The 225,616-nt window shown below is 62.7% G+C and carries 222 protein-coding genes, 3 tRNA genes and 2 pseudogenes (2 of these 227 cut by a window edge); 115 read left to right on the top strand and 112 right to left on the bottom strand.

All coding sequences use genetic code 11. The features are described 5' to 3' along the window. Positions 1–140: the 5' portion of a helix-turn-helix transcriptional regulator gene (locus C440_RS04395; RefSeq protein ID WP_008318637.1), read on the bottom strand. It extends 721 nt beyond the left edge of the window; 140 of the gene's 861 nt are visible here — the first part of the coding sequence; it begins with the start codon at positions 138–140; the stop codon falls past the left edge of the window. Between the two features lie 179 nt (positions 141–319). Between C440_RS04395 and C440_RS04390 the strand changes: the two genes are divergently transcribed. From C440_RS04390 to C440_RS04370, 6 genes and pseudogenes are all read left to right on the top strand, one after another. Continuing rightward, positions 320–3,187, top strand: a complete 2,868-nt coding sequence (locus C440_RS04390) for a bacterio-opsin activator domain-containing protein (protein WP_008318635.1) — start codon at positions 320–322, stop codon at positions 3,185–3,187. Between the two features lie 124 nt (positions 3,188–3,311). Beyond that, a complete protein-coding gene (locus C440_RS17245) occupies positions 3,312–3,455 on the top strand; it encodes a rubrerythrin-like domain-containing protein (RefSeq protein ID WP_008318632.1) in 144 nt (47 codons plus the stop codon). Next, complete coding sequence (gene gdhB, locus C440_RS04385; protein WP_008318631.1) at positions 3,455–4,783, top strand: glutamate dehydrogenase GdhB; 1,329 nt, start codon at positions 3,455–3,457, stop codon at positions 4,781–4,783. The genes C440_RS17245 and gdhB overlap by 1 nt, the downstream gene beginning before the upstream one ends. A gap of 117 nt (positions 4,784–4,900) precedes the next feature. Next, positions 4,901–5,050: pseudogene (locus C440_RS17980) on the top strand (DUF2249 domain-containing protein); the annotation flags it as partial. 509 nt (positions 5,051–5,559) lie between these two features. After that, positions 5,560–7,020: a phosphomethylpyrimidine synthase ThiC gene (gene thiC / locus C440_RS04375; protein ID WP_049915297.1), complete on the top strand. Its 1,461-nt coding sequence runs from the start codon at positions 5,560–5,562 to the stop codon at positions 7,018–7,020. Between the two features lie 90 nt (positions 7,021–7,110). Next, positions 7,111–8,145 (top strand): sodium:calcium antiporter, encoded by a 1,035-nt coding sequence (locus C440_RS04370; RefSeq protein ID WP_008318624.1) that lies wholly within the window; start codon positions 7,111–7,113, stop codon positions 8,143–8,145. A 9-nt stretch (positions 8,146–8,154) separates the two neighbouring features. Here C440_RS04370 and C440_RS04365 read toward each other — a convergent pair whose 3' ends face one another. The 3 genes from C440_RS04365 to C440_RS04355 form a co-directional block, all read right to left on the bottom strand. Next, the gene (locus C440_RS04365) at positions 8,155–9,048 is read right to left on the bottom strand and encodes a universal stress protein (protein WP_008318622.1); all 894 of its coding nucleotides are present in this window, start codon (positions 9,046–9,048) and stop codon (positions 8,155–8,157) included. Positions 9,049–9,189: 141 nt separating this feature from the next. Further along, positions 9,190–10,266: a CNNM domain-containing protein gene (locus C440_RS04360; RefSeq protein ID WP_008318620.1), complete on the bottom strand. Its 1,077-nt coding sequence runs from the start codon at positions 10,264–10,266 to the stop codon at positions 9,190–9,192. A gap of 126 nt (positions 10,267–10,392) precedes the next feature. Continuing rightward, positions 10,393–11,274, bottom strand: coding sequence for a hypothetical protein (locus C440_RS04355; protein WP_008318618.1), 882 nt, complete (start codon positions 11,272–11,274; stop codon positions 10,393–10,395). Positions 11,275–11,427: 153 nt separating this feature from the next. Between C440_RS04355 and C440_RS04350 the strand changes: the two genes are divergently transcribed. The 4 genes from C440_RS04350 to C440_RS04335 all read left to right on the top strand — a co-directional run bounded on the left by C440_RS04350 (position 11,428) and on the right by C440_RS04335 (position 14,178). Beyond that, complete coding sequence (locus C440_RS04350; protein ID WP_008318616.1) at positions 11,428–11,775, top strand: winged helix-turn-helix domain-containing protein; 348 nt, start codon at positions 11,428–11,430, stop codon at positions 11,773–11,775. Further along, positions 11,775–12,104 carry a DUF7521 family protein gene (locus C440_RS04345; protein ID WP_008318615.1) on the top strand — a complete coding sequence of 110 codons (330 nt, stop codon included), beginning with the start codon at positions 11,775–11,777 and terminating at the stop codon, positions 12,102–12,104. Before C440_RS04350 ends, C440_RS04345 begins: the two co-directional genes overlap by 1 nt. A gap of 216 nt (positions 12,105–12,320) precedes the next feature. Further along, positions 12,321–13,079 carry a hypothetical protein gene (locus tag C440_RS04340; protein ID WP_049915294.1) on the top strand — a complete coding sequence of 253 codons (759 nt, stop codon included), beginning with the start codon at positions 12,321–12,323 and terminating at the stop codon, positions 13,077–13,079. A gap of 274 nt (positions 13,080–13,353) precedes the next feature. After that, on the top strand, positions 13,354–14,178 hold the full coding sequence (locus tag C440_RS04335; protein ID WP_008318610.1) for a CPBP family intramembrane glutamic endopeptidase: 825 nt from the start codon (positions 13,354–13,356) through the stop codon (positions 14,176–14,178). A gap of 377 nt (positions 14,179–14,555) precedes the next feature. On the opposite strand, the gene C440_RS04330 is transcribed toward C440_RS04335, so the two are convergent. Both C440_RS04330 and C440_RS17655 read right to left on the bottom strand, forming a co-directional pair. Continuing rightward, complete coding sequence (locus C440_RS04330) at positions 14,556–16,805, bottom strand: NADP-dependent malic enzyme (RefSeq protein WP_008318608.1); 2,250 nt, start codon at positions 16,803–16,805, stop codon at positions 14,556–14,558. A 185-nt stretch (positions 16,806–16,990) separates the two neighbouring features. Continuing rightward, positions 16,991–17,239, bottom strand: a complete 249-nt coding sequence (locus C440_RS17655) for a hypothetical protein (RefSeq protein ID WP_049915291.1) — start codon at positions 17,237–17,239, stop codon at positions 16,991–16,993. 948 nt (positions 17,240–18,187) lie between these two features. Here C440_RS17655 and C440_RS04320 point away from each other — a divergent pair. From C440_RS04320 to C440_RS04285, 8 genes are all read left to right on the top strand, one after another. Continuing rightward, positions 18,188–20,062 (top strand): PGF-pre-PGF domain-containing protein, encoded by a 1,875-nt coding sequence (locus tag C440_RS04320; protein WP_241431987.1) that lies wholly within the window; start codon positions 18,188–18,190, stop codon positions 20,060–20,062. 102 nt (positions 20,063–20,164) lie between these two features. Continuing rightward, entirely contained in the window at positions 20,165–21,283 is a 1,119-nt protein-coding gene (locus C440_RS04315; protein ID WP_193788387.1) for a cell surface protein, read from the top strand. A 103-nt stretch (positions 21,284–21,386) separates the two neighbouring features. Then, complete coding sequence (locus C440_RS04310; RefSeq protein WP_008318601.1) at positions 21,387–22,145, top strand: ABC transporter ATP-binding protein; 759 nt, start codon at positions 21,387–21,389, stop codon at positions 22,143–22,145. Next, positions 22,138–23,376: an ABC transporter permease gene (locus C440_RS04305; protein WP_008318600.1), complete on the top strand. Its 1,239-nt coding sequence runs from the start codon at positions 22,138–22,140 to the stop codon at positions 23,374–23,376. Before C440_RS04310 ends, C440_RS04305 begins: the two co-directional genes overlap by 8 nt. After that, positions 23,369–24,625 (top strand): ABC transporter permease, encoded by a 1,257-nt coding sequence (locus tag C440_RS04300; protein ID WP_008318598.1) that lies wholly within the window; start codon positions 23,369–23,371, stop codon positions 24,623–24,625. Before C440_RS04305 ends, C440_RS04300 begins: the two co-directional genes overlap by 8 nt. 95 nt (positions 24,626–24,720) lie before the next feature. Continuing rightward, positions 24,721–24,996 carry a hypothetical protein gene (locus tag C440_RS04295; RefSeq protein WP_008318597.1) on the top strand — a complete coding sequence of 92 codons (276 nt, stop codon included), beginning with the start codon at positions 24,721–24,723 and terminating at the stop codon, positions 24,994–24,996. Next, entirely contained in the window at positions 24,997–25,905 is a 909-nt protein-coding gene (locus tag C440_RS04290) for a DUF4350 domain-containing protein (RefSeq protein ID WP_008318595.1), read from the top strand. 186 nt (positions 25,906–26,091) lie between these two features. After that, positions 26,092–27,078 (top strand): AAA family ATPase, encoded by a 987-nt coding sequence (locus C440_RS04285; RefSeq protein ID WP_008318592.1) that lies wholly within the window; start codon positions 26,092–26,094, stop codon positions 27,076–27,078. 173 nt (positions 27,079–27,251) lie between these two features. Here the strand turns inward: C440_RS04285 and C440_RS04280 are convergent, their stop codons facing one another. Genes C440_RS04280 through C440_RS04270 form a run of 3 tightly spaced genes read right to left on the bottom strand, consistent with a single transcriptional unit; the run spans position 27,252 to position 30,235 of the window. Beyond that, on the bottom strand, positions 27,252–28,301 hold the full coding sequence (locus tag C440_RS04280) for a hypothetical protein (protein WP_008318590.1): 1,050 nt from the start codon (positions 28,299–28,301) through the stop codon (positions 27,252–27,254). After that, positions 28,298–28,807, bottom strand: a complete 510-nt coding sequence (locus C440_RS04275) for a hypothetical protein (RefSeq protein ID WP_008318588.1) — start codon at positions 28,805–28,807, stop codon at positions 28,298–28,300. Before C440_RS04275 ends, C440_RS04280 begins: the two co-directional genes overlap by 4 nt. A 6-nt stretch (positions 28,808–28,813) precedes the next feature. After that, entirely contained in the window at positions 28,814–30,235 is a 1,422-nt protein-coding gene (locus C440_RS04270; protein ID WP_008318586.1) for a DUF58 domain-containing protein, read from the bottom strand. 189 nt (positions 30,236–30,424) lie between these two features. Here C440_RS04270 and C440_RS04265 point away from each other — a divergent pair, with 189 nt between their 5' ends. The 10 genes from C440_RS04265 to C440_RS04220 all read left to right on the top strand — a co-directional run bounded on the left by C440_RS04265 (position 30,425) and on the right by C440_RS04220 (position 40,432). Further along, the gene (locus C440_RS04265; RefSeq protein ID WP_241431986.1) at positions 30,425–32,578 is read left to right on the top strand and encodes a hypothetical protein; all 2,154 of its coding nucleotides are present in this window, start codon (positions 30,425–30,427) and stop codon (positions 32,576–32,578) included. Between the two features lie 32 nt (positions 32,579–32,610). Next, positions 32,611–33,609, top strand: coding sequence for a DUF1616 domain-containing protein (locus C440_RS04260; RefSeq protein ID WP_008318582.1), 999 nt, complete (start codon positions 32,611–32,613; stop codon positions 33,607–33,609). Between the two features lie 321 nt (positions 33,610–33,930). Next, positions 33,931–34,572, top strand: coding sequence for a rod-determining factor RdfA (gene rdfA / locus C440_RS04255; RefSeq protein ID WP_008318581.1), 642 nt, complete (start codon positions 33,931–33,933; stop codon positions 34,570–34,572). A gap of 27 nt (positions 34,573–34,599) precedes the next feature. Beyond that, positions 34,600–36,558 carry an archaea-specific SMC-related protein gene (locus C440_RS04250; RefSeq protein WP_008318579.1) on the top strand — a complete coding sequence of 653 codons (1,959 nt, stop codon included), beginning with the start codon at positions 34,600–34,602 and terminating at the stop codon, positions 36,556–36,558. Between the two features lie 382 nt (positions 36,559–36,940). Beyond that, the gene (locus C440_RS04245) at positions 36,941–37,255 is read left to right on the top strand and encodes a HalOD1 output domain-containing protein (RefSeq protein WP_008318576.1); all 315 of its coding nucleotides are present in this window, start codon (positions 36,941–36,943) and stop codon (positions 37,253–37,255) included. Positions 37,256–37,745: 490 nt separating this feature from the next. Continuing rightward, positions 37,746–38,114 carry a hypothetical protein gene (locus tag C440_RS04240; RefSeq protein WP_241431985.1) on the top strand — a complete coding sequence of 123 codons (369 nt, stop codon included), beginning with the start codon at positions 37,746–37,748 and terminating at the stop codon, positions 38,112–38,114. Between the two features lie 68 nt (positions 38,115–38,182). After that, positions 38,183–38,878: an AzlC family ABC transporter permease gene (locus C440_RS04235; RefSeq protein ID WP_008318573.1), complete on the top strand. Its 696-nt coding sequence runs from the start codon at positions 38,183–38,185 to the stop codon at positions 38,876–38,878. After that, entirely contained in the window at positions 38,879–39,217 is a 339-nt protein-coding gene (locus C440_RS04230) for an AzlD domain-containing protein (RefSeq protein ID WP_008318572.1), read from the top strand. It begins immediately after the preceding gene. 48 nt (positions 39,218–39,265) lie between these two features. Beyond that, a complete protein-coding gene (locus C440_RS04225; protein WP_008318570.1) occupies positions 39,266–39,961 on the top strand; it encodes a hypothetical protein in 696 nt (231 codons plus the stop codon). 60 nt (positions 39,962–40,021) lie between these two features. Then, a complete protein-coding gene (locus C440_RS04220; RefSeq protein WP_008318569.1) occupies positions 40,022–40,432 on the top strand; it encodes a hypothetical protein in 411 nt (136 codons plus the stop codon). 142 nt (positions 40,433–40,574) lie between these two features. On the opposite strand, the gene C440_RS04215 is transcribed toward C440_RS04220, so the two are convergent. After that, a complete protein-coding gene (locus C440_RS04215) occupies positions 40,575–41,687 on the bottom strand; it encodes a hypothetical protein (RefSeq protein ID WP_008318566.1) in 1,113 nt (370 codons plus the stop codon). A gap of 135 nt (positions 41,688–41,822) precedes the next feature. Between C440_RS04215 and C440_RS04210 the strand changes: the two genes are divergently transcribed. Beyond that, a complete protein-coding gene (locus tag C440_RS04210) occupies positions 41,823–42,905 on the top strand; it encodes an archaeosine biosynthesis radical SAM protein RaSEA (RefSeq protein ID WP_008318564.1) in 1,083 nt (360 codons plus the stop codon). Positions 42,906–43,332: 427 nt separating this feature from the next. On the opposite strand, the gene purQ is transcribed toward C440_RS04210, so the two are convergent. Further along, on the bottom strand, positions 43,333–44,007 hold the full coding sequence (purQ, locus tag C440_RS04205; RefSeq protein WP_008318561.1) for a phosphoribosylformylglycinamidine synthase I: 675 nt from the start codon (positions 44,005–44,007) through the stop codon (positions 43,333–43,335). 1 nt (position 44,008) lies between these two features. Then, positions 44,009–44,260, bottom strand: coding sequence for a phosphoribosylformylglycinamidine synthase subunit PurS (gene purS, locus C440_RS04200; RefSeq protein ID WP_008318560.1), 252 nt, complete (start codon positions 44,258–44,260; stop codon positions 44,009–44,011). A gap of 246 nt (positions 44,261–44,506) precedes the next feature. Between purS and C440_RS04195 the strand changes: the two genes are divergently transcribed. Together C440_RS04195 and C440_RS04190 are read left to right on the top strand one after the other, a co-directional pair. Beyond that, on the top strand, positions 44,507–45,490 hold the full coding sequence (locus C440_RS04195; protein WP_008318559.1) for a formyltetrahydrofolate deformylase: 984 nt from the start codon (positions 44,507–44,509) through the stop codon (positions 45,488–45,490). Between the two features lie 43 nt (positions 45,491–45,533). Beyond that, complete coding sequence (locus tag C440_RS04190) at positions 45,534–46,010, top strand: VOC family protein (RefSeq protein ID WP_008318558.1); 477 nt, start codon at positions 45,534–45,536, stop codon at positions 46,008–46,010. 19 nt (positions 46,011–46,029) lie between these two features. Here the strand turns inward: C440_RS04190 and C440_RS04185 are convergent, their stop codons facing one another. Further along, entirely contained in the window at positions 46,030–47,049 is a 1,020-nt protein-coding gene (locus C440_RS04185) for a phosphoribosylaminoimidazolesuccinocarboxamide synthase (protein WP_008318557.1), read from the bottom strand. 137 nt (positions 47,050–47,186) lie between these two features. On the opposite strand from C440_RS04185, the gene C440_RS04180 reads away from it, so the two are divergent. After that, positions 47,187–47,945, top strand: coding sequence for an NAD-dependent protein deacylase (locus C440_RS04180; protein ID WP_008318555.1), 759 nt, complete (start codon positions 47,187–47,189; stop codon positions 47,943–47,945). 288 nt (positions 47,946–48,233) lie between these two features. Here C440_RS04180 and C440_RS04175 read toward each other — a convergent pair whose 3' ends face one another. Continuing rightward, a complete protein-coding gene (locus C440_RS04175; protein WP_008318553.1) occupies positions 48,234–48,650 on the bottom strand; it encodes a DUF5518 domain-containing protein in 417 nt (138 codons plus the stop codon). A 105-nt stretch (positions 48,651–48,755) separates the two neighbouring features. Between C440_RS04175 and cofH the strand changes: the two genes are divergently transcribed. From cofH to C440_RS04160, 3 genes are all read left to right on the top strand, one after another. Further along, positions 48,756–50,123: a 7,8-didemethyl-8-hydroxy-5-deazariboflavin synthase subunit CofH gene (gene cofH / locus C440_RS04170; protein WP_008318551.1), complete on the top strand. Its 1,368-nt coding sequence runs from the start codon at positions 48,756–48,758 to the stop codon at positions 50,121–50,123. Position 50,124: 1 nt separating this feature from the next. Continuing rightward, the gene (locus C440_RS04165; protein ID WP_008318550.1) at positions 50,125–50,673 is read left to right on the top strand and encodes a metal-dependent hydrolase; all 549 of its coding nucleotides are present in this window, start codon (positions 50,125–50,127) and stop codon (positions 50,671–50,673) included. A gap of 131 nt (positions 50,674–50,804) precedes the next feature. Continuing rightward, positions 50,805–51,407 carry a hypothetical protein gene (locus C440_RS04160; RefSeq protein ID WP_008318549.1) on the top strand — a complete coding sequence of 201 codons (603 nt, stop codon included), beginning with the start codon at positions 50,805–50,807 and terminating at the stop codon, positions 51,405–51,407. 56 nt (positions 51,408–51,463) lie between these two features. Here the strand turns inward: C440_RS04160 and cofG are convergent, their stop codons facing one another. From cofG to C440_RS04130, 6 genes are all read right to left on the bottom strand, one after another. After that, positions 51,464–52,642: a 7,8-didemethyl-8-hydroxy-5-deazariboflavin synthase subunit CofG gene (gene cofG / locus C440_RS04155; protein WP_008318548.1), complete on the bottom strand. Its 1,179-nt coding sequence runs from the start codon at positions 52,640–52,642 to the stop codon at positions 51,464–51,466. Positions 52,643–52,933: 291 nt separating this feature from the next. Beyond that, positions 52,934–53,548 (bottom strand): 2-phospho-L-lactate guanylyltransferase, encoded by a 615-nt coding sequence (gene cofC, locus C440_RS04150; protein WP_008318547.1) that lies wholly within the window; start codon positions 53,546–53,548, stop codon positions 52,934–52,936. A 6-nt stretch (positions 53,549–53,554) separates the two neighbouring features. Then, positions 53,555–54,349 (bottom strand): hypothetical protein, encoded by a 795-nt coding sequence (locus C440_RS04145; RefSeq protein ID WP_008318546.1) that lies wholly within the window; start codon positions 54,347–54,349, stop codon positions 53,555–53,557. Continuing rightward, a complete protein-coding gene (locus C440_RS04140) occupies positions 54,318–55,508 on the bottom strand; it encodes a tubulin/FtsZ family protein (protein ID WP_008318545.1) in 1,191 nt (396 codons plus the stop codon). The genes C440_RS04145 and C440_RS04140 overlap by 32 nt, the downstream gene beginning before the upstream one ends. 212 nt (positions 55,509–55,720) lie before the next feature. After that, complete coding sequence (locus C440_RS04135) at positions 55,721–56,626, bottom strand: complex I NDUFA9 subunit family protein (protein ID WP_008318543.1); 906 nt, start codon at positions 56,624–56,626, stop codon at positions 55,721–55,723. A 306-nt stretch (positions 56,627–56,932) separates the two neighbouring features. Further along, entirely contained in the window at positions 56,933–57,178 is a 246-nt protein-coding gene (locus C440_RS04130) for a hypothetical protein (RefSeq protein WP_008318541.1), read from the bottom strand. Between the two features lie 79 nt (positions 57,179–57,257). Between C440_RS04130 and tmk the strand changes: the two genes are divergently transcribed. After that, complete coding sequence (gene tmk, locus C440_RS04125) at positions 57,258–57,851, top strand: dTMP kinase (RefSeq protein WP_008318539.1); 594 nt, start codon at positions 57,258–57,260, stop codon at positions 57,849–57,851. A gap of 68 nt (positions 57,852–57,919) precedes the next feature. On the opposite strand, the gene C440_RS04120 is transcribed toward tmk, so the two are convergent. The 3 genes from C440_RS04120 to C440_RS04110 all read right to left on the bottom strand — a co-directional run bounded on the left by C440_RS04120 (position 57,920) and on the right by C440_RS04110 (position 60,606). After that, positions 57,920–58,417: a hypothetical protein gene (locus C440_RS04120; protein WP_008318537.1), complete on the bottom strand. Its 498-nt coding sequence runs from the start codon at positions 58,415–58,417 to the stop codon at positions 57,920–57,922. 104 nt (positions 58,418–58,521) lie between these two features. Further along, positions 58,522–59,754: an RNA-guided endonuclease InsQ/TnpB family protein gene (locus C440_RS04115; protein WP_049915284.1), complete on the bottom strand. Its 1,233-nt coding sequence runs from the start codon at positions 59,752–59,754 to the stop codon at positions 58,522–58,524. Positions 59,755–60,285: 531 nt separating this feature from the next. After that, the gene (locus C440_RS04110; protein ID WP_008318531.1) at positions 60,286–60,606 is read right to left on the bottom strand and encodes a hypothetical protein; all 321 of its coding nucleotides are present in this window, start codon (positions 60,604–60,606) and stop codon (positions 60,286–60,288) included. Between the two features lie 114 nt (positions 60,607–60,720). On the opposite strand from C440_RS04110, the gene C440_RS04105 reads away from it, so the two are divergent. After that, on the top strand, positions 60,721–61,767 hold the full coding sequence (locus tag C440_RS04105) for a thiamine pyrophosphate-dependent enzyme (RefSeq protein WP_008318528.1): 1,047 nt from the start codon (positions 60,721–60,723) through the stop codon (positions 61,765–61,767). A gap of 48 nt (positions 61,768–61,815) precedes the next feature. Here the strand turns inward: C440_RS04105 and C440_RS04100 are convergent, their stop codons facing one another. After that, a complete protein-coding gene (locus tag C440_RS04100) occupies positions 61,816–62,049 on the bottom strand; it encodes an Lrp/AsnC ligand binding domain-containing protein (RefSeq protein ID WP_008318526.1) in 234 nt (77 codons plus the stop codon). Between the two features lie 109 nt (positions 62,050–62,158). Here C440_RS04100 and C440_RS04095 point away from each other — a divergent pair, with 109 nt between their 5' ends. Together C440_RS04095 and C440_RS04090 are read left to right on the top strand one after the other, a co-directional pair. Further along, entirely contained in the window at positions 62,159–62,842 is a 684-nt protein-coding gene (locus C440_RS04095) for a potassium channel family protein (protein WP_008318524.1), read from the top strand. Positions 62,843–62,844: 2 nt separating this feature from the next. Next, positions 62,845–63,081, top strand: coding sequence for an Lrp/AsnC ligand binding domain-containing protein (locus C440_RS04090; protein WP_008318521.1), 237 nt, complete (start codon positions 62,845–62,847; stop codon positions 63,079–63,081). A gap of 201 nt (positions 63,082–63,282) precedes the next feature. On the opposite strand, the gene C440_RS04085 is transcribed toward C440_RS04090, so the two are convergent. The 6 genes from C440_RS04085 to C440_RS04065 all read right to left on the bottom strand — a co-directional run bounded on the left by C440_RS04085 (position 63,283) and on the right by C440_RS04065 (position 68,296). Then, a complete protein-coding gene (locus C440_RS04085) occupies positions 63,283–63,780 on the bottom strand; it encodes a DUF5813 family protein (protein WP_008318519.1) in 498 nt (165 codons plus the stop codon). Positions 63,781–64,164: 384 nt separating this feature from the next. Next, on the bottom strand, positions 64,165–66,675 hold the full coding sequence (locus C440_RS04080) for a methyl-accepting chemotaxis protein (RefSeq protein WP_083893986.1): 2,511 nt from the start codon (positions 66,673–66,675) through the stop codon (positions 64,165–64,167). A 113-nt stretch (positions 66,676–66,788) separates the two neighbouring features. Next, complete coding sequence (locus C440_RS17650) at positions 66,789–66,965, bottom strand: hypothetical protein (RefSeq protein ID WP_169317784.1); 177 nt, start codon at positions 66,963–66,965, stop codon at positions 66,789–66,791. A gap of 236 nt (positions 66,966–67,201) precedes the next feature. Next, a tRNA-Leu gene (locus C440_RS04075) sits at positions 67,202–67,286 on the bottom strand. Between the two features lie 41 nt (positions 67,287–67,327). Then, entirely contained in the window at positions 67,328–67,672 is a 345-nt protein-coding gene (locus tag C440_RS04070) for a ferredoxin (protein ID WP_008318515.1), read from the bottom strand. A 105-nt stretch (positions 67,673–67,777) separates the two neighbouring features. Continuing rightward, a complete protein-coding gene (locus C440_RS04065; RefSeq protein WP_049915281.1) occupies positions 67,778–68,296 on the bottom strand; it encodes a peptidylprolyl isomerase in 519 nt (172 codons plus the stop codon). 129 nt (positions 68,297–68,425) lie between these two features. Between C440_RS04065 and C440_RS04060 the strand changes: the two genes are divergently transcribed. Beyond that, complete coding sequence (locus C440_RS04060; RefSeq protein WP_008318511.1) at positions 68,426–69,403, top strand: bile acid:sodium symporter family protein; 978 nt, start codon at positions 68,426–68,428, stop codon at positions 69,401–69,403. A 97-nt stretch (positions 69,404–69,500) separates the two neighbouring features. Next, positions 69,501–70,529, top strand: coding sequence for a succinylglutamate desuccinylase/aspartoacylase family protein (locus C440_RS04055; RefSeq protein ID WP_008318509.1), 1,029 nt, complete (start codon positions 69,501–69,503; stop codon positions 70,527–70,529). A 167-nt stretch (positions 70,530–70,696) separates the two neighbouring features. Here the strand turns inward: C440_RS04055 and C440_RS04050 are convergent, their stop codons facing one another. Then, positions 70,697–71,764, bottom strand: coding sequence for an anthranilate phosphoribosyltransferase (locus tag C440_RS04050; RefSeq protein WP_008318508.1), 1,068 nt, complete (start codon positions 71,762–71,764; stop codon positions 70,697–70,699). A 108-nt stretch (positions 71,765–71,872) separates the two neighbouring features. Here C440_RS04050 and ahbB (C440_RS04045) point away from each other — a divergent pair, with 108 nt between their 5' ends. Then, entirely contained in the window at positions 71,873–72,916 is a 1,044-nt protein-coding gene (gene ahbB / locus C440_RS04045) for a siroheme decarboxylase subunit beta (RefSeq protein ID WP_008318506.1), read from the top strand. Between the two features lie 143 nt (positions 72,917–73,059). Here the strand turns inward: ahbB (C440_RS04045) and C440_RS04040 are convergent, their stop codons facing one another. Together C440_RS04040 and C440_RS04035 are read right to left on the bottom strand one after the other, a co-directional pair. Continuing rightward, positions 73,060–73,929 carry a CehA/McbA family metallohydrolase gene (locus C440_RS04040; RefSeq protein ID WP_008318505.1) on the bottom strand — a complete coding sequence of 290 codons (870 nt, stop codon included), beginning with the start codon at positions 73,927–73,929 and terminating at the stop codon, positions 73,060–73,062. 93 nt (positions 73,930–74,022) lie between these two features. Further along, positions 74,023–75,057 carry an NAD(P)/FAD-dependent oxidoreductase gene (locus C440_RS04035; RefSeq protein ID WP_008318503.1) on the bottom strand — a complete coding sequence of 345 codons (1,035 nt, stop codon included), beginning with the start codon at positions 75,055–75,057 and terminating at the stop codon, positions 74,023–74,025. A 157-nt stretch (positions 75,058–75,214) separates the two neighbouring features. Between C440_RS04035 and C440_RS04030 the strand changes: the two genes are divergently transcribed. The 6 genes from C440_RS04030 (at position 75,215) to C440_RS04005 (ending at position 79,034) form a co-directional block, all read left to right on the top strand. Next, complete coding sequence (locus C440_RS04030; protein WP_049915331.1) at positions 75,215–75,916, top strand: HAD family hydrolase; 702 nt, start codon at positions 75,215–75,217, stop codon at positions 75,914–75,916. Continuing rightward, the gene (locus tag C440_RS04025; protein WP_008318500.1) at positions 75,913–76,692 is read left to right on the top strand and encodes an aldo/keto reductase; all 780 of its coding nucleotides are present in this window, start codon (positions 75,913–75,915) and stop codon (positions 76,690–76,692) included. Before C440_RS04030 ends, C440_RS04025 begins: the two co-directional genes overlap by 4 nt. A gap of 89 nt (positions 76,693–76,781) precedes the next feature. Further along, complete coding sequence (locus C440_RS04020) at positions 76,782–77,486, top strand: RAD55 family ATPase (protein WP_008318498.1); 705 nt, start codon at positions 76,782–76,784, stop codon at positions 77,484–77,486. Positions 77,487–77,492: 6 nt separating this feature from the next. After that, positions 77,493–77,909 (top strand): hypothetical protein, encoded by a 417-nt coding sequence (locus C440_RS04015; RefSeq protein ID WP_008318495.1) that lies wholly within the window; start codon positions 77,493–77,495, stop codon positions 77,907–77,909. 142 nt (positions 77,910–78,051) lie between these two features. Beyond that, complete coding sequence (gene msrB / locus C440_RS04010) at positions 78,052–78,477, top strand: peptide-methionine (R)-S-oxide reductase MsrB (protein ID WP_008318493.1); 426 nt, start codon at positions 78,052–78,054, stop codon at positions 78,475–78,477. A 281-nt stretch (positions 78,478–78,758) separates the two neighbouring features. After that, positions 78,759–79,034, top strand: a complete 276-nt coding sequence (locus C440_RS04005) for a hypothetical protein (protein ID WP_049915278.1) — start codon at positions 78,759–78,761, stop codon at positions 79,032–79,034. Between the two features lie 153 nt (positions 79,035–79,187). On the opposite strand, the gene C440_RS04000 is transcribed toward C440_RS04005, so the two are convergent. Together C440_RS04000 and C440_RS03995 are read right to left on the bottom strand one after the other, a co-directional pair. After that, entirely contained in the window at positions 79,188–79,616 is a 429-nt protein-coding gene (locus C440_RS04000; RefSeq protein ID WP_008318489.1) for a universal stress protein, read from the bottom strand. A 60-nt stretch (positions 79,617–79,676) separates the two neighbouring features. Continuing rightward, on the bottom strand, positions 79,677–80,573 hold the full coding sequence (locus C440_RS03995) for a helix-hairpin-helix domain-containing protein (protein WP_008318488.1): 897 nt from the start codon (positions 80,571–80,573) through the stop codon (positions 79,677–79,679). Between the two features lie 205 nt (positions 80,574–80,778). On the opposite strand from C440_RS03995, the gene C440_RS03990 reads away from it, so the two are divergent. Further along, positions 80,779–81,009, top strand: a complete 231-nt coding sequence (locus tag C440_RS03990) for a hypothetical protein (RefSeq protein ID WP_008318485.1) — start codon at positions 80,779–80,781, stop codon at positions 81,007–81,009. 132 nt (positions 81,010–81,141) lie between these two features. On the opposite strand, the gene C440_RS03985 is transcribed toward C440_RS03990, so the two are convergent. Continuing rightward, positions 81,142–81,750, bottom strand: coding sequence for a translation initiation factor IF-2 subunit beta (locus C440_RS03985; RefSeq protein WP_008318484.1), 609 nt, complete (start codon positions 81,748–81,750; stop codon positions 81,142–81,144). Between the two features lie 138 nt (positions 81,751–81,888). Between C440_RS03985 and C440_RS03980 the strand changes: the two genes are divergently transcribed. Further along, complete coding sequence (locus tag C440_RS03980; protein WP_049915329.1) at positions 81,889–82,107, top strand: hypothetical protein; 219 nt, start codon at positions 81,889–81,891, stop codon at positions 82,105–82,107. A 31-nt stretch (positions 82,108–82,138) separates the two neighbouring features. Here the strand turns inward: C440_RS03980 and C440_RS03975 are convergent, their stop codons facing one another. After that, positions 82,139–82,858: a fumarylacetoacetate hydrolase family protein gene (locus C440_RS03975; protein ID WP_008318480.1), complete on the bottom strand. Its 720-nt coding sequence runs from the start codon at positions 82,856–82,858 to the stop codon at positions 82,139–82,141. Positions 82,859–83,433: 575 nt separating this feature from the next. Continuing rightward, positions 83,434–84,276 (bottom strand): ion transporter, encoded by an 843-nt coding sequence (locus C440_RS03965; RefSeq protein ID WP_008318477.1) that lies wholly within the window; start codon positions 84,274–84,276, stop codon positions 83,434–83,436. Between the two features lie 340 nt (positions 84,277–84,616). Here C440_RS03965 and C440_RS03960 point away from each other — a divergent pair, with 340 nt between their 5' ends. After that, positions 84,617–86,947 carry a methyl-accepting chemotaxis protein gene (locus tag C440_RS03960; protein ID WP_008318476.1) on the top strand — a complete coding sequence of 777 codons (2,331 nt, stop codon included), beginning with the start codon at positions 84,617–84,619 and terminating at the stop codon, positions 86,945–86,947. Between the two features lie 52 nt (positions 86,948–86,999). Here the strand turns inward: C440_RS03960 and C440_RS03955 are convergent, their stop codons facing one another. The 3 genes from C440_RS03955 to hpt all read right to left on the bottom strand — a co-directional run bounded on the left by C440_RS03955 (position 87,000) and on the right by hpt (position 90,291). Then, positions 87,000–87,815: a hypothetical protein gene (locus tag C440_RS03955; protein WP_049915275.1), complete on the bottom strand. Its 816-nt coding sequence runs from the start codon at positions 87,813–87,815 to the stop codon at positions 87,000–87,002. Positions 87,816–88,020: 205 nt separating this feature from the next. After that, positions 88,021–89,403, bottom strand: coding sequence for a uracil-xanthine permease family protein (locus C440_RS03950; protein ID WP_008318473.1), 1,383 nt, complete (start codon positions 89,401–89,403; stop codon positions 88,021–88,023). Positions 89,404–89,745: 342 nt separating this feature from the next. Then, complete coding sequence (gene hpt / locus C440_RS03945; protein WP_008318471.1) at positions 89,746–90,291, bottom strand: hypoxanthine/guanine phosphoribosyltransferase; 546 nt, start codon at positions 90,289–90,291, stop codon at positions 89,746–89,748. Positions 90,292–90,459: 168 nt separating this feature from the next. Between hpt and C440_RS18210 the strand changes: the two are divergent. Continuing rightward, positions 90,460–90,753, top strand: a pseudogene (locus C440_RS18210) (transcriptional regulator FilR1 domain-containing protein); the annotation flags it as partial. A gap of 195 nt (positions 90,754–90,948) precedes the next feature. Here the strand turns inward: C440_RS18210 and C440_RS03935 are convergent. The 8 genes from C440_RS03935 to C440_RS03900 form a co-directional block, all read right to left on the bottom strand. After that, the gene (locus tag C440_RS03935; RefSeq protein WP_008318468.1) at positions 90,949–91,971 is read right to left on the bottom strand and encodes a hypothetical protein; all 1,023 of its coding nucleotides are present in this window, start codon (positions 91,969–91,971) and stop codon (positions 90,949–90,951) included. A 126-nt stretch (positions 91,972–92,097) separates the two neighbouring features. Continuing rightward, complete coding sequence (locus tag C440_RS03930) at positions 92,098–93,147, bottom strand: deoxyhypusine synthase (protein ID WP_193788391.1); 1,050 nt, start codon at positions 93,145–93,147, stop codon at positions 92,098–92,100. Between the two features lie 320 nt (positions 93,148–93,467). Continuing rightward, the gene (locus C440_RS03925) at positions 93,468–94,229 is read right to left on the bottom strand and encodes a Nif3-like dinuclear metal center hexameric protein (protein ID WP_008318464.1); all 762 of its coding nucleotides are present in this window, start codon (positions 94,227–94,229) and stop codon (positions 93,468–93,470) included. Positions 94,230–94,307: 78 nt separating this feature from the next. Next, on the bottom strand, positions 94,308–95,120 hold the full coding sequence (speB, locus tag C440_RS03920) for an agmatinase (protein ID WP_008318463.1): 813 nt from the start codon (positions 95,118–95,120) through the stop codon (positions 94,308–94,310). Between the two features lie 15 nt (positions 95,121–95,135). After that, positions 95,136–95,510, bottom strand: a complete 375-nt coding sequence (locus tag C440_RS03915; RefSeq protein ID WP_008318461.1) for a translation initiation factor IF-5A — start codon at positions 95,508–95,510, stop codon at positions 95,136–95,138. Between the two features lie 95 nt (positions 95,511–95,605). After that, positions 95,606–96,034: a DUF5518 domain-containing protein gene (locus C440_RS03910; protein WP_008318459.1), complete on the bottom strand. Its 429-nt coding sequence runs from the start codon at positions 96,032–96,034 to the stop codon at positions 95,606–95,608. 56 nt (positions 96,035–96,090) lie between these two features. Next, positions 96,091–97,767 (bottom strand): ABC1 kinase family protein, encoded by a 1,677-nt coding sequence (locus C440_RS03905; protein ID WP_008318457.1) that lies wholly within the window; start codon positions 97,765–97,767, stop codon positions 96,091–96,093. A gap of 8 nt (positions 97,768–97,775) precedes the next feature. Then, positions 97,776–98,231 (bottom strand): Hsp20/alpha crystallin family protein, encoded by a 456-nt coding sequence (locus C440_RS03900; RefSeq protein ID WP_008318456.1) that lies wholly within the window; start codon positions 98,229–98,231, stop codon positions 97,776–97,778. Positions 98,232–98,421: 190 nt separating this feature from the next. Here C440_RS03900 and C440_RS03895 point away from each other — a divergent pair, with 190 nt between their 5' ends. From C440_RS03895 to C440_RS03885, 3 genes are all read left to right on the top strand, one after another. Continuing rightward, on the top strand, positions 98,422–99,642 hold the full coding sequence (locus C440_RS03895; protein ID WP_008318454.1) for a molybdopterin molybdotransferase MoeA: 1,221 nt from the start codon (positions 98,422–98,424) through the stop codon (positions 99,640–99,642). Continuing rightward, positions 99,639–101,576, top strand: a complete 1,938-nt coding sequence (locus tag C440_RS03890; protein ID WP_008318453.1) for a molybdopterin biosynthesis protein — start codon at positions 99,639–99,641, stop codon at positions 101,574–101,576. The genes C440_RS03895 and C440_RS03890 overlap by 4 nt, the downstream gene beginning before the upstream one ends. Positions 101,577–101,687: 111 nt before the next feature. Beyond that, the gene (locus C440_RS03885; RefSeq protein WP_008318451.1) at positions 101,688–102,455 is read left to right on the top strand and encodes a response regulator; all 768 of its coding nucleotides are present in this window, start codon (positions 101,688–101,690) and stop codon (positions 102,453–102,455) included. Positions 102,456–102,543: 88 nt separating this feature from the next. Here C440_RS03885 and C440_RS03880 read toward each other — a convergent pair whose 3' ends face one another. The 8 genes from C440_RS03880 to C440_RS03845 form a co-directional block, all read right to left on the bottom strand. Beyond that, complete coding sequence (locus C440_RS03880; RefSeq protein WP_008318448.1) at positions 102,544–103,221, bottom strand: HAD family hydrolase; 678 nt, start codon at positions 103,219–103,221, stop codon at positions 102,544–102,546. Positions 103,222–103,272: 51 nt separating this feature from the next. After that, positions 103,273–103,650, bottom strand: a complete 378-nt coding sequence (lwrS, locus tag C440_RS03875) for an LWR-salt protein (RefSeq protein ID WP_008318446.1) — start codon at positions 103,648–103,650, stop codon at positions 103,273–103,275. A gap of 6 nt (positions 103,651–103,656) precedes the next feature. Then, positions 103,657–103,932 (bottom strand): 4a-hydroxytetrahydrobiopterin dehydratase, encoded by a 276-nt coding sequence (locus tag C440_RS03870; RefSeq protein WP_008318444.1) that lies wholly within the window; start codon positions 103,930–103,932, stop codon positions 103,657–103,659. A gap of 45 nt (positions 103,933–103,977) precedes the next feature. Next, positions 103,978–104,481, bottom strand: a complete 504-nt coding sequence (locus C440_RS16970) for a hypothetical protein (protein ID WP_241431984.1) — start codon at positions 104,479–104,481, stop codon at positions 103,978–103,980. An 80-nt stretch (positions 104,482–104,561) separates the two neighbouring features. Beyond that, complete coding sequence (gene hemA / locus C440_RS03860; protein WP_008318440.1) at positions 104,562–105,959, bottom strand: glutamyl-tRNA reductase; 1,398 nt, start codon at positions 105,957–105,959, stop codon at positions 104,562–104,564. Continuing rightward, complete coding sequence (locus tag C440_RS03855; protein WP_008318439.1) at positions 105,956–106,603, bottom strand: precorrin-2 dehydrogenase/sirohydrochlorin ferrochelatase family protein; 648 nt, start codon at positions 106,601–106,603, stop codon at positions 105,956–105,958. The genes hemA and C440_RS03855 overlap by 4 nt, the downstream gene beginning before the upstream one ends. A 1-nt stretch (position 106,604) precedes the next feature. Beyond that, on the bottom strand, positions 106,605–107,666 hold the full coding sequence (gene ahbB, locus C440_RS03850; protein WP_008318438.1) for a siroheme decarboxylase subunit beta: 1,062 nt from the start codon (positions 107,664–107,666) through the stop codon (positions 106,605–106,607). Positions 107,667–107,873: 207 nt separating this feature from the next. After that, positions 107,874–108,272 (bottom strand): DUF5778 family protein, encoded by a 399-nt coding sequence (locus C440_RS03845; RefSeq protein ID WP_008318437.1) that lies wholly within the window; start codon positions 108,270–108,272, stop codon positions 107,874–107,876. Positions 108,273–108,558: 286 nt separating this feature from the next. On the opposite strand from C440_RS03845, the gene uppS reads away from it, so the two are divergent. Then, a complete protein-coding gene (uppS, locus tag C440_RS03840) occupies positions 108,559–109,488 on the top strand; it encodes a polyprenyl diphosphate synthase (protein WP_008318436.1) in 930 nt (309 codons plus the stop codon). A 43-nt stretch (positions 109,489–109,531) separates the two neighbouring features. On the opposite strand, the gene C440_RS03835 is transcribed toward uppS, so the two are convergent. Together C440_RS03835 and C440_RS03830 are read right to left on the bottom strand one after the other, a co-directional pair. Then, entirely contained in the window at positions 109,532–109,888 is a 357-nt protein-coding gene (locus tag C440_RS03835) for a hypothetical protein (protein WP_008318435.1), read from the bottom strand. 197 nt (positions 109,889–110,085) lie between these two features. Next, entirely contained in the window at positions 110,086–110,694 is a 609-nt protein-coding gene (locus C440_RS03830; protein ID WP_008318434.1) for an undecaprenyl diphosphate synthase family protein, read from the bottom strand. A gap of 119 nt (positions 110,695–110,813) precedes the next feature. Here C440_RS03830 and C440_RS03825 point away from each other — a divergent pair, with 119 nt between their 5' ends. Both C440_RS03825 and C440_RS03820 read left to right on the top strand, forming a co-directional pair. Further along, a complete protein-coding gene (locus C440_RS03825; RefSeq protein ID WP_008318433.1) occupies positions 110,814–112,130 on the top strand; it encodes a DUF92 domain-containing protein in 1,317 nt (438 codons plus the stop codon). Then, entirely contained in the window at positions 112,127–112,528 is a 402-nt protein-coding gene (locus tag C440_RS03820) for a GNAT family N-acetyltransferase (RefSeq protein ID WP_008318432.1), read from the top strand. Before C440_RS03825 ends, C440_RS03820 begins: the two co-directional genes overlap by 4 nt. A gap of 253 nt (positions 112,529–112,781) precedes the next feature. Here C440_RS03820 and dnaG read toward each other — a convergent pair whose 3' ends face one another. Further along, positions 112,782–114,200 (bottom strand): DNA primase DnaG, encoded by a 1,419-nt coding sequence (gene dnaG, locus C440_RS03815; protein ID WP_008318431.1) that lies wholly within the window; start codon positions 114,198–114,200, stop codon positions 112,782–112,784. 194 nt (positions 114,201–114,394) lie between these two features. Beyond that, positions 114,395–115,135, bottom strand: a complete 741-nt coding sequence (locus C440_RS03810) for a sugar phosphate isomerase/epimerase family protein (RefSeq protein WP_008318429.1) — start codon at positions 115,133–115,135, stop codon at positions 114,395–114,397. A gap of 193 nt (positions 115,136–115,328) precedes the next feature. On the opposite strand from C440_RS03810, the gene C440_RS03805 reads away from it, so the two are divergent. From C440_RS03805 to C440_RS03775, 7 genes are all read left to right on the top strand, one after another. Continuing rightward, positions 115,329–115,544: a DUF3311 domain-containing protein gene (locus C440_RS03805; RefSeq protein ID WP_008318427.1), complete on the top strand. Its 216-nt coding sequence runs from the start codon at positions 115,329–115,331 to the stop codon at positions 115,542–115,544. Then, the gene (locus C440_RS03800; protein WP_008318426.1) at positions 115,544–117,043 is read left to right on the top strand and encodes a sodium:solute symporter family protein; all 1,500 of its coding nucleotides are present in this window, start codon (positions 115,544–115,546) and stop codon (positions 117,041–117,043) included. Before C440_RS03805 ends, C440_RS03800 begins: the two co-directional genes overlap by 1 nt. Before the next feature lie 84 nt (positions 117,044–117,127). Continuing rightward, positions 117,128–117,412: an amphi-Trp domain-containing protein gene (locus tag C440_RS03795; protein WP_008318424.1), complete on the top strand. Its 285-nt coding sequence runs from the start codon at positions 117,128–117,130 to the stop codon at positions 117,410–117,412. Positions 117,413–117,489: 77 nt separating this feature from the next. Beyond that, complete coding sequence (locus C440_RS03790) at positions 117,490–117,984, top strand: GNAT family N-acetyltransferase (RefSeq protein WP_008318422.1); 495 nt, start codon at positions 117,490–117,492, stop codon at positions 117,982–117,984. A 93-nt stretch (positions 117,985–118,077) separates the two neighbouring features. Next, positions 118,078–118,875 (top strand): YqcI/YcgG family protein, encoded by a 798-nt coding sequence (locus C440_RS03785; RefSeq protein ID WP_008318420.1) that lies wholly within the window; start codon positions 118,078–118,080, stop codon positions 118,873–118,875. Continuing rightward, positions 118,875–119,459 (top strand): cysteine hydrolase family protein, encoded by a 585-nt coding sequence (locus C440_RS03780; protein ID WP_008318419.1) that lies wholly within the window; start codon positions 118,875–118,877, stop codon positions 119,457–119,459. The genes C440_RS03785 and C440_RS03780 overlap by 1 nt, the downstream gene beginning before the upstream one ends. A gap of 66 nt (positions 119,460–119,525) precedes the next feature. Further along, positions 119,526–119,912, top strand: a complete 387-nt coding sequence (locus C440_RS03775; RefSeq protein WP_008318417.1) for a hypothetical protein — start codon at positions 119,526–119,528, stop codon at positions 119,910–119,912. 1 nt (position 119,913) lies between these two features. Here the strand turns inward: C440_RS03775 and C440_RS18130 are convergent, their stop codons facing one another. Together C440_RS18130 and C440_RS18125 are read right to left on the bottom strand one after the other, a co-directional pair. Continuing rightward, complete coding sequence (locus C440_RS18130) at positions 119,914–120,255, bottom strand: sensor domain-containing protein (RefSeq protein ID WP_161605909.1); 342 nt, start codon at positions 120,253–120,255, stop codon at positions 119,914–119,916. Continuing rightward, on the bottom strand, positions 120,248–120,679 hold the full coding sequence (locus tag C440_RS18125) for a sensor domain-containing protein (RefSeq protein ID WP_008318413.1): 432 nt from the start codon (positions 120,677–120,679) through the stop codon (positions 120,248–120,250). The genes C440_RS18130 and C440_RS18125 overlap by 8 nt, the downstream gene beginning before the upstream one ends. Before the next feature lie 232 nt (positions 120,680–120,911). Here C440_RS18125 and C440_RS03760 point away from each other — a divergent pair, with 232 nt between their 5' ends. Beyond that, positions 120,912–121,838 (top strand): HFX_2341 family transcriptional regulator, encoded by a 927-nt coding sequence (locus tag C440_RS03760; RefSeq protein WP_008318411.1) that lies wholly within the window; start codon positions 120,912–120,914, stop codon positions 121,836–121,838. Positions 121,839–121,867: 29 nt separating this feature from the next. Here C440_RS03760 and C440_RS03755 read toward each other — a convergent pair whose 3' ends face one another. Continuing rightward, positions 121,868–122,923 (bottom strand): enolase-like domain-containing protein, encoded by a 1,056-nt coding sequence (locus tag C440_RS03755; RefSeq protein WP_008318409.1) that lies wholly within the window; start codon positions 122,921–122,923, stop codon positions 121,868–121,870. 129 nt (positions 122,924–123,052) lie between these two features. Beyond that, entirely contained in the window at positions 123,053–123,790 is a 738-nt protein-coding gene (locus C440_RS03750) for a DUF1405 domain-containing protein (RefSeq protein WP_008318407.1), read from the bottom strand. Positions 123,791–123,911: 121 nt separating this feature from the next. Between C440_RS03750 and pdxS the strand changes: the two genes are divergently transcribed. Then, positions 123,912–124,820: a pyridoxal 5'-phosphate synthase lyase subunit PdxS gene (gene pdxS, locus C440_RS03745; RefSeq protein WP_008318405.1), complete on the top strand. Its 909-nt coding sequence runs from the start codon at positions 123,912–123,914 to the stop codon at positions 124,818–124,820. A gap of 284 nt (positions 124,821–125,104) precedes the next feature. Here pdxS and C440_RS03740 read toward each other — a convergent pair whose 3' ends face one another. From C440_RS03740 to C440_RS03730, 3 genes are all read right to left on the bottom strand, one after another. Next, entirely contained in the window at positions 125,105–125,602 is a 498-nt protein-coding gene (locus C440_RS03740; protein WP_008318403.1) for a universal stress protein, read from the bottom strand. A gap of 133 nt (positions 125,603–125,735) precedes the next feature. Continuing rightward, positions 125,736–126,617 (bottom strand): homoserine kinase, encoded by an 882-nt coding sequence (locus tag C440_RS03735; protein ID WP_008318401.1) that lies wholly within the window; start codon positions 126,615–126,617, stop codon positions 125,736–125,738. 63 nt (positions 126,618–126,680) lie between these two features. Beyond that, positions 126,681–128,579 carry a histidine kinase N-terminal 7TM domain-containing protein gene (locus C440_RS03730; protein ID WP_008318399.1) on the bottom strand — a complete coding sequence of 633 codons (1,899 nt, stop codon included), beginning with the start codon at positions 128,577–128,579 and terminating at the stop codon, positions 126,681–126,683. Between the two features lie 95 nt (positions 128,580–128,674). On the opposite strand from C440_RS03730, the gene C440_RS03725 reads away from it, so the two are divergent. From C440_RS03725 to C440_RS03715, 3 genes are all read left to right on the top strand, one after another. Then, positions 128,675–129,988, top strand: coding sequence for an NAD(P)/FAD-dependent oxidoreductase (locus C440_RS03725; RefSeq protein WP_008318397.1), 1,314 nt, complete (start codon positions 128,675–128,677; stop codon positions 129,986–129,988). 158 nt (positions 129,989–130,146) lie between these two features. Then, entirely contained in the window at positions 130,147–130,806 is a 660-nt protein-coding gene (locus C440_RS03720; RefSeq protein WP_008318395.1) for a TetR/AcrR family transcriptional regulator, read from the top strand. After that, positions 130,803–132,287: an MATE family efflux transporter gene (locus C440_RS03715; protein ID WP_008318394.1), complete on the top strand. Its 1,485-nt coding sequence runs from the start codon at positions 130,803–130,805 to the stop codon at positions 132,285–132,287. The genes C440_RS03720 and C440_RS03715 overlap by 4 nt, the downstream gene beginning before the upstream one ends. A 24-nt stretch (positions 132,288–132,311) precedes the next feature. On the opposite strand, the gene C440_RS03710 is transcribed toward C440_RS03715, so the two are convergent. Next, positions 132,312–132,914: a DUF6149 family protein gene (locus C440_RS03710; RefSeq protein WP_008318392.1), complete on the bottom strand. Its 603-nt coding sequence runs from the start codon at positions 132,912–132,914 to the stop codon at positions 132,312–132,314. Between the two features lie 131 nt (positions 132,915–133,045). On the opposite strand from C440_RS03710, the gene C440_RS03705 reads away from it, so the two are divergent. From C440_RS03705 to C440_RS03685, 4 genes are all read left to right on the top strand, one after another. Then, positions 133,046–133,954, top strand: a complete 909-nt coding sequence (locus tag C440_RS03705; protein ID WP_008318390.1) for a winged helix-turn-helix domain-containing protein — start codon at positions 133,046–133,048, stop codon at positions 133,952–133,954. Between the two features lie 545 nt (positions 133,955–134,499). Further along, on the top strand, positions 134,500–135,741 hold the full coding sequence (locus C440_RS03695) for an NAD(P)/FAD-dependent oxidoreductase (protein ID WP_008318386.1): 1,242 nt from the start codon (positions 134,500–134,502) through the stop codon (positions 135,739–135,741). A 244-nt stretch (positions 135,742–135,985) separates the two neighbouring features. Beyond that, the gene (locus C440_RS03690; RefSeq protein ID WP_241431983.1) at positions 135,986–136,225 is read left to right on the top strand and encodes a hypothetical protein; all 240 of its coding nucleotides are present in this window, start codon (positions 135,986–135,988) and stop codon (positions 136,223–136,225) included. Between the two features lie 144 nt (positions 136,226–136,369). After that, positions 136,370–136,765, top strand: a complete 396-nt coding sequence (locus tag C440_RS03685; RefSeq protein WP_193788389.1) for a DUF7124 domain-containing protein — start codon at positions 136,370–136,372, stop codon at positions 136,763–136,765. Between the two features lie 196 nt (positions 136,766–136,961). Here C440_RS03685 and C440_RS03680 read toward each other — a convergent pair whose 3' ends face one another. After that, complete coding sequence (locus C440_RS03680) at positions 136,962–137,288, bottom strand: NifU family protein (RefSeq protein WP_008318380.1); 327 nt, start codon at positions 137,286–137,288, stop codon at positions 136,962–136,964. A 180-nt stretch (positions 137,289–137,468) separates the two neighbouring features. On the opposite strand from C440_RS03680, the gene mptA reads away from it, so the two are divergent. Further along, on the top strand, positions 137,469–138,395 hold the full coding sequence (gene mptA / locus C440_RS03675; protein ID WP_008318379.1) for a GTP cyclohydrolase MptA: 927 nt from the start codon (positions 137,469–137,471) through the stop codon (positions 138,393–138,395). Between the two features lie 187 nt (positions 138,396–138,582). Here mptA and C440_RS03670 read toward each other — a convergent pair whose 3' ends face one another. Both C440_RS03670 and C440_RS03665 read right to left on the bottom strand, forming a co-directional pair. Further along, on the bottom strand, positions 138,583–139,386 hold the full coding sequence (locus C440_RS03670) for a TrmB family transcriptional regulator (RefSeq protein WP_008318375.1): 804 nt from the start codon (positions 139,384–139,386) through the stop codon (positions 138,583–138,585). A gap of 74 nt (positions 139,387–139,460) precedes the next feature. Then, positions 139,461–141,110 (bottom strand): DUF255 domain-containing protein, encoded by a 1,650-nt coding sequence (locus tag C440_RS03665; RefSeq protein WP_008318373.1) that lies wholly within the window; start codon positions 141,108–141,110, stop codon positions 139,461–139,463. A 141-nt stretch (positions 141,111–141,251) separates the two neighbouring features. Between C440_RS03665 and C440_RS03660 the strand changes: the two genes are divergently transcribed. The 3 genes from C440_RS03660 (at position 141,252) to C440_RS18120 (ending at position 142,374) form a co-directional block, all read left to right on the top strand. Continuing rightward, entirely contained in the window at positions 141,252–141,770 is a 519-nt protein-coding gene (locus C440_RS03660; RefSeq protein ID WP_008318372.1) for an FxsA family protein, read from the top strand. A gap of 179 nt (positions 141,771–141,949) precedes the next feature. Beyond that, positions 141,950–142,023, top strand: a tRNA-Ile gene (locus C440_RS03655). Positions 142,024–142,245: 222 nt separating this feature from the next. Next, positions 142,246–142,374, top strand: a complete 129-nt coding sequence (locus C440_RS18120) for a hypothetical protein (protein WP_004059773.1) — start codon at positions 142,246–142,248, stop codon at positions 142,372–142,374. A gap of 120 nt (positions 142,375–142,494) precedes the next feature. Here C440_RS18120 and C440_RS03650 read toward each other — a convergent pair whose 3' ends face one another. Continuing rightward, on the bottom strand, positions 142,495–143,133 hold the full coding sequence (locus C440_RS03650) for a GNAT family N-acetyltransferase (protein WP_241431992.1): 639 nt from the start codon (positions 143,131–143,133) through the stop codon (positions 142,495–142,497). A 313-nt stretch (positions 143,134–143,446) separates the two neighbouring features. Here C440_RS03650 and C440_RS03645 point away from each other — a divergent pair, with 313 nt between their 5' ends. Beyond that, complete coding sequence (locus tag C440_RS03645; protein WP_008318362.1) at positions 143,447–144,721, top strand: RNA-guided endonuclease InsQ/TnpB family protein; 1,275 nt, start codon at positions 143,447–143,449, stop codon at positions 144,719–144,721. On the opposite strand, the gene C440_RS03640 is transcribed toward C440_RS03645, so the two are convergent. Further along, complete coding sequence (locus C440_RS03640; RefSeq protein WP_008318360.1) at positions 144,705–145,187, bottom strand: GNAT family N-acetyltransferase; 483 nt, start codon at positions 145,185–145,187, stop codon at positions 144,705–144,707. The genes C440_RS03645 and C440_RS03640 overlap by 17 nt on opposite strands. 147 nt (positions 145,188–145,334) lie before the next feature. On the opposite strand from C440_RS03640, the gene C440_RS03635 reads away from it, so the two are divergent. From C440_RS03635 to C440_RS03625, 3 genes are all read left to right on the top strand, one after another. Then, positions 145,335–145,565, top strand: coding sequence for a hypothetical protein (locus C440_RS03635; protein ID WP_008318358.1), 231 nt, complete (start codon positions 145,335–145,337; stop codon positions 145,563–145,565). A 122-nt stretch (positions 145,566–145,687) separates the two neighbouring features. Further along, positions 145,688–145,939: a hypothetical protein gene (locus C440_RS03630; protein ID WP_008318355.1), complete on the top strand. Its 252-nt coding sequence runs from the start codon at positions 145,688–145,690 to the stop codon at positions 145,937–145,939. 86 nt (positions 145,940–146,025) lie between these two features. Further along, positions 146,026–146,556: a DUF5815 family protein gene (locus C440_RS03625; RefSeq protein WP_008318353.1), complete on the top strand. Its 531-nt coding sequence runs from the start codon at positions 146,026–146,028 to the stop codon at positions 146,554–146,556. A gap of 74 nt (positions 146,557–146,630) precedes the next feature. Here C440_RS03625 and C440_RS03620 read toward each other — a convergent pair whose 3' ends face one another. Next, positions 146,631–147,653 (bottom strand): S66 family peptidase, encoded by a 1,023-nt coding sequence (locus tag C440_RS03620; RefSeq protein ID WP_008318350.1) that lies wholly within the window; start codon positions 147,651–147,653, stop codon positions 146,631–146,633. Positions 147,654–147,819: 166 nt separating this feature from the next. On the opposite strand from C440_RS03620, the gene carB reads away from it, so the two are divergent. Both carB and C440_RS03610 read left to right on the top strand, forming a co-directional pair. Further along, positions 147,820–151,068: a carbamoyl-phosphate synthase large subunit gene (gene carB, locus C440_RS03615; protein ID WP_008318348.1), complete on the top strand. Its 3,249-nt coding sequence runs from the start codon at positions 147,820–147,822 to the stop codon at positions 151,066–151,068. Positions 151,069–151,237: 169 nt separating this feature from the next. Next, a complete protein-coding gene (locus C440_RS03610; RefSeq protein ID WP_008318346.1) occupies positions 151,238–151,990 on the top strand; it encodes an SDR family oxidoreductase in 753 nt (250 codons plus the stop codon). A gap of 81 nt (positions 151,991–152,071) precedes the next feature. Here C440_RS03610 and C440_RS03605 read toward each other — a convergent pair whose 3' ends face one another. Continuing rightward, positions 152,072–152,893, bottom strand: coding sequence for an NAD(+)/NADH kinase (locus tag C440_RS03605; protein WP_008318344.1), 822 nt, complete (start codon positions 152,891–152,893; stop codon positions 152,072–152,074). Positions 152,894–153,034: 141 nt separating this feature from the next. Here C440_RS03605 and C440_RS03600 point away from each other — a divergent pair, with 141 nt between their 5' ends. Next, positions 153,035–154,297: a KaiC domain-containing protein gene (locus C440_RS03600; protein WP_049915266.1), complete on the top strand. Its 1,263-nt coding sequence runs from the start codon at positions 153,035–153,037 to the stop codon at positions 154,295–154,297. A gap of 257 nt (positions 154,298–154,554) precedes the next feature. On the opposite strand, the gene C440_RS03595 is transcribed toward C440_RS03600, so the two are convergent. From C440_RS03595 to C440_RS03585, 3 genes are all read right to left on the bottom strand, one after another. Further along, positions 154,555–155,226 carry a nitroreductase family protein gene (locus tag C440_RS03595; RefSeq protein WP_008318337.1) on the bottom strand — a complete coding sequence of 224 codons (672 nt, stop codon included), beginning with the start codon at positions 155,224–155,226 and terminating at the stop codon, positions 154,555–154,557. A gap of 154 nt (positions 155,227–155,380) precedes the next feature. Further along, the gene (locus C440_RS03590; protein WP_008318336.1) at positions 155,381–155,815 is read right to left on the bottom strand and encodes a universal stress protein; all 435 of its coding nucleotides are present in this window, start codon (positions 155,813–155,815) and stop codon (positions 155,381–155,383) included. A gap of 166 nt (positions 155,816–155,981) precedes the next feature. Continuing rightward, positions 155,982–157,940 carry an ATP-binding protein gene (locus tag C440_RS03585; protein ID WP_008318335.1) on the bottom strand — a complete coding sequence of 653 codons (1,959 nt, stop codon included), beginning with the start codon at positions 157,938–157,940 and terminating at the stop codon, positions 155,982–155,984. A 136-nt stretch (positions 157,941–158,076) separates the two neighbouring features. Here C440_RS03585 and C440_RS03580 point away from each other — a divergent pair, with 136 nt between their 5' ends. Continuing rightward, positions 158,077–158,433 (top strand): DUF7113 family protein, encoded by a 357-nt coding sequence (locus C440_RS03580; protein ID WP_008318333.1) that lies wholly within the window; start codon positions 158,077–158,079, stop codon positions 158,431–158,433. A gap of 36 nt (positions 158,434–158,469) precedes the next feature. Here the strand turns inward: C440_RS03580 and C440_RS03575 are convergent, their stop codons facing one another. Continuing rightward, positions 158,470–159,741, bottom strand: coding sequence for a DNA double-strand break repair nuclease NurA (locus tag C440_RS03575; protein ID WP_008318332.1), 1,272 nt, complete (start codon positions 159,739–159,741; stop codon positions 158,470–158,472). Between the two features lie 143 nt (positions 159,742–159,884). Here C440_RS03575 and C440_RS03570 point away from each other — a divergent pair, with 143 nt between their 5' ends. Next, positions 159,885–160,544, top strand: coding sequence for an HAD family hydrolase (locus tag C440_RS03570; protein WP_049915322.1), 660 nt, complete (start codon positions 159,885–159,887; stop codon positions 160,542–160,544). A 56-nt stretch (positions 160,545–160,600) separates the two neighbouring features. Here C440_RS03570 and C440_RS03565 read toward each other — a convergent pair whose 3' ends face one another. Both C440_RS03565 and C440_RS03560 read right to left on the bottom strand, forming a co-directional pair. After that, positions 160,601–161,011 (bottom strand): hypothetical protein, encoded by a 411-nt coding sequence (locus C440_RS03565; protein WP_008318329.1) that lies wholly within the window; start codon positions 161,009–161,011, stop codon positions 160,601–160,603. 121 nt (positions 161,012–161,132) lie between these two features. Beyond that, a complete protein-coding gene (locus C440_RS03560) occupies positions 161,133–161,579 on the bottom strand; it encodes a DUF2240 family protein (protein WP_008318327.1) in 447 nt (148 codons plus the stop codon). Positions 161,580–161,708: 129 nt separating this feature from the next. Here C440_RS03560 and C440_RS03555 point away from each other — a divergent pair, with 129 nt between their 5' ends. Continuing rightward, a complete protein-coding gene (locus tag C440_RS03555; RefSeq protein WP_008318326.1) occupies positions 161,709–162,086 on the top strand; it encodes a 30S ribosomal protein S8e in 378 nt (125 codons plus the stop codon). Positions 162,087–162,359: 273 nt separating this feature from the next. Here C440_RS03555 and C440_RS03550 read toward each other — a convergent pair whose 3' ends face one another. Further along, on the bottom strand, positions 162,360–163,361 hold the full coding sequence (locus C440_RS03550; RefSeq protein ID WP_008318325.1) for a phosphate uptake regulator PhoU: 1,002 nt from the start codon (positions 163,359–163,361) through the stop codon (positions 162,360–162,362). A gap of 341 nt (positions 163,362–163,702) precedes the next feature. Between C440_RS03550 and C440_RS03545 the strand changes: the two genes are divergently transcribed. The 5 genes from C440_RS03545 (at position 163,703) to phoU (ending at position 169,183) form a co-directional block, all read left to right on the top strand. After that, positions 163,703–164,761 (top strand): PstS family phosphate ABC transporter substrate-binding protein, encoded by a 1,059-nt coding sequence (locus C440_RS03545; RefSeq protein WP_008318324.1) that lies wholly within the window; start codon positions 163,703–163,705, stop codon positions 164,759–164,761. Between the two features lie 65 nt (positions 164,762–164,826). Continuing rightward, entirely contained in the window at positions 164,827–165,786 is a 960-nt protein-coding gene (gene pstC, locus C440_RS03540; RefSeq protein ID WP_008318323.1) for a phosphate ABC transporter permease subunit PstC, read from the top strand. Position 165,787: 1 nt separating this feature from the next. Beyond that, positions 165,788–167,416 (top strand): phosphate ABC transporter permease PstA, encoded by a 1,629-nt coding sequence (gene pstA, locus C440_RS03535; protein WP_008318322.1) that lies wholly within the window; start codon positions 165,788–165,790, stop codon positions 167,414–167,416. A 51-nt stretch (positions 167,417–167,467) separates the two neighbouring features. After that, positions 167,468–168,316: a phosphate ABC transporter ATP-binding protein PstB gene (pstB, locus tag C440_RS03530; protein ID WP_049915319.1), complete on the top strand. Its 849-nt coding sequence runs from the start codon at positions 167,468–167,470 to the stop codon at positions 168,314–168,316. A gap of 186 nt (positions 168,317–168,502) precedes the next feature. Further along, positions 168,503–169,183: a phosphate signaling complex protein PhoU gene (gene phoU, locus C440_RS03525; RefSeq protein WP_008318320.1), complete on the top strand. Its 681-nt coding sequence runs from the start codon at positions 168,503–168,505 to the stop codon at positions 169,181–169,183. A 91-nt stretch (positions 169,184–169,274) separates the two neighbouring features. Here the strand turns inward: phoU and C440_RS03520 are convergent, their stop codons facing one another. From C440_RS03520 to C440_RS03510, 3 genes are all read right to left on the bottom strand, one after another. Continuing rightward, a complete protein-coding gene (locus C440_RS03520) occupies positions 169,275–169,553 on the bottom strand; it encodes a hypothetical protein (protein WP_008318319.1) in 279 nt (92 codons plus the stop codon). Positions 169,554–169,683: 130 nt separating this feature from the next. After that, positions 169,684–170,112 carry a hypothetical protein gene (locus tag C440_RS03515; protein WP_008318317.1) on the bottom strand — a complete coding sequence of 143 codons (429 nt, stop codon included), beginning with the start codon at positions 170,110–170,112 and terminating at the stop codon, positions 169,684–169,686. 915 nt (positions 170,113–171,027) lie between these two features. Continuing rightward, positions 171,028–173,256: a CDC48 family AAA ATPase gene (locus C440_RS03510; protein ID WP_008318315.1), complete on the bottom strand. Its 2,229-nt coding sequence runs from the start codon at positions 173,254–173,256 to the stop codon at positions 171,028–171,030. Between the two features lie 194 nt (positions 173,257–173,450). Here C440_RS03510 and larC point away from each other — a divergent pair, with 194 nt between their 5' ends. Beyond that, positions 173,451–174,926, top strand: a complete 1,476-nt coding sequence (gene larC / locus C440_RS03505; RefSeq protein WP_008318313.1) for a nickel pincer cofactor biosynthesis protein LarC — start codon at positions 173,451–173,453, stop codon at positions 174,924–174,926. A 9-nt stretch (positions 174,927–174,935) separates the two neighbouring features. Here larC and C440_RS03500 read toward each other — a convergent pair whose 3' ends face one another. From C440_RS03500 to C440_RS03490, 3 genes are all read right to left on the bottom strand, one after another. Further along, entirely contained in the window at positions 174,936–175,340 is a 405-nt protein-coding gene (locus tag C440_RS03500) for a VOC family protein (RefSeq protein WP_049915260.1), read from the bottom strand. Between the two features lie 87 nt (positions 175,341–175,427). Next, positions 175,428–176,354, bottom strand: coding sequence for an alpha/beta fold hydrolase (locus C440_RS03495; RefSeq protein ID WP_008318309.1), 927 nt, complete (start codon positions 176,352–176,354; stop codon positions 175,428–175,430). Between the two features lie 164 nt (positions 176,355–176,518). Continuing rightward, positions 176,519–177,250: a hypothetical protein gene (locus C440_RS03490; RefSeq protein ID WP_008318307.1), complete on the bottom strand. Its 732-nt coding sequence runs from the start codon at positions 177,248–177,250 to the stop codon at positions 176,519–176,521. Positions 177,251–177,355: 105 nt separating this feature from the next. Here C440_RS03490 and radB point away from each other — a divergent pair, with 105 nt between their 5' ends. Beyond that, positions 177,356–178,045, top strand: coding sequence for a DNA repair and recombination protein RadB (radB, locus tag C440_RS03485; RefSeq protein WP_049915317.1), 690 nt, complete (start codon positions 177,356–177,358; stop codon positions 178,043–178,045). A gap of 181 nt (positions 178,046–178,226) precedes the next feature. On the opposite strand, the gene C440_RS03480 is transcribed toward radB, so the two are convergent. Then, the gene (locus C440_RS03480; RefSeq protein ID WP_008318304.1) at positions 178,227–179,369 is read right to left on the bottom strand and encodes a CBS domain-containing protein; all 1,143 of its coding nucleotides are present in this window, start codon (positions 179,367–179,369) and stop codon (positions 178,227–178,229) included. A gap of 579 nt (positions 179,370–179,948) precedes the next feature. On the opposite strand from C440_RS03480, the gene C440_RS03475 reads away from it, so the two are divergent. The 5 genes from C440_RS03475 (at position 179,949) to C440_RS03455 (ending at position 188,974) form a co-directional block, all read left to right on the top strand. Continuing rightward, positions 179,949–182,171 carry a type II/IV secretion system ATPase subunit gene (locus tag C440_RS03475; protein WP_008318302.1) on the top strand — a complete coding sequence of 741 codons (2,223 nt, stop codon included), beginning with the start codon at positions 179,949–179,951 and terminating at the stop codon, positions 182,169–182,171. After that, positions 182,161–184,287, top strand: a complete 2,127-nt coding sequence (locus tag C440_RS03470; RefSeq protein ID WP_008318300.1) for a type II secretion system F family protein — start codon at positions 182,161–182,163, stop codon at positions 184,285–184,287. Before C440_RS03475 ends, C440_RS03470 begins: the two co-directional genes overlap by 11 nt. A 4-nt stretch (positions 184,288–184,291) precedes the next feature. Then, entirely contained in the window at positions 184,292–186,502 is a 2,211-nt protein-coding gene (locus C440_RS03465) for a hypothetical protein (RefSeq protein WP_008318298.1), read from the top strand. A gap of 3 nt (positions 186,503–186,505) precedes the next feature. Further along, a complete protein-coding gene (locus C440_RS03460; RefSeq protein ID WP_008318296.1) occupies positions 186,506–188,347 on the top strand; it encodes an Ig-like domain-containing protein in 1,842 nt (613 codons plus the stop codon). Between the two features lie 255 nt (positions 188,348–188,602). Then, on the top strand, positions 188,603–188,974 hold the full coding sequence (locus C440_RS03455) for a hypothetical protein (RefSeq protein WP_008318294.1): 372 nt from the start codon (positions 188,603–188,605) through the stop codon (positions 188,972–188,974). A 141-nt stretch (positions 188,975–189,115) separates the two neighbouring features. Here the strand turns inward: C440_RS03455 and C440_RS03450 are convergent, their stop codons facing one another. The 5 genes from C440_RS03450 to C440_RS03430 form a co-directional block, all read right to left on the bottom strand. After that, complete coding sequence (locus C440_RS03450) at positions 189,116–190,069, bottom strand: DUF7282 domain-containing protein (protein ID WP_008318292.1); 954 nt, start codon at positions 190,067–190,069, stop codon at positions 189,116–189,118. A gap of 622 nt (positions 190,070–190,691) precedes the next feature. Next, positions 190,692–190,766, bottom strand: a tRNA-Val gene (locus tag C440_RS03445). A gap of 73 nt (positions 190,767–190,839) precedes the next feature. Beyond that, positions 190,840–191,091 (bottom strand): Maf family protein, encoded by a 252-nt coding sequence (locus tag C440_RS03440; protein WP_008318290.1) that lies wholly within the window; start codon positions 191,089–191,091, stop codon positions 190,840–190,842. Between the two features lie 238 nt (positions 191,092–191,329). Continuing rightward, positions 191,330–191,863, bottom strand: coding sequence for a cob(I)yrinic acid a,c-diamide adenosyltransferase (locus C440_RS03435; RefSeq protein WP_008318288.1), 534 nt, complete (start codon positions 191,861–191,863; stop codon positions 191,330–191,332). Continuing rightward, entirely contained in the window at positions 191,860–192,102 is a 243-nt protein-coding gene (locus C440_RS03430; RefSeq protein ID WP_008318286.1) for a glutaredoxin family protein, read from the bottom strand. Before C440_RS03430 ends, C440_RS03435 begins: the two co-directional genes overlap by 4 nt. A 135-nt stretch (positions 192,103–192,237) precedes the next feature. Between C440_RS03430 and C440_RS03425 the strand changes: the two genes are divergently transcribed. Genes C440_RS03425 through C440_RS03415 form a run of 3 tightly spaced genes read left to right on the top strand, consistent with a single transcriptional unit; the run spans position 192,238 to position 195,145 of the window. Then, a complete protein-coding gene (locus tag C440_RS03425; RefSeq protein ID WP_008318283.1) occupies positions 192,238–193,341 on the top strand; it encodes a metal ABC transporter substrate-binding protein in 1,104 nt (367 codons plus the stop codon). Continuing rightward, complete coding sequence (locus tag C440_RS03420) at positions 193,323–194,150, top strand: metal ABC transporter ATP-binding protein (protein WP_008318281.1); 828 nt, start codon at positions 193,323–193,325, stop codon at positions 194,148–194,150. Before C440_RS03425 ends, C440_RS03420 begins: the two co-directional genes overlap by 19 nt. Then, positions 194,150–195,145, top strand: a complete 996-nt coding sequence (locus tag C440_RS03415; protein ID WP_008318279.1) for a metal ABC transporter permease — start codon at positions 194,150–194,152, stop codon at positions 195,143–195,145. The genes C440_RS03420 and C440_RS03415 overlap by 1 nt, the downstream gene beginning before the upstream one ends. A 710-nt stretch (positions 195,146–195,855) precedes the next feature. Here C440_RS03415 and C440_RS03405 read toward each other — a convergent pair. Continuing rightward, positions 195,856–196,101, bottom strand: coding sequence for a hypothetical protein (locus tag C440_RS03405; protein WP_008318275.1), 246 nt, complete (start codon positions 196,099–196,101; stop codon positions 195,856–195,858). Between the two features lie 212 nt (positions 196,102–196,313). Here C440_RS03405 and C440_RS17640 point away from each other — a divergent pair, with 212 nt between their 5' ends. Then, a complete protein-coding gene (locus C440_RS17640) occupies positions 196,314–196,490 on the top strand; it encodes a DUF7838 family putative zinc beta-ribbon protein (protein WP_008318273.1) in 177 nt (58 codons plus the stop codon). Positions 196,491–196,512: 22 nt separating this feature from the next. Here C440_RS17640 and gcvPB read toward each other — a convergent pair whose 3' ends face one another. The 4 genes from gcvPB to gcvT are packed head-to-tail and all read right to left on the bottom strand — an operon-like array spanning position 196,513 to position 200,753. After that, a complete protein-coding gene (gene gcvPB, locus C440_RS03400; protein ID WP_008318271.1) occupies positions 196,513–197,934 on the bottom strand; it encodes an aminomethyl-transferring glycine dehydrogenase subunit GcvPB in 1,422 nt (473 codons plus the stop codon). Then, positions 197,934–199,277, bottom strand: a complete 1,344-nt coding sequence (gcvPA, locus tag C440_RS03395; protein ID WP_008318269.1) for an aminomethyl-transferring glycine dehydrogenase subunit GcvPA — start codon at positions 199,275–199,277, stop codon at positions 197,934–197,936. The genes gcvPB and gcvPA overlap by 1 nt, the downstream gene beginning before the upstream one ends. Before the next feature lies 1 nt (position 199,278). Continuing rightward, positions 199,279–199,659 carry a glycine cleavage system protein GcvH gene (gene gcvH / locus C440_RS03390; protein WP_008318267.1) on the bottom strand — a complete coding sequence of 127 codons (381 nt, stop codon included), beginning with the start codon at positions 199,657–199,659 and terminating at the stop codon, positions 199,279–199,281. After that, positions 199,659–200,753, bottom strand: coding sequence for a glycine cleavage system aminomethyltransferase GcvT (gene gcvT, locus C440_RS03385; RefSeq protein ID WP_008318266.1), 1,095 nt, complete (start codon positions 200,751–200,753; stop codon positions 199,659–199,661). Before gcvT ends, gcvH begins: the two co-directional genes overlap by 1 nt. A 923-nt stretch (positions 200,754–201,676) precedes the next feature. Here gcvT and tuf point away from each other — a divergent pair. Continuing rightward, positions 201,677–202,939: a translation elongation factor EF-1 subunit alpha gene (gene tuf, locus C440_RS03380; protein ID WP_008318264.1), complete on the top strand. Its 1,263-nt coding sequence runs from the start codon at positions 201,677–201,679 to the stop codon at positions 202,937–202,939. A 436-nt stretch (positions 202,940–203,375) separates the two neighbouring features. Here tuf and C440_RS03375 read toward each other — a convergent pair whose 3' ends face one another. Beyond that, entirely contained in the window at positions 203,376–204,938 is a 1,563-nt protein-coding gene (locus tag C440_RS03375) for a S8 family serine peptidase (RefSeq protein ID WP_049915256.1), read from the bottom strand. Positions 204,939–205,157: 219 nt separating this feature from the next. Between C440_RS03375 and C440_RS03370 the strand changes: the two genes are divergently transcribed. The 5 genes from C440_RS03370 to hmgB all read left to right on the top strand — a co-directional run bounded on the left by C440_RS03370 (position 205,158) and on the right by hmgB (position 211,189). Further along, on the top strand, positions 205,158–205,637 hold the full coding sequence (locus C440_RS03370) for an NYN domain-containing protein (protein WP_008318261.1): 480 nt from the start codon (positions 205,158–205,160) through the stop codon (positions 205,635–205,637). Between the two features lie 84 nt (positions 205,638–205,721). Continuing rightward, positions 205,722–206,570 carry a TatD family hydrolase gene (locus C440_RS03365; RefSeq protein WP_008318260.1) on the top strand — a complete coding sequence of 283 codons (849 nt, stop codon included), beginning with the start codon at positions 205,722–205,724 and terminating at the stop codon, positions 206,568–206,570. 198 nt (positions 206,571–206,768) lie between these two features. Beyond that, a complete protein-coding gene (locus C440_RS03360; protein ID WP_008318258.1) occupies positions 206,769–207,356 on the top strand; it encodes a DUF2150 family protein in 588 nt (195 codons plus the stop codon). A gap of 70 nt (positions 207,357–207,426) precedes the next feature. After that, positions 207,427–209,760 carry a PKD domain-containing protein gene (locus tag C440_RS03355; protein ID WP_008318256.1) on the top strand — a complete coding sequence of 778 codons (2,334 nt, stop codon included), beginning with the start codon at positions 207,427–207,429 and terminating at the stop codon, positions 209,758–209,760. 91 nt (positions 209,761–209,851) lie between these two features. Beyond that, a complete protein-coding gene (gene hmgB / locus C440_RS03350) occupies positions 209,852–211,189 on the top strand; it encodes a hydroxymethylglutaryl-CoA synthase (RefSeq protein WP_008318254.1) in 1,338 nt (445 codons plus the stop codon). 262 nt (positions 211,190–211,451) lie between these two features. On the opposite strand, the gene C440_RS03345 is transcribed toward hmgB, so the two are convergent. Continuing rightward, a complete protein-coding gene (locus C440_RS03345) occupies positions 211,452–211,760 on the bottom strand; it encodes a DUF5789 family protein (protein ID WP_049915253.1) in 309 nt (102 codons plus the stop codon). A 79-nt stretch (positions 211,761–211,839) separates the two neighbouring features. Beyond that, a complete protein-coding gene (locus C440_RS03340; protein WP_008318249.1) occupies positions 211,840–212,547 on the bottom strand; it encodes a helix-turn-helix domain-containing protein in 708 nt (235 codons plus the stop codon). 252 nt (positions 212,548–212,799) lie between these two features. Between C440_RS03340 and C440_RS03335 the strand changes: the two genes are divergently transcribed. Continuing rightward, complete coding sequence (locus C440_RS03335; protein ID WP_008318248.1) at positions 212,800–213,447, top strand: metal-dependent hydrolase; 648 nt, start codon at positions 212,800–212,802, stop codon at positions 213,445–213,447. Between the two features lie 229 nt (positions 213,448–213,676). Continuing rightward, entirely contained in the window at positions 213,677–214,213 is a 537-nt protein-coding gene (locus tag C440_RS03330; protein ID WP_008318247.1) for a GNAT family N-acetyltransferase, read from the top strand. 12 nt (positions 214,214–214,225) lie between these two features. On the opposite strand, the gene C440_RS03325 is transcribed toward C440_RS03330, so the two are convergent. The 3 genes from C440_RS03325 to C440_RS03315 all read right to left on the bottom strand — a co-directional run bounded on the left by C440_RS03325 (position 214,226) and on the right by C440_RS03315 (position 216,182). After that, a complete protein-coding gene (locus C440_RS03325; protein ID WP_008318244.1) occupies positions 214,226–214,807 on the bottom strand; it encodes a hypothetical protein in 582 nt (193 codons plus the stop codon). A 98-nt stretch (positions 214,808–214,905) separates the two neighbouring features. After that, complete coding sequence (locus C440_RS03320; protein ID WP_008318242.1) at positions 214,906–215,547, bottom strand: GNAT family N-acetyltransferase; 642 nt, start codon at positions 215,545–215,547, stop codon at positions 214,906–214,908. Then, complete coding sequence (locus tag C440_RS03315; RefSeq protein WP_008318241.1) at positions 215,544–216,182, bottom strand: GNAT family N-acetyltransferase; 639 nt, start codon at positions 216,180–216,182, stop codon at positions 215,544–215,546. Before C440_RS03315 ends, C440_RS03320 begins: the two co-directional genes overlap by 4 nt. A gap of 111 nt (positions 216,183–216,293) precedes the next feature. Between C440_RS03315 and C440_RS03310 the strand changes: the two genes are divergently transcribed. Further along, positions 216,294–217,748 (top strand): replication factor C large subunit, encoded by a 1,455-nt coding sequence (locus C440_RS03310; RefSeq protein WP_008318239.1) that lies wholly within the window; start codon positions 216,294–216,296, stop codon positions 217,746–217,748. A gap of 97 nt (positions 217,749–217,845) precedes the next feature. On the opposite strand, the gene C440_RS03305 is transcribed toward C440_RS03310, so the two are convergent. From C440_RS03305 to C440_RS03285, 5 genes are all read right to left on the bottom strand, one after another. Continuing rightward, positions 217,846–218,079, bottom strand: a complete 234-nt coding sequence (locus C440_RS03305; RefSeq protein ID WP_008318236.1) for a hypothetical protein — start codon at positions 218,077–218,079, stop codon at positions 217,846–217,848. 94 nt (positions 218,080–218,173) lie between these two features. Then, complete coding sequence (locus C440_RS03300; RefSeq protein ID WP_008318235.1) at positions 218,174–218,902, bottom strand: amino acid ABC transporter ATP-binding protein; 729 nt, start codon at positions 218,900–218,902, stop codon at positions 218,174–218,176. Then, entirely contained in the window at positions 218,899–219,732 is an 834-nt protein-coding gene (locus C440_RS03295) for an amino acid ABC transporter permease (RefSeq protein ID WP_008318232.1), read from the bottom strand. Before C440_RS03295 ends, C440_RS03300 begins: the two co-directional genes overlap by 4 nt. A gap of 49 nt (positions 219,733–219,781) precedes the next feature. After that, a complete protein-coding gene (locus C440_RS03290; protein ID WP_049915250.1) occupies positions 219,782–220,585 on the bottom strand; it encodes a transporter substrate-binding domain-containing protein in 804 nt (267 codons plus the stop codon). Between the two features lie 241 nt (positions 220,586–220,826). Then, positions 220,827–221,660 carry a COX15/CtaA family protein gene (locus C440_RS03285; protein ID WP_049915248.1) on the bottom strand — a complete coding sequence of 278 codons (834 nt, stop codon included), beginning with the start codon at positions 221,658–221,660 and terminating at the stop codon, positions 220,827–220,829. Positions 221,661–221,803: 143 nt separating this feature from the next. Between C440_RS03285 and C440_RS03280 the strand changes: the two genes are divergently transcribed. Both C440_RS03280 and C440_RS03275 read left to right on the top strand, forming a co-directional pair. Continuing rightward, positions 221,804–222,910: a M24 family metallopeptidase gene (locus C440_RS03280; protein WP_049915315.1), complete on the top strand. Its 1,107-nt coding sequence runs from the start codon at positions 221,804–221,806 to the stop codon at positions 222,908–222,910. A gap of 130 nt (positions 222,911–223,040) precedes the next feature. Then, positions 223,041–225,296: an NADP-dependent malic enzyme gene (locus C440_RS03275; RefSeq protein WP_008318226.1), complete on the top strand. Its 2,256-nt coding sequence runs from the start codon at positions 223,041–223,043 to the stop codon at positions 225,294–225,296. Positions 225,297–225,406: 110 nt separating this feature from the next. Here C440_RS03275 and C440_RS03270 read toward each other — a convergent pair whose 3' ends face one another. Then, positions 225,407–225,616: the 3' portion of a hypothetical protein gene (locus C440_RS03270; protein WP_008318224.1), read on the bottom strand. Its footprint extends 477 nt past the window's final position; the window shows 210 of its 687 coding nt (coding positions 478–687); its start codon lies beyond the right edge, outside the window; its stop codon occupies positions 225,407–225,409.

Below are 225,616 nucleotides of genomic sequence, written 5' to 3'. Positions count from 1 at the left end.
CGTGGCTCCCCGTCGAGGAGTTCGAGCGCGTGGACGCGGTGTTCCGACCGCGCGAGAAAGGCGACCGATTCGAGCGCGTCACGCGCCGACCCGCCGCCCGCTCGGTTTTGGAGTCCGTCCGTCGAATTTGCGGCTGGCATCTCAGTGCGATGGCGTTGTTTAGGCCAACCTAAACCAATTTCGACACGCCTGCTCTGCCCGTTTTGCTACGTTACCGCACGGTAGCAATGGACGTGGGCTTCGCTCGCCACGACAGCGATGAGAACTGCTCTCCCTCACGTCGATATGTTGAACCCACCCGCACTGCTACACCTTCGCAATGGACGCATCCGTCGGCACCTTGGACACCGCTCACGTCGTTCTCGCCGGGACGAGCGATTGGGTCGCGTCGGTTGCGACGGCCCTCCGAACGAGTACCGACGCCACCGTTCTGGTAGAACCGACTGCTGAGGACGCACTCGACGCGGTTCGAACCCGTGCGGTCGATTGCGTCCTCACCGGGTACGAACTCGGCGACTCGACGGGGCTGGACCTCCTGACGAACGTCCGCGAGTACGCGCCATCGCTCCCGGTCGTGTTGTGCACCGCCGCGGGAAGCGAGTCGCTCGCCAGCGACGCCGTCGCCGCCGGCGTTGACGACTACATCGCGCTCTCGGAATCGGATACGTTCGACCCGATGGCCGTTCTCTCGCGGGCCGAACGCTGTCTCCGAGACGCACGACGGACCGAAACCCGCCGCGAGCGAGCACGCCAGTTCGACGCCATCTTTCACGACTCGCGCACCGCGACGTGGGTCCTCGACGGCGACGGCGACCTCGAACGCGTGAACCAGACCGCACAGGCGATGATCGACGAGACCGTCGCCGATGTCGTCGGACGACCATTCTGGACGCTTCCATGGTGGGACACGGACGGCACGCGGGCGGACGTCGAGCAGATAATCGACACCGCGCTCGACGGTGCGTTCGGAAACGCGGTCGTCACGCGACCCGGCACGGACGAGGCGCACGTCGTCGAACTCTCGGCGCAACCGGTCTTCTCCGAGCGGGGCGAACTGGTCTCTATCGTCGTCGAGGGCGTCGATATCACGACACGCGTCGAACTCGAACGGGACCTCCGGCAGTCCGAAGAACTCCACCGCGTCACGCTCAACAACATGACGGACACCGTCCTCATGACCGACGAGGCGGGCGACTACACCTACGTCTGTCCGAACGTTCACTTCATCTTCGGCTACTCGGCGGACGAAATCCGCGCGCTGGGCGGCATCGACGAACTTCTCGGCGAGGACCTGTTCGACCGCGACGAACTCGCGGCAACGGGCGTCCTCAAGAACATCGAGTGCACCGCGACCGACAAACTCGGCCGGGAACACACGCTGTTGGTGAACGTCCGTGAAGTCTCGATTCAGGACGGGTCGCTCCTGTACAGTTGCCGCGACATCACCAAACGGAAACAGCGAGAGGAGGCGCTGGCAACGCTTCAGGAGACCGCCCGCGACTTCCTCTACGCGGAGACGGACCACGAAATCGCCCAGCACGTCGTCGATGACACCGGCGGCGTGCTCGATGCGGCCGCGAGCGCGGTCTACCTGTTCGACGCGGAGACGAACGACCTTCGTCCGGCCGCCAGTTCCGCCGAGATAGAACGTCTCCACGGCCCGCTTTCGGCCGTTCACGCCGACGCCGGAACGCTCGTGAGCCACAGTTTCGTCGAGGACGAAGCGCTGTTTTTCGACGACGTACACGACGCCCCGAAACTCGACCACCGCGCGACCGACCTCAGAAGCGCGGCGTACGTCCCGCTCGGCGACCACGGCGTGTTCGTCGTCGGGTCGCCGGCGGTCGGGTCGTTCGACGACGTTGCCCGCGAACTCGTCGATTTACTCGCGGCGACCGCGGAGGCGGCGCTCGACCGGGTCGCCCGCGAGAGCACGCTCCGCGAACAGGACCGCGAACTGCAACGCCGAAACGACCAGTTGACGGCGCTGAACCGCATCAACGAGACGATTCGAGAGATCGACCAAGCACTCGTGCAGGCGGAGACCCGCGAGGAGATCGAACACACCGTCTGCGAGCGCTTGACGGCCGATGACAGGTTCGCCTTCGCGTGGATTGGTACCGCGGATTCGACCACGGGAACGCTCGAACCCCGCGCGTGGGCCGGGTCCGAACGCGGCTATCTGGATAGCGTGACGATTCAACAGACGGCCGCGGGCGGCGACCCCACGGGCCGCGTGGCGGCGACACAGGAGATGGTGATGGTCACCAACGTCGCGGCCAAACTCAGACAGGAGTCGTGGCGAAAACACGCGCTCTCCCGCGACTTTCTCTCCGTGTTGAGCATCCCGCTCGCCTACAACGAGTTCACGTACGGCGTGTTGTCCGTCTACGCCGACAACCAGCGGGCATTCGACGAAACCGCCCGGGCCGTCCTCGGTGAACTCGGTGAGACGATAGCGTCCGCGACGAGCGCACTCGAACGAAAACACGCTCTCTTGACGACTTCGCTGACCCGCGTCGAGTTCGACATCGACGACTCGACGTTCGTCCTCGCGCGACTTGCGTCGCGGGCCGACTGCTCGGTGTCCTATCGAGGTGGCGTCCAGCAGACCGCGGCCGGAACGTACGTCTTCGTCACCGTCGAAGACGCGTCTCTGGACGCGGTCGAGCGAGCGGCCGAAGACGTTCTGGCCATCGACGACGTGCAACGAATCTCAGCCGACGGCTCCGGCGGCGTGGTTCGAATCCGACTCGCACAGCCGTTTGTCGCCCTCGAACTCGCCGACCACGGTGCGGTGCTCCGCCGGGCAACCGCCGACGTGGAGCGAGCGACGCTCGTCATCGACATCCCCGAGAGCGTCGAGTTGCACCACGTAAGCGAGTTGGTCGAACGAAGCTTCGCAACCGTCGAACTCCGCTCGAAACGGACGTTCGACCAGTCGAACGCGCAGACGGCCGGGCCGCGGTTCTTCGAGCACCTGACGGACCGCCAACTCGAAGTGCTCCAGACGGCGTACTACAGCGGCTTTTTCGAATCACCGCGGGAGAACACGGGCGAGGATGTCGCCGCGATGCTCGATATCTCACCACCGGCGTTCTACCAGCACGTGCGAACGGTCCAACGAAAACTGTTCTCGGTGCTGTTCGACGACACCGGCGTTCCGGCGCACCCCTCGACTACATAAAGTGGTTGAATAACGAGGTACGTTTTCGGAGTCTACTTTGATACTCAACGTGTGAATACTCCCTTATACAATCGGTATCCGTTTGTAGAGCGCGGCCGGGACGACCCGTCGCGCTCGGATATCTATGAGAGACGTCCCACCCACCACCGATAGCGAACAACCCTACGAGTGCTTCCAGTGTGGAACGATTATCGTCGCGGACGCGAACCCCGGAACCTGCCCCGACTGTAGCGGCCGGTTGCGGAATCGCGGCACACCACTCGAATAATGCACGCGTCCGAACCTGACGACTCCGAGTCGTCCCGCGATGCCGCGGATGCGACGACTGCCACCGACGCGGGACTGGAGCCACCGACGGAGTCGGCGCTCGAAACCGCACGACGACAGCTCTACCGCGCCGCGGACCACCTCGACCTCGACCCGAACGTGGTCGAACGACTCAGACATCCCGAGTCGGTCCACGAGGTGACCGTTCCCGTCGAGCGCGACGACGGCTCGGTCGTAGTCTACACCGGCTACCGCGCCCAACACGACAGCGTGCGCGGTCCCTACAAGGGCGGACTTCGCTACCACCCCGACGTGACCCGCGACGAGTGCGTCGGGCTTTCGATGTGGATGACGTGGAAGTGCGCCGTGATGGACCTCCCCTTCGGCGGGGCGAAAGGCGGTGTCGCGGTCAACCCAAAGGACCTGAGCCGCGACGAAAAAGAGCGTCTCACCCGCCGGTTCACGCAGGAAATCCGAACCTCGGTTGGTCCCACGAAGGACATCCCTGCGCCCGACATGGGCACCGACCCCCAGACGATGGCGTGGTTCATGGACGCCTACTCGATGCAGGAAGGCGAGACCATCCCCGGCGTCGTGACGGGCAAGCCACCAATCGTCGGCGGGAGCAAAGGCCGCGATACGGCCCCCGGTCGCTCCGTCGCCATCATCGCCCGGGAGACCATCGACTACCTCGGCTGGGACATCGAAGACACCACCGTCGCCGTGCAAGGATTCGGCTCTGTCGGCGCGCCCGCCGCCCGCTTGCTCGAAAGTGCCGGTGCGAACGTCGTCGCCGTCTCCGACGTGAACGGGGCCATCTACGACCCCGACGGACTCGACACCCACGCGATTCCCACCCACGAATCGGAACCCGAGGCCGTCATGAAGTACGACGCGCCGGAGACGCTCTCTAACGAGGAACTCCTCGAACTCGACGTTGACGTGCTCATCCCCGCGGCCGTCGGGAACGTCCTGACCGCCGAAAACGCAAACGACGTGCGGGCGAACCTCATCGTCGAGGGTGCCAACGGCCCGACGACGAGCGCGGCCGACGCCGTCTTCGAACGGCGCGGTATCCCGGTCGTCCCCGACATCCTCGCCAACGCCGGTGGCGTCACCGTGAGCTACTTCGAGTGGCTCCAGGACATCAACCGGCGTGCGTGGTCGCTCGAACGCGTCCACGACGAACTCGAATCGGAGATGTTGCGTGCGTGGAACGTCGTCCGCGACGAGTACGAATCCCGCGACGTACTGTGGCGCGATGCGGCCTACATCGTCGCGCTCAAGCGAATCGCGGCGGCACACGACGCCCGCGGCCTCTGGCCCTGAGGCGTCACATTCGCGGTCTCGAACCGTGAGTGCATCTGTCGCGTCGGCGCTTCCGACGCGCCTCGGCGAACACGTTCGGGGAACGCTCTCGGCGGTCACCAGCGAACCGCGGGATGTATGTCTGATACGACGCTCGACGTTCGAGCAGTGCCCCCTGCGAAGCGCCACCCGAAGATTCACGAGGCGTTCGACGACCTCGACTCCGGCGAGTCGCTCACGATTCTGAACGACCACGACCCGAAGCCGCTGTTCTACAGTGAAATGGCGAATCGTTCACTACAGAGTGCTTATTTGGCGATTGTAGGTGTGAAACGCCGCCAAAGCAAAACGAGAACAGTAGTGAGTCCTACGGTTATCGCCATTGAAGAAAACCCCATCTGGAGCGAGTTGGCGAAATCTCCCGTCGTGAGAAAGACGACAGTACTCACGAAGTAGAAGACTCCTATGGCGAAGATCAGCCAATCTGCCGGAGATTTTGGCGCAGAGATGACAACAGCCATATCTAATCGTCAGTGTGTTGAAAGTGATACTTTTTTGGTGAGACCGATTGAAGTCTTGATCATCTGAAATCACAAACCGACCCTGACTGGCGCTGTAGATGTCACCGAGCAATCTACTCTCTTGACCGTCCATGTTGGCCAACGTGAAGTATACCCGAGAGGTTGAATTCAGATACTTCATTTCACTACGTTCGTGAATTAGAAATCCGTACTGGCAACAACTGTTAGAGCCGCTTGTCATAAAGATTATCAGCTAGTGGTATCACTAGGTGGTTAATGGCGTCAACTCAAATGCAGCGTGCCCGCGACGGGCAGGTGACCCCGGCGATGGAACGCGTGGCAGAGCGTGAGAACCGCGACCCCGAGTTCGTCCGGCAACAGGTTGCGGACGGGCAGGCCGTTATCCCGGCCAACCACGCCCACGAGTCGCTCGACCCGATGATTATCGGACGGGAGTTCTCCACGAAGGTCAACGCCAACATCGGCAACAGCGAGGAGACGAGTAGCATCCAAGGCGAACTTCAGAAACTCCACACGGCGGTCCACTACGGTGCAGACACCGTGATGGACCTCTCTACGGGGTCGAACCTCGACGAGATTCGGGAGGCGAACATCACACACTCGCCCGTCCCAGTCGGAACAGTGCCGATTTACGAGGCGGTCAAGCGCGCCGAAAGCCCCGACGAAATCACCCACGAACTCCTCCTCGACGTCATCGAAAAGCAGGCCAAACAGGGCGTCGATTACATGACGATTCACGCCGGTGTGTTGATGGAACACCTGCCGTTGACTGACGGTCGAAAGACGGGAATCGTCTCTCGCGGCGGGTCCATCCTCGCACAATGGATGGAAGAAAACGGGATGCAGAACCCGCTGTACACGAAATTCGAAGAGATCTGTGACATCTTCGCCGAACACGACGTGACCTTCTCGCTCGGCGACGGACTTCGACCGGGGTGTCTCGCCGACGCCTGCGACGACGCGCAGTTTGCCGAACTCAAAACGCTGGGCGAACTCACGCGGACTGCCTGGGACCACGGCGTACAGGTGATGGTCGAAGGTCCCGGTCACGTTCCGATGGACAAAGTCGCCGACAACGTCGAAGGCCAGCAGGCCGTCTGCGACGGCGCGCCGTTCTACGTTCTCGGCCCGCTCGTCACCGACGTCGCCCCCGGCTACGACCACATCACGAGCGCCATCGGAGCCGCCGAAGCCGGTCGTTCCGGAGCCGCCATGCTCTGTTACGTGACGCCCAAAGAGCATCTCGGTTTGCCCGAAAAAGAAGACGTGCGCGAGGGCCTCGCCGCCTACCGCATCGCCGCCCACGCCGCGGACGTCGCCAACGACCTTCCCGGTGCCCGCGACTGGGACGACGCGCTCTCCGAAGCGCGCTACGAGTTCGACTGGCGACGCCAGTTCGACCTCGCGCTCGACCCCGAACGCGCCCGGTCGTACCACGACCAGACGCTCCCCGGCGATAACTACAAGGAAGCGCGCTTCTGTTCGATGTGCGGCGTCGAGTTCTGTTCGATGCGCATCGACCAAGACGCCCGCGACGCCGACGGCGAGATGTCGGAAATCGAGTCCGAGACCGACCTGACCGTGTCCGCGGCCGCCGAGGCGAACCTGCCGCCGGTCGGCACGCACGACACCAGCCGCGTCCCCGACGAAATCGAAATCAACGGCGTCACGTTCACTCCCGAACACGACCACGACCACGGCCACGCCGACGACTGAGCACGACCGGACTCCTGGTGCGACGCCCGGCGAGGCGGTTTCCGTACCGTGTCGATGGCTTCATTTTCTCAGTGTCTGAACTGTCGCTCGATGGTCCTCGGTCTCGTCCCCTCGTCACCGCTCGTGAACGTTCTCGTGGTCGTTTTGATGACCGGACTCATCTGGTTCGGAAGCGGCTGGCTCGAAGAGTCGGCCGACCACCTCGCAACGTACTACGGACTTCCGGCAGTGGTTCAAGGGTCGATTATCGTCGCGCTCGGGTCGAGTTTCCCCGAGTTCGCAAGCGTCACCGTGGCCGCGGCCAGCGGCGTCTTCGACATGGGTGTCGGCGCAATCGTCGGCTCAGCCATCTTCAACATCCTCGTGATTCCGGCGCTTTCGGGTCTCGCAACCGACGGTGACCTCGAAACCAGCCGCATCGTCGTCTACAAAGAAGCGCAGTTCTATATGGTCGCCGTCGCCACCCTCGTCGTCACGTTCTCACTCGCGGTTATCTACTTCCCCGTGCAGAACGCGTCGCCGCTCACCGGCCAGATTACGCGGCCGCTCGCGCTCATCCCGCTGTTTCTCTACGGCCTGTATCTGTTCATCCAGTGGCAGGACGTCAACGACTACGACGGCGGCGACGACGCCGGCGTCGCGGACGGCATCGCCGGTGAGTGGGGCCGTCTCCTCGTCGGTCTCGTGGTTATCCTCGTCAGCGTTCACTTCCTCGTCGGAAGCGTCGAATCGCTCAGCGGGACGTTCGGCATCCCGACGTTCCTCTCGGGAATCACGATTGTCGCCGCGGCGACGAGCCTCCCGGACACGCTCGTCAGCGTCCGCTCAGCCACGAACGGCAACAGCGCGACCAGCCTCGGAAACGTCCTTGGGTCGAACACGTTCGACCTGCTGGTTGCGATTCCCGTCGGCGTCGTCATCGCCGGGAGTGCCCCGGTCGATTTCGCCGTTGCCGTCCCGATGCTGGGCGTGTTGACGCTCGCAACGGTACTGTTGTTCGGCATGCTCCGAACCGACCTCTCTATCACGCGGGCGGAGGCGTACGCCCTCTTGTGCTCGTATATCCTCTTTGTCGCGTGGATTATCAGCGAGACGCTCGGCGTCACCGCCCTCCTGCAAAATTAACCGGCGGCGCTACTCGTCCTGCTTCGGTTCCCGGACGGTCAAAACGGGCACCGGCGAGGTGCGAATCAGTTTCTCGGCGACGCTTCCGAGCATGTAGCGGTCGAACCCGGTGTGGCCGTGCGTGCCGACCACCACGAGGTCGATGTCGTGGTCGTCGATGTACGAGAGGATTCCGTTGTGAACCGAAACGTCGCGTTTGACGGTCTCGGTGACGTTTTCGACTCCCACGTCCGCGGCGGTATCCACCGCGTCGCTCACCGCGCGCTCCGCGCGCTCTTCGAACTCTTCGACGAGGACCGGACCGCGAACGTCGGCACCGAAGTAGGCGACGTTGACGACGGACAGTCCGTGTAGGTCGGCCTCGGTCGAAACCGCGAGTTCGCTTCCGAACGTCACCGCCGCGTTCGCACACTGACTCCCGTCGGTCGGCGTGAGAATCCGTTCGTACGGATACGAGAGTGACGTCTGGGCGTCCGGTCGAACCGTGAGAACCGGCACGTCGGAACGCCTGACGACGCGTTCGGTCGTGCTCCCGACCAACAGTCTGCTCAGGCCCTTCCGCCCGTGGGTCGGCATGACGATGAGGTCCACGTCGTTCGCAACCCCGTAGTCGATAATCGTCTCGTACGCTTCGCCGTGAGCGACGTCTGTCACCGTTTCGACGTCGGTCTGAGCGGCGCGGGCGGCCGCGTCGGCGACGAACTGCTCGCCTTCGGTCGTGCGACGGCCGGTCGCGTTCTCGTCGTCACCGTCGTCTCGCTGTGGGCGGCGTTCCGGTTCGGGCGGGGCGACGTGCAAGAGGTGGAGCGTCGCGTCGTGCGTCTCGGCGATGTCGAGGACGTGTTCGAAGACTGCCTCGGCACCACTACTACCGTCGGTCGGAAACAGAAGGTGGTCGAACATGTCTGGTTACTCGCGGCGAAACGACAAAATAGGGACGCCCGGTCTCAGAGATCGGTAACGACCCCCGGCCGCATCGTGGCCACCATTCGCGCCTCGCGTTCGGGTTCGAACCCCGGCCTATCGGTGTCCGTCTGAGAGTCGTCAGGTGTTGTTCGACACCGGGGCGTCCTCCTTGACGTCGAGCGGGTCTTCGAGGTCGCCCATGACGGCTTCGAAGGTGTCGGTCGCGGTTACCAGTCCAACGACTTCGCCGTCGTTGAGGACGAGCGCTAACTCTTGACTCGCGGCTTGGAACTGGTCGATTGCATCGCTAATCGACGTTTCGGCGGCGAGCGTCATCGGCGGCGTGGCGATGTCGCGGAACGTCACGTCGCCCGCCCGAAGTTCGTCGATGTTCTCGATAACCGTCGGCGCGTAGACGATACCGTGGAACGCTTCGTGGCCCTCGCCGACGAGTGGAAAGCGCGTGTGCGGGCTGCCACCGATGCGGTCGATATTCTCCTGTACCGGTTCGGCGGTCGAAAGCGAGACGATGTCGTCGGTCGAGACCATCACGTCGCCGACGGACTGTTCATCGACGGAGAGCGCGTTGAGAACCTCTTCGCGGCGTTCATCGGAGAGGTCGCCGCGGTCGAGCACGGAACCGATTCGGTTTCGAAGGTCAGCACGCGATTCGATGGCGTCGGTTTCGGCTTCCAACCACGCGCCGGTCATCTCGACGCCGAACAGTTTGAGCGTCCACTTCGCCACGGTGTCGCCAATCGTGATGAGCGGCGAGATGAGTTTTGCGAACACGTACAGTGGCGTCGCACCGTATCGGGTGACGAACTTCGTCCGTTCGACGCCGAGATAGGTCGGCGTCTGTTCGCCGTGGGTCAGGTGCAGGAGGTTGATGATGAGGAAGGCGATGATACCCCCGGCACCGACCGACGCGAGGACCGTCGATTCAAAGTACGGTTCGAACAGCGCGGCGAGCGCGGGTTCTGCGATGATACCGACCGCGATGCTCGACGCCGTGATACCGACCTGACAGCTCGTGAGATAGATTTCGAGGTCGTTCGTCATCTCCCACGCCCGCCGCAGTCCGGGTTTGTCGAACTCGGCTTCGGGGTACTGACGAACCCGCGTCAGCGCGAACTCGATAGCGACGAAAAATCCATTGATGAGGATGAGGAGTAGTCCAGCGAGCAACCGAACGGACAGTTCGATGCCGTTCATCAGTGTGCCTGAGCTATGGGGACCCCAAATAAGTGCTTGATGGTTAATCGAATCGGTTAATCAACAACCATCCAGCCAATTATCCAGTTTGTCAGTCGGCCAGCCAACAGTCACCCGGTCAATTAGTCAGCCGGCGTCGGTTCGTCGGGTCGTGAGTTCGGATGCCGGGTCGATGCCGCTCACTTCGAGGTACGCAACCGCCATAATCCCCTGTATGAGCACGGTCCCGACTGCGGTCTCAGCGACGACGACGATCTGCGAGAGCGCGTCCGTCAGCAACAGCGACAGCACCGTCCCGAGAAGGCCGTGTAACAGGAGTGGACCGACGATGAGCACGCCCAGCCGAAGCCGGTGGCCGCGGGTCAGTCGCCAACTCTCGACGAGCGCGTCGCGGACGCCTTTGTCTCGGACCGCAATCTCTTGGCTAAAGAAGACGATGCCGATGCCGAACAATACCGTCGGCAAGAGAAGTACGAGCGAACTGACGACTACCAAGGCGCGACCGGGCCACGACGCTACCAACCAATCTGACGCCATGACGGTCATGACGGTCACCGCGCCGGCGATACCGATACCGGCCGACAGGAGGAAGATGAGCGCGCCGAGAACGAACACGACCCACGACCCAACGAGTAAGTGTAGCGTCGCCCGGCCGAGGCGATACAGTACGTACTCCTCTGGAATCTTCGTTCGCCAGTCGCTCACGAGGGTTCGATGGGCGACGACTTGCACGGGGATCGTCACGAGACCGCCGGCGAAACTCGCAACGACGGACGCTTGAAACGCGAGCGCGTTCGGCAGTTCCGTCCCGGCGAGCGGTAAGTCAGCACCGGCCGCCGCAGGGGGCGTCGCAACCGTTCCGAGCGGAAGGTACGTCGAGGTGGCGAGCCAGACGAACGTCGTCTGGACCGCCGTCGTGAGGAAAAACAGTATCATGAGAATGATACCGCTCCGCGCGGTTCCGCGGCTAAGACCCTCGCGGATTACGTGGCGGACGTGCAGGCCCATACTGCGAAGCCACACAGGTCCCCGTGTTAACCGTGTCGAGATACGTAATACCAGACTCACGGTGGCTGTCTGGTCCGCACGCTCCCGAGGGTCGGTTTTCCGGGCGAGAGAACCAACCACCTATTTCAACTCGAATCCGGTAGACTCGTTCCTGTGAGTGAGGATATTCGCGCGACGGAGGTGTACGCACTCCTTGACGACGAGTACGCACGCGCGATTCTCACCGCCACCAACGCCGAACCGATGTCAGCGAAAGCCCTGAGTGACGCATGCGATGCGTCCTTGCCGACGATTTATCGACGTGCCGACCGCCTCGTCGAGTGTGGTCTCCTCGAAGAGCAAACGGAGGTCGTCAAAGACGGCCACCACTACAGCGTCTACGAGGCCCGCCTCGAACGGCTCACCATCGAACTCGAAGCCGATGAACTCAAACTCTCTATCGAAACCAAGCCCGCGCCCGACGTCGCCGACCGCTTTACCGACATGTGGGAGGGTCTCTGATGTCGCCGCTCTCCACTGACGCCGCATCGGTGTACACCGCCTACCTCGTCCTTCTCGGGGTCACGCTCGTCGCCATCGCCATGGGGCTTTTCATCGTGTTTCAGGCGTACCGCGGCTACCGCCGAAACCAGAGCCAGCCGATGCTCTATCTCGCAATCGGGTTCGCACTGCTGACCGTCATCCCGTTCGGTATCTCGCTCGCTGGCGCGTCGGTCGGACAACTGCTCGGCGCGCAACCAATCGTCTATACGTACTACCTCCCAATCGTGGGGCGGATTGTCGAGGTGTGCGGACTCGGGGTCATCTTGTACTCGCTGTCCATCAGGTGAGTCGAAGTTGGTGGGCCGCGACAGCGCTGGCGAATATCGAGTCGGTGAAAGAGAAATTTCGAAGAGAGGACGTTTCGGGCAGGGGGACGCTGGCCAAGAGGCACAAAACGACCAGCAAATTAGTCGAGGTGGGACACGGATATCAATACCCAAGGCCGTTTTCTGACCCAGAAAACACCACGATGGCTTATGTATTATACGCTGTTTGCTCTTCATGTGTCACTCGACATTTCGAAATCTATCACGGGCGGTATCAGTCGCGCGGCGACTCGAAACGGCGCGATACTGATTGCGGCGTACGCCATCGTCGGTCTCGGTTGGCAAGTCGCGTTCAATAGCCTCTTGAATCAGTTGGTCTCCGGGTTGAATACGTCCGGGGCGGCTGTGAGTTCTTCTACCACGATATTATCGGTAGACCTCCCCATGTCGGTTCTCGCCGTGTTGGCGTTCGTGTTCCTCATTTTGCTCCAGTATCTCGCGTTGGTCGCAACGCGGGTCTTCGTCGGCGGGTACGAACGCTCGATTCCGAACGACGTGTTGACGCGAAACATCCCGTTGGCAATCGTCAACCTGTTCGTTGGCGGTATCGTCTACACGGCTCTCTTCGTTATCGGGAGCTTCGTGTTCCTCATCCCCGGCGTCATCGCGTACCTCGCGTTCGTCTTCATGACGTTCTACATCGCAGTGGAAGACGAGAACTTCATCGCGGCGCTCAGTGACAGTTGGTCGCTGACCCGCGGTAACTGGATTCGGTTGCTCCTGTTGTTCGTCATTCTCTTCGTTATCGCCTTCGCGCTGGGTATCGTGTTGGTAATCATGTCCTTTGCCCTGTCTTTCCTCTCGCAAATGGCTTCAGCGCTCTTCTCGGCGCTCGTATTCATCCCTCTCTCGGTGCTCTCGCTCGGCGTGCTCGCAGAGGCGTTCATCCAACTCCGAAACGAAGACTCGCCTGTGGCGTCCTCGGAAGCGATTTAACGCCGCCCAGTCCTCGGATTTTTCTCTCTGGTTGTTCGCACATCGAGGCCTCTCTCGACGAGAGCGACTGGTGAGCGGCACGTCTCATTCTGCGCCTGAAACGGGTTGGATACCGAGGGGGAGGTATCCGAGAACGTACGGAGGGTCGGGTCAGCGGGGGACGCGTACCCGGCACCCATACAGAGACAACTAACCCACATGAACCCTCGATGTGGTTTTCTGACCCGGAAAAACGGAAGCCGCTTATTTGACGGGTGAATGTATGCTATGTACCATGTCCTCCTATCAAGAACCGGGCGACTCGGCGTCCGGCCCCGGACTCTTGGACCGCATTCTCGGCGTTCTACTGCCCGTACTCACCGGGACGGTTCTCGGTGTCGGTGGGTTGTCTCTCGGTGCGGTTCTGTCGGTGATTGTGATTGTTCCCCTCGCGCTGGCGGGATACGAACCCTCGCCCACGATGTTCATCGTCATCGGACTCGTCACGACCCAAGGAGTCGGCTGTTTCGCCACCGCGCTGACGTACGTGATGTCTCGCCACCACGTCGCCAGCGGTCTCGCATCGCTCGTCGGCGACCGGACGTGGATTATGCGGTCGAAATTCCGGATTCCGGCTCGAATTCCGTCATTCCGTGACACTCTCGCGGTCGTCGGAACGTACGTGCTCACGTTCGTCGGACTTGCGGTCGCGGTCATCGCCACCTCCCAACTCGGGCTCGAAGGTGCGTCGAACAGCGCCGCTACGACTGGCATGGAACACCCTCACATTCTGCTGTTGCTGATTCCCGCCTCGATTTTGCTCATCGGTCCCGGTGAAGAACTCCTCTTCCGAGGCGTCGTTCAGGGGCGACTTCGTGAACGGTTCAGTCCCGTAATCGCAATCGGGTTTACGAGCCTGCTTTTCGCATCGGTTCACTACGTCGCACTGACGGGGGCCGCCAGCGCCCGACTGGTGACAATCGGATTGTTACTCGTTCCGGCGCTCGCGTTCGGTACCGTGTACGAATACACCGACAACATCCTCGTTCCGTCGTTGGTTCACGGGCTGTACAACGCGACGCTGTTCGGGATTATCTATCTCGGAGCTGTGTCGGTCTGAAATGATTGTCTCCTCGATAACTGCGTCGAGAGTTTCACGAAGCTAACGCTCGACAGCCGGTCACGTTACTGGCCTCTGAAAGACAATAATATTGCCATAAAAACACAATTTGTAGTGTCGGTTTTTGAATTTACTAACAATTGTAGCACACACAGATACCGGTACTTGAACGGATAGTTCACCAGCACACAATCATCGCAGAGGTTTATAATAGCCAAGAACCGCGATTTGGCGCGTACTCGCGTCTACGACCAATCAGAAACTGTGACGTTTTACTTATCAAATCGTGGCTGTCCGTTACCGACTCCCCTCATCTACGCTTATAGAATTGTGTGTTTATTGGTCTATTCTATTGCGGTACTCCTACCAGCACCTCCCTACTGCGCATCGACCACCGCAATCCCGGCGAGGTTGACGATGTCTTTTACCTCGTCGCCGCGCTGGAGGACGTGAACGGGTTTGTCCATGCCGACGAGCATCGGGCCGATGGCCTCCGCACCGCCGAGGCGCTGGAGCAGTTTGTAGCCGATGTTCCCCGCTTCGAGGTTCGGAAAGACGAGGACGTTTGCGGGACCGTCGAGTTCCGTGAAATCGTACGTGTCGGTGAGCATCTCCTCGACGAGGGCGGTGTCGGACTGCATCTCACCGTCAACGGGGAAGTCCACGTCTGGGTCGTCGTGCAGGCGTGCCACCGCGTTCTGCGGTTTCGCGGCCCCCTCGTTCGAGACACTGCCGAAATCGGAGTACGAGAGGAGCGCGGCGCGGGGTTCGACGTTGAACCGCCGAGCCAATTCGGCCGTGTGCTTTGTCACCTCGGCGAGCACGTTCTCGTCGGGGTCGAGATTGACGGTCGCGTCAGCGCAGAAAATCACGCGGTTTCTGAACGTCAGCATGTAGACACCGGCCGCGTAGTCGGCGTCGTCGGCGGTTCCGATTAGCTGTAACGGCGGCCGAAGCGCGGAGGGATAGTGGTGGGTCAGCCCCGTGAGCATCGCGTCGGCGTCGTCCATGGCGACCATCACGCTGGCGAAATAGTTGGAGTCCTGCGTGACGAGTTCGGCCGCCTCGGAACGGGTCAGCCCCTTCCTTCGGCGTTGCTCGTAGAGGTATTCGACGTAGTGGTTCCACTCGCCTTCGTGGGGGTTGGCGATGGTCGGGTCGAAATCGAGACCGAGTTCTTCGGCCGTCCGGAGAATCTCTTTCGTCCGACCGACGAGAATTGGTTCGGCGATGCCGTCTTCGACCAGTTGACTCGCCGCACGAATCATCTTCTCGTCTTCGCCCTCTGCGAGGACGACGCGCTTGGGGTCGGATTTCGCCTTGTTGAGGACGACGCGCATCATCTCGCGCGATTTACCGAGGCGCGCTTCGAGTTCCTCGCGGTACGTGTCGAGGTCGCGCTCGCGGCGTGCCGCGCCGCTTTCCATCGCGGCCTCGGCGACGGCGGGCGTCACCTCGTAGAGGACGCGCTGGTCGAGAGGTTTGGGGATGAGGTAGTCGGGACCGAACTGGAGCGGGTGGTCGCCGTAGGCTTTGACGACTGCGTCGGGCACGTCCTGCCGGGCGAGTTCCGCGAGGGCTTCGGCGGCGGCACGTTTCATCGCCTCGTTGATTTCGGTCGCGCGCACGTCGAGCGCGCCGCGGAAGATAAACGGGAAGCCGAGCACGTTGTTCACCTGATTCGGATAGTCGGAGCGCCCGGTCGCCATGATAACGGTGTCGTCGCGGGCGTCTTTGGCGTCCTCGTAGGTGATTTCGGGGTCCGGGTTGGCCATCGCAAAGATGATGGGATTGTCAGCCATCGACCGAACCATCTCCTGACTCACGATACCGCCGACAGACAGCCCGACGAACACGTCCGCCCCCACCATCGCGTCTTCGAGCGACCCGTCATCGACACCCTGTGCGAAGGGTTCAGTGTACTCGTTGAGGTCGCCGGTGTCGGCGCGATGTTCCGAGAGCACGCCGTCGATGTCGCACATCGTGATGTTTTCGCGGGGGATGCCGAGCGAGACGTAGAAACGAGCGGTCGCGGTCGCGGCGGCACCGGCACCAGCGAAGACGACGTTCAGCGACGAGAGTTCCTTGTCGGCGATATCGGCGGCGTTGAGAAGCGCCGCACCGGAGATAATCGCGGTCCCGTGTTGGTCGTCGTGGAACACGGGGATATCCATCTGCTCGCGGAGTTGGTGCTCGATTTCGAAGCACTCGGGAGCTTTGATATCTTCGAGGTTGATACCGCCGAACGTCGGCTCCATCGCCTTCGTCGCGGCGACGAACTCGTCTACGTCGGCGATGTCGAGTTCGACGTCGAACACGTCGATATCGGCGAAGCGTTTGAACAGTACGCCCTTACCCTCCATGACCGGTTTCGACGCCTGCGCCCCGATGTCACCGAGACCGAGCACAGCCGACCCGTTGGAGACGACGCCCACGAGGTTGCCCTTTGCCGTGTAGTCGTACGCCGCGTCGTCGTCTTCGTCGATGTCGAGACACGGTGCCGCCACGCCGGGCGAGTATGCGAGACTCAGGTCGCGTTGTGTGTTCGTCGGCTTCGTCGTCGCTATCTCGATTTTGCCCGACGGCGGCTCGCGGTGGTAGTCCCGGGCGTCGTCTTCGAGTGTCATTAATCGTGATGCTGTCGTTGAGAAACGTAGCCTCTTCGCTCTCCATTGCGACGAATCGTCTAGCCGAATAAAGCAGTAGCTCGGGACTCAATTTTGCGACGAGTGTAATATAGCCGCCGCAATTAGCGAGTGTAACGTCCGGAACGCGTAACGGCCCGGAAACGACTACGGACGTCGTCGCGCGCTTACCGGAGCGCGTCGTGCGGAATCGTATACAGTCTCACTTCGTCCGCGACCGCGACCTCGTCGGACCCGCCGTCGGCGACGAACAAGTCGGCGACGCGTTCAATCTGTTCTGTCGGATAGACGTGTTTCGCACTCCCGTACCCGTCGTATACTTCGACGGGAACCGCGAACTCGATGTTCGACTCGTCGGGAGTCGAGCAAATTTCCACCGGTACAACGTCCCCTGTATCGTACGTTTTGTTAGCCATGCGTTGACAACCCACACCTGTGTAGACGACTCGCGCTAGCAACCCACCCTCTATCCAAGGTACCGCGCGAGCGACTCGGCTGATACTTTAACGACCACTGACATAATTATTTCTCAAACACGTGATGGACTGACATACGTCGGGTGAATCCGACGGATTGTATGTATGCTCCGTCGTGTCGTAGTTACGTCGGTGTTGAGACAGTGTATCGAATCGGAGGTGGCGCTGAATCCGCGGTTTCGTTCGGTGTTGGTGTTGGAACTGAACTCCGAGTGGTTCGGAACCGGCGTCCGACACTGCGGGTGCCGTTGTGGACTCTGCCTATAATAACGGTACTATGGCTGTTATACTCGTGTGGGACATTATTGGTAATTGCAGTGACAAGAACGAGTCAGTACAGTATTTCGGTGCAGTGAGGCAGACCCTCGTCGGTATAACAGTTGCCGCAGAATTGTAATCAAAACAACTTTTAACGCGAATCCGACATCACATCCGGATCTTATCGCCGTGACGGAACTTGGGACCACATTTGTCGGTACGCCACGCCCCGAAGGTAAGTCAACCATCTTGATATTCAAAAGTATTATGACGATTCTATTAGTTGAGCAATATATGAGTCGCTACCGCAGGCTCTCCCAACAAGGGTTGAGTCTCGCATTCACACTTATTATGGTGTCTTCAGTCTTCGCAGGACCGGCCACTGCGGGTCTTGGGGTCACCACGGATGAGTCAGGTGTACAGGAGGGGCCAGTCGTGAATCAATTCGACGGCGTCAACTCAGACCAACTGGTGAATGCCACAGACAATATAAGCATTTGGGAGCGCTCGATATTCACGCTCCGTCCGGACACTGATTCCTCGAAGTTCGATAACGCCATGTCTTATGAAGTCGAAACTGGGGATACGTTCATCACAGCACCACCGTCACCGGGGGAGGACCCGATAACGGTGGACCTCCAAAAGAGCAAGATGTACGTCTATTCGTCCGAAAAAACGATCCCATACGACTTCGAGTACGGCGGCGATGCCGCGCTCTTTGAAGGGGAAAGCATTCAGTTCGTCACGGCAAAACTCGAAGATGGGAGCTCACTCCCAGACACCAAGGAAGACGCAGTGAAGCGCTTCACCGAGAGCGACAACGTCTCCGCCTTCGTCGAACACGAAACGACGGGTAACCGAGGAACGACCGACTTCAACTTCACACCCAACGAGTCCGGTCTCTGGATGGTTGGTGTCGTCACTGTTGACGACGGGAACGGGTTCTCCGGTAGTAATAATGGAAATCTCTCTATCGACGGTAACGTCACTTTTGTTGGCATAGATGCGTTTTCGGTGCACGAACAGAAGTCGCACATCACAACGCCAGCAGTCGCCCACCCCGGTAAGAATGCAACAATTGAGGTAGATGCCAGTGCACTCAGTGCGGGTAACAAGAACGTTAGCCACGCCGTCGCTGTGTTCAACGAGGACCGGCTCAGTAACTTCGATTATACAGTAAACGCGACCAATCGGTCGAACATTACGATTAAGACACCAATCGAGCAGGTAACGGGAACTGCTAGTACACCCGCGAACGCGAACATCATGGGTGTCAAGCCACAAAAGCGGTCGTTCACCGGAACAAAGACCGTTCTCTCTCTTTTCGCTCGTCTCAACAACTCTACGTCAGCATCTGACAATGTCTCTATCCGTACGGGTGACAAGACCATTTACGCATCGACTGTAGCGAGAGTCACGGATAGCAAGACGTCTATCGACGTGCCGATTCCCGATGGCGCACCCAACGACAAATACGTCGTCATGCACGTCGCAACCAAAGAGGGGAGTACCGAGACCGTCTCGAACCGCAAGGAACTCTCGGTCACTCAGGACGCACCATCCTTCACCATCGACGCCGGTTCGAGTTCCATCTCGCCGACTCGGGTCAAGCCCGACGAGACGTTCAACGTCTCTGTCGATGTCGAAAACACCGGTACCGCTACCGGCACCTTCGCCAAGCCGCTGAAGGCGAACGGGACCGCAATCGCAACCGATAGAGTCACCCTCGACGCCGGTGAGTCGGACACGCTAACGTACTCTACGTCCATCGACACTGACGGGAACTACACCCTGACGGTCGATGGCGTCACGCTCGGAACCATCACCGTCAAGACGCCCACCACGGGCGGCGGAGGTGGCGGCGGCGACGACGACACACCGAACGACGCCTACGAGCGGGACCGCCTCTTCTACGAGGACAAGTTCGACGCACCGCTGAAAGGTGGCGAGTCGGTCTCGGCCGTCAACATCACCTTCAGCAACAAGACGACGGGCGAAGTCATCGTGCAGGAACGCACGAACGTCCCCGGTACCGTCGGCGAACCCGATGGTGTCGCGGTCGGCTACGTCAAAATCACGGTGCCGAAGTCGGCCCGTGACGACCCGTCCACGCTCAAGTTCTCGGTCCGACAGAGCAAACTCGACGAACTCGACTTGAGCGCGTCCGACCTCGAAGTCCAGCGGTTCAACGACGACACCGGTGATTGGGAGTCGATCGATACCCGCGTGGTCAACGACGGCGACGACACGGTCGTCCTCGAAGCCGACACGCCCGGCTTTTCTTACTTCGCCATCACGGCGGACGAAGAGCCGACCACGACGACCGAACCGCCGACTGACGGACCGACCACGACAACTGAACCGCCGACCGACGGACCGACTACGACGACCGAACCGCCGACTGACGGACCAACCACGACGGGGACCGGTGTCCCCGGTTTCGGAGCCGTCCTCGCCGTGATTGCGCTCCTCGCAATCGCACTCGTCGCGGTCCGCCGAGACTAACGACCGCTCACGCGGTTCGTTTCACTTCTCATTTTTTCAGCCCGCGAGCGGCGCGACCGACTGCCTACAGATTTTTACCACCGGTAGCCAAATCGGACAACGATGTCTCGACCCCGTTTCTCGATTTTTGCCTTCGTGGTCGCCGCGGTGCTCCTTGCCGCGGTCGCGCCCCCGTCTCTCGGGGCGAGCGGCGACTACGATATCGACATCGGCGGCTCCATCGACACCGCCGACAGAACCGTCTCGACACAGTGGGGTGACTTCACCGTCACCCAAGTCGGCCGCGCCGACACCGACAGTAGCGTCAGTATCTCAGTTGACGCGCCGAGCGCCGCGCAGTACTCAGTCGCCATTTACGACACCGAACAGAACATCCGACGGGTGCGGACCCGGACCGGCGACACGACTGCGACCTTCGACACCGACGGGCTTGAACCCGGGACGTACGCCGTCACGGTTGGCGAGCAATCGTCCGAAGAGGTGCACGCAGTCGAACCCCTCGTGATTCGCGCCTACAGTCTCTCTGTCACCGCCAACGACACCGTCGAGAACGGCGACGGTCTCGACGTGACGACCGAACTCGAACAGGTCGAATCGGGCGAACCGGTCGAAGCCGTGCAAGTCGTCCTCTCGAATGGCGACAAACACGTCCGAAGCGACGCCTCGAAAATAAACGACTCGCACTACTCGGCGACGGTCCCGACCGACGACTTCGACACCGGCGACTACTCGCTGTACGCGGTCGTCCGCTCCGACGACAGAGCGCTCGGCGAGGACGAACTCGTCGGCGTGAGCGACGCTTCGACGGTCGAAATCGTCGAGCAGACCGACGAAACGCCCGAGACCCCGACGCCCGGCGGTGGCGGCGGTAGTGGCGGCGACGGTGGCGACACCTCGGACGGCGATTCGCCGGACGGCGATTCGTCCGATTCGGGCAACGAGACCGCGACGCCCACGTCGAACAACACGACGGACACGCCGACCCCGACGCCAAACTCGACGACAACGACCGACTCGCCGCCGCCGACCGACACGACGGAGACGACCCAGTCGAGTCCGACGACTGCGCCACCGACCACGACCGACAACGTCGTGACGCCCAACGAACCGACGACGACCGAGCCATCGACCACCTCGTCGGACGTTCCGAACACGGCGTTGCAGGCGCTTTTCGGCATCCTCGTGGTGTTCGCGGTCGGTCGCCGACTCGTTCGTCGCTGACGACTGCTTCTCGGTCACTTTTTCCGACGTCTACCGCCCGACCACTGCGACGCTCGCGGTGTGACACACCAACTATATGCCACGTCGCGCATCACGTGGGAGCATGGCTGATTCGGTCTCCGAACAACGTTCTCGTCCCGCCGCCGACGCGGCCGACCCGGCGACCGCCCTCCGCTGTGAGCGCGTCGCCCGGGAGTACTCGCGCGGACGCGACTCGCTTTTCTCCCGCGGGGGTGACGCGCCGACGGTTCGCGCTCTCGACGGCGTCTCGCTGTCGATTGCGACCGGCGAGTTCGTCGCCATCGCCGGCCCGAGCGGGAGCGGCAAATCGACGCTGTTGCACCTCCTCGCCGCGCTCGACACCCCGACGACCGGCGACGTGACCGTCGCGGGAACCGACGTGCGTTCGCTGTCCTCTCGTCAGCGGACGACACTCAGACGCGACACGATTGGTATCGTCTTCCAACATTTCCACCTGTTGCCCGCGCTCTCGGCCCGCGGCAACGTCGCGCTTCCGCTTATCGAACGCGGCGTCTCCAAACGAGACCGGCGGGCGCGCGCCGACGAACTGCTCGAACAGGTCGGTCTCGGCGACCGCGCCGGGCACAAACCGGGCGAACTCTCCGGCGGCGAACAACAGCGCGTGGCGATTGCGCGGGCGCTCGTGTCCGACCCGGCGGTCCTCATCGCGGACGAACCGACCGGCGAACTCGACACGGAGACGGGCCAGCGCGTCCTCGACTACATCGAGCAGACTGCCTCAGAGCGCGCGGTCGTCGTCGCAACCCACGACGACCACGTCATCGACCGCGCCGACCGCGTTATCCGACTCCGCGACGGTATCGTGGTGAGCGATGCCTAGGCGACACCGACTGCTCGGTATCCTCGGTCTCGCCGTTCGGCGCGTCCTCGGTCGGTTGCGGACGTCCTCGTCCAAACAGGTTCTGTTGAGCGTCGTCGGCGTCGCGCTCGCGGTGACGCTGATGACGACCGTCAGCGGCATCGCACTCGGCATGGGCGCGGAGAACGCGATTCAAAGCGAAGACGTGGACTACTGGGTCGTCCCCGAGGCGAGCACCGCCTCGTCGGTCGCGGTCTCTGTCGGCAGTCCACAACTCGGAAACACCCACGAGATTACCGCGCGACTCGACCAAGACGAGCGAGTCGAGTACGCGACGCCGGTCCAGACGCAACTCGTCAGGCTGGCACCAGGCGACAACGAGAGCACGGACGAATTCATCCTCGCCGCGGGTATCATCCCGCCGGAAGAGCCGACGACCGTCGTCGGTGTTCCCACGGACGCGCTCGAACCGGGCGACCCGCACTACGCAAACGGCACCTACGAAGGACCGCGAACCGGCGAACTCGTGCTCAACGAGGCCGGCGCGGAACTCTTGGGCGTCTCCGCCGGCGACGAGGTAACCGCCGAAGTCGGCAACTCGCGGGCGACGTTCACGGTCGCGGACGTTCGGCAAGGCGACGTTTCGAGCGGGGTGGGTCCCGTTCCGGTCGCGCTCGTCCACCTCTCGGAACTCCAGACGATGACCGGGTCGACCTCGGGCGACCTCGCGGACCAACTGCTCGTGAGCACGAACACCGCGGGCGTGAAATCCGATATCGAGCGTCTGTACCCGCGAACCTCTGTCGTCACGCAGACCGGCCTCGCCGTCCGCGGCGCGTCCACGTCGAGTCTCCCGCTTGCCATGGCCGCCGTCTCGCTCACGGTCGCCGTCCTCGTCGGCGTCCTCTTCGTCGCAACCATGATGGGACTCGAAGTCAACGCCGACCGCCGCAACCTCGCCGTCCTCTCGGCGATGGGCTATCGAACCGGCTCGCAGACCCTCCTCGTCGTCGCCGAGACGGTCATCGTCGCCACCATCGGCGGGGTCGTCGGCGTCGTCACCGGTATCGGCGGCATCTTCCTGACGAACGCGCTCACACAGGAGCTACTCGGCGTGCAGGTCGCGCTGTTCGACCCGATTCTCGTCGGCTACAGCGTCGCGGTCGCGGCCGCCATCGGTCTCGTCTCGTCCGTGTATCCTGCGTGGCTCACGTGGCGAACCCCGACACTGGAGGCGATGTCGCATGACTGACGGCGAGCCAACACCGGCGCGGTTCCCGCGTCTCGCCCGCGCTCGCGCCGCCACCGGCATCGCGCTCTCGCAACTCTCTCACGCCCGCGGGCGGACGGTACTCACCGTCCTCGGCATCACGCTGGCCGTGCTCGCGGCGACGCTCCTCGCGGGGACTGGTATCGGCGTCATCGAGACGGGCCAACAGAAGTTCGACGCGGCCGGCCGCGACGTGTGGATTACCGGCGGCCCGGTCCGGTTCTCGCCAACCGGCGTCGGCGGGTTCGAAAACACGATCGTCGGCGCACACGAGTTGGACACCGAGTTGGAGACCCGCGAGGACGTTCGGGCGTCGGTGCCGATGGCGTTCCAGACGGTCTACGTCAAATCGAACGAGACGGACTATCAGACGCTCGTCGGCGTCGGGTCGCCCACGAGCGGCGGCGCGGTCCACATCACGAACGGCTCCGGATTCAGCACCGACGACGTGCACTACGCCAACGGCAACTACTCGGGTCCGATGAGCCACGAGGTCGTCATCGACCAGCGGACGGCCGACATGATGAACGTCTCCGTCGGCGACTCGCTTTCCATCGGCGGCACGACGGGCATCGCCCGGCAAAACGAGTTCACCGTCGTCGGCATCTCGCCGACGTTCTCGCGGTTCCTCGGGTCGCCGAGTGTCGTCCTCCAACTGAGTGAACTCCAAGAAGTGACGGGGACGACCGGCACCGACAAGGCGACGCTCATGACGCTCACCGTCGCGGACGACGCCGACCCACAGGCGGTCGCGGCGGACCTCGAATCGGAGTATCCGAGCTACGACATCCGGACGAACGAGGAGCAACTGAAAGAGATTCTCCGCGACCAAGCGGTCCTCATGGCCGCCGGTGGGAGCCTCGTCTTCCTCGCGTTGCTCGCGGGACTCGCGCTCACCGTCAACATCCTGCTTTCGCACGTCTACCACCAACAACGGGAGTTCGCCGCACTCAAGGCGCTCGGAACGTCCTCATCGACGCTCTCGTTGACGCTCGTCGTGCAGGCGCTCGTCCTCGGTACGGTCGGGGGCGCACTCGGCGTCGCGCTCAGTTTCCCGGCCGCGCGCGGACTGAACGAACTGGCCGAACTCGTCGTCGGCTTCGGCGACGTCGTGGTGCTCCCGCAGACCGTGCTCGCTGGCGGGTTCGCAATCGCGTTCCTGATGAGTCTCCTCTCGTCGCTCGCCGTCAGTCGGCGAATTGCGAAGATTCGACCGCTCGAACACCTCTGACGGCGGGCGGTCGTCGCCGCCGCCGCCGACTCGCTTTTCACGAGTTCGCACCCGCAAGCGATAGTTTAGTTATCCCGGCCTGACCACCAGTGTATATGGCAACGGCACGACGTGAACGATTCATCCGCGCGCAACTCGCGTGGATGCTCGGAGCGACACTGATTCTCGTCCTCCTCGACTCGCTGTCTTACGAACTCGTGTTCGTCGTGTCGCTCATCGGCTTTCTCGTCATCGTCGAACTCACCGCTCCCGTCGCGGTAACGCCCACGTGGCGTCGCCGGCTCTTGTGGCTCATCGGCGGCGGTCTCGTCGTCTTCGGGTACATCGTCGTCCGGCGGATTCTCGACATCCTCCCGCCGGGGGTGGTCTGAGTGCGCGTTGGCTCGCGGGACGTCGGCTATCCGCATCTCCTCGCGGCGGGATTGCTGGTGGCGATGCTCGTCGGCGTCGGCGTCGGCGCGAGCACGTCCTCGTCCACCTACGGCGCGTTCAACTCCGCGTGGGATGGCGGCTCTGGCGTCCGCGACGTCGCGGCCGACGCACCCGCCGAGACGGCGCTCGCGTACAACACCACAGCGTACGACGAGGGTGCCGCCGGCGGAGCGGTCGCATTCGTCGTTTCGCCCGAGAGCGGCTACACAGACGCCGAGGCGGCCCGAATCGAGTCGTTCGTCCGTGACGGCGGTACCCTCGTCGTCGCCGACGACTTCAGGCCACACGGAAACGACCTGCTGTCACGACTCGGTGCGAGCGCGCGCATCAATCGGACGCCGCTTCGGGACGACCGCCACCAGTACAAGTCGGGCGCGCTTCCGGTGGCGACGCGGACGGTCTCTGACCCGCGAACGAACAACGTGAGCCAACTCACGCTGAACCACCCGGCGACGGTGACCGCGAACGAAAGCACCGCACTCGTCCGCTCGTCGAACTTCTCGTACCGCGACGCCGACGGCGACGGTGAACTCGACGAGTCCGAGGCGCTTCGGTCCTATCCCGTCGTGACGAGCGAGTCACTCGGCGCGGGCGAAGTCGTCGTCGTCAGCGACCCGAGCGTGTTCATCAACTCGATGCTCGACCGCCCGGACAATCGCGCCTTCGTCGAGGCGCTCGTCGGGGACCACGAGACGGTCCTGCTAGACTTCTCCCATGCGACCGAGCGCCCGCCGCTTCAGGTCGCACTCGGTGCGCTCCGCGATTCCTCGGCGCTTCAGTTGCTCTTCGGTGGGGTCGTCGTGGGCGCGCTGGCCGTCATCTCACGGCGCAACCAGTTTGAGTTGTAGCAGTCGTACGCGCGTTTTGTCAGCTGACAGCCTCATCTCGCTGTGTCGCGGGATTTCGGACTCGTCGAGTTGTTTTTCCGGGTCTCCCGGTCTTCGATAGCGGTTCCCACACTCCGGTTCGACGTTTCTCGCCGTCCCATCGAGAGCCGCAATTATATGTGGCCGCCGTGCTGAGTAGCAGTACGTATGAGTGCTCCCGAAGAGGTATACTCGGCTATCCTCGACGAGACGTCACAACTCCTCGTCGGGAACGAAGACGCGATTGAGGCGCTGACAATCGCGTTATTAACCAACGGACACGTGCTCCTCGAAGGGGTTCCGGGCGTCGCCAAGACGACGATTGCGAATCTCTTTGCGCACGCCGCGAATCTCGACTATCAGCGGATTCAGATGACGCCCGACGTGCTCCCGGCGGACATCACCGGCACGCACATCTACCGCGAAAACCTCGGGCAGTTCGACCTCCAGCGCGGTCCCGTCTTCTCGAACGTCGTCCTCGCCGACGAAATCAACCGGGCGACGCCGAAAACGCAGTCGGCGCTCCTCGAAGCGATGGAAGAGGGGCAGGTGACGATCGAAGGCGAGACGCTCAAACTCCCCTATCCGTTCATGGTCGTCGCAACCCAGAACCCAATCGAGTACGAAGGGACGTTCAACCTACCAGAAGCACAGCGCGACCGCTTCCAGTTCAAGGTCGTCGTTGACCTGCCCGAGCGTGCGGACGAACGCCAGATTCTGGAGCGGTTCGACCAGTCGCCGTCGCTCAAACCGTCCGACATCTCCAACGTCATCGACGACGCCGACATCGGTACGGCGAGACAGGTCGTCACCGACGTGCACGTCGATGACAAGGTGTTCGACTACATCCTCGACCTCGTCTCCGCGACGCGGACACACTCGGCGGTCGATTTCGGTGCGTCTCCACGCGCGTCGCTCGCGTTCCTGCGGGCCGGAAAGGCCGCCGCCGCGATTCGCGGCCGCGACTACGTGATTCCGCAGGACGTGAAACGGCTCGCTCCGCTCATTCTCTCGCACCGACTCGTCCTCGGTACCGAAGCCGACATCAGCGGCCGCACCCCGCGAGAAATCGTAACCGAAGTGGTCGAGAACGTTCCGACACCGGAAGTCGAGCTAGACGAGTCGAAGCCGAAAACAATCGCAGGCGACGACTGAGACCACTCCGACCCGGGTTGTCTCGGCCGGCGCGAATCGGGGGCTGTGCGGTCGCGGCCGGGGGCCGAGGGCCGAGACTGAACGTAGAACGCGAAACCCGGTGTCCGAGTCCGGAATCCGGAATGTAGAACCCGAAACTCGAACCCCGGAACTTAGGACTCGAACCGGGCTATTCAGTTCGTCTTTTCGGTGTCGTTGGCTCCGTTGACGCCACGGTCCCCACCGACATCTCCGCCGTCACCAACATCGCCGACCCCGCTGACGCCGCCGGTCGATTCAGACGCCACGCGGGTCGCGTTCTCGTTTTCGTTCTCGTCTTCGTCTCCGACCCCATCTCTGACCGTGTTCGGGTCCCACCGACAGGTGACGGCGAAGCTCCCATCGTCTCCAGGTGTAACTTCGGTGACGACCGGCGTACCGAGACCGCGAGCCACAGCGACGCCGAGGAACGACGCGACGGGCGTATCGAACGTCTCGGCGGACGCGAACCGACAGCCTTCGACGCGGACGGTCAGTCGGCCGGTGGTGTCCGTCTCCGCCGTCGCGGATTCGACGAGTTCGAACAGTTCGACGAGGGCATCGGTGGTCTGTCGGGCGAGCGTCGCCGGGTCGTCACCGAGCGGGCCGTCGCTGTTCCGTTCGAACGCGTCGAACAGTCCGGTGCCGCTCGGGGTGAACGTGACGCCGCGATTCGACTCGTCGTCGGTGACAACGAACGTGTCGCGGAGGGCGCTCGGCTCCGGAAGCGTGTACGACCGGTGTTCGGGGACGAACAGCCGCACCGTTCCCGCCCCGTCCGGGACGTAGACGGTCGTCTCCTGCAGGCCGAGTTCGTTGACGATGGCTCCGTGATTCGACGCGTGTGCTTGGAAGACCGACGAGCCGGTGCCGATGGGGATGAACTGCTCGGGGCTGAGATACCGCGTTACGGCGGCGGCGAAGAGTCCGATACCGCCGAGAACGACGAGCACGTCGCGGACGGGCGGGAAGGCCGCACCACCGACCAGTCCGAGGACGCCGAGGACGGCCAGTGCGATACTCGTCTGTCGGTACTGTCCCTGTCGAAGGCTGTCGTATCGCTGTCTGAGGCGGGCGTTTTCGCGGCGGAGCGCGGTGAGTTCGGACGCGCGCTCGTCGCCGTCGGTGTCGGGAGCCGAGACCGAGACGGCTCCGTCGGACGACCCGTTCGCTAGCTGGTGGTCGGCGGGTTCGCCCGCGCTCATCGGTCGGCCTCCGGGTCCGGGGTGACGGCACCGACCGCGACGAGTTCGTACCGGTGGAGCGCGTACGAGACGAACGCCGCCAGCGTGACGAAGACGAACGCGGACTGCCACGGCCACCTGAGTCCCGTCCAGAGGAGCCAGACACCGCCGCCTGCGACGACGTACGCCGCAGTCAGCCGCCCGAGGCGCGTCCGGTCGGGCGGCCACGAACACGTCGCGCTCACGAGAAGTGGGAGCGTCGCCACCTGCGCGGCGGCCACGGGAAACGCGGTCTCTCCCGACAGCAACGAGACGGCCCAGAGTTGCGCGAGGACGAACGTGGCCGGGCCGGTCGCAACGAGCGCGACGCCGAGTACGGAGAGTCCGGCGACGACGCCCCAGAGACCACTCGTCGTGGTCAACGCGGCGGTGAGTAGGAATACGCCGACCGCGTCCGCGGGGGTGAGTTCGTTCGACTCCAACACGGCTCGAATCGTCGGGATGCGCTGGTTCTGGGTTGTCTCCATCGGGTATCACTCCACCGTCGCGGCCGTCTCGGCCGTCGCCAGTTCGATTGCGGTCCGCGGTGCGACTTCGTAGGCGGTGACGTTCGGCAGGCGGTCGAGGCGCTTTCGGAACTCCTCGAACTCGGCGAAACCGCCGCTCTCACCGGGTGCCGTCGCATCACCGAACAAGGCGTTCGGCGTGAGAAAGACCGTCGTCTGACTGCTTCGCTCGGCCGCAACGACGACCGCCTCGTAGGTCTCGACTTTCGCCGAGTCGTCGGTGACGACCACGAGGTGGTCTTCGCGGTCGGCAGTGGCACACGACGTTTTGACCGCGTCGAAAAGCGGCCGGTCGCTGACCCGTGAGACGTAGCTCGTCCCGTCGAAGAGGAACGGCCGAAGCGTCGTCGAAAACGCCGAATCACCGTCAAGCGCTTGGCTTCGTTTGCGGGCGTCTGTCGGCGCGACCGGCCGCGACGACTCGACCGCTCTGTGGGTGCCGGATTTCGGTTCGGTTGCCAGTAGCTCGCGTCGAATCGTCTGGTAGGCGTTCGACGACGACGAGGGACCGAACTCCCACACCGTCGCCGTCTCGTCTACGATCTGCGCCGAAATCGGGTCGCCGTGGGATTCGGCCGCGTTGACACAGCCGAGTGCGACCTCGCGGCCGTACGAGAGCATCGTCCGCCCCGTCGGGCCGCGGTTCATGTGCGCGCCGCAGTCTACCACGAGCGAGAGCAGGTAGTCGGATTCGGTCTCGAACTCGCGGATGTACGGCTGGTTCATCCGGGCGGTCGTCCGCCAGTCGATTTGCGAGAGGGTGTCGCCCGGAACGTACTGTCGCGTCTCGTGGGGGACTAATCCCGGCCCGGTTCGGTCGCTCGGGTGGTCGCCGAACGTCGCACCGACCAGTTCGCCGCCCTGCCCGACGTGAACGCCCTCGGGAGACGGCGGCTCGACGAGACATCGGGCGTCGGCATCGAGCGTCAGCGTCTCGGTGAAACAGCCCGCTCGGTCCTCGATACGGACCTGCACCGTCTCGAACGTGATTCGCCCGGCGATGGGAAACGTGACACTGCACGTGGTCGAACCGGTGGTGTCACCGGGTTCGAGCGTGACGGTTCGCCGACCCCGGTCGGGTGCGTCAACGCTCGGCGGCGCGACGAGTTCGACGTCGAGTGGTGCATCGAGGGGTTCCGAGAGCGTCGCGGTCATCGTCACGGCGGCGCGGTCGCCGACGAACGCCGTCGCAGAATCGACGGAGACGCTGGCCGACAAGGAGCTATCGGCCGTCGTTATCGTCCGTACCGCGTCGAACTGCGTGACGACGAGCCACGCGGTGAGACCGCCCGCGGCGAAAAGCGGCGCTGACTCCCCGAGAACGACTGCGAAGACGGCGAAGAAGCACGCAGTCCCAGCGAGTGCGGCCCACCGACGGGTCGGAAGCATCGTAGTGTCGATTCGTTGCACTAAAGTTGAATGTTTGTGTTCCGCGCCGACCGTGTGACTCCGAGGCGACGCGCAGTCACCATCTCGTGTCAGACGCGACGGTCCGTTTGTCTGTCAATTATTGTCAATGAGCAGATGTGTTCGCCAAAATGGGAAAGTCCATTACGGTCGCACGTTTGGCTACGAGTAGTGCGTGGAGACTGGGGTCGTTCGATTCGCCTACTTTCGATGCTGTTGTTAGTTGTAAGTACCGTCACGATGGCGACTGTCGCCCCCGTCTCAGCGATGCTCGCGGTGGACACCGACGGGCAGTCGCTGGTGACGGACGGTGCGTCGGTCGCTTCGGCACACTCCCTCGGCGACACGGGCCGACTGCCACAACAGACCGCCGACGGAACCAACAACAGCACCGACGTCATCCACGAGAACCCCGACGAGGTCGATAGCGAAGACGACCTCGACCGCCTCGCCTCCTATCTCACCGGGGCGTTGAACGGACAAATCGAGTCGAGCACGCTCCGGCTCAGTCGCGGCGAGTACGAGGCGGCTAAATCGGCGCTCGGCGACGAGTACGACACCCCGCTTCGCAAATACGTCGATGTCGAAGGCGAGACCGCAGGCGACGGTGCCACAGAAGAGTACGAGACGGTCAAAGAGACCCAACGCGATTACATCGACACCGTCAGCGAGTTCCAAGAGACGCGCCGCGAGTACGAGGCGGCAAAACAGGCGGGCGATACCGAACGCGCCCGCGAACTCGCCCGCCGTCTGTCGCGTCTCGACGAAGCCGGTGAAACCCAATCGGAACGGCTCATCGCGGCCTTCGACGGCATCTCGAACGAGACCGGCGACGACCTCTCCGAGACGAGCACTCGACTCGCGGCCGTCCAGTCGAACATCTCCGCCCAACGGCGGGACATCGTCGGCCGCGAGTTCGTCGCAACCCGACTCGACGTGACATCGTACGACCGCAACATCTCCTTTACCGACCCGCTGGTGCTCACGGGGTCGCTCGTCACCGACAACGGCACGCCGGTCGAGACGACGAACGCGACGTTCGCCGTCGGCGACCAACGGATTCGGACGGCCGTCGGTGCCGACGGCGGGTTCGAACTCGCGTACCGTCCGACGCGGGTGGCCGCGAACGCGTCCGAACTGACCGTCAGGTACCTCCCGTCGAACGCGTCGGCGTACCAACGCTCCGAACGAGCGATACCCGTCTCGATTACGCAGGTGGCCGCGACGACGACGCTCGCAGACGCGCCGACCGGCGCATCCGGCTACGCGGACCCGGTCTCGGTTCGTGCGACCGTGTCGGTGAACGAGACACCGGTTACGGACTACCGGCTTTCGGCGGTGCTCGGCGGCGTGCCGGTATCGACGGCGCGGACTGACGGCCGCGGACACTCGACGCTCTCGGGGACCGTCCCCGCGACCGCGCCGGTCGGAGACGCGACACTGCGGGTCGGTCCCGCCCGCGACGGCCGCGCCGTACGGGTCGAACCGGCGTCGGTTTCGGTCCCAATCACGAGCGAGGCGACGACACTTGACGTGCGTGCTGGCGCGTCCGCGAACCGAACCGTCGTCGTCGCCGGGGCACTCGAAACGCGGGAGGGCGAGGCCGTCGAGGACCAACCCGTCGCTATCAGCGTCGCCGGACACCCCGTCGAGACGGTCAGCACCAACTCGTCGGGCGCGTACCGGACGACAGTCTCTCTTCCGGCCAACGTAACCGCGGCGAATGCGACCGTCTCAGCCGCGTTCGACGGCACCGGGACGAATCTCGAATCCGCGTCGGCGACGACGACCGTCCGACGGCCGGGCAACGGCGGTGGGTCGGCACGCGGCGGGCTTCCGTTCGGGCTGACCGACCTCCTGTGGGTCGTCTCCGGCACGGCGGTCGTCGGACTCGTCGCGGTGGTTCTCCTCCGGCGAGACGGCGAGACAGCCGCTTCCGACGGTGGCACCGCCGAGTCAGTCGCCCCGAGCGTCGATGGCGGAACGTCGCCCGCGCCGACTCCTGCGGTCCCCACCATGCTCGACTCGGCGTCCGACTCGCTCTCTTCGGGGTGCCCTAACGACGCCGTCGTCGTCGCCTACGCGGGGGCGAGGCGGGCACTCGCGGCCGACGCCGGTATCGACGACGCCGCGACGCACTGGGAGTTCTACGAACAGTGTGTCGATGCCGGCGTCGGCTCCGCCGACTCGCTCGAATCGCTCACCGCCGGCTACGAGTTGGCGGCGTACAGCGGCGTCTCAGTGTCCGATGACGAGGCTGAACGACTCGTCGAGACGGCGCGGGCGCTGGTCGATGCGACCGAATCGAACACGTCTACCAACTGATTTTTGTGTCCCTACGCACCATGCTCAGATAGATGGCGGCGCGCTCAGACTGGCAACTCTACCTCCCCGAGCAGATTCGAACGCTCCCGGCCGACCTCGCCGCCGTGTTCGCAACAGTCGCGCTCACGGCGATAGTCGCGCTTACGCCCGGACTCAACGAGACGGTGCTCCGAGACGCTATCGGGCTTCCGTTTTTGCTTTTCGTCCCCGGGTACACGCTCGTAGCCGCGCTCTTTCCCGAACGCGGGCCGACCACGGATTCGCCGGACGACCAACGCGGTATCGACGGCATCGAGCGGGCGACGCTCTCGTTCGGGACGAGTATCGCCACCGTCCCGCTTTTCGGACTCGTGCTCAACTTCACCCCGTGGGGACTGCGACTCGTCCCGATTCTCGTCGCAATCGGCGGTTTCACCGCCGTCACCGCTGTCGTCGCGTTGATTCGGCGGCGCGCACTCCCCGAACCGGAACGGTTCGCCATCCCGTACGAGGCGTGGTTCGAGACGGTGCGGGCGGAACTGTTCGCACCCGACTCGAAGACTGACGCGGTGTTGAACGTCGTGCTCGTGTTGAGTCTCGTCCTCGCAACTGCGAGCGTCGGCTACGCCGTGGCGGGACCGAAAGACGGCGAGTCCTTCAGCGAACTGTATCTGCTCACCGCGGACGGCGAAGACGACCTCGTGGCGGACGACTACCCAGAAACGCTCGTCCGAGGCGAGTCCGCACCGCTCGTCGTCGGCGTCGGTAATCAGGAACATCGGCCGGTGAACTACACTGTGGTCGTGTTGCTCCAGCGGGTCGAAACCGAGAACAATTCGACGACCGTTCTCGAATCGGACCAACTCGAAACGTTCTCACCGCGACTCGAACACAACGAGACGTGGCACCGAGACCACCGGATTCAACCGACGATGACTGGTGAGAACCTGCGGTTGACGTACCTCCTCTACAGGGGCCAACCTCCGACGTCACCGAGCGTCGAAAACGCCTATCGAGAGGTCTACCTCTGGCTGACGGTTCGAGAGCAGTAGCGGTCGATTGGGCGGACAGACGGGAAATCGTCGGCCGGCCGGGGCGGTACTCTGGTCGTTTTTCGGTCGGTCGCAGGTTCGCGTCGAATCCGGTCATTTCGGACCGGAATTACACCATCTTTTTTACACCGCGTACTCGGGCTGAACTGTTCGCAAGCCCGGCCACCCGGCGAGATTCGACCGTCTGATTACTCGAACCACAACTGAACGGATGTGTGCTTTCATTCGTGTAATGGGTTCGTGTTTTTAACTTTATCAGTCTTGATAATTGTTAAGTAATATTTACAGTACTGCAAATCAAACGTTCGTTACCACGCCAGGATGCGCAAGACAGGAACCAAGGTTTCCCGCCGCGGCGGTCGGGGCCCAAAAATAGAACGAATCGCAGACCGGTACGGAATCTCCGGTCTCGGTGACGACATCGTCGCTGCATGGCTCGGCGAGGGTCGAGAACAGCGGAGCCTCCGCGAACTCGAAGGAGACGTCAACAGACGACTCATCCGGGCCGCGCTCGACGAGGCGGGCGCGCACGTCCTCGACGGTGAAGTCGATAACTTCTATCGGCTCTTAACGAGTGACGACGTGACCGCCGGGAGTCGCACCGAGGCGCGGAACACGCTCCGAGAGAAGGGAGTTGATATCGACCAACTGGAGGCGGACATCATCTCCTACCAGTCGGTGTACAACTACCTCAAGCGACATCGGAACGTCGAACGTGACACTGACGACGACGAACCCGCGGCCGAATCCGGGCTAAACACGATTCGAAAACTCCGGTCGCGGCTCCGGACGGTGACCATCGACGTTATCGACCGGCTCGTCAAGGCGCAAGCGGTCGCCATCGGTGAGTACGAAGTCGATGTTGACATCCGCGTCACCTGTACAGACTGCGAAACACGACTGACACCGACGGCGCTCCTCTCTTCCGGGCACTGCAACTGCGAACACGAGGATGACGGGTAGCACACGTCGGGTACAATCTCTCTTCACATGAACCACTCAGAGGCACACGAGGAAGCAACCGTTCGAATCAACAACCTTGGGGGAATCGACGAGCGCACTGTCACTCTCTCACCGGGGGTAACCGTCCTCACCGGACGAAACGCGACGAACCGCACGTCCTTTTTGCGCGCACTCATGGGTGCGTGCGGAAGCGACGCGGTAAGTCTCAAAGGCGACGCGGACGAAGGCTCGGTCGAACTCGAACTCGACGGTCGGTCATTCACGCGGATTCTCAAGCGAGAACACGGGCGAGTGAGTGTCAACGGAACGCCGTATCTGCAGGATACGACGACCGCAGACCTGTTCGCGTTTCTCCTCGGGTCGAACGAGGCTCGCCGAGCAGTTATCGCAAAACGGGACCTGCACGATGTCATCATGGCACCGGTCGATACCGACGCCATCGAGACCGAAATCGAGCAGTTACAGACCGAACGCAAGCAGGTCGAAAGCCAGTTGGAGTCGCTCGAATCGCTCGAATCCGAGCGGCAGTCGCTCGAAACGAAGCAAGCATCCCTCGAATCAAAAATCGAGGACCTCGAAGCCGAGCGCGATCAACTTGCGACGCGTATCGAGGAAGAAGACCAGACTGTCGAGGCACAACGCGAGAACCAAGCCGAGCTGGACGAGGTGCTTTCGGACCTCCAGTCGGCGCGCTCGGAGCTCGAAACCGTTCGATTCCGCTTACAGAGCGAGCGCGACAGCGTCGAATCGCTCCGGCAGGAACGCTCGGAACTCGAATCCGAACTCGACTCGTTCGACGCGGCGGACATTGACCACGAGGACGTGACGGCCCGCATCGACCAGATTCGAACGCAGATAGAGTCGTTGAACACGACGGTTTCGGAGCTTCAGACGGTCATCCAGTACACCGAAGACGTGCTCGACGGCAAGGCAGACCTCGTCGAGGACACGCTCACCGCCGACGACGGCGGAGCGGTCACCGACCAACTGCTCTCGTCGGAGATGATAACCTGCTGGACGTGCGGAACCGAGGTCGAACGCGACCAGATTCGTCAGACGACGGACCGACTCCGTTCTGTCAGGGACGACCAGCGCGAACAGCGCTCGGCGCTCCGCCGCGAACTCGACGACCTCGAAAGCGACCTTCGGACGGCCGAGAAATCACAGCGCGAGCGCCAACAGACGCGTCAGAAACTCGGCCGTCTCGAAGACGAACTCGACCGCCGAACCGACCAAATCGCGTCGCTGACCGAACAGCGCGAAGAACTCGTCGAGCGCGTGGAGGAACTGGAAGCCGACGCGTCCGACCTTCGCGGGCAGGCAGACGGTGACCTCATCGAACTCCACAAAGAACTGAACGAAGTCGAATTCTCGCTCGACCGTGCGCGAGACGACCTCGCGGCGGTCCACGACGACCTCGAAGCGCTCGATTCGAAATTCGATACGCGGTCGTCGCTCGAAGACGAACACGAGCGACTGACCGCCGACCTCGAAGACGCGCGAACCCGCATTCAGACGCTCACCGAGTCGGCCGTCGAGGCGTTCAACGACGAGATGGAGACGGTGCTCGGCCTCCTCGGCTACGACAACATCGAACGCGTTTGGTTAGAGCGAGTCGAACGCCGCGTCCGTGAGGGCCGCAGAAAGGTGCTTCAGACGCAGTTCGAACTGCACATCGTCAGAGAGTCCGACTCGGGCGCGGTCTATGAAGATTCTATCGACCACCTGAGCGAGAGCGAACGCGAGGTTATCGGTCTCGTGTTCGCCCTCGCGGGCTATCTCGTCCACGAGGTGTACGAAGACGTGCCGTTCATGCTCCTCGATTCGCTCGAAGCGATCGACTCCGAGCGCATCGCCGCGCTAGTCGAACACTTCGAACAGTACCCGGCGTTCCTCGTCGCCGCGCTCCTGCCCGAAGACGCCCAAGCGCTCGATTCGGACTACGACCGCGTCACGTGGGGTGACGGCGTCACCTCGGCCGCGTAGGTCACGCGTAACGCTCCCGTTCCTGTCTGTATTTTTATTCTGGCCGTTCTCCACTCTATCTGTCTCTGCTCCGTCTTCTCCACTACTGCTTTCCGGTGCCTTCTCACCATCTCTCTTCTGCTCTCCCTTCCAGCGACTTCTTCTACGGTCGCGTCCGCATCCGACCCGATTTCAACACTCTTCCGTCTTCGTTACCGAACGCCGAAATTGGTTGGTTCGGCCGTCACGGTTTTATTGGTCTCTGCCGTCGGTCACGATGCGTGGTTGCGGCGTCTCGCCGCGAATAGCCTTGCCCTAAATATGCACTACTACGGGCACATACCGACAGTACGCAAGTAATATAACACTTCGCGTATTCATTTCGATTGAACGACACTCGGGGGTGTCAACTATCACCACTGCTATCGCACATCAAAAAGACGAACGAGAACGGACGCGAGTTTGGTACGACTGCGACTCCACGAAATCTGTCTCGGAGGCCATCGTTTCGGCGGCGAGTGAGCACGCGAACTGCGACCCGTCTTCGCTCCCTTCGTTGACCTCGTACACCGATATCGACGCGCTCAATACGCTATTCGGGGATTCATCTCCCAGAGCGCCGTCGCTGTCAGGTGCGACACTCGAATTTTCGTACGGTGCGCTCGTCGTCACCGTCGATTCGGCTGGACTCATCGAGATTCGAAATCAGTCGCGGTAACGAGACACCGCGTGGCTCGAAAACGCGGCGCTATTTCTACCCGTCGAGGGTGACAGATACGTGTCGATTATGTTGGCTTTGAGCCAGTTCGAGTTGCGAGTCCTGAAATATATCTATATAATATACAAATAAAAATAATATAAAAGTATGGTAGTATAACTCCAATTCGACCTTGTGAGTGTGTGTATTTTGCAATACTGGTGTGTCATTTCGGCCACAATCGAGTCGCGTTCACCGCGCCGCCGACGTACCTTTTTGTTTCGTGGCCGACGAGGTATCCTATGGCTCTCGAACCGCGTTGTTTCGTGACGTGTCGAGAGGTGGGGAAGCAGACGGTTCGCTGGCTGGACGATACCGGTTCGCTACGCCGCGGTCTCGACAGACGAGGCGACCGAAACGCGATACGTTCGGGTGGGTAACCGTGGGGACCGACCGCGACCGGCACCGTAACCACGAACGCCTCAGCGACCGGTTCGCACCCGACGCGGCTATGGACTCTCCGGCGCGCGTCGCGGTTGCGGACATCGCCGTCATGGTTGCGGCCGCGAAGTCGGGGGTTTCCGCTTCGACGCTTCCGATACTGCTCGGCAGCGTACAGGTGTTTCTCGACGCCCGCACCGACGAGTATGCGCGGGCGTTCGAATGCATCCACAGAGACGCCGGAACGGCGGTGTATTTCGTTCCGCTCGGCCACTGGGATACCAAAGGTGTCGCGCTCGGCCTGTCTCACCGCGAGGTCGATGCCGTCCGTCGAGCACACGCCGAACACCTCCGACACGTCGGCGTGGAACTGAACCGCCGCGAGGAGTTCGAGACCGCACTCGAAATCCGCGAAGTCGCCGTTGTCAGTACCGACTAGTCGCCCGGTTCCGGCAACCGACTCGCAGATAGATGGCTATTTCGGGTGTGACCGCCTGTATGCGATAGATGCCAACAGTCCCTTCGGATTTTCTCGATGGTGTTCGGGATGCCGCGCCGCTCCACCTCGGCATCGCTCCCTTCGGTCTCGTCGCAGGTGTCGCCGCCGTCGAACAGGGGCTTTCGATATTCCACGCGATTGGGTTCTCTAGTGTCGTCTTCGCGGGTGCCTCGCAACTGGCGATGATAGAACTCCTCGGTGCCGACGCGCCGCTCGCTATCGTCGTCGGCACCGCCGTCGTCGTGAACCTCCGGATGTTGATGTACTCGGCCTCTATCGCGCCGTATTTCCGGAACTTCGCCGCGCGCACGAAAGCGCTCTCGTCGTATCTCCTCACCGACCAAGCGTACGCGCTTTCTATCGCCCGCTACGGCCGCGACGGCGACACCGACCGCTTCGCGTACTACTTCGGCGTCGCCGTCTCGTTGTGGGTCGTCTGGCAGTTCGCAACCGTCGCCGGCGCGCTTCTCGGGACGGGACTCCCGCCCGCGTGGGGTCTCGAATTCGCCGCGCCGTTGGTGTTTCTGGCGCTTCTCGTCCCCGCGCTGAAAGACCGGGCATCCGCGGCCTCGGGCGTCACCGGGGGCGTGGTCGCAGTCGCGGTCGTCGTCGCCGGAATTCCGTTCCACCTCGACATCATCGTCGCCGCCGTCGTCGGCGTCGTCGCCGGACTCGCGGTCTCCTCGTTCGGAGGTGACGTGTAGATGACGACGAGCTACGACCCGGTCACCGTCTGGGGTGTCATCGTCCTCGCGGGCGCGCTCACGTTCGCCATCAGAGGCTCTTTCGTCTACCTCTTCGGCCGCATCGACACGGTTCCACCCCGGATAAAATCGGCACTCGAATACGTTCCGGCCGCGGTGTTCGCGGCGCTCGTCTTTCCGGCGCTCGTCGCACCCACGGGCGACCTCTCGCTCTCGCTCGGTAACGACCGACTCGTAGCTGGCGTCCTCGCCGCGCTCGCGGCGTGGTACACAGAACGCGTCTTCGTCACGATTGCCGTCGGCATGGGCGCGCTCTGGGTTCTCCGGTTCGTCGTCTGACTGCGCCACACTATCAAGATATTTTACACTTCGGGCGAATTGACGGCTATGTCCAGTCCACGAAAGCGACGGCCGCTCAGGACCGACCTCCGGCCGCTTCTACTCGCCGGGTTCGTCGCGGGCGTCGGAGCGTTTGTCGTCGGTGTCGCCGCCGTGGCGCTCTGGCTCGCCGTCGCGCTCGACGGGTCGTTTCCGGGACTCACCGCCAAAACCGGACTCACGGGTGGCAAGCGTCCGTCAGCGCTCGTCCTCCCCGTGTGGACCTTCGTCGGCGCGGTGGGCGTTCCGGTCCAACTCGTCGAGACGACTGGTGGAGGCACGTTGACCCTCTCTCGAAATCTCGTGACGGTTCTCGACGGCCCGGACGACTCGTGGTGGTGGCTCGGGGCGCTCCCCCCGGTCTGTCTCGCACTCGCGGGCCTGCTCGCGGCCCGCTTCGTCGGTCGCGTCCAGCAGTCGCTCGAAGGATTCGTCGCGGGTTCGACGGTCGCGGCTGGCTTCGCCGCCGCGATGCTCGTCGCCTCACTCGTCGTCCGCGTCGGTCTCGGCGACGTGCCGCCGAACCACGACGGAATCGTGCGAATCGGCGCGACCGGGATTCCGCCGCAACAGCTCGACGACGACTCGATTGGCATCCCGTTGTGGGGGACGTTCACTGCAATTTTCTTGAGCATCGGAGCCGGCGGCTTCGGCGGACTCGTCGCCGCGACACTCCCGAACTGGCTCACTCGGGAGTCGTCGTAACACGTCGATCGTCGGCTGTGAAATACAACCTTATTATGACAGAAAAAATTGGAATGCGGGATGGACGAGCCGGATACCGTCGTCGAAGCCATCGTTTCGGTCGTCGGCGACGTCGGCAACTACCTACAAGCGTTCGTGCTGTTGGTCGTTCTCTGTTGGTTCGGTCTCGCACCCGTATTCGAACCGACTGGGTGGCACGGTCTCCCCGTCACGCTCACGACGGCCGCAGTTGGCGTCGCTTTCGTCGTCTCTGTGCCCTTCGGCATCGCCGACTGCTCTACGGGCCGGTTGACGACGTTCGCCTTGACCTCGTTTTTTACCCTCTGTTGGCTCGGGATGTTCCTCTGTTTACTCCTCGTCGCCTTCGGCGGGATTCCGACTGACTCGACGCTGACCGCGATGGTCGCGTCGTTCGTCGTCGTCAGTTACGGTGTCGCGTTTATCGACACCTACGTCTCCTCGTTGTGTTAACTGGGACGCCGCTCGAAACGGGACGGGTGGTTCGGTGCGGCGCGTGGTTCAACCCTGCCCGACCGTGACTTCGGACGCCTCGGTAATGACTGTTCAGTCGCCTGTCGGACCCCCACGTCACCGCGCGTCGGCAACGCCGTCTCTATCCCGGTTGCGGGCCAGCCGCGGTCAACGAGGGCGACCCCGTGGCGTCGATGACGACGCTCGCGGGACCGCGCGGCGGACACGACCACCACGTCCCGGACACTCTCGCGCCGGTTTCGAGGCTGGCCGAAACGCGGTACGGCCCGGATTCTCCCACGGGGACAAGTTCACGCGACTCTCCCGGTTCGAGGTCGAACACTCGCTCGAACGGTCCCGTCTCGCCGTCGGAGCGGACCGTCTGTTCGGTCGCGGAAACGACCCGAAGCGAGAGTCGGTGGGCGCCGTCGTCGCGGTTCGCCACCGTCAGCGTCGAGTTCGCCGGGCCGCACCCGGTCGTGCCGCTCGTCACGTCAACGTACTTCGTCGGTTCGTCGGGGACGAACCACGCCGTCTCGACGACTCGCTCGTCGGTCTCGACGCCGACGCGATATCTCCCGGTCCGGTAGGTCACCGGCACTGAGAGCCGTGTTTCGCCCGGCAGGCGGTATTTGCGGTCGACGAGCGTCGTGTTGCGGAGGTCGATACTGAGCCGCACGGTCGTCTCGGGACCGGGATTTTCGACGACGACGCCGGCGGGTGCGTACCACCGCGAGAGACCGTCGCCGACGAGCGGGAGTTCGACCGGTGATTCGGTCTCGACACCGCCTCCGAGAGCAAGCGGGCACCCGTCGCGCGAGTCGCACGACGCCGCGCGCCAGAACTCGGTTTCGTCGCGTCCGATGACGACTTCCAATCCGTCGAGGTCGCTCTCGACGACCCACGTCGTCTGCGCTCGAACGCCGGTATCGGTTTCGACGAGCACGCTGATGTCGCCGAGCGGCACGGCGACCGTCGTCCTGGCCCGTTCTCCGGGGAGGAGGTCGCGGTTCTCGAAGAATACGTCGCGGTCGTCGCGGATGCCAACGGCAGTCGTAAACACCGGCTTCGACGTCGGATTCCAGAGAGTGAGCGTCCGCTCGACGCGCGGTTCGGCGAGTTGCGTTTCGGTTCGATTCGTCCGATTCGATTCTGTGGTCGGGTTCGGCGTCGAGGTATCGACCGCCGGCGACCCACATCCCGCGACGCCGGTGACGCCGGCCGCGACGAGCGAGAGCAGTGTTCGGCGGTCCATAGCCCGTCTACGGACTGCGCGTATATGAACCTCTATCGCGTCGGCACGGTCTCTCTCGGCGGCGATATCGTTTTCTCGATGCGTCGGCGACCACAGACGAAGCGGCTTTACGCACCCATCCGATATGAGTCTCCAATGAGTAAGCCGACCCCCGAGGTCTACGAGCGGGGACGCGGGATGGACGCGCACAACAAGGTGATGCGCGACATCCGTTCGCAAAAACAGAAGACCTACGACCCTCACGAACCGACGCGGGTGTGGATCGACGAGGACAACACGCCCGACGGCGTCTACGACTCGCTGACGATTATCCTCAACACCGGTGGCTGTCGCTGGGCGCGCGCTGGTGGCTGTACGATGTGCGGCTACGTCGCCGAATCCGTCGAAGGCGGAACCGTCTCTCACGAGGCGCTAATGGACCAGATTCAGGTCTGTCTCGACCACGAAGCCGAACACATGGACGACGGCGAGACGGCCGGTCTCATCAAAATCTACACCTCCGGGTCGTTCCTCGACGAGCGCGAGGTACCCGCCGAGACGCGCGATGCAATCGCCGAGACGTTTTCCGACCGCGACCGCATGGTCGTCGAATCGCTCCCGGACTTCGTCACGCGCGAGAAACTCGAAGACTTCACCGACCGCGGTATCGAGACGGACGTTGCCATCGGCCTCGAAACCGCGACCGACCGTGTCCGCCACGACTGCGTGAACAAGTACTTCGACTTCGCCGACTTCGAAGCCGCCTGCGACGAGGCGGCCGCGGCCGGCGGCGGCGTCAAGGCGTATCTCCTGATGAAGCCGCCGTTCCTCTCGGAACCCGAGGCGCTCGAAGACATGAAATCCTCCATCCGTCGCTGTGCCGCGGTGGACAACTGCCACACTGTCTCGATGAACCCGACCAACGTCCAGCGGTACACGATGGTTGACGAACTGTTCTTCAACGGCGGGTACCGCCCACCGTGGCTCTGGTCGGTCGCCGACGCGCTCCGCGACACGGTTGACGTGGACGCAATCGTCGTCTCCGACCCCGTCGGCGGCGGCCAAGAACGCGGCGCGCACAACTGCGGCGAGTGCGACGAACTCGTGTTCAAGGCGGTCAAGGACTTCAACCTGCGACAGGACCCGAGCGTCTTCGAACAGGTTTCGTGTGAGTGTGAAGCGACGTGGGAGTTCGTCCTCGAAAACGAGACGAGCTACAACATGCCGCTCGTTCGCTGAATATCCCGGCTACACGTTCGTCCATTCCGGGGCCGGATTCGACTCGCATTTTTGGGTATTCGACGGTATTAGGGAGTCGTATACGGTAGTAACCAGCTCCTAACGGGTCGCTAGGGTGGTTGTATCAAAGAGGGTGTGAACCGTTGTCATATTCGGTAGTTCGGACGTGTCCATCCGGACTGCCCGCCATCATGACGAAACACACGTACAAGACCGTCTACTATGCGGATGGATGGTTCGAGATCCGCGAAGAGGAGAACACCGAGGCATGGGTTGCCACGGACGCTCCTTGCGCTCTCGCACCATAACACGCTGTACGCGGGTCGGAAAACCAATCACTCCAACCATCGCTCATCGTGTACGCCGCTACATTCGCCCACCCGACCCGGTACCGCCCGCCACCGCGACGGACGGTCTTTTATCACACTCAGCTGTCGAAGCCCGCAAGCACACCGCGACCGTCGGTACTCCCGAGTTCCGGCAGTGACGCCCGTTCCGGGTGCGGCATCAGTACCGCAACCGACTCGGATTCACCGAGGATACCAGCGACGTTTCCGCGCGACCCGTTCGGGTTCGCCTCGTCGGTAACGTTGCCGTCTTCGTCGCAGTACCGAAACAGAATGCGGTCCTCAGACTCCAGTTCTTCGTAGCCCTCGTCGTCGATTTCGAAGCGCCCTTCGCCGTGTGCGATGGGCAGTTCGATGACTTCGCCTTCGTCGTAGGCGTCGGTCCACTTCGTGTCCGCATTCTCGACGCGCAGATAGACGTGCTCGCACTGGAAGCGAGCGCTCGCGTTCGTCGTGAACGCACCGGGCGTCAGGCCGGCCTCACAGCCGACCTGCGCGCCGTTGCAGACGCCGAGAACTGGAATCCCGTCATCGACGGCATCGCGGACGGTCTCCATGATAGGCGAGCGAGCGGCCATCGCGCCGCCGCGGAGGTAGTCACCGTACGAAAATCCGCCGGGGAGCATGATACCCGTCGTCTCCGCCGGCAGTTCGTCTTCGTGCCAGATGCGCTCGGCGTCGAAACCGAGGTCTTCGAGCGCGCGCACGGCGTCTCGGTCACAGTTCGACCCGCCGAACTGCACAACTGCGATCATCTCAGGCCTCGGAGACCTCGACCTCGTAGTCGTGGATGGTCGGGTTCGCCAGCAAGCGTTCGGCCATCTCGTCGGCGCGGTCGGCGGCCTCGTCGGCGTCCGACGCGTCGAGATCGACTTCGTACCGCTCGGTAAAGCGCAACGCGTCGAGTTCGAACCCGAGTCGTTCCAGCGCGCGCTTCGTCGTCTCCGCCTCCGGGTCGAGCACGCCGGTCTTGAGGCGCACCGTCACCGTCGCGGTGTAGGTGGTCATCGGGTGACGATGCGCGGTGATGTGCAAAAACGGTTTTGGGTCGTGTTTGTTGTGCACAGATGTGCCCACTAACTACGTGGCGACACTTTGTCACCGAAATCGACGAGTCGGCGTCTGAGCCTTACCACCGCGTCGCGGAGTGTCTCACGGTCGTTCGAGAGGATTCGTTGCGGAGAACGACAGCGGTTTACCGCTTGCCGACGCACGACGGTATATGTTCAGCCTCGAACAGCTGGAGGTGACGGTATGACGCGAGAACTAACCGAAATCACGGTCATCGGAGGAGACAAGACCGGACTCATCGCGAACGTAACCACCCTGCTGTTCGAACGCGGAATCAACGTCGAGGACCTCGACCAAGCGGTCCGCGAGGGAATCTTCCGGATGACGCTTCACGCGGACACCTCGGAGATGACCTGCACCCGCGATGAACTCCGAGAGGCGCTTTCCGACCTCGGAGACGACCTCGGCGTCGATGTCCAAGTCCGCTTCCCGTCGGACCGCAAGACGCGCGAAATCGCCGTGCTTGTCACGAAGGAATCCCACTGTCTCGAAGCTCTCTTCGAGGCGTGGGCGAACGACGACCTCGGCGCGGAGATCTCTGTCGTCATCGGCAACCACGACACGCTCGAACCGCTGGCGAGCCACTACGACGTTCCCTTCCACGACATCGGCGACGAGAAAGGCACCGCGGACGAAGACCACCTGCTCGAACTCCTCGAAGAGTACGACGTAGACCTCATCGTCCTCGCGCGCTACATGCGAATCCTCGGCCCGAACGTCGTCTTCCGCTACGAGGACCGTATCATCAATATCCACCCGTCGTTGCTCCCCGCGTTCCCCGGTGCGGCGGCTTACCGACAGGCCAAGGAAGGCGGCGTTCGCATTGCGGGCGTCACCGCCCACTACGTGACGACAGACCTCGACCAAGGCCCGATTATCGCCCAGCGGGCCTTCGACGTGCCCGACGACGCGACCATCGACGAAATAAAATCGCGCGGGCAACCGCTCGAAGCCGACGCGCTCCTCGAAGCGGTGAAACTCCACCTCAACGACGACGTGACCGTCCACCGCGGGCGCACCAGTCTTCGGTCCGGTGCCGACGCCGAAGACTACCAACTCGGTCTCTCCCGCGAAGCACAGGCGTTGAACCCCGACCGCCCGGTTGACGGTATCATCGACGCCCTCGGCGACCAGGAGACGCTCACGCTCGAACAGTCCGAAGACTGAGACGAGACAAACGCTTTTACCATCACCCTGCGCAGTCGGGGCGATGACTGACGTACCCGCATCCGACGACGCGACTCGACTCGACAGCCCCGGGGCCGCCCGCGCACTCGGTGAGTTTGCACTTCGCGTCGAGAATCTGCCCGAGATGTGCGCGTTCTACCGCGATATAGTCGGTCTCGGTGAACCGCTCGGCGACTTCGGGACCGCGGTGTTCTTCGGACTCGGCGAGAGCCACGCTGGCCACGAAGCTATCGTGGCGCTTTTTGACCGCACCCAACTCGACGACTACGCCGGGATCGACCAAACGAAGACCAGTATCGACCACTTCGCGCTCAGCATCGACCCCGCGGACTTCGACACAGAAGTCGAGCGCCTGCACGGGCACGGTCTCGACCTCGATTTCGCCTATCACGAGTGGGTCGAGTGGCGCTCGCTGTACTTCGCTGACCCCGAGGGAAACCGCGTCGAGTTCGTCTGTTTCGACCCGGAGGGCGCGGTGAAAAACGAGCAGTACGAGTAATCGCCGCGGCTTCGGCGTCTTATAACTCTTGGACCTGCGCGACGGCCTCTTCGATGTCCGGCGCGTCGAACCACTCGTGGCCGACGTACGCGTTCGTCCCCGCGCAGTAGAGGTCCGAAAGTGCGGTTACGATGTCGCTCGGGAGGTGCTCGGGGTCGATTTCGCACGCTTCGCGCCAGTTGGGAGCACCGGTTTCGATGGCTTCCTGCTTCGCGTCGGCGACGGCATCGACCCAGTCGGGTTGGACGCGCTTGTAGTACTGGCGGACGACCTCTTTGGAGACCTGCTGGCCGCCGTACGAAAAGCGGTTCTCGTCGAACGTGCCGACCACGTCCGCGATCTTGACGGTGCCGTCGTGGTACAGACACTCTATTTTCCCGTCTTCGTGGTCGAAGCCCGCGCGCGCGGCCTGCTCGTTGAGAACGTGATTCACTGCGAGCGCGAGTTCTTCGAGGCGGTCGAGACCGACCGCGCCGGCGACTGCGTCGGCCTCCTCTCGGTCGAGGTAGCGGTCCTGTTCTTCGTACTTCGTGGAGAACTCGACCACCGGTTCGGGGAGCGATACGGCCTCGTCAGGCCACTCGTCGAAGTCGAGACCGTAGTCGGCGGGCGCGCCGCGTGTGCGAAGACTCGACCCCACCGGGACGGTGTTGCGGAAGACGATTTCGAGCGGGATGAGGTAGTTGTCGCCGGCGGCGTCGTGGTAAGCGTCGTAGTCGTACGCGCCGTCTTCGTGCGGGAGGTCGGGGACCTGCGTGAGTTCGATCGCCATCTCGGTCGGCGGCGACTCGCACTCGTCGAGGTCCTTGCACTCGCCGTCTTCGAACACCCCGAGATAGTGCGTCGGGATGTGGTTCACGTCGAGCAGTTCGAAGTTGTACGCACCCATGAGACAGAGGCTCGCGCCCTTGTTCGGGATGTGGTCGGGCATCTCGCCCCAATCGAACACGGAGTAACGGTCGGAAAAAACGAACCGGCCCCGGCCGAGTTCGGTCGCCGTCGGTTCCTCCTCGACCCGAAAGTCCTTCACACTGGTCATGGTCGCCTCTCACGCTCGTCCCACTAAGAACCTTCCACTTCTATGCGTATCTCAGAGTTGTGCGGGGAAGATGTATACACAAACTCGAATATCGACAAATCGCGCCGCTTTTTCACCGCGAGCGCTTCCGTTCGGCTATGGACACTGCCCTCGAATCCGATGCCGCGTGGGTCGCCCAACAACTCCGCGAGGCGGACGTCGCGGTGGCCCTCACGGGCGCAGGGATGAGCACCGCTTCGGGAGTTCCCGATTTCCGCGGCGACGACGGCATCTGGAACTCTGAGTTCGACCCCGCGTCGTTTCACCGGGACCGCTTCGTCAACGACCCGGCGGGGTTCTGGCAGGAGCGCGTTCGCCTCCACGAGCGCATGTTCCCCGACGATGTGGCTCCGAACACCGGCCACGACGCACTCGCAAAACTCGAATCGCGGGGCATCCTCCACACAGTCATCACACAGAACACGGACGGTCTCCACCGCGAAGCCGGGTCGTACGAGGTCGTCGAACTCCACGGGAACGCCTCTCAGGTCGTCTGCGAGGACTGCGAGTCGCACTTCGCGGCCGATGCGGCGCTCGAACAGGCCCGCGCGGGCGACGTGCCGGCGACTTGCGACAAATGCGGTGGCGTCGTCAAACCCGACGTCGTACTCTTCGGCGAGCAACTTCCGCAGGTCGCTTACAGCAAGGCGAATCGACTGGCGGACAAAGCTGACGTGTTCCTCGCGCTCGGGTCGTCGCTGACGGTCCACCCCGCGGCCGGACTCGCCGGACGCGCCGCAGAAGACGGCTCGCTCGTCGTCGTCAACTTCGACGAGACCCAATACGACAGCGAGGCGGACCGGGTCATCCGCGACGACCTCACGGAGTTCCTCCCCGCGGTCGAAGCACTCGTTTGACGGGACTCGTTCGCAGTCGGGTCTGCGGTGGCGGTTCGACGCGGTTCCGTCGGCACTTTCGGTACTGTTCGACTTTCTCCGGCTCTTTTTCAGGCCTTTTCAGCTCTTTCCCGGCCCTTCCGGCTTTTCTCTGCCCCTCCTCTCTTTTCCCGATTTTTCTCGTCTCTTCTTCCGACCCTCTCCGACATTCCTCGGCTTCCGCGACGCTCTCGTCGTAGTTTCGCGGTTGAGTGCTCGACTCTCTGTCTCAGAAGAAGCGGAACCGATGTCGATTCGAAACACAGTCTCTCAGTTGAACTCTTCGTTTAGGTACGCGCCGAGATAGCCACCGAGCGCGCCGAGACCGACGGTGTAGAGACCTCCGATAAGGAGGCTGAATAGCAATACGATGACGATGCCGACGATACCGAGACCGAAACCGTTCGGTGCGGTCCCGAGAGCGAATAGTCCGAAGAACAGGAGTCCAACAATTGTTAGCACGGCAGTAACGATGCCGACGATGAGGCCGGAGAGACCACCGGATTTCGCGCCGCGCGTGCGGTCCGTTCCGGTCAGATAGCCCGCAAGCGCGCCGCCGAGAACCGGTGAGAACGGGATAGGTGCAAGGACGATACTAACGATGCCGCCGATGACTGCCGAAAACAGCAGACTCTCACCTTCGTCGCCGAAGGAAGCGTCAGTCGTCGAAGACGGGGAGTGCTCCATGTCCGACACAACACCACCGGGCGGCCTAATGCTTTCTCCCGTTCTCGGCGGCCCGAAGTTCCTGTACCACCCCGCTTTTACGACCGTGGCGCGTCCTCATTGACCATGACCGGTACCGCCCACGACGACTTCGGGTTCGAACACGTTCCGGAGACCGACCAGTCGTTCGAAAACGCCTTGGCGAAGGCGCGGGCGGGCGAGCGCCTCGACGTCGCGGATGGCGTCGAACTCATGACGACGGGGACCGACAGCGACGGTATCGACCCACACCGAAAGGAACTCGTCCTCGAAGCGGCTGACCGCCGCCGAGCGGCAATGGTCGGCGACGACGTGACCTTCGTCGCCAACCTCAACAACAACGTGACGACGGCCTGTACGACCGGCTGTCTGTTCTGCAATTTCAAGAACACCGCTCACCGCTTCGAAACCGATTTCGACGGGGACCACGGTGGGTTCACGAAGACGCCCGCGGAATCGCGCGATATCGTCGCCGACGCGGTCGAGATGGGTATCTACGAGGTCACGTCTGTCTCCGGACTCCACCCGGCGCTCGTCCTCGACGAGGAACACCGCGAAATCCTCCAGACCTACGACAATTCGCCCGCCGAGGTGAACTACAAACCGCCCGCCGCGTACGACACCGACCCCGGAACCTACACCGAGCAACTGACCGCCATGTCGGTCGATGGCGTCCACGTTCACTCGATGACGCCCGAAGAGGCGTATCACGCAAAGCGCGGGACCGACTGGACCTACGAGGACGTCTACCACCGCCTCGCCGACGCCGGTCTCGACAGCGCGCCCGGAACCGCGGCCGAGATTCTCGTCCCCGAGGTCCGAGACGTCATCTGTCCCGGGAAAATCGGAACCGACGAGTGGGTTGCTGGCATGGCTGGCGCGATGGACGCCGGACTCGACGTGACGGCGACTATCATGTACGGCCACGTCGAAAACGAGATGCATCGCGTAATGCACCTCGATGTCGTCCGCGACTTACAGGACCGCTACGGCGGCATCACGGAGTTCGTCCCGCTGTCGTTCGTCTATCAAAATACGCCGCTGTACGACCGCGGTCTCGTCACCGAGGGCGCATCGGACGACGAAGACGAGTTGATGATTGCCGTCTCACGGCTCTACCTCGACAACATCGACCACATCCAGTCGTCGTGGGTAAAGTTCGGGAACGCGAAGTCGCTCAAACTCCTCAACTGCGGGGCTGACGACCTGATGGGGACGATTCTCTCCGAGGAGATCACGAAGCGCGCCGGCGGCGGATTCGGCGAGTTCCGTTCGTTCGACGACTACGTGGACATGATAACCGCAATCGGTCGCCGTCCGGTCGAGCGTTCGACCGACTACCGAATCCACCGCCCACTCGACCCAGACGAGGGACCGCACGGCCCGACGCTCGGCCCGCGCGCCGACGGGACTCCCCTTCTCGACCGCACCGGCCCCGCGACGGCGGACGATTGAGATGATGGCGACGACCCACGCGGCGATGGGTCTCAGCCTCGCCGCGTCGCTCGCGTGGATTGCACCCGAACTTGCGACTGCTGGCGCGGTCGGCGCGCTCGTCGGTGGCGTCTTCCCCGATACCGACCTCTTCGTCGGCGTCCACCGCAAGAGTCTGCACTTTCCGGTCTACTACGCCGTCGCCGCGGCCGGAACCGGACTTGTCGCCGTCGCCGCTCCAACTGCGCTCACCGTCGCGCCGGCGTTTTTCTTCCTCTCGGCCGCGGCCCACTCGATTTCGGACTGGTTCGGCGCGGGTGACGAACTCCGCCCGTGGGACCGCACGTCCGACCGCGCGGTCTACGTCCACCCGGCAAAGCGGTGGCTCGAACCCAAATACGTCGTTCGATACGACGGCGCACCCGAAGACTTCGTGCTGACGCTCGTCTTCTCGGTGGTCCCGTTCGTCGTCTTCGACGGCGTCTTTCGCGTGGTCGTCGCCGCCGGCGTCGCCGTCGCGCTCTTTTATACCGGCTTCAGAAAGCGGATGCCGGACTGGTTCGGCATCTAGCACGCTGGCGAGTAGTCGTCGCCGCTCGCCTCTACTCCACCGTCCGAGACCACGAACCTCATACGTCTCGGCCGCCGAGGATGTGTGGTAATGGCGCACCGACAGAATCGACCGGCGGTGACCCTCCCGTGATGGCCCCGACGCACGTGGCCATGAGCCTCGCGTTCGCCGCCGCCGTCGCGGTCGTCGCTCCGGCCGCCGCGCCGCTTGTCGTCGTCGCCGCACTCGTCGGCGGCGTCTTTCCGGACCTCGATATGGTCGTCGGCGTCCACCGAAAGACGCTCCATCAACCCGAGTTGTTCGCGGCTGGAACGCTCCTTTTCGGCGCGCTCGCAGTGGCGACTCGTGACCCGACCGCGATTGCCGCCGCGACCGGGAGTGCCGCCGCCGCGCTCCACTGCGCCGCAGACTACGCGGGCGGCAGCAGCGAACCGAATCCGTGGGAAGCAACCACCGACCGCGGCATCTACGTCCGCACCGCCGGTGGGTGGGTCGCGCCCCGACGACTCGCCGCCTACGACGGGTCGCCGGGCGACCTCGCGCTCGCGGCCGCCCTCTCGATTCCGGGCTTCGTGACCCTCGACAGCGGCGCTCGGGCGGTGCTTCTCGTCAGCCTCGTCGTCGGCGTCGGCTACACCGCCGTCAGAAAACGCGTCCCGCAACTCTCCGGGCGGACGCCCGCCCTGTACCCGATGGTCGTCGCGCTCTTTTCGATGCTTCTCCGCCGCCGATGACCACGCCCTCCCGTCTGCCCTCTGCGTTCTCGACCGCGTCAGAGAGCCTTCGACGCTCACTTCGGAACCGAAAGCGGCCCGTTCCCGCGGACGACGTTTCGGAACCGTTTGGCGTGTACGTCGTCGGCGCTGAGACGCTCGACGATTGGCGCTCCGAGCCAGTCGGAATCGACCGTTTCGGCCGCAGAATACTCGTCGTTCGAGCGGGCGGTCGCATCCGGCGACAGAGCGGTCGCTGGCAGGAAGCGGTCGTACACCGGCAGTCGCTCGCGGAGCGGGACGCCCGCCTCGTCGGCGATGTCGGCGAGTTCCTGTAACGCGGGCCACGCGTAATCGGGGTTCACATAATCATCGGTGACCGGTGAGACGCCGCCGAGGTCGTCTACGCCGCAATCGACCAACTCGGCGGCCGCAGAGAGGTTCGGCGGGACCTGCACCGACACGGCCTCCGGGAGCGCGACCCGCGCCATCGACACCACTCGGCGCATCGTTTCGAGCGACGGGCGCTCGAAGCTCGACCGCTCGTTCGGCACGACGTTCTGGATGATGACTTCCTGTATGTGACCGTAGCGTTCGTGGAGCGCGCGGATGGCGAGCAGGCTTTCCGCCCTGTCGCGCCACGACTCGCCGATACCGACGAGGATGCCCGTCGTGAACGGCACGCCTTCTTCGCCGGCGGCGCGAATGGTGTTGAGTCGCTGTCCCGGTGTCTTCCGGCGGGTACCTGCGTGAGCGGTCACGTCGGCGGTCGTCTCCAGCATCACGCCCATACTGGCGTTGAGCGGCGCGAGGTCGGTGAACGCCTCGCGCGTCAGGTCGCCGGGGTTCGAATGCGGGAGGAGCCCTTCGTCGAGCGCGACCTCGCACGCGGCGGCGAGGTAGTCGAGGATGTCGTCGTAACCCCACGCGTCGAGTTGGCGGTGAATCTCCGTGTAGCGCGCGTCGGGTTCGTCGCCGAAGGTAAACAGCGCCTCCGTACAGCCCGCGTCGGCACCCATTCGGACTACCTCTCGCACGTCGTCGAGGGACATGAGCGTCGCCTCGCCGGGCACGTCGTAGTACGTGCAGTAGGTGCAGGTGTACCGGCACGCGGTCGTCAAGGGGAGAAACACGTTCCGCGAGAACGACAGCGAGGTGGGAGGTTCGACGTCGTCCGGGGTGACAGAGAGCAATCGCTCGACTTCGGCGGCGTCGATGGGAATCTCGACTCCGTACGCGTCGGCACCCGGGAACATACCTCTCGGTGTGCGACGAATCACTAAAAGCGTGTCACTCGCGGACGGTTCGAGAGACAGAAGTCGAGAAGGGGACCGGGACATTGGTGCCAGACACTTCCCGGTCCGTCCGAAACTCCGTCACGTCTCGTAACCGCATGCGAGCGTCACTCGCGTCGCCGTGACGGTCGGACTCCACTTCGTTCCCGCGTCATCTTCGTGACGCGAGGGCGCGCGGCGAACGTTGCCTCAGTTCCCGCCGGGCAGACGGCCGACCGCGCCAGTCAATGTTTATCTCGGAGCGTTATGGTCCTATCGGCGGCGTCGGACTGCCTCGACTCGACCCGAGCCACATTCGAGTGTCACACCAGCGTCCGATAACCACGCCCGAGAGCGCCCCGCTCCGTGTAACAAAACTTCGACGATGTCTGTCGGTTCGTCCACGTCGATAGCGAGTCGCATCGAATCGAGTTCGACGAACGAGAGCCCGGCGTCGCGGGCGATTCGCCGGTGGTCGAGAATCGACGCGCCGTGGTAATCGACCGAGAACTCGGGCTGGCGGACGACGAGCGCGTTCGTCCCGCCACCGAGACCGGGCACGGCGACGACGTCGCCGTCGGTTTCGAACAGTCGGGTGAGTGCCGCGGGCGTTGCGAGCGCGAGGTCGGCCATGACGACGGCTACCGGGTCGTCGCTTCCGAGTTCGTCTTCGACGACAGCCGAGAGCGGTCGGTCGTCAACTGTGACGGGAGCCTCGACTTCGACGGGCGCGTCGGCGACGACGGTTGGGTCGCCGCCGGCGTCAACGATGGCGTCGAGAACGTCTCGGAGCATCGAAATGGCGAAGTCTCGTCGCTCGTCGGCATCGAAAAATGACGCGAGTCGCGTCTTCGGGGACCGGCCCCCGAACGGGACGACGACGCGCACGAAGAATCAGCCCAGCTTATCGTACGTGGTCTGCTGTGACCGCCAGTAGAGGAACCCACCGGCGATGAGCGCGACGACCACGAGACCGCCAGCGGCGTACATCAGCAGTTGCGTCGTCTGACTCGACTGCTGTGCTTTGTTCGCTTTCGTCTCTGCGTCCTCAGCGAGGTTCGACGCGAGGCCGAACTCGCCGCCTTCGAACGCTTCGACTGCGTTGTCGAACTGGTTCTGTGCGTCTTGGGTGTTCGCACTACCGGCGTTGGCAATCGCCGCCTGCGCACTGTCGAGTTTGTCGCGTGCGGCGGCGCTGTCCTGCGTGTAGTGGTGTGCGGTCCACGTGTCGATGTCGTTACTGGAGCCTCCGTCACGGGTCTGGTCGAGCGAGATAACCGTGAACGACTGTTCTGGGTCGTAGGAGAACTCCTCGACCTCGGGCGTCGTTCCCGTCACCGCGACTTCGACTTCGCTCGTCCCGTCACCAGCGGCGACTTGCGCGCCGCTGAAGTTCTGCCCGTCGAAGGACTGCTGGTCAACCTTCGCGCCCGTCTGGTCGTAGTACGTGACGGTCCACGTCACGTCTTCGAGTGCGGTCTCCCCTGCGAGCGTCCACGATTCGAGTTGCGGGTCTTTGTACAGTTCGTTGAGCGTGACCGACGCGGTCACTTTCTCACCGACCGCCGTCTCGTCCGGAACGTCGTTAGACGCAACGCTCACGGCACCTGTCGGAACCGCAACGACCGACAGGAGCACGACGAGCGCGAGCGCCAGCTTAGAAAAGCGACTCCAGTTCGTCTTCGTCATCGTTTACGAGGTTCTCCAGATTGGAATCGCTCTCCTGTTTGATCTCTTCGATGTTGTCCTGGGCTTCGATGGCAACCTGCTGTAGCTCTTTGATGCGCGGGACGTTCGTCACGCCCGAAAGAAGGATGACACCAGCCACCTTCCCTGCGCCCGGAATCGGGTAGTCGCCGCCGCGAACTTCCATGGAACCGGTCTGCTCCTCGATCCATTTCCGCCCGCGCTCTATGCCTTTCCGGTTCAGATGCTCCGGCGGACCAGCAAGCACGAGTAGCGCGCGCTCCGCACCTTCGATCTCACACGGAAGCGTGAGACGACCGAGTGCGGCCTTGCGCACGAGGCTGGTGATTCGGTTCGTCGTGTGCGCGGTGTCGAGATTGTCGTCGGGTTCGTCGCCCCCGGTGAGCCGCGACAGGAGGCCGCCGCTCTTCTTATTCTTCCGTGGCTCGACGTCTTCGGACGCGTAGCCGACGGTCGAAACGCCGCCGCCTGCGAGCGTGTTGATAATTTCCGACGAGTCTACGACGGACTCTGCGACTTCCTGTCCGTCTTGGACTTCGCCAGCGCCGAAGAGCACGCCGAAGCGGTTGACAATCTCTTCGTTAATCTCATCGTAACCACCCTGTACCGACTCGCCGGTCTTCCGCCAGGCGTCGTTGTCGAACACGAGGAGGTTGTCAACCTCGCGGACAAACGTCTGGAAGGAGCGCGCGGCGTTGAGCGTGTAGATACCACCCTCGTCGGACCCCGGCAGGATGCCGAGACCGTACACAGGCTCAGTGTAGATGCGCTTGAGATGCTTTGCGAGAACCGGCGCGCCACCGGACCCGGTACCGCCACCGAGACCGGAGACGACGAGGAAGGCGTCCACTTCGTGGACGGGGATGCTGTCGATAGCACCCTGTACCTCGTCGATATCCTCCTCGGCGATTTCGGCACCGAGTTCGTTGTCCGCACCGACGCCGTGTCCCTTCACGCGGGACTGGCCGATGAGGACGCGCTGGTCCTTCGGGATGTTCTTTAATCCGAGCAAGTCGGCTTTCGCCGAGTTCACCGCGACCGCCGCGCGGACGATTCCGGCGTTGCGTTCGCGGTCGTACTCGACAAATTTGTCGACTACTTTTCCCCCGGCTTGCCCGAATCCGATCATTGCGAGCTTCATAGGTTCGGTCCCCTCGCCATTGCGTGAATTGCAGTACGAACGCGGACATAAGCGTTGTGATGGGCAAGTGTATGCGCTCTATCAGATTATCAGGAAAAACTGAGTGACTCGATGGAGGCGTTAACCACTCATTATCACGGGGAGAGCCACGGATACGGTCGAATCTGTTGTCGTTTAGAACTGATTAATCGTCGAAATAGGTTGTTTCGTTGTTAATTCAGTTCGGAGAGATAATCGCCGAGTGTTCGCATCGACGACGGATCGACATCGAAGTCGTCCGCGTCGTTATCCGGAACCGTGTTGTCGATTTTGAGCGACCGATACTGGTCGGCACCCATCGGGAATCCGGGGACGAACCCGAGCGTTGTGAGTCCGAGTCGAGCGAGCGCCATCGGGAGCGGAACGATGGTAATCGATTTTCCCTCTGAATCGTACACCATCTCGGTCACCTCGCGGAGCGTGAGCACCTCCGGACCGCCGATTTCGTAGGTTTCGCCGACGTGGGCGTCGTCTTCGATTGCGTTGACGAACATGGGCGCGAGGTCGTCTATCCAGATCGGTTGGAACCGCGTCTTCCCGTTTCCGGGGAGCGGATACAACGGGAGTCCGGGCGCGAACATGCGCTTGAGTCGCTTCGTGAACGTGAGAAACTCCGCGCCGTCGCCGAAGATTATCGACGGACGGAAGATAACCCAGTCGAGGCTCGACGATTTCACCGCGTTCTCGGCTTTCCCCTTCGAACGAATGTACGCCGTGTCGGCGTCCGGGTCCGCCCCGAGCGCGCTCATCTGCACGTATCGCGGCACGTCGTGGGTTTCGGCGGCTTTCACGACGTTTTCGGTCCCTTGCCAATTGACGATGTCGTGCATCCGATAGCCGCCTTCGGGTTTGTACAGCGGCGTGAGCGCGACGAGGTTGATGACGGCGTCTTTCCCCTCGAACTCGTCCACCATCGAATCGTAGTCCGTTACGTCGCCGGTTGCCGTCTCGACGCCATCCGGAAGGGTCGCGTCGTCCGGATTCCGTGACATCGCGGTCACGTCGTGCCCCTGGGAGTGTAGTTCGCGGCAGAGGTGGCTTCCGACGAATCCGCTTCCACCGACAACAAGGACGTTCATAGCGTAATATTCGGCGGAATCAGGGTAAAGCTAACGGGGCATTAAGGTCAATTTCACCGGAAAAATATTCGGTGGCAACGACTGTCACTGTTTTTAGCCCTCGGGAACGGAACCCGCGGGGACAACGAGCCACGAGCGCCGAACTGAGTGCGCGCACACGACAAATGTCTCGCGGGACACCCCTTGGATGGTTGGCGCGGAAGCCGTTGTGCCGACGGAAGACGAAATCGACTGAGAGACGGCAGGAACTCAACACGGAGACGTACAACTCACCGGAGACGCGGTCGGTGCCCGGACGCGACGATTTCAGAGAAGGATAGACGGTGCGGCGGGACCGTCGGTTCGTTTGACGACACGACCCACGTCGTCGTAGACGACGACTTCCTCGTTCGGCTCCGTCCACTCGCTCGGCGCTTCGTCCGGGTCGTCCGTTTCCGCCAACTTCGTTGCGAACAGTTCGTGGTCCGGCGAGACGCTCTCGTCGAACCGAACGATACTGTATGACCGCTCTGTCGGCCGAAGCGTATCTGGTTCCTCGTAAGCTGGGGGCACGGTCTCAAATAGTATTGAATTGACATTATCGTTGCGGCGGTTCGGGTCCCTTTTTCCGTCGCACCGAATCTATGGGAGTATGCTCGTCACGCTTGAGGGTCTCGACGGAAGCGGTAAGACGACCGTCTGGGAGGCGCTCCAGGACGTCTATTCGGATGCAGTCTTCACCCGCGAACCCACGTCTGATTCGTGGTATGGAGAGGCGGTCAACCGCGCAATCGGCGACGACGATGCCGACCCGCTTGCGACGCTCTTTCTTTTCACTGCGGACCACGCCGACCACCTCTCGCGCGTCGTCCGCCCGGCGCTCGCCGAGGGCAACCTCGTCATCTCGGACCGATACTCCGACTCTCGATTCGCGTATCAGGCCGCCTCGCTCCGCGATAGCGACCTCGCGCGCCCGATGGAGTACATCATGGGTATCCACGCGGCGTTCTCCCGCCCGCCGGACAAGACCATCTATCTCGACGTTGACCCCGAGACGGCGGCCGCACGAAGCGGGGCGACCAACAAGTTCGAACAGGCCGCCTACCTCGCGGACGTCCGCGCGAACTACGAACGTCTCATCGACTCCGAGCCGGAGCGGTTCGTCCGCATCGACGCGACACAGCCGCCCGAGGACGTCCTCGGCGCCGTCGAGACGGCGTTAGCTGAGATTCTCGACGCGAACTGAAGGTCGCGCCCGCCGGCCGGCGTCCGGCGATAAAACCGAGTCTCGTCTCGACTCGATAGAGACGCCGCTTAGTCTTCCGAACCGAACTCCCACAGACCATCGACGGAGTGGATAGTGAGGTACGTTCCGTCCGACGAGGCAGTGACTTCGGTGTGGACCTGCACGCGATTGAAGTTCTCGCGGCTCGTTGCGACGTTGAAACTGCCGACCGATTCACCTTCGTCGGCCCACTCCGGACTGGTGACACCGACGACGTACCGAACGCTATCGAACTCGTTTCGCAGGTCGGCGTCGAGCGACTCGGGGACGACCGGCATCCGCGGTGCCGGGAAGTAATCGGCCCACTCGTCGTCGAGCGACACGTCTGGCGGGCTTTCGCTCGGTTCGTAGCTGGCATCGACCGAGATGATTGACTCCTCGCGTCGCCGGTTGGAACGTTCGATAACGCCAGCTATCGATTTATATTGGATGTAGCCCGAAACCCGCTGGGAACCGCTGAGACACCCAGCGACGCCGGACGCGAGGCCGACGCCGACAGCACCGAGAACCGTTCGTCTGGAAGGCATGTCTGTACTGCACTCGTCTACCGAATTATAGCCACGCACTCGTGGCCGGCCCCGGGCGAGAGAATACGCTCTCGTGTGACGTTGTCCGGTGAATCGCCTCGGGGTCAAGCCCCGAGGCTTCCTGCTTCGATGACGCGTTTTGCAGACACCGAATGGGTATCCGTAGGGAGCGCAGTCTCCACGGGCGTGTCTTCGGGCCATCCCAGCCCTAGTTCAGAAAAGCCTCTCTTCAAGACGTTCAACGAAGCGTTCGCATCACGGTCACACTCAAACTCACACGCTGGACAGGAGTGTTCCCGAACCCAGATAGGTTTCGCTGTCTCCACACCACACGACGCACACTCCTTCGTCGTTCCTCGTGCTTCGACTTGCTTGACGTGAGTGCCGTAGAGGTCGCCTTTGTATTCGAGCAAGGTGATGAATTGTCGCCACGCAACATTCTGTTTGTTCCGGGCGTTTCCATCCGCTTGAAGCATACTCTGGACGTTCAAGTCTTCCACGAACACAGCGTCGTACTCTTTGACGAGCCACGTTGAGAGTTTGTGCTGGTAGTCCAGCACTTTCCGACGAATCTTGCGCTTGACCTTCGCCACTTCGACTCGTTGTTTCTCGTAGTTGTTCGACCCTTTCTCTTTCCGAGACAACTTGCGTTGCTCACGTTGGAGTCGTTCGTACTCGTCTTCGAGGTTGAGCCAGTCCACAGTCTTGCCGTCCGATGTGTGGATGTAGTTCAGGATACCGAGGTCAATACCGACGCTGTTGCTCGCGTTGAGCGAGTCCACGTCGGGTTTCTCAGGCACGTCAGCGTCTTCGGTTTCGAGACTGAGCGTGACGAACCACTCGCCAGTCGTCTCTTTCTTGAACGTCGCCTCTTTGATGGTGGCGCGGTCAGGAATCGGACGAGAGTACCGGATTTTCACCCAACCAATCTTGCTGAAGCGGACGTAAGCAAACCTGTCACAGCCCCTCTTTTCATCGAGGTCGAAACCAGACTGGTTGTACGTCACACTTCGGTAGTCGGTGGGTGCTTGCCGTTTGAGCCGACCGACTTTGTACCCCTTCTCTTTCTTCTTTTTGAGGTTTGAGAGGTTGCGGTGGAAGCGAGCAACGGTGGCTTGTGCGGCTTTCGAGTACGTATCTGCAAACAACGGCCATTTTCGTTTCCACTCAGGGAGTTTGTTGTTCTGGTCGTACTCGCTCGGTTTGTCGTCCTCTGGGCTGTTCGTGTAGTCCCAGCGGACGTGGTTGTAGAGTTGGCGATGAACGTCGAGTTGATGTTCCAGTCCTTCCGCTGCCTTTCCTGTCGGGTAGGTACGGTAGCGGTGACTGTGTTCGATCGCTGTCTATTGATTAGCGATGTGTTCACTTAATGGCTTGTATCACGAATTGACGGCTTCATCCCCGAGGTCAAGCCTCGGGGTATTCGCCTTGACCTTTGATAAAACCAAAAATGTGAACTCGGAGTAGACGCGTCGGCTGTCCGTCAGAACTCAACGATACCGACTTCCAAGTCGGTGGCGCACTCCGGGCACTCGAAGGTTCGCTCGTATTCCGCGCACTGGTTGTGAATCGACCGCCCACACACGTCACAGTGCACGCGCGCGTTCGTCTCGACGGTATTGTGGCAGATGGTACACCTGTGTCCGATGAGCATCGTGCATCCAACCCGTACTTCAAATTACTGTTTGATATTCGTGGTAAGCGTTTCTCACACCGACATGACTTGTCAATAAAATAATCTTCGGCGTTTCGGACACGCGGCGACTGCGTGGCCCCAGTAGTCTCAGACGTTACACGAATTATTCAGTTATAAAGCTCCGAAAGAGATAACAGTCGATTCGGCGACAGGCGTCCGTGGCCGGCACCCGTTACTGTGACTCAGGCAGGTTCTCGAACTCTTCGGGCGGCGGCACGTACAGCGTGTCGATGGTGAACCCGAGCGCCAGCGGCATGCCGATCATGACGCCGAGGGCGGCCGCAGTGCTCCCGAGGTCAACGCCGATACCGAAGGCGCCGGAAAACACTAGTGTCGAAACGAACAACACCAGCGGGATAAGAAACAGCGAGTACACTACGTAGCCCCACTGCGTCTTTAGTCGGAGGCGGAAGAAGCGCGTCATGACCGCCGCAAGGAGGGTGTGGAGCAAAATGACCACGCCCATCAGCGCGAGGTTGACCACCGAAACCATACACCGACTTACGGTGCCGATGGTCTTTGCCCTGTCGCTCTCGGTGACCGATTCGGGGACGACTCCTGTATGCGAACCGCAGACGTTTATCACGAAGGACCGTGACTGACCGCTATGCACCGACTCATCGCAGAGCGCGGGTTGGACGGCACGGGCTTTACCGCCGAGGATGCTCGCGCCGCCCTCCGCGACATGATTCGAGCGCGACGATTCGACGAGCGTGCACTCGCCCTCCAGCGACGTGGGTGGATGAGCGGCTACCCGCCGTTCCGGGGACAGGAGGCCTCGCAAATCGGGGCCGCCCACGCGATGCGCGAAAACGACGTGTTGTTGCCGACCTATCGGTCCAACGCCTTCCAAATCGCTCGCGGTGTTCCGCCGAGCGATCTACTTCTTTTCCGCCGTGGATACGCCGAGTACAACTCGGACCACGACGTTCCGGTGTTCCCGCAGGCGGTCCCGATTGCCAGCCAGATTCCCCACGCCGCTGGCGTCGGCATGGCCGCGGACTACCGCGACGACGACTACGCCGCCTTAGTCTGCTTCGGCGACGGCGCGACCTCTGAAGGTGACTTCCACGAGGGCCTCAACTTCGCGGGCGTCTTCGACGCGCCCGTCGTCTTCTTCTGTGAGAACAACGGCTGGGCGATTTCGCTCCCCCGAAACCGACAGACAGCGAGCGAGTCTATCGCCGCGAAGGCCGAAGCCTACGGTATCGAAGGGATGCAGGTCGATGGAAACGACCCCCTCGCCGTCAGAGGCGCGGTCGAAGAAGGATTGGAGAAGGCACGAAATGGCGAACCGGTACTCATCGAGAGCCTGACCTACCGGCAGGGACCGCACACGACCGCGGACGACCCCTCGCGGTACCGCGACGACGACCCGGACCTCCCCGAGTGGCGAACACGCGACCCCGTCGAGCGATTCGAGGAGTTCTGCCGCGACCACGACATCGCCGACGACGACCGTATCGAATCGATGTACGACGACGCCAACGACGAACTCGCCGAGGCCGTCGAACGCGCCGAGGAGACGCCCGAACCGGGCACCGAAGAGCTGTTCGATTACATCTACGAAGACCTGCCGCCGGAACTCGCCCGCCAGCGCGAGGAACACGTCGAATTCGCCGCTGAACACGGTCCGTTCGACCTCGAACGCTGACGCTCGCTTACGGCAAGCGTTTTCCGCGGAACGATACCTGTCCCGACCTCAGTCGTCGAGTGAGATGTAGGTCTTCGTGTCGGCGACGCCATCCAGCCCCTGAATCCGTGTCGAAGCCGTCTTCAAGACCTCGTACACCGCGTCGGTATCGACCTCGGCGATAACGTCGTACGCACCGGCGACAATGTGCGCTTCGGTCACTGCCTCGAGTTCGCGGATCGGCCCGAGTAACTGCTCGGACTCTCCGGCACCGGTCTTCACCATAATGAACGCGTGAACCATGCGTGATATATTCTACCACATATGGCAAAAGCCTTGCTTCGACCGAACACGGCAACTTGGTCTAAAACCGGGGTAAGGTTATTTGTCTCCGCCGACATACCGTATTACCATGCGGTTCGTTATCATTGGTTCTGGCCGGGTCGGTTTGCGCACTGCCCGTGTCCTCCGGGAGGAGGGCCACGATATCGTCTTGGTCGAACTGGACCGAGACTGCGTCAAGCGGGCCCGAGAAGCGAGGTTCGAGGTCGTCGAAGGCGACGGCTCACGCGAGGAGGTGCTCCTCGAAGCGGGCATCGAAGAAGCGGACGCGCTCGGGGCGCTCACCGCCGACCTCAACGTGAACTTCGCGGCGTGTATGGTCGCCAAACACTTCGGCTGTCGGACGGTACTCCGCGTCGATGAGGACTACCGCGAGGAAGTCTACCAGAAATACGCGCGAGAGGTGGATGAAATCGTCTACCCCGAGCGCCTCGGTGCAATCGGCGCGAAAAACGCCCTGCTCGGCGGGTCGATCCGTGCTATCGCCGACATCGCACAGCACTTGCAGGTCGTTCTCGTGACGGTCTCAAAGAGTTCACCGATGAACGGCTACAGCATCGAGGAGGTGGCGCTTCCGGCTAACTCTCGGCTCCTCGCGTTCGGCAAGAAAGACGAGCCGATGGGTATCCCGCTCCCCGACGACTCGCTCGAAACAGGCGACCGCGTCGCCGTTCTCGCCGACTTCGACGTGCTCAACGACGTTCGACAACTGCTCGTCGGCGATGATGTTGTCGCCGCGACGGGGGGTGCGTGACGATGGTTCACGCCTACATCATGGTCAAAGCCGCGGCTCTGACCGACGGCATCGACCAACTGAAAGAAGACCTGCTCGCGGTGGACAACGGCATCGTCAGCGTCCACATCGTCGCCGGCGACGTCGATTTCATCGTCAAGGTTGACGTAGGCTCGCCGACGGACGTGAAAGATATCGCCGGCGGCATCCAGTCTATCGACGGTATCGAGGACACACAGACGTACATCGCGATGGACTAAGCGGACGCGACGCGACCGGCTGGAGTGGCCGATTGGCCGTCTCGTCGAATACCTCGTTTACGACCGGCCCGCTTCGAACCACGTCTCGTTTTGTCGCGCTTGCGGGTTTCGTGAGTGGACGTGGCTGTGCACTCTCGAACTCGAAAGCGCCGTATTTCGCGTATTCCGAGTTGGGACGCAGGCGTGTCCCGCGTCCGGCGGTTAGAACCCGGCCCCGGCGGTGTCGCGCGCGTTTTGCAGGATGTCCGTCACCGGTTCGTCGTAGTCGTAGCCGGGGATGATTCCCTCGACGTACGTGCCTTCGACGTAATCGATAATCGCGCCGGCGTCGTCGATACCGCGTCGCTCGTTGCTGTCGGCGAAGGTCGCCTCGACGACTGCTTCGTCCGCGATGCGCTGGACGGACGGGTCGAGTTCGTGGTCGCCCGCGACCACGCCGCCGACGTCCTCGATTCGGAGTTCGAACGTCTCGTACCAGCCGTCTTCGACGACTTCGGCCACGTCGTCGGCGACCGCCGAGAGCATCGGCACGCGAACCTCGACGTCGAACGCCACGTGTCCGTTTTCCCCCGCCGAGACGCTGACCTTACCGTCGAACGGGGTCGTCACCGACTCGAACGTCCCGTTGCCGACCGCCTCGAACGACCCGTGGTCGCCGAACGCTCGACGAACGCGACCGGGAATCTCGTGTTCGCTCATGGCCGGACGAACGGCCCGACGAGAGAAAAGCCCATTGCGTCGGCTCCGACCCTGAATCGACCGACAACGCCCGATTCGAGTCGATGGCGGCACGTTTAAGTATCTCGCCGCTCTCCTTTCAGGTGACGCTTCGCTTTGGAGGGCCGAAGCGTCAGCGGGGACCAATCTAGGGTGGCATTTGCCGCGCGGGCCGCTCCCGTGCGGCTTGCCTATCCCTTTCTGACGAACTCACGACCGTGAGTCCCGACGCTTTCATTCAGACGACTGCCGCGCGCGAGCGACGGCTATGGCTTCCGCGCACGTTACAATCAGGTTCAGATACGCGGGTGATACGTAAAAACACCGTGACCGGCGCACTACACCGTTTGCGGCGCGTCGGCGGTCTCAGTCGTCGCTGTCGCTCGCGCCGTCCGCCGCGAGGTCCGTCATCGTCGGCGACTGTCTCGGCTCGGTCTCTCCCCCGTCAGTCGGTTCTTCGTCGGTTGGGCCTTCGTCTGGTTCTTCATTGGTTGATTCCACGTCACCGACTGAGTCCTCCGTAGGTTCGGCAGGTTCGGTAGACTGGGCAGGCTCAGCAGACTGGGCAGGCTCGGCAGTTCCGGTCGAATTGGTGTCCCCTGCGGCTTCTGGTAACTCGGGCGTCTCAGTCGTTTCAGGGGACCCAGTCGCTTCTGGCAACTCGGTGTCGTCGCCGATGTCGCCCTCGTCGCGCACCTCGAACCGGTCGGCGAGCGACCGCAGTTCGTCAGTGGTCGAAGAGAGTTCCTGCATCTGTCCGGCGACGCCGACCATGGCGTCGTTTTGGTCGTGTGCCGCGTCTGCGACGTCGGCGGCCTCGGTCTGCGTCTCGGAGGCGATTTCGGCCGCCTCGTCGGCGAGGAGTGCGACCGACTGCGCCGCCGACGCCTGCGTGGCCGTCGCCTCGTCGATGGCGGAGACGCCGTGGTCAACCTCGTCGAGTCGGTCAACCGCTTCGTCGATAGCCGAGACGCCTTCGGCGACCGTCTCGGTTCCGTTTGCGACCCGCTCGCGGGCGGCTCTGACCTCCGCGACTGTCTCGTCGGCCGCCGTCTCGACCGCCGCGATAGAGTCGGCGATTTCGGTCGTCGCGTCGGCGGTCTCACCGGCGAGTTCCTTGACGTTGTTTGCGACGACGGCGAATCCCTCGCCCGCCTCGCCCGCGCGAGCCGCCTCGATGGACGCGTTGAGCGCCAACAGGTTGGTCTGGTCCGCGATGTCCTCGATGAGCGTGACGACTTCGCCAATCTCTGTCACCTCTTCGCGGAGCGTCTCGACGCCCTCTGCGGCGGCGGCGACGCTGGCGTCGATGTTTGCCATCTCCTCGTGGACGGCGGCGCTCGCGTCTCGTCCGGCCTCGCCGTGTTCGGTCGCGTCGCTGGCGAGGCGAGCGAGTTCGTCGGCAGAGGCGGCGACTTCCTGGACCGTCGCGGAGAGGTCCTGCATCTCTGAGGAGACTTCGTCGAGGAGCGACGCCTGCTCGGCCGCGCCCTCAGAAATCTCGGCGGTCGCCTGTTCGACGCGCTCGGACGCCGAACTCACTTCTTCGGTCCCGGCTGTGACGCGCTCGCCGGCGGCGTCAACCGTCGCCGCGAACGTTGCGACTTGCCCGATGGTCGCTTCGAGGTCAGCGAGCATCGCGTCGATACCCTCGCCAACCGCGGCCATCGCCTCGTCGTCAGGTTCGACCGCCGTACGGACGGTCAGGTCGCCAGTCGCGGCGTGGTCCATCGTCTCTCGGTAATCCGCCGCGGCGGTTTCGAGGTCGCGGCTGGCGGCTTCCGCGGCTTGGATGCGGTCGCGCAACCCGTCGCGCATCTCCGCGAACGCCTCGGTGAGTGCGCCGAACTCATCGACGCGCCGGGTCGTGAGGTCAACGTCGAGGTCGCCGCCGGCGAGCGCGTCAGCGCGTTTGCGCAGTCGCCGAAGCGAGACGACAGTCCCGCGACCGATGGTGAGACCGACCAGCGCGAGACCGCCGAGCGCGACGCCGATGAGGATGGCAACGTCCCGTTCGACGACCTGCGCGACCGCGTAGGTGTTTTTCTGCGGGGATTCGATGAGCACCGCCCAGTTCGTCTCCGAGACGGGCGCGTACGCGACGACGGCCTCTTGGTCCCGTAGAATCCCGGTTCCCGTCCGTTCGAGAACGCCGGCATTCCCGGCGAGCGCGTCGTCGAGAGCGGGCGTTTCTTCCCCCTCTCGGAACGTCGTGAGCACGTTCTTTCCGTACTTGTCGAAGGCAACGGTTTGGTCGGCGGTGACGACTCGCGTTCGAGAGCCTTCGACTGGTTCGCGCAGCATCTCGGCGTGTCTCGTGGCGTCCACGACGACCATCACGGCTCCGTCGCGTCCTTCGACGGGGCTGAGAAACGCCAGTCGCTCGCCGCCGCCGTAGCGGTAGACCTCCGAGATGGCGACGCTGTCGGGGTCGTTCATCGTCAGCGCCCCGGTCGTCCACGACACGTCGAGGTCGGAGACGCGCTTCGTCTCTACCGACCCGTCGGTGCTCCGAACGATGTCCTGATTCGACGGCTTGACGTAATGGATGGCGAGCACCTCGGACGGAAGGTTGTCTTTTTCCGATTCGAGCGCGTCGTCTATCGCTTCGGGGTCGCCAGTCCGGATGTCCTCGTACTCCGAGAGCATCCGTGCGGTCCGGGTGTAGCCGTCCATCCAACTCGACAACTCCTCCGCTTCGAGCGTGGCGACCATTTCGAGTTCGGTGTGTGCATCCGCCCTGACCTCTTGGCCGACCATGTCGGAGACGTAGAGTCCGAGTCCTCCCATCACCCCGGCCACGACCAAGAGAACGAGCAGAAACTTCCGAAGGTAACTCCGCCTGAGCACCGTCGGAACCAGCGTGGCGAGTCTCATGACACCGAATAGCATGATTATGCGACGTAAAGCGTTGACCCGCCGAATATCACCCATGATAACGATGAACATACAACCCGGTGAAACGGGTCGATACCGGACGAAAAATGCGGTTACAACTCGCTGGCAGTTACACCGAGTGCGACAACCGCGGCACCGGTGGCTCCACCGCCGGTGGCGACGTGCGTCGGCAACGCTGAGGTGACACCGACGACGACACCGAGGGCGAGACAGAACGCCATGCCGGCGAGGGCGGCGTCGAATCGGCTCGGGAGGGACTCGGGGAACACGCTCTAATTAGATGTAATTAGAGACAGTGTCAAAACGTTTGTGGACGCGGGACTTCTCGCCTCGTCGTCGCGCGCACACGAAACGGAAAGTAGGTCGTCGGTCGCTGGCGGCCGAGACACGATACGTGACGAACGATGCGTGATACGCGATGCGACGCGGTCGCTTCGATTCGGCGACCCCATACGCCGGACTCGACGAGCGAACCGCTCTGCGTGCATCGGCGTGGAAAAACTGATGCGGGGGACGCGATTTGAACGCGCGAACCCCTACGGGAGCGGATCTTAAGTCCGCCGCTTTTGGCCTAGCTCAGCCACCCCCGCGCAGTCTATCGTTCACCGAGGGGGTGAAAAGTGCTTTCGCTTTACCAATCGACGGAGAGTGTTCCGTCGCCGTGTGGGTCGGGCGAGATTTCCTCGTCGGTTCGGCGGTCGATGATGTGGATGACGCCGCGACCCTTCTTCGCGGGACAGACCTCCGCGGCGCGCACGTTCTCGTCGAGTTCGTCCTCGCCGATGAAGTACGACTTCGCACGGGCGAGGCTGGTTTCGAGGTCCATCACCCAGTTGTCGGCCACTTCGGCACACCGACCTGCTCCGAAGCACTTGTTGGCCTCGAAGATTATCTTGTAGGGCTTTTCTTCGACCGGTGGGGCGTTTTCGTCGGTACCGAAGTCACTCGGCTTCGGTCGGTCGGTCTCCTCGCTCATTGATGATGCTTGCGACCCGGTAGACTTTGCGCTGTCGGTCGCCGCTCACGATGCGACTCGGCTGACACGACTCCAGCGGGGAAAAATCGGTGTCGAAATCTCGGCTTACTGTTCGACGTCTACGGATTCGAGGACGATGTCGGACACCGGCTTGTCGTTGCGGTCGGTCGGGACAGAGCCGATGTCTTCGACGACGTCCATGCCGTCGATGACTTCGCCGAAGACGGCGTGTTTGCCGTCGAGATGCGGCTGTGCGTCGAGTGTGATGAAGAACTGCGACCCGTTCGTGTTGGGACCGCGGTTCGCCATCGAGAGGACGCCGGGACCGTCGTGGCTGAGGTCCGAATCGAACTCGTCGTCGAATGTGTAGCCCGGGCCGCCGCGGCCGGTTCCGGTCGGGTCACCACCCTGAATCATGAAGTCGCCGATAATGCGGTGGAAGAGGATATCCTCGTAGAGGGGTTCGCCTTCCATCGTCTCGTCGGTCTCCGGGTGAACCCACGTCTTTTCACCCGTTGCGAGACCGATGAAGTTCTCGACGGTGTTCGGAACCTTGTCTTCGAAGAGTTCGACCGTGATGTCGCCTTTGTTCGTGTGGAGCGTGGCGGTTGGGTTGTCGCTCATGGTTCCATCGTCGGGCGGGCGGGTGAAAACCGTGCCGCCTCGAAGCGTGCGGTCATATCGACACACCTATTTGTCGTTCGATACCGATTCTCGTGAAACGATGTGTCAGTCCACCGGAGGGTCACGGCCGTGACCGCTCGCTCCGCGCTCCGACGGCTTTCGGACCTCGCAAACACGTACTTCGTCGGTCTCGTGCTTCTCGCGTCGGGCGTTGCCGTAGTGCGGCCCAGTTTGTTCACGTGGATCGCGCCGTACATCTCGCCACTTCTCGGCGTCATCATGCTCGGCATGGGTTTGACGCTCCAACCCGACGATTTCCGACGACTCGCCGAGCACCCCCGCGACGTCGAAATCGGCGCGCTCGCGCAGTGGGTCGTCATGCCCGTGGCCGCCTACGCGCTCACCGTCGCGCTGTCGTTGCCGCCGGCAGTCGCCGTCGGTGTCGTGCTCGTCGGCGCGGCACCCGGCGGCACCGCGTCGAACGTCATGGCGTATCTCGGCAAGGGCGACGTGGCTCTCTCGGTGGCGATTACGACCGTCACCACGCTGGCCGCGCCGCTCGTCATGCCCGCGTGGGTGGTCCTCCTCGCAGGCGAACAGCTACAGGTCGGGTTCGTGGACCTCTTCGTGAATATCGTCCAAATCGTCTTTATCCCCGTCGTGTTCGGGTTCGGTCTCCGGCTCGCGCTCGACGCGTACGCGCCCGAAGCGGCCGACCTCGGACTCGACGCGTTCCCGCTCGTCTCGGTCGTCACTATCGTCGCTATCGTCGCGGCCGTGGTCGGTCTCAACGTGGACACGATTCTCGGCGCAGGCGCGGCGGCCGTCGCCGCCGTCGTTCTGCACAACGCTATCGGTCTCGGTACCGGGTACGGTACTGGGCGACTCACCGGCATGTCGGACGACCGCGTTCGGACGACGACGTTCGAGGTCGGTCTCCAGAACAGCGGCCTCGCCGCCGCGCTCGCCCTCTCGTTTTTCTCCCCGGCGGCGGCCCTTCCGCCGGCGCTCTTCAGCGTCTGGCACAACATCACCGGCCCGCTCTTGGCGAGTTACTTCTCGCGCGGTGAGGAGCGCGCCACCCACCCGTCGCCCGCTGACGATTGACTGCCGCACCGCGTCGTCGCGCCATCCCGCCACGCGCGGCCGTTTCGCGGCCGCACCGCCCCGTACTTACAAGACATCCCACCGCGATGCGTCGAATATGCACACCGCGGAAACCGTGACGCTCGCCCGTCTTCCCTCCGGCGTCCCGGTACAGACGACGGTTCACATCTACGAACCAGCCGACGGCACCGACGGGCCGACGCTGTACGTGCAAGCCGCACAACACGGCCGCGAAATCAACGGTACAGAAGTCCTCAGACGACTCCACGGCCGACTCGAACGCGCCGACCTCGCGGGCCGCGTCGTCGCCGTCCCGGTCGCCGACCCGCTCACCTTCGACCGCGTCTCCTACACCACGCCCGAGTCGCTCGACTCGGTTCACTCCAACATGAATCGCGTCTGGCCCGGCGACGCCGACGGCACGCTCCACGAGCGCATGGCGGCCGCGCTCTGGGAGTTCGCGGGCGACGCCGACGCTATCGTTGACCTCCACACCGGCAGTCCCGACATGCTCACACACACGGTCTACCGCCGCGACGACGACGCCTCCCGGCGTCTCGCTGAGGCTTTCGGTGTTGACCTCCTGCTCGCAGAAGCCGCAGGCGAGGACGCAGAGACCGAATGGTCAGAACGGAACTTCGACGGCAAACTCCGCGTCGCGGCGACGAACGCGGAAATTCCCTCCATCACGCCGGAACTCGCACACAACAAGCAACTCGTCGAATCGGCTATCGTCGCCGGCGTCGATGGCGTCCTCGACGTCTGTCGCAGTCTGGGAATCCTCTCGGGCGCGCCCGAACCGTGGGACGGTCGCACCTACCGAAATCACCTCGGGCGCGTCACCGCCGACACTTCCGGTCTCTTCGTCGCCCGCGAAGACCTCGAACTCGGCCGCGAGGTCAGCCCCAACGACCACCTCGGATGGGTGTACGACCCGACGACGTACGACGTTCTCCAAGAGGTCGAAGCCGAGCGCGCGGGTCTCGTCTACTCAATCACCCGCGAGGCGACCGTCACGGCCGGAACGACGCTCGTCGGCATCGCACTGCCCGTAGACGACGGGTTAGCCGCCGAGATTGACGAAGCAGGCCCTTTCGCCGACGGCGACGACGAACTCGACATATAGGTCATAAATCTGGCCGTCAGCACGCACGAGACGGCTTCGGAGTGAGACCCCGACGAAGTGACCGCGGTCGCCTTCGAACCCGGTCGCTACTGCTTCGAAGTCCCGCACGTCGAGGGCGAACACGTCACTGAAAAATCGCTCGGCGCGCTGTTCGACGTAACCGAACCTTAGAACGCGCGCAGGTCTTCGAGCACGTCTGCGGCCGCGCCGGAGTCGATCGCGTCGCGGGCCATTTCGAGACCCTCTTGGATGGAGTCGGCGTCCTCGCGGGCGTAGATGCGGAGTGCGGCGTTGACGGCGACGGCGTCGGCGAAGCGGTCCTCGCGCTCGCCGGTGAGCACGGCTTCGGTGATTCGGGCGGAGTCGCCGGCCACGTCGGCTTCGTCTACGCCGAGGTCGTCGTACTCGAAGTCCATGCCGTACTCGGCGGTCTCGATTTCGAAGTCGTCGAACTCGCCGTCGGTCCACTCGGCGACCTTCGTGTAGCCCGGGCGGATGTCGTCGTAGCCCTCCATTCCTTGGAACATGACGACGCGGTGGAGGTCGTGGTGCTCGCTCGCCTCGAAGGTGTTTACCATCTTCTTGGCGAACGCGAGGTGGTAGAACGACCCGAGGTGCGTCGAGGCCTTCGCGGGGTTGGCGATGGTTTCGATAGTGTTGACGAACGTTCGGACGCCCATGTTGTCGCGGCGCTCCCAGAGCGCGTGGATGGTGGGGTTGAAGTTCGGCTGGTAGTAGAAGCCGAACCCGGTGTCGTCAACCATGTCGGCGGACTCGTCGGGTTCGAGTTCCGTGCGGACGCCGAGTTCGTCGAGAACGTGTTTGTAGGCGTCTTGTTTCTGCGTCGGCACGCGGTCGCCCGAGTGGACGACGACCGGCGTCCCGGCGGCCGCGGCGACGACGCCTGCACCGACGCCGAGAACCGCGGTCTTGCCCTTGCCGTCGTAGTTCGCACCGCAGTCTACGGGGTCAACCTCGGGTTCGGCGTATTCGACGTGCTCGGCCATCACGTCGGTGAAGGCGGCGAGTTCCTCGGCGTTGTTGTGTTTCCAGCGGTTGGCGAGCCAGAACGCGCCGAGCGTCGTGTGGTCGGGTTCGCCGGCGAGGATGCGGCGCATCGCCTCCATCGCCTGTTCGCGGGACATATCCTCGGCCGATTTCGTGCCCGTTCCCACGACTTCGGTCATCAGACGCTTCAGCGGCCACTCACCGAACTCGCTATCGACTACTGCCATGCCCGTATCTTCGGCCGAGCGTGCAAAAAACGTCCTGTTCGACCCCAGCATTCGGGAGTCGTCTCGCCGTCCGAAAGCGATAGGCATCTTGACTCCTAACCCCGGCTAATGAGCGCGTTGTCGGACGATTGGCGGGACGGTCTCGACGAGGTTGACGCGGCACTCATCGACGGGTATCAAAGCGGGTTCCCGGTCGAAGAACGCCCGTTCCGCGTCGTCGCCAGCGAGTTAGGTATCGACGAGGACGACGCCCTCGCCCGCGTGCGGCGACTCCGCGATGCGGGCATCTTCCGCCGTTTCGGTCCCGTTCTCAACCCGCCGGTTATCGGCAGTTCGACGCTTGCGGCCGTCTCGGCACCCGACGACCGATTCGACGACATCGCCGAGATAATCAACGGCTACCAGCAGGTGAACCACAACTACCGCCGCGACCACGAGTGGAACATGTGGTTCGTCGTCACCGCGGGGTCCCGCGAGACCCGCGACCGCATCCTCTCGGAAATCGAGGAGAAAACGGGGTGTGAGGTGCTGAACCTCCCGATGCTCACCGACTACTACATCGATCTCGAATTCCCCATCATGAACGACGACCGCTTTGCCCGCGAAAGCCTCGACGAGACCGCGGTGAGCGCGACTCGTATCTCCGAAAACGCCACGGGCGACCTCACGGACCTCGACGCCCGCCTGCTCGTGGAGATTCAAGGCGGCTTCCCGCTCTCGAAGACGCCCTACCGCGACGTCGCCGAGGCCATCGACGCCGACATCGACGCGGTCGTTTCGGCCATCGAGCGACTCCTCGCCGACGGCTGTATCAAACGCATCGGCTGTGTCGTCAACCACATCGTCACCGGCTTTCGAAACAACTGCATGGTCGTCTGGAACGTGCCGGACGACGAACTCGACGACCGCGGCGAAGAGGTCGGAAGCCTGCCGTACGTGACGCTCTGTTATCACCGTCCGCGCCGCCCCGACCAAGACTGGCCGTACAACCTGTTCACCATGATTCACGGCCGCGACGCCGACGCCGTAGACGAGAAAATCGACGAACTCGCCGGCGACTACCTCCCGTTCGAGCACGAACGTCTCTACTCGACTGACAAACTGAAACAAACCGGCGCGCAGTACGAGGAACTGGTCGGCTCCGGAAACTGAGACCCGGCGGCCGCGACGGGTTTCTGCCCGTCGTCGCTGACGCTGTCGTCATCGACCTCGCTGTCGCTTTGTTGTTGCTGTCGTCGCTGACGCCGTCGCTATCGCTCGGAACGACTTCGTAGCATGGGCGCGGCAGAGCGGAATTACTGTGAGAACGGCGAGACGCGGTAAAGCAATCGTGCGGCCTGTACGGCACCGGTCTTTGCGAGCGACCCGCTTTTGAGCGCGCCAATTTTGGCGTAGTACCCGGATTTGAACGCGCCTTTCTTGGCGAGAATCGCACTGCCCAGCGCGCCCTGTTTGGCGTAGTACGCGGACTTGCGACCCGCCGCACCCGCGTAATGTTTCGTGCTCGTCGGAATCGGGGTCCGCCGACCCTGCACCTGCGTCGAGCCATCGCGGATGGCGTCGAGGATGTGCTCGGCCGAGAGCGCGGCCCGCGACACGTCTGGAATCTCCATTTCGGTGTAGGCGCGGCCGACGTATCCGACGTTGTGCGCATCGCTTCCGGCGACGCCGGGGTACTGGCGTTTCGCGGCGAACCGGCGCGCACGACGGTTCTTGTAGCCGGTGAACAGCCACGAGTTATACGTCTCGATAGCGTCGAAGGCGTCACCACCGGCGGCGTCGTCGTACCGGCCGAGTCGCCGCCGACGGACGCCGTGACGACTCCGTTGGAACGGATGCGGGACGATGGCGACGCCGCCTCGTTCGCGGACCCACCGAGCAGTCTCGTCGAGCGGGCGACGGAGCGGAGGGAGTTCATCGACGCCGAGGGCGAGGAGGTGGCCGTCGGCGGTCGAAATCTCGACACCTGGAATCCCGACGAGACCGTACATCGGTGCAAGTTGCGCCGCTCGGATGGACTCGTCTATCACGTCGTGGTCGGTGACGACGACGGCGTCCAACCCGATTTCGGCCGCCTGCTCCAAGATGAGCTCGACCGGGTCGTGGGCGTCGTACGAGCCTTCGGAGTGGACGTGAGGGTCGATACGGACAGTCAGCGTGGACACACACTCTTGTTGGTATCCGGTGACGAAAAAGACACGCCCGTTTCGTGCTAGCTAATAACAGTGCCGATTCGAGTCGACGTTCGACTCACCGGCTCAGTTCGATGCGATGCGTTCTCCGGTCTCGATACCGCTCCAGAGGGCGGCGTGAACTCGCCCTTCGCCGACCGTCCAGTCGCCAGCGAAGTAGAGTCCGTGCGATTCCCCGCGTCGGATGATTTCGCCATTTGCGACGCCCTCTGGGAGTGCGTACCGCCAGCCTTGGTCGTCCACCCAGTCGGGGTCGCGGAGGCGGTCATCGTCGAGGAGGGCCGCGACCATGTCTCCGACCTCGTCGGCCGCCGAGGCGAGCGGGTCGTCGTAGTGTGCGGCCGACCACTCGGGACTCGGTTGAACGACGAGCAGACTCTCGCCGTCGGGGACGTGTCCGTCTTTGCACTCCTCGCGTGCGACCCAGCCGATATCGTGTTCTTTGTCGGTGTTGACGAGCGCGTACCACGGGTCGTCGCGCTCGAACGGGTAGTGGAGGACGACCGTCCGAATCGACCGGTATTCGACGCTTCCGATGGCCTCGCGGAGCGCGACCATACACTGGTCGCCCCAGCCCATCTCGGTGAGGATACCGGCCGTCTGAGGAGCCGGCGGCGTCAACAACACGACGTCGTACGGGCCGTGTCGCGTCCCGGAATCGTCAACGACGGACCAGTATTCGGTGTCCGGGTTGTGGTCGATGGCGGCGACGCGTGTCTCGCGTTGGACGGTCGCGTTGGTCCGCGCGAGCAGTCGTTTTGCCAGTTGCGTGATTCCTGCGCGCCACGACCACTTGTGTTGGTCGCGCGAGTCGCCTTCGGTGATGACGCCGTCGACGTCGAACGTCCAGACGGGTTCTTCGATATCGACCAGTCCGTCTTCGCCCAGTTCGCGGACGAGACGCTCGGTCCGCCGGTCGTAATCTTTCACGTAGTTCGCCCCGTGGTCGTACCGACAGCCGTTTTTTCGGCGCGTCGCGGCGCGTCCGCACACCCCGCGACTCTTTTCGAGAATCGTCACGTTCGAGTTCGTCTCGCGGAGCGCGTACGCCGCGCCAGCCCCCGCGGCACCGGCCCCGACGATGCACACGTCGCGTGTCATCTCGCCACCCTGCGAATGAGTCCTGCCAGCATCGTCTGAACGTGTGGACTTCGAGGCGCTAAAAGACTCGTACCGCGGCGGGATAGACACCACCGACCGCCGGAAAACGAATCGCCGGAGCCGAAAGCAATTCACGTCCCGACGACCGACACCGCGTATGTACGATTCGGTCATCTTCGACCACGACGGCGTGTTGACCACGCTCGTCGATCTCTCTTTGCTCCACGACGCGACGTGGGACGCCTTCGACGAACTCGGCGTCTCGGACCCCGACCCCGACCACGTCGAGCAGATGGTCATCCACGTCGCGCCCGACGACGTTCACGCGGTCGCCGGCGCGTACGACCTCGACCCCGAAACGCTGTTCCGCGTCCGCGACGAGGTCGCGGCCGCGGCCCAACAGGAAGCCATCAGCGACGGGCGGAAGGTCCCGTACGACGACTTCGACGCGATTCGCAACATCGACGCGCCGATGGGTATCGTCTCCAGCAACCAGCAGGCGACTATCGACTACGTGCTCGACCACCTCGACGCGACCGACCTGTTCGGGACGGCCTACGGCCGCGAACCATCGATGACGAGTCTCCACAGAAAGAAGCCCGAGCCATACTACATCGAACGCGCGATGTCCGACCTCGGCGTCGAAACGCCGCTTTTCGTCGGCGACAGTGACAGCGACATCGTCGCCGCGGACGCGGCCGGCATCGACTCGGCGTTCATCCGTCGCGGTCACCGCGCCGACCACACGCTGTCGGCCGACCCGACTCACGAAATCGCCGGACTTCACGACCTGCTCGACATCGACCGCGTTCCGGTCGCGGGCGACCTCGATTTCGAAGGCGGCGACTCGACGCGATGAGCGTTCCACGAATCGGTCTCGGGACGATGGGTCTCGATACGCCCGAGGAAGCGACCGCTGTCACGACCGCGCTGGAGTTGGGATATCGCCACATCGATACGGCCCAAATTTACGACAACGAGTGCGTCGTCGGCGACGCCGTCGCGGCCGCTGACGTCCCGCGAGAAGACGTGTTTCTCGCAACCAAAGTGTGGGCTGACAGCCTCGCGCCGGACGACGTACTCCGGACGACCCGCGAGAGCCTCGACCGATTGGGAACGACGTACGTGGACCTGCTGTACGTCCACCGGCCCATCGAGACGTACGACCCAGAATCGACGCTCGCGGCGTTCGACGAACTCGTAGACGAGGGTCTCACCCGCGCCGTCGGCGTGAGCAACTTCACCGTCGCCGAATTGGACGACGCGCTCGACGCGCTCGACGCTCTCGACGCGCCGCTCGTCGCCCACCAGACGGAGTACCACCCGTTGTTCCAGCGCCCCGAACTGCTCGACCACGCCGAGCAATACGGTTACGATGTCGTCGCGTACTCGCCGCTCGCCGGCGGACGCGTCCGCGATGTTTCCGAGGTCGTTGCAGTCGCGGAGAAACACGACACGACGCCCGAAGCGGTGAGTCTCGCGTGGGTGGCCGCGAAAGGGCTGTGTCCTATCCCAAAAGCATCAACCGAGAGCCATTTACGGGCGAACGCCGAGGCGGTCGAACTCGAACTCGACGAGAGCGATATGGACGCCATCGATGGTATCGAGTCCGAAGTCGAACTGTTTCCTGAATGAACCGTCGCCGCCGAAACTGACCCAATAAAAGTCTCAATTTCGGGACTGGTCCCGGAACGATTATAATAGGACGCACGGAGTGTCCGAACATGCGGATTCCGAGTGGGGTAAGCGGGTTCGACGAACTCATCCAGGGTGGCTTCCTTCCACGACGCCTGTACGTGTTGAGCGGACCGCCGGGGAGTGGAAAGACGACGTTCACGGCACAGTATATCGCCGAGGGACTTCGAAACGGCGAGCAGTGCATGTACATCACCATGCACGAAACCGAAGAAGAACTCATCAACGATATGTCGAGTTTTGACTTCGGGTTCGAAGCGCTTGCGAGTTCGGAGGGCTTTCGCTTCATCAACCTCGTGAGTCCGAAGGGGAAACACATCCTCAATCAGTTCTCACAGGGTGGTAACGCGTCGAGCGTCCAGAGCCTCACGGACAAAATCGTCGCCTTCGTCAACTCCCGGCAGGTAGACCGCCTCGTCATCGACTCGACGATGCTTCTCCGATTGTTCTTCGCCAACGGCTCTGAAGAGATGACACGGTTCCTCACGGCGCTCAAACAGGGCGATGCGACGACACTTCTCATCTCCGAGATGACGGACCCATCGTCGTACTCCGACGAGCATTTCCTCGCCCACGGCGTCGTGTTCTTCCACAACTACCTCGAAGCGACCGGAATGACCCGCGGTATTCAGGTCATCAAGATGCGTGGAACGAACATCGACTGTGATATACGGTCGCTCAACTTCACCGACAACGGATTAGTCGTTGACCCACGCTCGAAGGTCGATCTATAACGAACCATGTACGAACGCGTCTTTGGAACGGATTGGCGGACGATTTCGGACGAAGAGGCCATCCGCCGGATGTACGCACTCGGCGTCTCCAGCGCGCTCGGCCATCCGAACCGAGGAGAGTTTGAGCGCATTCGCCGACAGGCGGCGACCGCGTACGGCCGAAGCGTCCTCCAACTCGCGTTCGAGGAAGGAAAACAGCGGGTCGCGCGCAACAGGGCCGAGTACGACTCGAAACAGGACGTGTGGGAAGCGCTCGTTGACGAGCAGACGACTCCGGCGACGACCGGACGCGCCGACGTCGGGATGCAGAAACCCACGGACAGACAGGGCGTCCCGAAGGCCATCGGCCGGGTCGAAGTACTCGACGGCCGGTCCGACGATTTCTCTCGGATTAGATTGCCCGAATTCCTCCGCCGCGGGTAGGTTCGTCCCGCCTCGACGACGGGCGCGGGCGGAGACCGACAAACACCGCTGTGGCTGATACATCTGCGGCACTATGGCCGATATACCGACAAACGCCGCTGTAGCCGACGTGCCTTTCTGCGCGGAGCACTTGTACTCGCGCATGAGCGACAGTAGTTTCAGTCTCTCGGAGTCCGAGTGGCGAGAACGACTCTCCGACGAGGCGTACCGCGTCCTCCGCGAGCAGGGGACCGAACCACGGTTCTCCGGCGAACACGTTGACCGAAGCGACGACGGCGTCTATCGGTGTGCCGGGTGTGAAACCGAGCTGTTCACCTCTGAGACGAAGTACGGCTCTCACTGTGGGTGGCCGAGTTTCTACGCCGCTGAGGACTCGAACATCGAACTCCGCCGCGACCTGAGCCACGGCATGGACCGTACCGAGGTCGTCTGTTCGACCTGTGACGGCCACCTCGGACACGTCTTCGACGACGGCCCGGAACCGACAGGCAAGCGCTTCTGTATCAACTCCGTCGCCCTCGACTTCGAACCGGACGAAGACGAGGAGACGGACGGCGACGCGCAGTAACGCGAACGCGAAGCCGAACCCAAAGCCGAACCCAAAGCCGAACCGAACCCGAGACCACCCCGCGACGACGGGGCCAGACAGCGATATACTGCGGCTAAACAGGCACACAGCGGTGGATAGGTAGCTCGTAACTGGCACGAACGGCGGCCACAGACGCCGAGGTCGGCTGTCCGAGTCGAGTCGCCGACAACGACGGTTTTCAGCCGGTAGGAGCACTGTAACGACACTTGTTGGAGAGTAGTCAACATGTACCAAACTATGCTGGTGGCGTACACCGGTGTATGTCCCGCGGTTACCCCACTCGCAACCACACTCCCTATAGACGAACCCCGTCGTTCACGCCGTATCTGCTCGTGTTCGTCGGACTCACCGTCTTTTGTCTCGCGGTCCTCGCGCCCGCGTCAGACTTCCTGTCTGGATTGTCGGTGATGAACGTCGCCGCGACCGGAACGTCCCCGACGGTCGGGGGGAACACGCTCGTGATGAGCGGCGGACTCCTGCTCATCAGCGTCGCATCGACGCTGTTCGGATTCGTCTTGTTACTGCTTCGACTGTAGCGACGCGCTCACCTCGGATTTCGTCGCTGGACTGTTCGAAGGAACGTGTGGAGCGCGTGCGGAGCTGTACGTGTTCGGGATAGTGTGGTCCGCGTGCGGGGTTCTGTAGACCGCTTCAGAAAATGACTGCGTGCGGTTCGTGACCGGTCGCGTTTAGCGCGTCTGTATCGGCGTCGTCAGCACCGGGATGTCCGATTCGACGACGACGGACCGCGAGACACTGCCGAGGATGTTGTCCTCGAATCGGGCGTGGGTTCCCATCGAGATGAGGTCGGCGTCGATATCGCTGGCGAACGCGAGAATCTCGGTTGCCGGGTCGCCACGGCGGAGCGCGGTTTCTGCCGTGACACCGTGGTCAGCCATGGTCTCTGCGGCCGATTCGAGCGCGGCCGTTCCCTGTGTTTCGAGTTCCTCGTACACTTCGTCGAGTCGGTCGTCAGCAAGCGTCAGGAAGGCTCGTTTGTCGAGTACGTAGAGGAGGTGGACGGATGCGTCACGCTCGGCCGCGAGCGTAGCGGCGTCTTCGACGACAGGCATCATCGAGTCGCTTCCGTCGATTGGCACGAGGATGGTATCGTACATCAGGTTGGTATTAGACCCGAGGGCCTATCACTCTCTTTGCCAGTTCCCGACCGATGGGAACTACTCGGTATCTTCCTGCGGGTCGGTGTCTGCGTTGGCGTCAGTGTCGGCGTCGGCGTCGGTCGTCTCGCTCGACGCGGCCTGTTCGACGTGCGAGTCGGCACGGCGTTTCCAGTCTGAGACGCGTCGCTCGGAGACCGCCACCGCCGCCGCGATTTCGTCTGCGGTCGCCGCACGAAGCGCGGACACCGTGTCGAGTCCCGCCGCTCTGAGCCGTGTGGCATACGCCTCGCCGATACCCCGGATGTTTCGCACGTCCTCCGGGTCGAGTGTCTCTTCGGTCTCCGAAGACGCGGCCTCGACTCCCGAGGCGATGTCCGCGAGTTGCTCCGTCATCGCATCCACCCGGCCGTCGAGTCCATCGACTCGGCCTTCGAGCGTCTCGATTCGTTGCACCACGTCCTCGTGGGTGTGGCCGGCGTCGTGTGCGCGGTCTGTGTCCGCCGCGTGGTCGTCGTCGGTCGATTCGGCGACGGCCGTCACGCCGTTCGGTTCGGGTTCGATGCCGGCGGCGACCGTCGTCTCGTCCACGGTGGTGTCGTCGGAGTCGGGTTCATTATTGTCGAAGTCGGATGCGTCAGCGTTAGAGTCGGATTCGTCAGCGCCAGAGTCAGGTTCGTCAGCGTCCGAGCCGACTTCGGTTTCGCCCGCCTCCGTGTTGTCGGCATCTGCGTCAGACTCTGACTCGCCGTCGGTTCGGACCTCGTCGTTCGCCGGTGTCTCGTCGTCGCGTTCGGCCGCGACGTCTTCGGGGAGAATGTAGACCAATTGGTCTGCTGGTACGTAGCCGATGACCTGCTTTCGTTTCGCGTCGGCAGTGAGGACGACACCGCCCGAGTCGAGCGCCTTGTACCCACCACAGTCGAATCGCGTCCCATCTTCGAGATGGACTTTCATGGTCTATAGTAGACCATCAGACAGAATGAGTGTTGTCGCTCTGCGGGGAGTTCGACGTCTGTGTCGCTTCCGGCGACACGGTGGCTATCGTGTCTGCTGTCGTGGTTCTGAAGTCGTTGGAGCGCCGTGTTCCGCGGGAGAATCCGAGTCCCGTTCGGTAGGAACCGACAGCAGATTTTCACCCCGTGCGGCCCTATCGACGCGTATGATTCGAGCACTGTTCGCTCTGTTCGGTCTCGTCGAACTGCTGTTTCCCGAGCGGCTTATCGCCGTGCTGACGCGCCTCGCCTACGAAGACGGCGAGGAGATGACGGTAAAGCCGTGGGTCACGACCGCGGCGCGAGTCGAGGGTGCCGTATTCCTCGGTCTCGCGCTCGTCGGTCTCCGCGGACTGTGCCGCGGCGACAGTGGCGACGCCGGCGAGAGCGACGAGTAGGACCGCTGGTGTCTGGTCGTCACTCGGGCGACGACGAGAGTGAGAATATGAGACTGTGCTTCGGTTCTCGGCCACGTCGAAGCCGCGTAGCCGGTCACGACAGCCACGAAAGTAGATTGAGAGACGTCCGTCTTAGGCGAGACGTGCGAACGCGAGCGAGCCGCTCGTGTTCTTGATGTAGACACGGACGGTCTGTCCTTCCTGCGCACCGGGGACGAAGATAGTGTACTTGCCACGTTGTGCGACGCCGTCGCCTTTGCGGCCGGTCCCGGTGATTTCGACCTCGTAGGTGCGGCCTTCTTCGACGGCTTCGCGCTGGCGCTTGTTGCTCACGCTGGAGCGCTTTTGGACCGGGCGGAAGGCACCACAGGCCTCACAGCGAAGCATGTCAACGCCGTCTTCGGTCACGAGACGCGTGTCCGGCAGGCCACACTCCGAACAGATGACGTACTCTTCGACGTAGCCGTCGATTGCCTCTTCGAAGTCGTTGATGGAAAACGACCCGCTGTAGCGCGCGCGGTCGTCTTCCAGTTGGCCGCTCGTCCCGAGCGTCCGCTGGATGGCACTGTGAAGGTGTGTGGGGGTCCGCGAGAGCGCGTCCGCGATTTCACCGAGATTGGTGAGGCGCGTGAACGCGCCGTCGGTCTCGCCCGCGGGGTCGGGAATCGTCAGGCGTTCTTGTTCCACATTTCGTTCCGGAAGGACGTCGAGCGCTCGGTCGAGCGCAGTCTGATACTCCATAGGCGTTCGAGTGTCTGACGACGTATAGCCGTTCCGTGACCGTTCTTCCCGCGCCCGCGACCTCGACACGTTTGTTTCGTGAGTCGAGTCGTCGGAACGGAACGCCAGCACTTCGTCGCTGGCCACGTAACGGCACGTATGGGCTATACGTGGCAGTACTACGATCTCGTGCTCGTCGGTATCTTCGGAAGCCTCGTCGCCGGCGTCCTCGTCGGACAGTTCACCGCGGTAGCCCCGACGACGTCGGTCGTCGGATTCAGCTTCCTCGCGGCCGTCGTGATGAGCCACGGTCTGTTCGTCAACGGGCCGGTGGATGAACCGAGTGACCTCGCGGACGAAGTTGACACGCTGAACTGAGTCGGCTGACCGGTGGTTTGTTAGCCCGCACTTACCGTTCCGAGACGACCCGGTTCGTGAGCGTCCCGATACCTTCGTACCAGACTGCTACTTCGTCGCCCGGTTCGACCACTCCGGGGTTCGCCGGACTCCCAAACGAAACGACGTCGCCGGGCTGGAAGGTGTAGCGCTCGGAGAGGAACGAGACGACCTCGGCGGGCGAAAAGAGCATCTGTCCGGTGTTCGCCTCCTGTCGTAACTCGCCGCCGACGTGCGTCGTCATGTCGAGGTCGGTCGGGTCGATGTCGGTTTCTATCCACGGTCCGAGCGGCCCAGAGCCGTCGAACGCCTTTCGCGCAGTTCGACCCGGTTGGTCGAGGGCGTCGAGGTCGTTCAAAATCGTGTAGCCACGGACGACGTCCGGCACGTCGGTCTCGGCCACGTCCGAACATTCGCGGTCGATGACGGCCGCCAACTCGCCGGCGTAGGTCAACTCGTCGGTCCAGTCGGGATATTCGATCGGCGCGCCGGGGTCGAGCACCGAGACGGGCGGCTTGATGAACCAGTCCGGCCGGTCGGGAACGTCGTAGTCCATCTGGTCGAGTGTCGCCGCGTAGTTCCGCCCGACACAGTAGAGCGCGGACGGCCCGCAGGGCGCGAGCAACTCGGCGTCGTCGCCGACTTCGTACTGTTCGATGCCAACCGTGACGATACCATCGTCGTACGACCCGGATACTACTCCGTCGTCGGTTCGAATCCGTGCGACTCTCATCGACGATGTGTGGGTTTGCCACCCACTTCAAGCGACGTGTCTCTGTGGACACAACACGACTGGGAGGAAGCGTACGCTCCAAGCGGACGGGCCGAGTTCGGGAACGCAGTCTCTCTGAGTCAGTCCGACCCCGTTGCGTCCCGTTCCATCTGCGGTATTGCCTGATTCTCTCGGTCTACGAGGTTATGTATCCGTTCGGTACCAGACGTGTCAAACTGGCGTTGACACCGCGCGACCCACGAACCGGTGGTCTCAGACTCTGGGGTCCCGATGGTCTCCGATGCCTCGGCGGCTTTTACCACTTCGGCGACTGCGGTGGCGTTGCTTGCTTCTCCGGATTCGTTCGATGGCGCTGTCTGTTGTCGTGTCGAGCGGCGTTGCGGTTCGTACGTCGGGCGTGGATTCGTGCTCACGGGTGGATAGTGGTCGGTCGAAGGCTGTTTTCGCGGGTGACTACTGCGGCGTAGTCAGCGATGGATGCGTGCGACCGACACGTGTACTCGGCAGTTCAGCTCTATCTATAATAAATGTTCATGACTAACTGATTGGCTGTCTAATCCCCGCCCGTTCGGCGCTCACTCACGGGAATCGTACTCTTGGTAGATGACGTGGCCGCAGGACTTGCAGTGGGACGCGTCGCGGTCGTGGTACGCGAATCCGCAGTTCTCACAGACGACGTTCACCTTGTCTCTGTGACCCCACTCTTTGACGATTTTACTCGCTTGCCACGGGATGAGGATAATGCTCGCTAAAATCGCCGTGACTGTGACCCAGCGGCCGGGTTGTGTGACAGGGACGATATCGCCGAAACCGACCGTCGAGAGCGCGACCACGACGAAGTAAAACGCGTCACCGAACGTGTCGATAGCGGAGTTCACGTCGTGTTCGAACGAGTAGAACACCCCCGCGGTGACGAAGAAGATGGTCAACACCGTCAAGAACAACTTCATCACGCGGAGCGTCCCGACCGAGACGGTCCCGAAAAAGAACTCTTCGTCCCGCGTAAACCGGTAGAACCGAAGCACGCGAACCACGCGAATCGCGCGCAAAAACCCGATGTTTGTCAGGGTCGCCGAGGCGGGAAAGACAAACACTGCGAGTGTCGGGACGATTGCGAGCACGTCCACGACCGAGTAGAAATCGAGTATCTCGTCTCTGCGGCTCCGCGCTCCGTACACGCGAAGCAGATACTCAGCGAGGAACACGACCGAGACACTGGCTTCAACCGTCCAGAGAAGCGACTGGAGTGCCGCAGAAACAGGATACGTTTCGGCGACGTACACGCCCACGAACACGAGATTGAGCACGAGGAGCGCGATATCGAGCACCTTTCCGACGACCGTCTGGTGGTCGAGAAGATAGAATCGAACCACGTCCCGCGTGGTTCCACCGTGCGGGTCGGACGCGTGACTTCCCATACGCCGCGTTTGCCCGTGAACTACTTATATCGTTACGGCGGGGGCGCTTTTTTGATATTCTCTGTCTTGAGACTATATATGGATGTACTATCAGACGGTGAACCCGTCCAAAATACCCCTTCGAGAGCGCACCTTTGTAGACACGTTACCCAGGATTTCCCCATCTGTCTCGTCTTTTATTCTCTCGTATCAGTCTGTCTATGGACGAAATAGTGTATATCTCGGTTCTCAACCAATTCGACCCCGATTTCGATTCGATATAGAATATCCGTGAGAACAGTCTTCTCAAATATCTATATATCATTTGAATTTATCACAAGTGAAAAGAAACGCGGTGGTGATGGGAGAACGCTGGTCGCGCTTTCGAGATTCGATTTTTGACGTGTCGTTACGCGGACTTACCGACCGAATCTCACAGCGCGCGGGTTCGGCGGTCCCGCAGTCGCTTCGACGAACGTACGCCCGGAAATTCTTCGCCGCGACGCTCGTTGCGATGCTCTTGATGGCCGGTATCGGGGCTGTCACGTACACTTCGGTCCACTCGTCGCTCGACAGCCAGGTCGAACAACAGCTCACCTCGACCGCGGCGCTCCAAGCCGACGGTATCGAGTCGTGGATCGACAGCAAGCGCATGGAGACGCGTTCGACCTCGTCGGCGTGGCAGTTTCAACTCGGAAACTCGCAGGCCGCGAGCAGTTATCTCTTTCAGCGAAGCGCGGAACTCGGACAGGAAGACCTGACGGCGATTCACTACGTCAGCCTCGCAACCGGCGAAATCGACCAAAGCACCGCGAGTTCGCTCGAAGGAGAGACTGCCGCGGAGGCCGGTCTCCCGTGGAGCGACATCGAACAGCACGTCAACCCCGAACCGAATCAGGTGTACGTCTCTTCAGAGACATTCCAGTCACCGGTCACCGACGAACCGTCGTTCGTGCTGGCGAGCAAGCCCCCGGAGAACGCCGAATCGGTCGTGCTCGTGACCGTCAGTCTCCCGGCGCGCATCACCGAGACGGAACAGACGATGGCCGGCAGTCAGACGACGCTCTACGGAACCGATGGCACGGCAATCATCTCGACGTCGGCGAACGAGAGCGTCCCCGGTCACGACACGAACGCGCTCACGAACGGAACCGCTTTCGACCAGACGGATGAACGAGTCGTCGCGTACACTCCCGTCGAAGGCGTCGATTGGACGCTCTCCACTGCGGTTCCCACTGCGACCGCCTACAGCGTCCGCGACAGTGTCGGCGGCGGGTTACTCGTGACGATTCTCGCCGCGCTCGGTTCGCTCGGCGTCGTCGCCGCCGTGCTCGGTCGCCGAACGACTCGAACTCTCGGCGAGTTGACCGACCGCGCGACCGAGATGGCTGACGGCGACCTCGGTGTTGACCTCGAAACCGACCGAATCGACGAGTTCGGGACGCTCTACGCCTCGTTCGACGAGATGCGCGAATCGCTGAAAGAGAGTCTCGAAACCGCAGAAGCCCTCAACGACCACCTCGAAGCGCAAGCCGAGGAGTACCGAGCCGTCATGGAGCGGTGTGCCGACGGCGACCTCACCTGCCGGATGAACCCCGATTCGGAGAGTGATGCGATGGCCGACATCGCCCGCACGTACAACCGAACGATGGACGAACTTGCGACGGTCATCGCCGACGCACAGACCTTCAGCGAGGCAGTGGCCGAATCGAGCGACGCGACGAGCGCCAGCGTCGGCGACGCGAACGAGGCCAGCCACGCGGTCTCAGAATCGATGACCGACATCCTCGACGACGTCGTCGAACAGGACGAACACCTCGACGACGTGACCGAGCGAATGAGCGACTTCTCGGCGGCGATTCAGCAGGTAAACGCCTCCGCGTCGGACGTCGCGGCCAACGCGGAGGCGGCCACGAATCGCGGCGAGCGCGGCCGTGATGCGGCCGAAAACGCGATTTCGGAGCTTCGAGCCATCGAGGTGGCGACCAAGAACACGGTCGAGCAGGTCCGCGAACTCGAATCCGCTATCGCCGATATCGAGTCCGTCGTGGACTTCATCGACGAAATCGCCTCGCAAACGCACATCCTCGCGCTCAACGCCTCCATCGAGGCCGCGCATGCCGGCGAGTTCGGCGATGGCTTCGCCGTCGTCGCCGACGAGGTACAGCAACTCGCCGAGGAGACACAGGACGCGACCGGACAGATCAGCGCGTCCATCGAACGGGTCCGAGACCGGACCGAAGCGACCGCCGCTGACATCCGACAGACGCGGACACGGGTCGGCGAAGGCTCCGAAACCATCGAGGAAGCGATGGCCGCCATCGACACCATCGTTGACGACGTCGAAGACACCGCCGATGGGATACAGGAGATTCGCCGGGCTACAGAACAGCAAGCCGGAGCCACGACCGAAGTCGTCTCGATGGTCGAAGACGTATCGGAGATTAGCGACCGAACCAGCGTCGGCGCGCGCGACGCCGTGACCGCGACGGAAGCACAGACTGACGCTCTCGCCGAGGTGTCCGACCGCGTCGAGAGACTCGCCGACCGCGCCAGCGACTTGCAAGTCGCACTCGACCGATTCGACGTGGCGGCCGAGGGTGACAGCACACGTAGTAGTGAACGCGAGTCACGTGCCGCGACCGAAAAGAGAGACACGCCGCTCGCAGAACGGGTCGGCACAAAGTCGTAGATACAGGCGCGGTTAGACGTCGCTCGCAGTTCGGCGTCGTCGGCGTCGGTGCCTACAGGACGATTGCGTCGTCCGGAAGGAGTTCGTGTTCGGTGCGCTTTGCTTCGTTTCCTTCTTCGACGAGCATCGGTTCGGTCGCCGGTTCCGAAAACCGGTCGGGGTCGGGTTCGACGCGCTTGAGCATCGAGGAGAACACGGACCCTTTCTTGCCGCCGCCGGTGACGATGCCACCGTACTTGCGCTCTTCGAACGAGGCCTCGTCCGGGCTGAGAAACTCCTCGCGGATAATCTGTGAGGTGGCCCTAATCTGTTCTGCCGCCTCCTTTTGCGAGTAGAGGCTGTCATTGTAGTACCGGTCAGCGTACTCGCCTTCGAGGGATTCGGGCGCGTGCTCCGGCGATTCGTACAGTACCGACCCGTTCGTGGCAAAACCGCTCGTAAAGCGAATGTTGACGGTGAAGCTATCGGGGTAGCGGAGAATGATGGGGAAAAACAGCATGTCGGTGACGCTGATGCGCTGTTCCATCCGCCATAGTCCCTCGAAATAGTACGCAGTCAGTGCACCGAGTCGGTCGTTTCGCTCGCCGCGACTGTACTCCAGTGCGATTCGCTCGTACTCTTCACCCGCGATGTGGCGGCAGCGGCGCCTGTAGCTCTCGGCGATGCGTTCGTGTTGTTTCTCGTAGGCTTCGAGCAGAGGAATATCGGGGTCCGCGAGCATCTCCGCTTTCCGCTCTTGGGAGTCCGCGACGTTCATCATATTCTCGTGGAACACCCGCTCGGCGTCTTCGTCCGGCAGTGGCGTTCGCACCGCCTTTCGATACAAGACCCTCGTATCTCCGTTGAATTTGACCCGCTGTTCGCTCATCTAGGGTAGACACAATGTCACGGATAGAAATTAATTCATTGGTCAACTAGCTTCTCGTTCGATGGATTGACAGGTGGCGCTAAAATGGGGTGAACGATACAACAGTAACTGTCTGGTATATCGTGAAGATTTCCATAAGACGGTAGAATCACCGCCTTCTGAGAATTCGCCCCCGACGGCGTTCTCACCGTGTTGGTATCGGTCGTCAGTCGTCGGAAACGGCGGCTTGCTCGGTCGAGTCGGCGAGCGTTCCTTCGTTGGTGGGGTCGAAAAGCGGACTCTGTTCGCCCGGCGCAAACGTGTTGAGCACGAGCGCCGTGAGTGCAGTGATGATGACCGGCTGGCCGAAGAACGTCTGAGCCGCCGTCGGAAGCCCGTTCAGCGCTTCGGGTGTCGTGGCGACGCCGAGACCGAGACCGAGGGAGGCCGCGGCGACGACCATGTTCCGGCGGTCGAGCGTCGTATGGACGAAAATGAGGCGTACGCCGCTCGCGGCGACCATCCCGGCCATCAGGACGACAGCCCCGCCGAAGACGGCGCTCGGAATCGTCGTGACAGCCGCGCCGACTTTGGGGCTGAGACCCAAGATTGCGAGGATAACCCCGGCGATGCCGACCACGTGGCGGCTCATGACGCCCGTGAAGTTGACGATACCCACGTTCTGCGAGAACGACGTGACGGGGAACGCACCGAAGACCGATGCGAGCGAACTCAGCAGTCCGTCCGTCAACAAGCCACCGCGGAACTCCTCGTCGGTCGGGTTGCGTCCCTCCGCGGCCGTGATGCCCGACATGTCGCCGACGGTCTCCATCGCGGACACCAAAAAGAGGAAGGCAAACGTGACGATAGGAACCGGTTCGAACGACAGGCCGAACGCGCCGGGGTGTGGGATTGCGAACCACGCGGCGGTGGCGACCGGTCCCCAATCGACGACGCCGAGCGGGATGGCGGCGACGTAGCCGACCGCGATGCCGGCGAGCGTGCTCAGGAGGCGCGTGACGCCCGTCGTAAAGAGGTTGAGCGCGATTGCGACGCCGAGGACGAGCGCCGCGAGACCGATGTTGTAGACCGCACCGTAGTCGGCCGCACCGACTCCGCCAGCCGAGTAATCCATCCCGACGGGGACGAGATAGAGACCGATGATGGCGACGACTAATCCGGTCACGAGCGGCGGGAAGAAGGATTTGATGCGTTTGAACTGCCAGCCGATGAGTCCCTCGACGACGAATCCGGTGACGAGCACCGCGCCGAAAACCGCGCTCAAACCGTAGGTGTCGCCAATCGTCGCCGCCGCGCCGACGAAGGTGAAACTCGTTCCCATCACGATGGGGAGTCGAGACCCGACCGGTCCGACAGTGTAGGACTGTACGACGGTCGCCAGCCCCGAAAACAGGAGCACCATCTGGACGATGTAGGCCGTGTTCGCCGCATCGAGACCGACTTCACCCGCGACGATGAACGCGACCGCGGTCGCCGGCACAATCATCACCGAAACGTGCTGTATCCCCAAAAGAATCGACTCCAGCCACGGCGGCCGGTCGTCGAGTTCGTATTCGAGGTCGATTTCCCCGCTCTCGTCGGCTGACATCTATACTCCCCACCAGCGGGGTGTTGTAAATAATAGTTTCGCGTTCGAGCGTATTTTTGGTGTTCTTACTGGTAACTATATTCAAATTCATGCATATTTTGTCGCTTCCACACCCTCAGAACCCCGGCGTGCGACCCGGCTCGGCAGATAACGGTAGTATAGCTGTCACAACTGGGTGCGTGTGCGGACAGAGACAGAGCGAACCCAAGTGAAATAGAACGAACCCGAGCAGGCCGACGAACGACGAACGATGGACTGACGGATATCGAGTCGGTGAGTTACTGAGCCGGTGAGTCAGTACGTTGCTGAGCTGACGAACTGACCACCGTGTTCGCAGGTCAATCAGTGAATCGTCACTTCGAAGTCCTCGACGCTGATGTCGATGAGACTCGTTGCCTCGTAGTCGGTGTCGTCGAGGGCGGTCTCGCCGACCTTTCGGATGGCGACGACGATATCGGAGATATCCGCACCGATGTCGTCGAGTGCGTCGCAGATGGCCGCGAGTGTGCCGCCGGTCGAAAGGAGGTCATCGACGACGAGCACGCGGTCGCCCGCTTCGATATCGTTGATGTACATCTCAGATTCGGAGTAGCCGGTTGTTTGATGGAGCGCGACTTCTCCGTCCAGACCGTATTCGCGCTTGCGGATGACGACGAGCGGGATATCCGTCTGTAAGGAGAGCGCCGTGGCGATGTGGATGCCCATCGCCTCCGGAGCGACGATTTTGTCCACGTCGAGGTCGGCCGCGCGAGCGATGCCGACGACAACCTCTCGAAGCAGTTCGGGGTCGAGCATCGGCACGCCGTTGCTAATCGGGTGAACGAGGTAGTGGTAGCCGTCTTTGTCGATGATGGGCGCGTCGTGCAGGGACTGTTTGAGCTGTTGCATAGCGTCCGTTTTACCAATCGGCGGAAAAGTGATTCGCTCTGTGAAAGCGGCGCGTCGGTCGCATCGGTCACGTCGGCTTCGTCACCAGCGTCACCGAACGCGATTCCCACCCAACGCACGCCGTCACGTTTCCGACACATCACCTCGCTTGAAGCATCAACACTCTCGAAGCACGTCTTCGAGGGCACCGAAACCGAGATTATCTACCTGCCGCACATCGCCGAGACGCTGTTCGATACCTATCCGGAGAAAGCAACTGAAGCGGTCGAAAGCGGCCACCTGACGCTTCGGACCCGCGACGACCTCCCGTACGGACTTGCGCTCTTCGACGACCGTGTTGGAATCGGCGGCTACGACGAATCGACGGGCATGATGGAGGTGTTTGTCGATACCGGGCCGCCTATCGCCCGCGAGTGGGCCGAACGTGTGTATGCGTCGGTCCGGGCGGATTCGACGCTCCTCGGTGCGTACGGACCGCTCGAAGCAGAACGTCAGTTCGGGCTTTTAGTATCGTCTGGGGTCGGTATGAATGGCCTCGGCACTCATAGGGCTCCGCATCACCGAGTGCCTAGTTCGGTTCGGAACGGTGCCGTCGTCATCGGCCATCCCGGTATCGGCCCGCAACCGAGTAATCACCATCGGTCTCTACTGAGTTAGTCACGCCGTTTCCAACACCGAGACATCGATTTGCGGGTACTGTCGCGCGTCAGAGTTGGCGAGCGACCCTTCGCCCGAGACGACACCCCAAATTCTGACGCGCTCGGTGTCGAGCAGTCGAAAGCCGGTCTCGCTGTCGAAGAACGTCCCCGCGGGCCAGCGGGCGACGACGTCGCCGCGAAGCCGACCCGTCGAATCTTCGACGGCGATAGTCGCAAACCGCGTCTCAGCCCGTTCTATCGTCTGTTCGACGCGGCCGGTGTACGTGACGGCTGTTCCGGTGTACGTTGTGGGTTCTGCCTTGAGGTCGTCGTAGGGAATCGTCGTCGCGTTTGCGGGTGTCCTCGGTGTCGTCGTCTTGTTTGGCAACGCTGTGTCGTCGGAGAGCGGTTGCGGCGTCGGCATCGACCACTCGACCGTCGGCAGGGAGACCAGCCCCCGGTCGATAGCGACGTACGCCACTGCCCCGCCAGTAGCGAGCGTGCCGATGCCTGCGAGCGCCGCGCGGCGAGAGATACCACCGTCGTCGGCTCGGCCATTCTCGTTGCGCTTCCCGAGAAGGGTTCTGTCGTCTTCGTCGGTGACGCGCTCGACGAGCCTGTTCATCACGACCTGCTCGTCGTCTTCGTTCGCAAGCTCTCGAACGAAGGATTCGACGCCGGTTTCGCGGACTTCGACGGCGACGGCCGAGGCGGTGAGTGCGACCAGCTTCGGTTGGTGTGCGTCGTCTCCGAGTCGGCCACGGCCGACCGTGGCTACGTACGGCTCGGTACCGGCGCGCGTGCAGTGCCTGACGAACGCGCTCGTCATGTCTGCGGTGATAGTTCTGGTTGACGTAATCCAGATGCGGACCGTCCGATACGCGCCGCCTGGCGTCTCGCCTTTGGCTTCGACCTCGACGTCCGGGCCGTGAAGCCTGACTCGCGTCTCGTAGCCTCGCGCCGTCCAGATTCGCTCCAAGATGGCCGCGAGTTCGACATCGGAGCAGTCGCCGATAACCGACCCGAGCGGCGGTTCACTCATGCACCCGACGATGGGGGTCGAAACTGTTAGCTGTTGGCGTTCGGTTCTCGCCACTGAGAAAGCGTGCTTCTTTTGGGCCGAAACAGGTAACATTCTGAATCTATCGGTATCGACTTCGAAAACGGCTCAGTCGAGTCGCTCGCGTGCGGCGGCGACCAAAAGCGGGAGCATAATCGTCGCATCGCCGAGGACCGTCGTGTTTCGGGCGTCTTTCTCCAGTTTCCCCCACGAACGAGCCTCGTCGAGGGTCGCACCGGAGAGCCCGCCGGTCGCCGCGGGGTCCATCGTAATCTGTACGCCGTAGTCGTACGCGCCGGGCGTGACGAGCATCGTCTGGAGCGTGAAGTTCTTCGGGACGCCACCGCCGACGAGGAGACAGCCGGCTTTGTCGGCGTCGTACGCGAGGTCCGTAAGCGGCGTCATGTCCGAGAGGGCGTCAAGCGAGAACGACGAGGTCTGGGAGTACATCCACGCCTGCAGGCCGAGCACGGAGTCTTGTACTGCCGGGCAGTAGATGGGTACGTCGGATTCGTAGGCCGCGGCGGCGACGCCGGCGTCCTCTTCGATTCCCTCACGCTCGTTGACCTCGCTGTTGGCGCGGCCGAGTTCGCGGCAGAGTCGTTCGATGCTGACGAGTCCCTCTTCTTCGAGTGGCGGGAAGACCTCGTCTCGAAGGTGTGACTCGAACAGCGCGAAGTACTCCTGTGGGAGGTAGACGTTGTAGATGCGGTCGACCTCTTCGTCCCGAAGGGTCTCGTCGTGCTCTCGGTTCGTCTTTTCGTCGTGGTGCCCGGCGGCGTGTTCCCGCGAGCCGTTCGAGTGAGAGCTGGACGGGTCCGGATGTGCCTGACCGTGGTGGTGCTTGCCGCCGATTGCCTCGATAGCATCGTGGGTCAGGTTCGCACCCGTCGTCACGAGCGCGTCAACGTAGCCGTCGCGGATGAGGTCGGAGACGACTTTGCGCATTCCGGCCGGGACCATCGCACCGGCGAGCGACATGAAGACAGTGCAGTCCTCGTCGGCCAGCATCTCGGCGTAGATGTCGGCCGCTTCGTGAACGTCGGCCGCGCCGATTCCCGCGTGGCCGTACTGTTCGACGAGTTCGCCGACGGTCATGCCGCCGTGCACCTCGGCGTGGCCCAACGGGTCGTGTTGAAACTCCTCTCGGTGCGGCATCTCGTAGCCGCCCTCGTCTGCTTCGTGGTCGCTTTCTGCCACCTCGTGGTCGTCCGCAGTCTCCTTGTGGCCACCCGCGGTCTCCTCGTGGTCGCTCATGGGATGGTGTGCGACGGCCGAGTGTTTGAACGCCCCGGTCTGGTGAGGGTGTACGCTGGTGCTCTGTCGTTCGGCGGTGTGTGGCTGTATTTCCGGGGTCTCTTTCGCCGTTCCGCCGCTCGCAGTGCGCCCGGCGCTTGTTTGCATTCGTTGCGGCTTGCAAACGCGCCAATCGTGAGCCGGAGTCCGGTTTCACTGCGAGGTTCGTCGTTGGCGGTGCGCTATAGCCCGGTCGGGTGGCTGATGTACTCGGTGTCCAGTCCCATCTCGTCTGCGAGTTCTTGGAGGCTCCGAACGCCGAACGTCTCGGTCGCGTAGTGTCCGGCGAGGAAGACCGAAATGCCGGCTTCACGCGCTTCGTGGTACACCTTTTGTTTTCCTTCACCGGTGACGAGCGCATCGACGCCGCGGTCGATGGCTTCGTCGAGCCAATCTACACCCGAACCGGTGACGATGGCGACCTCCGAGAGTTCGTCGGGACCGAAGTCCAGTACGTTCGTCCCCTCGTTGCCGTCGAAGGAATCGAGCGTGGCTCGCACTTCGTCGGTCGTCTTCGGCGACTCGAAGGTCCCGGCCTGCCCGATGTGAATCGGACCGATTTCCCCGAACGGCGCGCGGTCCACGAGACCGAGGCGGTCGGCGACACCCGCCGCGTTGCCGACCGTTTGGTGCCCGTCGAGCGGGAGGTGCGAGACGTAGAGCGAGAGGTCGTTGCGAATCAGCGGTTCGACGCGGGAGAAGTTCCGCCCGGTCAGGCGGTCGAGACCGCCCCAGACGAGTCCGTGATGCGTGACGAGTAGATCGGCATCGGCGTCGATGGCGGCGTCGATAGTCGCGTCCGCGGCATCGACGGCGAACGCGACCGTCTCGACGGATTTATCGTCGGGACCGACCTGCAACCCGTTCGCGCTGGCGTCCACGTCGGCGAAGTCGGCGGTTGCGAGCGTCTCGTCGAACTCGGAGACGATATCGGAGAGGTGCATACTGGCCAGTCGTGATTCGGCAACTTGTAAGAAACGGGACGCGGCCGACCCGACGACCGACCGAGTGCAGGTGCGGACTCAGTCGGCCGCGTCGGCGTGCGAAAAGACGAACTCTCTGAGTAGTTTCGCCGCCAACGACGCCGATTGCCCGTCGTCGCGGTCGTTGACTTCGACGACATCGAACCCGTCTGCGTGAGAGGCGACCGCCCGAACCACGTCGCGCATCTCACGCGAGGTGAGACCGAACGGCTCTTTGGTCCCGGTTCCGGGTGCGAACGCCGGGTCCGCGGCGTCGATATCGACGCTCAGATAGACCGACTCGTCGTCGAACTCCGGTTCCCAGTCGGCGACTGCCTCGGGTTCGACGAGCGTCACGTCGGCCGCGTCGGCGCGTTCCCATTCGTCTGGCGACCCGGTTCGAGCGCCGAGGATGACCGCTTCGTCAACGTCGAGTTCGTCGAGGACGCGACGCGTGATGGTTGCGTGACTCCACTCGTTGCCGTCGTACTCGCGCCGGAGGTCGAGGTGGGCGTCGAGACAGACGAACACGTCCGGTTCGACGCCGGTGACGCCAGCGGCGGTGACGGTGTGTTCGCCGCCGATGACGAGCGGGACCGCGTCGTCCCACACGGCATCGCGGACGCTCCCGGAGAGCCAGTCGATGTAGTCAGGTGCGTCGTCCCACGCGCGGATGTCACCCGCGTCGTGGACGCACAACTCGGTGAAAAACTGGTCGGTGCGCCGGTCGTAATCGTCGAACGACTCGGCGAACCGACGGATGCGATTCGGTCCGAAACGGGTTCCGGGTTGGAATGACGTCGAGATGTCGAGCGGAGCGCCAACGATAACGTAGTCAGCGACCTCGCGGTCCGCTGTGGCTCCGGGAAACATCTCTGTGGCCCCCGTTTAGACGATCTTTCGCTGGCCTTCGTATTCGAGGTACTCGATCTCGTCTTCGGGGTTGAGGTCTTCTTCCTCAGGGATACGCATCGTGAACGTCTGGTAGGTTTCGAGGTCCATGATCTGGGCGTCCTCACCGGTGACGGAGACGACCTGCCCCTGCTTTCGCTCGATAATCGGAACCCACACCTTCGCGTCAACAGGCTGGGAGAGCGAGCGCTTCTTGCTGTCGAAGACGCCGCGGGCTTCGACGCGTGCCTTCGCGCTACCGTGCTTGCCGGGCTTTGCGGTACTGTACCCGTAGATTTTGCACGGCTTTTCTTCCATCATGACGTAGCTTCCTTCTTGGAGCTCTCGCACCTGCTTCTGCTCTTTCGCCATGTCCACTCGTTATCGGATGGAGGGTATAAACGGTTTGGAACCGTCTTCGCACGCGAAGCCTTCTCGTGGGCGTCGTAGACCCGCGAACGCGACGCTTACGCGTCTTCGACTGCTTCGACTTCCGCCATCGACGGGTCGAACCACGTGCCGGTGGCGTCGCGGCGAGCGAGACTCCCAACCATGCCGGATGCGACGTTAGGCAGTGCAAGCGCCAACATGATGGCCGTCGTGAGTTCTCCCGGCGTCTCGAACATCGGAATGAGGTACTGGAACGGAAAGAGAATCGGCGTTTGATTGAGGAACGTCAGGAGAATCGAGATAGGCATGAGCAAACAGCCCCAGACGACGCCAGCCATCAGTCCGTGCCAGCCACCGTCGGCAGGGTCGGTCCCGACGACGTAGCCGGTGAGCGCGCTCCCCGTGACGCCACCGACGAGCGTGAACTGTCCGGTCATTCCGTAGACGAGCGCTTCGGTACACGCGGCAAGGCACACCCCAACGGTCACCGGCCGCCACTCCGTCATACCCCGGGTTACTTCACGAACGAGAATAAACTTATGTGCCTGATTCTCACGTTTGATTACTCTTCGCGCTGTTGTCGGAGGTTCTGTCTGGTGAATTGAGGTGTTGCGCGGATGCCTTTTTGCCTTCGGAACGACCACCACAGGAGGACGGTGACGAGCGCCGTCGGCACGCCTGCGACACCGACTGCGACGAGGTTCTCCGGGTTCAGCGCGTAGATGATGACCGTCGAAACGAACCCGAACGACAGGAAGATGCCGTATATGAGCCGTTTTGCCAGTCGGTCGAGGACGCCTTTGTTGTCTTCGAGGCGGACGTTGACGGTCAGGTTGTCGCGGTCGGCCCGGTCGAGGACGCGCTCCAGTTTCGGCGGCACGCGAACCAGCGATTGGGCGGTCTGTTGACCCTGCTGGCCGAAGCTTTCGATAATCTTCTGGATGCTCTCTTCGCGGTAGCCTTCCTCGGTCAGATAGTCGGTCGCCACCGAGATGAAGTCGAAATCCGGGTCGAGCGTGACACAGACACCCTCGACCACGCCCGCGACGCGAAGGACGAGTGCGAGGTTCCGTGGGAGTCGAAGCGGGAACTCGTAGATGGTCGATTCGACCTGTTCGAGGATTTGGTTGACGCGGTACTGCTCGATATCGTCGCCACGGGCGTCGGCGATGGCGAGTTCCATCACGTCGCCCATCACCTGTCGGTCAACGTTGGGGCTGAGCGTCCCCATCTCGATGAGCGTGTCGAGGATACCGTCAACGTCCTGATTGGCGACGGCGATGTAGAACTCCACGATTTTGTCTTGGATAAACGGGTCAACTTCGCCGTGCATCCCGAAGTCGTAGAAGATGATTCGCCCCTCGTCTGTGACAGAGAGGTTCCCCGGGTGCGGGTCGGCGTGGAAGACGCCGTCTTCGACGATCATCTGGAGGTAGATGCGCTGGAGGTTCGTCGCCAACTCGGTTCGGTCGATGCCGAGTTCGTCCAGCGCGGCGACGTTGTTTATTTTCGTTCCCGGAAGGTACTCCATCGTGAGGACGCGGTCGTCCGAGCGCTCGTCGATGGGTTCGGGAATGACGAGCGTGTCGTCGCCTTCGAAGTTCTCCTGAATCTGTTGAAGCGTCTCGGCTTCTTCAGCGTAATCCATCTCTTCGCGGATGGTCTTGGCGAACTCGTCGGCGAGGTTTTCGAGCGAGAACGCTCTGCCCTGCCCGATAAATCGCATGAGGAGCGGAAGCGACCACCGAATCACCCGGAGGTCGGCTTCGACGAGTTCCTCGATACCCGGGCGTCGGACCTTGACGGCGACTTTCTCGCCTTCGTACTCGGCGACGTACACTTGTCCGAGACTCGCGCCGCTTATCGGGTCGGTGTCGAACGAGTCGAACGCCTCTTCGACCGGGCCGAGTTCGTCTTCGAGCACGACTTTCGATTCGGACCACGGCGCGGGAGGCACGTCGTCTTGAAGGCTTCCGAGCACCTCGATGTACTGCGGCGGGAGGATGTCGGGGCGTGTCGAAAGCAACTGCCCGAGTTTGATAAACGTCGGCCCGAGCGTCAGTAGTGACTCGAGGAGCACTTCGGCGCGTTCGACGCGCATCTCCGAAGAGACGCGACGCGTGCCACCGAAGAGGAGATACTTCCGCTTGTCACGGGTGTACGCGACGATGAGCGGGAAGAACTGGTACAGGACGACGAGGAACCGCCAGTAGGCGCGGAGATTGACCAGCGTGACCACCCGCCTCGTCAGGCGTCGTCGCCAGAGTTATGCTGACGGTCCGACGAGGGTTCGTCGTCAACGCCGCCGGATTCGTGCTGGCCGGCTGTTTCGGTCCTCTCGGAAGCGTCGTCGGTGAGTATGGGTATCGTCCGCTCCGGGGCGGCCTCGCGCTTGGGAAGGCGGATTTCGAGGGTCCCACGCTCCATCGACGCCTCGGCCTCGTCGGCCACCGCGTCCGGCGGTAACGGAAGTTCGGCATCGAGAAACAGCGGACGTTCCTCGCGGACGTAGTCGAACTCCGGCGGGAGTTGCTTGTCGCGTCGCGCTTCGACGACCAATCGGCCCTTCTCGACCCGGAGGTCGGCCGTCTCGCCGGTCACTCCGGGGAGGTCGATGACCAGGAGGTACGACGTCTCGGATTCCAACAGGTCGGCGAACACCGCGTCCGGGAGTTCGGACAGCGCGTCGCGCAGTGTTGACATGACTGCCCATAAGGAGGCGGGGTCGAAAAACCCGGCGGTCCCGCGCGGGCGCGAGAGCGCTAAATGCGGTAAATTCGGCCGCCACATCGCCTGCTCGGTCGTGACGGCGGGACCTGACAGGTGTGCCGACGCGGCCGTCGAACTCGCCGCAGTGACCGACGCTTTTTGTCCGTCCCGCCGAAGTGACGGTATGACTCACGACGACCGACGCGCGGCCGGGTTCAAAGCACGGACTCGTTTGGCCGACGCCCGCGAGACGGTTCTCGCGGCGGTCTCACCACACGGACGGACCGAACGTCGCCCGCTCAGCGAGGCCGACGGGCGGGCGCTCGCTGAACCCGTCGTCGCACCCGTTGACGTGCCCGGCTACGACCGCGCCGCGGTTGACGGCTATGCGGTCCGCGCGAGCGATACGTTCGGTGCGAGCGGTCGGTCGCCGGCCGTTCTCCGGGTTACAAACGACGCAGTCGGTCCGGGAACGGCAACCCGCGTCCACACGGGAAGCGAACTTCCGGACGGTGCCGACGCCGTCGTGATGGTCGAAACGACAGAGCGCGTCGGCGACGACCTCGAAGTGTTCTCCTCGCTCGCGGCGGGTGAGAACGTCGGTGAACGCGGCGAAGACGTACGCGAGGGCGACACGCTGTTCGACGCGGGACACGAACTCCGGCCGTCAGACCTCGGACTGCTCCGGTCGCTCGGGCTGGAATCTATCACGGTGTTCGAGCGCCCGCACGTCGCCGTCGTCCCGACCGGTGGGGAACTGGTGGACTCCGACCCTGAACCCGGGCAGGTAATCGAGACGAACAGCCTGTCTGTCTCGCGGCTGGTCGAGCGGTGGGGCGGTGCGGCCGCCGCTCGGAGCGCCGTCGCCGACGACGCCGTGTTGCTTCGTGAGGCCATCGAGTCCGACCTCGACGCCGACGTGGTCGTCACCACCGGCGGCTCTTCGGTCGGCGAGCGTGACCTCGTTCCCGACGTGGTGGCCGACCTCGGCGACGTGTTGGTTCACGGCGTCGCGCTCGAACCGGGCCACCCCGTCGCGGTCGGCGTCGTCGAAGACACGCCTGTCGTCGTGCTCCCCGGCTATCCAGTCGCCTGCCTCGTCACCGCCTTCCAGTTCCTTCGCCCGTTGCTCAAACGCGTCGGGTCGCTTTCGAAACGCCCCGTTCCGACAGTCGATGCAACCCTTACGCGGAAGCTTTCGAGTTCGCCCGGTGTCCGGACGTTCGCCCGCGTTCGACTCGACGGCGAGCGCGGCGACCGCACCGCGACCCCCACGCGAACCAGGGGGTCGGGCATTCTCTCCAGCGTCGCACTCTCTGACGGGTGGGTCGTCGTTCCCGAGACGGTCGAAGGCTACGACGAAGGCGAAGCCGTCACTGTCGAGGGCTGGGAGTGGTCTGCATGAGAAAACAGTTCCGCGACCTCGCCTCCCCCGAGGAGGCCCGCGAAACTATCGCGTCGCTCGACGTGACCCCCGATTCGGAGACAGTCCCGCTGTCGGCGGCCCGTGGGCGGGTCCTCGCCGAGCGAATCGACGCCGGGATGGACGTCCCCGGCTTCGACCGCGCGAGCATGGACGGCTATGCGGTCCGCGCCCGGGACACGTTCGGGGCCGACGAGGCCGACCCGGTCGAACTGGAACTCGTCGGCGAGGTTCACGCCGGGTCCGAACCGGACGTGGAAGTCACCTCCGGAACTGCGGTCGAAATTTCGACCGGCGCGGTGATGCCGCCGGGCGCTGACGCCGTCGTCATCGTCGAGCGAACCGACGAACGAGACGGATCGCTTCTCACCTACACCTCGGTCGCGCCGGGCGACAGCGTGATGTCCGCCGGCACCGACATCGCCGCGGGTGCTCGCGCGCTCGGTCCCGGAACGCGGCTCACACCCCGCGAAATCGGCCTGCTCTCAGCGCTCGGCATCGACGACGTGCCCGTCCGCGGGAGACCCGTCGTCGGCATCGTCTCGACTGGTGACGAACTCGTTCGGCCGGGTGACGACCTCCGACCTGAGGCGGGCGAAATCTATGACGTGAACTCCTACACCATCGCCGCGGGCGTCGATGAAGCGGGCGGAGTTCCCAAGCTCTACCCCCACGCGGGCGACGACTACGACGAGATGGAGCGCCTGCTTCGGCAGGCCGCCGACGAGTGCGACCTCGTACTCTCGTCGGGTTCGACCTCGGCAAGCGCGGTCGATGTCATCTACCGCGTCGTCGAAGAACGTGGTGAGTTACTGCTTCACGGCGTCTCCGTCAAGCCCGGCAAGCCGATGCTCGTCGGGACGCTTGGTGAGGGGGGCGCGTACATCGGCTTGCCCGGCTATCCGGTCTCGGCGCTCACGATTTTCCGAACGTTCGCCGCGCCGGCCATCCGCGCCGCCGCTGGCCTGCCGGAACCGCGGATGGCGACCGTCGAGGGGTCGATGGCCGTCCGCGAGCGATACGCCGAGGGTCGGACGCGACTGATGCCGGTCGGACTCGTGACGGGAAGCGCCCCATCGACCGGTGACTCGGTCGCAGACACAAGGAACAACCCCGACGACACCGCGAGCGAGCGACTCGTCTATCCCGTTGACAAGGGGTCGGGCGCGACGACGAGTCTGGTCGAGGCTGACGGCGTGGTCGAAATCCCCGCCGATGTCGAGTACCTCGCCGAGGGCGAGTCCGTCACGGTGCAACTGTTCTCACCGGACGTTCGCCCGCCGGAACTGCTCGGCGTCGGCGAGGACGACCCGGCTCTGTCCCGACTGCTCGACCGCGTGCCGTCGCCGCGGTACCTCCCGTTCGGGTCGCGCGAGGGACTGCGCCGTCTGCGCAACGGAATCCCGGACGTGGCTGTCGTCGCCGGCGAGTACCACGGAGACGACGAAGCGGTCGAACTCGGGTCGTGGACGCGCGAGTGGGGACTCGTCGTCCCCGCCGACAACCCCGACGGCGTGACCGGTCTCGAAAGCCTCGTAGACGACGACCTTCGCTTCGTCAACCGCGACACCAACTCCGGGCTCCGGACCGAACTCGGAAACGCCCTCGCCGCGCTGGCGGAGGCGCGCGACGTCACCAGACACGAACTCGTCGAGGCAATCGAGGGGTTCGAAAACGGCGCGAAGGCGTTCGAGAGTCCCCCCCGCGCTGTCCGCGCCGGCAACGCGGCCGTCGGCTTGGGGCTTCGTGAGACGGCCGCGGCGCTCGAATTGGGCTTCGTCTCACTCGGCGACCAGCGTGTTCGCGTCTTGGCAAATCCCGACCGAACTGGGAAACGGGGTGTGCAGTCGCTCGGCGACGCGCTCGACCGAATCGACGACGTACTTGACGGGCTTACAGGCTTCGAGAAGGTCTGAAGGCAATCGTAACGCTTTACAAATCCCTTCGTTCTCCTTCAGATATTCACGATTCATTGAAGTATAAAATATGTGGAACGTTTTTATCCACGTAGCCTCAATATAGGTTGTATGCACCGTCCGCTGACAGTACTTCACGCTGACGACGACCCCGAGATGCTCGCGCTCTCGGAGGCCGCATTTCGACAGCTCGATACGGTTTCTCTCCTCACTGCTGGCTCGGCCAGTGAGGCTCTCGACGTGTTCTCACGTGAGCGTGTTGACTGCGTCGTCAGCGACTCGCTGATTCTTCCCAACGGGACGCCGCTCGTCGAAGCCGTTCGGAAGGAACGCGACGATATCCCAATCCTGCTGTTCACGGCGAAAGAGTGGCCCGAAGTGTCCGACGTCGTCTCGGCCGCGGGCGCCACCGAGTACGTCCAGAAGGCCGGTCCCGGCGACCTCTCGACGGTTCTTCAGCGTGTCCGTTCTCTCTCCGACGACGACGCCGACACCAGCGCTGGCGACGCCGCCGTAACGTTCGACGGCGAGTCGTCGGCGGTGGGTCGGGCGCTCTCCGAGCACGCAGACGCCACTTCGGAAGCGACCTTCGGTCTCGACGAGGAGTGGGAACTCGTCGGACAGTGGCTCGGCGAGGAGGAACTCGGCATCGTCATCGCCGAAGCCGTCGAGGCGCACGCCGGACTCTCCGCCATCGAAAACCCACTGTACGAATTCATCGACACCGACGCGCTCGAAGCGTTGCTTCGCCCCGTCATCGAAGACGAAGAGCGACCGGGTATCGAAATCAGATTCCCCTATAGCGACCTGCAACTCGCGGTCACCAGTGCGGGTGACATCTACGCCCGTCCGACCCCCGAAGAGACGCTCTACAGATAGCTAGGCGCCTGTTTCAGCAACTTCGTCGTACTGAGAGTTCTCTCTGAGACCGTTCGAACTCGGTGTTCGCGTTCGGAGAGTGGCCTGCTTATTCGAGTCTGTGCGTTCGCGGGAGTTCGTCGAACGACTCGACGCGGTACTCGCCGAGGACACAGCGCCCGCGGTGGTCGGGACCGTGTCGTTCGACGTGAATCCCGTCAAGCCCGGCGTTCCACGCGGCTCCGATGTCGCTTTCGCCGTCGCCTGCGAGGACGCCGGCAGTGCCGCCGTCGGTCAGCACGCGGTCGTCGTGTCCCAGTTGGGACACCGCGCGCCTCACCGGTTCGGCGTTGGGCTTCCAGCCCGTCTCTTCCGTACAACAGACCACGGTGTCGAACCAATCTCGTATGTCGAGGTGGTCCAAGACGGGGTCCGTCAAGAACTGTTGACAGTGCGTTACGATGCCGACCGGGCGGCCCGTGGCGTGGATTTCTTCGATGAGGCGTTCGGCGTCATCGTGGAGGTACGTCACCTCAGCACGCTTGTGCGGGTCTTCTTCGCTGTGGAAGGCGGTCCAGAATTCGGCGGGGTCGATGCCCCACTCGCGGAGGGTCGGGTCGCGTGCACCGCCGAGTCCGTGCCAGATGGTCTCTGCTTCTCGGTCGGTGAACTGGCGGTTCAACCGTTCGCCGACGCGGTCGAACACGTCGCGCGTGTACGACCACTCGGCGTCAACGAGCGTTCCGTCGAGGTCGAACAGCCAGAAATCGTAGTTATCGGCGACCATTCGGATAACTATGTAGGTCAGGACCGAATAAATGTCTTCTGTCGTTGCAGATTAGTAGTCGCCCGATTTGACACGAATCGCACTCCCGAGATATTTGTGGAGGACGTCGCGGACGGAGTCGGCGTTGAACGCGTCGAGATTGGCGGCGATTGCTTCCCGAAACGCGTCGAGTTCGGATTCGCTCGCTTGCAACTCGGCGAACGCACAAGAGACGACCGGCACATCCAGCCACGACTCCGCGAGTTGTCGCGCGTGCACGTCGTCGTTCACTTCGCCGCGCCAGAGCGCGTCGCGGAAGAACAGCCATCCCGATTCGCCGGGGTCCGGCGGCGTGACGCGAACCGTCGTCTCGAACTCGTCGGGGTCGGCGGCGACGTTCGCCGCCGTATCGAGGCGGACGCGAACGCGGAACACGTACGTCAGCGCCATCGCCGACTACAACTCGTCGTCGAACAGGTCGGCGAGGCGAAGGTCTTTTTCGGTGATTCCGCCTTCTTCGTGGCTCGTGAGGCGGACCTCGACTTCCTTGTATCGAATCGTTATCTCCGGGTGGTGGAACTCTTCTTCTGCGACTTCGCCGACGGCGGCGGCGAACGCCACGCCTTCGAGATAGTCGTCAAACTCGTAGACGCGGACGATTTCGTCGCCGTCGCGGTCCCACTCGTCGTTCAACTGTGCTTCGACCTCGTCGTTGGAGAGGACGTCTGCCATGGCGGATGTGTCGGGCGGTAAACCGATAAGGATTCTGCCGGTGTGTCACAACGCGGCGGCGACGAATCCCGGCCCGGTCACGAGCCGGTCGGTCCCCCGTCTGGAGACGACACGCCCAGTGACGGATACCGTGTCGCCGCGACCGATGCGGACCGAGGGACTGTCCCGAACACTCCCGTCACGTCCTCTGAAACCGGTCTTCCCGTCTTCCGCGGCGACGACGTAGCCGTCCGGCGGTACGCGAACCCTGACTGTTCCGGTCCCGTCGTCAACGGTAAACGGCCGAACCTCCCGTCTCGAAACCGGTCCGTCCGTCTGGTCGTCGCCCCGCCACGCGCTGACTGCCAGTCCGTCGCCCGCGACATCGACCACCCGGCCGACGACGGTCACGCGGGCGAGATCGCCGAGGTCACGAACACGCCTCCGTGGCGTTGCGTTCACCAGACGGCGGACGCGACGCTCCCGAACTCGTGCGAGGAGTCGCCGACCGAAGCGCACCGAAGACCCGAAACGCGGCGATAGCCGTGCAGGTCGAACTAGAGCGGTCATCGGGTGTCGATGGTTCCGGTTTCGTATAAGAAGTCACGCCGCTCGTGGGCGACGCGTTTCGTACATCTCGCGGCGAAAAATCAGTCGTTCGACAACTGTTCGAGCATCCGACGCGAGACGTCTTGTTCGGCCACCTCACGGTCCATGTCCATCTCGATTGGCGGGTCGTCGGCGATATCCATCGGCGAGGACGGCGCGTCCGTGGCCGTTGGACCGGACCCGGGGAGGTCGCCGAAACCGGGGTCGAACAGTCGCATCGCGGTCTGGATGGTCGTCCAATCGTCGTCGCCGGCGGCGTCGCGGAGGCTCTTCGTCGGCGCGGCCAACAGTTGCCCGATGAGCGCGTCGGCGAGCGATTCGACGGTCTCTCGCTGTTCGTCCGTGAGGTCGCCCTGCGCTTCGAGTTTCGAGAGCGCGGTCGAGACCTCGCGGCGCTTGACGTGCTCTGCGGCCTCGTACATCGAGCTAATCGCCTCGTCGGCCCGCTTTCGCTTGTAGGCGGCGAGCAGTCGGTCGAACTCCTCGTCGATCATGGCCTCGACCGTGCTGGCCGCGCGCTCGCGGCGTTCGGCCGTCCTGTCGGTGACCGTTTCGAGGTCGTCGATGTCGCGGACGCTGATACCGGTGAGTTCGTCTGCGGCGGGGTCAACGTCGCGCGGTTGGGCGATGTCGATGAGTATCGTCGATCCCGTTTCGGACAGGTGTCCGGCGGTGACGACGTACTCCGGACTGCTCGTCGCGGTGATGACGAGGTCGGCGTCGCCGAGCAAGCCGGCCATGTCGCCGAGTCCCGTCGCGTTCGTGACGCCGTGAATCTCGCGGGCGATGTGTGTCGCGTTCGAGACGGTCCGGTTCGCAACCGTCAGTTCCTCGACATCGACGGACGCGAGCGCCTTCGTGGCGAGCGTTCCCATCTCGCCCGCACCGACGACGAGCGCGGCGCTCTCGTCGATAGGGGAGTCGAGTTCCGCCCGGGCGAGTCTGACGGCGGCGCTTCCGAGCGACACCGCACCCTCGTTGATTGCCGTCTCGTCGCGGGCGCGTTCGCCGACGTGGACGGCTTTCATCAGGGCGTCTTCGAGCATCGCCCCGATTGCGCCACACTCGCGGGCCGCCTCGACGCTAGTCTTGACCTGCCCGAGAATCTGGTCTTCCCCGAGGACGAGCGATTCGAGGCCCGCGGCCACCCGCATGAGGTGCCGAAGGCTCTCTTCGTGGTCCATGTAGCGGACGCTTCCGTCTCGAACGTCGGGTGCGAAATCGTCGAGCGCGCGGCGGCCGTCGGTCGCATCGTCGGTGACGACGTACGCTTCCGCTCGGTTACACGTCTGGAGGGAGAACGCCTCCGAGACGCCGTCGCGGGCGAGGAGTCGCTTCACGACTGCTTGTGCGTCGTCACTCGAAGCGGACTCTATCTCGCGGACGTTGGCCCGGCCATGGGCCACACTCACACCGGAGATGACACCCGCGTTTCTCATGAATCACCTCGCTGTGTGTCTCGTATCACGCGCGCTACCTCTCGTCGGGGGTTTGCATCGCCGGTACGTAAAGCCTTCCAAACAGACGGGTCTCGAACTACCGCGCGAATCGCATCACGGCGCTCGGACGGAGACGTGTCAGATTCTTTGAGTTCGTCGCGGAGGTCGGCTGTCAGGGCGGCCATCGCGCCCGCTCCATCGAGTTCGGTTTCGATACGCTCGCGGAGATACTTCGAGAGAGCGGGACTCCCTCCGCCCGTCGTGATTGCGACCGACACATCGCCGTCTTCGACCGTCGCGGGAACGACGACGCTTCCGACGTCGCGGCTCCCGCTTTGGTCGGCCCGGTTGACGAGCGCGTCGCAGTCGCTCGCGGCCGCGACGATGGCGTCGTTTACCGCCGAGTCGTTCGTCGCGGCGACGACGAGCGCCGGTTCGAATCGCTCGACCCAACTGGAGACACCGTCTGCGGTCGGGGCCGCACGAATCAACTCGGCGGTGCCAAAGTCGCGGTCGCCGAACTCCGGGCTGACGACGACGGTTCGGGTTTCACGGGCGAACCGCCGCGCTTTCCGCGCGCCGACGGGACCGCCACCGAACACCAAGACCGTCTCGCCGGCGAGGTCGTGAACCAGTGGAATCATGTCACTCCGTGTTGGCGTCGGCGCGCTCGTCGAGCCTGATACCCGTCTTCTTCAGGATGCGCGTCGAAAACAGAGTGTCCCAGTCGTCGTCGCCGACCGTCCAGTAGTCGCTCATGACGTCGCGGACGCGCTCGATGCGGGCCTCGCTTTCTTCTTCGGAGCGGCCGTGGGTCATCGCAAAGAAGTTGTACGGCCAGACGCCTTCGTGTCGCGGTCGGCGGTAACAGTGAGTCACGAAGTCGAGTGACGCGATTTCGGGACCGACTTCCATCACGATGTCGTCGGGGACGTTCCAGACGGTCATGCCGTTTTCCGAGTAGCCGAGCGCGTAGTGGTTCGGAATAACGCCGACGCGGCGTACCTTCCCCTCTTCGTTGAAGCGTTTTATCGTCTCGACGACCCACGCGGTCTCTTGGTCGAGCGCGTCGGCAATGTCCGCGTAGGGCGTCTCCGTGATTGGCAACCCGCCCTGAATCTCTAGTACGAGGTCCCGTTCGGCCGGCGTGAGGGTCTGTGCCCCCGAGGGTTCTACGTCGGGACCGAGCCGTGAGAGGTCGAGGTCGCCGTCTGCGACGGGGCCGTCGAGGAGGAACTTCGCGCCGACGTGGAACTCGTGGCGCTTGGGCATGTTGTACGTCTCTTGGCCCGTCTCCGCTTCGATGTTGCCGAGGACGTCATCGACCCGCGACTCCGCGGCGACGGAGACGACGAACCACATGTTGAGATGCGGGTGTTCGCGCTCGTAGTTGTGTGCCACTTCTCTGTGGGCGTTTACTTGCTCTGCCACCTCGTCGAACCGCTCCGGCGGCGCGTGCATGGCGACGAGCGTCGCCGTGCCGCCGATTTCTTCGGCATTGACGAGCGCGCCGAATCGTGAGAGGACACCGTCTTCGTCCAGCGTCTTGACTCGCTCGCAGAGTTGCGTCGCGGTCACGTCAACCCCGCGCTCCCGGAGCGCGGCCGCGGCGGGTTCGAAGGGGCGTTCGACGACGGGGAAGCCACCTTGGAAGGCGTTGACGATGGCGCGGTCGAGACGAGAAAGGTCCGCGTCCGCCTGTATCATGTGCGTGAGTCAGGATGCGAGAGGAATAAACGCCTCGCTTGTTCTCATTTCGGCGAAACGGACGAGACAGTCCCCGAGTCCCGCGAACGCTCTCGATTCGACTGCGTTTGACCTGCGAGAGGGCGCACAAAAAGGGTGTTCGCGTTCGAGACGGCCCAGTTCGGAGTCCAAAAGCCTCGTGATTTTGGAACCCGCGGAGATCGAGCGTTACGGAACCGGCGTGACGCGCTCGACGCGGTCGAGCGATTCCAGTCCGTCGATGATTGCGTCGTGGTCCGCGGTGGCTTCGTAGTAGAACACGAGGTCGAACGTTCCCTGTCGGAGGAGTTGTTGGCACTCCCAGACGAACTCGTCACCTTCGACCGAAAGCCCTTGGAACTGGTTCGACGAGAAAGCCGTATCGTCGTTCCCGGCGTAAATCCACGAGTCGCCTTTCCCCGCGTGTTCGGCGATGACCTCGTTGATACCGACGGTGAGTTCCTGCATCTCCAAGTCCTCTTGGCTTTCGAGGTCGGTGTGGACGACAGCGCCCACAAGCTCGATTTCGCCGGGTTCGAGCAGGGCGAGCGTTCGCTGGTAGAGGTCCTCGTCGATGGTGTCGCTCATGTCCGAGTCTTCTCGGGGGGATACAAACGGGTGGCGATTCGTCGGTAGCCGCGACCCCCTTCCTGTTCTCGACTTTCTCACGTTCTTCTCCTCTCACTTCCGCTCGCGGTCCCTCGTCTTCTCTCTATCTCCCATTGCCTCACCTTCTTTCCCGCACTCTCACCTTCTTTCCCGCCCTCTCTTCTCGTCTATCTCTCTCGGTACTGCGGACTGTGGCACTCGTTGACTCGTCTATGGCGTCCCACAACCCACAAGACACATAGCCCCGGAATGCAACTCACGGTACATGTTCGGGTGGGTCCGACAGGGCTTTCGGCGTGCGTACGAGCGGGTGCTCTCTCGTGAAATCAGCGGTGCTCCCACCCACGTCGCCATCATTCAGGACGGCAACCGCCGCTACGCCAGAAAACACGGCGACGACGCGCCAGACGGCCACCGCGCCGGAGCGCAGACGACCGAAAACGTGCTGACGTGGTGCGAAGAAATCGGTATCGAAGAACTGACGCTCTATACGTTCTCGACGGAGAACTTCGACCGCCCGCCCCACGAGCGCGAACCGCTTTTCGACCTCGTCGAGAACAAACTGTACGAGTTCGCCGACTCCGACCGCGTTCACGACCGCGAGGTCGCCGTGCGGGCTATCGGCGAGGTACACATGCTTCCCGACAGAGTCCGTGAGGCTATCGACTACGCGGAATCCAGAACTGCCGACTACGACGGCTTCACGCTCAACGTCGCACTCGCGTACGGCGGTCGGGCCGAACTGCTCGGGGCCGCCCGCGACGTCTGTCGCGCCGTCGAATCCGGCGACCTCTCGGTGGACGACGTGGACGTGTCGGCGGTTGACCGCCGCCTCTCTCGGAAGCCCGTCCGCGACGTGGACCTCATCATCCGTCCCGGTGGCGACGAGCGAACCTCGAACTTCCTCCCGTGGCACGCGAACGGCAACGAAGCCGCCGTCTACTTCTGTGCGCCCTACTGGCCGGAGTTTTCGCGGGTTGACCTCCTCCGTGGCATTCGGACGTACGAGTCGCGCGAGCGGTCGTGGCAACGGACGCGGACCGAACGCGCCGTCACGCTCGTCCGGGCCGTCGCCGAAGTCGAACTGGCCGACGCGCGGGCCGTGGCAGGTCGCCTCCGGGAACAACTCCCGTCTTCGGGGGCCGACGAGGTGTCCGCCGAGTTGGCGAAGCGAAGCGACGAGATGGCGGACTGATTCGGTCTGCGGCCGTGTTCGAGTCCGTTGGTTACGACGACTCTCAAGTCCACCGCCTGTACGTCCGCCAGCAGAACCATCCCAGCAACGCTGTACTCTGCCCGAGAACGGCGGCAATAAACTCGGCTTCGTACCGCGGTCCCAACAGTAACACCGCCCCGCTGTAGACGACAGTCGGGACCAACGAGCGCCAGCCGTCGGACCGCGATTCGAGGAACAACCACGCCGGGACGACCGCGACACCGATGAGCGCCCACGGCCAGTCTGGTGAGACAGGTCGGTTGAGCCAAAGAATGACCAGCATCGTGAGCGCGAAGAAGATGTGACCGTCTTCGAGCCACTCGCTGGGCGGCGGTGGCGGAGGAAGAAGGTCGGTCCGGTCGGCTGAAGTGGAGAGCATGGGTCCCGTATTATTGTTATTACTTGGTCATATATCTGTGCGGACGACGAGAGAGCGTCAACGAGGTGCTTGCGTGCCGCGTAAGTCGATCTCTCGGCCGACTTCTGTTGCACTCTTCGAGCACGACAGCGTTTGGACGGTTCGCTGGCGCTCACCGTTCAACCCACCGTGTCGGCAGTGTCGCCACGTGATTCGGTCTACCGCCCAAACCGTCGCTGTCTGTCTTGGTAGTCCCGCAACGCCCGCAGGTAGTCTCGTTTCCGGAAGTCGCGCCAGTTCACGTCGGTGAAGTAGAGTTCGGCGTAGACGGACTGCCAAATCATGAAATCCGACAGGCGCTCCGCGCCGGTTTTGACGACGAAATCCGGTTCGTCGGGAAAGACGAGGCGGTCTTCGATATCTTCCGCGTCGATGTCGTCGGGGTCGACCTCGTCGGCATCGACTTCCTCGGCGAGCGACCGGACGACGGCGGCGAACTCGCGTTTCCCGCCGAGACCGATGTTGACCTGTACGGGTGCGTCGGCCCGTTCGGTGTCACCGGGTTCGCGGACTTCGATTTCGGCGTGGACGTCGATGTCGCGGAGTTCGCGGGCGAGTGTCGGAACGACCGCTTCGTCGAGGACGCTCACGGAGATGGTGACGCGTTCGCTTCCGAACTCGAACGCCCAGCGGACGAACGATTCGAGGGTGTCGTAAGACCCCTGTTCTAGCAGGTCGCGCTCGGTGATGACGAGCGCGACGTGCTCGGGTGCCTCGGCGTCGTCGAGGCGGAATCGGAGGGCGAGATAGTAGTCGTACAGTCCCACGCCGTGCCGTCGTTCGCCGGGTCCCCTAACCCTTCGGGTTCGGCGTGCGGGTGTGGGCGCGACTGTCGGTCGTCTCTGATGTCGGGAGGGTTAAGTGCGAGTCGGGGATACCGAACGGTGTGACATCCACACTACGGCGAGCGGGCGGGTTCGCGGTCGTCGGGACGTTGGCCCTCGCGGCCCCCAGTCTCGGCATGGCCGCGTTCGCGCCCTTCGCCGCAGTCGCGCTCTTGGCGGCTTTCGTCATCGACGATGGCCCCCTCTTCGAGCTGTTCGCGCGGCCCGGTGACAGGGAAGACGGTCGCCTCAACGGGCTGGCCGGCTTCGCCCTCGCCGCCACCGTGCTGGCACTGCTGGCGACGGTTCCACGGGTCAGGATGCCCCTTCCGATATTCGCCGCGGCAGTGTTGATACTCGCGTACGGCAACCTCGGCGCGCGACTGGTGGATTCGACGACAGACGAGGAGTTCCTTCGCTCGGCGGGGTTCGTCGTCGCCGCGATACTGGCCGGGACGGTCGGACAGATTGCCATCGTCTCGCTGACGGGACCACTGCGTCAACTGCCGTTCGCCCAGTTTACGCTTCTCGCCGCGCTGGGTGGTCTCGTCGCCGCACTGCTTCGAACCGCCCTCTACGAGCGTGACGACCCGCTCGTCATGCTCTCCGTCGGGCTTTCGTTGTGGGGCGTTGATACGCTTGCAGGCTCAGTTTCGCCCACGCAGACAGTCATCTCGTTCGCCTTCACGGTCGCAATCGGGTACGCGGCGTACGCGCTCGGGACGGCGTCGGTCGCCGGTGTGATTACCGGCGTCTTACTGCTTCTTTTGACCATCGTGTTCGGCGGCTTCGGTTGGGCCGTCGTTCTCGTCTCGTTTTTCGGCGTCGGCGCGCTCGCAACGAAGTTCAAATACGACAGCAAGGCAGAACGCGGCGTCGCCGAGGGGAACGACGGCGCGCGTGGCACGGGGAACGTTCTCGGCAACGCGGCGGTCGCACTCGTCGCGGTCGTCGGATACGCCGCGACGCAGACGGTCGGCCACGCGTTCGGGACCGACCTCTTTATGCTCGCCTTTGCCGGCTCTGTCGCCGCCGCGATGAGCGACACGCTCTCCAGCGAAATCGGCGGGCTGTTCGACAACCCGCGGCTCATCACGTCGTTCAAGACGGTGCCGCCGGGGACCGACGGCGCGGTCACGTGGCAAGGTGAGGTCGCCGGCGTGGGCGGGGCGGCGCTCATCGCGGCCGTCGCCGCGTTCTTCCTGCCGTTCCCGACGGCGGGTGCAATCGCAGTTCTCGCCGGCGGCGTCATCGGCATGACGGTCGATAGCCTCCTCGGCGCGACCGTCGAGGGCGCGGGACTCGGTAATCAGGCGGTCAACTTCCTCGCCACACTCGCGGGCGCACTCGGTGCGATGGCGGTGTGGATTCCGCTGTGACCGTCAGGCGTGGCCGCCCCGGTGACAGACACGCTGTCGAATCGCTCCAGCGTCTCGTCTCACACCCGTCGCCGGCCCTTCTCGACGCGTGGCCGGCGGTCGGCACGCTCTTCGTCTCGGTCGATGACCGCGACCGACCAGTCGGCTATCTGCTCGGCGTCGGCACGCACGTGACCGAACTCGCGGTCGCACCCGACGCCCGACGCGAGGGACGCGCGACCGCGCTTCTCGAAGCGTACCGCGCGGCGAGCGACGACGCACCACTCACGTTGTTGGTCCATCCCGACAACGACGGTGCTCGGGCGTGTTACGAAGCACTCGGCTTCCGACGCGAGACGCGGGTTGCGGGTGCCTTCGATGACGACGACGGAATCCGACTCGTTCTCGACTCGGCGTGATATCGCGGGCGCAGTGTGGTGTCGGTTCGGCGTCAGGTGGCTGGTATCCATCTGCTCGGCACTGTCCGGTCGGTCCGAATCGAAGGTCCAAAATACGCTCCGGCGACGATGCGATTGCTATCGTCTGCTCTCCCGATTGTAGTGGCCCGTCTTTCCGATGGCTGAGGCTCGCCTTTCCAACTGCGCAGAGTTGCCTTTCCGACCGCAGAAATTCACCCGTTCAACTGCGGACTGTCCCGCGCGACTTCGAGAGTCAGTCTACCAGTTGCTCAGCGGTTCTGACGCGGACGCTCACCGGCTTTTTGACGTATTCACCGGCCGAGCGGGCGACGATGTTTCCGACGCCGCGTTGGGCCGCGATATCGACGAGTTTCTGGCTCGCCTCGCCGTCGATGACGACGAGCTCCGGTGCCGGGTCCGCGTACTCGACGGTGTCGTAGACCTTCTCGACGGCGACTTCATCGACGGGTTCGAGATTCGCGTCGAGGAGGCGCGCCAGCCCACTTTCTGCGTCGATAATCTCGCGGGTGTGGTCCGAAAGCGACCGCGTTTCGGGGACGGGGTCGGCTTCTGCGACGGTCTCGACTTCCGCCGCGGCAAGCACGTCGGCCGCGGCAGGAGCGTCAGGGTCGCTTCCCTCGTCCGCCGCGCCGACAGTTCCCGCCTCGGCGCCGACGCCAACGTCCGCGATTGGCTCGACCGTGACGGTGTTGCTAGTGTCTGCGCCCGTCTCGGTCGCCGCGTCGGACGGGTCGTCCGCAGGGGGAGTCGGCGACGTGTCGTCAGTCGTCGGCGACTCCGTGCGAGGGTCCGTCGGTACCTCCTGTGTCCCGTTGGCGGCGGCGACCGCGGCCCGGAAACTCCCCTCGTTCGGCAGGGACGCGAAGGCGACTTTGTCCCGAAGCGACTGGATGACTGCGCCGCGGTCGAGGTCCTCGACGGACTGCCCGTCGGGTGCGAACGCGACGTAATCGACGTCGCCGACCTGCGCGAGTTCGCGGAGAATGAGTTCGCCGCCGCGGTCGCCGTCGAGGAATGCGGTGACGGTCCGCTCTTGGGTGAGGTCGGCAATGTCTTCGGGAACGTTGGTTCCCTCGACGCCGACGGCGTTTTTGATGCCGTACTGGAGTAGTGTCAGCACGTCGGCGCGTCCCTCGACGACGATGATGGCGTCGGAGTCGGCGACCCGCGGTCCCGCCGGGAGACCGTGGAACTCCGTGATGTCTTCGACGCGGATGCTCTCTTTGACCTCTTCGAGAATCTCAGTCGAGGTCATCACGGTGTCGTCGAACGACTCCGAGAGGAGTTCCTTGGCGCGATCGACGACCATGCGGCGTTTGGCCTCCCGCACGTCTTCGATGTTCGTGATTTCGATAACCGCCTGACAAGGTCCGACGCGAGTCAGCGTTTCGAGCGAGGCCGCGAGAACTGCCGTCTCGGCCTTGTCGAGACTGCTTGCGATGGTCATCTGGCCGAACGAATGGCCGTTTTCCGAGTCTATCTGTACGTCTATCCGACCGACTTTCGAAGATTGCTGGAGGTCACGGAGGTCGAGGTCGTCGCCGAGGAGACCCTCGGTCTGGCCGAAGATGGCCCCGACCACGTCGCTCCGTTCGACAACTCCGTCGGCGGAGATGGAAGCGTGAATGAGATATTTTGCAGTGTCGTCCATTGGTGAGTCCCCCTGCGAGGGGTGTGAAGTGATGATTGTGATGTCGTCGCAGGCGTGGCCCACGACCGTCTTTATATAAGTCGGTCCCGAGGGAAATATCTATCGTGGCCGGCGATTCGAACGCTCCGCGCGAGCGCTTCACTCGCGGCAAAATCGGCGAACTCGTCGAACTCGCTCGTTTTCGGGCGCGGTGTCTATCTCGTTCGAAGCGTTGAGACGACGTCTCCTGCGGCCGCACAGAACGCCGCCGGGTCGTCGGGGTCGTCGTGCTCGACGATTGCCCACTCGACGAAGTCGTCTCCGGCGGCCGCGAGGCACGCGTCGATGTCGAGGTCACCCTCACCCAGAACGACAGGGCGGCCCCCGCGTTCGGCGTCGGCATCGAGAACGACGTCTTTCAGGTGGACGATGGGCGTTCTGTCCGCGTAGCGCTCGATGTACGTCGCAGGGTCGTAGCCCGCGGCGAGGAGCCACGCGAGGTCGAGTTCGAAGCCGATGCCGGACCGTTCTGCGAGGTGGTCGAGCGCGGGGTCGCCCGCGACCGTCCGCAGTTCGTGTTCGTGGTTGTGGTAGAGTAGTCTGACGCCCCGGTCGTCGCACCGCGCCGTCAGGTCGTCTAACCGGCGTGCCGTCTCGGCAACTGCGTCGGCGTCGGCGAAGGCTTTGGGCGGGAGATACGGGACGACGAGCGTCTCCACGCCGAGTGACCCGTACTGCTCGCAGACGGCGTCGAGGTCATCTTCGAGCGCCTCGATTGGAACGTGGGCGGCGGGCGCTTCGAGACCGGTTTCGTCGAGTGCCGTGCGGATGCTCGATTCGTCATCGACGCCCGCGAACTCGACCCCGTCGAACCCGGCGTCGGCAGTGCGGGCGACGAGCGAGGCTGTCGATTCGTCGAGCGCCCTGAGCGAGTACAACTGCAACCCGAACTTCATACGACTGTATCGGCTTCACCGCTGGAAATTGTTCCGGCGCACGCAACGATTAGCGGGTGAAACGGACTGCGAGTAACCCCACACGCGGGCAGAACGCCGCCGACACTCATTGAAGAAAATTATTCTTCAATGCGCAGTACCGAAGGTTAATAGAGTAACCTTTACGTCTAATTGTCGATTATTGTTCCTACGAATGACGAGCACACGCATCGACTATCGCTGGATTGCGACGTTTGCAATTCTCGTGACGTTTGCCGTCCCGTGGTTCCTCTGGGGAGACAGTCGGGTGTTCGCCGGGCTTCCGTTGTGGCTCTGGTGGCACGTCGGCTGGATGATTCTCACGGCTATCGTCTTCCACCTGTTCACGCGAGAGGCGTGGGACCGCGGTATCGTGGGGGAGGCGCGCTGATGGTGTCCGAACTCCAACTGCAACTCGGCGTCGTCGGCGCGTACTTAGTGGTCGCACTCGCCGTCGGGTTGCTCGCGTACCGTCTCACGAGTAGCGACGCCGAAGATTACTACCTCGCCGGGCGTTCTATCGGCACCGTCGTACTCCTCTTTACGACGTTTGCGACGCTCCTCTCCGCGTTTACCTTCTTCGGCGGCCCGGACCTCGCCTACCGCGCGGGACCGGAGTGGATTCTCGTGATGGGTGTCATGGACGGCGTCCTCTTTGCGATTCTCTGGTACGTCGTCGGCTACAAGCAGTGGCTCGTCGGCAAGGCCCACGGCTACGTCACGCTCGGCGAGATGCTCGGCGACCGCTTCGGCTCGAAGCGCCTCCGCGCTCTCGTCGCCGGTATCAGTCTGTTTTGGCTGTTCCCGTACGTGATGCTCCAGCAGATGGGTGCCGGTGAAGCGCTCGTCGGTCTCACGAACGGTCTCGTTCCGTACTGGGCTGGGGCCGCCGGTATCACGGTGTTCATGATCGCCTACGTCGTCATCGCCGGGCTTCGCGGCGTCGCGTGGACAGATACGCTCCAAGGGCTGTTCATGCTCGGCGTCGTCTGGCTCGCAGTCGGGTGGGTCGCTTCCGCGGCCGGCGGGCCGGCGGCGCTCTCGAACGCGCTGGCGACGAACAAACCCGAATTCCTCAGTCTCGGTGGCGGTCTCTACTCGCCGCAGTTCATCATCTCCTCGGCGGTGACGATCGCCTTCGGCGTGGCGATGTTCCCACAGATTAACCAGCGATTTTTCGTCGCCAAGTCCGGCACGGTCCTCAAACGCTCGTTCGCTCTGTGGCCCGTTCTCGTCGTCCTGCTGTTCCTCCCCGCGTTCATCCTCGGGACGTGGGCGGCCGGACTCGGCGTCGCGGTGCCCGACGGGGCCAACGTCCTTCCCGTCCTGCTCAACGAGTACACGCCCGTCTGGTTCGCCGCCCTCGTCGTCGCCGGCGCGATGGCCGCGATGATGTCCTCGTCGGACTCGATGCTCCTCTCGGGGTCGTCGTACTTCACCCGCGACCTCTACCGGCCGTTCGTTAACCCGTCGGCGAGCGACGCCCGCGAAGCGTGGCTCGCCCGCATCGGCGTCGCGCTCTTTGCCACCCTCACGTTCGTCGCCAGCCTGTTCCGACCCGGCACGCTCATCGAGGTCGGCGACACCGCCTTCGGCGGCTTCGCACAGATGGCTCTCCCGGTTATCGTCGCGCTCTACTGGACGAAAACCACGCGCTCCGGAATCTTCGCGGGCATCCTCGGCGGGCAAGCGTTCTATTTAGCGCACGTCTTCATTCCCGCCGTCGAAATCGGCACGATGACCCTCTTCGGCGCGACGTATCTCACGTGGGATTACGCGCTCTGGGGCATGGCCCTCTCGGCCGTGCTCACCGTCGGCGTCTCCGCGACGACCGTCGCGGCGCCCGAAGAGAACCAAAGCCGGTTCTCTGAGGGCCTGCGGGCCGACTGACCCCGTTTCGACGCCCCCATCTCGTCTGCAGTCTCTTTTCGCATCGAGACGAAGTTTATCCGCTTGCGCGAGTAATACAGGGCCATGCCAGAAGAAGTGCTGTTCGAATCCGAGAGCCGCCAGACGAGAGCCGATATCGCCGCGTACCTCCGGACCGTCGCCGACAAACTCGACTCCGGCGAGGCGATTACGCTGAAAGCGGGCGACCAGTCCGTGACGATGGACCCACCGGACACGCCGACGTTCGAGGTAAAAGCCGAGCGCGAAGGTCCCGCGGGCGAACCCGGCGAACTGAGCATCGAGTTCGAACTCGAATGGGACGAAGACGGCGGCGACGGCGGTGTGTCCGGCGAACTCGAAATCGAGTGATACCGTGACTGCGGTGTCCCCGAACCGCCCTGCAGAATAGATGCTTTTTTGACAGCAGTCGGAGTCGTCGGTTGCACATGGAGATTCGACCACTTCACGCCGACGACGTGCCCGCACTCATCGACGACCTGTGGCTCCCCTTCGCGGCAGAGATGGGCGATATCGACCAGTACGATGCGCTGGCGGACGACGTTGACGTTCGCTCGGAAGCGGTGGCGTACCGTCACAGCCAACTCGACGACGACGACGTACGAACGTTCGTCGCCGTCGGCGAAGACGGAGACGAGGGTTCTGACGCGTCCCTCCTCGGGTATACGACCGTCTCGTATTCTGAGGCACCGTCGGTGTTCGCCCGCGACTCGGTCGCCAAGGTGAAAGACCTCTACGTCACTTCCGACGCCCGAGGCGACGGCCTCGGCACGGCGCTACTGGAGCGGGCGCACGACTGGGGCCGTGAACGTGGGTGCGACCGGGCCGCGTTGAGCGTCCACGCCCGCAACGACGTCGCACGGTCGTGCTACGAGGAACTGGGCTACGAGACGCGGTACGTGAAGATGGACCGCCCGCTGTAAGCGGCCGAGATTGGTGTCGGAATCCTCAGTTTCACGGGTCTAATTCGACCTACAAACCCGAACCCTCAAATCGGCACACACTAACTCACGCGCATGAACGAGCCGGGTCACCAGGTGCTCATGGAGCAAGGCGTGCTTCGTCGTCGTATCGACGACGACGACCTCCCCGACTGGGCGGACCAGCACTACGAGACGTTCCGCGAGACGATGCTCGGCGACCACGAGGGTTCGCCGTTCCCGTGTTACTTCGGTATCGACTCCGAGCGCAACGGCGACGCGCTCTACACGTTCGTCGATTCGATGACCGACAAAGACGCATTGTTGGCGCTTCGGGACAACCTGCTCGAATACATCGACACGTATCCGGACTACTCCGAGCAGTGTTCACTCGTCACGTTCTTCAAACCGCCCGAAGCGGACCTGACGGAGGCCGACTACCACGAACACCTCTGGCATATCCTGCAGTTCCTCCACGTCCACGACCCGGAACCGTGGCCCGAAGACATCCCAACCGACCCCGACGACCCGACGTGGGAGTTCTCCTTCGGTGGCGAACCCATGTTCCCGACCACTCGCGCGCCCTTCTACGACGAGCGGATGAGCCGTTACTGCCCGTGGGGACTCGAAATCACGTTCCAGCCTCGGGCGCTCTTCGACGGCATCACCGCCGACACCGAGGCCGGACAGCACGCCCGCGAGGTCATCCAGAACCGCATCGAAGAGTACGACGGTGTCTGTCCACACGCCGACCTCGGCGATTGGGGCGTCGAAGGCGACCGCGAGTGGCCGCAGTATATGTTCTCTTCTGACGACTCACAAGCCCCCGACGAGTGCCCGATTCGCATCTCCCGTGAACACCCGAAAGTGTCGACGGCACCCGCGGACGACTGATGTCTGAAATCGTCCGCTCGGACGGCGCTGGACTCCCCGAAGACGCCGTTCTCGTCTGTATCGACATGCAGGTCGGCTTCGACGACCCCGCGTGGGGCGACCGAAACAACCCCGGGATGGAAGCCCGCGTCGCCGACCTGCTCAACGCGTGGCGCGAGGCCGAGCGACCGGTCGTCCACGTCCGCCACGACTCGACGGAAGCGGGCTCACCGCTTCGAAGCGACGCCGAGGGATTCGACTGGAAACCGGAGGCGACCCCCGAAACCGACGAACCGACGTTCACGAAACGCGTCAACAGCGGGTTCATCGGCACCGGTCTCGAATCGTGGCTCCGCGAGCGCGACCACTCGACGCTCGTCGTTTGCGGGCTCACGACCGACCACTGCGTCTCGACGACGACGCGAATGGCCGAGAATCTCGGGTTCGAGGTGTATCTCCCGGCCGACGCGACGGCGACGTTCGACCGCGACGGCCACGACGGCAAATCCTACTCGGCCGACGAGATGCACCGGACCGCGCTGGCACATCTGAACAACGAGTTTGCGACGGTCGTCGAGTCGGCGGCGTTGTTGCCGACGCGGTAATCCGACGCCCGCGACCGTTCCGAGTTTTGTCGGTATCTTTTCATTCCTGTCGGGGATAGCGGTCGTATGAAGCGATGGTTTCTCTTCGGTCTCGGCGTGTTCAACCTCCTCATCTTCGCCGTGCTGATGGCGCTATTCGGTCCTCCCGACCACCTTCGTCAGGTGGGTTGGATGGCGGGGTTCGCCGTTGGGGGTCTCCTCTTCATCTTCGCTGGACTGCGCGACTCGCTCGCCATCGGCTCGAAATCTATCGAATGGCACGGCATCACGGGAATTGGCTACATCTGCTTCGGCATCGGCATGCTCGCAATGACTGCCCCGAGGCCCGGCGGGTCCCGTGAAGCCCTATTTTTCGATGTGTTTGCGATGGTGACGATGGTCTCGATGATGCTCTTTCTGGGCGTCGATTTCATCCGTGGCGGCGTCCACCTCGACATCTCGAAATGGAACTGAATCAGACGGGTCTGAGGTCTCCCGGCGCTAACAAGGCCTTCGCAATCCGACCAGACAGTCGCGCCGCGAGGTTGAAGACGTGGAGCGAAACGACGAGCAGTAAGAACCCGACCACAGCGACGCCCAGCGCGTCGGGGAGCGTTTCGACTTGTACCACGCCAGTGATGCCGACGAAGACGTCCGGTTGGTCGTAGTACAGCGGCACGGCGATAAACCCAAGCGACAGCGGCCCGAGTACCGAGACGAGCACGAACGACGCCGTCCCGAGGACGAATTTCAAAAAGAGAAACAACATCGAGGTCCACGTCGCGGAGCTCGTGAGAAGTGACCGGACACTACTCACGATGCTGGACTCGTGAGGAGCCACCGATTGCTGTTCCCGGCTGGGGTCGTGGGACGTGTGTGAAGGGCGTGAACCGTTCTAGCGTCGTGGCGACCGATTGGAGGCTGTCCATGGGACTCCACCGCTCCAGCGATGGCGGACGCTCGATTTCGAGACCCAACAACCTCTCAGCGAGGCGGCGTTCACCCGCGGCGAGGAGACGCCCGAGATAGAGTACGCCGAAAAGGAGCGGTAGTCCAACGAGGGTGAGAGGGAGACTGATACCGAGTCCGAGACCCGCGACGAGTGCCACGAGGTAGAAGCTCCCGAGCGGGAACGATAACAGAAGGTACGCGATGTTTTTGTACGACTGTCCGTCGGTGACGACGCCGAACATCTGCCGGATGGCGGTCGGGACGGTACTCGGTCTCGCTTCGATGTCCATGATATCGATTGAGAATCCATACGTAATAATAAACTGACAATTATTCGTTGGCTCACCTGGCGTGGTGCTTCCTGTGTATCGAGGCACCGGCTGATGCGAGTTGTACTATCGTTGTGAGTGGCGTTTGCCAGTAGACGAGCGGTGTGGACGCGGGAGATAGACTGTCGTAATTGAGTACAATCTCGCGTCCTAGTTGGTCGGATTCATAACCAACCCCGCCGACGTACCACGTATGCAGACGCACATCGTTCCCGTCGGGTTCGACTACGACCGACTCATCGCGCCGCTCATCCGCGATCAGTTGGACGTTGACCGCGTCATTCTCCTCGAAGGCGCTGTCGGGAGCGAGGCGAACGTCGAGTACTCACGGAACCTCTCGGGGAAACTCGGCAAGGACTTTCAGAACCTCCTCGGTGCGGAGACAGAGCAGGTCATCGTTGACGACGTGTACGACTACGACGCCGCGTTCGAGCAGGCGTACGACCTCATCAACGCGGAACTCGACGCCGACGACGAACTCCGGGACGACGACGATGACCCCGGCGAAGTGTGGGTCAACGTGAGCGCGATGCCTCGGCCCGTCTCCTTTGCCTTCGCAACCGCCGCACACTCCATCATGGTCGAACGACAGGCCGACCGCGAACGCATCCACACTTACTACACGGCACCCGAGAAGTACCTCGAAACCGAACTCGCCGAGGAACTCCGAACCGAACGCGCCCTCCTGCAAGACCTCCTCGAATCCGGCGAAATCGACGCCGACCGCATCCGCGAGCGCCTCGACGCCACCTCGGACCTCCTCTCGGAGTTCGACGAACGTGGAACGACCATCGGCGCGAAGGAGATCGACGGTCGTCACATCGTCGAACTCCCCGTCGCCTCCTTTTCGAACGTCAAACCGTTCGAGGAGGTTATCCTGTTCAAACTCGGCGAACACGGCGAATTCGGCTCCGTCTCAGAACTCGCCGAAGCCCTCGCACGCGAGATGAACGAGGAGTACACCGACTCCTTCCGGTCGAAGGTCATCTACAACGTAGACCGCCTCGGTCCCGGCGGCAAAGGGTATATCGAGCAGGAAGAACGCGGGAAGTCCTACCGGACGCGACTCTCCCGGATTGGCGAGTTGTGGGTCCGCGCCCACGCTGACAGCGAAGAGTAGCCGGTCAGAACGGTCCGATTCGTACCGGATTAGAACGCCAACCCAGTGGCTTCGGCCGAGGGTGAAAGCGGACTCCGCGACAGCCCTTCCGGAGGCTCCGGCAGGTTGTACTCGCCCGGGGCTACGTCGTTCGGGCCGTCCGGATAGAACACCGACGCAAGCAGTTGGATGTGGTCGCGGCCGACGTCGAGTTCGAACTGGCCGCCGCCGTACAGGGACATGCCACGAGCCTCGGCGTACTCGATGGTCTCGAAGAGCGATTCGACGGTGCCGAACCGCGAGGGCTTGATATTGAGCCACGATGGCTCGAAGGGGAGCGCTTCGACCGATTCGACGCCGGTAATCGGTGCATCCCACGACACGCGAGATTCTTCGCCGTCGAACAGCGGGCGTGTCTCGTCGGTGAGTGCGGGGTCTTCGACCACGGCGTCGGGGAATCCCGAGATTATTCGCTCGTAGAGCGCGGGGTCCGGCGCTTGGTCAACTTCGGTGCCCTCGTACTGGCCCTTGAGGTCGAGGATTTGGACGCACTCGCGTTCGGCGAGCATCGCCACGAGGTCGTCGTCCCACGCCGACGTGGGGTCCAGTTTGAACTCACAGTCGGGGTCGCGGTCGAGGAGCATCTCGATTCGGGCGGCCGACGGCGGGTCCCCGAGACGCGTACTCACGACGAATCGAACCGGGTCGCGTTCGCGGCCGACGGCGGACGCGAGGTCGGTCCCGTGTTGTCGGAGCGTGAGGTCGAGACCGGCGGATTCGAGCGCCCAGCGACGGTAGTGTGCCGCTGTTTCGCGTTCGCGTTCCTTCGTCGGGAACAGAGACACGTCGTCGAGGGCCGCCGAGAACGCGGCGAACGAGTCGTACGTCCCCTGAAGGTCAAACACGTCGTCGGGTGCGTCCGCAAGGGCGTCGTGGTCCTCCGAGTCGTATGTTACGTCTTCGCCGCGGCCGACCTCGCCGTCGCCGGAGAGTGAGAACACTGTGGTCTTGCGGAGAAAGCCGCTCGACGTATCGCTCTCGAAGCGGTCGCGGGAGACGGACTCGACGGTGAGCGGGTGGTCGGCCACGCGGTCGAAAAGAGTCATCGAGTGAGCAGTTGGGTTCGGAGGCTGAAAAGCGTACACGTCGGGTCGGTCGGTGCCGATTCGAACTGTGCCGCGTTTGCGACTCAGACTGCGTCGTGTTCGAGACTCAGTCCGTGCCGTGTTCGAAACTCAGACCGCGCCGTGTTCGACCTTCGCCGCTCGCGTCGCCAGCGCGAGTCCCGTCGCCGTAACCGTCAGAACGACGGCACCGGCGGCGGCGAGGTCGTGGGCCGGCGAGACGTGCTGGACGACGCCGGAAACGATTGGTTCGGCCGGGATGAGTGTGTGGTGTGGCGTGCCGACGATGGGGACGAAGTAGTCTACGAGGTCGTTGAAGCCGTACCAGCCGACCGCGAGCGCGACGGCACCGGCCGGGAAGCGGGCGTAGCGCTGGATGAGAAACGCCTCGACGACCATGGCGAGGTGGCTCCAAAAGAGGAAGTTGTACATCGCCCAGTGGAGATACGAGAAGTCGCTTTTGAACACGAGGAGGACGTAGGGCGTCCACAAGCCGAGTTTGAGACAGCCGAAGAACGCGAGCGCGTTGAGATACTCGTTCGACCGGCCGACTTTCCAGAGGGCGAGCGAGAGGGCGATAAAGAACGTTGCGACCGGACTGTCGGGGACGAACGGCCACATCACGACGGGTTCGATGCTGAACTGCAAGCCGTAGTACCAGAAGCCGAACGCGGTCCCGACGAGGTTGATGATGACGACGAGCCACGCGATGTTGAGTCCGAAGTTCTCCAGCCCTTTGGGGAGTGGCGCGAGCCACCGCGGGAGGTCCGCGGCGGGCGGCAACCACTCGTCGCCGAAGAGGCGTCTCGGGTCGTCGAGCATGCGGCGTAATCGCGTCACCTCGTCCATACGCACGCCGAAGCGTGGGGGAGCCAAAGCGGTGCCGGTCTGTGTCGTGGGAGCACGACGGATGAGAGACAGTGACGGGTGGAAGCGATTGCTTAAGTGTACCCGGTCGCAACCCACGGACATGGCTGAGGAGACCGACCTTGAGGAACTCCGGCGCGGGACCGAACTCGTCAAGCGCGGGTTCGCCCAGATGCAGAAAGGCGGCGTCATCATGGACGTCGTCAACGCAGAGCAAGCGAAGATTGCCGAGGAGGCGGGCGCAGTCGCCGTAATGGCACTCGAAGCCGTTCCGGCCGACATCCGCAAACGCGGTGGCGTCTCCCGGATGGCCGACCCCGAGAAGGTCAAAGAGATTATCGATGCCGTGTCCATCCCGGTGATGGGCAAGGCTCGCATCGGTCACTACACCGAGGCGCAGATTCTCGAAGCCATCGGCGTCGACATGGTAGACGAGAGTGAAGTTCTCACGCCCGCCGACAACGACTACCACATCGACAAGCGCGAGTTCACTGCGCCGTTCGTCTGCGGCGCACGCAACCTCCCCGAAGCGCTCCGCCGCATCAACGAAGGTGCCGCGATGATTCGCACCAAAGGTGAAGCTGGCACCGGCGACGTGAACCAGGCCGTCACGCACCAGCGGACCATCAAGAACCAGATTCGCACCCTGACCGGTCTCAAATTCGACGAGCGCGAAAAGTGGGCCCGCGAACACGAAGCGCCCGCGGAACTCGTCCACGAGACGGCCGAGATGGGCCGTCTGCCGGTCGTCAACTTCGCCGCCGGCGGTATCGCAACGCCCGCTGACGCCGCACTCATGATGTACCACGAGTGCGACGGCATCTTCGTCGGGTCCGGTATCTTCGGTGCGGAGGACCCCGAGACGATGGGCGAGGCAGTCGTCGAAGCCGTCAACAACTGGGACGACCCCGAGACGCTCGCCGACATCGCCTCCGGCATCGGCAAGGGCATGAAAGGCGAAGCGAACGTCGATATGCCCGAAGAGAAGAAGCTCCAGGGCCGCGGCGTCTAAGCGGCGTCTCGCGTCCGTACTGACTGCGACCGCTTTTCTGACGACGCAGGTTCGGTAGCGACGCGACCGACGGGACTCTCCGAGTCGCGGATGCGACGCGAAGCGGCCGCTCCGCGCGACGCTGTGCGCGAGTGATGGTGCGGTAGCTCTGAAACTCGATGTGTGTCGGCCGCGTCGCCGGCGAGTCGGTGAAAATAATAGCGTCTGCGTCGCCGACGCGTCCAGTGTTCGAGACTGGGTGCGGGTCGTGCTCAGTTACGAGATTATACGAGTGCGGAACGCGGTTACGCGAGTGCGCGAGAGTTCCCGCTCGAATCGTCGTCCGCCTCGGAGTCGTCGCCGAGGAGGACAGTGACCGGTCCGTCGAAGTTGAGCATGACCGACTGGGTCACGTCGCGCGAGAGGAGCTTTCCTGTGGGAGAGCGCCGGCGACCGGACACGAAGAGGTGGTCACAGGCTTCCTCTTCAGCCGTTTCGAGGACGGAATCGATTTCCGGGCCGATGTCGGCGACGACTCGGTAATCGACATCGAGGTCGCCGAGGGCCTCGCGTGCGAGGCGCTTTGCCTTGCGCGTGGCGGATTCTGTTGCTTGGTCGATGCCGTAGACGACGTCCGAAGACCCGACGTCGGCGAGGGCCGAGCGTGTGCGCTCGAACTCCTCGTCGGGGAGGACGGTGAGGACGATGAGTTCCGCTCCGCTTCCGGCGGCGAGTTCGCCCGCTTCGCGGAGGATTCGGTTCGACCGTTCGTTCGGACCGACGACGACGAGTGCTCGTTGCATATCTCGAATGTCTCGCGTAAGTGAGAAAAGTCTTCTCGGAATCGCGTTACCATACACCGTGTCAACCGTTTCCAGTGGCTCAGGTGGCAAAAAACACCACAATTTAGTGTGCCAATGGTTCTCTTTGTACCATTCAGATATCAAATACTTCAGCGCCGCGACCGACCCTCGTTTTATAGGCACGGGCGGCCACGTCGGCCTCGTCGAAGGCGTCGAGCATCGCGGCCGCGACGCGGGTTCGGTCGCCGGCGTGGCAGACGCCGAGAATCGACGGTCCGGCACCCGAGACGGTGACGCCTTCGGCCCCTGCTTCGAGTGCGGCCTCGCGTACTTCGTGGTAGCCAGTGATGAGTTCCGCCCGCGCGGGAGTGACGACGCGGTCGTCCATTCCGGCACCGACGAGTTTCGGGTCGCGTCGGCACATGCCGACCGCGAGCGTCGCCGCTTTTCCGACCGTGTGGACCAGCTCCTCGATGCTGGCGCGACCCGGAACGACGCGGCGTGCATCGCGGGTCGAAACGACGATTTCGGGGAGACACGCGACGAGCGGGATATCGGCGTCAACCGCTGTGACTCCGCCGTCGGTTGCGACGGTGAAGCCGCCGAGGAGGGCGGGGGCGACGTTGTCGGCGTGGGCTTCGCCGGAGACGACGGCTTCGCCTTCGGCGGCGACCGGAACGAGTTCTTCGCGGGAGAAACCGCGGTCGTACAGTTCGTTCAGGGCGACTGCGGCCGCGGCGGAACTCGCCGCCGACGACCCGAGTCCGGACGAGGGCCTGACGCCTTTGTCGATGCGGATGTGTGCGGGGGCGTCGAGCGCCTCGGCGACGGCACCGACGACGTTTCTGTCCGGGTCTGTCGGGATGTACTGGCGACCGACGCCCGTGACCTCGATTGTTGTGCGGTCCGCCTTTTCGACGTGAACGACGTCGGCGGGGCGGTCGAGAGCCACGCCGAAAACGTCGAACCCACTTCCGAGATTGGCGCTCGTGGCGGGTGCGCGGACCGTAACCATGCCCCGCAGTTGCCGTATCGCAGATAAAAATGTGGCGAACGTCGCAACTGTCCCGCGAATATGTCAGTTGTCGTTGCCGTTGTGTCGGTTGCCGTCGCCGCCGTTTCGTCGGCCGCTGTCGTTGCCGTCGTCCCAGTCGTTGCCGTCGTCGTGCCAGCCATCGTCGCCGCGGTCGCCGTCGTTGTCCCATCGGTTCTCGCCGACACACCGGCCGCTTGCCGCCGGGTCCGACTCGCCGCGGTTCCCCGTCAGGGCCACCGGGTCGGTCACTACGCCAGTGAATTCGAATCGCGCGCCGCCGGACGACGAGGTAACGAGCGAGACCGACCAACCGTGAGCGTCGGCGACCGACTTGACGATTGGCAGACCGAACCCGGTCCCGTCTTCGTGGGTGGTGTACCCCCGCTGGAACACGTTTTCCCGCTCGCGCTCGGGGATGCCGGGACCGTCGTCTTCGACGTAGAAGCCGTCGTCACCGAGCGCACCGACAGTGACGGTGATAGTGCGGCCGTCAGTCCCGCGGTCGTCTATCTCACCGTGTTCGACTGCGTTCCGAAACAGGTTTTCCAGCAGTTGTCGGAGTCGCCCTCGGTCAGCGGCAATCGTCCGGCCAAGGCGGACTTCGAGCGACGCGTCACCGACGGCGGTGCTGTCCCACGCCTCCTGTGCGATTGTATTCAGCGCGACCGGTGTCACGTCCGTCAGTGTCTCCCCCTGCCGGGCGAGCGTCAGCAAGTCCTCGATGATGGTCTCCATCCGGTCGTGGGCCTCCTCGACGCGTTGGAAGTACTGCTCCTCACCGGTCTCTTCGGCCAGTTCGAGATAGCCGCGAGCGACCGTTAGCGGATTCCGGAGGTCGTGTGAGACGACCGACGCGAACTCGTCGAGTCGCCGGTTCTGGCGCTGTAGTTGGCGCTCGCGCTGTTTGTGCTCGGTGATGTCTCGAATGAGTAAGAGCGTGCCCGTGGCCAACGACTCGTCTCCGAGCGGCGTCGTCTCTATCAACAGGTCCCACTCCTCACCGTCAACCGTGACGGTCATCTCCGTACTGCCGGTCGCGTCGAGCGCCCCCACGACTTTGGGCACGAGAACGTCTTCGACCGGTTCCCCGTATGACGCTTCGAGCGGCTGGGTGAGACACCGTTCGCCCGCCGGGTTCGCATCGAGCACACGATTGTCCTCGTTGAGGACGAGCGCCGCGTCGTGCATCGACTCGACCGCGGACTCCCACGCCACTGGAACGAGCGTGAACAGACGATGGCGAAAGACGCTCCACGCGACCGCCGCCGACGTGAGCGAGAACGCCAGCGCCGGGAGGTTCAGACCCGGAACGGGATTCGCGTCCGAGACGTAGATGATGCCGCCGGCCGCCGGGATGAGACCGCCGACGAGCAGGCCGGACGTCTGCTTTCGGTAGATTCCGTCGGCTCTGAAGAGCGCCCGGACGAGCGCGCCGATACCGGCGAAGATGAGCACGTACGCGTAGATGATGTAGACGATGAACGCGACGCCGTGTTCGTTTACGAGGACGGCGTATCCCGCTTGGGTCGAGACCCAGAGGTGAGACCAGATGAGACCGTGCCACTCGTTCGTCAAGACGAGACCAATCGTGGCGAGCGGGACGCTTCCGAGGGCCGCCCATACCGTCCGGGGAAGGTCGTCTACACCGGCGTGGTGCACCACGTAGGCGAACCACAAAAGCGGGAGCGGTGCGATGCCGAAGTAGCCGAGTTGGTTCAGCAGTACCTTGGTCGTAAAATCGACGCGGGCGAGTTCGAACGCGTACGTCCCCATCCAGAGACCCGACGCGAAAAGAAGCAGTGCGCCGAGTGTCGCACCCGGGATGAGTCGGTGTTCTGTCTGTCGATGCAGTAGGTACACTCCAAGCGCAATGAAGAGTCCGGCACCGACCCCGAGTGGGATCGTATACGGCGTCGATTGCCAGTGAGACGCGCCGTGCATGCCCGCATTCCGTTGACCGAGGTTAAAACTCCCCCCTTCGACCCTGAGACTAACCAATCAGAAAGGACTTTCCGCCCCACATCGAACTCCGGGCTATGATAGGCATCGTCGGCGGCGGCATCGCGGGCCTCGCCGCGGCGCACCGACTCCGTAACCGGGGTCACGACGTTCGAATCTTCGAGGCGGCCGACTCGCTCGGCGGTCTCGCGGCCACCTACGAGACGAAAGGCGACGACATCGAGCGCTACTACCACCACCTCTCGAAGTCCGAAGAGAGCATCGTCGAACTCGCCGACGAACTCGGACTCGGCGACGACTTGGAGTGGCGCATCGGCAAGAACGCCTACTACGTCGATGGCGTGGTCCACCCGCTCGACACCGCGTGGCAAATCGCGGCGTACCCCCACATGAGCCTCTACGACAAGTTCCGACTCGGCATGCTCACGCTCGGCATCGACGTTCGCGGGGGACTGCCCGACTTCGACGCCTACGAGGAACTCTCGGAGTACGAACACACGCCAATCAAAGATTTCGTCGTCGAACACACGACACAGGGCGTCTACGACAACTTCGTGGACCCGCTTCTCGACGGGAAGTTCGGCGAACGAAAACACGACGTGTCGGCGGCGTGGTTCCTCGGGCGCGTCCGCTTCCGCGGCGAGCGCGACCTGCTCCGCGGCGAGAAACTCGGCTACTTCGACGGCGGATTCGCGCCGCTTATCGACGCGCTCGTTGACGCCGTGGGCCGCGAGAACATCCAGACTGGCGCTCGCGTGACCGAACTCGGCACCGACGGCGAGGCGGTCAGCACGCTGACCGTCGAAACCGAACAGGGAACCGAAACCCATGATGTCGATTCCGTCGTCGTTGCGACGATGCCGAACGTCCTCGAAGACCTCACCGGCTTCGAGTGCGACATCGACTTTCAGGGCGCGGTCTGCGGTCTCGCAACGATGTCCGAGTCGCTGATGGACACCTACTGGCTCAACATCGCCCACGACGCCCCCTTCGGCTCTCTCATCGAGCACACGAACTTCGTCCCGAAAGCGCGCTACGGCGGCGACCACCTGCTGTACATCGCCAGCTACGTGCAGGGTCCACACGAGGACCTCTGGCAGATGGACGACGACGAAGTGTACGACACATGGTTCGACGAAATCGAGTCGATGTTTCCCGGCTTCGACCGCTCGGCCGTCGAGGAGTTCCGCGTCTCCCGAAACCCCCGCGCCGGCCCGGTCTACGAACGCGGCTATCTCGACCTCGTCGTTCCGTACGACCTCGCCGACGACGTCGCTGAGGGCGTCTACTACGCCGGGATGGCCTCGGAAGCGCAGTATCCCGAACGCTCGCTGAACGGCGGTATCGTCGCGGGCTACGAAGTCGCCGACAAAATCGACCGGCGACTGTAGGAGTCGCTGTCTGTTCTGGCTCGCTCCGACCCGGACAGGCCTCGCTCTCCCGCGAGCGACATCGCCTCTCACTCCCCGTGTCAACCCGACCCGTAGAAACCGGCAATCGGTTGCTCGTCCGAAACTCCTTTTTAAGTGGCTGACTGACCAGTCAGTTAGTGAGTACCGACGAAACGCCGGACCAGTCGGTTCCCGACGAGGTCCACGAAGAACTGATGCAGGCGACCTATCGGGCGCTGTGCGCCCACGGGTACGCCGACTTGACGATGCAACGAATCGCCGACGAGGCGGGAAAGAGCAAGTCACTTCTGCACTACCACTACGGGACGAAACACGAACTGCTCGCCGCGTTTCTCGCCTTCCTGCTCGACCGCTTCGAAAAGCGGGTCGAATCGACGGAAGGGAACGCACCGGACGAGCGCCTCGAATTTCTGCTCGACAAGATGGTCCCCGAGGAGGACGAAGACGAGACCTACGACCGCTTCGGTCTCGCGCTGAACGAACTGCGGATGCAAGCGCCCTACGTCGAGGCGTACCGCGAGCAGTTCGACCGAAACGAGGACGTCATCAGACAGCGGTTCGCCGACATCATCCGCGACGGCATCGAAGCGGACATCTTCCGCGACGTTGACGCCGAACGAACCGCGTCACTTCTGTTCGCCGCGCTCGACGGCGCGCGCCTCCAGCGCGTCTCCGTGGCGACGCCGTCGGCCGACGCGGAGGCGAACCAGTCGGCACGCGCCGCGCCGCGGGAGGTCCGCGCCGCGCTCGACGAGTTCGTCGTTTCGAACCTCCTCCGCGACGGAGGTGACGAATGAGCGCGAAGGCGAAGGACGTCAACCTCGTTGACGGCGACCTCGTCAAGCCGATGTTGGTCCTGTCGCTCCCGCTCGTCTTCTCGCAGATTATGCAGGTCGCGTACAACCTCGCCGACACCTTCTGGGTCGGTCGCGTCGGCTCCGAGGCCGTCTCGGCGCTGTCGTTTTCGTGGCCTCTCGTCTTCCTCATGATTTCGTTTGGCGGCGGGTTCACCGTTGCCGGGACGGTCCTCGTCGCCCAGAACAAGGGCGCTGGAAACCACGACGAGGTTGACCGCGCCGCCGGGCAGACGCTCGGATTCGTCATCCTGTTGTCTGCCGGATTCGCGGTTATCGGCTATCTCTTGACGCCGATACTGCTCCCGCTTATCGGGACGACACCCGGGACCGAAGTCCACCGTCTCTCGGTCGAATACACGCGCACCATCTTCCTCGGGGTGGCGTTCATGTTCGGCTTTTTCATCTTCCAAGCACTGCTCCGCGGGTGGGGCGACACCAAGACACCGATGTATCTCATGGCGTTCGGCGTCATCATCAACGTCTTTCTCGACCCGTTTCTCATCCTCGGATTCAACGGCAACCCGATATTCGGATTCCTCGGTCTCGAACGCCTCGGGCAGTCGCTTTTCGCCGCGACCGGCTTCACCGGCTTCGGCGTGCAGGGCGCGGCCATCGCCACGGTGTTCTCCCGCGGTGTCGGCGCGCTCGTCGGCTTCTGGCTCCTGCTTTCGGGACGGGTCGGTATCAGCCTCTCGCCGCGCGACCTCATCCCTGAACGCGAGATGGTCGAGAAAATCGTCCGTATCGGTGCACCGTCGAGCATCGAGCAGTCAACCCGCGCGCTCGGCGTGACCGCCCTCACGGCGCTCGTCGCCTACGCCGCGGTCAACGCCGGCGGCGCAAGTACCGAGACCGCGGTCGCCGCGTTCGGTATCGGAAACCGCCTCAACTCGCTCGTCTTCCTGCCGGCAATCGGTCTCGCACAGGGGACCTCAACGGTCGTCGGGCAGAACCTCGGCGCGGACCAACCCAAGCGCGCCGAACACGCGGTGTTTTGGGCTGTCGGCATCATCGCCACCGCGCTGGTGTTCGTCACTGGTGTCGCGTACCTGTTCGCCGAGCCTATCGTCTCGGTGTTCATCCCCGGCGAACAGGAGGTCATCGCCATCGGTGTGGACTACCTGCAAATCATCGGTCCGACGTTCCTGTTCCTCGGAGCGTTTAACGTCGTCAACGGCGGGTTCCGCGGGAGCGGCTCGACCCGGACGGCGATGGTATTCTCGCTCATCTCGCTGTGGGTACTGCGAATCCCGGCGTCGTTCGTGCTCGTCGAGTTCTTCTCGATGGGTCCGACTGGCGTCTGGTACGGTATCGCCTTCTCGAACGTCGGGTCGGCGCTACTCGCTTTGGCGTGGTTCACGCGCGGAACGTGGAAAGACAGTGTCGTCGATGTCGGCCCGCCCATGCCGACCGACGACTAACAAAACGACTGCCCGCGGCTACTTTTAGACGGTCTCTTCGTCTACGTTGTCAACGTCCTGCAGTCCAGGTGCGGCAGAAACGTCTACGTCTTCGGGTTCGTCCGCGCCGCCGACACCGACGTCGCCGTGGTCGTCTTCGACATAGACGTCGTCGTCGAAGCCGGCCTCCGCGTGCGGATGGTCGGGCTCGTCGAGTTTCTCCAGCGTCGCAGGCGCGTCCGGAATGTCGATGGTGCGGAACGAGCCGAGCGGGTTGGCGATGTCGATGTCGTAGCGCTCGAAGAACTCCTCGTAGCGCTCGTAGTGGGTCTCGATTTCGTCCACGGGTATCTCCATCATCTCGGTCCAGCCGTGGTTGTAGAAGTCGAAGTTGGCCTGCACGTGGGTTATCTCGCGGGCCTCGGCCTCGGGGAACCCGTCGTCCAGCGCCGCGAGGTAGGTGTCGAACGTGCACTCGAAGAACGCCGCCATGTGGTCCTCACGCTCCTCGCGGCGGTCGGCATCCGCGCGCTCGCCGAAGATGCGGACGTGGAGATTCACCATCTTCTCGGTGGCGATGTCGCCGATGACCGGCATCGTGAGAGCCTTCTTCGTCGCAAAATGACGAATGTTTTGGCGAATTTTCATTTCGTCGTCGGCTTAGGGTCGAATACACCTAAAGACCACGTCTCCCGATGGCGACCCACCGACATGTCCCCCGCAATACGAAACGAGATTTCACGACCTATTTTAATGCGATTGGTCCACATACGTCGCATATGAGTGATTCCGCATCCGTCCGCGAGGACTCCGTCCTCGACTGCGACGATTGTCTTTCACCGGCCGAGGCCTTCGCAATCGTTGCCGACGAAACGCGACTGACCATTCTCGAAGCGCTCTGGGAGTCGCCGGACCGCCCCGTCTCGTTTTCCGACCTCCGCCGCCGCGTCGGCGTAGACGACAGCGCTCGGTTCAACTACCACCTCGGAAAGCTTCGGGGCCAGTTCGTCCGCAAGACCGACGACGGCTACGACTTCCGCCACGCCGGTGAGAAGGTCGTCCGCGCCGTCCTCGCGGGGACGTTCAACGAGGACCCCGTCCTGCCAGCGTTTTCCGCGCCCGGGTCGTGCGTCTCGTGCGGTGGGTCGCTCGAAGCCGACTACGGCGACGAGAAACTCACCATCTCGTGTGCCGACTGCGCGCGAGTTCACGCACACGAGGAATTCCCACCCGGCGGGCTCGAAGGCCGCTCGTCGGACGCACTCCTGTCGGCGTTCGACCAGCGCGTTCGACACCTCCACTGTCTCGCCGCCGACGGCGTCTGCCCGGAGTGCGGCGGAACGACGGAAACCTCGCTGTCCCGCGACACTGGCCCGTTCGACCTCGACGTGGTCGTGAGCCACCGCTGTGCGCAGTGTGGCTACGAAGCCGTCTCGCCCGTCGGACTCGTGTTGCTGGACGAATCGACCGTCCTCGGATTCCTCTCTTCACGGGGCCACGACGTGTGTGGGACGCCCTTCTGGCAGTTCCCGTGGGTCGTCGGCGACGACGCCCTCACCGTGGTTTCGGACGACCCGTGGCGCATCCGCGTCCGCATCGAATACGGCGGCGACGCACTCGTCGTTGCCCTCGACGAGACGCTCGTCGTGACCGATTCGACTGTCGAATCTATCGAAGCGGTTGCATAAGAACGATACCGTAACTCTGTTCACAAAAAATATCATTTACATTGCCATTTTGGTGAGTGGAGTCGTTCGTCTCAGTGAGGATGCCGGCGATGACCTACGACATTCATTTGGTGCGTCTCGACGCACCTGACACGACACTGAACGGATTTAACACGGTGGCTGAGGCGGTGTTTCTCGCGCTTGCGGCGGTTCTCGGTACCGTTCCCGCGATAGTAGTGGCAACTGTCGTCGCGTCGTTTGCTCCGTCACTCGGGGTGGTCGCGTTGTTCTCTGGGTGGTCAGTGGGTTCCTCGCAGTGACGCTCGCGCTCCCTGTCCGGTCGGAGTCGTCGTCGCACGAACGACGTTCAGGCGGCCGTTCGCGGATTCCTCACCCGTCTTCGCGCCCCCGAGCAGACCACGACTGACGGTGGGTGTCCGGACGCGATGCGAGACTGCTAACACCGCTGTTTCGCGCGCAGAGTCCGTTTTAGGGCCGCGTTCGACTGTTGAACAATCATGAGGGAGATAGCAATCCACATTAACCCCGAATACAAACGTCGGGTCATGAGTCAATCGTACGTGATCGTCGGCGACGGTATCGCCGGGGCCTCAGCGGCTGAGACACTCCGCGAAGAGGAACCCGACGCCGACATCACCATCATCACGGACGAGGGTGAACCGCTGTACAATCGTATTCTGATCAAAGAATTCGCCAAAGGCAAACTGCCCGAAGCACCCATCTCCATTCACGAAGAGTCGTGGTACGACGACCGCGACGTGGACCTCGTCCTGAACACGCTCATCACGGACATCGACCCCGAAGGACACACCGTCACGGCTCACGACGGGACCGAGTTCGACTACGACAAACTCCTCCTCGCAATCGGTGGCACGCCGACGCAACTCCCCGTCGAGAACTCCGACGCGGACGGTATCCACCACTTCTGGACGTTCCAGGACGCCCGCGACATCAAAGACCACATCGAACAGGCCGACAACTCCGTCGTCATCGGTGCGGGCCTTCTCGGTATCGACCTCGCGGCCATCACCGCCGCACAGGACGTCGAAGGCAAGTACCTCATGCGCGGCAAGGCGTGGTGGCGCTACGCGCTCTCGCAGGACGGCGCAGAGATTATCCACAACGCGCTCCGCGAGCGCAACGTCGAACCCGTCTTCGACTCCGGCGTAGACCACTTCGAAGTTGACGACGACGGCCACGTCACGACCGCCGTTGACCCCAACGACGACCACTACGACGCCGACTTCGTCGGCATCGCTATCGGTCTGAACTTCAACACCGAAATCATCGACGGGACCGGTATCGACTACGACAACGGTATCCACACCGACGAGTACATGCGCACGAACCACGAGGACATCTTCGCGGCCGGTGACATCACCGAGTTCCACGACCTCATCCTCGGCGAGCGCGCACAGAACGGTGCGTGGGGCTCCGCCAAGGAACAAGGTACCATCGCGGCCAAGAACATGGTCGAGTACGGCTCCGAGGAGTTCCGCTGGGTCTCGTCGTACTCCATCACGCACTTCGACTTCCCGTTCCTCTCGTTCGGTCACCCGACTCTCGGCGACGACCACGTCGAAGCCAAGTACTCCGACACCGAGTGGCGGCGTCTCGCCATCAAGGACGGCAAAATCGTCGGCGGCGTCCTCATCGGCGACCTCTCGCCGCAGACGAAGTATAAGAAGCTTATGCGCGAACAGGTTGACGTCAGCGGGCAGAAGGAAGTCCTCGTCAAGCAGGACTTCGAACTCGACGACCTCGAAGGCGCGGCCGCCGAACAGTAATCGGTCGTCACCCTCGTCTTTTCAACCTCGGCCAGCCGCGACTTCGCCCGTCTCGACTGACTCTTTCGGCTGGCTCTTTCGACTGGCTCACACAGGACTCTGACCGCGTTTTTCTCTCGTTTCTCCCGCGCTCTTCTCGCCTGTCGCACACGTTGCCGGACCGGAAATAGCGACCTGTAGCCCGCCGTGGTCCGGGAATGAAATACACCAAACATTTATGTTATTTACTGATGTGTGTTATCACATGTCATCACAAGATGGACAGCCAACGTCTGTTGCAGACGTCACTACGCCGCCGACCGTCGTGCCCGTCAGCGATGTTCCCAGCAGTGCTCGCGTGCACCACTTCGACGAACTGAGCGAACGGACGCAGGTCGCACTTTCGACCGCGACGCCGACGGGACGACTCGATATCGACCCCTCCACTACGCGCCTCTCGCGCGGCGACATCGTCGTATTTACCGAATACCTTCGTATCCAGTGAGCGCTCGTCAGTTCTCGTAGCGCGCCACCGTTCGACGTGAGTTGTGTCGAGCCGCGAGTCACACCGCCGACGGAAGGACCGAAGTGGTTTTCCACGCGTCGCCGCATATCGGCGGGTATGGCAGCAGGTGGCGGACAAGGGACGATGACGCTCGCGTTCGAATTAGAGGCGCTCAAGCACCTCGCAGACCCGAACGCGGCGTTTTCTGACGCCCGGACATGGACGAAGTACGTCGGCGTGGTGAGCGAAAAGCCCACTTACGTCGTGACCAACTTCACTCGAAAAGAGCGCATCCGCCAGGATTTCTTCTCGGGACCGCGCGGCGTCAAAGAGAGCCTCGAAAACGTGATGCGCCAGTTCGACACCGATAGACACGTCTTCATCGGCACGACCGACGACGACCGCGAGATGGCGGAAGAAACGGGCTGGGAGTTCCTGCCCGTCGAGGACGCCGCCGAGGCCGCCGAATGGGCTATCGCCGGCGACGATGGCCCGGTCGAAGACCCCTTCGAGGACGACGGCCGCGACGACTGGCCCTAACCGGACCCGAGACGCGCGCGCCGACGACGGCGTCTCTCACGGCACTTTCTCTCTTTCGTCTCGGTACATAGCACGTGTTCCGAGGCGTCTGGAACGAACTTCGGACAACTGACAGCGGTACGTTTCGCACGAGAGACGGCAGTGTCGCGGTGAGCGGTCACCGCGGCAGAACCGGTGCGGTCTCCGTGAGGGGTGCTCAGAACGGCGGTGAGTAGTCTTTGTACTCTTCCATCTCCTCCATCTCTTCGGTCTTGGTCGGCATCACCGCGGCACGCGGCCCGCCCGCCCGAGTCACGTTCACTTTCGACACGTCGTCGAGGTCGTCGGGCAGTCGGTGTTTGATAGCGTTCATCGTCATCGGCGCGATGCCGCACCCTGAACAGGCACCGCCGATAGCGACGGTCACTTCGCCGCTCTCGTCGTCAACGTCCTGTATCTCGAAGAAGCCGCCGTGTTCCTGTATCTGCGGTACGTTGTTGCTCAGATAGCTTCGGGTCTGTCGTTCGAGGCTTTCGGCACTCATATCACGTAGTATGTTGACATTGGCCATATAGATTGTGTCGCTCGGTCCCTGTGGGTCCCTCGATAGCGAGCGTCATACGGTCGATACTGTACCGAAAATCCGGCGTACGGTGCCGTTTTGACACGTGTCGATGTTCCCCTATCGAAAGCACTAATCGGCAACAGCACTTCTTACTCGCCGATGAGTCACCAGTTGCCTGACGTTCAGGCCTCTCAACCGGACGTGACCGTCGGGCTGAGCCAAGTCGGCGTCACAGGCGTCGAAAAGCTCGTCAAGATCGCCCGTGACGGAAAGCGTCCCCTCGTCTTGATGGCGGAGTTCGAAGTCTTCGTCGATCTGCCGGGCGGCCGCAAGGGCATCGACATGAGCCGGAACATGCAGGTCATCGACGAGGTGCTCGAAGCGGCCGTTTCAGAGCCCGCATACCGTGTCGAAGACATGTGCGGCGACGCCGCCGAACGTCTCCTCGCCAAACACGACTACACGTCAACCGCCGAGGTCAGCATGACTGCGGAACTCGTCGTCCGCGAAGACACCCCCGCGAGCGGTCTCTCCACGCAAAGCACCGCGACAATCATCGCCAGTGCGACGGCGACCGACGAGGGAACCCGCGAAGAGATCGGTGCGGAAGTCGTCGGGATGACGGTCTGTCCCTGCTCGCAGGGCATGTCCGCTTCCCGCGCCCGCGACGTGTTACAGGACCTCTCCGTTGACGACGACACCATCGAAGCGTTCCTCGACAAAGTCCCGCAACCGGGACACTCCCAGCGTGGCCACGCGACCCTCACTGTCGAGACGAACGGGTCACCCGACGTTGACTTGATGGACCTCATCGACATCGCCCGCGATTCGATGTCGGCACGCATCTACAACCTCGCCAAGCGCCCCGACGAAGACCACATGACGTACCACGCCCACGCGAACGCGAAGTTCGTCGAGGACTGCGTTCGGACGATGGCGGAACTGTCGGTCGATGCGTTCGACCATCTCGGCGACGATGCGGTGGTCCACATGAAACAGTCGAACGACGAGTCGATTCACCAGCACAACGCCCACGCCGAGCGCGAAGTGACGCTTGGGAAACTCCGCGACGAACTCGACGTCTAAGCCCGACGCGGTCTTTCTATCGGTCGCGCTTTCGTCTCCGTTTTGACGGTCGAAAAAGCGACAGCAGAAACAGCGCAACACGGGACCGACCGCAGAAACAACGCAACGCAGAATCGACGGTGTGACGACCGCGGACTACGGTGCGGCGCGAGAACCCACAAGAACAGCAGTGTGTTGTCGAAGACACCTACAGCGGAAGCGGTGCGGCCTGTTCCCACCGCGGGTCGAACGTAGACCGAAGGTCTGCGGCGAACTCGGGGTCCTTCAGGTCGATCATCGCAAACGCCTGTCCGGGGTCGAGCGGGTTCGGAACCTCGATGCAGACCTCGACGTCGTCGATGAGGTTGAAGACGCCGGTGAGGTTCTCCGCCGTCCGCACGTGGAAGTTCGGAAGCTTCGACAGTCGGTTCATGTACCGTCGGCCGACGCTCTCGGGGAGGCTGTCCACGAGGTCCGGCGACATGAGAAGCGAGATTTCGACGCCGCGTTCGAGGGCGGCTTCGAGTTCTTCGACGACGAGGTCTCCGACCGCGCCGAGGTCGAACTGCGGTGACGGCGTTCCAGCGACCATCACGAGCGTCTCGTCGGCCGCCGCAAGCCGTTCGACGAGGAGGTCAACTGTCTCGTCCGCGCCGACCGCCGCCGTCCAGAACTGGTCGTGGACCGGCTCTGCGGCGTCGAGTTCATCCGTCAACTCCGCGACGACGTTTTCGTACTGCTCTGCTTTCTCTTCTAACTCCTGGCGCTTGCTTTCGAGAAGCCGGTCGAGCGCCGTGTCGGGTTCGACGGCGACGTATTTTTTCGGGCGACTCGCCGCTTGACTCCGGATGAGGTGATACTGTTCGAGGCTGTTCAGCACGTCGTAAATCCGACCCATCGGGACGTCGCTCGCGCGCGACAGCTCTTTGGCCGTCGTCGCACCGGTTCGAAGCAGTGCGCGGTACGCGCGGGCTTCGTACTCGGACAACCCGAGGTCTCGAAGACTGGTCATGCACCGTCCGTCTCGTTTCTTCGTTATAAACAAACCGGATGTTTACACACGAGAACCGTTGGTACTGATTCGACTCAGGCGTCGGGCGTCACTGACGAGACAGCCTGCATCAACTCATCGGGAGTGGTTGCTTCTACCGACGCGGTGCCAGCGCTCACGATGGCGACGTTGTCGGCAACGTCCGCATCGGGAACGACGAGCGCTTCGTGGTCTGCGACTCGGAGCGCGGCGCGATGGAGGTCACAGCCGGCTTCACCGCCGACCTCGACGAGAAGCGGGTCGCGGAGGAGGCGGGCCGACGCCGTTCCGTATTCGGCGACCTGCACCCCGATTCGGTCCCACGCGCCGGCGAACGAATCAATGGTCGTTTTGGCGACGTCGCGGTAACGCTCGTCGCCCGTGAGCGCGGCGAGGTCGAGAAGCGCGTTCGCCATCTCCACGTTTCCGTCGAGCGGCCGAAGCGGCGACGAGAGCAGTGCTTCGCCGTCCGACGGCCCGTCGAGGAACGAGCCATCGACGAACAGGTCGTCGATTGCCGTGTCGGCGACCGCCGCGGCGAAGTCGAGATACGGCTGGCCGGCGACGCGCCCGTCTCCGAGTACTTGTCGGGCGCGACAGGCCGCGGTGACGACACGCGCGTGGTCTTCGAGCAGGCGCGATTCGCCGCTGTCGCCGCCCGTGTTGAAGTGCGTCACGACGCCGCCGTCAACGAGGTCTTCGCCGATTCGGTCGAGGGTGCGGGTCGCGTACTCGCGCGCCTCCTCGTTGTCCGTGAGACCGCTGAGAACCAAAAGCGAGTCTACTGCGAGCGCGTTGCCACCAGCGTAGACTGTGAGGTCAGTCCGCGGTCCCGGCGCGTTCTCGCGGCCGTCTTCGCCAAGGAGATAGTAGTCCGTCCCGGCGGCAGGTCCCATGCTCCCGCCGAATCCGGTCCCGGTCCACAGCGACTCGACGAGGAACCGGGCCGTCTCGACGGCCGGGTCGCGGTAGGCGTCCTCGCCAGTGTAGCGGTAGCCGTTGGCGAACGCACGGAGGAGCGCGGCGTTTGATTCGAGCGTTTTCTCTCGATTCGGTTTCGACCACGCCGGGTCGTCGGCGTAGCGGAAGAAGCCACCTTCGACGGGGTCGAACAGTCCGTCACGAATCGCATCGAGCGTCCGGAGCGCGCGCTGGCTGTCGCGCTTCAGCGCGAACTCGACGGTCCGGGGGAGTGGGAACTTCGCGGCATCGCCCCACCCACCGTGTGCGTCGTCGTACGAGACTTCCAGTTGCCCGGCGAGGTGCGCCTCGATCTGCGGCGAGACATCCCCCGCGGGCGGCAGGTCGCCGGCGAGCGCGCGCGGCGTTCGCCCGGCGTCCGCGCCTTTCTTTTCCCACACCTCACGGACGCGGTCGATGACCTGTCGCATTCCCTCGGGACCGATGAACGTCGCGCCCGTAATCGGGTGGCCGTCAGGCGCGAGAAAGACCGTCGATGGGAACCCGCCCATGTTGTACCGCTCGCGGACGCGCGGATGACGGTCCACGTCCACCCGAATCGGCACGAACCCGTCGTTGAGATTCGCGGCGATACGCGGCTCTGCGTACGTCTCGGCGTCCATCTCGTGACAATCCTCGCACCACGTCGCCGAAAGCGACAGTAAAATCGGCTTGTCCGCCGCTCGCGCCTCGGCGAACGCGTCGGGACCCCACGGCCGCCACTCGACGCGTGTCTCGTCGGTCATACTCCCACGTCCGCGGTGGATGCGGGTAAGCGCTTCGAGGCCACGCCGCACGCATCGCTTTCGTCTGCGGGTTCGCGGGCGTTCGCCCGCTCACGCAGGCGGGACAAAAGGGCTATGGGCCGTGACCCGGTAGTAGCGCGTATGCGAACGCGTACGCTCATTGCGCTCTTGCTCCTCATCCCCTTCTCCGACGCGTTGTTGCTCGTGGTCGTGGCGGACTACATCAACGCCGTGCCCACCGTCGCGTTGGTGGTCCTGACCGGTCTGGTCGGGATGCTCATCGTCCGCGCCGAAGGGCGACACACGCTCCGGAGCCTCCAATCGAAGTTCGCCGGCGGCGACCTCCCGACGAACGAGGTCATGGACGGCGGACTGCTCATCGCGGCGGGTGCGTTCCTCCTCACGCCGGGGCTTGTCACCGACACGATCGGCTTCCTCCTCGCCATTCCGGTGACCCGCTACCCGATTCGACAGGTGCTCAAACGGTTCGTCGTCAAACCGTACCTCGACAAGCGGGCCGACGGGTTCGTCACCGGCAACGTCTGGACTGCCGGATTCCCACAGGACGATGCTCCAAAGGGCGGTGGCGGGAGCGGCGGCGACGGTGTCTACGACGCAGACCCCGACTCGTACCGCTTCGGTGGACAGGACTCCGAATAAACTGCTCTCCTCTTGTCGTCTTGTCTCGTCGTGAGCGCCCGCTGTGCCGTCCGGTCATTCGCTCTCGGTTCCGACCCGCGAATCGACCGACGAAGCCGACATGCACTAACACGCACCAACGCTGGCTCGAAAAGAAAGTCTTAAAATCAACAGCGCACAACCAGTGAATGCGCTTACCTGGGCCAATAGCTCAGTCAGGTTGAGCGCTCGGCTGATAACCGGGAGGCCCGCGGTTCAAATCCGCGTTGGCCCACTCACATCGGTAACGATTCGTTGCCGATGCGAGCTAGGGGCTGAAACTCCCCGGCCACCCAACTTCTGACGAAACTACACCCGAACAGAACTCCCTATCTCGGTTGATTTGAATCGCAGAGCGAACGGCTGATTTCTCCCTATCTCTTCGACGACACCGAACAAATTTACTCAGTTCCGTATTCCAGTAGTATTAAAGTCACACACGACATACGTGCTGGTGATGCCAACTATCGACGTTTCCGAACACCTGTACCGCCAGCTCCAGTCCGCCGCGGACGGCGACGATCTCGACGCGGCGATGTGGAAGATGGTCGGTCGCTACCAGCGTGGTAACACGCCCGGCGACTAAGCAGGAATCGGAAGTCCTCCCGGGTTGACCGCGTTGCGGTCAGTATCAACCTCTCTCGCCGCAGTAACTCATTTCGCGGCGAGCTTGTTTTCACCGTCGTAGCGACCGCGCTCGTCAGTCTTAGAAGCCTTCGCGGAGGAAGACGTCCTGTCGAGTGAAGGCTGAATCGAGCGCGTCTGCGGCGTCCGAACCGGTGACCGAGAGACGGTCGGTTCGAACCACCCGGGAAACCGACCGCGCACCGACGAGTAGTTGCGAGAGTGCGCCGATTTCGATCGTCGCATCCGGGTTGACGTCGGTTTTTTCGACGGTCGTCGTTCCAGCGTCAGCGACGACGCGGAACGTGTCGTCGTTCCACGCACACCGGTCGTCGGTCACCTCGATAGCGAGGTCGAAAGAGACCGTCTCGGGGAGCGACACGGCTTCGAGTGCCGCGGGAACGTCAACGATTCGGACCATCGCCCCCGGCTTGATTTCGACCGTCGCGGCCCGGGGGTCGGGTAGTACGTCGATGAGGCGAGTGGACTCGTGTTCGCGTTCGAAGACGACCTCCGTCACTTGCGAGTCGTGGTCGCGGAGGAACCGAAGCAAGTGGTCCCGTGCGTCGGCATCGACGCTGACGAGTTCGCGGACAGAGAGCGTCCGCGCGTCGAAGTCGCCGCTGACGGTGTAGACGACGTAGCCTCGGAGGTCGCCGTCCCGCTCCCAGCCGTAGGCGTAGGGGTCGCTCTCGCGCCCGCGGAGGAGACGGTGTCGAATCCAGCTCTCGGTTCGGTCGAGCGCGAGGGCTTCGTCCGCGACGCTCGCGTGGACTCGTTTGAGCCGGTCACAGTCGTCGCCGTCGAGACGAACGAACTCGCCGTCCGGGTCGGGAACGACCGTCGAAAGCTCCTCGGGCGGGACCGTCGTCTGTGCGTAGTTATGGAAGTTGCAAGGCTAAAACCCCGCCCTTCAGGGCGGGGATACAGCCGACAACTCCTCCACTAGCCACGTTCGATGGCACGGTTGGATATTCCACGCCAACCGACACCATTAATAAAACGGCATTCATAACCAGTTATGACGCCAGAAAATGGGCCGAACCATCCGAACCTTCGAGGCCACCATTACGAACCAGCAACAGGTTCGTGACGACCTTGACCAACTCGGATGGGCCGCCTCCAAACTCTGGAACGTCGGTCGCTACTACGCACAAGAACGGTGGGACGAAACGGGCGAGATTCCCGACGACGGGGAACTCAAAACCGAACTCAAAGACCACGAACGCTACACGGACTTACATTCTCAATCCAGTCAGCGCGTTCTCGAAGAACTCGCTGAAGCGTTCAACGGTTGGTTCAGTAAGCGTCGGAACGGCGACGACCGTGCCCGACCGCCCGGCTACCGCAAAAACGGAGACTCCCACCCGCGTTCAACCGTGTCGTTCAAAGCGGCTGGCTTCAAGCACGACGCACAGTTCACCCGTGTCCGCCTCTCGAAAGGACGCAACCTCAAAGACCACCGGTCGGACTTCATCCTGTGTGAGTACCAGACTCGCCCCGATGTTGACCTGACCGAGTGGGACATCCAACAGGTTCGCGCCGTCTACAAGCGCGACGAGTGGCGACTCCAGTTCGTCTGTCGCACCACTATCGACCCGGAACCATCGGGCGATGAGGTGGCCGGTGTTGACCTCGGGATTTGCAACTTTGCCGCCGTCTCGTTCGGTGGTGAATCGGTGTTGTACCCCGGTGGCGCACTCAAAGAGGACGAATACTACTTCACGAAACAGAAAGCCAAGTGCGACGATTCTTCGTCCCGAGAGGCCACTCGTCTTGACCGGAAGCGTACTGGTCGCCGGACACACTTCTTACACGCACTCTCGAAAGCGATTGTTGAGGAGTGTACCGAACGAGGTGTCGGTACGCTTGTCGTTGGCGACCTTGGCGGCATCCGAGAAGACGACGAGGACGGCAAACCTCGGAATTGGGGCGACCACGGCAATCTCGACTTGCACGGGTGGGCGTTCGACCGCTTCACGACGCTTCTCGACTACAAGGCAGAAGCGGAAGGTATCGACGTGGCGTTGGTGTCGGAACGCGATACGTCAAAGTCGTGTTCGGCGTGCGGCCACACCGACGATAGTCAGCGAGTTGAACGTGGCCTGTACGTGTGTGAAGCGTGCGATACGGTGGCGAACGCGGACGTGAATGGTGCGGAGAATATTCGACAAAAGGTACTCCCGAGTCTCGCCACGGATGGCGGTGATAGGGATAACGGCTGGTTGGCACAGCCAGCGGTTCACCTGTTCGACCGTAGTGAGGGTGTTTTCGCCCCACGAGAACAGGTTGCTAACCGCGAATCTTAATATCCCAACGCGGTTGGGAATCCTCGCCCTTCAGGGCGGGGAGGATGTCAATCGCCGTCGCCCAGCCGAACCGGCGGTAGAACTCGTATTTGAACGGCCACAGCGCCGAGAGATAGCGCCCCGTGTCGCGTAACTCGACCAAAAGCTCGTCGAGCATCGAGGCGATGTGACCTTGTCGGCGCGTGTGCGGCGGCGACGCGACCGCCGAGATATCGGGAAGTGGATGCCACTCGTCGCGGACGCGCGCTGTGAAGTCGTAAAAGGCACAGACGGTCACGAGGTCGTCTCTACCGAGGGCCGCTGTGGGTGTGTCGGGGGGCGCGTCGTAGAACCCTCGCGGGTGGTGCCCCTCGGGGTCGGGAATTCGGTTGTCGTCCCAGTCGGGTCCTGCTTCGGGTCGGAAAGCGTAGTTGAGAACGTCGCCGTACTGCTCGCGGTGCTCGTCAGGAAGAGGTCGAAGATGCATAACCGCGGTGCGTTGGCGGGTGGTATATGCTTTGGGTGCGGGAATCGCACTGCTATGGATGCGAGGGGCACACGGCTGAGGTCCGCTCGCTGGCTCGCCGAACCGAGAACCGCACGATTCACGTCCCCGCGGTCCTGACGTGAACGCATGAGCGAGACGCAGGAGTCGTTTTTCACGCGCGGGAACCTGTTCCTCATCGCCGTCGTGACCCTCGGTGTCGTCCTTCCGGGCGTCGCGCGGTGGTACCTCGGCAACGCGGGATACACGACGCTCGGAATGGTCGTGTTCACCCTCGGCTACGCCGGAATGGTGCTTCTCGTCTGGTTCGGTTGGATTCGACCGCTCGATATCACCGGCCCGGAAGAACAGAACCCCTAACGATTCGAGGGTGGACTCACCATCACGACCGGGACGCCCCTATATGATGGGTCGGAGGCGCGGGGTTCCAGCGAGAATAACGGAACTTTGATAGTCGATTCGAACCGACCGAGAAAACAAGAATGCTTCCCCTTCAGCTCATAGACACCTTCCTGCTCGACTACAACATCGGGCAGGCGCTGTTGCTCGTGTTCATTCTATCGACTGTCGGAGCACTGCCGCTGAAGTCCCGCCGCGTCCTCGGCGTCAACACCGTCGTCTTCGGGCTTATCTTCCTGTTGACGCCGGTGACGCTGGCCAAGCCTCACTACCTGTTTTTCGGCGTGACACTGCTCATCGTCGGTCCCGTGCTCTACGTTTCGGGCAACCGCTGAGCGCCGCGCCGCCGACCAACCATCCTTTTCCGCCGCCGATTCGACAGAACGCGACGTTTAAACGGCGAGAACCGCAACCCACGGGTATGTCTGAACCGCGCGTTCCCGGCGGTCGCGGGGCCGTCTTGGAGTTGCCCTGTGGCGAACAAAAACGCGTCCGGGAACTCGACTTGGGCAAACGGGAGTTCGACTGTCCGTGCGGCGACACCCACGCAGTCGTCATGGACGTCCACCCACCGGACCGATTCATCCCCGAATTCCTCGTCGAAATCCTCCAGGAGACCATCGAGACGACGAGCGACGACATGCCCGAGTTCGGCACGGCACACCTCATGGGAATCGTCCTCGAAGAGTTTCCCGAAGCCGTCGTCTCCGAGGACGTCTCTGACGACGGTGAAATCGGCACGGGCATCGTTTGGGTGACCGACTTCGATTCTCGAAGACTGCACGAGATTATCGTCGAACTCGTCGTCGAACTCATGGAACACGCGGTGAGCCACGCCGACGACGACAGCGTCGTCTCCGAGTTCGAATCGAAGATGCTCGAATTCGACGTGAGCGAGTTCGTCGAACAGTACCGCGCCCAACGCGACATCGACCCCGAACCGTACATGTAACGCGCGGACGCGTCGCCTGCCGCGCGGCCGTCTAAAACAACCCGAAGCCCGCCTTTCTCGTCGTTTTCACCGGCTCACTCGATTCGAATCCGACCGACAGTCGGGTCCAGCGTCGCCTTCGCACCCAATGGAAGCGGGACGTTCGGGTCGGCGTGGCCGAATTCGACGTCGAACACCGCCGTCGCCTCGGGGTTGTATTCGGCGAGGACTGACAGCACCTCGTCGCGGAGTTGCTCGCCGTAGTCAGCCGGTGGCTCCCATTCTAATCCCGGCGAGTGTGTCCGCGGGCGACCCATCACGAGACCGTCGAACCGTTCGAGCAGGCCGCGTTCGCCCATCGTCCGCAGGGTGTATCGAACCTCGCGGGGATACGGCACGTCTTCCGACGTTTCGAGGGCGAGAATCGTCCCGTCGAGTTCGTCGGCGGGCGGGAGGAATCGGTCGGTTTGGAGGTGCCACTTTACGATGCTGAAGTTCCCGCCCCAGAGTCGTCCCGTCACGCGCGCTTCGCCGTGCCACGTCCGCCCCGGATTGTCGCGCCAGTCTCGCGGCTCACCGGTGTCGAAGTCGAACCACTCGTCGGTCCACTCCGGGGCCGGTTCGACGACGCCGAGCGAGCGCTCGAAGAACGCGCGGTTCAGGTAGCGTTCGATGTACGGGTGAATCTCCGGGTCCACGGTGAGCGTCGGGTGGAGTGTCGCGCCGTAGCTGACGATGCCGTGTTTCCAGAGGTACAGTCGGAGATTGTCGTTGTCGCTGTAGCCGAAAAAGCGGGTCGGCGAGGCAGTCAGTCTGGTCGGGTCGAGATGCGGGAGCACGCGAAGTTGGTCGTCGCCGCCGGTGACGGCGATAATACCGCGTATCGACGGGTCTTCGAAGGCCTCCATGACGTCTTCTGCGCGCGCCCGTGGATTCTCTCGAAGCCACTCCCAGTCCTTGCGAGCGGACTCGAAGACGACGGGTTCGAGCGAAAACGTGTCTCGAAGCCGCGCGCACGCTCGGTCGAGGTGCGACTCGTCGATAGGACGGGACGGAGCGACGATAGCGATTTGACTCCCATCTTCGAGCGGCGGTGGGGTCGTGAACACCGATGGCATGAGTGTATGTCTCTTAATTTGCTCAAAAGTACTTCGTAACTCCCTGAAAAGAGCGTCCCCCGGCCGTGACGCCGCCGTTCGCCGTTCGTTTCGAAATTCGCAACCGAGTTTCGGACCTCGTAATTTTTCGCCGGACTTATTACGATGTGCGGATTGGATTGCGACGATGACTGACGAGGACACCGTAACCGGAACTCAACCGGACACAGAGGACCGGACGATTCTGCTCATCGGAAGTGGCCCAATCCAGATCGGACAGGCGGCGGAATTCGACTACTCGGGGGCGCAAGCCTGCCGCGCACTTCAAGAAGAGGGTGCACGAGTTGTCCTCGTCAACTCGAATCCTGCGACGATTATGACGGACCCCGAGATGGCGGACAAGGTCTACATCGAACCCATCACGACCGAAGCCATCTCTGAGATTATCGAACAGGAACGCCCCGACGGTGTTATCGCCGGACTTGGCGGCCAGACCGGACTGAACGTCACGGCCGAACTCGCGGAGGAGGGCGTCTTAGAGGAGTTCGACGTGGATATCATGGGAACTCCACTGGACACTATCTACGCCACGGAGGACCGCGACCTCTTCCGCCAGCGGATGGAGCGCATCGGACAGCCGGTTCCTCGCTCGACGACCATCTCGCTCGAAGCCGACGAGAAGGTCTCCAACATCACCGAAACCGCCCTCGAAGACCGCGTCGAAGCGGCGGTCGAGGATGTCGGCGGTCTCCCGGTCATCGCCCGCACGACCTACACGCTCGGTGGCTCCGGGTCGGGTGTCGTCCACGAGATGGACGAACTCGTCTCCCGTGTCCGCAAGGGCCTGCGACTCTCGCGCAACAGCGAGGTGCTCATCACAGAGTCCATCTCCGGATGGGTCGAACTCGAATACGAGGTGATGCGCGACGCCGACGACTCGTGTATCATCATCTGCAACATGGAGAATATCGACCCGATGGGGATTCACACCGGCGAATCCACCGTCGTCACCCCATCGCAGGTTATCCCTGACGAGGGACACCAAGAGATGCGCAATGCCGCGCTCGAAGTCATCCGCGAACTCGGCATTCAGGGCGGCTGTAACATCCAGTTTGCGTGGCACGACGACGGCACGCCCGGCGGCGAATACCGCGTCGTCGAGGTGAACCCGCGCGTCTCTCGGTCCTCCGCGCTCGCCTCGAAAGCGACCGGCTACCCGATTGCTCGTGTGACCGCGAAGGTTGCTCTCGGCAAGCGCCTCCACGAAATCACGAACGAGATTACGGGCGAGACGACGGCGGCGTTCGAACCCGCTATCGACTACGTCGTCACCAAGGTCCCGCGGTGGCCCAAGGACAAGTTCACCGACGTTGACTTCGAGCTTTCGACGGCCATGAAATCCACGGGCGAGGCGATGGCCATCGGCCGGACCTTCGAAGAGTCGCTGTTGAAGGCGCTTCGCTCCTCCGAGTACGACCCCGCCACCGACTGGGACGAGGTCTCCGACGACGAACTCGAATCGGAGTATCTCGTGAAGCCGACGCCGGACCGTCCGTACGCCATCTTCGAGGCGTTCGAACGCGGTTACACGACCGAAGACGTGATCGAACTCACCGGCATCAAAGAGTGGTACGTCGAGCGCTTCGGGCGCGTCGTCGAATCGGTCGAAGCCGCCTCGGAGGGTGACTTCGCCGCCGCCGCATCCGCCGGCCACACCAACGCCAGCATCGCGGTGACGACCGGCGCGACCGTCGATGAAGTCGAACAGGACGTCCCCGGCCGCACGTACAAACAGGTCGATACCTGTGCTGGCGAGTTCGCCGCACAGACGCCGTACTACTACTCCGCTCGCCAACCCGAGTATCTCCGCGGGCCGCTCAAGGGTGACGCCGCGGGCGACGAACTTCGTGTTGACCGCGACATGGAGAGCGTGGTCGTCGTCGGCGGCGGCCCAATCCGCATCGGACAGGGCGTCGAGTTCGACTACTGTTCTGTCCACGCGGTGCAGGCGCTCCGCGACATGGGAATCGACGCGCACGTCGTCAACAACAACCCCGAGACGGTCTCGACCGACTACGACACCTCCGACGGTCTCTTCTTCGAGCCGATTACGGCCGAAGAGGTCGCAGACGTTATCGAAGCAATCGACGCCGACGGCGTGATGCTCCAGTTCGGCGGGCAGACCTCGGTCAACATCGGTCATCCGCTCGAATCCGAACTTCAGCGCCGCGGTCTCGACTGCGAAATTCTCGGCACGACCATCGACGCGATGGACCTCGCCGAGGACCGCGACCGCTTCAATCGCCTGATGGACGACCTCGGCATCCTGCAACCCGAAGGTGGCTCTGCGACGAGCGAGGAAGAAGCCCTCGACCTCGCAAACAACCTCGGCTACCCGGTGCTTGTCCGCCCGTCGTACGTCCTCGGCGGCCGTGCGATGGAGGTCGTCTACTCCGACGACGAACTCAAAGAGTACATCGAGGAGGCGGTTCGCGTCTCGCCGGACAAACCCATCCTCATCGACGAGTTCCTCGCCGACGGCGTCGAACTCGACGTTGACGCCGTCTCAGACGGCGAGGACGTCCTCATCGGCGGCGTGATGGAACACGTCGAGGCCGCCGGGGTCCACTCCGGCGACTCCGCCTGTATGATTCCGCCGCGCTCGCTCGACGACGAGACGATGGCTCGCGTACGAGAAGTCACGGGAGACATCGCCAGCGCGCTCGGCACGGTTGGGCTGATGAACGTTCAACTGGCGGTCAAAGAGACCGAAGACGGCACGAACGACGTGTACGTCCTCGAAGCCAACCCGCGTTCGTCGCGCACCGTTCCGTTCGTCTCGAAGGCGACTGGCGTCCCGATTGCCAAACTCGCCGCGAAGGTCATGGCCGGAAACACGCTTTCGGACCTCGACGTGGACGAACAGATTCCCGAACAGGTGTCAGTCAAGGAAGTCGTTCTTCCGTTCGACCGCCTGCCGGGGTCGGACCCGCGTCTCGGCCCGGAAATGAAGTCTACGGGTGAGGTCATGGGTACTGCAACTACATTCGGCAAAGCCTACGAGAAGGCCCAAGCCGCGGCGAACGACCCTATTCCGGAGGCCGGAACGGTCTTCGTTGACCTTGCAGACTCCGAGTTCCCCGACCCCGACAGCGAGGCCGGAACTGAACTCCTCGACGCGCTCGGCGAGTACTACGAGGTGCTCACGCCCGGCGACGTTGACGACCTGCTCGCGTCGCTCCGCGAGGGCGAAATCGAATTCGTCGTCTCCCGCGACCGCGAGACGCTCATCGACTGCGTCGAAGAGGAAGTGACGTACTTCTCCACGTACGCCTCCGCGAAGGCCGCAGTCGAGGCCCGCGGCGCGGCGGACGAGGACATCGACGTTCACCCCGTCTCCGAGCGCCCGCGCGTCGTCGCCGACTGGGGCAAGTAAGCGCGCCCGCCGACGCCGACATCGACCTCGGAATTCTCGATTTGTTTTGTGGAACTCCCGAAATTACCCGGTTAGCGTAGTGTCTGCGGTGGTTTCACTACGACAGCGCCACCGGTAGGATGTTTGTCGCGTCCACGAAAGTTATTGACCCTCGCTTCCATGTGCGGGTATGACACGGAAGCGCGGCCGCGTCCTCGTCGCCGGTGCGACAGGTCGGACAGGCCGACTCGTCCTCGATGCGCTGGCGGACACGCCGTTTCTCGTCAGGGCGCTGACCCGCGACTCCAACGCGAAGTCGGTGCTCCGAGCGCGCGGTGCCGACGAAGTCGTCGTCGGCGACTTACTCGACCGCGACACCGCTCGGGACGCAGTCACCGACGTTGACGCCGTCGTCTCGGCCGTCGGCGTCGCCGCTGGACTCGACACGATTCGCGGCGACCTCGTGGACGGAGAGGGCATCGAAAACCTCGTCGAGGCGGCGGCGGCCGCCGATATTCGGCGCTTCGTTCTCATGTCCTCTATCGGCGTCGGCAACTCGAAAGACGGCCTTCCGCTCTCTTTGCGCGCGATACTCACCGCGACGGGCGTGCTCCCGGCGAAAGAACGAAGCGAAAGACGACTCCGAAACGCGCCGCTCGCTCACACGATTATCCGACCGGGGGCGCTCACTGACGCGCCCACGACCGACGAGGTGCTCGTCGGCGAAGGCGGCGACTCCGTCTCCGGAAGTATTCCGCGGGCCGACGTGGCGAACGTCCTCGCGCATTCGCTGTTCACGAGAGAGACGGAAAACCGGACGTTCGAAGTCGTTTCGCGGCCGGGACTCCGAGACCGCACGAACCACACCGTCGATATCCGGTGGACGCCGATTCCGCAGGGTGACTCAGACCCCTGCCGCGGCGAGCGCGAACCGGCGGACTAGTTCGGAGCGGTGCACGAAAGTGGGAGAGGTAGACCTGTGGGTAGGCGTTTGCCGAACGGAGACAAAACGCGGAGACGACGGTTAGTCGAGTTTGCCGAGCGCTTCGAAGAAGTCGGAGGTCGGCCCGGCGAGTCGAACCGGCGAATCGGACCGCTCGATTCGGACCTCAGTCGGAGGCGAAATGGTGCGGCGGGTTCGGCCGTCGCCGACGACGACAGCGGAATCCGCATCGGTGACGGTCACCGTCACGGTCGCGTCGAGCGGGACGACGAGCGGCGGCATCCCCTCCTGTGAAGCCATCTCGGTGACGACGAGTCCCTCGACGCCCGGGTGGACGAGCGGGCCGCCCTCGCTGAGGTTGTAGGCGGTGCTTCCCGCGGGCGTCGTGACGAGGACGCCGTCTGCGATGCCGCCGGAGTACAACGAGCCGTTGACGCGGATTTCCAACCCGGCACCGCCGCCGTGGCCGCGTCTCGGGCCGTGGACGACGACTTCGTTCATCGACGGGTCCATCTTCCAGTCGTCACCGCGGGCGACGATGCGGGGGACTTCCCGAACCGAGAGCGTCCCCTCGCGGAACGCGGCGACTTCAGCGACGACTTCGTCGATGGCGTCGGCGGGCGGGACGGCGTTCAAGAACCCGACTTCGCCGAGGTTGACGCCGAGAATTGGGACGCCGTCAGCACCTCTGGCGGCGTAGAGAAACGTCCCGTCGCCGCCGATACTTACCACGAGGTCGCACTCGTCGAACGCTTCTACGGGAAGCCCGTCAACGCCGAGTTCGCCGGCGGTCGCCGCATCGACGACCGCCTCGACATCGACGTCCAAAAGCGCCTCTCGCATGTTCGCGGCGAGGTACGCGGCTCGACTGTTGCCCTTCTGTGCGACGATGCCGACCTTCATGTCACGCGGTTCGATGTCCCCGGGCAAAAGCCCACCGTCACGCTATCCTCGCACACGGGAAACGTTCATGACGCTCCCAGACGACCTTGAGGTGATGGCAGGGACGGACGCCAGCCACGCGGTCCTCGGGTGGTGGGCGAGATGAGCGAGGACGACGACTGGTTCGAGCGGGCACTCCGCGAGCGTGGCGACGGCGACACCGACGAGGACGACGATGCTGCGGCCGACGAAGAGAGCGATGTAACAGCCGAATCGGAGGCCGAGGGCGGCGACGACGCGGACTCCCCAGACGGCACGGACAGCGCGGTGTCGCCGAGCGAGTCGGACGACGACACAGACGCCGACTCCGAGTCAGGCGACCGTGAATCGGTCTCGGGGTCGGGCGATGGACTGGCGTCTCCGGACGCGTCGAAAGGCGAGAGCGCCGATAGCGATCCGTTTGCAGACCAACCGTTCCCGGACGGGCCAGACGACTCGACCGAGACGACAGACGGCGAATCACCGGGTTCCCCGGCCGACGACCCCGATGACGACCCGTTTTCGATGGACTTCGCAACAGCCTTCGAAAACGCGCCGACGCCGGAGATGGACGACGCGGGAGGCGGATTCGGTGGCTCTTCGTCCGGTGGCATGGGTGGCGATTTCGCGCTCGACACGGGCGACCAATCCGACTCGCCGTCCTTCGACGACGAGGAGTTCGAATCCGATATCGCCCGTATCGACACCGGCATCGAAGGACTCGACGACATGATTCTCGGCGGCGTCCCGAAGCGGTCGCTCATGGTCGCAATCGGGAGCGCCGGGACCGGGAAGACCACGTTCGGATTACAGTTCCTCCGCGAGACGCTTCGAGACGGCGGAAGCGGCGTCTACATCACGCTCGAAGAGAGCCGCGAGCGCATCCTCAGCACCGCAGACGAGAAAGGCTGGGGTTTCACCGAACACGAGAGCGACGGTCGACTGGCAATCGTCGATTTAGACCCCGTCGAGATGGCAAACAGCCTGTCGAGCATCCGAAACGACCTGCCGCGCCTCATCGAGGACTTCGGCGCGAACCGACTCGTCCTCGACTCCGTGTCGCTCTTGGAGATGATGTACGACCAGCCGTCGAAGCGCCGCAGTGAGGTGTTCAACTTCACGCGGTCGCTGAAAGAAGCTGGCGTGACGACGATGCTTACCTCCGAGGCGGACCAATCGAATCCGTACGTCTCACGGCATGGTATCGTCGAATATCTCTCGGACGCGGTGTTCGTACTCCAGTACATCCGCCCCGACGACTTCCGCGAAACGCGCCTCGCAATCGAGATTCAGAAGATACGCGACGCTAACCACTCCCGCGAGACGAAGCCGTACGAACTCACGAGCGAGGGTATCAGCGTCTACCGGCAGGCGAATATCTTCTAACTCGCCACACCATCGCTTTCTCTCCTACAACATCGTTTCGGGACCGAGGACCGACTTCCGTGACGGACTCGCGTGTACGAATCCGAGGCGGGTCCAAACGCTACTATCACGACGTCAGTTAATGCTAAGCCTGCGGCTTCGACGGTTCTGAGGGAGGATGCTGGTAGGTACTGGTGGAAAACTGGTGAGGAGATGATGAGGGGTACTGGTGGGAAAATGATGAGGGGGGAACGGAGCGCATCCGAGGGAGGAGTCGCTTAGTCGTCTGCGGGCGCGGGGTCGGCCGACTGCGTGGGTTCGAACTCCTCGTAGTGAACGACTTCATCGACCGGGCGACGAAGCTTGCGTTCGGCCTGCATCTCGGCGGCATCGTCGGCGGGGATGCCCATCGTCAGGAGCATCACGGGTTCGTACTGCTCGCCGTCGATGTCGAACGCGTCGAGTACGGCCTCGCTGTCGAAGCCACCGATGGGGCAACTGGCGACGCCTTGGTCCCACGCGGCGTACATGAGCGACATCGCAACGAGCGACGTGGAGCGAACGGTCCAGACACGGCGTTCTTCTTCGGGCAGGTCGGCCATTCCGGCGATGCTTTCGAGCACGCCGTCGCGGGCGTCCTCGTTCGGGAGGTACCCCTTTTCGAGCATGTCGTCGGCGATTCGGTCGGCGTGTGCTTCGGGGTCCTTGTTGCCGAGAATGACGACCGACGCGGCGGCACCCGTGACGTGTTCTTGGTCGTACGCCGCCTCGCGGAGCGCCTGTTGTGTCTCGTCTTCGCGCAGGACGACGAACTCCCACGGCTGGAGATTGTAGCTCGACGGCGCTTCGACGGCGTTTTCGAATATCGTTTCGAGCGTCTCGTCAGCGAGCGGTTCGTCGGCGTATTCGTGGATGGAACGGCGTGTCGTCACTACCTCTTCGAAATCCATTGTTCCACGCAACGGACGACACGATAATAGGGGGTTGGAATCCGGCCTAATCCGCCGATTCCGGCATGGTCGCAGTACTCATTCCACCGATTTTATTAGGTGACACGCGTGTTACTTGCCGTGACCGTCGAGTCCAGTGTGACCGTCGTGGCAGTCACCTGGCAATCGTCACAGGGACGGGCGAGCGGCGAACGACCTCCTCGGCAACGCTCCCGAGGAGAATGCGCGAGACGCCGGTTCGACCGTGGCTTCCCATGACCACGTGGTCGTAGTCGGCACCGTCGGCGTCTAACACCTTGAGGATGGTCTTTGCGGGGCTTCCAACTTCAATCGTGTTCCTAATCTCGTGGTCGCTATCGACGAGTCCAACCTCGGCTTTCAGTTCGGCAAACGTCTCTCGCGCCTCTCGTTTCTCCTCTTGATACCACTCTTCGGACCCGCTTAGGGCGCGCTCGCGGAAGTCGGCGTCTGACGGGTTGATGACTTTGAGAAGCGTGAGTCGAGCCTCGGGCCATTCCGACGCCGCAAAGCGGAGCGCGGCGACTGACTGCGGCGACCCATCGACAGGAATGAGCACGTGTTCGGCCATAGTCCCAGTTACTCGGGGTGGGTGAAAAATCCGTCCTGCGCAACGTGAGAGACGGCGTTGGAATAGGCTCCGACACGCCTCCGGCAATCGAATCGTCGAACCGCCAACTATCGAATTTCCGAACAGTCGAACAGTCGAACTGCCGAATCGCCCGCGACGCCCTCGCTTAGTCGCCGTGGCGCGTCACGCAGGTCGAAAGCCCCTTCAGTTCGACCGGTTCGGAGTTGTCCGGCGAGTAGACGACCATCTGGCCTTTCTCCATGTACGGCACCTTGTCTTCGAGATTCGGCGGGATGTTGACGCTCTTGATGGCGTCTTCGTCGCCGAGGTTGAGCACGACTTTCGTGTTCACTTGCTTGAACACCGAATCGTCGATGTCTTGGGGGTCTTGCGTGATGAGAAACAGCCCGAGTCGCTCTTTGCGGCCTTGTTTGGCGGCTTCGGTGAACTTCTGGATAACCTTCCGCGCCTGTACGGTGTCGGCGTCGGTCAGGAAGTTGTGTGCCTCGTCCATCCCGAGCACGAGCGGCGTCTCTTTGATTCGGTCGCTCGCGGGGTCGTTCGAGAGTTTGTCGTCGATGAGCATGGCCGAAACCGCGAGGACGAACAGCTCTTTCGCTCGACTCGACGAGAGGTGGTACGTCGGCACGACCGTCAGCCCGCCGGGGCGGACCAGTTCGTGGTCGAGGTCGGTAATCGGTCGGGCGTCTTGGTCGAAGACGCCGTTCGGCACCCCTCGAACCCGACGTTTCACCGCGTCGAAGGTCGCTTCGTGGACGCGACCCGATTCGTCGAGTTCCTCTTTGAGCGCGGGGTCGTCGAGGAACGTCAGGAACTCCTCGTAGGTCCCGCTGTCACCGTAACTCCGGAAAAAGCGGTTTAGCAGTTCGAGAAGCGCCGGGTACTGGTTGTCGTTGAGGCTACTGCCGGCGACGAGCCACGGGAGGTCCCGCGCCATCGAGAATGGGATGGTGAACGCCAACTGTTCCGCGCGATGGTTCGACCCCGGATACGACGACCCGGCCATCTTCGGAACGAGCGCGACAGTGTCGTCGTGGCCGCCGTAGGCGATGCCCTCTCGGTCGTAGCGACGAGCGGTTTCGGCGTCCATATCCGGGTTGTCGTCGTGCATCTGCGCGTACTCGTCCTGTGGGTCGAACTGTACGACGGCGGCTTGTACTTCACGGCCGTCGTCCATCTCGTAGGTTCGCTCGGGTGAGAGATACTGGCGGAGAATGTTCTTCGACCCGTGGGTCTTCCCCGACCCGGTCCCCCCAGCGACGAGCGTGTGGCGGAACACGAGTGGGTCGCCGTCGGTGTAGTCGTCTTTCAGTCGGTAGTCGATGGTCGGCGGTTGCGCCGCGGTCCGGACCTTCTCGCCGCCGACAGAGAGGTGTCCGAGGAAGACGCCGTCTTCGGGAATCTTCAGGCCGGTCTTGATCTGCGTCGCGTCGTCCGCTTCGCCGACCGTCGCCCCCGGTTTGGGGACGCGGTCAACCATCCGGCGTTTGAGGTCGCCGCGGTCCGAAAACAGCACGGCGATGGGTTCGAGTTCGGCCATGAACTTGTAGTCGCGCTCTGCGAACTCGTCGGGCGAGCGGCGCATGGCGCGGCGGGCGTGAATCTCGGTCGCATCGTCGGTCTGGAACTCTTGGGCGTATTCGAGACCGACGATGCGACAGAACAACAGTTCGTCGCCGGGATATGGAACGACGAGATACTTTCCGAGACGGACGCGCTCGCGGTTCCCTGCCGTGACGTACGCACGAAGTTTCGTCCGGTCGCCGTCTTCTGCGACACGGAGTCCCTGTGAGACCGCAATCGAACCGATTCCGTCTTCGGTCCCCACGGGTTCAGCGTCGTACTCGGTGAACTGTAGTTCGTCCGTCGTCTCGCGTTCTGTCTCGGCGGCCACGGGGGGGTCGTCGGTCGCAATCCCGTTTGTTCGGCCGTCACTGCGAGGGTTGTCGGTTCGGTCGGCACGGTCGGTTCGGTCGCCGTCGTTAGTTCCGGCGCTGTCGCCCTCGTCGTCGGACGCGGCGGATTCCGTCGGGTCGTCGCGGTCCGCGTCGCCCGATGGGTCGTCGTCGCCGACGAAATCGTTGAAGTCCCCCAAGTCGGTCATGTTCCAACGCTTGCGGGCGGTGAGTAAAAACCTACACGTCACCGTCGGTCGGCCAGGTGTCGCTCGTCTGTGCGGTGTGGAGTCTCCCGTCGGGCCATCGCGCACGACTTTTCCGTCTCGCGTCCGTAGTTAAACCATGCTTCTCGTCCGCGGTCATGGTGGTGGAACGGCGCTCACCGGAACGATATTCGAACGGGGTGAAGAAGCGCCGACGTACCGCGGTGCTCCCGATGAAGACGCACCGTACGTCTGGGTCTGCGACGAGTTCTACGAGGTCGAAAGCGGTGGCTCGAAACTGGAGATAGACGGCCAGTCGATTCGGGTCGCGTTCGACACGCCGCTCCCGCGCGGCTTCGAAACGCGCGAGCAAGCACTCGACGCGGCGAAAGAACACATCAAGACGCAGTTTGCACGTATCGGTCTCGCCGAACGCGACGTTCGTATCGAGGTTATCAGGCCGGAAGAAGAGGGTCAGCCAGAAGACAACGCGTAGCGACGCGGCGAGCGCACGTCTCGAAACGCCCTGCGCTCACTCGTCGGCATCGACCCAGCGAATGTTGTCGTAACTCTTTACGAGGTCCGTATCGAGTTTCTCCGAAAGCTTTCGTCTGAGCGCCGCCTTTTCGCCGATGCTCACCCGAGCTAACTCGTCTGCTTTCTCGACCGCTTTCGGCGGCCCACGGGTCGCGGCCACGTCGCGGACGACGTGGTGCATCAGATTCTCGCGGCGTTCTGTGTCCTTCGTGAACGCGTAGGGTGCTTCGACGCGATAGCAGACGTCGGTTCGCGGGTCGTACAGCACGAAGAACGTGAGCGCGTAGGACTCGGGGTCGAGTTGCCGCTCGATACCGAACGCGTCGCCGTCAGCGCTCATCTGGCGGTCGGACCCGCCGCGCGAGACGAACCAGCTCGTGAAGGTGAGTTCGTCGGTTCTGCGGTCTTCGGCGTCCGGCCCGTCGCGGCGTTCGAGCAAGCTGAGGAAAAACGAGGCGTCATCGACCCACGGCGCGTTTCCGTCGCTCTCGTCGAGACGTTTCTTGACCGTCCGGACGATGTGTTTCGCGCCGGGGTTCTTGACGAAACCGGCGAGCGGCACGTCGCGCTCGACGAAGCGCTCGACGAGTCGAACGTAGTTTTCGACGACGGCTTTCGGTTTCGCGTCGCGGGCGAGGTCTCGCAGTTCGGCGTCGCGGTCCCGCCAGCTCAGGAGTTCTTTCGGGTACACCGGGCCGTCGAGGATGAGGAGGTCCGACACGCGGTCGGCGTGTTCGAGCGCGTGGTCGCTCTCGGCGAGATACAGCGCGAGCGCGTGAACGACGCCCTCGGCGTAGCGGTTGACGCGCGGAATCCGGAGGATGCGCTTGCGGCCGTGACCGCGGTCGGACTTGAGCCACTCGCCGGTGTCGAAAAGCGGCACCGGGTCGTTGGTGTGGGCCGCCATGACGATAGACCGCGCGCGGTGGAGGTCGAGGTCAGACGGTTCGGACGCCATCGCGGCGTGCGCCACGTCGAGGACGAGTCCGTTTTTGAACGTCGTCGGGTTGATGGTCCCCGAGTCGAGTCCGTGTACGGTCGGAAACGGCGTCTCCGTGAGCGCCACGTCGTCCACGTTCGCGGCGTGAAGACGCTGTTCGCCGATGGGTTCGATAATCGGCAGTCCGCCGTCGGGCGACGGAAGCGGGTCCAGCCACGACTCCCAGACCGTCCGCGCGAGGTCGTCGTAGTCGGTGTCATCGACCGAGTCCGCGATGGAACTCGCCATGGACGCGATGTCGTCCACGTGGACGGGGTCGAGGGTCATACCTCGGCGTCGTCGCGGACGGTAATATGAATTGTCGTCGCCGCGTTCGGCCTGCGGCGACCGCCCGTCTCGCCGAGATGTGTCGTCTCGTTCGACAGGTCCCGGCACGCTCATATCAGTTCGTTTCCAACGATTCGCCGACGATGTCTGTCAGCGCGGTCGGGTTCGACCTCGACTACACACTCGCGGTGCCGACGCGGGACCGCGAGACGATTCTATCCGAGGCGGCGTCGGCGACGGGCGCACCGCCACTCTCTCGGGAGGCGTACCTTCGGGAACATCAAGAGAACCTCACGCGCGAGACGCGCGAACCCATCTTCGAGTCCTTACTCGACAACCACGATTCGCCCGTTGACCCCGAGCACGTGGCGACGGCCTACCGCGAGCGAATCACGGACGCGGTGGTCCCCGCCGAGGGCGTCGAACCCATGCTCGTCGGCCTGCGGACGACGTACCGGGTTGGGCTTCTCACCAACGGTCCCGTGGTCGCACAGGAGGCGAAACTCGATAAACTCGGCTGGCGCGATTACTTCGACGCGGCGCTCGTCACCGGCGCGCTCCCGGCCGGAAAACCGGACGAACGGGCGTTCGACGCACTGCTCGACGCACTCGGAACGACGGCAGAAGAGACAGTTTACGTCGGTGACAGCGTCCACCACGACATCGCCGGCGCGCACGACGCCGGGTTGCGTCCGGTACAGGTGCTCGGCGAGGGCTGTGACGACCCGGACCCGCGCGCAATCGCGCATATCCAGCGTGAATCGCTTCCGACCGAACTCCCGGAACTTCTCGCGGACCTGTAAACACCGCTCGGCGACTGTCGGCGTTTCGTCTCTCGGACGGGGCGTCCCGCTGGCGCTTACTCGGGGGTTTCGCCGTCGCTTTCAGATTCGATTTCGCGTGCCTCGACCAGTGCGTGAAACGCCGGCAGTACCCACTTCACCTGCGCGCCGTCCTCGACGAAGACGAGCGTTCGCGGCGGGTGAACAGCCTTCGGACGTACGCGCAGATTCGCATCCGACGCGGCGTCGGCGGTCACGTCGGGGTGGACCACGAACTCCACGCGAGCGCGGTCGGGCTGAACGTACACTTCTGCGACTCGCTCGTCGGCGGCGTTGACGGCGTAGGCGAGCGCGCCGTCTTCGGTCGGTTCGACGTCGGGGTCGGCGTCAACGACGGCGAGCGTCGAGAAGGCGTCTTCGTGTCCGGTCAACTCGGACGCGAGCAACTGCGCGATTCGCGTTCCGTCAGAGAGTGTATCGACGACCATACCGGCTCGTTCACGGGCTGACGGTTTTGGGGTGTCGTTTTCGCGGTGCGTGCCGAGTCTGTGATGGCTGTCGTCTTCCAGTGCGACACAGGGATGCAAACCGGAGGCTGTCTCCCGTCGGTCACTCGTCGAGTGACTGTTTCGCCTTCGCGGCAACGTCGTCTACGGCGACATCGTTCGCGCGGGCGAAGAGAACCGCGGCGGCTTCCGCGGTCACGCCGAGACGGGACTGTCGCTCGTTGATACCGGCGACTGCGGCCTGTTTTTCGATGCCTGCGGCGACACACGCGTCGAGGACCTGCTCGAACGCGGACTGCTCGCGGAGGACCGAGGCGTCGGGTTCGAACTCCTCCGGAATCTGGACGGTCGCGGGGTCGAACGTTGCGACGATGTCGCTGTCGTCGCGTTCGACCAGTCCGCGGCCGGTGGCGAGGTCGATGAGGCGCTTTGCTTGGTCCGGCGAGAACCAATCGCGGTCGAGCGACAGGGCGACGACGAACTCGCCTTCGCCGAGACGGTTCGACCCGTGTTGACGGAAGGGGACGGCGACAGTGACGTCGAGACTCATCGGTTCGACGGCGGGCGCGGGCGAACTAAACGGTTTGTGTTGGTCTCGACGCCCCGAGATACCGGTTCCCGTTGGCTCGCCGAAAGCCGTTCCGAGCGATTCAAGTACTCACCGAGGTTTTTACCCCGTATGAAGGACCAAGGACGCTCCAAGCGGAAGCGGACCGGCGGGCGACTCAAACCGTCCCGAAACAAGAAGCGCTATCAGCTGGGCCGCGAGCCCGCCGCCACGACGGTCGGCGAACACCGGTTCCAGATTATCGACTCCCGCGGTAACAACGAGAAAGTCCGCGCCCTCTCGACCGACGTCGCGCAGGTCGCAGACGGTGCCGAGGTCACGCAGGCCGACATCGAAGGCGTCGTTGACAACCCCTCGAACGTCAACTACGCTCGCCGGAACATCATCACGAAAGGCTCCATTATCGACACGAGCGCCGGTCGCGCTCGCGTCACCTCCCGCCCCGGTCAGGACGGGCAGGTCAACGCAGTCCGCATCGACGAGGAGTAAGGTCTCTCCCCGCGTCGTCATTCGGCGCGGTCCACTGTTTCGACGTCGTGAGCGGCGGCATCGTGGGTTGATTGTGGTCGGTTCGTGGGCTGATTCGTGAGTCACCGCCAAAGCGCGTGAGCCGAGGGAGAGCCGCGGCTCTCCAGTTCGAAAAACGAGATAACGAAACCCGAAGTCGAATACAAACTCGGTCGCAGTCCGGTTCACACAGCCGGTGACCCACGCGCGGCGGACGCCGCGGTTCGGTCAGTTATCGACGGTCGTCCCGCGAGACTACGGCGTCGGTGCGGCTTTCTGAAGCGCCGTTTCGGCGATGTTGCCACCGTAGTCGGCGCTTCGAGAGACGGAATCGACGATGAGTCCGAGAAGTTGTGCACGCGCGGGGTCGAGACCACGGAGCAGTTCGTCGATACTGCGGGCGCGTTCGTCGATTGCTTGGACGTCTTCCCGAGATTCGTTCGCCAGCCGGGTCGCTTCGCTGCTATCTTCGGCGAACAGAGCGTCCATCCCGCCGTTGACGACCGATTTGGATTCTTCGAACAGTTCCCAGATTGCCTCGACGATTTCCTCGCTGACGGGTTCTTCGAAGTTCAACGAGAGGTGCGCAATCTTCGTCGCGTGGTCGCCGATGCGTTCGAGTTGCCGGGCCGCAGACTGGTAGTCGAAACAGACCTCGCGCGGAAGGCCGAGTTCCTCGGCGGCTTTCGGAGTCCGAAGCGTCGCCCGGAAGATTCGAGAGACCACCATCCAGAGTCGGTCCACGTCGTCGTCGCGCTGGATGACGTCGCGGGCCATGTCTTCGTCCATCTCGGCGATGGCGGCGATGGCGTCTTCGAGCATCGACAGCGCGATGAGTCGCATTCGCGTGACCGCGTTGTGGATAGAGAGCTCCGACGAGTCCAGAAGGTCGCGGATGACGACTCGGTCTCGCGTCTCTTCGAGCACTTCCAGCCCGACGAGGCTCTGTGTCGCCTCGCGGATGGTTCGGCGCTGGTCGGTGGAGATACGCGAACTTTCGAGCGCGATGATGTCGAAGCCGCTTACGTACATCGTCATGACCGCACGCGTGAGTTCGTCGCCTTCGAGGTTCGTGATGTCCAGTGTGCCCTCGGTGCGTTCTTCTTCGGACCGGGGAGTCAAGAAGAGCGAATCACCTTCGGGATAAAATTCGACTTCACTCCCGGCTGAAACGCCGTTTTCGGTCGCCCAGTCTTTGGGGATGGAGACGGTGTAGGTGGAGCCGCCGGTCACCTGCACCTTTCGGGTTTCGACCATAGACGTGGATGGTCATCTTTGCACAATAAAACTGTCTATCTCTATATACTGGTCGTGGGGAGTACCCTGAATCGGCGATACTGTCACGCGAGCGTCCGTACGGAACGAAAGAACGGGCGAATTTGGTCGCGTTGTGTACGCTGTATATATGATTTCCTATTCCTTTAGAATCCCCCGTTCGCAACGGATTCACCCCGGATTACCCGCCACAGTGCGATCATTATCAGACGGGAACGCTCGTTCTCACTGCCGATTGGAGAACTGCGACCCATATACCAAAACGTACTACTATATATTTGTCATAGCAGGGTATTTACGGACAAATCGGATTTTTAACGCTGATGACGCGCAACACGGATGGTGTTCTTTCGCGGCGTAAGTTCCTGATCGCATCAGGTGCGGCTGGACTTACGGGTCTCGCTGGTTGTACGGAGAACAACAGCGATAGTTCGGGTGGCGACCAATCGGGGGGCGACGGAACGTCTACCTCGGAGACCGAACAGTCGGGAGGCGACGGAAGCCAGAGCCTGTCTGGGACCGTCGATATCGCCGGCTCCTCGACGGTCTTCCCGCTTGCGACTGCGATGGCCGAGAACTTCCGGGTCGAACACTCTGAAGTGAACATCAACATCCAGTCCACCGGTTCCGGTGGCGGATTTGCCAACTACTTCTGCCCCGGCGAGACGGACTTCAACAACGCCTCGCGTCACATCAAGGGCGAAGAAGCAGATCAGTGTTCCAGCAACGACGTCACTCCCGTCGAGCTGAAAGTTGCGACTGACGCGCTGACGGTCATCGTCAACAACGACAACGACTTCCTCGGTGAGGGTCTCACGGTCGAACAGCTCAAGACCATCTTCTCCGCCGAGACTCAGCCCACGACCTGGTCCGACGTGAACGCCGAGTGGCCGGACGAAGAAATCGAAATATACGGCCCGGCCGACGCGTCCGGGACGTACGACTATTTCATCGAAGCAATCATCGGCGAGGACGGGCCGGGCCACAGACAGGACTACTCCGCAACCGAACAGGACCGCACGATTATCCAGGGCGTCCAAGGTTCGGAATTCGCCATCGGCTACATGGGATTCGCCTACTACAGCGAAAACCCCGACGCCGTGCAGGCGGTCGCCATCGACGACGGCGACGGCGACGGCTACGTCGAGCCGTCCCTCGATACGGCGTTGTCCGGCGATTACACGCCGCTTTCGCGTCCGCTCTTTACCTACCCCGCACAGGAGTCGCTCACCGAGGAACACGTGGCCGAGTTCGCCCGCTACTGGCTGAAAAAGTCCACGAGCAAGAAAATCGTCGCCGACCAGGTCGGCTACGTCCCGCTCGGCGAAGAGGAACAACAGGAGATGCTCGACAAACTCAACGCGGCCATCGACGAGGCCTAAGTAGCGTTCCCCCGACAGAATAGCTAACGAAGCGCTTTTTCATAACCCACGATTCAATCCATCCAATGAGCACAGATGACCTCGAAACTGACCTCACGCGGAATACTGAGAACACTCCGCGTGAGTTGCTGACGCGGTCGTTCTTTTTCCTGTGTGCGGCGCTATCCGTCGTGACGACTATCAGCATCGTTGGACTTCTCGTCGTCGAGGCGTCCAAGTTCTTCACCATCACGGCCCCGCTGATGGACGTCAAAGGGGAGACGGCATCGCTCGTCGACTTCCTCACAGGAACGACATGGCAGATAAACAACCAAGAGTTCGGCGTCCTCGCGCTCGTCTCCTCGACCCTGATGGTGACCATCGGGTCGGCAGTCATCGCCCTTCCGCTCGGCGTTGCGACAGCAATCTACCTCAGCGAGTACGCGAGCGCGCAGGCCCGCTCGGTTCTCAAGCCCGCACTTGAGATCCTCGCCGGTGTCCCGACCGTCGTCTACGGCTTTTTTGCGCTCATCTACATCACACCCGCGCTCGGCGTCGTCTTTCCCGGAATCGGGACGTTCAACATGCTCTCTGCAAGCATCGTCGTCGGTATCATGATTATCCCGATGGTCGCGTCCATCAGCGAGGACGCGATGTCCGCCGTCCCCGACGAACTCCGGCAGGCAGGCTACGGCATGGGCGCGACGAAGTTCGACGTTTCGACCGGTATCGTCGTTCCCGCCGCACTCTCCGGCATCTTCTCGTCGTTCATCCTCGCGCTTTCGCGCGCCATCGGCGAGACGATGGCCGTCACCGTCGCCGCCGGTGCACAGGCGAAGTTCCTCAACCCGATCAACCCCGCATCGTACCTCGAAGGGGCGCTCCCGATGACCGCCGCGATGGTGCAACTGCTCAACAGTGACATCACCGGGGGCGGTCTCGCCTACCGCAGTCTGTTCGCTATCGGTCTCGTGCTCTTTGTCATCACGCTCATCATGAACGTCATCAGCGATTACGTCGCACGACGGTACCGGGAGGTCTACTGAGATGGCAACCGATACCGAATCCGGCTACGCCGAAGGTTTCGGACAGGTCAGCCGGACGGTCGGCACCGTCTTCAGATACCTCCTCTTGGCGGCGACGATGTTCGGCATCGTCACGCTTGCCGTTCTCCTCGTCTACGTCGCAAACGACGCGATTCAGCCGCTCACCGCCGACGCCGGTTGGCATCTGACGTTCTTCTTGACGCTCGTCGTCCCGACGACACTCGTCGGCGGCTATCTCTATCGCCGGAACACCGATGCGCTCAAACTCGGCAGTACGGTCGTCGGCATGTTGGCCGTGGCAGTGCTCTTCAGTGGCGGCGTCGCTATCGTCTTCGTTGATATCATCCCGCCACTCACCGGCTTCTCGTACGCGGTTGGACTCGTAATCCCCGCCGCGCTCACGGTTATCCTGACGAAATACGAACGCCAAATCTCCTTTACCCCGCGTGTCGCCGCGACCGGTGCGGCGTTCTTCCTCTCGCTTTTCGGCGTCCCGGGCTATCTGCACAGTATCCCTGAACTCGTCCAGAAGGCACCCGTCGTCCCGTCGGACTGGGTCATTCTCGCGCTCGTCCTCGGCGGCGTTGCGGCACTCGTTGTCGGGCAGTACATCGCGCGAATCCGCGAAGACGCGACGGCCGGCCTGATTGCTGGCGTCGCGGCGCTCGTCGTGACGGGTCTCGCGGCGCTTCTCGGCCCGCTTCTCGGCTACGATTCGAACTCCTTCGTCGTCGTCACCGCCGTCGCGGTCGTCCCGACTGCGACGTACGCCGGTGGGGCGGCACTCACCCGTAAACGGGAACGAATTGGACTGCTCCTCGCTGGAACCGTCATCGTCGGGTCGCTCGTCGGTGCGGCGGCAGTCGATTTGCTCGGCTTCGCCGGACCCCAGTCGTGGGTGAACTGGCAGTTCCTCACCAACCCGCACAGTTCGAGCGCCGAGCGTGCCGGTCTCTACCCCGCCATCGGTGGGTCGATACTGCTCATGGTCACCGTGGCGGCGCTTTCGTTCCCCACCGGCGTCGGCGCGGCGGTGTATCTCGAAGAGTACGCCCCCGACAACCGCTTCACCCGGTTTATCGACGTGAACATCTCGAACCTCGCCGGAGTTCCCTCGGTCGTCTACGGACTGCTCGGACTCGGCGTGTTCGTCACGTACCTTGGACAGGCGACGGGGACGGTCATCATCGGTGGCGCGACGCTCGCCCTGCTCATCTTGCCTATCGTCATCATCTCCTCCCGCGAGGCGATTCGGGCCGTCCCGCAAGACATGCGACAGGCGTCGTACGGCATGGGCGCGACCCGCTGGCAGACCGTCAAGAACGTGGTCCTTCCCGAGGCGTTCCCCGGTATCCTGACCGGGACCATCCTCGCACTGGGTCGGGCAATCGGTGAGACGGCACCGCTCATCATGATTGGTGCCCCGAACGTGCTGTTCAGTCTCCCGACGGAACTTACCTCCAAGGTGAGTGCAATGCCCCTGCAGGTGTACGCGTGGTCGACCCTGTTTGCGAGTGAGGACTTCTACACGAAGGCAGTCCCGGCGGGCGTCGTCGTGTTGCTCGTGGTACTCCTTGCGATGAACTCTATCGCCATCGTCCTCCGGAACAAGTTCGAAAGCGAATCCTAATCCAAACCAATGAGCCAAAAAGACAAAACAAACGAGAGAGAACAGTCAGCTATGACCGGAACAGAGGACCCGACGAACGACGAGATGCTCGTGCAAACGGACGTGAGCGAGGGCCTCTCAGCATCGGAGAGTTCGCCGAAACGCGACGCGGGGACCGTCATCAGTTCGAACGACATCAACGTCTGGTACGGTGACGACCACGCGCTCACGGATATCTCGATGGAGATTCCCGAAAACAGCGTGACTGCGATGATCGGTCCGTCCGGCTGTGGGAAATCGACGTTCCTCCGGTGTATCAACCGGATGAACGACCTCATCGACGTCGCTCGCGTCGAAGGCGACCTCACCCTCCGCGGGAAGAACGTCTACGACAACGACGTTGACCCGGTCGCGCTCCGACGCCGCGTCGGTATGGTGTTCCAAAAGCCCAACCCGTTCCCGAAGAGCATCTACGAGAACGTCATCTACGGGCTGAAGATTCAGGGCATCGAGGGCGACTACGACGAAATCGTCGAGAAGTCCCTCAAACGCGCCGCCCTCTGGGACGAAGTCAAAGACCGCCTCCACGAATCCGGTCTCGACCTCTCCGGCGGCCAGCAACAACGTCTCTGTATCGCTCGTGCGATTGCGCCCGACCCGGAAGTCCTGCTCATGGACGAACCCGCGTCCGCTCTCGACCCGGTTGCGACCTCGCAAATCGAAGACCTCGTCGAGGAACTCGCCGAGGACTACACGGTCGTCATCGTCACCCACAACATGCAACAGGCGGCACGCATCTCCGACAAGACCGCCGTGTTCCTCACCGGCGGCGAACTCGTCGAGTTCGACGACACGCAGAAAATCTTCGAGAATCCCGAGAGTCAGCGCGTCGAAGACTACATCACCGGGAAGTTCGGATAAGCCGCGGTCACAGCCCTGACTAGTTCGGCAGTCGGAAACTAACTCTCTCGTTCCGGTCTCGCTTACGACGGGTATCTCTTGTTTCGTACGGTCGGTACTGACGGCTCGCAGGCGCTACATATAGATATTGAGACACATTCCCATGGCATCACAAGGAATTTGATGCCTCCTCTCAGAACGTCACGTATGGCTAGAAATACGTATCAAGCACGTCTCGAGGAACTCGAAAAAGACGTGTTGTATCTCAGCGAATTGGTCGCCGAACGGGTCCGATACGCGCTCAACGCGCTCGAAGACAAAGACGAACGGCAAGCAGAGGAGGTCATCGAGGGAGACCGAGAGATCAACCGCATCTATCTCGACCTCGAACAGGACTGTATCGACCTGCTCGCGCTTCAACAGCCGGTCGCGGGCGACCTCCGATTCATCGCCGCCTCGTTCAAGATTATCACCGACCTCGAACGCATCGGCGACCTCGCAACCAACCTCGCACAGTACGCGCTCGACGCCGAAAACGACGTGTACACCGAAGTTGATATCCGTCGCATCGGCGATTCCGCGCTCGACATGGTAGACCAGGCGATGGACGCCTACGAGACCGAAGACACCGACCTGTGTCGCTCGGTCGCCGAACGCGACGACAGCCTCGACGAGATGTGCGACAACGCCTCGCAGAGCATCGTCCGCGACCTCATGTCCACCGGCGACTTCGAAGGCGACGGCGACGTCGAACCCGAAGAGTTCCTCGTGGACGTGCGACGCCTCCTGCTTACGGTTCGTGACCTCGAACGCATCGGCGACCACGCGGTCAACGTCGCCGCACGGACGCTCTACATGATCGACAACGACGACTCGCTTCTGTTCTGAGCGACGTCCGTTCCAATTTCGGTTCGTTCAAAAAACACAGGCCGTCAGCAGGGGGACAACAGTACAGCCCAGTCAGTGAGAGGACAGCGGTTCAGGCCTGCGTCTGGGCGAACAGGTAGCCGAACGTTGCAATTGCGCTCCCGACGGTCAACACCGCATACAGGAGTACGTACTTCCACGAATACGTCGAAGCGCACCAGACAGAAACAGCGGTCACGACCGCCGCAAGTCCCAAAAATCCGTAGACGACAGGCATCCCCTCCAACGAGAGCTGATGCGCTAGTATCTCCTCCGCGACGAGCGGAGCGAGGACGCCACAACAGATCGACATGAGTCCAGCGGTGAGCCGTCGGTCAACGTGGAGGGCCATACACTTGATTGAGAGGGTGGTTGGTATTATCTTTGCCATCATCTACCGGAGCTATACAGAATAGAGGGTGCAAGGTGGCCGCGAGAACTTGCCGGGACTTCGATTATTCGAATCGGGAGATAGAGAGGAGCTATTCTTCAATCGTGAGTGTGTAACTCCACTCGAACGCTTCCCATGTCGTCTCCGCTCTACTCTTTGGGACAAACGATTCCGTGAAGCGGTGTTCCCCTACGGGAAGACAACCCATCTCTTCGGGCCGATTGCTCACCCACGTGTCCATCGTGGCCGCTAATATCTCTCGTTCCGGGTAGTGCAATACCGCGTATTCGGCCTGAATGCACTCCCTCGCATTGAGCGACTGCCAGTTACGCACGTCAGGACGAGCGAAGTTGATAGGATTCGTCTGCCAACACCCATCGACTGGGCGGTCAGGGATAATCTGTTCGTCCGTTCCGAAGACGTGTTTCTGTGTCTCACGGTTACTCGGGATTAGAACGAGCCACCCCTCGTCTTCACTCCAGAGAGAGGAGTATGGCTGGATTGCGCCGAAGCCAACCATTTGCTCTTCTGGGGACCGATTTTCAAATGAAGCCAGAATCCGAGCAGGGGAATCGGCTGAGAAATCGCATCGCTTCTCCACCCTGAGCTGGAATGGTGTGTCACTCGGTTGCGGGCCTTCAGTGACCGTGATACGTGGGTAGCGCCCAGAAGCCATAGAACATCATGATACCCTAATCAAGTAACATTATTGAACACGTGTAACAGAAACAGTACGCTAAGACGGTGCTTGGTATGCACACCGACTGAATCGGAGATAGAGAGTGTTGGTGAACAGAACCCGTCATACTGCACTCATCTTCTACGTTCAGCACGCGACTCCTGACGGTGTTTGGTGGGGTCTCTGCGGTCGTGCTGAATACAGAGTACGTCTTGGCCACTGGTTGATTCCGCCCGAACCCACATAATATTTAAAAATTCGGGATGGCGTTTCAACCGATGCCATCCATAATTGAGAAAATAGTACTATGTGAGCCTTCTCGCGGACCCAAGGCGGTATTACTGTTCTTCCTCGCATTCTTCCACTTGTGTATATGCGTCTATTTCGGTGGTATCGGTGGTTCTCCCTATACATCACAGGGGTTCGTTTCTGTAGCATGCGCGCTCTTTGGAATCGCTGAGTCCCTTCCAACGCATCGACGACGAACAGCTGGCGTTTTTCGAGTGATATCTCTTCTCCTGTTACTGGGCCTCCTAGCGACTACCATCTTCGACCTCATTACGTGACCATCACGGGGCATCTATTTGCTACCTTGTCAGGTAGTGACAATGTCTCAGGGTCACTTGAGTGATTCTCTCTTTCTACTCAATACGCCACATCAATCATATTCTACGAGTTTTACCAAAATTGCTCCCCTATACGGGACTCCGACTGTCGTCTCGCTATTCTAAAAATGAAGAAACAGCGGGTGTCAGCTCACTGGAAGCCGATACGGCCGTCGCGCGTGTCGGGTGAAAGACCCTCGCGGGACCCGCCTTTGAACTGGTCTTGAATCTCTTCGTAGTACCGCATCAGGTCTTCGGTGATGGTCGGCCGGACCGACTCCATCGCCTTCCGGAAGTGCCGCATCTCGATCTCCTCGGCATCGTCGTTCTCGCGGAGCGCCTCGATAGCGGCCTCGCGGCAGATGGATTCGAGGTCCGAACCGACGTAGCCGTCGGTTATCTCCGCGATTTCGCGGAGGCTCACGTCGGGTGCGAGCGGACTCGACTGGGTGTGGATGTCGAGAATCTGCTCGCGGCCTTCCTCCTCGGGCTGGCCGATGAGCACGAGACGATCGAAGCGGCCCGAGCGGATGAGCGCGGGGTCTATCATGTCCGGCCGGTTCGTCGCCGCGATGACCATGACGTTGCCGGCGTCTTCGAGTCCGTCTAACTCCGTCAGGAGTTGGTTGACGACGCGCTCGGAGACGTTGTTCCCCATCTCGTTGCCGCGAGCGGGCGCGAGCGCGTCCAACTCGTCGAAGAAGATGATGGTCGGCGAGACCTGCCGCGCCTTGCGGAACGTCTGTCGAATCGCCTTCTCCGACTCACCGACCCACTTCGAGAGCAGTTGCGGGCCGCGCACCGAGATGAAGTTCGCGTTCGTCTCGTTGGCGACGGCCTTGGCGATGAGCGTCTTCCCAGTGCCGGGTGGACCGTACAGAAGCACTCCTTTCGGCGCTTCGATGCCCATCCGACTGAACTTCTCGGGCGTCGTCAGCGGCCACTCGACGCTCTCTTTGACCTTCTGTTTGGGTTCTTCCAGTCCGCCGACATCCTTCCACGTGACCTTCGGAATCTCGACGAGCACCTCGCGCATCGCCGAGGGTTCAACCTCGCCGAGCGCGCCGCCGAAGTCGTCGTTTTTGACGACCATCCGGTCGATGAGACTCGGCGGGATGTCCTCCCTATCGAGGTCGATTTCGGGGAGGTAGCGCCGCAACGCTTTCATCGCGGCCTCTTTGGTCAGCGCCTCGATGTCGGCGCCGACGAAGCCGTGGGTGTCGTCTGCGAGGTTGTTGAGGTCCACGTCGTCGGAAAGCGGCATCCCCCGGGTGTGAATCTGGAGAACCTCCTTGCGACCTTCCTCGTCCGGGACGCCGATTTCGATCTCGCGGTCGAACCGGCCGGGGCGACGAAGCGCGGGGTCAACGGAATCGACGCGGTTCGTCGCCGCAATGACGATTACCTGCCCGCGGGCTTCGAGACCGTCCATCATCGTCAGCAGTTGGGCGACGACGCGGCGTTCGACCTCGCCGGTCACGTCCTCGCGCTTGGGCGCGATGGAGTCGAGTTCGTCGATGAAGATGATGCTCGGCGACTCCTCTTTGGCGTCCTCGAATATCTCGCGGAGTTGCTGTTCGGACTCGCCGTAGTACTTCGAGATTATCTCGGGACCGGCGATAGAGAAGAAACTCGCCGAGGTCTCGTTTGCGACCGCGCGGGCGAGAAGCGTCTTCCCGGTGCCGGGCGGACCGTGGAGCAACACCCCTTGCGGCGGCTCGATGCCGAGTTTCTTGAATATCTGGGGGTGTTTCATCGGCAGTTCGACCATCTCGCGGACGCGCTGAATCTCGTTGGTCAGGCCGCCGATGTCCTCGTAGGTGATGCCGCTTCCGGTCTTTTCGAAGCCGGAAATCGGCTCTTCGCGGAGTTCGACGTCGGTGTCTTCGGTGACGAGGACGACCCCCTCAGGTTTCGTTTCGACGCCGATGAGCGGAATCGCCTGTCCGGGCGACCGCATAAACGGATGGTTCGTACTCGACATCACCGGGACGATGTCGCGTTCGACCACCGGTCGTTTGAGAATCTGCCGTTTGACCATGCCGGCCGCGTCGGACCCGAACTGGACGCTCGCCTCTTCGGGCGGCGCCAACACGAGTTTGTCGGCTTTCTTGGCCTCTGCTTTGCGAATCGTCACGCGTTCGCCGATGCTCACGTCGGCGTTTTGCCGGGTGAACCCGTCGATGCGGACGGTATCCGTATTCCAGTCCTGCCGGTCTGCCCGCCACACCTTCGCGGCGGTCGTCTTTCCTCCCTCTATCTCGATGATGTCTCCCGGCGAGAGCTTGAGATGGAGCAAGGTGTCCGGGTCAAGACGGGCGATGCCGCGTCCCGAGTCGTTCGGGTACGCTTTCGCCACTTCGAGTTGGACTTCGTTCATGATTACCTCGCGGGGATGCTGATACCTGTGAGAGGCCATCGGATAAGTCCTTCCCCGGTCGAACCGGGGTCAAGCCATCTCGTGGTCACAGCCTGTTTCGACCTACGGCGGGCGGCTACTAATCCCTACCGACCGGACAGCAGTTTGCACGCCGATGGCTGTCGTTTTTACCCTCGGGCGCGAGGTATCTACCCATGCGACTGCTCACGTTCGACGGCCGGATGGGTGCCAGCGGCGACATGCTTCTCGGCGCGCTCGTCGCCGCCGGTGCCGACCCGTCCGTTCTCGCGCCCGTCGAAGACGCACTCGACGTGACGTACCGAATTCACGAGGTGGACAAAAACGGCATCATGGCGACCAGCGTGGACGTTCTCCTCGTGGATACCGACGGCGGCGACCCGCGTGGTGAAGGCCACGACGACGACCACAGAACCACAGAAGAGCAGTCAGATGGTGACAAAAGCGACACCGAGGACGACGGTGACGGAGCGGCTGTCCACGAGGACCAGAATCGCGGAGCCGACGAGTCGCGGACGCATCGACTGCGCGGTGATTTGGCCGCCGGACACGGGGGCGAACGCGGTCACTCGGGTCACAATCATCATCACGACCACTCCGACCATCACCACGACCACAGCCACCACGACCACGCTCACGCCGAGGGTCACGGCCCGCACCGAACCTACCCCGAAGTGGTCGAACTCGTCGAGTCGATGGACCTCCCCGCGGGCGTCGTCGAGGACGCGACCGCTATCTTCCGCATTCTCGGCGAAGCCGAAGCGGACGTTCACGGGACTGACCTCGACGAGACGCACTTCCACGAAGTCGGTGCCGACGACGCCATCGCCGATGTCGTCGGCGTGTGTCTCCTCCTTTCGGACCTCGACGTTGACCGCGTCGTGACCGCACCCATCGCAGTCGGCGACGGCGAAGCGGCGATGAGCCACGGGACCTACCCCATCCCGGCCCCGGCAGTGCTCAACGTCGTCGAACGGGCCGACTGGTCGATTCGCGGTGGTCCCGTCGAGGCCGAACTGCTCACGCCGACTGGCGCGGCCATCCTCGCGCACGTCGCTGACGGCGTCGAAACCCTCCCGTCGGTATCGGTCACGGCATCCGGCTACGGGGCCGGCGGGTGGGACTTCCCGGACCACCCGAACGTGCTCCGAGCCATCGTCGGCGACGGCGGTTCTCGGCTCGTCCGCGACGAAATCACCGTCTTGGAGACGAACCTCGACGACGCGACGCCCGAGATTCTCGGCAGTCTCCAAGCGACGCTGAAAGACGCGGGCGCACGAGACGTGACGATTCTCCCGGCGACGATGAAGAAATCCCGTCCGGGGCATCTCGTCAAAGTCATCGTCAGACCCGAAGACGTCGAACGGGTCGCCTATCGTCTCGCGGTCGAAACCGGCACGCTCGGAATCCGCGAACACGGCGCGGGCCACCGCTGGACCGCCCGCCGCGAGTTCGAGACGGCAACGCTCGATATCGACGGCGAGGAGTACGACGTGACGGTCAAAGTGGCGAGCGACGCCGACGGCGTCGTCTACGACCGGAGCGCCGAGTACGACGACGCGCTCGAAGTGGCGACAAAGACAGGACTCGCCGTCCGGGAAGTCATGCGACGGGCAGTCGCCGCGGTCGCGTCGGACGACGACCCTCGGTGAGGTCGGCGTCTACTCGTCGGTCCACCGCGGATACGCAATCTCCCACAGGTGCCCGTCGAGGTCGGCGAAGTACCCCGAGTAGCCGCCCCAGGAGGCGTCTTGAGCCGGCTTGACGAGTCTCCCACCGGCGGCGACTGCCGCGTCGAGAATTGCATCGACGGCGACCCGTTCGGAGACGTTGTGTGCGATTGTAATACCGGAAAATCCAGTCTCGCCGTCGTCGTTGATGGTGGCGTCTTCGGCAAGCAGGTCTCGCGGGAACAGTGAGAGCCACGTCCCGTCCAGCGTGAAGAACGCGACGTCGCTGTCGGGTTCGCGGTCTCGCATCGGTAAGCCGAGACCGTCGCGGTAGAACTGAATGGATTCGTCGAGGTCCGAGACGCCGAGCGTGAGCAGTGTGATTCGCGGGTCCATCCAGTAGGTGCGCCGCCACGACTGATAAATCGGGTCGATGGGGGCGTTGTAAAAGAGACCGCAGAAGCGCACGATTTCGAACGGCCGCTATCCCGCGAGGTCGTCGAGAAACGCCCGAACCAGCGGGACAAGGTCCGCACCGAACTCTTCTTGGACGTAGTGACCGACGCCGTGGAGTCGGGCCGTCGAGGCGTCTTCGAAGAGCGCTTCGAACGTCCGCAACTCGGCCGGGCGGAACGCCGGGTCGTCCATTCCCCAGATGAGTCGCGCGGGGATGTCGGCGATGGTCTCGCGGCGCTTCCACAGCGACGAGAGCCACGCGCTCGACCCGAGAATCGACTGCGGGAAGACGCCGGTACCCGTCCTGTCGTCGTCGTTGGCCGCCCGGTACTGCTCGCGCGCCGACGGTGAGAACTTCGAGCGGTCGGCGAACGCGAGCGGCATCAACCGCGTAAAGAGGTCGTAGCGCTCGCAGAGTTCGCGCCCGACGCGCCCGCCAAGGAGCTTCGAGAACCGGCTGAAATGCGTATCGTCGTCTACCGGCCACAGCCACGTGTTCATCACGACGAGGCCACTGACGTTCTCCGGGTGTTCAATCGCGTACGAGAGACCGATCGGACCGCCCCAGTCTTGGACGACGAGCACCACGTCTTCGAGACCGAGTTCGTCGATGAACTCTTCGACGACAGCGGCGTGGTCCGCTGGCCGGTACGAGAACTCGTCCGGCCGCTCCGAAAGCCCGAACCCGAGGTAGTCGAGCGCGACACACCGGTATTCGTCGCGTAAGTCGCGGACGAGGTGTCGGTAGAGAAACGACCACGTCGGATTTCCGTGGAGCATGAGGAGTGACGCCTGTCCGCCGTCGTCGGGGGCCTCGTCAACGTAGTGCACCGCTCCGTCGGAGAGACCGAGACACCGCGACTCGAACGGGAACTCCGAACGGTCAACCCAGCCCGCGTCCCTGTGGAGCGCCGCGACAGCGTCGCCGCGCTCGGTCGAACTGACTGTCGTCATGGCCGAACACTACGCGCGCCACGGGCATAAGTCGGGAGCACCGATGTCGCGGATGTAACCCATTAACCCTCGTTAAGCGGTCGTTTACGCGGCAGTCGGGGGTGTGTACGGCCGGTTAGGGGAGCGGTTTGTGAGTGCGAGAGCGACTGCGAGAACGAAAGCGGCTACTCCCCTCGGGCGCGATGTTCGGCCAGCGCTTCTTCGATGCTCAACTCGCCGCTTGCGACTCGCCGGGCGAGTTCGTCGTCGATACTGCGGCTCTCCTCGGACGCCTCGCGCGAGCGGTCCTTGATACGCTGGAGTTCGCCCGCCGTCGGCTCTATCTCGCGCGAGTCGATATCTTCGCCGCTCATTTGGGCGATGTTCACCGCCGCGAGCACGTCGCCCATGCCGCGTGCGCCCGACCCGAGATACGGCGTCGTCCCCGTCTCGTCAACGAGTTCGACCGCGACGCCGTCGAGGTCGTTTATCAACTTCGCGCCCTGTATCCGCGCCCCGTCGCCGATGCGGACGACCGGGTTGACGGCGTCTTCTATCTCTCGGCGGATGACCTCCACTGCGTCCGTGAGCGGGACGTGGAACGCCGCGACGACGGTCTCACCCGAGAGGACGGCGATACCCGGTCTGATTCCGGGATCGACGCCGACGATTGTTCGGCCCCCACCACCGCGGAGCGTCGTGAGCGCTTCGTCAACGGCGCGGCGAGCGTCGTCACCGGTCGCCGTCACGCGTTCGATATTCGCTTCGATTTCGTCGTCCGGGCCAGTGATGAGCACGCGGGCGTGTTCGGGAAGTGGGTCGCCCGGTTCGACGGTAGTAAAAGAGACGCCTCGGCTCCGTAACTCGTCAACCGCTTCGTGGTAGAGTTCGAAATCGGCGGTGGCGACGACTATCACGACCTGAAGTTGGTGACGGTGATGAATAAAGAGTCGTGCGTCGATGACTCGGTCGCCGGCGGGACGACCGAGGTCTTTTTCGGCCGGTGGTGCTCACCATCGGACGTGACAGAGTCAGTCTCCACCGGGTGTTCCACGCTCGACGACCTCCTCGAAGGCGGGTTCGAACGCGGCACCGTGACGCAGGTGTACGGTCCGTCCGCGGCCGGAAAGACAAACATCGCGCTCTCGGCCGCGGTTCGCGTCGCCGCCGACAGCGGGACCGTCGTCTACATCGACACCGAGGGGCTATCGGTGGACCGCTTCCAGCAACTCGCCGAGGCGGTCGCCCCCGAGGACGTGGAGTCTGTGACCTCGCGGCTGATGATCAGCGAGGCGTACGATTTCGAAGACCAAGAACAGGCCGTCCGCGACGCGGCTGAGTTCGCCGAGAACGCGGACCTCATCGTCCTCGACTCCGCGACCGGTTTCTACCGACTCGAACGAACCGCCGACGGCGACGGCGGCGAGGCGCTTCGACGGGTCGCCAGACAGGTTACACACCTCCTTTCGCTCGCCCGCAAACACGACCTCGCGGTCGTCTTGACGAACCAGGTGTACTCAGACCCCGAAAGCGACCGGACGCGCGCGCTCGGCGGCCACACGCTCGAACACTGGACCGGAACGGTGCTCCGGGTGGACCGCTTCCGCGGGGGCAACCGTCGCGCCACGCTGGAAAAACACCGCGCGAAACCCGCCGGTGAGACGGCGACGTTCAAAATCACGGACCGTGGGCTGACCGACACTGAAATTTAAACGGTCGTTGCGAACTAGTGCCGTCGACCACACCCTCCAACGGGCAGAACCAACCCTATTGAACGAGACCGACAGTGCAAGTAGACGTACCCCTCGTCACATCAACGCTCTCCGATTCGGTATGCGATAAAAAGAGGTCGAACGCGTGTGTTTGGATGGGTCGGACACCGTCGTCGCCGCGTTACAGTTCGTTCAGTTTGCGCAGGAGTTGGCCGCGGTAGCGCTCGTCGGCTTCGAAGCCCTTGACTTCGAGCACGTTGCGTTCGAGTTTGTCGAGCGCGACGTGGAACGCGTGTTCGGCACCGTAGCCCTCACCGCTTCCGGCCAGTTGGCCGTGGCTCGTCCGGAGTCGAATCTGACACTGGATGAGCGGCGTGCCTCGGAGTTTCTCTTTGTGTTCGTGGAAGCGAACGTGGGCGTGGTGGACGTTCATGCGCTGGTATTTGTCCGCCACCTCGGTGATGGCCGAGACGATGTCGGCGCGGGTGAGCGTCTCGATCAGGCCGACGTTCGTGATTTGCACGTCCATCTGTTCTTCTTCGGTGTAGGTGAGCGCGCGGAGCACGTCGGTCTTCGTCATGACGCCGAGCACTTCGCCGTCGTCGTCTTCGGGCGTGACGACGAGACCAGCAATGTTGTCTTCGAACATGCGCGCGACCGCATCACGGACGCTCTCGCTGGGCGTCGCCGTCCGCGCTGGACTGGTCATCAGGTCGTACACCGGAAGGTCGAGCATCCGGTCGGTATCGCCGCGGCGGTCCTGTTTCCCCTGTCGGCCCTCGTCGCGCACCATGAACTCGACGAGGTCGTAGGTTGTCAGGATGCCGGCGAGGCGGTTTTGTCTATCGACGACGGGGAGCCGCGAGATACTGTGTTCTCGGAGTCGGTTGATGGCCTGTCCGAGTCGGTCGCGCTCGCCGATGGTGACCACGTCGTCGGTGTAGATTTGCTCGACGGTCAGCGCGTCGAGGTTCTCTAAGACCGCTTTGAGAATGGCATCCTGCGTGATGATGCCGTACTGTTTTTCGCCCTCGTAGACAGGCGCAACCTTCGTGTTGCCTTCGACGAGCATGCGTGCGACCTCGCGCACGTTCTCGTGTCGGTCTATTTTGGGGACGGACTGGGTAAGCGCCGACGCTTTCGTGTTGTCCTCGACGTGCGAGTTGATGAGTTGCTTCTCACCGATGACGCCCGCGTACTCGCCGTCATTCTGGACGATGATGGCTTTCGGGTTTTCCCGCTCGAAGATGGAGCGGACCTTGCCTAATCGCTCGTTAGCGTCGACCTCGATGAAATCAGGAGTGGCGATATCAGCAATATCCATAATACGACTTGATATACAACGCGTCCTCTCTTGAAACTTCGTCCTGTTACCACCCCTCAAGAAGGAACGAAATCGCAAGGCACCGGCGGGACTGATGGCGCGAATTTCCGTCGCAGACAGCCTGTGCCTATGTTTAGCACTGACTCGGCACATATTACCATTGATTCTGACGACGCGTTCCGACGAAATAGCGCGTCGGGTACGACTATGCGCGGAAGAAACTGACTGCGTATCTGGGTGGTTGGCCGAAGGCAGGCGCGTATGCGAGTGTTGTTGCGTGCGCGGTGCAGGCGGAGTCGTGTACGCGGTGTGAGTGGAACTGCGAGCGCGGTTCGAGTGTCGTTGCGTGCGCAGTGTGGGTGGACTCGCGTGCACGACGGCATCGGCGACGAGCGACCACTGCGCCAACGCGGTGTCGGCGATACACCCACTGACGGGCCGGATTCGAGTCTTCTCGGTTCATATTTTAATACGGCTTAAATTCCAAATTTCAGCAGTAGCTCCCTCCTAATCGGCCGAATCTGAGTATCTAGCCGCTCCATACTTACCCGTATTCCGACCGTTCAGCATCACAAGAGTATGGCAACTCCTGACAAGAACAGACAAACTGATCACCAAGACGGTGAGGAAGCAGTCCGAGCGGACGGCTCGGGGTCCACGGAGTTGGTCCCGACGACCGGTTCCGAAGCGGTGGCCGAGCGGACGAGCGAACTCCCCGTTGCGGTCTCGGACCGTATCGTGTACGGGCCTCCCGACGACGAAGACGCCCGCGACGCGGACGAAGAACGGCCTGAGACCCTCCGCGAGGCGGTCATCCGCGAGGTGAAGGCGTACTTCGCTAGTATCGACGCGGAGACGGCCTTTGCGCCCGCCCCGGACGACGCGTTCATCGAAGAGCAGTTCTTCGACTTCTCGTTCCTCGACGGGACTGAAACCATCGAGCACTACTGGGTGAACAAACCGTTCGCGTTCGTCTCCCTCTTGTACGACGAGTCGAACCGAGAGTACCAGTACCACGTGAGCGAACCGATACTCGACAACTTCGAGTCGTTCGTCCGCGACGACCTGACGAAGATTCTCCGAAACAGCCTGTTGTACCGCGACCTCGACACCGACGGCGACCGCGAAGACCTCTTCGACGAGGAAGCGCGCGAAATCATCTCCGAACACGCCGCGACGGTCGAAGAAGGCTCACTCTGGAAATTATACTACTATCTCTTCCGCGATTTCATCCACTACGGCCGTATCGACCCGCTGATGCGCGACCCCGCAATCGAGGATATTTCGTGTGACGGCGACGACGTGCCGGTCTACATCTTCCACGGCGTCTACCGCGACATGCCGACGAACGTCGTCTTCGACGACGGCGACCTCTCGTCGTTCACCATTCGCCTTGCACAGCGCGCAGGCAAGCAGGTGACGGTCTCTGACCCGCTCGTCGATGCCAGCCTTCCGGACGGCTCTCGCATCCAGTTGACGCTCGGGTCCGACATCGCCACCCGAGGGTCGAATTTTACCATCCGGAAGTTCTCCGACGTGCCGCTGTCGCCGGTCGATCTCGTGCGCTGGAACACCTTCAGCGTCGAGCAGATGGCGTACTTCTGGCTCGCCATCGAGAACAACCGGTCGCTCGTCTTCGCGGGCGGGACGGGGTCGGGCAAGACCACCTCGATGAACGCCATCTCGTTTTTCGTCCCCGGCCACGCGAAAGTGGTCTCCATCGAGGACACGCGCGAAATCACGCTCCCGCACGACAACTGGGTTCAGTCGGTTACCCGCGACACGTTCACCGCCGACGGCCGCGGCGAGGTCTCGATGTACGCGCTCTTGCAGGCCGCGCTCAGACAGCGCCCCGAGTACCTGCTTGTCGGTGAGATTCGCACTGAAGAGCGCGTCGCACTGACGTTCTTCCATTCCATCGCTACGGGCCACACCGCGTACACGACGTTCCACGCCGACTCCGCCCAAGGCGTGGTTCACCGGATGCGCAACGAACCGCTCGGCGTCCCCGCACAGATGCTGTCGGACCTCGACATCATCTCGGTGCAAAAACAGATTCACCTCGACGGCGACCGGACCCGCAGAAACATCGGTGTCACGGAAATCGTCGGCGTCGATGAAGACGGCGAGGTCGAACTCCGCGACGTCTTCAAACGGGACCCCGGCACCGACACGCACGAGCAACTCGCCGACTCCGCCGTGCTCGGTGAAATCGCGGACGAACGCGGTTGGACCAAAGCCGAACTACAGTACGAACTCGACGTTCGCGCCGACGTGCTTCGCTACATTGCCGCCGCCGGAATCGACGACTACCGGCAAGTTGCGGCGATGATTCGACGCTTCGAACGTGACCGCGAGGGGCTTCTCGCGCACGTCTACGCGGAGACCTCGGTCGTCCCCGTTGACGACGACGCCGACGCTGACGACGCTGACGGAGACGCCAGCGACAGCCACGAGCGCAGTGCCGACCGTGACGACTCCCAAGACGGGAAACACGGCGACAGCACCGCCGAACTCGACGACGACGAAATCGAAGTCTCGGCCGAGACCGAGCGGCAACTCGCTGAGCTGTTCGACATCGACTTGGACGACGACTCGGCCGCTGACCCGGGTGACGGGTACGGCGACCTCGCCGACGTTAATGGCCACACTGCGGAGGGGGACGCCGACGCGTCCGCCGATGATGCGATGACCGGCGGCGCTACGATTGACGATGCTTCGACTGACGACGCTGTGGCTAACGGCTCAGTGACCGACGACGCCGAGACTGAAAGACGATCGGAGGACGACGATGTCCGCTGATTCCTCCGCGTCGATTCCGCTCCCCGACTACGAGGTCGAGCAGTACTTCCCGCGGGAGTATCTCGACGAATCGCCCGAGGAGATAGCGCGCCTCCGCAAGCGCTACGGCTACGTTCGAACGTACTTCAAGCGCCATCCGTCGGGTCACCGCGACCTCCAGCGGTGGCTGAACCAGACGCGCGTCGGGACGACCTACGACCGCTATCTCACCCAGTCGGTCACACTGTCGCTCATCACCGCCGCGATTGGCGCGCTCGTCGGCGTCGCTCTCACGTTCGTTCTCGCCCAAGCGGGCGCGTTAGCGGCCGCTTCTAGCCCGGTGAACTTCGGCGTCGCAAACGGCGTCCTCGCGGCCCTCGCGCCCTACAAGGCCTTCATTGTTGGCGGCATCTTGGCCCTGCTCTTCGGCGGACTGTTCGGTGCTGGGACCTACTACGCCCGCTACTACATCCCCAAGAGTCGCGCGAAGATGCGCGGCCGGAGTATCGACATCCTCCTGCCGCACGCCATCATCTACATGTACGCCCTCAGCCACGGCGGCATGAGCTTCCTCGAAGTCATCCGCTCGATGGCTGACGCCTCCGACTACGGCGAAGTGTCCCACGAGTTCGAGCTTATCGCCCGCGACATGGAACTGTTCGGAAACGACCTGTTTACGGCGCTTCGAAACTCGCGGAACCTCACCCCTTCGATGAACTTCGAGCAGTTCCTCGACGACCTGCTTTCGGTCCTCGACTCCGGTGGCGACGTCACCGCGTTCTTAGACCGCGAGTCGTCAACCTACCTCGAAGAAGCGCGCGACGAGCAGGAAGACTTCATCGAGACGCTGTCGATGCTCTCCGAGGTGTTCGTCGCGGCGTTCGTCGCCGCCCCACTTCTCCTCATCGTCACGCTGATGGTCATCAGTTTCCTCGGCGGGAACACGCTCGTCCAACTGTACGCGCTGAACTACCTCATCTTCCCGCTCGGGATGGCGCTGTTCTTGCTTCTTATCGACGTGCTCTCGTCGCCGTACACGCAGGACACAGTCGAGACGGAACACGACGTAACCGTCCTCCAGGAGATTCGCACGGTCATCACCGACTTCGTCGGCGTCATGCGCCGCGAGATTCAACGCGCCCGCGAAGCGCGCTGGAGCGACGAAAAACTCGCTTCCGACGGCGGCTACGTCGATGCTCGACTCGACGACTACCGCCGCGCCAACGTCGTGTACGACCTTCGAACACTCATCGGTGACCCGATGGACATCATGCGACGCCAGCCGTATCTCTCGGCCGTCATCACGGTCCCCATCGCGCTCGCCGCGCCCGTCGCCGCCGTCGCACTCGGGCTGGCGACGCCGACTGTTGACGCCATGCTTGCGAATCCGTACAACACGACGGTCTGGCTCGTGGTCGTCCCCTTCGGCATCGTCACGATTCCGCTCATGGTCTTCCACGAGCTTCGAATCCGACGCGAACGCACCCTCGAACGGCGTTTCCCCGACACCCTCAACCTACTTTCGAGCGCCAACCAGATGGGTATCTCGCTGGTCGAGGCGCTCGCGCTCGTCTCCCGCTGGTCGAGCGGCGCGCTCGCGGACGAACTCCGCGCGCTCCGCAACGACATCCGCTGGAATCACGACGCCCACGCGGCGCTTATGGCCTTCGCCACCCGCCTGAAGGTTCCGCAACTTTCGCGGGTCGTCCGGCTCATCGCCAGCGGCGGCCAGACCAGCGGCGACCTCTCGCGTGTGCTTAGTGTCGCCGCCGAAGACACGCGCAACCGATACAAACTCGAAAAGTCCCGCCGCCGCGCGATGGGGTCGTACATCGCTATCGTCGTCATCGGCTACTTCGTGTACCTGTTCGTCATCTTGATGCTCGGCGCGAGTTATCTCGGCCCGCTCGCCGAGATGTCCACCCCGCAGGCCGGCGCGGCCGGACAGGAACTCCCGATGGGAATCTCGGCGGTCCCACTTGCCAACTTCCACTTGGTGTTTTTCCACTCCGCGCTCATTCAGGCGGTCGGGAGCGGACTCCTCGCCGGCAAACTCGCCGACAACAGCGCCCTCAGCGGCCTCAAATACGCCCTCGGGCTGGCCGCGTTGGCGCTCGTCGCCTTCGCACTGGTGTAACGTCATGTCACAACACTCCCCTCCCAAACGGTACCTGTCGCCCCTTCGGCGCGTATCGCCCGAGTCACTCGCGGGCCTCGTCCGCGGTCGCTCGAACTCTCGCCGCGACACCACGGGCGGAACTCGGCTCCGCGGCGACTCCCGCGGTACGTCGGCCATCCTCGGCACGATGCTCGCGTTCGCCCTCGTGGTCTCCCTCATCGCCATGGTGCAGGTCTCGGCGGTCCCCGCGTGGAACAAACAGACCGAGTTCGAACACCTCACCGCGGTCGAGTCCGACTTCGCCGCGTTCGACGAGAGCGTCTCGAAGGCGACCGACGGTCGGCAAACGCGTGCGACTATCGACGCCGGTGTGAACTACCCGACTCGCGCGTTGTTCGTCTCGCCCGGCTCCGGGTCCGGTAGTCTGAAAACGACCGATTCCGCCACGGCGAGTATCTCCAACGCGGTTGCGACCGGCGAGACTGGCACCTACTGGGACGGGTCGGAACACACCTTCGACACACAGCAGTTCCGCTACCACCCGGACTACCGCTACCTCGACAGCGAGCCCGCGCTCGTCCACGAAGGCTCCGCCCAGTACACCGCCTACGCCAGCAGTGAAGTCGGCGCGACACAGTCGCTTATCGACGGCCAGAAAGTTTCGCTCGTCTTCCTCGAAGGCGACATCGACACCGCGACGAGCGAGGCGAGAACGTTCAGTGTCACCCCGGTGAGCGCCGGAACGGACTACATCACCGTCACCGACACGGGGACGCCGATTACCATCTCCGTGCCGACGCGCCTCTCGGAAGACACGTGGCGGTCGATGCTCGCCGACGAACCGAACGTCCGGAGCATCTCCTATGCGGACGGGACGGACTACAACACGCTGACCGTCGAACTCGAACCCGGAAAGACGTACGACTTGCGTCTCTCTCGCGTCGGTATCGACGTGCCCGGGTCGCAATCCCAGCCAGCCTACATCGTCGATGTCGAAGGCGACAACGCCGTCGTCCCGCCGGGTGCGACCCACCGCGTCGTCGTCGAAGTCCGCGACGCGCAGAACAACCCCGTGTCCAACGCGGTCGTCAAGGCGAGTCCCGGACTGACCGCCGAAAGCGGGCGCGTCGAAGCGCGCGACACCGGCGCAATCTCGACGACGACCGACGCCGACGGTCGCGCGACCTTCACCTACGCCGCCACGAGCAGTCTCGACGGCGTCGTCACAGACCAGTTCGACATCGTCGTCGAGGACAGTTCGGGAACCAACGTTGACCGCGTGACCTTCGACGTGCACCTCCGCGAAGGCGGCATCACCGACCCAATCCGCGGGCTCGTCGCGGCCGTCGATGACCCCGGATTCGTCTACGCAGACGTGAACGGAAACGGCGAGTTCGACGGTGCCGACTACCGCGTGTACGACACCGGAAGCGGCGACGACGTAGTCTACGACGCCGGTTCCGACAGGCTCGTCGTCCCGCCGAGCGTCGGTCCCATCGTCGCCGACGGCGACATCACGCTCGAAGGCGACGGCGTCTCGCTCCACGTCGATGCCGTCACGACCGGGTCGAACAGCGACCTCACGGTCGATGGCAACTCCGGGACCGTCGAGGCCGTCGGCGTGGCGCTCACCGCGGTCAAGGGAGACGACATCGAAGTGACCGGTGACGAAATCGACCTCTCGGGCGCGTCCATCAATCAGGGCGACAAGGGCGACGTCATCGTCTCGGCGGACGGCGACATCGACATCGACAACGCCGGCATCACCGCAATCGAGTCCAACCAAGAGATTTCCATCGAATCGACCGACGGCTTCGTCAGCGCGCGAAGCGCCGACATCAGCGGCAACGGTGACGTGACAATCGCGGGCGAAGACGGCGTTGACCTGATGGGTGCCGCCGTGTCCGGCGTCAAGGATAACCGCGGCCTGCACGTCGAATCCGCGACCGGCGGCGTCAACCTCAACGGCGTCGTCATCCTCGGCGACGGGGGCGTCGAAATCGACGCCGAAGCCGACATCTACGTCGTCGGTGCCAACATCGCCTCCTCGAAGGGGAGCAACAACGCCAACGTCGTCATCACGTCCGATTCCGGGATGGTAAGCGGCCGCCAGCCAGCCATCTCCGCGAAACGGGACATCACCATCACCGCGGCGACGCGCATCTACCTACCCGATTCGTCGATCGAAGACCGGGACAGCCCCGAACTGAATGCACCAATCGTGGAGGTCTGAATCATGACACAACGCACCCCGACCGACCGCGGCGTCTCCGAAATCGTCAGCGTTATCCTCGCGTTCGGACTCGTCGTCTCGGTCGTTGCGATGGTCCAACTCGCGGGAACGCCCGTCTGGACCGCCGGCGACGAAGCGGACCACAGCGCCAGCGTCTCGTCCGACCTCACGTCGCTCGACGCCGAAATATTCCGCGCCTCGGGCTTGGACTCTGACGGCCGCGTCGCCGTCGATACCGGCGTCTCGTACCCCGAACGGTACCTCGTGGTCTCACCACCGGACAGAACCGGCACGTTCCGCGCCGACGGTGCCGACTCGGTCACGCTTACCGGCGTCTCGGCAAGCGGTCCCGAATCGGTCTTCTGGAACGGCTCGACCCAGACGTACACGACGAACGCAATCGTCTACCACCCCGACTACGCCGAACGCGACGAGGCGAAGTTGTTCATCGAAAGCGGCGTCTCGTACCTCGAAGACGACGGCAACACAGTCGTCCAGCGCCAGTCGCTCGTCAGCGGAACCACCGTCACGCTCGTCTTCTTCGAAGGCGGTCTCGACGGTCACACGACCGCGGGCGAGACGGTTTCGCTCGCACCGGTCTCGGTTCGCTCGGAGTCGCTTCCGGTCTACAACGCGACCGACCCGATACGCATCTCGGTGCCGACGTCCCTGCCCGAAGACGCGTGGGCCGACCTCATGGCCGACGAACCCCACGCACAGGTCGCCTCGTACACGCCGAGCGGTGACCACGCGCTCGTCACCATCCAACTCGACGCCGGTGTCCAGTACGACTTCCGCATCGCCCGACTCGGCGTCGGCGAGGCGCTCGACCCCGACCCGGCGACCTACGCCGTCGCGGTTCAGGGCGAAGACTCGGCGGTTCCCGCCGGCGGCAGTGAAACTCTCGTCGTCCGCGCATTCGACCGATACGGTGCACCCGTCGCCGGTGCGAGGTTGACGGCGCAATCGACGACGCCCCTCGGCGGCACCGTGACGCCACTTGACGGCGGGTCGGCCGTCACCGACGAATCGGGCCGCGCCCAGTTCACGTACACCGCTCCTGACGGCATCACCAACATCGAGTCGGACACCGTCACCATCGCGCTCGACGGCGCAAACGGTCCCGGTTCGACGGTGACTATCCCGCTCGAAGTCCGCGGGTTCGAAAACAGCTACAACGTCAGAAACGTCGATGACGTGACGCCGACGCCGAGTCCGGACCCGACGCCCGACCCTGACCCGACGCCCGCGCCAACACCCGAGCCAGACCCGACGCCTGCCCCCGAAGACGACTCCGCTCCGGTCAACGAAGACGACTTCGTCATCGACGACGGGTCCGTTGTCACCGCTGTAGACTTCAACGGCGACTTCGAACTGCTCGGAAGCGCCATCAAGAGCGGCAACAGAGACGTTCCCGTCGAAGTGACGTTCGTCGTCGGCGACGACACTCACTCGCCTGCGGGATGGGAGAACGTCAACGACGGCCAAAAGCGGTCGTTCAGCGCGGCCGGAAACGCCGGGGATGGTGTCCATATCGTCGCGTCCGCCGACGGCTACGTCACGGCGGACTCGTCGGTCGACCACGGACAGGTCGCCGTCCTTCGAAACGGTGACCCAGTCCCCGAAATCAAAGGGTACAACGGTCAAGACGACGCCGAAGAGTTCGTCGAGCCGTATATCAGCGAGGACGGACAGACGATGGCACTGGACGACAACCAGGCCATTTTCCTGTTCGAACTCGGGACGACGAATCAATGGAGCAGAGCGTACGACCTCCAGGACGCGGTTATCCTCGTCACGCTCTGGGAAGACGACGGCACCAACAATTCCACCGATTCGAACTAGCCTCGGGAAGTAGACCTGAACTGCACTCCTGAACAGTCCAGCCACCGGCCACAACCGGTGTTTTTTGCTCCGTCTCGTTTCAGTGCTCCATTCGGCTCACTCGGTGTTGCCACTCCGCTTCGCCTCATTCCGTGCTGTCACCCTTTCCGTGCCGCACCGCTTGTCGTGACTCGAACGCCGCCGATACGACATCTTCCGAGATAGTCGTGACACTATGTCACAATCTTGTTGTCGGTGGCCGTTCCATCTATTGGGATGGAAGCACGGCGCGTCAAAGGTGGTCTTCTCGCCGTCATCGGCTTCGTTCTCTCCCCGCTTTCGTGGTGGAACGACCTCGTCGTCAACCTGCCACTCGCCTACGCGTTCGGAGTCGCCGTGAGCCTCATCTCGCGGCAGTGGTTCCTCCCCGGTGTCATCGCGGGGTACTGGCTGACGAACGTCGTCGGCTTCGTGTTGCTCCACAAGGGTGCTGTCGATGCGATCTCGTCGGAGGCCGAACCGTACACGACCGGCCGTCTCGCCAAGGATTTCTTCATCTCGGTCGGCTATACGGTTCTCGTCGTCCTGCTCGTCTGGTACGGACTGCTCAGCGTTCCCGAGGAGATTCTGGCGGCGCTCGGCCGGTGAGTGCTACCGAGAAGAACGATGCGATACCCAATCGGGCCTGCGTATCACCCGCCGCTCCCGGCCCGTCTTCGACGCTCCCGACTCGTCTTTAAACACTCCTGAGTATCGAATTCAGGTCGAAAAAATAGACTGCGTGGTGTTTCAGACCTCGGTCTCGTTCGTCTCTGACTCGTTCGTTTCGTTCGTCGGCGGCACCTCAGTCGGCGGCGTGACCGTCACGTTCGTCGGTGGCTCTTCGGTCGGCGGTTCGACGTCACCGATAGTTACGTACGCGTCGTCGGTGACGGGCGTCCCGTTCATCGTGTACGGACCGTCTTCGGTCCCGTTGGACGTGAGGAAGTCGAGCATCTGGTTGTCGTTGGTGTCGAGGTGCGCCTGCGCGGTGAGCATCGTGCTCTCGTTCAGCGGTTCGGCGAGCGACACCGTGACGTTCGTCTGCTCGCCCGGTTCGAGGTACTCGGTCGCACCGAGGACCGACCCGTTCTTGTCGAGAATCGCGATGTAGCCGCCGTCTGAGAGGTTCGCGTGCGCGACGGTCACCGCCGTTCCGTCCGTGGTTTGGTTCTCGAAGGTAACCGAGGCCGTTGGCTCGGCGGGTGTGGGTGCTTCGCCCACGGTAATCGTGGCGAGTTCGCCGCGGTCGCGCGTCTCGACGCCGTGGATGTAGGTTCCGTCTTCGAGTCCGGTCGTGTTGACGTCGAACGAGATGGTCTCCGTCTCGTTCGGGTTCAGCGCCCACCCGGTGCGGACGACGACGTCACCTTCGAGTCGGAACTCGACGCACTGAATCATCGGCGCGTCGTTCGGGTTGGTGATGTCGGCCATGACCGTTATCTGGTCACCCGATTCGACGGCTGACGGTGCGGAGAGGTTCGATACCTCGAACGACTCGTAACTCTCGTTGGCTGGATACGTACAGTGCTTCGACTGCATCTGGCTGTGTGCCTGTGCGTGCGGACCTTCGACCGCGGAAGTCGTCGGCTGTGCGACCGCCTGGGTGGCGCTCCCAGTCGCCGCGAGACCGATGCCTGCCGCCGACGCCGTGACGATGGCGACGACGACGAGAACTCCCGCAATTCGTGCTCGTGTATTCATGTGTCTGCGATGATACTCTACTTGAGCAGAGGACAAAAAGTGACGAGATAGTTTTAGAAACTTCGTGACTCGACTATCAACTTACCTGATGGTGTACGGGGTTAGTCGGTCACTGAATCGGATACGGTGGGCATTCTGACCAGTTTTTCGGCGACAGTCAGCTCGGCGTGATATTTCACACGAGACTATTCTATTTAATTGTCAGAATAGGACGTTAGGTGCCGGTTTAGACCGAGAATTATCTCAAAAATATTATTTTCCTGATATAGAAACGGTCGGTGGAGTGTGGTAGTTTGTGAACCCGGACTCTTTCGTTCACTCTCGGCGGGCGGCGCGATTCGTAGACGGGAGTGGTGCCTTTCGTTTGCGTGACAGTCGAAGGCCTCGACGCTCATTCATCGTGTTCTTACTGGATTGTCCTTGGTCTACCCGGTAGACAGTCCCGTCGCTTCGTCTCTTTCAATTGCGCCAAGAGAATTGATGGGTTGGGGCAGATTCGAACCTTGGTCACTCCTTCCAGTCGCTCCCGAGTTCGAAGCGCCCGTGGCCACGTTCGATTCCACGAACTCCTCGCTCCGCTCACTCTGTTCGCTATCGCTCGTCGTTGCGAGAAATCAGAAAATGGGTTGGGGCAGATTCGAACTGCCGACCTGCTCCGTGTGAAGGAGCCGTCATAACCTAGCTAGACCACCAACCCGGCTCCGATTTCTGGTTTTCCGCGCCGCCAATTAAGACTTACGTTGTGCCCCGATTAGGGGCAGAAAGCAGGCCTACTGCTCCGGTTGGCGCACGCGCCGGCGGACGCGCCGAACTGCCCGTCTGCTCTGTGTGGCCGCCCGGCGAGCACCGTGTTCGACCCGCTCCCGAGGCGTCTGCGGCTCCGGTTTCTCGGTGTCAACTTCGCGTCCGAGCGCTTCCAGCAACTGACGTCGGAGCGGGGCCGTCTCCTCGACGACACCGGTGTACAGGTGTTCCAGTCCACGGCGGAAGTAGTATCTCGCGTCGGTGAAGTGTCGGTTCATACCAGATATAGCCGGGAGAACGAGAAAACAATCATGCTAATTGGTACCGTGCATCAATTTCCGGCGAAGGAGCGATACACTTTTGTAATTCTTAGGCGTACCTAAAACTGGGAACACCGACCACCGCGAGGTTGTCGGCCCCAGTTAGCGTCTGGCCCTCCGGGGCGGCGATACCGTGGGCACGATTCGTCCGTCCTGGACTCTCTATCCTTCGTGAGCGTCTGTGCCGTCGGTACAGTTAGTACGTCGGCGACTCCTCGGGCACACCGTCGCGTTTGTTGACCAGTCGCGCGTAGACGAAAAGCGCGTCCGAAAGCCGGTTGAGATAAGCGACGACGTCGGCGTTGACGCGTTCTTCGGCGGCGAGCGAGACGGCACGGCGTTCCGCACGGCGGGAGACGGTTCGGGCGTGGTGGAGTTTCGCGCCGGTTTCGCTCCCGCCGGGGAGAATAAACGACGTAAGCGGGTCGAGTTCTTCGTCTGCCGTGTCGATGTTCGCTTCGAGCGTCTCGACGTGCGATTCGCGTATCTTCGGGTCGTCGTCGTCGGGGTCGGGGTTTGCGAGGTCCGCCTGCACGATGTGGAGGTGGTTCTGTATCGTTTCGAGAACTTCGTCCACGTCGTCGTAGCCGGTCGGGCGGACGGTCCCAACGAGAGCGTTTACTTCGTCTACGGTGCCGTACGCCTCGATTCGGTGGCTCGTTTTCGACACGCGGGTCATATCCCGCAGGTCGGTCATTCCCTCGTCGCCGCGGCCGGTGTAGACTTTCATTGTGCGAGTGTCCGGTTGATATACTGGAGGATGTTTTCGCTTTCGGGCATCGTCACACCCTGTTCGTCATCGACGAGAACGGGAACACCACGCTGGCCGCTTACTCGTTTTACCTCGTCGCGCTCGGAGTGAAGCGCATCGACCCAGTGTGTCTCGTAGTCCACCCCGGCGGTCGAAAGCGCGTCGTGGACCGCCTCGCAATACGGACAGCCATCCAAGGCGTACAACTCGATTCCCATGTACCGACGTTGGGCACGCCCCGGGAAAGAGATTTGCACCGCCTGCGCGCTCCGCCCTGGCCTAAATTAGACTAGTCTAAACAAGAACTTAGAACAGCAAATATATATGATGGGTATCGCCTATCCATAATCACGATGGATGATAAAAGTCGCTTGACGAACGCAGTTGTTTCACGTAGAACACTTCTCACTGCGGGCGCCGGTCTCGCCACCACCGGTTTCGCTGGCTGTCTCGGTGGTTCGAGCACCGTCAGTAGTGGGAACTCGGATTCCGGACGCGATTCTGACTCCGGCTCCGACTCTGACTCCGAAAGCGGTCCTGTCGCCGTCGCATCCTTCTTCAGTTTCTACGACTTCGCTCGAAAAATCGCAAAAGACACCCCGGTCACGGTGAAGAACCTCATCCCGACGGGACTCCACGGTCACGGCTGGGAACCCGACGCGAGCGTCACACGCGACATCATCGAGGCGGACGCGTTCATCCACGTCGGCAAGGACTTCCAGCCGTGGGCCGACCGCGCGATTCAGACCCTGAAAGACGACGACGTCGATACGCAACTCATCAACGTCCGCGAGGGCGTCGAACTCGTCGAACTCGCGGCTAGTCTCGACAGAGACGAAGAAGGCGTCGGCGAGGGCCGCGGCAAGGACCCGCACTTCTGGCTCGACCCACAGCGCGCGAAGACGTCCGTCGATAACATCACCGACGGCTTGGTCGAACTCGCACCCGACCACGAGGACACGTTCCGCGAGAACGCATCGGCCTACAAGTCCGACGTGCTCGAACGCATCGACCAAGATTACCAAGACATCTTCGACAGGGCATCCCGAAAAGTCGTCCAACTGGCCGCCCACAACGCGTTCCAGTACATCGGCGTCCGGTACGGCGTCGAGATGCGCCCGCTCGTCGTCAACCTCGCCGCCAGCGGCGACGTCAAGCCATCGGACATCACGGAAGCAAAGCACGTCATCGACGAAAACGACATCAAGTACATCGGTGCCGGCGTCTTCGAGACGCGAAAGCCTGCGAAACAGTTGATCGCCGAGACCGAAGTGGAGGCGTACTACCCCGTGACCCCGTACGCGGGCGTCCGCAAGGACTGGGTCGAGAACAACTGGGGCTACGAGGAAATCGCGTACAAAATCAACATGCCCACCTTCGAAGTCGTCCTCGGCAACAAGTCCCCGTCTGAGGTGGGCTACGACGGCTGGGACGACGAATGGAGGAACTTCGAATGAGCGTCCTGACCGACGAAGAACACGACGACGCGGAACTCGACTCGAAGTCGAGCGAAGACGCCGACTCGACGCCGGCAGACCCGCTCGTCGAACTGTCGGACGTCGAGTTCGGCTACACCGCCGCGCCGGTCGTCGAAGATATCTCGATTCGGATCACGCCCGGTGAGTACGTCGCTATCGTCGGCCCGAACGGGTCAGGGAAATCCACGCTGATGAAGCTCATCCTTGGCTTGCTCCGCCCTGACGAGGGGTCTGCGACGCTCTTCGGCGAGCCATCGCACTCGTTCGACGACGGCGCTCGAATCGGGTACGTCGCCCAGCACGCGAGCGCCTCGAAGGAGATGCCCATCACGGTGCGCGAAGTCGTGAAGATGGGGCGATTCCCACACGTCGGCTTCGGAATCCTCTCGGCCGAAGACCACGAAATCGTGGATGAAGCGCTCGCTACGGTCGGCATGTCAGATTTCGCTAACCGACGCGTGACCCAACTCTCAGGTGGCCAGCGCCAGCGTGCGTTCATCGCCCGCGCGCTCGCCGGAGAAGCCGACCTCCTCGTCTTGGACGAGCCGACCGTCGGCGTTGACGCCGAGTCCGTCGATGCGTTCTACGACCTGCTCGAATCGCTCAACGACGAGGGCATCACCATCCTCCTCATCGAACACGACCTCGGCGCAGTCACCGACCACGCTGAGCGCATCATCTGTCTCAACCGCGAAGTCTACTTCGACGGGCCGACCGACGACTTCGTCGAGAGCGACGCGCTCGCGCGGGCGTTCGGGACGGCCGCGACGGTCATGGGTGATATCTGATGCACGTCGAACTGTTTGCCCTGTTACAGGCCGGACCCTTAGATGCGGTTCTCGCGCCGTTCTACTGGCTCCTCTCGCTTTGGTCGAAGGCGATGTTCGGCCTGTACGACGCGACTGGATTGGAGTTCCTCCAGTACCAGTTCATGCACCGCGCCATCCTCGTCGGACTCTGTATCGGCGTGATGGCTCCCCTCATCGGAACGTTCCTCGTCCACCGACAGCTCGCGCTCATCGGCGACGCACTAGCACACACTGCCTTCGCCGGCGTCGCCGTCGGCCTGTTCCTCAACGGCGTGTTCAGCCTCGGCGTCTCGCCGTATCTAACCGCCGTCGTCGTCGCCGTCATCGCGGCGCTCCTCATCGAACTCATCTCCGAGGCGACCGACGCCTACAACGACGTGTCGATGGCAATCGTCCTCTCGACCGGGTTCGCGCTGGGGACGGTGCTCATCAGCCTCAACGCGGGCGGTCTCGCAGTCGGCATCAACCAGTATCTCTTCGGGAACCTCTCGACGGTCTCCGCCGAGAACGCGGCTATCCTCCTCGTTCTCTTCGGCATCATCGTCGCAACGATTGCGCTCACTCGAAACCAACTGCTCTACGTCACCTTCGACGAAACCGCGGCCGCGGTCTCCGGTATCTCGGTCACGTGGTACAACCGCGTGATGGTCATGCTCACCGCGCTAGTCGTCGTCGGTGCGATGCAGATTATGGGCGTCATCCTCGTCGCCGCGATGCTCGTCGTCCCCGTCGCGGGCGCGGCGCAGGTCTCGAAGAGTTTCACCCAGTCGCTTCTGGTCTCCGTGGTCCTCGCTGAACTCGCGGTTCTCCTCGGAATCGGCCTGTCGTACTACGGCGGCGCAACCGCCGGGGGCGTTATCGTCCTCGTCGCGGTCGCCATCTACACCGTCTCCGTCATCGCCGGCAAACTACAGGAACGCGCGAGCGACGATTCCGTCCCCGAACTGGGAAGCATCGACTCCAGCGACGCGTAACTAGTCACTAATTCTATTACTACGCATCGACGGCGTATTCGCGCCTGTCGTCGCCTTCATCGCTGTCGCTCCGACGGTATCGCTCAGACACACAAGGTTGACGTGCCGGCACTTCCGTTTTGGTACGACCCGGAGGGTGAGTTATACGAACAGCGGGCGAGAGCGATAACGAACGAACTCGACCGAATCGTCCGGTGACATCGACGTTCGTCTCGGGGTTGTGCGATAGACAGTAAAGAGAGCCAGACAATACGTGGGAATCGTTGGTGACTGCTGTCTTCCCCAGCGTGTCTCAGCTCAGCTCAGGTCAGCTTGCTCGAACCGCCGATAGCCCCAGATGAGTGGCAATGTGCCGAGCAGAATGAGCACGAGGAGGCCGAACAGGTTCGGGAAGAGACCAACGTCTTGCTTGGGAGGGCCGAATACTGTGACTAGCCACTCTTGCCCAAGATAATACGTAGTGGATGGGTTGAGCCGACCTGTGTAGCGGACCCATGTGGGAAGTACTGAAGACCCAAGAGCGAAAAAGCGGTCGTTCGCAAACTCACCCGTGAAAAGGAACTTCCGGTGAACAAGAGCGACGAAAGCGGGTACACCACTGCTGACCAGACTCCGCCGATGGTGCTGAAACACAAATACGTGGCACCGATGATACCTAGTGCTCGGTACCGAGAGGTAACCGCCGCGGAGATTCACGCGCGACCGGACCTTCAATCGAGTACTGCAAGTCCGACGAGACCGACGATTTGAACGCTAAGCATAATTAGGACCGTGAATACACCACGCGGTTCGACGGTGTACCCTCGGTGAGCCAGTTCCGTTTGGAGGAGAAGGCTCACCACGCCACCGAAAGCGAGAAACAGTACGGAGAGTAACTGTGCCCGCCGTGGGTGATTCCACGCGTCCACGTCGAAGGTGAGCAAGCGCGCTTTGATCTTCGTGAGTGTATCCGTCATCGCTTCGTACGGGAGTTTGGTTGCTCGTACAATAGAATTGCCGACACTTCTGCGGTATTCGTCATTGGAACAGTAGAAACACCCCTCTATCGGGCACCTGTCGAGTTTTCAGTTCAGGACTGAATTTCATATCGCACTATTTGATTTATCACGCTGTTAAACACCCGCTGACGAACCAATATCTTCAACAACGACCCCGACAGAAACCGGGTATGAGCGACCTCGAAATCGAACGCGAATGCCCGGGTTGCGGTAACGACACGTTCTACCTCGCCGCCAGCATGCTCGTTCACCTCGGTAAGAAGACCAAGTGGCACTGCACCGAGTGCGACTACGGCTACATCCACATCACCGACGACGTGGAGACCTACGCCAACGCCGAAGCGTAACCGCCGAAAAAGAGATTTTTCGTTATTCGTCCTGTTCGAGCGCCTGCCACGAAAGACGTGGGTCCCGGGCCGCGGACACCTGGTCGATGCGGCGAGCGCTCGTCTTCGAGGGCGCAGATTCGAGCACCTCGTCGGCGTCAGCGTACGCGGCGTTGAACGCGTGTGCGAGGTCGTCTAAGGACGCCTTATCCTCGACTTCCGTGGGTTCTGTGAGCATCGCCTGCGAGACGAGTTCGGGCCACTTCGTCGTCGGCGGGTGGACGCCGTAGTCGAGCATGCGCTTTGCGACGTCGGCGGCGTCTCTGTCGCCGGCGGTCGCCGCGAACTCGTGGTGGAACGGTCCATACGGAACCTCCAAATCGACCTGCGAGGCGAGGTAGTTAGCGTTCAACACAGCCTTGGCGCTGGAGTCGGCGAGACCGCTGTCACCCAGGCGAGCGATGTAGGCGTACGCCTTGACGAGCACCAACCAGTTGCCGGTGAAGCCGTGAACCTTGCCGATGGACGATTCGGGTTCGTACTGCTCGTAGCCAGAGGCGGTTTCGCGGACCATCGGACTCGGCAGGAACTCGGTGAGGTCTTCGACGACGCCGACTGGGCCGGCACCGGGACCGCCGCCGCCGTGCGGCGTGGCGAACGTCTTGTGGACGTTGTAGTGCATGATGTCGAAGCCCATGTCTCCGGGGCGAGCGCGGCCTAAGAGGGCGTTGAGGTTCGCGCCGTCGTAGTAGAGCAGGCCGCCCGCGCCGTGGACCATCTCGGCGATTTCGATGATGTCGCGCTCGAACAGACCGAGCGTGTTCGGATTCGTGAGCATGAGTGCCGCCGTCTCCTCGGAGATAGCGGCGTCGAGCGCTTCCATATCGACGCGGCCGTCGTCGTCCGAGGGGAGTTCGACCACGTCGTAACCGGCCATCGCGGCGGACGCGAAGTTCGTCCCGTGGGCCGACGAGGGGATGATAATCTCCGAGCGGTCATCGTTTCGGGACTCGTGGTACGCTTTTGCGACGAGGATTCCCGTGAACTCGCCCGCGGCACCCGCCGGTGGTTGGAGCGTCACGGCGTCCATTCCACCGATGTCGGCGAGGTGCTCCTGAAGTCCGTGGAGCAAGCCGAGTGTTCCCTGAATCGTTCGGTCGGAGCGGTCGGGGTGAACGGCGGCGTTGGGGTCGGCCGCGACATCCTCGGTGAACGAGGGGTTGTACTTCATCGTACACGACCCGAGCGGGTACGGCCCGAGCTCGACGCTGTAGTTCATCTGCGACAGGCGCGTGTAGTGACGCGCCAGTTGCGGCTCCGAAAGCCCAGGGAGCGTGAGTTCGTCGCGGGTGAGGTCGTCGGGGAGGACGCCCTCCGAATCGACCTCGACGGTGGTGCTGTCCTTTTCGGACAGAAGCGGCTCGTACACGTCGTCGCGGCTGAATCGGGCTTGGTCGAAGTTCATCAGACTACCTCCTCGAAGGCCGCGACCAGTTCGTCCGCGGCGTCGGCGTTCACGTCGGTGATACAGACTTGGATGTGGTGGTCGTCGAGGGCGTGCACCGCGAAGCCACGCCCCGCGAGGTCGTTCGTGATCGCGGGTGCGGGTTGGTCGGTTCGGACGACGAACTCACGGAAGTGGTAGCGGTCGTAAATCGGCGCCTTCACGCCCGAGAGGTCGTCGAGGCGGCCTGCAAGCTCGCGCGCGTCGGTGACGGCGTCCGTAGCGAGATCGACGAGGCGGTCCGGGCCGAGCCACGCCATGTGCATGGCGGTTCGAAGCGCAACCCACGCCTGATTCGTACAGATGTTCGAGGTTGCACGCTCCTTGCGGATGTGCTGTTCGCGGGTCTGGAGCGTCAGGGTAAAGGCTCGCTTCTCTGCGGCGTCTTCCGACGCGCCGACGAGTCGGCCCGGAACCTGCCGCAGGTACTCCTCGCGGGTGGCGAAGATACCGAGACCCATCCCGTAGGCCGTCCCGAGACCAAGCGCGCCGGCTTCGCCGACGACGACGTCGGCACCGACGCTCGCGGGTTCTTCGAGGAGCGCTAGCGCGACGAGGTCGCTTCCGAGACAAAACAGCGCGTCGTTCTCGTGGGCGAGGTCGCCGATATCCGCGAGTCGCTCTTCGATGACGCCGCGGACGGTTGGACTCTCGGCGTAGACCATCACGGTTTCGTCGTCTACGAGGTCCGTAAGCGCGTCCACGTCGGCCGCGCCGTCGTCCATCGGGTATGAGCCGATTTCCATGTCCGAGCCGCCGAGGTAGTTTTCGAGGACGCCGAGGCGACCGTCTTGGATGTGTGCTGGGACGAGCACGCGGTGGCCGCTCGCGCCGCGCCGAAGCCGGTTTGCGAGAAGCGCGGCCTCTGCGAGGGCGGTCGCGGCGTCGTACATCGAGCAGTTCGCAACCGGCAGGCCGGTGAGTTCGACCAGCATCGACTGGTACTCGAAGAGCACCTGCAGGAATCCCTGCGTGACCTCTGGCTGGTACTGCGTGTAGGAGGTCAGGAACTCCGAGCGACGGGAGAGGTCGGAGACGAGCGCCGGCACGTAGTGAGCGTGGTGGCCGCGACCGAGGAACTCGGTCAAGTCCTCGTTGCGGGCGAAGAGGTCCGAAAGCGACTGTCGAAGCGCTTTCTCGTCCATGCCGTCGATGCCAAACTCGCCATCGAAGCGGACTTCTTCGGGTATATCGAAGAGCGATTCGACGCTTTCGACGCCGATTGCGTCTAGCATCGCGGCTTCGTCGGCGTCGGTGTGTGGAGCGTACGGGCTTCCGGCCCGCCGTCCGTTTCCAGCCGTCATCTCACTCCGTCTGCTCGCGGTACTCCTCCGGAGAGAGGAGGCTATCGAACTCGTCCGCGTCGGACGGCTCTATCTCGAACATCCAACCGTCGCCGTAGGGGTCGTCGTTGACGAGTTCGGGCGCGTCGAACAGGTCTTCGTTGACCGCGGTGACCGTTCCCGAGATGGGCGCGTAAAGGTCCGAAACCGCCTTGATACTCTCGATGACGCCGAACTCATCGCCAGCGGAGAGTTCGTCGCCTTCCTCGGGGAGTTCGACGAAGACGACGTCGCCCAGCTCGTCCTGTGCGAAGTCGGAGATACCGATGCGGGCGGTGTCGCTTTCGGTGGTGGTCCATTCGTGCGATTCCAGGTACTTTCTGTCGTCGGGAATTTCGAACATTATTGGTCGATAAAGGGAGGTGTGACTATCTCTGCGCGCTTCTCACGGCCGCGGACGAGAATGGAGACGTTCGTTCCGTCCGCGGCGTATTCGACGGGTACGTAGCCGAGACCGATGGGTTCCGACAGCGTCGGACTCATCGTCCCGCTCGTCACCACGCCGATGACGTCGCCGTCTTCGGTGGCGATGTCGTACCCGTGTCGGGGGACGCCCCGGTCGAGGAGGGTGACACCGACGAACGTCTCGTCGATGCCCGCCTCCTGTTGCTGTTCGAGGGCGTCGCGGCCCACGAACTGAGTGTCCAGTTTGACGACGAAGCCGATACCGGCTTCGTAGGGTGTTCGAGGTTCAGTTTCTGGGTCGAAGTCCTGTCCGGAGAGCAGGAATCCCATCTCCAGTCGGAGCGTGTCGCGGGAGCCGAGTCCACACGGGGTGGCGTCCAGCGCCGACCACACGGTCTCGGCGTCGTCCCACGGACAGAGAATCTCGAAGCCGTCTTCGCCGGTGTAGCCCGTTCGGGCGACCCAGCACTCGACGCCGGCCACGTCGGCGAACGTCGCTTGGAACTTCGAGAGGTCGTCCGGACTGGCGTCGGGTGCGGCCTCGGAAACCGTACCGAGTGCACCAGGCCCTTGTACCGCGAACATAGCCCAGTCTTCGGTGACATCCTCGACGGTGGCATCGAGGTCCCACTCGTCGCGGTACGAGGTCCACCGGTCGTACATCTCTTCGTCGTGACCGGCGTTCGGAATGAAGAGATAGACCCGGTCGTCTCGGTCCGGTAGTCGGTAGACGACGGTGTCGTCGATGATGACGCCCTCGTCGTTCACGATGGCCGAGTACTGCGAATCACCCGGGTCGAGGGCCGTCACGTCGTTCGTCGTCAGGCGTTGCATCAGCGCGGTCGCGTCCGGCCCGGACACTTCGAGTTCGCTCATGTGCGAAACATCGAAGATGCCGACGGACTCGCGGACGGCCGCGTGTTCTGCCTTGATGGAGTCGTACTCCACCGGCATGTCCCATCCGCCGAACTCGGTGAACGTCGCCCCAGCGTCTGCGTGGACGTCGTACAACGGCGGCTTTCGAAGGCCCATACGGGCCACTGCGAACTACGATAAGTAATGCTTTGGTATCTTCTCTCGCGGTGTGTGCATATTCTTGCACTAACTGGCGCTCACGACCCGGAAAAAACACCACAAACCCGCAACCCGAGTGGCGAAAACTGCCACCCAACTGTAACCCGAGACTCCGCCGCGAATCAGACTATAAACTGCGTGTGACGATATCGAATCTATTACCGGGCAATCCAGACCTACTCAAGAGGCTCTTCGCGTGCAATGGCGTTTAAAATAGACCGTGGTGTTTCTCCGGTGTTACTCGGTGGTCGCTTCGTCTGCTGACTGACATTCCACACTAACGCGTTATCGACAACAAATTTCATCGGGCAGGGTGGTCCTCTGTTTGGTCACAGGCCAGTAACAACCGGATTCGTCACCGTGTTGCTCGACAAGCGTGTGAATTGGAGAACTATAATAGATAATAATCTCAAATATATTTATTATCCATTCGATAGAAGTAGTTACTATGATTGTTGTAAGAGCAAATTCCGAGGACGTTGACGCACACAAGCCATCCGTTCGTCGCACGGCCACGTTCGCTGATATGGCGGCCGCGATGCGCAGTCTCTGAGGGTTCTGCGTTACGCACCAGTTGCGTCTCCACTTTCGAACGGTCTTTTGTACAGTCGTTTTCCGGTGTGACTGACTCCCCGGGTTAAGCGCGTGCTAACGTCCGGTCGGCCCCGCGACCGATTTGAGAGTCGAACCGTCGGCAACAACACCGACCACCGAGCAACGTCGCCCGGCGAGCGACGACCGCGCACGAAGACGCGTTTTGCAGTGGCTACCGAACGAGCGCCGCCGTTCGATTGACCGACGAAATACGTCGTTTCCCGGGAAACGGATTTACCCCTGCGTGTCATATTTTACCAAACTGGGCGACAGTGCCCTGAGTATCCATGGCAGACAAACCACACCAAAACTTAGCCATCATCGGACACGTTGACCACGGGAAATCGACGCTCGTTGGCCGACTCTTGTTCGAGACAGGTAGCGTACCGGAACACATCATCGAACAGCACCGCGAGGAAGCGGAGTCCAAGGGCAAGTCGGGCTTCGAGTTCGCCTACGTCATGGACAACCTCGCCGAAGAACGCGAACGCGGCGTCACCATCGACATCGCACACCAACGGTTCGACACGGACAAATACTACTTCACCATCGTCGATACGCCCGGTCACCGCGACTTCGTGAAGAACATGATTACGGGCGCGTCGCAGGCCGACCACGCGATTTTGGTCGTCGCGGCCGACGACGGCGTCGCCCCGCAGACCCGCGAGCACGTCTTCCTCGCGCGCACGCTCGGCATCGAGGAACTCATCATCGCAGTCAACAAGATGGACGTCGTCGATTACAGCGAAGACTCCTACAAGCAGGTCAAAGAGGAGGTCCAACAGCTCCTGAATCAGGTGCGGTTCAACTCCGACGACGCCGGCTTCATCCCCATCTCGGCGTTCGAGGGCGACAATATCGCCGAATCGTCGGAGAACATGTCGTGGTTCGACGGGCCGACGGTGCTCGAATCGCTCAACAATCTTCCGGAGCCGTCGCCACCGACCGACGCCCCGCTTCGCGTCCCGATTCAGGATGTGTACACTATCTCCGGTATCGGAACCGTTCCGGTCGGGCGCGTCGAAACGGGGGTTCTGAAGACAGGAGACAACGTCCGCTTCATGCCGTCTGACGCCGGTGGCGAGGTCAAGACGATCGAGATGCACCACGAGGAGGTCCCCGAGGCCGGACCGGGCGACAACGTCGGGTTCAACGTCCGCGGCGTCGGCAAAGACGATATCCGCCGCGGAGACGTGTGCGGCCCGGCCGACGACCCGCCGTCGGTCGCCAAGACGTTCAGCGCCCAAATCGTCGTCATGCAACACCCCTCGGTCATCACCGCCGGCTACACGCCGGTCATCCACGCTCACACGGCGCAGGTCGCGTGTACGTTCGAATCGATCGACCAGAAACTCGACCCCGCATCGGGCGAGGTTGCAGAAGAGAATCCGGACTTCATCAAGGCCGGGGACGCCGCCGTCGTCACGCTTCGTCCGCAGAAACCGCTCAGCATCGAACCGTCCTCGGAGATTGCTGAACTCGGAAGCTTCGCAATCCGCGACATGGGCCAGACCATCGCGGCCGGCAAGGTGCTCGAAGTCAACGAATAAGCGGCACAACTCGCGGTTTTTACCGAGGCACGTCATCGACGACAGCGGTCGCTCGACGTCGTGCGTTCGGAAGGAGGAGTCGGTGACCGCGACACGGCGTCGGGTCGAATGTAACACCCTCAGACGACACGTCAATACCTGGGCACCTCGTGAACCCAGACAGCGTTCCGGCCGAACGAGAGACGGTGTCACAGATGGCTTCGTCTCTCGCGTGAGCGATCTGAATCCGACTGCGCGCGACCGCCGAGATTCCCAATTTTCGAACGGTAGGTGGTGTTGGTTCGGGACCCTCGGGGGCGCCGCCGAAATGTAGGGGGCTGATGACGCTTCGCTGGACTGCACCCCTACGGTGCTCATGAATACCGGCAGTACGGGATACCGGCACTGCTCGTACGGCCGTGGAAGACGGCTAGTGCCGCGCGGTACGGCTGGGAGTCTATTCCTTCTCGGTGATGGTGACCGTGTAGGCGCCACTGCCGCTGTAGCTGTCAACCATCACGCTGAGGTCCGTGGAGGTGTCGGGGTTGTCGATGATAATCTGTTCGTTGCTGTCGTAGGTCCACGAGCGGTAGTCGTAATTGCTCGTCGTCGGGCACGTTCCGCGACCTTCGTTGGCGTAGAGGTCGAAGTCGGCGTTGCTCGGACCGCTGAGGTCAACGACAACTTGCGACGGGGAGCTGTAGTTCCACGAGTAGCTCGAACAGCTCGAATCGGACGAAGAGGAGAGCCGACCGTTGTAGGTCGTCTCCTTCGAACCGCCGCCACCGCCGCCACCGCCACCGTCACCGGGGTCGGTCGTCACGGCGTTTGCGGCATCGACGCGACCGGACCCTTGCTTCGAGCTACTGAGGCCGACGTCAACCGCAGTGTTCTTGAGGTGGACTCGTAGGTCGGCGGGCGAGAGGTCGTGGACCGAGAGCGTGAGACCGGCCACACCCGCGACGACCGGCGTCGCCATCGAGGTACCGGAAATCTCGTTGTACTTCTGGCTGGTCGTCCAGCACGAGAGCACGTTCGTTCCGGGTGCCGCGAGGTCGAGCTTCGAGCCGTAGTTGGAGTACGAAGCGAGCGTTTCGTCCGGGTCGAGTGCGGAGACGGCGAGACACTCGCTGTACGCGGCGGGGTAGGAGATACTTCCGCTACTGTCGTTGCCGGCCGCGGCGACGACGAGCGAGCCGTTCTGCGTCGCGTACGAGACGGCGCTTTTCATCGTCGAGGAGTAGCCGCCGCCACCGAGCGAGAGGTTGATGACATCCGCGCCTTGGTCTGCGGCCCACTCGATTGCGTCCGCGATGTCGCTCGTGGAACCGCTCCCGTTTTCGGAGAGGGCGCGTCCCGACAGCAGGGAGGAGTTACTGATGCCGCCGACGCCGGTGTTGTTGTCCGTCGTCCCGGCGGCGATACCCGCGACGTGGGTCCCGTGGTACTCGTCGGAGAGCAGGTCCGGGTACGGGTCGCCGTCATTGTCAACGAAGTCTTTGCCTTTGTTCGAACCGAACCGGCTCGAAAGGTCGGGGTGGTCGTATTTGACACCCTGGTCAACGACGGCAATCGTCACGGAGCTACTTCCGAGCGTCGTGTCCCAGGCGGTGTCGGCGTTTACCTGCTTGGGTGCGTACTGGTTTCCATACTTCGGGTCGTTCGCCGTATAGAGCGCTTCGTACGTCGCGTTCTTCTCGGCGTACTTCACGTCGTCGCGCTTCGTGACGGCCTTGATGAAGTTCTTGCGCGCACGCTTCGGCGCACTGGACGGGAACTTGACCGCGGCGTAGTTGAGGGTCTTGTTTTCGTGGACGACTTCGGCGTTTGCCGGAACAGCATCCTGAACGGCCTTCTGTGGGCTGTCGGCAGTGTTCGTGACGCCGATAAGGACCTCGTTTTTCTTCGGACCGGGCGAGCGACCGGGCGTCGCGCTAGTTACACCAGCCATACCGGTGAGTCCGGCGGCTGCGGCGAGTCTCATGAAGCTTCGTCTGTCGAAGTTCGGTGTGCCTGCCATGGGCAAACATGTCTCAGTCCACTATGATATTATGTGTTAGCTTGACTGAAATTTGGATTTCACCATAATTTTCAATACTAAACCGAGAGATTGTCAGGAACTCGAATAAATAGAGCATTGATTCACTATCGTACGAGGGAAATTTGTGACGTCAGTCTCGGTGGGGCGGCGCTCACACTCGCTCGAAATTTATAAACCCGAAACGGGGTGAGGTGGTGTATGGACCTCCTGCGGCGGTTGTTCGGTTCCGACGGCGTCCCGTCGGGTCGGGTTGCGCTCTTCGTGGACGGGCCGAACGTCCTCCGCGACGAGTTCGACGTGGATTTAGACGACATTCGAATGGCCGCGCGGTCGCTCGGCGGGACGATGAGTGCGACGCGGCTGTACCTCGACGAGCACGCGACACCCGGGTTGATTCAGGCGGCCGAAGCGCGCGGCTTCGAAGTCGTCATTACGAGCGGCGACGTTGACGTAAAACTCGCGGTCGATCTCACTCGCTTCGCCGTGGAAGGTCGCGCGGACGTCATCGCCGTCGCCTCGCGGGACACCGATTTCAAGCCCGCCTTGGAGACGGCAAACGAGTACGGACTCCAGACGGTCGCCATCGCGCCCGGTAGTTACGGCCGGTCGGACGCGTTACAGAACGCGGCCACGCACGCGATGACGCTCGATGAGGTCGTCGAGCAGAGACCTGACTGACGGAAAGAGACTCGACTGACGGAATCGGCGAGTCCGTCGCCGCCGAACGGTTCGTTTTTTCTCTCCCCGTCCGACCACACCACTATGCAGAAGTTCGACACGCCGGTACTCGACAATCACCTCCACCTCGACCCGGACCACGGCCGAGGACTGGAGGCCGTAACGGACTTCGCACGGAGCGGCGGGACTCACCTGCTCGTCGTGAACAAACCGTCGTGGCTCCTCGGCCACGAGGTCGAAACCGGCGAGGACTTCCGACCGGTCTTCGAAACGACTATGGATGTGGTGCGCGAGGCGTCCGAACACCTCGACGGGCGCGCGTGGCCCGTTCTCGGCGTCCACCCCGGACTCGTCTCGAAACTCGTTGACGACAGAGGCTACGACCCCGAAGCCGCGCGGGACCTGATGGCCGCCGGTCTCGACGTCGCCGCCGAGTACGTTCGCGCGGGAGATGCGCTCGCGCTTAAATCCGGACGGCCGCACTACGAGGTCACAGACGCCGTCTGGGAGGCGTCGAACGCCGTGCTTCGGCACGGACTCGACCTCGCCGCGGACTGCGAGTGCGCGCTTCAACTGCACACTGAATCGACCACCGACCTCTCCGACGTGGCCGAGTGGGCCGACGAGCGCGGCGTCCCGCGCGAGCGGGTAGTCAAACACTATGCGCAGGGACACCTCACCGGCGGCACGCCGAGCGTCATGAGCGACAAAGACCGTCTCGAAGACGCCGCAGAACGGGGCGTGCCGTTCCTCATGGAGACCGATTTCATCGACGACCCGGACCGACCCGGTGCCGTCATGGGCCCGAAGACGGTCCCGCGACGGGTCGAGTGGCTCTTAGACGACGGCCGCGACGACGCGGTGAGAAACGCGCACGTCGAGACGCCCGCGCTCGTGTACGGCGTTGATACGGAAGCGACGCTCGACCGATAGCGCGCTGGACCATTCCGTTCGGAGCCACGCCGAACCGACCGCCGTTCGACGACTCGTTCCGGGACGGAACGGCAACCGGTGGGTATCGGAGTCGGCGATTGCGGGGCGTAGACGCGCCGAGTACGAACGTGCTCCTGAATCACACGCGTTGCGAAAGGATAAGAAAGGCATTTGAGTCCGGCACGGGAGGTTGTAGGTATGACCGAGGCCGAGGAACGATACTACTCGCTGGAACGCTGGCAGAACTGGTTGACGCGCGTCGAAGAAGAAGAACTGGACCTCGAAAGTGAGGAGACGGGACGTCTGCTCATGAACGTCCAGAACGACGCGGCAATCGCAATCGCCAAGATTCTCATCGCCTACGACGACGAGACCCTCGACGAAGAAGAAGCACTCGACGAACTCGCAACCGTCCACGACATCGTGATGGCGGAAGCCGAATTCGAATCGGAAAACGAGGAAGCCGAGATTCTCATCGGAAGCGTACAGACGAGCCTCTCGTGTGCCTTCTTCGCGGCCGAAGAGTACCTCGTCGCCGGACCGGCGGACCTCGAAGACGACATGGAAGCCTACATCCTCGCCGCCGCGGACGCCGAGGAAGCCGACGACCTCGACAGCGCGCTCGGCTACATCGTGCAGGTCGGCACCCGCGTCATCGACGGCGACGAACTCGACATCGACGTGCTCGACGAACTCGAATTCGGACTCGTCACCGAGTGGGTCAACGGTCTCGACAGTCTCCAGAGCGGACTGTCTGAGCCCGAAGTTGTCGAAGAAGAAGACTAATCTCGGCCGCCTCTCACACCATTCGATACCGGTAGGAGTCTTTTTCCCTCTTCGGGGACCTTCGGGTTATATGGACTTTCGGGGCGACGAGCGGGCAGTTACTGTTCAAATCGGAGCAGTACTGCTGTTCGGCATCATCATCATCTCGATGTCGATGTACCAAGCGACCGTCGTCCCGAACCAAAACGAACAGGTCGAGTTCCAACACAACCAAGACGTTCACAACGAGTTCGTTACCCTTCGGGGAGCGGTCGTCGAGAGCGCGGCAAAATCGACGCCGACGCCGACGACCGTCTCGCTCGGGACGCGCTATCCCAGTCGGACGCTCTTTGTCAACCCCGGGCCGGCAACGGGGACGTTGCAAACGCGGTCGCTCGGAACGTTCGCCGTCTCGAACGTCAGTACGAACGAAGCCGAGACGAGTGACTACGTCACCGACAATCGACTGTCGTTCACCACGAAGGCGCTCGAATACCGACCGGGCTACAACGTCATGCAGAACGCGCCGACCACGGTGTACGAAAACACGGTCGCGTACAACCGCTTCGACAACGGGTACAACGGGACGCTCTCCGGGCAATCGCTCGTTGACGGGCGGACTATCTCGCTCGTTCTCCTCGCCGGTAACTACTCCGAAAACGGCGTCGGGAGCGCGACAATCGACGCCCAAGCCGTGAGTCGGGCGACGCGAACCGTCAGCGTGACGAACAACGCCTCGGCGAACAACGTGACGATTACCGTGCCGACGAAGCTCTCAGCGGATGATTGGCGGACGATTCTGACCGACGCCGAGGAGTTAGACGGGTCCGGAGACACGTCGAACGACGCCTACGTACACGCGGTCCGCGAGGGACCGACCGACGAGAGCGTCGTCTTCGTGATGGAACGCGGTGCGACCTACGACCTCCGAATCGGTAACGTCGGTGTCGGTTCCGGCATCGAAACGCCGTCACCGCACTACCTCACCACGACCGGGCCGTCGTCGGAGACGGTCGATTCGGGTGGGTCTGAGACCGTGACCTTCGAAGTGAGAGACCGCTACAACAACCCCGTCTCGGGCGTCTCTGTGAACTTCTCCGCGAGTAGCGCCGCGGTATCGCTCTCGACGGATTCCGCGACGACAGACGCAGACGGGCGTGTGGAAGTGACCGTGACGGGGCAATCTGCGGGCACGGCCGCCGTGCTCGGGAGCTTCGACGACGACACGTTCGCCTCAGCCACGCGGCAGGACGCCAGCGTATCGGTGACGGTCTCGTCTGGTGGGAGTGGCGGCGGCGTCGGCGGTCTGCTCTACGAGAACGACGCGGTCGGACGTGACGGCGACGATTCCGGCTCCACGCGCGGCGGCATCGAATTCTCGCTACAGAACGTCGGCACCGACTCGGTAGAGGTACTCGACGTAGTCGTCAACCCCCACGACGACCGAATCAACGGACTCTCCGACCGAGTCGGACAAGGCGACAACGACCCGGGCGAAACAGAGTTCTACGTCGAATCGCCGAGCGGAGACGGGCGTGTCGATTACCTGATTAGCCAGTCCGAATACGTGACCGTCCCGGACGACGGAATTGCGACCGACCTCGACGAAGATGGTAACATCGCCGGGCCGAACCCGGTCGTCGGAAGCGGCGAATCGGCAAAATTCTACGTGTACGAATTCTTCGACGACGGTTCGAACGTGAACATGGTAGACGAGTGGGTCACCGCGCGCGTGAGCTATCGCCTGCCGAACGGGTTGGTCGATTCGAAGACGTACACGTTCAGAGTCAACGACGCGCCCCCAGACGGTAACTCCCCGCCGACCGCGAGAGCGGGCGGTCCGTACACCGTCAGCGAAGGTGGGTCCATCCAACTCGACGGGTCGTCGAGTTCCGATGACGACGGAACGGTCGATAGCTACAGTTGGGCGATTACGAACGACCCGACCGGTGGTGCGAGCATCTCGAACGCCGGTTCCGAGACGCCGACGTTCGACGCGCCGTCGAGTGTTTCCGGTGACACAGACGTCACCGTGAGACTGACCGTAACCGACGATGACGGAGCCACCGACACGACGACGACGACGGTGACGGTCCAAGATACAGGCGGCGGGAACGACGCGCCGACCGTGGACATCACAGATATACAGGTCTTCGAGGCGGGGAACTCTGGGAACGTCCAAACAGTCACAGTGGCGTTCTCTCCGGACGATGCCAACGGCGACCTTCGAACCGGGACGGTCTTTGTTCGGGTCGGTGGCGTGCTGACTGATACCGCTTCGTTCAGTCTCACCGGAGCAGAGGGGAGGACAGTTACAGCTCAACTGTCCGGGAATCAAAACAGAGGGCTAGTCGAAGTGACCGTCGTCGTCTCCGACAGCCAAAGCGCGACCGGCTCGGACACGAAAGACGAAACACAGGTATAACCGGCTGTCAGCAGATAGCCACACTAAAGTTCGACAACCGACGTAACCAGTCATCGACAAAACCTTATCCCCCGAATCAGTACCAACGTTCATGACTTCCGTCGGCATCGACGCCATCGAGATTTGGACGGGTAAGCTCGTTTTAGACCTCCCCAACACCTTCGCGCCGGTGAAAGGCGAAGACCCGGAGAAGTACACGAAGGGTCTCGGCCTTCACACCTCGTCGTTCCCGGACGTGTACGAGGACATCGTCACGATGGGAGCGAACGCCGCGAAGAAACTGATGGACCGAAAAGGTCTCACACCCGAAGACATCGGTCGCATCGACGTGGCGACCGAGTCGGCGTTCGACAACTCCAAGCCGGTTTCGACGTACATCGCCGGCTGTCTCGAACAGGTGTACGACGGCGACTTCCGCTACGCCAACAAAGGAGAACGGAAGTTCGCGTGTATCGCCGGGACGCAGAGTCTCGACGACGCCTACAACTGGATCAAAGCCGGGCGTAACCGTGGCCGCGCGGCGCTCGTCATCGCAACCGACACCGCACTCTACGAGCGTGGCGACCCCGGCGAGGCGACGCAGGGTGCCGGTGCCGTTGCGATACTCATCGACGAAGACCCGGACCTCGTCGAACTCTCGACGGAACAGGGCTACGGCAGTATGGACGAGACGGACTTCCTCAAGCCCAACCAGCAGTTCCCCTCCGTGGACGGCAAGCGCTCCATGCAGGTGTATCTCGCACGCATGCGAGAGGCGCTGGAAGATTACGAGAGCGTCGCGGGGCGAACGCATCCCGACGACTTCGAGTACATCCCGTTCCACACCCCGTTCCCGGGGATGGTTCGGAAGGCCGCACTGCTCGGCTTCCGCCACATGAGCCGCGACACGGAGATCGAAGACGAACTCGAAGACGAAATCGGCCGCCAGCCCCGCAAGGCCGACTTCGAGACGTGGGACGACTACGAAGAGGCTATTCGCGCGTACATGGACGACCTGAAGACGACAGAACAGTACCGCGACTGGTACGCTCGCGTTATCGAGCCAACACTCGACATCTCCAGTCGCGTCGGAAACTGGTACACCGGGTCGGTCCACATCGCCCGCGCGTCGGCGCTGAAAGCCGCCGCCGAGGAAGGAAAGGACATGGCGGGCAAGCAACTTCTGCTCGGCTCGTACGGGTCCGGCGCACAGGCCGAGATTCACGCCGAAACCGTCCAAGAGACGTGGCTCGACGAAATCGACGCGCTCGACGTGGACGGCCAACTCGCCGCCCGCACCGAGATTTCCTTCGATGACTACGAACTCATCCACGACGTGCACAACCACGAAAAGGAAATCGAAGTCGAGGAGTTCAGCCAGCCGGAAGGCGAGTTCGTCTTCACGGGCTGGGGCCGGATGAACGAGCGCCGCTACGAATACGTCGAATAACGGAACTCGTTCGGACGGGCGCGCGAACGCGGCGACGAAGCGTCGCAGGACGCTTCCGGAAAAAGCGCAGTTTCGGGCCGCCGCAGACGCGGCCCATCAGCTGTTTATACGGTGACGAGACGGCAGTACGAGGGTCTGTATCGAAGACGAGTCGGCAGTATGTGGTTCCGGCACTGACGAGGAGACAGCGACGCGAACCGACGAACCGATAAAAACGAGCGTAGGGCGGCGACCGCGGGGACGAGGCAGTCGGGTGTCGCACTCAGAACGACTGGATTTCGTCTGCGGGGTCGGGGCTGTGTGCGGGGGCCGCGGGGTTGGCACCGCGGTCGTCGTAGAACTTCCGTCCGATGAACTCGTCGCTGACGTTTCCGAGAATCGTGTTGTACAGTTCGTCCGCCGAGTCGAACGTCGTTGGCCCGAGCGGGGCGATAATCACGCTAATCGGCTCCGAGGCGTCGGCCGCTGGCGTGTCGAGTTCGACGGCACCGATTTGATCGACGACGCGACCGGTGTCAACCGGATACGTGAGTTCGGATTCGAGGAGTGATGGAAGGTCACGAATTTCCATGAACAATTGTCCACGTGATACCTCTTCGACTTTTTTCACCTTTCGACGGACAGTCAGCGAACCCGACGGAAACGTGGCGTTAGGGGAGTTTCCGCAGGTCTTCGAGCATCTCGTCTAAATCGCGGTTCGTCACGGCGAGGGCGAAGCCATCGATGGTCGCAAGTGAGGGGGCGTGCTCCCAGAGTTCGTCTTCCGTGAGTCCGTGGAGGATGACCGCGTTGGGCGTCGGCGTGACGACGCGCATGGCGACGAGGGGGGACTCACCGCGGGTGACGCCGGTAAAGAGGAGTGCTCGACTCGTCGATTGTCCGTAGAGTCGGTAGAACTCCTCCGAGGAGAGGCGCGTAATCGCCTGAATGCTGTTGATGACGGTGTGGCCGCTGATGCGGTCTTGGTCGCCGTCAACGATGGGAGTCGCGCCGATGGCGTCGTAGAAGCTATCGAGCGGAATCGACGTCGGGTACTCCCGAAGGTCTTGGACGATGTCGCTTTCGAACCCGGCCGAGAGGACGCGAGCGTACTGTCGGATTCGACTCCCACCGCGGGCCTCGTCGATGTCGAGAAGCGCCTCGACCATCCGGCGGATGACGCCGATACCGGGGCTCTCGCGGCGGCCGCTCTCGTAGTCCGAGACAACTGACGACGAAACATCCAGTTGCTCGGCGAGCGCCGTCTGCGAGATGTCGAAGTCCGTACGCCACTTTCGCAGTGTCGCACCGGGGTCGTCCGACAGGGTAATCTCTCCCGCGATGCGGCGGGCGAGGTCGTCGCGCGGTGCCGCGGTCATCGGTCACACCTCGGTGCGACGGACGGGTAAGACATGGAGAAACGTGCGAGAGTGCCCCGCAAAAGGGTGTCGAAAGTGGTAGTCGTCGCCTGACGAACTCGACTGCGTCGATAGAGGAATCGGTCCCCGCACCGCGGAGCGGTGGTCCCCGAGTGGAACTGAGCGACGTCACACGCCAACTTCAGTCGAACGAGACGAGACCGAACGACGCCGACGGGAAACCTCAAGGTCGTCGCACGGTCATTGTGTGGTATGCCATCGACACTCGTTCACGTCGCCGTCGGTGGACTCGTCGGGGTGGCCCTGCTCGGCCGCTGGTTCGACGTGCGGGCGGTCGCGGTCGTCCTCGCCGCCGCCGCAGTGCCGGACCTTGACTCGTTCACGAGCACGCTCGTTCCCGGCAGTCACCGGGCGCTGTTTCACACCTTGTTGCTCCCGGTGGTGCTCGCCGCATTCGTCTTCTACGACACGACAGTTCGGAAACAGTCGTTCCTCCGCGAACGATGGGGAACTCGCGGCGTCGTCGCCTCGTGGGTCGCGGTCGCGTCCCTCCTCGGCGGCGGAATTCTCCCCGACCTGTTCACAAACGGCGTCAACGTCTTTTACCCGGTCCACGACGCGTTCTATTCGGTGAACGGACACGCCGAACTCTCGAGTACGCGCGGCTTCGTCCAGACGTTCGTCGAACTCCGAAGCGACTCACCGCCGCCGACGACGGAGACGTTTCACTACAGCACCGCGGTTGACCCTTCCCCCGGTTCGGAACCCGAGAACGTCGAGCGCGTCGCACCGCTCGCTTCCTCGGGTCTCGAACTCATGCTCGTTTTGCTCGGCGGCGGCGTCGTCGGCGGTCGCCTCCTCTCGGAGCGTCGGCGGTCGAGACCATCCGACGAACGATAGGCGAGCGTTCCCGAACCAGGCCCGTTCCTGTTTTTGTCCTCCCGTGAGCTGTATTGCCATCCCGTGAGCTGTGTTCGTTCTCTTCTTTCTTCTGTACTGCTCTCTCCTCTGCTTGCGCCTGTCGTTTCTTCGTCTGAACCTCCCTTTTCTTCTTCCTGTACCTGTTCGATATCCGTGCCATCGCCGCGGACTCCGAGCGTTCATTACCGATGCTATCTCATCGCACTCTATGAGCAAGACACCGGACGGCGTCGAAATTCGGCCGTACGAACCAGGAGATGCCGAGGCATTTTGGAACCTCAAGCGCGGGTTCGAACTCACTATCGGGGCGGGAACCGGCGGCGACGACAAACGCTCGAAGTATGAGGCGAAACTCACCGCGGACTACCGCGAGCGCTACCTTTCGTGGGTCGAACGCTGTGCGACCGACGACCCCGGCTGTATCGTCGTTGCCGACGCGGACGCGTCGGCGAACGGTGACGGAGAACGCGACTCGACACTCGTCGGCTACGCCTTCGCACTACCGGAGGAGACGACGTTTATCTGGGACGCGGCGGTGCTCAACGAACTCTTTGTCGACCCCGCGTATCGAGGGACTGGCGTCGCCGACGCGCTCATGGAAGCAGTCCTCGACCACGCGCGGTCCCAAGACCTCCCGCTGGACCGGATGGTTCTCGACGTCGACGAAGCGAACGAACGAGCACGGGCGTTTTACGACCGATACGGGTTCGACCACTGGGGCGAACTCGTCGCACGCGACCTCTGAGCAGGGTCTCAGTTATCGGAGCGTCGCGGTCGCCACGCCACCGATGACACCGAGGACGGCGGGATAGACGAGACCGGCGAGGAGCGCCGACGTGACGGGGTCTGGTCGGGCCGTCGCGTCGCCGATGGTGATTGCGAACAGCGCGATACCCACGAGTGCAACAGGGAGATAACCGAGCACGGTCGCACCGCCGGCCATCGCGCCCGACTTCGCCGAGGACGCGCCACTGGCGACTGCGGCGACGGCCCCCGCCGCGAGGAGCGCGACCACGGGAACGACGTAGAGGACGGGCGAGAACGCCTGCGCATTTTCGATGAGATTCGCTGAGGAAGTGGTCCCGAACAATCCCGGAAACGTCGTCGTCACGCCGTGGGCGTTCATGAACACCCAGCCGACGACCTTCCACGCCGAGAGGTCCGACCCGAGGACTTCGAGTATCTGGCTCGCGGCCGAGTTCTCGATGGTCGATGAGGTGACGAGGTACGTCACGAGGTAGCCGAGAAGTGCCGCACCGAGACCGGACACCGCTCCGATACCGACCGTTTTCCCCGTCGATTGCGTCGAATCGCTGGTTGATTCGGTTGTCACTGACATTGCGTCGGAACCGATTGTCGGTTTTACGTATATGCTTCGTGGCCGTCGTGCGAGCCGTTGTCGCGGGGGTTGGTGTGAAAGCGGATGAAACGGCCGATTTAGCGGCTCCCGTTCCAATCCCAGTGGAACTCCGCGTCGTAATCGCCGCCCGTCGCCGTGACCCACTCTTCGCGGGAGACACTGTAGCGGAGTTCGTCGGTCGGGTCGTCGGCGACGACGATGCTGTTTCGGTCGCGGCCGTCACGACTGCCACCGAGTTCGTCCATGTACTTCTCGATTGCACGCCGCGACTTCTCGTTTTCGGCGACGTGCGAGACTGTGACGAGTTCGAGGTCGAGAACGTCGAAGGCCAACGCGGTGAGCGCGGTGGCGCGTTCCCCCGAGTACCCTCGACCCCAATACCGGGGCCGAAGCCAGAAGCCGAGCGTGGCTGTCCGACGGTTCCAGTCGATGTGGGTGCCGCCGAAACCGGCGAGTTCACCGGCACCGTCTTCGCCGCTTTTCGGAAACACGGCGAACTGAGCGCTCTCGGCGTCGTCCCACTTCGACGCGCAGTCGTCGAGGAAGTCCTTCGTAATCTTCGGCGTCTCGTGACGCGACCACGGCATGTAGGTCGTCACCTCGTCTATCTCCGGTTTCGAACAGATATCGTAGACGTCGAGCAGGTGAACGGTGTCCGGGTTCGCCGCCACCAGTCGAAGCCGGTCCGTCTCGACGACTTCGGGAAAGAGGCCGCTCATTCGCGGTCCTCCCAGTGGAATTCGGCATCGTAGTCGCCACCGGTCGCATCGAGCCACTGCTCGCGCGTCACGGAGTAGGTGTGTACGTCCCGGGGCGTTCCGTTCGCGTTGCAGATGGCGTTTCGGAACAGGCCGTCGTGCTGGCCGCCGAATCGGTCGATGTACTTCTCGATAGCCCGGATGGACTTGTCGTTTTCCGGTTCGACCTGTACGGACGCGACTTCGAGGTCGAAGACGTCGAAGACGGCCGCAAAGAGCGCCGCGGCGCGCTCGCCCGAGTACCCGCGGCCCCAGAATTTCTTCCGGAGCCACATACCGAAGACGGCGCGGCGCTTGTTCCACTCGGGGTTGAATCCGGTTGTCCCGGCGAACTCGCCAGCGCCGTCTTCACCGTCGCGGGGGAAGATGGCGTAGATGGCGTTCTCGCCCGTTTTGTGGCCTTTCTCGGCTTGCTTCAGGAAGTCGAACGACTCGTTCGGCGTCTGGTGGGGGTTCCATGAGACGTACTCCGTCTCCTCTTCGATTGTATCCGACCGCGAGGCGGCGAAGTAGTCGTACGACGCTATCGGGTCAACAACCTCCCGCGACATGGCACGAAACCGAAGCCGCGGGGTGACAATTTCGTCGGGAAACATGAACCAAATCGCACTCGGAGGGTGCTAATAAGCGTTCTCATCAGTGACATCTGTGCATCCGTCGGCGGGTGCTCCGCAACCACTAAACGCGCCTCGTTCCTTCCTCCGGTAATGGTAGATTGGACGGAGAAGTACCGCCCGTCGTCGCTCTCGGAGGTCCGCGGCAACAACAAGGCCCGCGACGCCCTCGCAGAGTGGGCCAACTCGTGGGACGACCATCGGGAGGCAGTCGTCGTCCACGGCAGTCCGGGCATCGGGAAGACCTCTGCCGCCCACGCACTCGCGTCGGACATGGGATGGGAGACTGTCGAGTTGAACGCGTCAGATCAGCGAACCGGCGATGTCATCGAGCGCTTCGCCGGTCGCGCCGCGAAGAACGCGACGCTCTCGGGGTCGTCTACGGGCACGTCCACCCGGCAGTTAGTCATCCTCGACGAGGCGGACAACATCCACGGGAACTACGACCGCGGCGGGTCGAGCGCCGTGACCAGACTCGTCAAGTCGTCGAGCCAGCCAATCGTCCTCATCGCCAACGAGTTCTACGACATGAGTCGCGGCCTGCGGAACGCCTGTCAGGAAATCGAGTTCCGCGACGTCTCGGCGCGCTCTATCGTTCCCGTCCTCCGAGATATCTGTCGGAAGGAAGGACTGGAGTTCGAACCGGACGCCCTCGAACGCATCGCCGACATGAACAGCGGCGACCTGCGTTCTGCGGTCAACGACCTTCAGGCAATCGCCGAGGGGCGCGACGAAATCACCGAGGAAGACGTGATTATGGGCGACCGAGACCGCTCTGTCGGCCTGTTCGAGTTCCTCGACGCGGTGCTCAAAGAGGAGTCCGCACAGGACGCGCTCTACACCGCCTACGACGTTGACGAGACGCCGGACGACCTCACGAAGTGGATCGAAGACAAGGTGTCTCTCGTCTACGAACCGGACGAACTCGCCCGCGCCTACGAGTTCCTCGCCAACGCCGACCGCTGGCTGGGTCGCGTCCGCGCCACACAGAACTACTCGTATTGGCGTTACGCGACGGACAACCTCGCCGCCGGTGTCGCCGCCTCACGCGACCGAACCCGCGGCGGGTGGACGCGGTACGGGGGCGCACCGTACCGTTCGACCCGAGACAAGACCCGCGACACCGTCGTCCGGAAAATCGCCGAGAAAGGTGGGTTTAGCATGGCGACCGCCCGCCGCGAAGTCCTCCCGTACCTCTCGGCGGTGACCCACCACTGCAAACCCCGCGAGCTAACGGTTGCGATGACCGCGTACTACGAGTTCGACACGTCCCACGTTTCGTTCGTCACCGGAAGCGGCGAGACGACGAACAAGGTTCAATCCATCGTCGAAGACGCCGAAGAACTCCGCGCGGAACTGGTCGAAGCACACGCCGGTGGGGCGTTCGCCGGAATGGAAGCCGTCTCTGCGACCGACGAACGGGGTGCCGAGTCCCCCGACGCCGAGTCCGGTGACGACGACGTGCTCAACCGCGACGACACCGACGAATCGGCTGACGATGGCGATTCGACAGACGAGAGCCAGGCGGGATTGAGTGACTTCTTCTAACGGGGGTAGAACGGTTCTACACTGAGCCGTCGAACTGCTGAAATAGGCGGCTCGGTGGTCTCAGTCACTAATCGGTAGCCGACGGTACGTCAGGTCGTTACGCCGTCGGCGTCGGTAGTCTGCCCGGTCGTTTTCCTTCGTCTGCGTCCAGCCCGTGCCAGACGGCGTCGCCGCAGTCGGGACAGTCGAGTCGTCGGACGCGAGCGTCGCGCGTCAGCCTCGGCCAGTCGTCGATGTGCGCGGCGCGGTCGCAGGTCGGACAGAACAGAATCGTCTTCCGTCGTTCGAAATCGGGTGGTTCAGCGCTGAATTGGCGAAGTACGTCATTCATGTCGGTGTGAACCGGCGTTTCAGCGTATAAGCTTGTTGGATACCTGTCGGGTGTGACCCCGACTGACTCACGGCCGATTGGAGGGCACTCCCACTCAGAGTAGCTTCGAGAGGAACTGCTTGCCTCGGTCGGTTCGCGGGTCCTCGAAGAACACTTCGGGCGGTGAGTCCTCGACGACGCGCCCGTCGGCCATGAGGACGATACGGTCGCCCACTTCGCGGGCGAACCCCATCTCGTGGGTGACGACGAGCATCGTCATGCCCTCGTCGGCGAGGTCGTGCATGACTTCCAGCACTTCCCCGACCAGTTCGGGGTCGAGTGCGCTCGTCACCTCGTCGAAGAGCATCACGTGCGGGTCCATCGCCAGCGCGCGGGCGATGGCGACGCGCTGTTGTTGGCCGCCGGAGAGTTGATTCGGGTAGGAGTCGGCCTGCGCGGAGAGACCAACGCGGTCGAGTAGTTCGTCGGCGCGGCGCTCGGCTTCGTCACCCTTGAGGCCTTTCACCTTCGTCGGCGCGAGTGTCACGTTCTCGACCGCCGTCTTGTGCGGGAAGAGATTGAAGCTCTGGAACACCATCCCGATGCGCTGGCGCAGGCGGTTGATGTCTGCGTCAGGGTCGGATATCGAGGTGCCTTCGAGTCGAATTTCACCGTCTTGAATCTCTTCGAGTCGGTTCGCACAGCGAAGGAGCGTGGATTTTCCGGAGCCGGACGGCCCGATGATGACACACACCTCTCCTTCCTCGACGTTCAAACCGACGTCTTTCAGGACGTGCGTCTCGCCGAAGTACTTGTCCACCTCGTCGAATTCGAGGAGACTCATCGGCGGTCACCTCCCCAGTCCGAGCGGGTTTCGAGGTGGCTGACGACTTTCCCGAGCGGAATCGTAATCATGAGGTACGCGATGGCGACGAGAATAATCGGCGTCCACGGGTCGAACGTGGCCGAGTTGACGTTGCGGAACGCGCTGATGAGCTCCGGAACGGCGATGACCGTCAGGAGCGAGGTGTCTTTCACGAGGATGACCTGGTCGTTGCCGATGGCGGCGAGCGCGTTACGCCACGCCTGCGGGAGGACGACCTCGCGCATACCCTGCACGTAGGACATCCCGAGCGAGCGGGCGGCTTCCATCTGTCCGTCCGGAACGGCGTCGATGCCGCCGCGGACGGCCTCGCCGACGTAGGCGGCGTGGTTGAGCGTCAGACCGATGATCGCGGTCGGAATCGCCCATTCGGAGATGGGGAATTGACCGGGCGGCCAGAACGCCGGAATGCCGGTGAAGATGACGAGTAACTGGAACAAAAGCGGCGTGCCCCGGAAGAACTCGACGTAGCCCGTTGCGACGGCGTTCGTGAATCTCGTGTTCGACACCCTGCCGAGACCGACGATGACGCCCGCGGTGACGGACAACAGACTCCCGACGAGGACGATACCGAGCACCCGCAGGAACGCCTCGACGAACTGCGGGTAGATGATCTCCCTGAAGAGGTCGAAATCGACCTGCGTGAAGATGATTACCGCGACCAACCCACCGACTCCGAGCGTAAATAGCCCAGCGATGGTCGCGCCCAGCCGCCTGAGTGTTTTGTCGTTCAAAAACTGCTCTTGGTACTCTCCGTCTCTGGTTCGTCCCTCGGAGTAAGATTCAGCCATTGGTAGAGTTTCTCACAGTGGTAGGATAAAAGAGTGCGTCTGATTTGGCTTATCCAGAGAAGTACTTGGAGTAGATCTCGTCGTACGTCCCGTTGTCGCGGATCGTCTGCAGTGCGCCGTTGACCTCCTCGCGGAGTTCGTCGTCATCTTTCCGGAAGCCGATGCCGTACTCCTCGACGGTGAAGGTGAGATACGGTGGAGCGTTTTCTTTGCCCTGCTCTTCGGCGGCACCGGTCCCTTCGAGGAACCGGACGTTGTCGCTTTGCTCGGCGAACTCCGCGTTGACGGTGTTGTCGTTGATGACCGCGCTGACCTGGTTGTTCCGGAGCGCGTCGAACGCGCCGGTTACCTGGTCGTAGCTCTGAATCGTCAGGTCGCCGTCGAACTCTTCTTTGAGGCCCGTCGCGGCGCTCTCGCCGGTCGTCCCCTTCTGGACGCCGACGGCGACGCCTCGGAGGTCCTCCTTCGAGGAGATGTCACTGCTGTTCAGGACGATAGCCGTCTGGTACGCCGTGAAATACGGGTCGGAGAAGTCAATCTCCTCTGCGCGGTCGTCGGTGATGGTTATCGCGGACATGATGACGCGGAAGTTCCCGTTGTTGAGCGAGCGGATGATGGTGTCGAAGCTCGTCTGCTGGAACTCGTGCTCGTAACCGAGTTCGTCGGTGAAGACGGCCTGTGCGATGTCAACGTCGAAGCCGATGAGTTCGTCCTCGGTCGTCCTGTACTCGAATGGCCGGTATGGGATGTCCGACCCGATGGTAATCTCACTGCCGCCACCGCCGAGACAACCGGCCAGCGTGAACGCGGCCGTGGCCCCTGCGGTTCCCTTGAGGTAGGTACGTCGTTTCATAACAAGCCACAGGTAGCACATCCCCATATAACACTTCTTCGGTCGAATTCTCAATTCACGTCGATTTTGGTGAAAATTGCCAGGGAATAAATTGAAACGATAGAAATTCGGTTATATCTCGGACATGTTGCAACATAAATGATTTGGCTGTGTATGACTACCAAATCCACGTCGATTGTTGATTCGAAGGTCGGACGGAACGGACAGAACGCGCCTACAAAAACGAACGTCGGCCGAAAACTCAGTCCGCGTCGTTTCTCACGCCGGTCTGTGGAACCGGAAGGCCACTCCGGACGATGACCGTCGCGCCAACGACGAGAACGAGTGCGATGAGCGTCCCACCGAGGTGGGCCAGTTGCAGTGATGGGAGGTACACCTGCCGACCGGCGATAAGCAAGGCGACGACGATACCGCTTGCAGGTGCGAGCGCGTATTTGAGTCGGCCGTAGGAGTCGGCTTGCGCCCCGTGTGCGGTGCTCGCCCACAGCGTTGCGGCGACTAACGAGCCATAGGTTGCGAGACCAACGACGTAGTAGATGGTCTGCGTCAGCGGGCCGAACGAGACGAACATGTGGGGAGCGAGGACGAGCATAATAGGCATCCCGACGAGTGCCAGTTTGACCGCGTCGGCGGTGCGGGGAATTCCGCGGTCGGAGAGACCCCACGCGGCGGCGGCGACGACTGCCGTGAATATCGACGTGGCGACGACGTAGTGGGCGGTGAGGATGACCCACTCGTACTCGGTGACGGTGAGTGCGCCGAGGACGATTTGGAACGGGAGGATTGCGGTTGCGACGACGAGCGCGTAGCGGACGCGCTTCGAGACGCCCTCACGCCACGCTTTGATGGTCGTCCCGAGGATGACGAAGCCGGTAATCATGGCGACGAGGCGGTGGAACCACTCGATGAAACTGCCCCAGTTGGCCGGAAACAGTCCGAGGAAACCGTCGCAGAAGGGCCAGCGACCGGCACACGTGAGTCCGGCACCCGCGGCGGCGGTGTAAACCCCGAGTACCATCAGAATCCCGGTCAGCACGGCGGACCCCGCGAGGAGGCGGCGAAGCCGAGGTGTCATATGCGGGAGTCAGGCCCGCGCAAACTTATACCTCGTAGGTACGTCCGTCGAAGGCGTCAGCGATATTATCGTTGTTGCCCTCGTCGGCACGTCGGCTGAGCCGTCCAATTCAAGTCGGTGCAGTCGGACGACCGAATATGGACATAGACGAGCGACTCGCATCTCGGGCCGACCGACTCGACACGTACCTCGAAACGCACGACGTCGAGGCGGTCTGGTTCGCCCGCCCGAACTCCTTCGCGTGGCTTCTCGGCGGCGACAATGTCGTGGACCGCGATGCGCCCGTCGGCGTCGCGGCCGCCGGGTACGACGGTGATGAGTTCCACGTCGTCACTGACAACATCGAAGCGACGCGCCTCCTCCACGAGGAAGTGCCGCACGAGGGCGTTCGGATACATCGCTACCAGTGGTACGAAGGCTCTCTCGCGTCCGGCGTCGCGTCGGTCTCGCCGACGCCCGCGGCCGCGGATTTCGATGTCCCCGGCTTCAACGACGTGGACGCATCGACGGTTCGCCAGCCACTCACCGAGTCCGATATCGAGGCGTACCGCGAACTCGGCCGCGACGTTGCGAGCGCCGTCGAGCGGGTGTGTCGAGAACTCGAACCGCACGATACGGAACACGAGGCCGCGTCGGGGCTTCGCGTGACGCTCCACGCGATGGGCATCGAGACGCCCGTTTCCCTCGTCGGCGGCGCTCGTCGGGCACAGCAGTACCGACACTACACCCCGACCGACGAGCAACTCGGCGACTACGCGCTCGTCTCCGTGACGGCCCAGCGCGACGGTCTCTACGCGAGTTGTACGCGAACCGTCGCCTTCGACGCACCCGACTGGCTCGAATCGCGTCACGAAAAGACGATGCGAGTCGAAGTCGAGGCGCTCGCGGCGACGAAGCGAGTCGCGGCCGACGGTGGCACGGCAGGTGAGGTCTTCGACGCCATCCGCGACGCGTACGACGACGTTGACAACTCCGACGAGTGGCTGAATCATCACCAAGGCGGTGCCGCTGGATTCGCCGGCCGCGAGTGGTTCGCCGCTCCCGACGCGGACGACGCGGTTCACGCGCCGATGGGCTACGCCTACAATCCGACTATCGAGGGCGCAAAGAGCGAGGACACGGTGCTCGTCGGGACCGACGAGACCGAAGTGCTGACCACGACCGGCCGGTGGCCAACCCGAACAATCACGAGTGACGACGGCTCTATCGAACTCGAACGGCCCGAAATTCTTCACATCGAAACGGAGTAATTTTTGTCTCGTTGCAGTCCCGAACCGGCGTCACCACCTCGCCGCCGTCAGCCGACGATTCGACTACTGTCGAATATTGAGTTCGACGGCGTTGGATAGTTTTTTGCCCCCGGACGAGGAGGTGTGAATCATGGGATTAGACGACGACTCACGAGAATATCACCGGCGGGACCCGCCGGGCAAAATCGAGATAGCGACGACGAAGCCGACGAACACACAACGCGACCTGAGTCTCGCATACTCGCCCGGCGTAGCGGCACCGTGTCTCGACATCGACGAAGACGACGACGCGGCGTACGAGTACACCGCCAAGGGCAACCTCGTGGGCGTCGTCTCCAACGGGACGGCTGTGCTCGGTCTCGGTGACATCGGGGCGCAGGCGTCGAAACCGGTCATGGAGGGTAAGGGCGTACTGTTCAAACGCTTCGCCGATATCGACGTGTTCGACGTCGAACTCGACATCACCGACGTAGACGAGTTCGTCGCCGCGACGAAGGCGATGGAGCCGACGTTCGGCGGTATCAACCTCGAAGATATCAAAGCTCCCGAGTGCTTCGAAATCGAGCACCAACTCCGCGAGCAGATGGATATTCCCGTGTTCCACGACGACCAACACGGGACCGCGATTATCTCCGGTGCGGCGCTTCTCAACGCCGCCGACATCGTCAAAAAGGACCTCGACGACCTCGAAATCGTCTTTTCCGGTGCGGGCGCGTCTGCGCTCGCAACGGCGCGATTCTACGTCTCGCTCGGCGCGAAGAAAGAAAACATCACGATGTGCGACTCGTCGGGTATCATCACCCAGTCGCGCGTCGAAGCGGGCGACGTCAACACGTACAAAGCCGAGTTCGCCCAACCCGTCGATGACGGGTCGCTCGAAGACGCGATGGCGGGAGCGGACGTGTTCGTCGGGCTGTCTGTCGGTGGTATCGTGAGTCAGGAGATGGTCCGGTCGATGGCTGACAATCCCATCATCTTTGCGATGGCCAACCCGGACCCCGAAATCACCTACGAGGACGCCAAAGACGCCCGCGACGACACCGTCATCATGGCGACCGGGCGCTCTGACTATCCGAATCAGGTGAACAACGTGCTCGGCTTCCCGTTTATCTTCCGCGGCGCGCTCGACGTGCGCGCGACCGAAATCAACGAGGCGATGAAACGTGCCGCCGCCGAAGCCCTCGCGGAACTCGCCCGACAGGACGTGCCCGACGCGGTCGTCAAAGCCTACGGCGACCACCCGCTCCAATTCGGTCCCGACTACCTCATCCCCAAACCTCTCGACCCCCGCGTGCTGTTCGAAGTCGCACCGGCGGTCGCACAGGCGGCGATGACCTCCGGTGCGGCCCGCGAGCGCCTCGACATGAACGAGTACCGCGAGCGTCTCGAAGCGCGCCTCGGCAAATCGCGCGAGATGATGCGCGTCGTCCTCAACAAGGCGAAATCCGACCCCAAGCGTGTCGCGCTCGCCGAGGGGTCGAACGAGAAGATGATTCGCGCCGCCTACCAGATGCAGGAGGAAGGCATCGCCGAACCAATTCTCGTCGGAAACACCACCAGCATCCTTCGCAAGGCCGAAGAACTCGGTCTCGACTTCGACCCAACTATCGCCAACCCGCGCGACGGCGAGTGGGACCACTACGTCGATCGCCTGTACGAGCTCAGAAAGCGCAAGGGAATCACCGAATCCGAGGCGAGCGAACTCATCCGGCGCGATTCGAACTACTTCGCCAGCATCATGGTCGAAATCGGTGACGCCGACGCGATGCTCACGGGGCTGACCCACCACTACCCCGGCGGACTTCGCCCGCCGCTCCAAGTCATCGGTACGGCCGAAGACGCGAACTACGCGGCTGGCGTCTACATGATGACGTTCAAGAACCGCGTCGTCTTCTGTGCCGATACGACAGTCAACCTCGACCCCGACGAGGAGGTTCTCGCGGAAATCACGAAGCACACGGCCGAGTTGGCTCGGCGGTTCAACGTCGAGCCTCGCGCCGCCCTTCTCTCGTATTCCAACTTCGGGAGCGTCCGCAACGAGGGAACCGCAAAGCCCCGCGCCGCGGCCGACATACTCCAGAACGACCCCGACGTTGACTTCCCCGTTGACGGTGAGATGCAGGCAGACACCGCCCTCGTCGAGGATATTCTCGAAGGCACCTACGACTTCGCCGAACTCGACGACCCGGCAAACGTCCTCATCTTCCCGAATCTCGAAGCGGGGAACATCGGCTACAAACTGCTCCAACGCCTCGGCGGTGCGGAGGCCATCGGCCCGATGCTCGTCGGCATGGACAAACCCGTCCACGTCCTCCAGCGCGGCGATGAAGTGAAAGATATCGTCAACCTCGCGGCGACTGCGGTCGTAGACGCACAGCAGGAATAGGTCCCGAGCGGAGAGGACCTTTTTTAGTCCAGGTTTTTGCGGTGAGGGTGACCGGAGCGAGGCGGTGGGATTTTTCCACCGCCAGAGTGCGCCAAGTTAGGGGATTCGTATCAAAACTCGGTCCACGCGATAGCGACTGCGAGACCGGTCAGTGGCGGCATCGCGTAGAGTGCGAACGTCGCCGGGTCCGGTGGCGAGAAGAACGCGGCGAAAGCCACCGTGAACAAGAGCGCCACCCCTTTGGTTCGTTCGCCGAGGCGATTCGGAAGCGCGCCGGCCCGACCGAACCCGACAAGGAGGGGTGCGGTAGCCGCTCCGAG

Source organism: Haloferax mucosum ATCC BAA-1512 (assembly GCF_000337815.1).
GTDB lineage: Archaea > Halobacteriota > Halobacteria > Halobacteriales > Haloferacaceae > Haloferax > Haloferax mucosum.
The sequence above is the reverse complement of the archived record's forward strand: the minus strand, read 5'-3'. Positions and strand labels throughout refer to the sequence as shown.

What these genes read in the sequence shown, in the direction of transcription:
- C440_RS04390 (WP_008318635.1), top strand. Translation starts at nt 320, where the DNA reads ATGGACGCATCCGTCGGCACCTTGGACACCGCTCACGTCGTTCTCGCC.
- C440_RS17245 (WP_008318632.1), top strand. Translation starts at nt 3,312, where the DNA reads ATGAGAGACGTCCCACCCACCACCGATAGCGAACAACCCTACGAGTGC.
- gdhB (WP_008318631.1), top strand. Translation starts at nt 3,455, where the DNA reads ATGCACGCGTCCGAACCTGACGACTCCGAGTCGTCCCGCGATGCCGCG.
- thiC (WP_049915297.1), top strand. Translation starts at nt 5,560, where the DNA reads ATGGCGTCAACTCAAATGCAGCGTGCCCGCGACGGGCAGGTGACCCCG.
- C440_RS04370 (WP_008318624.1), top strand. Translation starts at nt 7,111, where the DNA reads ATGGTCCTCGGTCTCGTCCCCTCGTCACCGCTCGTGAACGTTCTCGTG.
- C440_RS04365 (WP_008318622.1), bottom strand. Translation starts at nt 9,048, where the DNA reads ATGTTCGACCACCTTCTGTTTCCGACCGACGGTAGTAGTGGTGCCGAG.
- C440_RS04360 (WP_008318620.1), bottom strand. Translation starts at nt 10,266, where the DNA reads ATGAACGGCATCGAACTGTCCGTTCGGTTGCTCGCTGGACTACTCCTC.
- C440_RS04355 (WP_008318618.1), bottom strand. Translation starts at nt 11,274, where the DNA reads ATGGGCCTGCACGTCCGCCACGTAATCCGCGAGGGTCTTAGCCGCGGA.
- C440_RS04345 (WP_008318615.1), top strand. Translation starts at nt 11,775, where the DNA reads ATGTCGCCGCTCTCCACTGACGCCGCATCGGTGTACACCGCCTACCTC.
- C440_RS04335 (WP_008318610.1), top strand. Translation starts at nt 13,354, where the DNA reads ATGTCCTCCTATCAAGAACCGGGCGACTCGGCGTCCGGCCCCGGACTC.
- C440_RS04330 (WP_008318608.1), bottom strand. Translation starts at nt 16,805, where the DNA reads ATGACACTCGAAGACGACGCCCGGGACTACCACCGCGAGCCGCCGTCG.
- C440_RS17655 (WP_049915291.1), bottom strand. Translation starts at nt 17,239, where the DNA reads ATGGCTAACAAAACGTACGATACAGGGGACGTTGTACCGGTGGAAATT.
- C440_RS04315 (WP_193788387.1), top strand. Translation starts at nt 20,165, where the DNA reads ATGTCTCGACCCCGTTTCTCGATTTTTGCCTTCGTGGTCGCCGCGGTG.
- C440_RS04310 (WP_008318601.1), top strand. Translation starts at nt 21,387, where the DNA reads ATGGCTGATTCGGTCTCCGAACAACGTTCTCGTCCCGCCGCCGACGCG.
- C440_RS04305 (WP_008318600.1), top strand. Translation starts at nt 22,138, where the DNA reads ATGCCTAGGCGACACCGACTGCTCGGTATCCTCGGTCTCGCCGTTCGG.
- C440_RS04300 (WP_008318598.1), top strand. Translation starts at nt 23,369, where the DNA reads ATGACTGACGGCGAGCCAACACCGGCGCGGTTCCCGCGTCTCGCCCGC.
- C440_RS04295 (WP_008318597.1), top strand. Translation starts at nt 24,721, where the DNA reads ATGGCAACGGCACGACGTGAACGATTCATCCGCGCGCAACTCGCGTGG.
- C440_RS04285 (WP_008318592.1), top strand. Translation starts at nt 26,092, where the DNA reads ATGAGTGCTCCCGAAGAGGTATACTCGGCTATCCTCGACGAGACGTCA.
- C440_RS04280 (WP_008318590.1), bottom strand. Translation starts at nt 28,301, where the DNA reads ATGAGCGCGGGCGAACCCGCCGACCACCAGCTAGCGAACGGGTCGTCC.
- C440_RS04275 (WP_008318588.1), bottom strand. Translation starts at nt 28,807, where the DNA reads ATGGAGACAACCCAGAACCAGCGCATCCCGACGATTCGAGCCGTGTTG.
- C440_RS04270 (WP_008318586.1), bottom strand. Translation starts at nt 30,235, where the DNA reads ATGCTTCCGACCCGTCGGTGGGCCGCACTCGCTGGGACTGCGTGCTTC.
- C440_RS04260 (WP_008318582.1), top strand. Translation starts at nt 32,611, where the DNA reads ATGGCGGCGCGCTCAGACTGGCAACTCTACCTCCCCGAGCAGATTCGA.
- rdfA (WP_008318581.1), top strand. Translation starts at nt 33,931, where the DNA reads ATGCGCAAGACAGGAACCAAGGTTTCCCGCCGCGGCGGTCGGGGCCCA.
- C440_RS04250 (WP_008318579.1), top strand. Translation starts at nt 34,600, where the DNA reads ATGAACCACTCAGAGGCACACGAGGAAGCAACCGTTCGAATCAACAAC.
- C440_RS04240 (WP_241431985.1), top strand. Translation starts at nt 37,746, where the DNA reads ATGGACTCTCCGGCGCGCGTCGCGGTTGCGGACATCGCCGTCATGGTT.
- C440_RS04235 (WP_008318573.1), top strand. Translation starts at nt 38,183, where the DNA reads ATGCCAACAGTCCCTTCGGATTTTCTCGATGGTGTTCGGGATGCCGCG.
- C440_RS04230 (WP_008318572.1), top strand. Translation starts at nt 38,879, where the DNA reads ATGACGACGAGCTACGACCCGGTCACCGTCTGGGGTGTCATCGTCCTC.
- C440_RS04225 (WP_008318570.1), top strand. Translation starts at nt 39,266, where the DNA reads ATGTCCAGTCCACGAAAGCGACGGCCGCTCAGGACCGACCTCCGGCCG.
- C440_RS04220 (WP_008318569.1), top strand. Translation starts at nt 40,022, where the DNA reads ATGGACGAGCCGGATACCGTCGTCGAAGCCATCGTTTCGGTCGTCGGC.
- C440_RS04215 (WP_008318566.1), bottom strand. Translation starts at nt 41,687, where the DNA reads ATGGACCGCCGAACACTGCTCTCGCTCGTCGCGGCCGGCGTCACCGGC.
- C440_RS04210 (WP_008318564.1), top strand. Translation starts at nt 41,823, where the DNA reads ATGAGTAAGCCGACCCCCGAGGTCTACGAGCGGGGACGCGGGATGGAC.
- purQ (WP_008318561.1), bottom strand. Translation starts at nt 44,007, where the DNA reads ATGATCGCAGTTGTGCAGTTCGGCGGGTCGAACTGTGACCGAGACGCC.
- purS (WP_008318560.1), bottom strand. Translation starts at nt 44,260, where the DNA reads ATGACCACCTACACCGCGACGGTGACGGTGCGCCTCAAGACCGGCGTG.
- C440_RS04195 (WP_008318559.1), top strand. Translation starts at nt 44,507, where the DNA reads ATGACGCGAGAACTAACCGAAATCACGGTCATCGGAGGAGACAAGACC.
- C440_RS04190 (WP_008318558.1), top strand. Translation starts at nt 45,534, where the DNA reads ATGACTGACGTACCCGCATCCGACGACGCGACTCGACTCGACAGCCCC.
- C440_RS04185 (WP_008318557.1), bottom strand. Translation starts at nt 47,049, where the DNA reads ATGACCAGTGTGAAGGACTTTCGGGTCGAGGAGGAACCGACGGCGACC.
- C440_RS04180 (WP_008318555.1), top strand. Translation starts at nt 47,187, where the DNA reads ATGGACACTGCCCTCGAATCCGATGCCGCGTGGGTCGCCCAACAACTC.
- C440_RS04175 (WP_008318553.1), bottom strand. Translation starts at nt 48,650, where the DNA reads ATGGAGCACTCCCCGTCTTCGACGACTGACGCTTCCTTCGGCGACGAA.
- cofH (WP_008318551.1), top strand. Translation starts at nt 48,756, where the DNA reads ATGACCGGTACCGCCCACGACGACTTCGGGTTCGAACACGTTCCGGAG.
- C440_RS04165 (WP_008318550.1), top strand. Translation starts at nt 50,125, where the DNA reads ATGATGGCGACGACCCACGCGGCGATGGGTCTCAGCCTCGCCGCGTCG.
- C440_RS04160 (WP_008318549.1), top strand. Translation starts at nt 50,805, where the DNA reads ATGGCCCCGACGCACGTGGCCATGAGCCTCGCGTTCGCCGCCGCCGTC.
- cofG (WP_008318548.1), bottom strand. Translation starts at nt 52,642, where the DNA reads ATGTTCCCGGGTGCCGACGCGTACGGAGTCGAGATTCCCATCGACGCC.
- C440_RS04145 (WP_008318546.1), bottom strand. Translation starts at nt 54,349, where the DNA reads ATGACGAAGACGAACTGGAGTCGCTTTTCTAAGCTGGCGCTCGCGCTC.
- C440_RS04140 (WP_008318545.1), bottom strand. Translation starts at nt 55,508, where the DNA reads ATGAAGCTCGCAATGATCGGATTCGGGCAAGCCGGGGGAAAAGTAGTC.
- C440_RS04135 (WP_008318543.1), bottom strand. Translation starts at nt 56,626, where the DNA reads ATGAACGTCCTTGTTGTCGGTGGAAGCGGATTCGTCGGAAGCCACCTC.
- tmk (WP_008318539.1), top strand. Translation starts at nt 57,258, where the DNA reads ATGCTCGTCACGCTTGAGGGTCTCGACGGAAGCGGTAAGACGACCGTC.
- C440_RS04120 (WP_008318537.1), bottom strand. Translation starts at nt 58,417, where the DNA reads ATGCCTTCCAGACGAACGGTTCTCGGTGCTGTCGGCGTCGGCCTCGCG.
- C440_RS04110 (WP_008318531.1), bottom strand. Translation starts at nt 60,606, where the DNA reads ATGGTTTCGGTGGTCAACCTCGCGCTGATGGGCGTGGTCATTTTGCTC.
- C440_RS04105 (WP_008318528.1), top strand. Translation starts at nt 60,721, where the DNA reads ATGCACCGACTCATCGCAGAGCGCGGGTTGGACGGCACGGGCTTTACC.
- C440_RS04100 (WP_008318526.1), bottom strand. Translation starts at nt 62,049, where the DNA reads ATGGTTCACGCGTTCATTATGGTGAAGACCGGTGCCGGAGAGTCCGAG.
- C440_RS04095 (WP_008318524.1), top strand. Translation starts at nt 62,159, where the DNA reads ATGCGGTTCGTTATCATTGGTTCTGGCCGGGTCGGTTTGCGCACTGCC.
- C440_RS04090 (WP_008318521.1), top strand. Translation starts at nt 62,845, where the DNA reads ATGGTTCACGCCTACATCATGGTCAAAGCCGCGGCTCTGACCGACGGC.
- C440_RS04085 (WP_008318519.1), bottom strand. Translation starts at nt 63,780, where the DNA reads ATGAGCGAACACGAGATTCCCGGTCGCGTTCGTCGAGCGTTCGGCGAC.
- C440_RS04080 (WP_083893986.1), bottom strand. Translation starts at nt 66,675, where the DNA reads ATGAGACTCGCCACGCTGGTTCCGACGGTGCTCAGGCGGAGTTACCTT.
- C440_RS04070 (WP_008318515.1), bottom strand. Translation starts at nt 67,672, where the DNA reads ATGAGCGAGGAGACCGACCGACCGAAGCCGAGTGACTTCGGTACCGAC.
- C440_RS04065 (WP_049915281.1), bottom strand. Translation starts at nt 68,296, where the DNA reads ATGAGCGACAACCCAACCGCCACGCTCCACACGAACAAAGGCGACATC.
- C440_RS04055 (WP_008318509.1), top strand. Translation starts at nt 69,501, where the DNA reads ATGCACACCGCGGAAACCGTGACGCTCGCCCGTCTTCCCTCCGGCGTC.
- C440_RS04050 (WP_008318508.1), bottom strand. Translation starts at nt 71,764, where the DNA reads ATGGCAGTAGTCGATAGCGAGTTCGGTGAGTGGCCGCTGAAGCGTCTG.
- ahbB (WP_008318506.1), top strand. Translation starts at nt 71,873, where the DNA reads ATGAGCGCGTTGTCGGACGATTGGCGGGACGGTCTCGACGAGGTTGAC.
- C440_RS04035 (WP_008318503.1), bottom strand. Translation starts at nt 75,057, where the DNA reads ATGACACGCGACGTGTGCATCGTCGGGGCCGGTGCCGCGGGGGCTGGC.
- C440_RS04030 (WP_049915331.1), top strand. Translation starts at nt 75,215, where the DNA reads ATGTACGATTCGGTCATCTTCGACCACGACGGCGTGTTGACCACGCTC.
- C440_RS04025 (WP_008318500.1), top strand. Translation starts at nt 75,913, where the DNA reads ATGAGCGTTCCACGAATCGGTCTCGGGACGATGGGTCTCGATACGCCC.
- C440_RS04020 (WP_008318498.1), top strand. Translation starts at nt 76,782, where the DNA reads ATGCGGATTCCGAGTGGGGTAAGCGGGTTCGACGAACTCATCCAGGGT.
- C440_RS04015 (WP_008318495.1), top strand. Translation starts at nt 77,493, where the DNA reads ATGTACGAACGCGTCTTTGGAACGGATTGGCGGACGATTTCGGACGAA.
- msrB (WP_008318493.1), top strand. Translation starts at nt 78,052, where the DNA reads ATGAGCGACAGTAGTTTCAGTCTCTCGGAGTCCGAGTGGCGAGAACGA.
- C440_RS04005 (WP_049915278.1), top strand. Translation starts at nt 78,759, where the DNA reads ATGTCCCGCGGTTACCCCACTCGCAACCACACTCCCTATAGACGAACC.
- C440_RS04000 (WP_008318489.1), bottom strand. Translation starts at nt 79,616, where the DNA reads ATGTACGATACCATCCTCGTGCCAATCGACGGAAGCGACTCGATGATG.
- C440_RS03995 (WP_008318488.1), bottom strand. Translation starts at nt 80,573, where the DNA reads ATGAAAGTCCATCTCGAAGATGGGACGCGATTCGACTGTGGTGGGTAC.
- C440_RS03990 (WP_008318485.1), top strand. Translation starts at nt 80,779, where the DNA reads ATGATTCGAGCACTGTTCGCTCTGTTCGGTCTCGTCGAACTGCTGTTT.
- C440_RS03985 (WP_008318484.1), bottom strand. Translation starts at nt 81,750, where the DNA reads ATGGAGTATCAGACTGCGCTCGACCGAGCGCTCGACGTCCTTCCGGAA.
- C440_RS03980 (WP_049915329.1), top strand. Translation starts at nt 81,889, where the DNA reads ATGGGCTATACGTGGCAGTACTACGATCTCGTGCTCGTCGGTATCTTC.
- C440_RS03975 (WP_008318480.1), bottom strand. Translation starts at nt 82,858, where the DNA reads ATGAGAGTCGCACGGATTCGAACCGACGACGGAGTAGTATCCGGGTCG.
- C440_RS03965 (WP_008318477.1), bottom strand. Translation starts at nt 84,276, where the DNA reads ATGGGAAGTCACGCGTCCGACCCGCACGGTGGAACCACGCGGGACGTG.
- C440_RS03960 (WP_008318476.1), top strand. Translation starts at nt 84,617, where the DNA reads ATGGGAGAACGCTGGTCGCGCTTTCGAGATTCGATTTTTGACGTGTCG.
- C440_RS03955 (WP_049915275.1), bottom strand. Translation starts at nt 87,815, where the DNA reads ATGAGCGAACAGCGGGTCAAATTCAACGGAGATACGAGGGTCTTGTAT.
- C440_RS03950 (WP_008318473.1), bottom strand. Translation starts at nt 89,403, where the DNA reads ATGTCAGCCGACGAGAGCGGGGAAATCGACCTCGAATACGAACTCGAC.
- hpt (WP_008318471.1), bottom strand. Translation starts at nt 90,291, where the DNA reads ATGCAACAGCTCAAACAGTCCCTGCACGACGCGCCCATCATCGACAAA.
- C440_RS03935 (WP_008318468.1), bottom strand. Translation starts at nt 91,971, where the DNA reads ATGAGTGAACCGCCGCTCGGGTCGGTTATCGGCGACTGCTCCGATGTC.
- C440_RS03930 (WP_193788391.1), bottom strand. Translation starts at nt 93,147, where the DNA reads ATGCCGCACCGAGAGGAGTTTCAACACGACCCGTTGGGCCACGCCGAG.
- C440_RS03925 (WP_008318464.1), bottom strand. Translation starts at nt 94,229, where the DNA reads ATGCACCTCTCCGATATCGTCTCCGAGTTCGACGAGACGCTCGCAACC.
- speB (WP_008318463.1), bottom strand. Translation starts at nt 95,120, where the DNA reads ATGTTTCCCGGAGCCACAGCGGACCGCGAGGTCGCTGACTACGTTATC.
- C440_RS03915 (WP_008318461.1), bottom strand. Translation starts at nt 95,510, where the DNA reads ATGGCGAAAGAGCAGAAGCAGGTGCGAGAGCTCCAAGAAGGAAGCTAC.
- C440_RS03910 (WP_008318459.1), bottom strand. Translation starts at nt 96,034, where the DNA reads ATGACGGAGTGGCGGCCGGTGACCGTTGGGGTGTGCCTTGCCGCGTGT.
- C440_RS03900 (WP_008318456.1), bottom strand. Translation starts at nt 98,231, where the DNA reads ATGTCAACACTGCGCGACGCGCTGTCCGAACTCCCGGACGCGGTGTTC.
- C440_RS03895 (WP_008318454.1), top strand. Translation starts at nt 98,422, where the DNA reads ATGACTCACGACGACCGACGCGCGGCCGGGTTCAAAGCACGGACTCGT.
- C440_RS03890 (WP_008318453.1), top strand. Translation starts at nt 99,639, where the DNA reads ATGAGAAAACAGTTCCGCGACCTCGCCTCCCCCGAGGAGGCCCGCGAA.
- C440_RS03885 (WP_008318451.1), top strand. Translation starts at nt 101,688, where the DNA reads ATGCACCGTCCGCTGACAGTACTTCACGCTGACGACGACCCCGAGATG.
- C440_RS03880 (WP_008318448.1), bottom strand. Translation starts at nt 103,221, where the DNA reads ATGGTCGCCGATAACTACGATTTCTGGCTGTTCGACCTCGACGGAACG.
- lwrS (WP_008318446.1), bottom strand. Translation starts at nt 103,650, where the DNA reads ATGGCGCTGACGTACGTGTTCCGCGTTCGCGTCCGCCTCGATACGGCG.
- C440_RS03870 (WP_008318444.1), bottom strand. Translation starts at nt 103,932, where the DNA reads ATGGCAGACGTCCTCTCCAACGACGAGGTCGAAGCACAGTTGAACGAC.
- C440_RS16970 (WP_241431984.1), bottom strand. Translation starts at nt 104,481, where the DNA reads ATGACCGCTCTAGTTCGACCTGCACGGCTATCGCCGCGTTTCGGGTCT.
- hemA (WP_008318440.1), bottom strand. Translation starts at nt 105,959, where the DNA reads ATGAGAAACGCGGGTGTCATCTCCGGTGTGAGTGTGGCCCATGGCCGG.
- C440_RS03855 (WP_008318439.1), bottom strand. Translation starts at nt 106,603, where the DNA reads ATGATTCCACTGGTTCACGACCTCGCCGGCGAGACGGTCTTGGTGTTC.
- ahbB (WP_008318438.1), bottom strand. Translation starts at nt 107,666, where the DNA reads ATGATACAGGCGGACGCGGACCTTTCTCGTCTCGACCGCGCCATCGTC.
- C440_RS03845 (WP_008318437.1), bottom strand. Translation starts at nt 108,272, where the DNA reads ATGAGCGACACCATCGACGAGGACCTCTACCAGCGAACGCTCGCCCTG.
- uppS (WP_008318436.1), top strand. Translation starts at nt 108,559, where the DNA reads ATGTTCGGGTGGGTCCGACAGGGCTTTCGGCGTGCGTACGAGCGGGTG.
- C440_RS03835 (WP_008318435.1), bottom strand. Translation starts at nt 109,888, where the DNA reads ATGCTCTCCACTTCAGCCGACCGGACCGACCTTCTTCCTCCGCCACCG.
- dnaG (WP_008318431.1), bottom strand. Translation starts at nt 114,200, where the DNA reads ATGGACGACACTGCAAAATATCTCATTCACGCTTCCATCTCCGCCGAC.
- C440_RS03810 (WP_008318429.1), bottom strand. Translation starts at nt 115,135, where the DNA reads ATGAAGTTCGGGTTGCAGTTGTACTCGCTCAGGGCGCTCGACGAATCG.
- C440_RS03805 (WP_008318427.1), top strand. Translation starts at nt 115,329, where the DNA reads ATGACGAGCACACGCATCGACTATCGCTGGATTGCGACGTTTGCAATT.
- C440_RS03800 (WP_008318426.1), top strand. Translation starts at nt 115,544, where the DNA reads ATGGTGTCCGAACTCCAACTGCAACTCGGCGTCGTCGGCGCGTACTTA.
- C440_RS03795 (WP_008318424.1), top strand. Translation starts at nt 117,128, where the DNA reads ATGCCAGAAGAAGTGCTGTTCGAATCCGAGAGCCGCCAGACGAGAGCC.
- C440_RS03790 (WP_008318422.1), top strand. Translation starts at nt 117,490, where the DNA reads ATGGAGATTCGACCACTTCACGCCGACGACGTGCCCGCACTCATCGAC.
- C440_RS03785 (WP_008318420.1), top strand. Translation starts at nt 118,078, where the DNA reads ATGAACGAGCCGGGTCACCAGGTGCTCATGGAGCAAGGCGTGCTTCGT.
- C440_RS03780 (WP_008318419.1), top strand. Translation starts at nt 118,875, where the DNA reads ATGTCTGAAATCGTCCGCTCGGACGGCGCTGGACTCCCCGAAGACGCC.
- C440_RS03775 (WP_008318417.1), top strand. Translation starts at nt 119,526, where the DNA reads ATGAAGCGATGGTTTCTCTTCGGTCTCGGCGTGTTCAACCTCCTCATC.
- C440_RS18125 (WP_008318413.1), bottom strand. Translation starts at nt 120,679, where the DNA reads ATGGACATCGAAGCGAGACCGAGTACCGTCCCGACCGCCATCCGGCAG.
- C440_RS03760 (WP_008318411.1), top strand. Translation starts at nt 120,912, where the DNA reads ATGCAGACGCACATCGTTCCCGTCGGGTTCGACTACGACCGACTCATC.
- C440_RS03755 (WP_008318409.1), bottom strand. Translation starts at nt 122,923, where the DNA reads ATGACTCTTTTCGACCGCGTGGCCGACCACCCGCTCACCGTCGAGTCC.
- C440_RS03750 (WP_008318407.1), bottom strand. Translation starts at nt 123,790, where the DNA reads ATGGACGAGGTGACGCGATTACGCCGCATGCTCGACGACCCGAGACGC.
- pdxS (WP_008318405.1), top strand. Translation starts at nt 123,912, where the DNA reads ATGGCTGAGGAGACCGACCTTGAGGAACTCCGGCGCGGGACCGAACTC.
- C440_RS03740 (WP_008318403.1), bottom strand. Translation starts at nt 125,602, where the DNA reads ATGCAACGAGCACTCGTCGTCGTCGGTCCGAACGAACGGTCGAACCGA.
- C440_RS03735 (WP_008318401.1), bottom strand. Translation starts at nt 126,617, where the DNA reads ATGGTTACGGTCCGCGCACCCGCCACGAGCGCCAATCTCGGAAGTGGG.
- C440_RS03730 (WP_008318399.1), bottom strand. Translation starts at nt 128,579, where the DNA reads ATGCACGGCGCGTCTCACTGGCAATCGACGCCGTATACGATCCCACTC.
- C440_RS03725 (WP_008318397.1), top strand. Translation starts at nt 128,675, where the DNA reads ATGATAGGCATCGTCGGCGGCGGCATCGCGGGCCTCGCCGCGGCGCAC.
- C440_RS03715 (WP_008318394.1), top strand. Translation starts at nt 130,803, where the DNA reads ATGAGCGCGAAGGCGAAGGACGTCAACCTCGTTGACGGCGACCTCGTC.
- C440_RS03710 (WP_008318392.1), bottom strand. Translation starts at nt 132,914, where the DNA reads ATGAAAATTCGCCAAAACATTCGTCATTTTGCGACGAAGAAGGCTCTC.
- C440_RS03705 (WP_008318390.1), top strand. Translation starts at nt 133,046, where the DNA reads ATGAGTGATTCCGCATCCGTCCGCGAGGACTCCGTCCTCGACTGCGAC.
- C440_RS03695 (WP_008318386.1), top strand. Translation starts at nt 134,500, where the DNA reads ATGAGTCAATCGTACGTGATCGTCGGCGACGGTATCGCCGGGGCCTCA.
- C440_RS03690 (WP_241431983.1), top strand. Translation starts at nt 135,986, where the DNA reads ATGTCATCACAAGATGGACAGCCAACGTCTGTTGCAGACGTCACTACG.
- C440_RS03685 (WP_193788389.1), top strand. Translation starts at nt 136,370, where the DNA reads ATGACGCTCGCGTTCGAATTAGAGGCGCTCAAGCACCTCGCAGACCCG.
- C440_RS03680 (WP_008318380.1), bottom strand. Translation starts at nt 137,288, where the DNA reads ATGAGTGCCGAAAGCCTCGAACGACAGACCCGAAGCTATCTGAGCAAC.
- mptA (WP_008318379.1), top strand. Translation starts at nt 137,469, where the DNA reads ATGAGTCACCAGTTGCCTGACGTTCAGGCCTCTCAACCGGACGTGACC.
- C440_RS03670 (WP_008318375.1), bottom strand. Translation starts at nt 139,386, where the DNA reads ATGACCAGTCTTCGAGACCTCGGGTTGTCCGAGTACGAAGCCCGCGCG.
- C440_RS03665 (WP_008318373.1), bottom strand. Translation starts at nt 141,110, where the DNA reads ATGACCGACGAGACACGCGTCGAGTGGCGGCCGTGGGGTCCCGACGCG.
- C440_RS03660 (WP_008318372.1), top strand. Translation starts at nt 141,252, where the DNA reads ATGCGAACGCGTACGCTCATTGCGCTCTTGCTCCTCATCCCCTTCTCC.
- C440_RS18120 (WP_004059773.1), top strand. Translation starts at nt 142,246, where the DNA reads ATGCCAACTATCGACGTTTCCGAACACCTGTACCGCCAGCTCCAGTCC.
- C440_RS03645 (WP_008318362.1), top strand. Translation starts at nt 143,447, where the DNA reads ATGGGCCGAACCATCCGAACCTTCGAGGCCACCATTACGAACCAGCAA.
- C440_RS03640 (WP_008318360.1), bottom strand. Translation starts at nt 145,187, where the DNA reads ATGCATCTTCGACCTCTTCCTGACGAGCACCGCGAGCAGTACGGCGAC.
- C440_RS03635 (WP_008318358.1), top strand. Translation starts at nt 145,335, where the DNA reads ATGAGCGAGACGCAGGAGTCGTTTTTCACGCGCGGGAACCTGTTCCTC.
- C440_RS03630 (WP_008318355.1), top strand. Translation starts at nt 145,688, where the DNA reads ATGCTTCCCCTTCAGCTCATAGACACCTTCCTGCTCGACTACAACATC.
- C440_RS03625 (WP_008318353.1), top strand. Translation starts at nt 146,026, where the DNA reads ATGTCTGAACCGCGCGTTCCCGGCGGTCGCGGGGCCGTCTTGGAGTTG.
- C440_RS03620 (WP_008318350.1), bottom strand. Translation starts at nt 147,653, where the DNA reads ATGCCATCGGTGTTCACGACCCCACCGCCGCTCGAAGATGGGAGTCAA.
- carB (WP_008318348.1), top strand. Translation starts at nt 147,820, where the DNA reads ATGACTGACGAGGACACCGTAACCGGAACTCAACCGGACACAGAGGAC.
- C440_RS03610 (WP_008318346.1), top strand. Translation starts at nt 151,238, where the DNA reads ATGACACGGAAGCGCGGCCGCGTCCTCGTCGCCGGTGCGACAGGTCGG.
- C440_RS03605 (WP_008318344.1), bottom strand. Translation starts at nt 152,893, where the DNA reads ATGAAGGTCGGCATCGTCGCACAGAAGGGCAACAGTCGAGCCGCGTAC.
- C440_RS03600 (WP_049915266.1), top strand. Translation starts at nt 153,035, where the DNA reads ATGAGCGAGGACGACGACTGGTTCGAGCGGGCACTCCGCGAGCGTGGC.
- C440_RS03595 (WP_008318337.1), bottom strand. Translation starts at nt 155,226, where the DNA reads ATGGATTTCGAAGAGGTAGTGACGACACGCCGTTCCATCCACGAATAC.
- C440_RS03590 (WP_008318336.1), bottom strand. Translation starts at nt 155,815, where the DNA reads ATGGCCGAACACGTGCTCATTCCTGTCGATGGGTCGCCGCAGTCAGTC.
- C440_RS03585 (WP_008318335.1), bottom strand. Translation starts at nt 157,940, where the DNA reads ATGACCGACTTGGGGGACTTCAACGATTTCGTCGGCGACGACGACCCA.
- C440_RS03580 (WP_008318333.1), top strand. Translation starts at nt 158,077, where the DNA reads ATGCTTCTCGTCCGCGGTCATGGTGGTGGAACGGCGCTCACCGGAACG.
- C440_RS03575 (WP_008318332.1), bottom strand. Translation starts at nt 159,741, where the DNA reads ATGACCCTCGACCCCGTCCACGTGGACGACATCGCGTCCATGGCGAGT.
- C440_RS03570 (WP_049915322.1), top strand. Translation starts at nt 159,885, where the DNA reads ATGTCTGTCAGCGCGGTCGGGTTCGACCTCGACTACACACTCGCGGTG.
- C440_RS03565 (WP_008318329.1), bottom strand. Translation starts at nt 161,011, where the DNA reads ATGGTCGTCGATACACTCTCTGACGGAACGCGAATCGCGCAGTTGCTC.
- C440_RS03560 (WP_008318327.1), bottom strand. Translation starts at nt 161,579, where the DNA reads ATGAGTCTCGACGTCACTGTCGCCGTCCCCTTCCGTCAACACGGGTCG.
- C440_RS03555 (WP_008318326.1), top strand. Translation starts at nt 161,709, where the DNA reads ATGAAGGACCAAGGACGCTCCAAGCGGAAGCGGACCGGCGGGCGACTC.
- C440_RS03550 (WP_008318325.1), bottom strand. Translation starts at nt 163,361, where the DNA reads ATGGTCGAAACCCGAAAGGTGCAGGTGACCGGCGGCTCCACCTACACC.
- C440_RS03545 (WP_008318324.1), top strand. Translation starts at nt 163,703, where the DNA reads ATGACGCGCAACACGGATGGTGTTCTTTCGCGGCGTAAGTTCCTGATC.
- pstC (WP_008318323.1), top strand. Translation starts at nt 164,827, where the DNA reads ATGAGCACAGATGACCTCGAAACTGACCTCACGCGGAATACTGAGAAC.
- pstA (WP_008318322.1), top strand. Translation starts at nt 165,788, where the DNA reads ATGGCAACCGATACCGAATCCGGCTACGCCGAAGGTTTCGGACAGGTC.
- pstB (WP_049915319.1), top strand. Translation starts at nt 167,468, where the DNA reads ATGACCGGAACAGAGGACCCGACGAACGACGAGATGCTCGTGCAAACG.
- phoU (WP_008318320.1), top strand. Translation starts at nt 168,503, where the DNA reads ATGGCTAGAAATACGTATCAAGCACGTCTCGAGGAACTCGAAAAAGAC.
- C440_RS03520 (WP_008318319.1), bottom strand. Translation starts at nt 169,553, where the DNA reads ATGGCCCTCCACGTTGACCGACGGCTCACCGCTGGACTCATGTCGATC.
- C440_RS03515 (WP_008318317.1), bottom strand. Translation starts at nt 170,112, where the DNA reads ATGGTTGGCTTCGGCGCAATCCAGCCATACTCCTCTCTCTGGAGTGAA.
- C440_RS03510 (WP_008318315.1), bottom strand. Translation starts at nt 173,256, where the DNA reads ATGAACGAAGTCCAACTCGAAGTGGCGAAAGCGTACCCGAACGACTCG.
- larC (WP_008318313.1), top strand. Translation starts at nt 173,451, where the DNA reads ATGCGACTGCTCACGTTCGACGGCCGGATGGGTGCCAGCGGCGACATG.
- C440_RS03500 (WP_049915260.1), bottom strand. Translation starts at nt 175,340, where the DNA reads ATGGACCCGCGAATCACACTGCTCACGCTCGGCGTCTCGGACCTCGAC.
- C440_RS03495 (WP_008318309.1), bottom strand. Translation starts at nt 176,354, where the DNA reads ATGACGACAGTCAGTTCGACCGAGCGCGGCGACGCTGTCGCGGCGCTC.
- C440_RS03480 (WP_008318304.1), bottom strand. Translation starts at nt 179,369, where the DNA reads ATGGATATTGCTGATATCGCCACTCCTGATTTCATCGAGGTCGACGCT.
- C440_RS03475 (WP_008318302.1), top strand. Translation starts at nt 179,949, where the DNA reads ATGGCAACTCCTGACAAGAACAGACAAACTGATCACCAAGACGGTGAG.
- C440_RS03470 (WP_008318300.1), top strand. Translation starts at nt 182,161, where the DNA reads ATGTCCGCTGATTCCTCCGCGTCGATTCCGCTCCCCGACTACGAGGTC.
- C440_RS03465 (WP_008318298.1), top strand. Translation starts at nt 184,292, where the DNA reads ATGTCACAACACTCCCCTCCCAAACGGTACCTGTCGCCCCTTCGGCGC.
- C440_RS03460 (WP_008318296.1), top strand. Translation starts at nt 186,506, where the DNA reads ATGACACAACGCACCCCGACCGACCGCGGCGTCTCCGAAATCGTCAGC.
- C440_RS03455 (WP_008318294.1), top strand. Translation starts at nt 188,603, where the DNA reads ATGGAAGCACGGCGCGTCAAAGGTGGTCTTCTCGCCGTCATCGGCTTC.
- C440_RS03450 (WP_008318292.1), bottom strand. Translation starts at nt 190,069, where the DNA reads ATGAATACACGAGCACGAATTGCGGGAGTTCTCGTCGTCGTCGCCATC.
- C440_RS03440 (WP_008318290.1), bottom strand. Translation starts at nt 191,091, where the DNA reads ATGAACCGACACTTCACCGACGCGAGATACTACTTCCGCCGTGGACTG.
- C440_RS03435 (WP_008318288.1), bottom strand. Translation starts at nt 191,863, where the DNA reads ATGAAAGTCTACACCGGCCGCGGCGACGAGGGAATGACCGACCTGCGG.
- C440_RS03430 (WP_008318286.1), bottom strand. Translation starts at nt 192,102, where the DNA reads ATGGGAATCGAGTTGTACGCCTTGGATGGCTGTCCGTATTGCGAGGCG.
- C440_RS03425 (WP_008318283.1), top strand. Translation starts at nt 192,238, where the DNA reads ATGGATGATAAAAGTCGCTTGACGAACGCAGTTGTTTCACGTAGAACA.
- C440_RS03420 (WP_008318281.1), top strand. Translation starts at nt 193,323, where the DNA reads ATGGAGGAACTTCGAATGAGCGTCCTGACCGACGAAGAACACGACGAC.
- C440_RS03415 (WP_008318279.1), top strand. Translation starts at nt 194,150, where the DNA reads ATGCACGTCGAACTGTTTGCCCTGTTACAGGCCGGACCCTTAGATGCG.
- C440_RS03405 (WP_008318275.1), bottom strand. Translation starts at nt 196,101, where the DNA reads ATGACGGATACACTCACGAAGATCAAAGCGCGCTTGCTCACCTTCGAC.
- C440_RS17640 (WP_008318273.1), top strand. Translation starts at nt 196,314, where the DNA reads ATGAGCGACCTCGAAATCGAACGCGAATGCCCGGGTTGCGGTAACGAC.
- gcvPB (WP_008318271.1), bottom strand. Translation starts at nt 197,934, where the DNA reads ATGAACTTCGACCAAGCCCGATTCAGCCGCGACGACGTGTACGAGCCG.
- gcvPA (WP_008318269.1), bottom strand. Translation starts at nt 199,277, where the DNA reads ATGACGGCTGGAAACGGACGGCGGGCCGGAAGCCCGTACGCTCCACAC.
- gcvH (WP_008318267.1), bottom strand. Translation starts at nt 199,659, where the DNA reads ATGTTCGAAATTCCCGACGACAGAAAGTACCTGGAATCGCACGAATGG.
- gcvT (WP_008318266.1), bottom strand. Translation starts at nt 200,753, where the DNA reads ATGGGCCTTCGAAAGCCGCCGTTGTACGACGTCCACGCAGACGCTGGG.
- tuf (WP_008318264.1), top strand. Translation starts at nt 201,677, where the DNA reads ATGGCAGACAAACCACACCAAAACTTAGCCATCATCGGACACGTTGAC.
- C440_RS03375 (WP_049915256.1), bottom strand. Translation starts at nt 204,938, where the DNA reads ATGGCAGGCACACCGAACTTCGACAGACGAAGCTTCATGAGACTCGCC.
- C440_RS03370 (WP_008318261.1), top strand. Translation starts at nt 205,158, where the DNA reads ATGGACCTCCTGCGGCGGTTGTTCGGTTCCGACGGCGTCCCGTCGGGT.
- C440_RS03365 (WP_008318260.1), top strand. Translation starts at nt 205,722, where the DNA reads ATGCAGAAGTTCGACACGCCGGTACTCGACAATCACCTCCACCTCGAC.
- C440_RS03360 (WP_008318258.1), top strand. Translation starts at nt 206,769, where the DNA reads ATGACCGAGGCCGAGGAACGATACTACTCGCTGGAACGCTGGCAGAAC.
- C440_RS03355 (WP_008318256.1), top strand. Translation starts at nt 207,427, where the DNA reads ATGGACTTTCGGGGCGACGAGCGGGCAGTTACTGTTCAAATCGGAGCA.
- hmgB (WP_008318254.1), top strand. Translation starts at nt 209,852, where the DNA reads ATGACTTCCGTCGGCATCGACGCCATCGAGATTTGGACGGGTAAGCTC.
- C440_RS03345 (WP_049915253.1), bottom strand. Translation starts at nt 211,760, where the DNA reads ATGGAAATTCGTGACCTTCCATCACTCCTCGAATCCGAACTCACGTAT.
- C440_RS03340 (WP_008318249.1), bottom strand. Translation starts at nt 212,547, where the DNA reads ATGACCGCGGCACCGCGCGACGACCTCGCCCGCCGCATCGCGGGAGAG.
- C440_RS03335 (WP_008318248.1), top strand. Translation starts at nt 212,800, where the DNA reads ATGCCATCGACACTCGTTCACGTCGCCGTCGGTGGACTCGTCGGGGTG.
- C440_RS03330 (WP_008318247.1), top strand. Translation starts at nt 213,677, where the DNA reads ATGAGCAAGACACCGGACGGCGTCGAAATTCGGCCGTACGAACCAGGA.
- C440_RS03325 (WP_008318244.1), bottom strand. Translation starts at nt 214,807, where the DNA reads ATGTCAGTGACAACCGAATCAACCAGCGATTCGACGCAATCGACGGGG.
- C440_RS03320 (WP_008318242.1), bottom strand. Translation starts at nt 215,547, where the DNA reads ATGAGCGGCCTCTTTCCCGAAGTCGTCGAGACGGACCGGCTTCGACTG.
- C440_RS03315 (WP_008318241.1), bottom strand. Translation starts at nt 216,182, where the DNA reads ATGTTTCCCGACGAAATTGTCACCCCGCGGCTTCGGTTTCGTGCCATG.
- C440_RS03310 (WP_008318239.1), top strand. Translation starts at nt 216,294, where the DNA reads ATGGTAGATTGGACGGAGAAGTACCGCCCGTCGTCGCTCTCGGAGGTC.
- C440_RS03305 (WP_008318236.1), bottom strand. Translation starts at nt 218,079, where the DNA reads ATGAATGACGTACTTCGCCAATTCAGCGCTGAACCACCCGATTTCGAA.
- C440_RS03300 (WP_008318235.1), bottom strand. Translation starts at nt 218,902, where the DNA reads ATGAGTCTCCTCGAATTCGACGAGGTGGACAAGTACTTCGGCGAGACG.
- C440_RS03295 (WP_008318232.1), bottom strand. Translation starts at nt 219,732, where the DNA reads ATGGCTGAATCTTACTCCGAGGGACGAACCAGAGACGGAGAGTACCAA.
- C440_RS03290 (WP_049915250.1), bottom strand. Translation starts at nt 220,585, where the DNA reads ATGAAACGACGTACCTACCTCAAGGGAACCGCAGGGGCCACGGCCGCG.
- C440_RS03285 (WP_049915248.1), bottom strand. Translation starts at nt 221,660, where the DNA reads ATGACACCTCGGCTTCGCCGCCTCCTCGCGGGGTCCGCCGTGCTGACC.
- C440_RS03275 (WP_008318226.1), top strand. Translation starts at nt 223,041, where the DNA reads ATGGGATTAGACGACGACTCACGAGAATATCACCGGCGGGACCCGCCG.